General features: G+C 57.5%; 222 protein-coding genes, 13 tRNA genes, 6 pseudogenes and 2 riboswitches (1 of these 243 cut by a window edge). Of the genes and pseudogenes, 61 read left to right on the top strand and 180 right to left on the bottom strand.

Translation table 11 applies throughout. The features are described 5' to 3' along the window. Positions 1-763: the 3' portion of an FkbM family methyltransferase gene (locus tag M516_RS23645; protein WP_193746984.1), read on the top strand. The gene continues 206 nt to the left of window position 1, outside the view; the window shows 763 of its 969 coding nt (coding positions 207-969); its start codon lies beyond the left edge, outside the window; it ends in the stop codon at positions 761-763. Between the two features lie 54 nt (positions 764-817). Here the strand turns inward: M516_RS23645 and sigG are convergent, their stop codons facing one another. The 8 genes from sigG to M516_RS23640 all read right to left on the bottom strand — a co-directional run bounded on the left by sigG (position 818) and on the right by M516_RS23640 (position 8,713). Beyond that, positions 818-1,597, bottom strand: a complete 780-nt coding sequence (gene sigG / locus M516_RS0115755) for an RNA polymerase sporulation sigma factor SigG (RefSeq protein WP_029099968.1) — start codon at positions 1,595-1,597, stop codon at positions 818-820. A gap of 207 nt (positions 1,598-1,804) precedes the next feature. After that, positions 1,805-2,527: an RNA polymerase sporulation sigma factor SigE gene (gene sigE, locus M516_RS0115750; protein WP_029099967.1), complete on the bottom strand. Its 723-nt coding sequence runs from the start codon at positions 2,525-2,527 to the stop codon at positions 1,805-1,807. A 1-nt stretch (position 2,528) separates the two neighbouring features. Beyond that, a complete protein-coding gene (gene spoIIGA / locus M516_RS0115745; RefSeq protein ID WP_029099966.1) occupies positions 2,529-3,488 on the bottom strand; it encodes a sigma-E processing peptidase SpoIIGA in 960 nt (319 codons plus the stop codon). Positions 3,489-3,690: 202 nt separating this feature from the next. After that, positions 3,691-4,257 (bottom strand): bifunctional adenosylcobinamide kinase/adenosylcobinamide-phosphate guanylyltransferase, encoded by a 567-nt coding sequence (cobU, locus tag M516_RS0115740; RefSeq protein ID WP_029099965.1) that lies wholly within the window; start codon positions 4,255-4,257, stop codon positions 3,691-3,693. A 42-nt stretch (positions 4,258-4,299) separates the two neighbouring features. Next, complete coding sequence (locus M516_RS0115735; protein WP_029099964.1) at positions 4,300-5,079, bottom strand: ABC transporter ATP-binding protein; 780 nt, start codon at positions 5,077-5,079, stop codon at positions 4,300-4,302. Positions 5,080-5,083: 4 nt separating this feature from the next. After that, a complete protein-coding gene (locus tag M516_RS0115730; RefSeq protein ID WP_029099963.1) occupies positions 5,084-6,121 on the bottom strand; it encodes a FecCD family ABC transporter permease in 1,038 nt (345 codons plus the stop codon). After that, positions 6,121-7,125, bottom strand: coding sequence for an ABC transporter substrate-binding protein (locus tag M516_RS0115725; RefSeq protein WP_029099962.1), 1,005 nt, complete (start codon positions 7,123-7,125; stop codon positions 6,121-6,123). The genes M516_RS0115730 and M516_RS0115725 overlap by 1 nt, the downstream gene beginning before the upstream one ends. Before the next feature lie 337 nt (positions 7,126-7,462). Further along, a complete protein-coding gene (locus tag M516_RS23640; protein WP_051188241.1) occupies positions 7,463-8,713 on the bottom strand; it encodes a type III PLP-dependent enzyme in 1,251 nt (416 codons plus the stop codon). A gap of 411 nt (positions 8,714-9,124) precedes the next feature. Here M516_RS23640 and M516_RS0115715 point away from each other — a divergent pair, with 411 nt between their 5' ends. Beyond that, positions 9,125-9,478: a YmaF family protein gene (locus M516_RS0115715; RefSeq protein ID WP_081656567.1), complete on the top strand. Its 354-nt coding sequence runs from the start codon at positions 9,125-9,127 to the stop codon at positions 9,476-9,478. A 102-nt stretch (positions 9,479-9,580) separates the two neighbouring features. Here the strand turns inward: M516_RS0115715 and ftsZ are convergent, their stop codons facing one another. From ftsZ to M516_RS0115615, 20 genes are all read right to left on the bottom strand, one after another. Further along, positions 9,581-10,723, bottom strand: a complete 1,143-nt coding sequence (gene ftsZ / locus M516_RS0115710; RefSeq protein WP_029099960.1) for a cell division protein FtsZ — start codon at positions 10,721-10,723, stop codon at positions 9,581-9,583. A gap of 153 nt (positions 10,724-10,876) precedes the next feature. Continuing rightward, the gene (gene ftsA / locus M516_RS0115705; protein ID WP_029099959.1) at positions 10,877-12,127 is read right to left on the bottom strand and encodes a cell division protein FtsA; all 1,251 of its coding nucleotides are present in this window, start codon (positions 12,125-12,127) and stop codon (positions 10,877-10,879) included. A 139-nt stretch (positions 12,128-12,266) separates the two neighbouring features. Next, positions 12,267-12,614 (bottom strand): small basic family protein, encoded by a 348-nt coding sequence (locus tag M516_RS0115700; protein WP_029099958.1) that lies wholly within the window; start codon positions 12,612-12,614, stop codon positions 12,267-12,269. Between the two features lies 1 nt (position 12,615). Beyond that, positions 12,616-13,365 carry a DUF881 domain-containing protein gene (locus tag M516_RS0115695; protein WP_029099957.1) on the bottom strand — a complete coding sequence of 250 codons (750 nt, stop codon included), beginning with the start codon at positions 13,363-13,365 and terminating at the stop codon, positions 12,616-12,618. Positions 13,366-13,382: 17 nt separating this feature from the next. Beyond that, positions 13,383-14,090 (bottom strand): DUF881 domain-containing protein, encoded by a 708-nt coding sequence (locus M516_RS0115690; protein WP_029099956.1) that lies wholly within the window; start codon positions 14,088-14,090, stop codon positions 13,383-13,385. 25 nt (positions 14,091-14,115) lie between these two features. Further along, positions 14,116-14,907: a cell division protein FtsQ/DivIB gene (locus M516_RS0115685; protein WP_029099955.1), complete on the bottom strand. Its 792-nt coding sequence runs from the start codon at positions 14,905-14,907 to the stop codon at positions 14,116-14,118. Positions 14,908-15,089: 182 nt separating this feature from the next. After that, positions 15,090-16,346: a UDP-N-acetylglucosamine 1-carboxyvinyltransferase gene (murA, locus tag M516_RS0115680; protein WP_029099954.1), complete on the bottom strand. Its 1,257-nt coding sequence runs from the start codon at positions 16,344-16,346 to the stop codon at positions 15,090-15,092. A 15-nt stretch (positions 16,347-16,361) separates the two neighbouring features. Further along, complete coding sequence (gene murB / locus M516_RS0115675) at positions 16,362-17,267, bottom strand: UDP-N-acetylmuramate dehydrogenase (RefSeq protein ID WP_029099953.1); 906 nt, start codon at positions 17,265-17,267, stop codon at positions 16,362-16,364. A gap of 114 nt (positions 17,268-17,381) precedes the next feature. Further along, on the bottom strand, positions 17,382-18,473 hold the full coding sequence (gene murG / locus M516_RS0115670; protein WP_029099952.1) for an undecaprenyldiphospho-muramoylpentapeptide beta-N-acetylglucosaminyltransferase: 1,092 nt from the start codon (positions 18,471-18,473) through the stop codon (positions 17,382-17,384). Between the two features lie 16 nt (positions 18,474-18,489). Then, positions 18,490-19,578, bottom strand: coding sequence for a stage V sporulation protein E (spoVE, locus tag M516_RS0115665; protein ID WP_029099951.1), 1,089 nt, complete (start codon positions 19,576-19,578; stop codon positions 18,490-18,492). A gap of 68 nt (positions 19,579-19,646) precedes the next feature. Then, positions 19,647-21,011, bottom strand: a complete 1,365-nt coding sequence (gene murD, locus M516_RS0115660; RefSeq protein ID WP_029099950.1) for a UDP-N-acetylmuramoyl-L-alanine--D-glutamate ligase — start codon at positions 21,009-21,011, stop codon at positions 19,647-19,649. Beyond that, complete coding sequence (gene mraY, locus M516_RS0115655; RefSeq protein ID WP_029099949.1) at positions 21,008-21,979, bottom strand: phospho-N-acetylmuramoyl-pentapeptide-transferase; 972 nt, start codon at positions 21,977-21,979, stop codon at positions 21,008-21,010. Before mraY ends, murD begins: the two co-directional genes overlap by 4 nt. Positions 21,980-22,022: 43 nt before the next feature. Next, positions 22,023-23,501: a UDP-N-acetylmuramoyl-L-alanyl-D-glutamate--2,6-diaminopimelate ligase gene (locus tag M516_RS0115650; RefSeq protein WP_029099948.1), complete on the bottom strand. Its 1,479-nt coding sequence runs from the start codon at positions 23,499-23,501 to the stop codon at positions 22,023-22,025. 118 nt (positions 23,502-23,619) lie between these two features. Beyond that, a complete protein-coding gene (locus M516_RS0115645) occupies positions 23,620-25,545 on the bottom strand; it encodes a stage V sporulation protein D (RefSeq protein WP_029099947.1) in 1,926 nt (641 codons plus the stop codon). A 68-nt stretch (positions 25,546-25,613) separates the two neighbouring features. Then, the gene (locus tag M516_RS0115640; RefSeq protein WP_029099946.1) at positions 25,614-28,034 is read right to left on the bottom strand and encodes a penicillin-binding protein; all 2,421 of its coding nucleotides are present in this window, start codon (positions 28,032-28,034) and stop codon (positions 25,614-25,616) included. A gap of 143 nt (positions 28,035-28,177) precedes the next feature. Then, a complete protein-coding gene (gene ftsL / locus M516_RS23635) occupies positions 28,178-28,651 on the bottom strand; it encodes a cell division protein FtsL (protein WP_081656566.1) in 474 nt (157 codons plus the stop codon). Positions 28,652-28,688: 37 nt separating this feature from the next. Further along, a complete protein-coding gene (gene rsmH / locus M516_RS0115630; RefSeq protein WP_029099945.1) occupies positions 28,689-29,624 on the bottom strand; it encodes a 16S rRNA (cytosine(1402)-N(4))-methyltransferase RsmH in 936 nt (311 codons plus the stop codon). 86 nt (positions 29,625-29,710) lie between these two features. Continuing rightward, positions 29,711-30,142: a division/cell wall cluster transcriptional repressor MraZ gene (gene mraZ / locus M516_RS0115625; protein ID WP_029099944.1), complete on the bottom strand. Its 432-nt coding sequence runs from the start codon at positions 30,140-30,142 to the stop codon at positions 29,711-29,713. 150 nt (positions 30,143-30,292) lie between these two features. Continuing rightward, positions 30,293-31,552 carry an adenosylhomocysteinase gene (locus tag M516_RS0115620; RefSeq protein WP_029099943.1) on the bottom strand — a complete coding sequence of 420 codons (1,260 nt, stop codon included), beginning with the start codon at positions 31,550-31,552 and terminating at the stop codon, positions 30,293-30,295. A 121-nt stretch (positions 31,553-31,673) separates the two neighbouring features. Continuing rightward, positions 31,674-32,549, bottom strand: a complete 876-nt coding sequence (locus M516_RS0115615; RefSeq protein WP_029099942.1) for a LysR family transcriptional regulator — start codon at positions 32,547-32,549, stop codon at positions 31,674-31,676. A gap of 121 nt (positions 32,550-32,670) precedes the next feature. Here M516_RS0115615 and M516_RS0115610 point away from each other — a divergent pair, with 121 nt between their 5' ends. Beyond that, on the top strand, positions 32,671-33,936 hold the full coding sequence (locus M516_RS0115610; RefSeq protein WP_029099941.1) for an APC family permease: 1,266 nt from the start codon (positions 32,671-32,673) through the stop codon (positions 33,934-33,936). A gap of 81 nt (positions 33,937-34,017) precedes the next feature. On the opposite strand, the gene M516_RS0115605 is transcribed toward M516_RS0115610, so the two are convergent. The 6 genes from M516_RS0115605 to M516_RS0115580 form a co-directional block, all read right to left on the bottom strand. After that, positions 34,018-34,563 (bottom strand): hypothetical protein, encoded by a 546-nt coding sequence (locus M516_RS0115605; RefSeq protein ID WP_029099940.1) that lies wholly within the window; start codon positions 34,561-34,563, stop codon positions 34,018-34,020. A gap of 208 nt (positions 34,564-34,771) precedes the next feature. Next, on the bottom strand, positions 34,772-35,821 hold the full coding sequence (locus M516_RS0115600; protein WP_029099939.1) for an S-layer homology domain-containing protein: 1,050 nt from the start codon (positions 35,819-35,821) through the stop codon (positions 34,772-34,774). A 240-nt stretch (positions 35,822-36,061) separates the two neighbouring features. Then, positions 36,062-37,684, bottom strand: coding sequence for a bacillithiol biosynthesis cysteine-adding enzyme BshC (gene bshC / locus M516_RS0115595; RefSeq protein ID WP_029099938.1), 1,623 nt, complete (start codon positions 37,682-37,684; stop codon positions 36,062-36,064). A 112-nt stretch (positions 37,685-37,796) separates the two neighbouring features. Next, positions 37,797-38,354 (bottom strand): helix-turn-helix domain-containing protein, encoded by a 558-nt coding sequence (locus tag M516_RS0115590; protein ID WP_029099937.1) that lies wholly within the window; start codon positions 38,352-38,354, stop codon positions 37,797-37,799. A gap of 51 nt (positions 38,355-38,405) precedes the next feature. Further along, the gene (locus M516_RS0115585; protein ID WP_029099936.1) at positions 38,406-38,825 is read right to left on the bottom strand and encodes a DUF3397 domain-containing protein; all 420 of its coding nucleotides are present in this window, start codon (positions 38,823-38,825) and stop codon (positions 38,406-38,408) included. Continuing rightward, complete coding sequence (locus M516_RS0115580; protein WP_029099935.1) at positions 38,809-39,783, bottom strand: ketopantoate reductase family protein; 975 nt, start codon at positions 39,781-39,783, stop codon at positions 38,809-38,811. The genes M516_RS0115585 and M516_RS0115580 overlap by 17 nt, the downstream gene beginning before the upstream one ends. Positions 39,784-39,972: 189 nt before the next feature. Here M516_RS0115580 and M516_RS24870 point away from each other — a divergent pair. Beyond that, positions 39,973-40,197 (top strand): annotated as a pseudogene (locus M516_RS24870) (LysR substrate-binding domain-containing protein); the annotation flags it as partial. Positions 40,198-40,312: 115 nt separating this feature from the next. Here M516_RS24870 and M516_RS0115575 read toward each other — a convergent pair. The 5 genes from M516_RS0115575 to M516_RS0115555 are packed head-to-tail and all read right to left on the bottom strand — an operon-like array spanning position 40,313 to position 45,187. Continuing rightward, the gene (locus M516_RS0115575) at positions 40,313-41,851 is read right to left on the bottom strand and encodes an acyl-CoA carboxylase subunit beta (RefSeq protein ID WP_029099934.1); all 1,539 of its coding nucleotides are present in this window, start codon (positions 41,849-41,851) and stop codon (positions 40,313-40,315) included. Positions 41,852-41,866: 15 nt separating this feature from the next. Beyond that, positions 41,867-42,640, bottom strand: coding sequence for an enoyl-CoA hydratase (locus tag M516_RS0115570; protein WP_029099933.1), 774 nt, complete (start codon positions 42,638-42,640; stop codon positions 41,867-41,869). Continuing rightward, a complete protein-coding gene (locus tag M516_RS0115565) occupies positions 42,637-43,566 on the bottom strand; it encodes a hydroxymethylglutaryl-CoA lyase (protein ID WP_029099932.1) in 930 nt (309 codons plus the stop codon). Before M516_RS0115565 ends, M516_RS0115570 begins: the two co-directional genes overlap by 4 nt. A gap of 51 nt (positions 43,567-43,617) precedes the next feature. Beyond that, on the bottom strand, positions 43,618-43,830 hold the full coding sequence (locus tag M516_RS0115560) for an acetyl-CoA carboxylase biotin carboxyl carrier protein subunit (protein ID WP_029099931.1): 213 nt from the start codon (positions 43,828-43,830) through the stop codon (positions 43,618-43,620). A gap of 13 nt (positions 43,831-43,843) precedes the next feature. Then, entirely contained in the window at positions 43,844-45,187 is a 1,344-nt protein-coding gene (locus M516_RS0115555) for an acetyl-CoA carboxylase biotin carboxylase subunit (protein WP_029099930.1), read from the bottom strand. A 273-nt stretch (positions 45,188-45,460) separates the two neighbouring features. On the opposite strand from M516_RS0115555, the gene M516_RS0115550 reads away from it, so the two are divergent. Beyond that, positions 45,461-45,928, top strand: coding sequence for an N-acetyltransferase (locus M516_RS0115550; RefSeq protein ID WP_029099929.1), 468 nt, complete (start codon positions 45,461-45,463; stop codon positions 45,926-45,928). A gap of 78 nt (positions 45,929-46,006) precedes the next feature. On the opposite strand, the gene M516_RS0115545 is transcribed toward M516_RS0115550, so the two are convergent. From M516_RS0115545 to M516_RS0115535, 3 genes are all read right to left on the bottom strand, one after another. After that, positions 46,007-46,639, bottom strand: a complete 633-nt coding sequence (locus M516_RS0115545) for an RsfA family transcriptional regulator (RefSeq protein ID WP_029099928.1) — start codon at positions 46,637-46,639, stop codon at positions 46,007-46,009. A gap of 147 nt (positions 46,640-46,786) precedes the next feature. Next, positions 46,787-47,545 (bottom strand): enoyl-CoA hydratase/isomerase family protein, encoded by a 759-nt coding sequence (locus tag M516_RS0115540; protein WP_029099927.1) that lies wholly within the window; start codon positions 47,543-47,545, stop codon positions 46,787-46,789. 467 nt (positions 47,546-48,012) lie between these two features. Further along, positions 48,013-48,390 carry a Spx/MgsR family RNA polymerase-binding regulatory protein gene (locus M516_RS0115535; RefSeq protein WP_035289925.1) on the bottom strand — a complete coding sequence of 126 codons (378 nt, stop codon included), beginning with the start codon at positions 48,388-48,390 and terminating at the stop codon, positions 48,013-48,015. Positions 48,391-48,607: 217 nt separating this feature from the next. On the opposite strand from M516_RS0115535, the gene M516_RS0115530 reads away from it, so the two are divergent. Together M516_RS0115530 and M516_RS0115525 are read left to right on the top strand one after the other, a co-directional pair. After that, complete coding sequence (locus tag M516_RS0115530; RefSeq protein WP_029099925.1) at positions 48,608-49,312, top strand: helix-turn-helix transcriptional regulator; 705 nt, start codon at positions 48,608-48,610, stop codon at positions 49,310-49,312. Positions 49,313-49,520: 208 nt separating this feature from the next. Then, the gene (locus tag M516_RS0115525) at positions 49,521-49,787 is read left to right on the top strand and encodes a DUF2626 domain-containing protein (protein WP_029099924.1); all 267 of its coding nucleotides are present in this window, start codon (positions 49,521-49,523) and stop codon (positions 49,785-49,787) included. A gap of 48 nt (positions 49,788-49,835) precedes the next feature. On the opposite strand, the gene M516_RS0115520 is transcribed toward M516_RS0115525, so the two are convergent. Beyond that, on the bottom strand, positions 49,836-50,957 hold the full coding sequence (locus M516_RS0115520) for a class I SAM-dependent methyltransferase (protein WP_029099923.1): 1,122 nt from the start codon (positions 50,955-50,957) through the stop codon (positions 49,836-49,838). A gap of 120 nt (positions 50,958-51,077) precedes the next feature. Between M516_RS0115520 and M516_RS0115515 the strand changes: the two genes are divergently transcribed. Further along, positions 51,078-52,151 carry a coiled-coil domain-containing protein gene (locus M516_RS0115515; protein ID WP_029099922.1) on the top strand — a complete coding sequence of 358 codons (1,074 nt, stop codon included), beginning with the start codon at positions 51,078-51,080 and terminating at the stop codon, positions 52,149-52,151. A 160-nt stretch (positions 52,152-52,311) separates the two neighbouring features. Here M516_RS0115515 and M516_RS0115510 read toward each other — a convergent pair whose 3' ends face one another. Then, positions 52,312-52,959 carry an MBL fold metallo-hydrolase gene (locus M516_RS0115510; protein ID WP_029099921.1) on the bottom strand — a complete coding sequence of 216 codons (648 nt, stop codon included), beginning with the start codon at positions 52,957-52,959 and terminating at the stop codon, positions 52,312-52,314. Positions 52,960-53,023: 64 nt separating this feature from the next. On the opposite strand from M516_RS0115510, the gene M516_RS0115505 reads away from it, so the two are divergent. Then, a complete protein-coding gene (locus M516_RS0115505; RefSeq protein WP_029099920.1) occupies positions 53,024-53,521 on the top strand; it encodes a hypothetical protein in 498 nt (165 codons plus the stop codon). Between the two features lie 69 nt (positions 53,522-53,590). On the opposite strand, the gene M516_RS0115500 is transcribed toward M516_RS0115505, so the two are convergent. After that, entirely contained in the window at positions 53,591-54,037 is a 447-nt protein-coding gene (locus M516_RS0115500) for a hypothetical protein (RefSeq protein WP_029099919.1), read from the bottom strand. 179 nt (positions 54,038-54,216) lie between these two features. Between M516_RS0115500 and M516_RS0115495 the strand changes: the two genes are divergently transcribed. Beyond that, positions 54,217-54,696, top strand: coding sequence for a DinB family protein (locus M516_RS0115495; RefSeq protein WP_029099918.1), 480 nt, complete (start codon positions 54,217-54,219; stop codon positions 54,694-54,696). A 352-nt stretch (positions 54,697-55,048) separates the two neighbouring features. Here M516_RS0115495 and M516_RS0115490 read toward each other — a convergent pair whose 3' ends face one another. Further along, positions 55,049-56,380 (bottom strand): PhoH family protein, encoded by a 1,332-nt coding sequence (locus M516_RS0115490; RefSeq protein ID WP_029099917.1) that lies wholly within the window; start codon positions 56,378-56,380, stop codon positions 55,049-55,051. A 196-nt stretch (positions 56,381-56,576) separates the two neighbouring features. On the opposite strand from M516_RS0115490, the gene M516_RS0115485 reads away from it, so the two are divergent. Continuing rightward, positions 56,577-57,185, top strand: a complete 609-nt coding sequence (locus tag M516_RS0115485; RefSeq protein WP_029099916.1) for a YhcN/YlaJ family sporulation lipoprotein — start codon at positions 56,577-56,579, stop codon at positions 57,183-57,185. 34 nt (positions 57,186-57,219) lie between these two features. Here M516_RS0115485 and M516_RS0115480 read toward each other — a convergent pair whose 3' ends face one another. From M516_RS0115480 to M516_RS0115470, 3 genes are all read right to left on the bottom strand, one after another. Continuing rightward, complete coding sequence (locus M516_RS0115480; protein ID WP_029099915.1) at positions 57,220-58,422, bottom strand: trans-sulfuration enzyme family protein; 1,203 nt, start codon at positions 58,420-58,422, stop codon at positions 57,220-57,222. Further along, positions 58,419-59,585: an aminotransferase class I/II-fold pyridoxal phosphate-dependent enzyme gene (locus tag M516_RS0115475; RefSeq protein ID WP_029099914.1), complete on the bottom strand. Its 1,167-nt coding sequence runs from the start codon at positions 59,583-59,585 to the stop codon at positions 58,419-58,421. The genes M516_RS0115480 and M516_RS0115475 overlap by 4 nt, the downstream gene beginning before the upstream one ends. 96 nt (positions 59,586-59,681) lie before the next feature. Continuing rightward, positions 59,682-59,797: riboswitch (SAM riboswitch) on the bottom strand. A gap of 89 nt (positions 59,798-59,886) precedes the next feature. After that, positions 59,887-60,345 carry a pyridoxamine 5'-phosphate oxidase family protein gene (locus tag M516_RS0115470; RefSeq protein ID WP_029099913.1) on the bottom strand — a complete coding sequence of 153 codons (459 nt, stop codon included), beginning with the start codon at positions 60,343-60,345 and terminating at the stop codon, positions 59,887-59,889. Positions 60,346-60,495: 150 nt separating this feature from the next. Between M516_RS0115470 and M516_RS0115465 the strand changes: the two genes are divergently transcribed. Further along, positions 60,496-60,828 (top strand): DUF5665 domain-containing protein, encoded by a 333-nt coding sequence (locus tag M516_RS0115465; RefSeq protein WP_029099912.1) that lies wholly within the window; start codon positions 60,496-60,498, stop codon positions 60,826-60,828. 3 nt (positions 60,829-60,831) lie between these two features. Here the strand turns inward: M516_RS0115465 and M516_RS0115460 are convergent, their stop codons facing one another. The 4 genes from M516_RS0115460 to M516_RS23630 form a co-directional block, all read right to left on the bottom strand. Then, positions 60,832-62,208, bottom strand: coding sequence for a hypothetical protein (locus tag M516_RS0115460; RefSeq protein WP_029099911.1), 1,377 nt, complete (start codon positions 62,206-62,208; stop codon positions 60,832-60,834). Between the two features lie 208 nt (positions 62,209-62,416). Beyond that, on the bottom strand, positions 62,417-62,689 hold the full coding sequence (locus M516_RS0115455) for a hypothetical protein (RefSeq protein ID WP_029099910.1): 273 nt from the start codon (positions 62,687-62,689) through the stop codon (positions 62,417-62,419). 10 nt (positions 62,690-62,699) lie between these two features. Next, entirely contained in the window at positions 62,700-63,026 is a 327-nt protein-coding gene (locus tag M516_RS0115450; RefSeq protein WP_029099909.1) for a YlaH-like family protein, read from the bottom strand. Between the two features lie 3 nt (positions 63,027-63,029). Next, positions 63,030-63,890: a deoxyribonuclease IV gene (locus M516_RS23630; RefSeq protein ID WP_051188240.1), complete on the bottom strand. Its 861-nt coding sequence runs from the start codon at positions 63,888-63,890 to the stop codon at positions 63,030-63,032. Positions 63,891-64,057: 167 nt separating this feature from the next. Here M516_RS23630 and M516_RS0115440 point away from each other — a divergent pair, with 167 nt between their 5' ends. Together M516_RS0115440 and M516_RS0115435 are read left to right on the top strand one after the other, a co-directional pair. Further along, positions 64,058-64,288 carry a hypothetical protein gene (locus M516_RS0115440; RefSeq protein WP_029099908.1) on the top strand — a complete coding sequence of 77 codons (231 nt, stop codon included), beginning with the start codon at positions 64,058-64,060 and terminating at the stop codon, positions 64,286-64,288. 78 nt (positions 64,289-64,366) lie between these two features. Continuing rightward, the gene (locus M516_RS0115435; protein ID WP_029099907.1) at positions 64,367-64,846 is read left to right on the top strand and encodes a glutathione peroxidase; all 480 of its coding nucleotides are present in this window, start codon (positions 64,367-64,369) and stop codon (positions 64,844-64,846) included. A 92-nt stretch (positions 64,847-64,938) separates the two neighbouring features. On the opposite strand, the gene typA is transcribed toward M516_RS0115435, so the two are convergent. Then, complete coding sequence (typA, locus tag M516_RS0115430; protein ID WP_029099906.1) at positions 64,939-66,780, bottom strand: translational GTPase TypA; 1,842 nt, start codon at positions 66,778-66,780, stop codon at positions 64,939-64,941. Between the two features lie 134 nt (positions 66,781-66,914). Between typA and M516_RS23625 the strand changes: the two genes are divergently transcribed. Then, a complete protein-coding gene (locus M516_RS23625; RefSeq protein WP_051188239.1) occupies positions 66,915-67,499 on the top strand; it encodes a YhcN/YlaJ family sporulation lipoprotein in 585 nt (194 codons plus the stop codon). A gap of 115 nt (positions 67,500-67,614) precedes the next feature. Here the strand turns inward: M516_RS23625 and speD are convergent, their stop codons facing one another. The 6 genes and pseudogenes from speD to M516_RS25675 form a co-directional block, all read right to left on the bottom strand. Continuing rightward, positions 67,615-68,019: an adenosylmethionine decarboxylase gene (gene speD / locus M516_RS0115420; RefSeq protein WP_029099905.1), complete on the bottom strand. Its 405-nt coding sequence runs from the start codon at positions 68,017-68,019 to the stop codon at positions 67,615-67,617. A gap of 237 nt (positions 68,020-68,256) precedes the next feature. Then, complete coding sequence (locus M516_RS0115415) at positions 68,257-68,853, bottom strand: hypothetical protein (protein WP_029099904.1); 597 nt, start codon at positions 68,851-68,853, stop codon at positions 68,257-68,259. Between the two features lie 324 nt (positions 68,854-69,177). After that, complete coding sequence (locus M516_RS0115410) at positions 69,178-69,702, bottom strand: DUF4446 family protein (protein ID WP_029099903.1); 525 nt, start codon at positions 69,700-69,702, stop codon at positions 69,178-69,180. Positions 69,703-69,779: 77 nt separating this feature from the next. Continuing rightward, positions 69,780-70,433 carry an endonuclease III domain-containing protein gene (locus tag M516_RS0115405; RefSeq protein ID WP_029099902.1) on the bottom strand — a complete coding sequence of 218 codons (654 nt, stop codon included), beginning with the start codon at positions 70,431-70,433 and terminating at the stop codon, positions 69,780-69,782. Between the two features lie 203 nt (positions 70,434-70,636). Then, positions 70,637-70,918: pseudogene (locus tag M516_RS0115400) on the bottom strand (hypothetical protein); the annotation flags it as partial. Positions 70,919-70,963: 45 nt separating this feature from the next. Then, positions 70,964-71,104: a hypothetical protein gene (locus tag M516_RS25675; protein WP_156110345.1), complete on the bottom strand. Its 141-nt coding sequence runs from the start codon at positions 71,102-71,104 to the stop codon at positions 70,964-70,966. Between the two features lie 219 nt (positions 71,105-71,323). On the opposite strand from M516_RS25675, the gene M516_RS0115395 reads away from it, so the two are divergent. Continuing rightward, positions 71,324-71,974 (top strand): YktB family protein, encoded by a 651-nt coding sequence (locus tag M516_RS0115395; protein ID WP_029099900.1) that lies wholly within the window; start codon positions 71,324-71,326, stop codon positions 71,972-71,974. A 118-nt stretch (positions 71,975-72,092) separates the two neighbouring features. On the opposite strand, the gene M516_RS0115390 is transcribed toward M516_RS0115395, so the two are convergent. Beyond that, the gene (locus tag M516_RS0115390; RefSeq protein WP_081656564.1) at positions 72,093-73,130 is read right to left on the bottom strand and encodes an NAD(P)H-dependent flavin oxidoreductase; all 1,038 of its coding nucleotides are present in this window, start codon (positions 73,128-73,130) and stop codon (positions 72,093-72,095) included. 111 nt (positions 73,131-73,241) lie between these two features. Between M516_RS0115390 and M516_RS0115385 the strand changes: the two genes are divergently transcribed. After that, the gene (locus tag M516_RS0115385; protein WP_029099898.1) at positions 73,242-74,714 is read left to right on the top strand and encodes an aminotransferase class I/II-fold pyridoxal phosphate-dependent enzyme; all 1,473 of its coding nucleotides are present in this window, start codon (positions 73,242-73,244) and stop codon (positions 74,712-74,714) included. Between the two features lie 158 nt (positions 74,715-74,872). Here M516_RS0115385 and M516_RS0115380 read toward each other — a convergent pair whose 3' ends face one another. From M516_RS0115380 to M516_RS0115360, 5 genes are all read right to left on the bottom strand, one after another. Continuing rightward, on the bottom strand, positions 74,873-76,981 hold the full coding sequence (locus M516_RS0115380) for a TolB family protein (RefSeq protein WP_029099897.1): 2,109 nt from the start codon (positions 76,979-76,981) through the stop codon (positions 74,873-74,875). Between the two features lie 116 nt (positions 76,982-77,097). Beyond that, entirely contained in the window at positions 77,098-77,223 is a 126-nt protein-coding gene (locus tag M516_RS24860) for a GapA-binding peptide SR1P (RefSeq protein WP_081656563.1), read from the bottom strand. A gap of 142 nt (positions 77,224-77,365) precedes the next feature. Further along, positions 77,366-78,178, bottom strand: a complete 813-nt coding sequence (locus M516_RS0115370) for an alpha/beta hydrolase (protein ID WP_029099896.1) — start codon at positions 78,176-78,178, stop codon at positions 77,366-77,368. Between the two features lie 52 nt (positions 78,179-78,230). Further along, a complete protein-coding gene (locus M516_RS0115365; RefSeq protein ID WP_029099895.1) occupies positions 78,231-78,530 on the bottom strand; it encodes a DUF3055 domain-containing protein in 300 nt (99 codons plus the stop codon). Between the two features lie 183 nt (positions 78,531-78,713). Continuing rightward, positions 78,714-79,238 (bottom strand): MarR family winged helix-turn-helix transcriptional regulator, encoded by a 525-nt coding sequence (locus M516_RS0115360; protein ID WP_029099894.1) that lies wholly within the window; start codon positions 79,236-79,238, stop codon positions 78,714-78,716. A gap of 182 nt (positions 79,239-79,420) precedes the next feature. Between M516_RS0115360 and M516_RS0115355 the strand changes: the two genes are divergently transcribed. After that, a complete protein-coding gene (locus M516_RS0115355) occupies positions 79,421-79,849 on the top strand; it encodes a DUF1885 family protein (protein WP_029099893.1) in 429 nt (142 codons plus the stop codon). 170 nt (positions 79,850-80,019) lie between these two features. Here M516_RS0115355 and M516_RS0115350 read toward each other — a convergent pair whose 3' ends face one another. The 7 genes from M516_RS0115350 to dapD all read right to left on the bottom strand — a co-directional run bounded on the left by M516_RS0115350 (position 80,020) and on the right by dapD (position 88,726). Then, positions 80,020-80,382, bottom strand: coding sequence for a DUF4912 domain-containing protein (locus M516_RS0115350; RefSeq protein ID WP_029099892.1), 363 nt, complete (start codon positions 80,380-80,382; stop codon positions 80,020-80,022). A 123-nt stretch (positions 80,383-80,505) separates the two neighbouring features. Continuing rightward, complete coding sequence (locus M516_RS0115345) at positions 80,506-81,099, bottom strand: hypothetical protein (RefSeq protein WP_029099891.1); 594 nt, start codon at positions 81,097-81,099, stop codon at positions 80,506-80,508. Between the two features lie 175 nt (positions 81,100-81,274). Then, positions 81,275-83,281, bottom strand: a complete 2,007-nt coding sequence (locus tag M516_RS23620; RefSeq protein ID WP_152523408.1) for a beta-propeller fold lactonase family protein — start codon at positions 83,279-83,281, stop codon at positions 81,275-81,277. 12 nt (positions 83,282-83,293) lie between these two features. After that, entirely contained in the window at positions 83,294-85,402 is a 2,109-nt protein-coding gene (locus M516_RS0115335) for a hypothetical protein (protein WP_029099890.1), read from the bottom strand. Positions 85,403-85,631: 229 nt separating this feature from the next. Continuing rightward, positions 85,632-86,777 (bottom strand): N-acetyldiaminopimelate deacetylase, encoded by a 1,146-nt coding sequence (locus tag M516_RS0115330; protein ID WP_029099889.1) that lies wholly within the window; start codon positions 86,775-86,777, stop codon positions 85,632-85,634. 4 nt (positions 86,778-86,781) lie between these two features. Beyond that, positions 86,782-87,999, bottom strand: coding sequence for an aspartate aminotransferase family protein (locus tag M516_RS0115325; protein ID WP_029099888.1), 1,218 nt, complete (start codon positions 87,997-87,999; stop codon positions 86,782-86,784). Positions 88,000-88,015: 16 nt separating this feature from the next. Further along, positions 88,016-88,726: a 2,3,4,5-tetrahydropyridine-2,6-dicarboxylate N-acetyltransferase gene (dapD, locus tag M516_RS0115320; protein WP_029099887.1), complete on the bottom strand. Its 711-nt coding sequence runs from the start codon at positions 88,724-88,726 to the stop codon at positions 88,016-88,018. Positions 88,727-88,818: 92 nt separating this feature from the next. Continuing rightward, a riboswitch (Lysine riboswitch) is annotated at positions 88,819-89,004 on the bottom strand. A 206-nt stretch (positions 89,005-89,210) separates the two neighbouring features. On the opposite strand from dapD, the gene M516_RS0115315 reads away from it, so the two are divergent. Then, entirely contained in the window at positions 89,211-89,756 is a 546-nt protein-coding gene (locus M516_RS0115315) for a GNAT family N-acetyltransferase (RefSeq protein WP_029099886.1), read from the top strand. Positions 89,757-89,832: 76 nt separating this feature from the next. Here the strand turns inward: M516_RS0115315 and M516_RS0115310 are convergent, their stop codons facing one another. From M516_RS0115310 to M516_RS23610, 3 genes are read right to left on the bottom strand one after another with little or no spacing between them, the layout of a single operon-like run. Beyond that, positions 89,833-90,642 (bottom strand): EcsC family protein, encoded by an 810-nt coding sequence (locus M516_RS0115310; RefSeq protein WP_029099885.1) that lies wholly within the window; start codon positions 90,640-90,642, stop codon positions 89,833-89,835. A gap of 11 nt (positions 90,643-90,653) precedes the next feature. Continuing rightward, positions 90,654-90,884: a hypothetical protein gene (locus tag M516_RS23615; RefSeq protein WP_051188238.1), complete on the bottom strand. Its 231-nt coding sequence runs from the start codon at positions 90,882-90,884 to the stop codon at positions 90,654-90,656. Between the two features lie 20 nt (positions 90,885-90,904). Continuing rightward, positions 90,905-91,360: a DUF1284 domain-containing protein gene (locus M516_RS23610; protein WP_044899510.1), complete on the bottom strand. Its 456-nt coding sequence runs from the start codon at positions 91,358-91,360 to the stop codon at positions 90,905-90,907. Between the two features lie 151 nt (positions 91,361-91,511). Between M516_RS23610 and M516_RS25670 the strand changes: the two genes are divergently transcribed. Both M516_RS25670 and M516_RS0115290 read left to right on the top strand, forming a co-directional pair. Continuing rightward, positions 91,512-91,664, top strand: a complete 153-nt coding sequence (locus tag M516_RS25670; RefSeq protein ID WP_162836744.1) for a hypothetical protein — start codon at positions 91,512-91,514, stop codon at positions 91,662-91,664. A gap of 95 nt (positions 91,665-91,759) precedes the next feature. Further along, a complete protein-coding gene (locus M516_RS0115290) occupies positions 91,760-92,545 on the top strand; it encodes a class I SAM-dependent methyltransferase (RefSeq protein ID WP_029099884.1) in 786 nt (261 codons plus the stop codon). 107 nt (positions 92,546-92,652) lie between these two features. On the opposite strand, the gene M516_RS0115285 is transcribed toward M516_RS0115290, so the two are convergent. Genes M516_RS0115285 through M516_RS0115275 form a run of 3 tightly spaced genes read right to left on the bottom strand, consistent with a single transcriptional unit; the run spans position 92,653 to position 96,386 of the window. Continuing rightward, positions 92,653-94,179 (bottom strand): efflux RND transporter periplasmic adaptor subunit, encoded by a 1,527-nt coding sequence (locus M516_RS0115285; RefSeq protein WP_029099883.1) that lies wholly within the window; start codon positions 94,177-94,179, stop codon positions 92,653-92,655. Between the two features lie 20 nt (positions 94,180-94,199). Beyond that, positions 94,200-95,660: an ABC transporter permease gene (locus tag M516_RS0115280; RefSeq protein WP_029099882.1), complete on the bottom strand. Its 1,461-nt coding sequence runs from the start codon at positions 95,658-95,660 to the stop codon at positions 94,200-94,202. A 24-nt stretch (positions 95,661-95,684) separates the two neighbouring features. Continuing rightward, the gene (locus tag M516_RS0115275; RefSeq protein ID WP_029099881.1) at positions 95,685-96,386 is read right to left on the bottom strand and encodes an ABC transporter ATP-binding protein; all 702 of its coding nucleotides are present in this window, start codon (positions 96,384-96,386) and stop codon (positions 95,685-95,687) included. A 216-nt stretch (positions 96,387-96,602) separates the two neighbouring features. On the opposite strand from M516_RS0115275, the gene M516_RS25665 reads away from it, so the two are divergent. After that, positions 96,603-96,773 carry a hypothetical protein gene (locus M516_RS25665; protein ID WP_193746983.1) on the top strand — a complete coding sequence of 57 codons (171 nt, stop codon included), beginning with the start codon at positions 96,603-96,605 and terminating at the stop codon, positions 96,771-96,773. 172 nt (positions 96,774-96,945) lie between these two features. Beyond that, entirely contained in the window at positions 96,946-97,761 is an 816-nt protein-coding gene (gene pdxK, locus M516_RS0115265; RefSeq protein ID WP_029099880.1) for a pyridoxine/pyridoxal/pyridoxamine kinase, read from the top strand. 54 nt (positions 97,762-97,815) lie between these two features. Here pdxK and rarD read toward each other — a convergent pair whose 3' ends face one another. Next, positions 97,816-98,724 (bottom strand): EamA family transporter RarD, encoded by a 909-nt coding sequence (gene rarD / locus M516_RS0115260; protein WP_029099879.1) that lies wholly within the window; start codon positions 98,722-98,724, stop codon positions 97,816-97,818. Between the two features lie 265 nt (positions 98,725-98,989). Here rarD and M516_RS0115255 point away from each other — a divergent pair, with 265 nt between their 5' ends. Together M516_RS0115255 and M516_RS0115250 are read left to right on the top strand one after the other, a co-directional pair. Continuing rightward, entirely contained in the window at positions 98,990-99,898 is a 909-nt protein-coding gene (locus M516_RS0115255; protein WP_029099878.1) for an EamA family transporter, read from the top strand. 208 nt (positions 99,899-100,106) lie between these two features. After that, positions 100,107-100,565: a DinB family protein gene (locus M516_RS0115250; RefSeq protein WP_029099877.1), complete on the top strand. Its 459-nt coding sequence runs from the start codon at positions 100,107-100,109 to the stop codon at positions 100,563-100,565. An 81-nt stretch (positions 100,566-100,646) separates the two neighbouring features. Here M516_RS0115250 and M516_RS0115245 read toward each other — a convergent pair. The 13 genes from M516_RS0115245 to M516_RS23605 form a co-directional block, all read right to left on the bottom strand. Then, positions 100,647-100,731, bottom strand: a tRNA-Leu gene (locus M516_RS0115245). 40 nt (positions 100,732-100,771) lie between these two features. Continuing rightward, a tRNA-His gene (locus M516_RS0115240) sits at positions 100,772-100,847 on the bottom strand. 10 nt (positions 100,848-100,857) lie between these two features. After that, positions 100,858-100,934, bottom strand: a tRNA-Met gene (locus M516_RS0115235). Between the two features lie 9 nt (positions 100,935-100,943). After that, positions 100,944-101,017, bottom strand: a tRNA-Gly gene (locus M516_RS0115230). A 69-nt stretch (positions 101,018-101,086) separates the two neighbouring features. Beyond that, positions 101,087-101,163 (bottom strand) — tRNA-Pro (locus tag M516_RS0115225). A 47-nt stretch (positions 101,164-101,210) separates the two neighbouring features. Next, positions 101,211-101,287: transfer RNA gene (locus tag M516_RS0115220), tRNA-Arg, on the bottom strand. Positions 101,288-101,309: 22 nt separating this feature from the next. Beyond that, positions 101,310-101,385 (bottom strand) — tRNA-Gly (locus tag M516_RS0115215). A 54-nt stretch (positions 101,386-101,439) separates the two neighbouring features. After that, positions 101,440-101,526, bottom strand: a tRNA-Leu gene (locus tag M516_RS0115210). Positions 101,527-101,548: 22 nt separating this feature from the next. Then, positions 101,549-101,624: transfer RNA gene (locus M516_RS0115205), tRNA-Val, on the bottom strand. 90 nt (positions 101,625-101,714) lie between these two features. Continuing rightward, positions 101,715-101,791, bottom strand: a tRNA-Glu gene (locus M516_RS0115200). A gap of 10 nt (positions 101,792-101,801) precedes the next feature. Next, positions 101,802-101,894: transfer RNA gene (locus M516_RS0115195), tRNA-Ser, on the bottom strand. A gap of 244 nt (positions 101,895-102,138) precedes the next feature. Next, positions 102,139-102,948 carry a hydroxyethylthiazole kinase gene (gene thiM, locus M516_RS0115190; protein WP_029099876.1) on the bottom strand — a complete coding sequence of 270 codons (810 nt, stop codon included), beginning with the start codon at positions 102,946-102,948 and terminating at the stop codon, positions 102,139-102,141. Between the two features lie 208 nt (positions 102,949-103,156). Further along, the gene (locus M516_RS23605; protein ID WP_081656562.1) at positions 103,157-103,819 is read right to left on the bottom strand and encodes a YitT family protein; all 663 of its coding nucleotides are present in this window, start codon (positions 103,817-103,819) and stop codon (positions 103,157-103,159) included. A 526-nt stretch (positions 103,820-104,345) separates the two neighbouring features. On the opposite strand from M516_RS23605, the gene M516_RS0115180 reads away from it, so the two are divergent. Next, positions 104,346-105,485 (top strand): N-acetylmuramoyl-L-alanine amidase family protein, encoded by a 1,140-nt coding sequence (locus M516_RS0115180; RefSeq protein WP_029099875.1) that lies wholly within the window; start codon positions 104,346-104,348, stop codon positions 105,483-105,485. 292 nt (positions 105,486-105,777) lie between these two features. On the opposite strand, the gene M516_RS26255 is transcribed toward M516_RS0115180, so the two are convergent. The 18 genes from M516_RS26255 to M516_RS0115090 all read right to left on the bottom strand — a co-directional run bounded on the left by M516_RS26255 (position 105,778) and on the right by M516_RS0115090 (position 122,216). After that, complete coding sequence (locus M516_RS26255; RefSeq protein ID WP_338010434.1) at positions 105,778-106,566, bottom strand: tetratricopeptide repeat protein; 789 nt, start codon at positions 106,564-106,566, stop codon at positions 105,778-105,780. A gap of 14 nt (positions 106,567-106,580) precedes the next feature. After that, complete coding sequence (locus M516_RS26250; RefSeq protein WP_338010433.1) at positions 106,581-107,078, bottom strand: helix-turn-helix domain-containing protein; 498 nt, start codon at positions 107,076-107,078, stop codon at positions 106,581-106,583. Between the two features lie 282 nt (positions 107,079-107,360). Beyond that, complete coding sequence (gene pobA, locus M516_RS0115165; protein ID WP_029099874.1) at positions 107,361-108,545, bottom strand: 4-hydroxybenzoate 3-monooxygenase; 1,185 nt, start codon at positions 108,543-108,545, stop codon at positions 107,361-107,363. 14 nt (positions 108,546-108,559) lie between these two features. Beyond that, a complete protein-coding gene (locus tag M516_RS0115160) occupies positions 108,560-109,270 on the bottom strand; it encodes an ABC transporter ATP-binding protein (RefSeq protein WP_029099873.1) in 711 nt (236 codons plus the stop codon). Then, positions 109,257-110,018 carry an ABC transporter ATP-binding protein gene (locus tag M516_RS0115155; RefSeq protein ID WP_029099872.1) on the bottom strand — a complete coding sequence of 254 codons (762 nt, stop codon included), beginning with the start codon at positions 110,016-110,018 and terminating at the stop codon, positions 109,257-109,259. Before M516_RS0115155 ends, M516_RS0115160 begins: the two co-directional genes overlap by 14 nt. Continuing rightward, positions 109,999-111,000 carry a branched-chain amino acid ABC transporter permease gene (locus M516_RS0115150; RefSeq protein WP_029099871.1) on the bottom strand — a complete coding sequence of 334 codons (1,002 nt, stop codon included), beginning with the start codon at positions 110,998-111,000 and terminating at the stop codon, positions 109,999-110,001. The genes M516_RS0115155 and M516_RS0115150 overlap by 20 nt, the downstream gene beginning before the upstream one ends. Then, positions 110,997-111,866: a branched-chain amino acid ABC transporter permease gene (locus tag M516_RS0115145; RefSeq protein ID WP_029099870.1), complete on the bottom strand. Its 870-nt coding sequence runs from the start codon at positions 111,864-111,866 to the stop codon at positions 110,997-110,999. The genes M516_RS0115150 and M516_RS0115145 overlap by 4 nt, the downstream gene beginning before the upstream one ends. A 62-nt stretch (positions 111,867-111,928) precedes the next feature. Further along, on the bottom strand, positions 111,929-113,146 hold the full coding sequence (locus M516_RS0115140; RefSeq protein ID WP_051188237.1) for an ABC transporter substrate-binding protein: 1,218 nt from the start codon (positions 113,144-113,146) through the stop codon (positions 111,929-111,931). A gap of 91 nt (positions 113,147-113,237) precedes the next feature. Further along, positions 113,238-113,750, bottom strand: a complete 513-nt coding sequence (locus tag M516_RS0115135) for a 3-phenylpropionate/cinnamic acid dioxygenase subunit beta (RefSeq protein ID WP_238550985.1) — start codon at positions 113,748-113,750, stop codon at positions 113,238-113,240. After that, positions 113,728-115,095 carry an aromatic ring-hydroxylating oxygenase subunit alpha gene (locus M516_RS0115130; protein ID WP_029099867.1) on the bottom strand — a complete coding sequence of 456 codons (1,368 nt, stop codon included), beginning with the start codon at positions 115,093-115,095 and terminating at the stop codon, positions 113,728-113,730. Before M516_RS0115130 ends, M516_RS0115135 begins: the two co-directional genes overlap by 23 nt. Before the next feature lie 41 nt (positions 115,096-115,136). Further along, positions 115,137-116,075 (bottom strand): amidohydrolase family protein, encoded by a 939-nt coding sequence (locus M516_RS0115125; RefSeq protein ID WP_029099866.1) that lies wholly within the window; start codon positions 116,073-116,075, stop codon positions 115,137-115,139. 31 nt (positions 116,076-116,106) lie between these two features. Continuing rightward, complete coding sequence (locus M516_RS0115120; RefSeq protein WP_081656560.1) at positions 116,107-116,364, bottom strand: 4-oxalocrotonate tautomerase; 258 nt, start codon at positions 116,362-116,364, stop codon at positions 116,107-116,109. Further along, positions 116,327-117,109: a 2-keto-4-pentenoate hydratase gene (locus tag M516_RS0115115; RefSeq protein ID WP_029099864.1), complete on the bottom strand. Its 783-nt coding sequence runs from the start codon at positions 117,107-117,109 to the stop codon at positions 116,327-116,329. Before M516_RS0115115 ends, M516_RS0115120 begins: the two co-directional genes overlap by 38 nt. Beyond that, complete coding sequence (gene dmpG, locus M516_RS0115110) at positions 117,102-118,142, bottom strand: 4-hydroxy-2-oxovalerate aldolase (RefSeq protein WP_035290018.1); 1,041 nt, start codon at positions 118,140-118,142, stop codon at positions 117,102-117,104. Before dmpG ends, M516_RS0115115 begins: the two co-directional genes overlap by 8 nt. 34 nt (positions 118,143-118,176) lie before the next feature. Further along, positions 118,177-119,061 (bottom strand): acetaldehyde dehydrogenase (acetylating), encoded by an 885-nt coding sequence (locus tag M516_RS0115105; protein WP_029099862.1) that lies wholly within the window; start codon positions 119,059-119,061, stop codon positions 118,177-118,179. Positions 119,062-119,085: 24 nt separating this feature from the next. Further along, positions 119,086-119,880 carry a 2-keto-4-pentenoate hydratase gene (locus M516_RS0115100; RefSeq protein WP_035289918.1) on the bottom strand — a complete coding sequence of 265 codons (795 nt, stop codon included), beginning with the start codon at positions 119,878-119,880 and terminating at the stop codon, positions 119,086-119,088. A gap of 17 nt (positions 119,881-119,897) precedes the next feature. After that, positions 119,898-121,370 carry an aldehyde dehydrogenase gene (locus tag M516_RS0115095; protein WP_029099860.1) on the bottom strand — a complete coding sequence of 491 codons (1,473 nt, stop codon included), beginning with the start codon at positions 121,368-121,370 and terminating at the stop codon, positions 119,898-119,900. 45 nt (positions 121,371-121,415) lie between these two features. Beyond that, a complete protein-coding gene (locus M516_RS0115090) occupies positions 121,416-122,216 on the bottom strand; it encodes a DODA-type extradiol aromatic ring-opening family dioxygenase (RefSeq protein WP_029099859.1) in 801 nt (266 codons plus the stop codon). A gap of 208 nt (positions 122,217-122,424) precedes the next feature. Here M516_RS0115090 and M516_RS0115085 point away from each other — a divergent pair, with 208 nt between their 5' ends. Next, on the top strand, positions 122,425-123,204 hold the full coding sequence (locus tag M516_RS0115085) for an IclR family transcriptional regulator (protein WP_029099858.1): 780 nt from the start codon (positions 122,425-122,427) through the stop codon (positions 123,202-123,204). A 266-nt stretch (positions 123,205-123,470) separates the two neighbouring features. Here M516_RS0115085 and M516_RS0115075 read toward each other — a convergent pair whose 3' ends face one another. The 4 genes and pseudogenes from M516_RS0115075 to M516_RS25660 all read right to left on the bottom strand — a co-directional run. After that, the gene (locus tag M516_RS0115075; protein WP_029099857.1) at positions 123,471-123,998 is read right to left on the bottom strand and encodes an MFS transporter; all 528 of its coding nucleotides are present in this window, start codon (positions 123,996-123,998) and stop codon (positions 123,471-123,473) included. 55 nt (positions 123,999-124,053) lie between these two features. Next, positions 124,054-124,257 (bottom strand): annotated as a pseudogene (locus tag M516_RS26340) (class II fructose-bisphosphate aldolase); the annotation flags it as partial. Next, positions 124,256-124,411 (bottom strand): annotated as a pseudogene (locus tag M516_RS26395) (class II fructose-bisphosphate aldolase); the annotation flags it as partial. The pseudogenes M516_RS26340 and M516_RS26395, both read right to left, overlap by 2 nt. 3 nt (positions 124,412-124,414) lie before the next feature. Continuing rightward, positions 124,415-125,014, bottom strand: a pseudogene (locus tag M516_RS25660) (PfkB family carbohydrate kinase); the annotation flags it as partial. Here M516_RS25660 and M516_RS25655 point away from each other — a divergent pair. The 3 genes from M516_RS25655 (at position 124,916) to M516_RS25240 (ending at position 127,314) form a co-directional block, all read left to right on the top strand. Then, positions 124,916-125,572, top strand: a complete 657-nt coding sequence (locus tag M516_RS25655) for an MFS transporter (RefSeq protein ID WP_420796324.1) — start codon at positions 124,916-124,918, stop codon at positions 125,570-125,572. The pseudogene M516_RS25660 and the gene M516_RS25655 overlap by 99 nt on opposite strands. 225 nt (positions 125,573-125,797) lie before the next feature. Then, positions 125,798-126,286, top strand: a complete 489-nt coding sequence (locus tag M516_RS0115055) for an RNA polymerase sigma factor (protein ID WP_029099855.1) — start codon at positions 125,798-125,800, stop codon at positions 126,284-126,286. Then, positions 126,283-127,314, top strand: a complete 1,032-nt coding sequence (locus M516_RS25240) for an anti-sigma factor (RefSeq protein WP_035289915.1) — start codon at positions 126,283-126,285, stop codon at positions 127,312-127,314. Before M516_RS0115055 ends, M516_RS25240 begins: the two co-directional genes overlap by 4 nt. A 981-nt stretch (positions 127,315-128,295) precedes the next feature. Here the strand turns inward: M516_RS25240 and M516_RS0115040 are convergent. The 4 genes from M516_RS0115040 to M516_RS24840 all read right to left on the bottom strand — a co-directional run bounded on the left by M516_RS0115040 (position 128,296) and on the right by M516_RS24840 (position 134,046). Then, positions 128,296-129,129 carry a prohibitin family protein gene (locus M516_RS0115040; protein WP_029099853.1) on the bottom strand — a complete coding sequence of 278 codons (834 nt, stop codon included), beginning with the start codon at positions 129,127-129,129 and terminating at the stop codon, positions 128,296-128,298. A gap of 940 nt (positions 129,130-130,069) precedes the next feature. Continuing rightward, positions 130,070-131,440, bottom strand: coding sequence for an outer membrane protein assembly factor BamB family protein (locus tag M516_RS0115035; protein ID WP_029099852.1), 1,371 nt, complete (start codon positions 131,438-131,440; stop codon positions 130,070-130,072). Positions 131,441-132,584: 1,144 nt separating this feature from the next. Continuing rightward, positions 132,585-133,277, bottom strand: coding sequence for a hypothetical protein (locus tag M516_RS25230; RefSeq protein ID WP_152523405.1), 693 nt, complete (start codon positions 133,275-133,277; stop codon positions 132,585-132,587). A gap of 208 nt (positions 133,278-133,485) precedes the next feature. Further along, positions 133,486-134,046, bottom strand: coding sequence for a protein NO VEIN domain-containing protein (locus M516_RS24840; RefSeq protein ID WP_193746981.1), 561 nt, complete (start codon positions 134,044-134,046; stop codon positions 133,486-133,488). A gap of 22 nt (positions 134,047-134,068) precedes the next feature. On the opposite strand from M516_RS24840, the gene istA (M516_RS24835) reads away from it, so the two are divergent. Both istA (M516_RS24835) and istB (M516_RS0115010) read left to right on the top strand, forming a co-directional pair. Further along, positions 134,069-135,292, top strand: coding sequence for an IS21 family transposase (gene istA, locus M516_RS24835; protein ID WP_008409807.1), 1,224 nt, complete (start codon positions 134,069-134,071; stop codon positions 135,290-135,292). Further along, on the top strand, positions 135,289-136,056 hold the full coding sequence (istB, locus tag M516_RS0115010; protein WP_008409491.1) for an IS21-like element helper ATPase IstB: 768 nt from the start codon (positions 135,289-135,291) through the stop codon (positions 136,054-136,056). The genes istA (M516_RS24835) and istB (M516_RS0115010) overlap by 4 nt, the downstream gene beginning before the upstream one ends. Here istB (M516_RS0115010) and M516_RS23580 read toward each other — a convergent pair. From M516_RS23580 to M516_RS26330, 8 genes are all read right to left on the bottom strand, one after another. After that, positions 136,046-136,453 carry a hypothetical protein gene (locus M516_RS23580; RefSeq protein WP_029099851.1) on the bottom strand — a complete coding sequence of 136 codons (408 nt, stop codon included), beginning with the start codon at positions 136,451-136,453 and terminating at the stop codon, positions 136,046-136,048. The genes istB (M516_RS0115010) and M516_RS23580 overlap by 11 nt on opposite strands. Before the next feature lie 76 nt (positions 136,454-136,529). Then, positions 136,530-137,312: a M20/M25/M40 family metallo-hydrolase gene (locus M516_RS24830; protein WP_081656557.1), complete on the bottom strand. Its 783-nt coding sequence runs from the start codon at positions 137,310-137,312 to the stop codon at positions 136,530-136,532. Further along, a complete protein-coding gene (locus M516_RS0114995) occupies positions 137,293-137,988 on the bottom strand; it encodes a hypothetical protein (protein WP_029099849.1) in 696 nt (231 codons plus the stop codon). Before M516_RS0114995 ends, M516_RS24830 begins: the two co-directional genes overlap by 20 nt. A gap of 126 nt (positions 137,989-138,114) precedes the next feature. Further along, positions 138,115-139,107, bottom strand: a complete 993-nt coding sequence (locus M516_RS0114990; RefSeq protein ID WP_029099848.1) for a helix-turn-helix domain-containing protein — start codon at positions 139,105-139,107, stop codon at positions 138,115-138,117. Then, positions 139,088-141,541, bottom strand: a complete 2,454-nt coding sequence (locus M516_RS0114985) for a DEAD/DEAH box helicase family protein (RefSeq protein ID WP_029099847.1) — start codon at positions 141,539-141,541, stop codon at positions 139,088-139,090. The genes M516_RS0114990 and M516_RS0114985 overlap by 20 nt, the downstream gene beginning before the upstream one ends. Continuing rightward, complete coding sequence (locus M516_RS0114980) at positions 141,541-141,864, bottom strand: nucleoside triphosphate pyrophosphohydrolase (protein ID WP_029099846.1); 324 nt, start codon at positions 141,862-141,864, stop codon at positions 141,541-141,543. The genes M516_RS0114985 and M516_RS0114980 overlap by 1 nt, the downstream gene beginning before the upstream one ends. Before the next feature lie 13 nt (positions 141,865-141,877). Next, positions 141,878-142,252, bottom strand: coding sequence for an HIT family protein (locus M516_RS0114975; RefSeq protein WP_029099845.1), 375 nt, complete (start codon positions 142,250-142,252; stop codon positions 141,878-141,880). A gap of 361 nt (positions 142,253-142,613) precedes the next feature. Beyond that, positions 142,614-143,054, bottom strand: coding sequence for a very short patch repair endonuclease (locus M516_RS26330; protein ID WP_420796326.1), 441 nt, complete (start codon positions 143,052-143,054; stop codon positions 142,614-142,616). Between the two features lie 98 nt (positions 143,055-143,152). Here M516_RS26330 and M516_RS0114970 point away from each other — a divergent pair, with 98 nt between their 5' ends. Then, entirely contained in the window at positions 143,153-144,484 is a 1,332-nt protein-coding gene (locus tag M516_RS0114970) for a DNA cytosine methyltransferase (protein WP_029099844.1), read from the top strand. Positions 144,485-144,581: 97 nt separating this feature from the next. Further along, positions 144,582-146,330 (top strand): AIPR family protein, encoded by a 1,749-nt coding sequence (locus tag M516_RS23570; RefSeq protein ID WP_035289912.1) that lies wholly within the window; start codon positions 144,582-144,584, stop codon positions 146,328-146,330. A gap of 74 nt (positions 146,331-146,404) precedes the next feature. Here M516_RS23570 and M516_RS0114960 read toward each other — a convergent pair whose 3' ends face one another. Beyond that, positions 146,405-147,925 (bottom strand): 3'-5' exonuclease, encoded by a 1,521-nt coding sequence (locus tag M516_RS0114960; RefSeq protein WP_051188235.1) that lies wholly within the window; start codon positions 147,923-147,925, stop codon positions 146,405-146,407. After that, complete coding sequence (locus M516_RS0114955; RefSeq protein WP_029099842.1) at positions 147,876-149,783, bottom strand: ATP-dependent helicase; 1,908 nt, start codon at positions 149,781-149,783, stop codon at positions 147,876-147,878. The genes M516_RS0114960 and M516_RS0114955 overlap by 50 nt, the downstream gene beginning before the upstream one ends. Positions 149,784-149,923: 140 nt before the next feature. Between M516_RS0114955 and drmA the strand changes: the two genes are divergently transcribed. The 7 genes and pseudogenes from drmA (at position 149,924) to istB (M516_RS23565) (ending at position 163,509) form a co-directional block, all read left to right on the top strand. Further along, positions 149,924-153,223 carry a DISARM system helicase DrmA gene (drmA, locus tag M516_RS0114950; protein WP_029099841.1) on the top strand — a complete coding sequence of 1,100 codons (3,300 nt, stop codon included), beginning with the start codon at positions 149,924-149,926 and terminating at the stop codon, positions 153,221-153,223. A gap of 2 nt (positions 153,224-153,225) precedes the next feature. Further along, the gene (gene drmB, locus M516_RS0114945) at positions 153,226-155,001 is read left to right on the top strand and encodes a DUF1998 domain-containing protein (RefSeq protein ID WP_029099840.1); all 1,776 of its coding nucleotides are present in this window, start codon (positions 153,226-153,228) and stop codon (positions 154,999-155,001) included. 6 nt (positions 155,002-155,007) lie between these two features. Further along, the gene (gene drmC / locus M516_RS0114940; protein WP_029099839.1) at positions 155,008-155,790 is read left to right on the top strand and encodes a DISARM system phospholipase D-like protein DrmC; all 783 of its coding nucleotides are present in this window, start codon (positions 155,008-155,010) and stop codon (positions 155,788-155,790) included. Between the two features lie 55 nt (positions 155,791-155,845). Further along, a complete protein-coding gene (locus tag M516_RS0114935) occupies positions 155,846-157,891 on the top strand; it encodes a 3'-5' exonuclease (RefSeq protein ID WP_238550984.1) in 2,046 nt (681 codons plus the stop codon). Between the two features lie 129 nt (positions 157,892-158,020). Further along, a complete protein-coding gene (locus M516_RS0114930) occupies positions 158,021-160,282 on the top strand; it encodes a HelD family protein (RefSeq protein ID WP_029099837.1) in 2,262 nt (753 codons plus the stop codon). A gap of 1,207 nt (positions 160,283-161,489) precedes the next feature. Beyond that, complete coding sequence (gene istA / locus M516_RS0114915) at positions 161,490-162,731, top strand: IS21 family transposase (RefSeq protein WP_029099836.1); 1,242 nt, start codon at positions 161,490-161,492, stop codon at positions 162,729-162,731. Beyond that, positions 162,731-163,509: pseudogene (istB, locus tag M516_RS23565) on the top strand (IS21-like element helper ATPase IstB). Before istA (M516_RS0114915) ends, istB (M516_RS23565) begins: the two are co-directional and overlap by 1 nt. Positions 163,510-163,548: 39 nt before the next feature. On the opposite strand, the gene M516_RS25225 reads toward istB (M516_RS23565), so the two are convergent. The 4 genes from M516_RS25225 to M516_RS0114895 form a co-directional block, all read right to left on the bottom strand. After that, positions 163,549-163,878: a hypothetical protein gene (locus M516_RS25225; protein ID WP_152523403.1), complete on the bottom strand. Its 330-nt coding sequence runs from the start codon at positions 163,876-163,878 to the stop codon at positions 163,549-163,551. Positions 163,879-163,898: 20 nt separating this feature from the next. Then, a tRNA-Val gene (locus M516_RS0114905) sits at positions 163,899-163,974 on the bottom strand. 32 nt (positions 163,975-164,006) lie between these two features. Beyond that, positions 164,007-164,083, bottom strand: a tRNA-Ile gene (locus tag M516_RS0114900). A gap of 242 nt (positions 164,084-164,325) precedes the next feature. Continuing rightward, positions 164,326-164,886: a phosphatidylglycerophosphatase A family protein gene (locus M516_RS0114895; protein ID WP_029099835.1), complete on the bottom strand. Its 561-nt coding sequence runs from the start codon at positions 164,884-164,886 to the stop codon at positions 164,326-164,328. Between the two features lie 674 nt (positions 164,887-165,560). Between M516_RS0114895 and M516_RS0114890 the strand changes: the two genes are divergently transcribed. Continuing rightward, positions 165,561-166,265 carry an alpha/beta hydrolase gene (locus M516_RS0114890; protein WP_029099834.1) on the top strand — a complete coding sequence of 235 codons (705 nt, stop codon included), beginning with the start codon at positions 165,561-165,563 and terminating at the stop codon, positions 166,263-166,265. Between the two features lie 2 nt (positions 166,266-166,267). Here M516_RS0114890 and M516_RS25650 read toward each other — a convergent pair whose 3' ends face one another. Then, positions 166,268-166,426, bottom strand: a complete 159-nt coding sequence (locus M516_RS25650) for a hypothetical protein (protein WP_193746980.1) — start codon at positions 166,424-166,426, stop codon at positions 166,268-166,270. A gap of 150 nt (positions 166,427-166,576) precedes the next feature. Here M516_RS25650 and M516_RS0114880 point away from each other — a divergent pair, with 150 nt between their 5' ends. Both M516_RS0114880 and M516_RS0114875 read left to right on the top strand, forming a co-directional pair. Next, positions 166,577-167,086, top strand: a complete 510-nt coding sequence (locus M516_RS0114880; RefSeq protein WP_029099833.1) for a 2'-5' RNA ligase family protein — start codon at positions 166,577-166,579, stop codon at positions 167,084-167,086. 105 nt (positions 167,087-167,191) lie between these two features. Continuing rightward, the gene (locus M516_RS0114875; RefSeq protein WP_029099832.1) at positions 167,192-167,647 is read left to right on the top strand and encodes a GNAT family N-acetyltransferase; all 456 of its coding nucleotides are present in this window, start codon (positions 167,192-167,194) and stop codon (positions 167,645-167,647) included. A gap of 382 nt (positions 167,648-168,029) precedes the next feature. Here the strand turns inward: M516_RS0114875 and M516_RS0114865 are convergent, their stop codons facing one another. Next, complete coding sequence (locus tag M516_RS0114865) at positions 168,030-168,872, bottom strand: PHP domain-containing protein (protein WP_035290004.1); 843 nt, start codon at positions 168,870-168,872, stop codon at positions 168,030-168,032. A 108-nt stretch (positions 168,873-168,980) separates the two neighbouring features. Here M516_RS0114865 and M516_RS0114860 point away from each other — a divergent pair, with 108 nt between their 5' ends. Continuing rightward, the gene (locus M516_RS0114860) at positions 168,981-169,343 is read left to right on the top strand and encodes a hypothetical protein (RefSeq protein WP_029099830.1); all 363 of its coding nucleotides are present in this window, start codon (positions 168,981-168,983) and stop codon (positions 169,341-169,343) included. Here M516_RS0114860 and M516_RS0114855 read toward each other — a convergent pair. Continuing rightward, positions 169,334-170,230 carry an MBL fold metallo-hydrolase gene (locus tag M516_RS0114855; RefSeq protein ID WP_051188234.1) on the bottom strand — a complete coding sequence of 299 codons (897 nt, stop codon included), beginning with the start codon at positions 170,228-170,230 and terminating at the stop codon, positions 169,334-169,336. The genes M516_RS0114860 and M516_RS0114855 overlap by 10 nt on opposite strands. A 49-nt stretch (positions 170,231-170,279) precedes the next feature. Next, a complete protein-coding gene (locus M516_RS0114850; protein WP_029099828.1) occupies positions 170,280-170,915 on the bottom strand; it encodes a YitT family protein in 636 nt (211 codons plus the stop codon). 265 nt (positions 170,916-171,180) lie between these two features. Here M516_RS0114850 and M516_RS0114845 point away from each other — a divergent pair, with 265 nt between their 5' ends. Both M516_RS0114845 and M516_RS0114840 read left to right on the top strand, forming a co-directional pair. Further along, positions 171,181-172,548 (top strand): hemolysin family protein, encoded by a 1,368-nt coding sequence (locus M516_RS0114845; RefSeq protein ID WP_029099827.1) that lies wholly within the window; start codon positions 171,181-171,183, stop codon positions 172,546-172,548. Positions 172,549-172,730: 182 nt separating this feature from the next. Beyond that, a complete protein-coding gene (locus tag M516_RS0114840; RefSeq protein ID WP_029099826.1) occupies positions 172,731-175,103 on the top strand; it encodes a UvrD-helicase domain-containing protein in 2,373 nt (790 codons plus the stop codon). 158 nt (positions 175,104-175,261) lie between these two features. Here M516_RS0114840 and M516_RS23560 read toward each other — a convergent pair whose 3' ends face one another. The 4 genes from M516_RS23560 to M516_RS0114820 form a co-directional block, all read right to left on the bottom strand. After that, positions 175,262-176,497, bottom strand: coding sequence for an MFS transporter (locus M516_RS23560; protein ID WP_035289908.1), 1,236 nt, complete (start codon positions 176,495-176,497; stop codon positions 175,262-175,264). Positions 176,498-176,632: 135 nt separating this feature from the next. Then, positions 176,633-177,406, bottom strand: a complete 774-nt coding sequence (gene fabI, locus M516_RS0114830) for an enoyl-ACP reductase FabI (RefSeq protein WP_029099825.1) — start codon at positions 177,404-177,406, stop codon at positions 176,633-176,635. Between the two features lie 106 nt (positions 177,407-177,512). Then, positions 177,513-177,680: a hypothetical protein gene (locus tag M516_RS25645; protein ID WP_156110356.1), complete on the bottom strand. Its 168-nt coding sequence runs from the start codon at positions 177,678-177,680 to the stop codon at positions 177,513-177,515. A gap of 71 nt (positions 177,681-177,751) precedes the next feature. Then, the gene (locus tag M516_RS0114820; protein WP_029099824.1) at positions 177,752-178,474 is read right to left on the bottom strand and encodes a ZIP family metal transporter; all 723 of its coding nucleotides are present in this window, start codon (positions 178,472-178,474) and stop codon (positions 177,752-177,754) included. 315 nt (positions 178,475-178,789) lie between these two features. On the opposite strand from M516_RS0114820, the gene M516_RS0114815 reads away from it, so the two are divergent. Then, positions 178,790-179,407 (top strand): MerR family transcriptional regulator, encoded by a 618-nt coding sequence (locus tag M516_RS0114815; protein ID WP_029099823.1) that lies wholly within the window; start codon positions 178,790-178,792, stop codon positions 179,405-179,407. 167 nt (positions 179,408-179,574) lie between these two features. On the opposite strand, the gene M516_RS0114810 is transcribed toward M516_RS0114815, so the two are convergent. Continuing rightward, positions 179,575-180,258: a TerC family protein gene (locus M516_RS0114810; protein WP_029099822.1), complete on the bottom strand. Its 684-nt coding sequence runs from the start codon at positions 180,256-180,258 to the stop codon at positions 179,575-179,577. Between the two features lie 129 nt (positions 180,259-180,387). Between M516_RS0114810 and M516_RS0114805 the strand changes: the two genes are divergently transcribed. The 5 genes from M516_RS0114805 to M516_RS0114785 all read left to right on the top strand — a co-directional run bounded on the left by M516_RS0114805 (position 180,388) and on the right by M516_RS0114785 (position 184,108). Next, positions 180,388-180,909: a hypothetical protein gene (locus M516_RS0114805; protein ID WP_029099821.1), complete on the top strand. Its 522-nt coding sequence runs from the start codon at positions 180,388-180,390 to the stop codon at positions 180,907-180,909. A 153-nt stretch (positions 180,910-181,062) separates the two neighbouring features. Further along, the gene (gene pdxR / locus M516_RS0114800) at positions 181,063-182,490 is read left to right on the top strand and encodes a MocR-like pyridoxine biosynthesis transcription factor PdxR (protein WP_029099820.1); all 1,428 of its coding nucleotides are present in this window, start codon (positions 181,063-181,065) and stop codon (positions 182,488-182,490) included. Beyond that, positions 182,487-183,221 carry an AzlC family ABC transporter permease gene (locus tag M516_RS0114795; protein ID WP_029099819.1) on the top strand — a complete coding sequence of 245 codons (735 nt, stop codon included), beginning with the start codon at positions 182,487-182,489 and terminating at the stop codon, positions 183,219-183,221. Before pdxR ends, M516_RS0114795 begins: the two co-directional genes overlap by 4 nt. Further along, the gene (locus tag M516_RS0114790; protein ID WP_029099818.1) at positions 183,218-183,538 is read left to right on the top strand and encodes an AzlD domain-containing protein; all 321 of its coding nucleotides are present in this window, start codon (positions 183,218-183,220) and stop codon (positions 183,536-183,538) included. The genes M516_RS0114795 and M516_RS0114790 overlap by 4 nt, the downstream gene beginning before the upstream one ends. A 90-nt stretch (positions 183,539-183,628) precedes the next feature. Next, a complete protein-coding gene (locus M516_RS0114785) occupies positions 183,629-184,108 on the top strand; it encodes a chemotaxis protein CheW (RefSeq protein ID WP_029099817.1) in 480 nt (159 codons plus the stop codon). Positions 184,109-184,281: 173 nt separating this feature from the next. Here the strand turns inward: M516_RS0114785 and M516_RS0114780 are convergent, their stop codons facing one another. The 7 genes from M516_RS0114780 to M516_RS0114750 all read right to left on the bottom strand — a co-directional run bounded on the left by M516_RS0114780 (position 184,282) and on the right by M516_RS0114750 (position 190,796). Continuing rightward, entirely contained in the window at positions 184,282-184,950 is a 669-nt protein-coding gene (locus M516_RS0114780) for a hypothetical protein (RefSeq protein ID WP_029099816.1), read from the bottom strand. A gap of 73 nt (positions 184,951-185,023) precedes the next feature. Continuing rightward, entirely contained in the window at positions 185,024-185,620 is a 597-nt protein-coding gene (thpR, locus tag M516_RS0114775) for an RNA 2',3'-cyclic phosphodiesterase (RefSeq protein WP_029099815.1), read from the bottom strand. 113 nt (positions 185,621-185,733) lie between these two features. After that, positions 185,734-186,144 carry a hypothetical protein gene (locus M516_RS0114770; protein ID WP_231558633.1) on the bottom strand — a complete coding sequence of 137 codons (411 nt, stop codon included), beginning with the start codon at positions 186,142-186,144 and terminating at the stop codon, positions 185,734-185,736. 266 nt (positions 186,145-186,410) lie between these two features. Further along, on the bottom strand, positions 186,411-187,460 hold the full coding sequence (locus M516_RS0114765; RefSeq protein WP_029099813.1) for a hypothetical protein: 1,050 nt from the start codon (positions 187,458-187,460) through the stop codon (positions 186,411-186,413). Next, a complete protein-coding gene (gene surE / locus M516_RS0114760) occupies positions 187,457-188,257 on the bottom strand; it encodes a 5'/3'-nucleotidase SurE (protein ID WP_035289904.1) in 801 nt (266 codons plus the stop codon). Before surE ends, M516_RS0114765 begins: the two co-directional genes overlap by 4 nt. Positions 188,258-188,453: 196 nt before the next feature. Beyond that, complete coding sequence (locus tag M516_RS0114755; RefSeq protein ID WP_029099811.1) at positions 188,454-188,879, bottom strand: tellurite resistance TerB family protein; 426 nt, start codon at positions 188,877-188,879, stop codon at positions 188,454-188,456. A gap of 105 nt (positions 188,880-188,984) precedes the next feature. Next, positions 188,985-190,796, bottom strand: coding sequence for an SgrR family transcriptional regulator (locus M516_RS0114750; protein ID WP_029099810.1), 1,812 nt, complete (start codon positions 190,794-190,796; stop codon positions 188,985-188,987). A gap of 125 nt (positions 190,797-190,921) precedes the next feature. Between M516_RS0114750 and M516_RS0114745 the strand changes: the two genes are divergently transcribed. Beyond that, positions 190,922-192,157 (top strand): MDR family MFS transporter, encoded by a 1,236-nt coding sequence (locus M516_RS0114745; RefSeq protein WP_238550983.1) that lies wholly within the window; start codon positions 190,922-190,924, stop codon positions 192,155-192,157. A gap of 12 nt (positions 192,158-192,169) precedes the next feature. On the opposite strand, the gene M516_RS0114740 is transcribed toward M516_RS0114745, so the two are convergent. From M516_RS0114740 to M516_RS0114720, 5 genes are all read right to left on the bottom strand, one after another. Further along, positions 192,170-192,964 (bottom strand): ABC transporter ATP-binding protein, encoded by a 795-nt coding sequence (locus M516_RS0114740; protein WP_029099808.1) that lies wholly within the window; start codon positions 192,962-192,964, stop codon positions 192,170-192,172. After that, on the bottom strand, positions 192,957-193,889 hold the full coding sequence (locus tag M516_RS0114735; protein WP_029099807.1) for an ABC transporter permease: 933 nt from the start codon (positions 193,887-193,889) through the stop codon (positions 192,957-192,959). Before M516_RS0114735 ends, M516_RS0114740 begins: the two co-directional genes overlap by 8 nt. Before the next feature lie 21 nt (positions 193,890-193,910). Continuing rightward, a complete protein-coding gene (locus M516_RS0114730; RefSeq protein WP_029099806.1) occupies positions 193,911-194,948 on the bottom strand; it encodes an ABC transporter substrate-binding protein in 1,038 nt (345 codons plus the stop codon). 89 nt (positions 194,949-195,037) lie between these two features. Further along, positions 195,038-196,045, bottom strand: coding sequence for an ABC transporter substrate-binding protein (locus M516_RS0114725; protein WP_029099805.1), 1,008 nt, complete (start codon positions 196,043-196,045; stop codon positions 195,038-195,040). A gap of 86 nt (positions 196,046-196,131) precedes the next feature. After that, positions 196,132-197,445 carry a hemolysin family protein gene (locus M516_RS0114720; protein ID WP_029099804.1) on the bottom strand — a complete coding sequence of 438 codons (1,314 nt, stop codon included), beginning with the start codon at positions 197,443-197,445 and terminating at the stop codon, positions 196,132-196,134. 177 nt (positions 197,446-197,622) lie between these two features. Between M516_RS0114720 and M516_RS0114715 the strand changes: the two genes are divergently transcribed. From M516_RS0114715 to M516_RS0114705, 3 genes are read left to right on the top strand one after another with little or no spacing between them, the layout of a single operon-like run. Then, positions 197,623-199,302, top strand: coding sequence for a DNA repair helicase XPB (locus tag M516_RS0114715; RefSeq protein ID WP_029099803.1), 1,680 nt, complete (start codon positions 197,623-197,625; stop codon positions 199,300-199,302). Positions 199,303-199,354: 52 nt separating this feature from the next. After that, positions 199,355-199,924: an RNA polymerase sigma factor gene (locus M516_RS0114710; RefSeq protein ID WP_029099802.1), complete on the top strand. Its 570-nt coding sequence runs from the start codon at positions 199,355-199,357 to the stop codon at positions 199,922-199,924. Next, a complete protein-coding gene (locus M516_RS0114705) occupies positions 199,905-201,341 on the top strand; it encodes a hypothetical protein (protein ID WP_029099801.1) in 1,437 nt (478 codons plus the stop codon). The genes M516_RS0114710 and M516_RS0114705 overlap by 20 nt, the downstream gene beginning before the upstream one ends. A gap of 112 nt (positions 201,342-201,453) precedes the next feature. Here M516_RS0114705 and M516_RS0114700 read toward each other — a convergent pair whose 3' ends face one another. Together M516_RS0114700 and M516_RS0114695 are read right to left on the bottom strand one after the other, a co-directional pair. Beyond that, a complete protein-coding gene (locus M516_RS0114700) occupies positions 201,454-202,449 on the bottom strand; it encodes an ABC transporter permease (RefSeq protein ID WP_035289901.1) in 996 nt (331 codons plus the stop codon). Then, the gene (locus M516_RS0114695) at positions 202,415-203,389 is read right to left on the bottom strand and encodes an ABC transporter ATP-binding protein (RefSeq protein ID WP_185973976.1); all 975 of its coding nucleotides are present in this window, start codon (positions 203,387-203,389) and stop codon (positions 202,415-202,417) included. Before M516_RS0114695 ends, M516_RS0114700 begins: the two co-directional genes overlap by 35 nt. 103 nt (positions 203,390-203,492) lie before the next feature. On the opposite strand from M516_RS0114695, the gene M516_RS0114690 reads away from it, so the two are divergent. Beyond that, positions 203,493-204,281, top strand: a complete 789-nt coding sequence (locus M516_RS0114690; protein WP_029099798.1) for a GDSL-type esterase/lipase family protein — start codon at positions 203,493-203,495, stop codon at positions 204,279-204,281. Here the strand turns inward: M516_RS0114690 and M516_RS0114685 are convergent. The 9 genes from M516_RS0114685 to M516_RS0114645 form a co-directional block, all read right to left on the bottom strand. Beyond that, positions 204,273-205,511 (bottom strand): MDR family MFS transporter, encoded by a 1,239-nt coding sequence (locus tag M516_RS0114685; protein ID WP_029099797.1) that lies wholly within the window; start codon positions 205,509-205,511, stop codon positions 204,273-204,275. The two genes, M516_RS0114690 and M516_RS0114685, sit on opposite strands and share 9 nt — an antisense overlap. Positions 205,512-205,795: 284 nt before the next feature. Continuing rightward, complete coding sequence (locus M516_RS0114680; protein WP_029099796.1) at positions 205,796-206,641, bottom strand: YtnP family quorum-quenching lactonase; 846 nt, start codon at positions 206,639-206,641, stop codon at positions 205,796-205,798. Between the two features lie 67 nt (positions 206,642-206,708). Next, positions 206,709-207,005 (bottom strand): hypothetical protein, encoded by a 297-nt coding sequence (locus tag M516_RS0114675; protein WP_029099795.1) that lies wholly within the window; start codon positions 207,003-207,005, stop codon positions 206,709-206,711. Between the two features lie 140 nt (positions 207,006-207,145). After that, complete coding sequence (locus M516_RS0114670) at positions 207,146-209,149, bottom strand: oxidoreductase (protein ID WP_029099794.1); 2,004 nt, start codon at positions 209,147-209,149, stop codon at positions 207,146-207,148. 97 nt (positions 209,150-209,246) lie between these two features. Further along, positions 209,247-209,714 (bottom strand): hypothetical protein, encoded by a 468-nt coding sequence (locus M516_RS0114665; protein WP_029099793.1) that lies wholly within the window; start codon positions 209,712-209,714, stop codon positions 209,247-209,249. A gap of 76 nt (positions 209,715-209,790) precedes the next feature. Next, entirely contained in the window at positions 209,791-210,105 is a 315-nt protein-coding gene (locus M516_RS0114660; protein ID WP_029099792.1) for a hypothetical protein, read from the bottom strand. A 210-nt stretch (positions 210,106-210,315) separates the two neighbouring features. After that, the gene (locus M516_RS0114655; RefSeq protein ID WP_029099791.1) at positions 210,316-211,740 is read right to left on the bottom strand and encodes an LCP family protein; all 1,425 of its coding nucleotides are present in this window, start codon (positions 211,738-211,740) and stop codon (positions 210,316-210,318) included. Positions 211,741-211,969: 229 nt separating this feature from the next. Next, positions 211,970-212,107, bottom strand: coding sequence for a hypothetical protein (locus M516_RS25640; RefSeq protein WP_162836717.1), 138 nt, complete (start codon positions 212,105-212,107; stop codon positions 211,970-211,972). 53 nt (positions 212,108-212,160) lie between these two features. Next, positions 212,161-213,111, bottom strand: coding sequence for a carbohydrate kinase family protein (locus M516_RS0114645; RefSeq protein ID WP_029099790.1), 951 nt, complete (start codon positions 213,109-213,111; stop codon positions 212,161-212,163). 203 nt (positions 213,112-213,314) lie between these two features. On the opposite strand from M516_RS0114645, the gene M516_RS0114640 reads away from it, so the two are divergent. Then, entirely contained in the window at positions 213,315-214,541 is a 1,227-nt protein-coding gene (locus M516_RS0114640; protein ID WP_029099789.1) for an MFS transporter, read from the top strand. Between the two features lie 84 nt (positions 214,542-214,625). Here M516_RS0114640 and M516_RS0114635 read toward each other — a convergent pair whose 3' ends face one another. The 6 genes from M516_RS0114635 to M516_RS0114610 all read right to left on the bottom strand — a co-directional run bounded on the left by M516_RS0114635 (position 214,626) and on the right by M516_RS0114610 (position 220,585). Then, positions 214,626-216,731, bottom strand: coding sequence for a YecA family protein (locus tag M516_RS0114635; protein WP_420796325.1), 2,106 nt, complete (start codon positions 216,729-216,731; stop codon positions 214,626-214,628). A gap of 43 nt (positions 216,732-216,774) precedes the next feature. Continuing rightward, positions 216,775-217,038: a hypothetical protein gene (locus M516_RS23555; RefSeq protein WP_044897784.1), complete on the bottom strand. Its 264-nt coding sequence runs from the start codon at positions 217,036-217,038 to the stop codon at positions 216,775-216,777. Then, entirely contained in the window at positions 217,035-218,111 is a 1,077-nt protein-coding gene (locus M516_RS0114625; protein ID WP_029099787.1) for a hypothetical protein, read from the bottom strand. Before M516_RS0114625 ends, M516_RS23555 begins: the two co-directional genes overlap by 4 nt. A gap of 351 nt (positions 218,112-218,462) precedes the next feature. Beyond that, the gene (locus M516_RS0114620) at positions 218,463-219,407 is read right to left on the bottom strand and encodes a 3'-5' exoribonuclease YhaM family protein (protein ID WP_029099786.1); all 945 of its coding nucleotides are present in this window, start codon (positions 219,405-219,407) and stop codon (positions 218,463-218,465) included. Between the two features lie 18 nt (positions 219,408-219,425). Then, positions 219,426-219,962, bottom strand: coding sequence for a YkvA family protein (locus tag M516_RS0114615; RefSeq protein ID WP_029099785.1), 537 nt, complete (start codon positions 219,960-219,962; stop codon positions 219,426-219,428). Next, positions 219,959-220,585, bottom strand: a complete 627-nt coding sequence (locus M516_RS0114610) for a DedA family protein (protein ID WP_029099784.1) — start codon at positions 220,583-220,585, stop codon at positions 219,959-219,961. The genes M516_RS0114615 and M516_RS0114610 overlap by 4 nt, the downstream gene beginning before the upstream one ends. Positions 220,586-220,923: 338 nt before the next feature. Here M516_RS0114610 and M516_RS0114600 point away from each other — a divergent pair, with 338 nt between their 5' ends. After that, a complete protein-coding gene (locus M516_RS0114600) occupies positions 220,924-221,409 on the top strand; it encodes a DUF2062 domain-containing protein (RefSeq protein ID WP_029099783.1) in 486 nt (161 codons plus the stop codon). Between the two features lie 151 nt (positions 221,410-221,560). Here the strand turns inward: M516_RS0114600 and M516_RS0114595 are convergent, their stop codons facing one another. Next, positions 221,561-221,782, bottom strand: coding sequence for a hypothetical protein (locus tag M516_RS0114595; RefSeq protein WP_029099782.1), 222 nt, complete (start codon positions 221,780-221,782; stop codon positions 221,561-221,563). Positions 221,783-221,957: 175 nt separating this feature from the next. Continuing rightward, a complete protein-coding gene (gene nadE / locus M516_RS0114590) occupies positions 221,958-222,710 on the bottom strand; it encodes an NAD(+) synthase (RefSeq protein WP_029099781.1) in 753 nt (250 codons plus the stop codon). Positions 222,711-222,830: 120 nt separating this feature from the next. On the opposite strand from nadE, the gene map reads away from it, so the two are divergent. Continuing rightward, the gene (map, locus tag M516_RS0114585; RefSeq protein ID WP_029099780.1) at positions 222,831-223,577 is read left to right on the top strand and encodes a type I methionyl aminopeptidase; all 747 of its coding nucleotides are present in this window, start codon (positions 222,831-222,833) and stop codon (positions 223,575-223,577) included. An 86-nt stretch (positions 223,578-223,663) separates the two neighbouring features. Here the strand turns inward: map and M516_RS25635 are convergent, their stop codons facing one another. The 7 genes from M516_RS25635 to M516_RS25995 all read right to left on the bottom strand — a co-directional run. Beyond that, on the bottom strand, positions 223,664-223,834 hold the full coding sequence (locus M516_RS25635) for a hypothetical protein (RefSeq protein WP_162836732.1): 171 nt from the start codon (positions 223,832-223,834) through the stop codon (positions 223,664-223,666). 75 nt (positions 223,835-223,909) lie between these two features. Further along, on the bottom strand, positions 223,910-224,260 hold the full coding sequence (locus M516_RS0114575) for a PspC domain-containing protein (protein WP_029099779.1): 351 nt from the start codon (positions 224,258-224,260) through the stop codon (positions 223,910-223,912). 334 nt (positions 224,261-224,594) lie between these two features. Next, the gene (locus M516_RS0114570) at positions 224,595-225,026 is read right to left on the bottom strand and encodes a DUF2935 domain-containing protein (RefSeq protein ID WP_029099778.1); all 432 of its coding nucleotides are present in this window, start codon (positions 225,024-225,026) and stop codon (positions 224,595-224,597) included. Between the two features lie 109 nt (positions 225,027-225,135). Beyond that, entirely contained in the window at positions 225,136-225,756 is a 621-nt protein-coding gene (locus M516_RS0114565) for a flavin reductase family protein (protein WP_029099777.1), read from the bottom strand. Positions 225,757-225,774: 18 nt separating this feature from the next. Then, positions 225,775-226,935: a homogentisate 1,2-dioxygenase gene (locus M516_RS0114560; protein ID WP_029099776.1), complete on the bottom strand. Its 1,161-nt coding sequence runs from the start codon at positions 226,933-226,935 to the stop codon at positions 225,775-225,777. 35 nt (positions 226,936-226,970) lie between these two features. Next, on the bottom strand, positions 226,971-227,900 hold the full coding sequence (locus M516_RS0114555; RefSeq protein WP_029099775.1) for a fumarylacetoacetate hydrolase family protein: 930 nt from the start codon (positions 227,898-227,900) through the stop codon (positions 226,971-226,973). A 419-nt stretch (positions 227,901-228,319) separates the two neighbouring features. Further along, positions 228,320-228,836 (bottom strand): RluA family pseudouridine synthase (locus tag M516_RS25995; RefSeq protein ID WP_238550982.1); only part of this gene is annotated, 517 nt, incomplete at its 5' end.

Here is a 228,836-nt window from a genome sequence, read left to right as displayed (position 1 = left end):
CAAAACCATTCATTCCCAATTTGGCGAGGATGGCATTATTGAAAAGATTTTCGAGATCATCGGCACCACGTCAAAAGTATGCGTGGAATTTGGCGCGTGGGACGGCTTCTTTCTGTCCAATACGGCCGCCTTATGGACAAAAGACTGGAAAGGCGTATTGATTGAAGCGGAACAAAACAAGTTTCTTGCGCTGTTGGACAATGTGAGAAACTATTCGTGCGTGCCGATCCTGGCAAAGGTCGGGATCGACGAAGACAACCATTTGGAAACCATTTTGCACCGACGGGGCATCACGGAACCAATCGACCTGCTGTCGATTGACATTGACGGGAACGACTACTACATTTTTCAAAGCCTGACCACCCTCAGACCGCGTGTGATCATCTGTGAATACAATCCGACCATGCCGGCTCATATCGACATCTACCCCGATTACGACAACCACACCGGATGTTCGGTGGCCGCGCTGGTGAGAGTCGCCCGGTCGAAAGGGTATCAGTTGGCCGCGCTGACAGAGGTGAATGCTTTTTTTGTCGTTGAGGAGGAATTTGCGAAGCTTTCGTCATTTGAGACTCGTCTGGAGCAGATCAGAATCGATCGGCACTTGACGTACCTGATCCTGTCATTTTCCGGGGAATACCAATTGGTTTCGCTCCAAAGCGAAATGCCTTTCGAAATCACGGCACCCCTGCGGCACAAATTGCGGGGAACGTTCCATCAGCCCATCCCGCATGTTATCTGCATTAATCCGAAGCGTAAATAAACAGCAAACAAAAACCTCCGTCGCTGTTGGCACGGAGGCGGCATATGATGAGCGTTACGATTGCACGTGTTTTTGCATGTGGGCGATGGCCGCTTTTTCCAGCCGGGAGACCTGCGCCTGGGAAATGCCGATCTCCTCGGCCACCTCCATCTGCGTCTTTCCTTCGTAGAAGCGCATCGAAAGAATCATCTTCTCCCGTTCGCCCAGCCGCTGCATGCCCTCGCGCAGGGCGATCTCTTCCACCCAGGTGGCATCCTTGTTTTTCTCGTCGCTGATCTGGTCCATCACGTAGATGGGATCGCCGCCGTCCTGATAGATCGGTTCAAACAGCGAGACCGGGTCCTGAATGGCGTCCAGCGCGAACACGACGTCTTCCTTGGGCACGTTCAGTTCCTGGGAAATCTCGGTGATGGTGGGTTCCCGCGAGTGCTTGTTGGTCAGATTGTCCCGCACCTGAAGCGCTTTGTAGGCGATATCCCGCAGGGACCGCGACACGCGGATCGGGTTGTTGTCCCGCAGATAGCGGCGAATCTCCCCGATGATCATCGGCACGGCGTACGTGGAAAACTTCACGTTTTGACCGAGGTCAAAGTTGTCGATGGCCTTCATCAGTCCGATGCAGCCCACCTGAAACAGGTCATCCACGTACTCGCCCCGGTTGTTGAAGCGCTGGATTACGCTCAGCACCAGCCGCAGGTTTCCGTTGACCAGCTTCTCCCGCGCTGCCAGTTCGCCGCTCTGCAGGCGTTCGAACAGGTCCCTCATCTCTTTGTTGGTAAGCACCGGAAGCTTAGAGGTGTCCACCCCGCAAATCTCTACCTTGTTGCGCGTCACGTCTTTCCCTCCTCGAAGCAAGAAAGTTCCCAACCCGGTTGTCTTGAAAGGCCGCGTACCGACGCATGGCCGGATGAAAGAAAACTCGGCGATGGCCGAGCTTCCGGCGAGAGCGGAGCCGTGTGAAGGCGGTAGTACGAGCAAGTGGCACTGCCACTGTCTGGCACGGTTTAGGAACAGTATCTCCTTCGACTGGGAAAATATGCGCTACACCATTTTGTTGAACTCTTTTCGCAACCGTTTTATAATTCGCTTTTCCAGGCGGGAAATGTACGACTGGGAGATGCCCAACAGATCGGCGACGTCCTTTTGCGTCTTCTCTTCTTCGCCCGCCAATCCGAAGCGCAGTTCCATGATGATGCGCTCCCTCTCCGTCAGCTTATCCAGCGCTTTTTTCAGCAGCTTGCGGTCCACCTGGTCTTCGATATTCTTGTAAATGGTGTCATTATCCGTCCCCAACACGTCGGAGAGCAGCAGTTCGTTGCCGTCCCAGTCGATGTTGAGCGGTTCGTCGAACGACACTTCCGAGCGGATCTTGTTGTTCCGCCTGAGGTACATGAGAATTTCGTTTTCGATACAGCGGGAAGCGTAGGTGGCCAGCTTGATGTTTTTCTCCGGATCAAACGTGTTGACCGCCTTGATCAAGCCGATCGTCCCAATGCTGACCAGATCCTCGATGTTGATCCCCGTGTTCTCGAACTTGCGGGCGATGTACACGACAAGCCGCAGGTTGCGCTCGATCAGCATGCTGCGCACGGCGGGATCGCCGGACGGCAGCCGGCTCAGGAGAATCTCTTCTTCTTCTCTGGTCAGCGGCGGCGGCAGGGCTTCACTTCCCCCGATGTAGTAGATCTCTTCGGCGCGTGCACCAATCCACAGCAGGAAACGGTACCAGAGCAATTGGAGTTGCAGGCGAAGTTTCACATACATACTAGCCCTCCTGTTCGCGTAAGGGAGTAAGGTTTTGGTCATCTTGTATGATGGCGGGGTGCACGATGGCTTGATACCGGCCGTCGGCGGCCAACGGGATCGGATTGAGACCGATCAGCACTTTCCTGGTACAGTAGCGGGCGCCGTTTTGCACGATGATCACTTCGTCCGGCTTGACGGCGAGCAGAACATCCATCCCCCGGGACACGCTGCGGTAGGGAATCAGACGCAGCCGCGGCTGCCATTCCGCGGGCACCTGCTCGAAGAGGCCGTCCAGGTTTTCCCATGCCGTCGTGCCGCCGGCGATCCGCTGGCGAAGCGAAGCCGGCAGGATATGGGCAACCAGTTCGCTCTCCACAATCATCACCGGCTGGCGGGTAATCGGCTCGTGGAGCTGGTTGCCGGTGTCCACCAGTCCGCGGCAGACGACGCGTTCCCCTGCGATCGTCACCGTCACCTCGGCGAGGAACGCCTCGATCCGTCGCGGCTCCTGAACGGCATGGTAGCTCTTCCGGCTGAGGACGCAGACGAGGGAAAACCCCACGGCAAGAACGCCCAGCGTCGGCTTGAACCCGACGCCGAATCCGTCGCTGTGGAGGGACACCAATCCGTTCAGGATCTCGTTGTGCGAGGCGAGGAAATACTGCAGGCCAAACACCCCGCCGCCGAAGATGAAGGCCACGAAGTAGAAAATGGCGAGATTTTGCAGGAAGGCGCGCAGTCTTCGATTGCCAAACGCGATCCACAGCATGAGGACGGAAAACAGCAGCTTGACGGTCCACTGGTACATCGAGGCGAAGGAAGGGAGAAAGAAAAACACCAGGTACATCGACCCGAACAGAGAAGCCAGCAGGATCCTCCACCATATTACCCGCTCTTTGCGAAAATAGGCCGTAAACCAGAGCAGCAAGGTATCAATGGCCATATTCAGGAGTAGAATGATATCGAGATAGACGATCACTCTGCCTTCACCCCCGCCCGGCAAAGACAGTATATATCAATGTGTATGTAAAGTCTGTCAATTCTTGACCGTGTTTTTTCGGATTTTTTGTAGAAGGGACCAAGCGGGCTGCGGGCGGTTACGGACGGGGCGCATGACCGAAAGCAAACGGAAAGGGCTGTCGCTACGATACGCACGACAGCCCCTTTTTTCGTTTCAATCGTCACAGGAGAAAGGCGCGCGATTTCAGCTCCACCGGAATGCCCGCCGTCACCAGAAACACCTGGTCGCTCGCTTCCGCCACCCGCTGATTCATGATACCGGCCGCATCCCGGAACATCCTGCCGAGCGGATTGTCGGGAACGATGCCGTACCCTACCTCGTTGGAGACCAGGATGATCGTTCCCGGAAACGACCGCAGCGCTTCCACCAGTTCGTCCACCTTTTCCAGCGTGTGCTCCATCGGCTGCTCCCGCTCATGTCTCAACAGCCAATTGGACAGCCAGAGCGTCAGGCAGTCGACCAGAACCACGCGCTCGCCCGAGCCGATCGCCGGTTCGGAGGAGAGCCGGCGCAAAAAGCCGGCGAGGTCGTACGGGATCTCAAACGTCTCCCACGAAAACGGCGACCGCTCGCGGCGCTGACGATGGCGGCGTACCCTCTCCCGCAGTTCCTCGTCAAAAACGGGGGAAGTGGCGATGTACACCCCTTGTGAACCGAGACGGGCGGCGTACGCTTCCGCAAACGTGCTCTTGCCGCTCCGCGCGCCGCCTGTAACCAGCACGATCATGACGATCCCTCCTCTTGTTTCGGACACGCCCGCGATGAGCCGCTATTCGCTTCCCGATTGCAGCAGGATTTGCGGCGATTGGCGCACCGGGTGATCAATTACGATCGGCTGGGTGCCGTACACTTCCCGAATCACATCGGCGCGCACAATCTCCCGCGGGGTTCCGATCCGGCACGGCCGCCCCTTTTGCAGCAGGAGGAGCCGGTCGCAGTACAGCGACGCCAGATTCAAATCGTGCAGGACGGCGATCACGGTCACCCCCTCCTTTCGCTGCCAGGCGCGGACCATATCCATGAGCTGCACCTGATAGCCGATGTCCAGGTACGTCGTCGGCTCGTCCAGGAGCAGAAGCCGAGGCTGCTGGGCCATCGCCTTGGCCAAGGCCACCCGCTGCTTCTCTCCCCCGCTCAGCCATTCCAGCGTGCGGTGCTGCAGGTCGCTCAATCCGAGCATCTGGATGATTGCGTCAATCAACTGGGCGGCATCCTCCCGCTCTTCCCCGAGCCAATTCTGAAACGGAAACCGGCCCATTTCCACCACGTCCCTGACCGTAAAGCCGACGGCCGGCAGGGGCTCCTGCTGCAACACGGCAATCCGGCGGGCCCGCTCCTTGCGCGAGTGCGCTTCGATCGGTCGGCCGTCCAGCCAGATGTGCCCCGCATCGGGGGATTCGACGCCGGACAAGAGCTTCAACAAGGTGGATTTCCCGCTGCCGTTGGGGCCGATGATGCCGAAACATTCTCCGCTTTCCACCGAAAAATGAACGTCGTGCAGGACCGGAATGCCGTCGTACGCCTTTCCCACTCCGTCGACCCGTATCATCCGTCTACCTCCTCGCCAGCCGTTTGTTTTTCTTCAGCAGATAGGCAAAGAACGGCGCGCCCAGAAAGGCGGTGACCACCCCAAGCGGAATCTCCGTCGGGGCCAGGATCGTTCGTGCCAGCGTGTCCGCCCACAGCACATACGCGCCACCGTAAATCACCGACAACGGCAGCAGCAGGCGGTAGTCCGGCCCCGCCAGCAGGCGAACCAGATGGGGCACCACCAATCCGACAAAGCCGACGACCCCGGCGATGGAGACGGCAGCGGCGGTCAGCAAAGCGGACACGCACAAGACCACCAGTTTCGTCCGTTCCACATGAACCCCCAGGTGAGCGGCCTGCCGTTCGCCCAGCGCAAACAGGTTTAACGTCCGGCTGTAAGCGGCCAGCACGACCAGTCCGCCACAGAGGTAGGGAACCAGCACGGACGAAAACGCCCATCCCCGGTACGCCAGGCTGCCCATCAGCCAGAAGACGATCTCGTTCACCACCTGGTCGGAGAGCGAGACCATGAACGAGACCAGCGACCCCAGGAACGCCTGGATGACGACGCCCGACAGCAGCAGGGTTTCGACGTGAAACGTGCCGTTCGTGTTGGCCAGCCGGAGGACCGCCCACAGACTGCCCATGCCGGTCAAAAAAGCGGCGATCGGAACGGTCCATTGGCCGAGCAGGACAAACTGGTAGCCGAACAGGATGAGGAAAGCGGCGCCGACGGCAGACCCCGAAGCGACTCCCAGCGTGTAGGGATCGGCCAAAGGATTGCGCAGAACGCCCTGAAAACCGGCGCCGGCCAGCGACAGACAGGCCCCGACGAGAACAGCCAGCATGATCCGGGGAAAACGCACTTTCATCACGATCTGCTCGGACGACGCCGGACAATCGACGGGGACATGCTGGCCGATCACCGGAAGCTGATGAAGCAGGATGGCCCAGACCTGCGCGAGGGGCAGTTGGGCCGCTCCCAGCGACAAGCTGACCACGACCGACAGGAAAAGGAGCAGGCAGCCTGCTCCTCCCCACAGAAACAATCGCGTTCTCATCATTTCACCCGATCCGGGTAAATCGCTTTGGCCACCTCATACAGCCCCTGGGTAATCCGGGGGCCCGGGCGGGACAGCAGATTCTGGTCAACGCCGACGACCCGCTGATCGCGAACGGCCTTCATCTTGTCCCAACCGCTCCGCTTGCGGATGATCTGCTCCAGGGTCTGGCCGCTTTTCTCATCCGTCACGCCGCTCGCGTACAGAATCACGTCCGGGTCTTCTTTCAGCACCTTCTCCTCGCTGATCGGATTCCAGCCTTCCATGTCGGCGGCGATGTTGACGCCTCCCGCCAGCGTGATCAGCTCGTCCATGAATTCGCCCTTTCCGACGGTCCAGCCGGGCGCGAATTCGACGTACACCTTTTTCCGCTCGTTCGGCTTGACGTCCTGCACGGCGTTTTTCACCCGCTGGATGTCTTCCTTCATCCGCGCGACCACCGCCTCCGCCTGTTCCTGCCGGTTGGTAATCTGCCCGATCAGCAGGATGTTGTTCATGATGTCCGCCGTCGTGCGGGGGTTGGTCTTCCAGACGACCAGGCCAAGCGAGCGCAGCTTTTCCGCCACCTGGTCCTGCATGGAAATGCCCGTAATCACCAGGTCCGGCCGCTGGGCGATGATCGCCTCCTCGTTGGGGTTGACCACGCCCCCCACTTTCGGCTTGGCTTTGGCTTCCTCAGGGTAATCGTCGTAGTCAGAGACGGCCACCACGCGGTCGCCAAGCCCCAGGGCAAACAAGATTTCCGTTTCGGCCGGGGACGTGGAGACAATCCGCTCCGGGGCCTTGGCAAAGGTATGGGCGGTCCCGGTCGCATCCTTCACGGTGAGGGGATAGCTCGTCTGTTTGGCGCCTGGAGAAGTTGTCTGGCCGGACTTCTGTTCTGTGCCGGCCGCCGCCGGCGTGGGCACCTGGTCCGGGCCGCCCGCGGTTTGTCCGCTGCCGCCGCAGCCGCCAAGCAGCGCCATTACCAGCGCACCCATTACGAGCCACAGGGATCGTTTCATCGTTCACTCTTCCTTTCCGTATGTATGAAAACCTTCTGACAGCCTGCCGCAAAGCGAAAAAACCCTTTGCATCCGCCGGGAAACAAAGGGTCAGCAAGCACCCGCTGCCGGAACACGATTCGATGGGACGTACGTCGAGTCCGTCTGTCATTATATCATTGGGGCGGCAAAAAAAGAAGATACACGGCACAGGGAAACCTGTCGCCGCATATCTTCTCCCTCCTGCTGCCCTACGCAGTTTGTACACCGCCCGGGACGGAGCCGAGCGCGAACCGGACCGCCGCCGGGCGCGAAGCCTTTCCCTTCCGCACCGGCAGCCGGCTCCGTCCGCTCCCGTTTACCCAAGACGTTCTGCGCGGCTGGCACCTCCATACGCGAATGCCTGGCCGTCCTCCCCGATGTACAGATGCTCCGGATGGGGATGGCTGAGAAAGTCGTGGTGGGAAATGGCCCACCCGTAGGCTCCGGCGTACAGGAACAGGACGATGTCGCCGACCCGCACGCGGGGGACGGAGACGTCTTGGGCCAGCACGTCTTTGGGCGTGCACAACTGGCCGACGACGCTGATCGCCGCATCGGTCCATTCCGTGCGGGGATAGGGATACGCCCACTCTTCCCGGGGGATGATCCGGAACGGATGACTGTGCTGCCAGGAGGCCGGCAGGCGGAAGTGATGGGTGCCGCCGCGGATGACGGCATACTTTTTACCGTGATTTTCCTTGAGGTCGATCACCTCGGCGGCGTAGTAGCCGCAGGAGGCGGTCAGGTATCGGCCGCACTCGAATACGACGGTGACGCCGGGCGGACACTTGGCCGCGAGCAGGGGGCCGAGGCGGGCGGCAAAGTCGTTCCAGCGAAACTGCCTTCCCAGGTCGGCATAGTTGACGCCGATGCCGCCGCCGACATTCAGGCAGGTGACGGTCAAACCGAACTGCTCGATCCAGCCCGTCAGCCGGTCGAGATAGGTGCCAATCAGGTGGAGATGCTGTCCGTGGTCCAGGTTGTTGGAGATCGAATGGAGGTGAAACCCTTCGATCCGAACGGACTCGTACTGCCGGGCGATCCGGATCACATCCGGCAGCCTGGCCTCGTCAATGCCGAACTGCGTGGGACGGCCGGCCATCGCCAGCGTCGCCTGCGGCAGCGGACCGCGCAGGTTCACCCGCAGCAGCACGGGCATTTGGATGCCGCGTGCGGCGGCGATGTGGGCCACCTTGTGCAGCTCATGCTCGCTTTCCACATGGATCAGGCTGACGTTGTGGCGCATCGCCCCCTCAATCTCCTCGCGGGTCTTGCCGGGACCGCCGAAAATGATCGGGATGTCCGGATCAACCGCCCTCACTTTTTCAATCTCCCCCAAGGAGGCCACTTCAAAGCCGTGGACGATGCCAGCCAGGGCCTCCAGGATCGGACGGCTGGAGTTGGCCTTGACAGCGTAAAACAGCCGGCACGACGGCGGGAGCGAATCGATCCGCCGGGCGGCATGACGGCGCAGGTGTTCCAGATCGTACACGAACGCGCAAAGCGGCCGGTCGCTTTGCCGGTGCTCACGCATCCGTTGGTGCAGAAGCTCTATCACTTTTTCCATGAAGCCCCTCCTGATTGATTGATGAAATGGATTGGCGTGCCGGACATGCGACGGCGTTTCTGCCCCGCCGCGGACAGCAGCGTGCAGCGTTGGCCGTGGCCGGCAGCGCGTGGGTATCCCTGACAAAGACGCGCACTTCCGTGACGACATCCTTGCGATGGTCAAAACTGGAAGGTACAAGATCAGTTTAATTGATAATGATTATCGATGTCAATTGTAAATCCGGACAGCTTCCATTGTTGCAATATTCTGTTGATAAACGGCATTCCGGTCGCCCAACGAACATTCCCTGGGACGAGGTTCCGAACGTTCCCGGGATTTGGCATGATGCGGTAGGCATCTACCGTTGCCGTTTTCCCCCGGCCCGCATGTGATGTAGGAAACGGCATTTTCACGAAAGGCGGTATTCCCTTGCGACAAAAACGGCAAAAAGGGCACTCCCACTCCATCGATTTCATCCGCTTCGCCGACACTCCGGAACACATTCATGCCTATTCGACCCGAACCAGTTTCAACAACGGGCACCGCCACCAGGTGCAGGGACGGACGTCGGGTCCCTACCGGGGGACGGGGCGGGGTCACGTCCACTACTACGAAGGCGTCACCTCGTTTGACGACGGCCACGTTCACTATTTCCGCGGATGGACCGGTCCGCCCATTTCGCTTCCCGGCGGCGGCCATTATCACACATTCGCGGGCGACACGACGCTCAACGACCGGCATATTCATTCCTACCGGGGCCGCACCAGCGAAGGCTACCGCTGACACACCAGCGAAAGCTACCGCTGACCCGTCCCGCTGTCCCGCCGCAGAAAATCGAAAAAAACCTTGTTCCTCTTGCGGAACAAGGTTTTTTTCTGTCTTTCCCTATTTTTTGTTGCGACGGCGGTTGCGCAGAAACGCCGGGATGTCCAGGTTGTCCAGATTGCTCATGGAGAAGAACGATTTTTCTTCTTCCTCTTCCTTGCTGCGGCCCGTATTGGCATTGGAGATCGGCGTCGGACGGTTGGTCGCGATCGGCTGCTGGGTACGACGGGCTGCTGACGCCTGTTTTTGGTTGTCTTCAAAACCGGTGGCGATGACCGTCACCACAATCTCGTTCTTCAAGTCCTCGTTGATGACGGCACCGAAGATCATGTTGACGTCCGGATCGGCAGCGGACGACACGATGTCGGCGGCTTCGTTCACCTCGTACAGGCTGAGATTGGTACCGCCCGTAATGTTCATCAGCACGCCGCGAGCGCCGTCGATGGACGTTTCCAGCAGCGGGCTGGAAATGGCACGGCGAGCTGCCTCGGCCGCACGGTTTTCTCCGCTGCCCACCCCGATGCCCATCAGGGCGGAGCCGCGTTCGGTCATGATCGTCTTCACGTCAGCGAAGTCCAGGTTGATCAGGCCCGGCACCGCAATCAGGTCGGATATGCCCTGCACGCCCTGGCGCAGGATGTTGTCCGCCTCGCGGAACGCTTCCAGCATGGGCGTGTTTTTATCCACGATTTCCAGCAGACGGTCGTTCGGGATCACGATCAGCGTGTCCACTTTTTCCTTCAGTGCGGCAATGCCCATTTCCCCCTGCATGGCGCGCTTGCGCCCTTCAAACGAGAAGGGACGGGTGACCACGCCTACGGTCAATGCGCCCAGTTCCTTGGCGATTTCAGCGACCACGGGAGCGGCGCCGGTACCGGTACCGCCGCCCATCCCTGCCGTCACGAACACCATGTCCGCGCCGCGCAGGGCGTTCTCGATCATTTCGCGGCTCTCTTCCGCTGCTTTCTTGCCGATTTCCGGGTTGGCCCCGGCACCCAGACCGCGCGTCAGCTTCTCCCCGATCTGCAGCTTGATCTCGGCGCTGGACAGTTGAAGAGCTTGCGCGTCCGTGTTCAGGGTGATGAATTCCACTCCTTTGACGCCGCCGGCAATCATGCGGTTCACCGCGTTGCTTCCGCCACCGCCGCAACCAATCACTTTAATTCGCGCAAAGGATTCCATATCCATATCAAATTCCAGCATCTTGCTAGTCCTCCCCAATTCAACTTGAGAAAAGCTTCGGCTGATGAAGCCTGCGGGCAAAACGGCAGGCGGCCATATTGTTTGGCCGCGTGCGGGATATTGTCAATCCTCTGCCGTTTCGCCCGATTGGAAATGTTTTGCGGTTGCAGTCGGTTAGATAAACTCGCTGAACCAGTTTTTCACTTTCTCCATGAAGCCGCCGCCTTCCTTCGGTTTGGAAACGGCCTGCTTCTGCGCCCCTTTAAACGGAGCGGTGTTGTTTACGCTGCGCCGCTCCATCTGCTGCAGGGCGTACTGAATCAGACCCACGCCGGTGGTATAGGCGGGATCCCGTACCCCGATGTAATCCGGGATGGCGATGCGGACCGGCGCGTCCAGTTCTTCCTTGGCCAGTTCCAGCATGCCCGGCATCGCCACGGTTCCCCCCGTGAGCACGTACCCGCCGGCGATTTCGTCGCGGAAGCCCAGCTTGTACACGGCCTCTTCCACGAGGTTGAAAATCTCCGCTGCACGCGGTTCGATGATCGTGGCCAGATCCACCTGGGTAAACTGTTTTTCCACATCGCTGCCGATGCGGGTCACTTTAAAGGTGACGTCGTCGGAAGCTTCGTCAATCAAGGCGCAGCCGTGCTTCATCTTGACCCGGTCGGCCACGTCGGTATGCGTACGCAGGCCAAGCGCAATGTCATGGGTGATATGGTCGCCACCGATGCCGATGACGGTGGTGGCAGCCAGTTTCCCCTGTTTGAATACACCGATGGTTGTGGAACCGGCACCGATGTCGACCAGGACGACGCCCATGTTCTTGTCGTCCTTGGAAAGCGCCACGGTGCTGGAAGCAAGCGGCTGCAGGAAGATTCCCGCCACGCGCAGGTTGGTGCGTTCGGCGCAGCGCACAATGTTATGTACGACCGTCTTGAGTCCGGTTACAATTGTTCCTTCCATTTCCAGCCGGACGCCGATCATGCCGCGCGGATCCTTGATGCTGCCTTGTCCGTCCACGATGTATTCATTCGGTACGACCTCGATAATTTCCCGGTCAGGCGGAATGGCGACAACTTTCGCTGCCTGAATGACGCGTTGAATGTCTTCCTCTCGTATTTCACGGTCCTCGCTGGAAACAGCGACAACCCCTTGAGTTTCATGCAGCTCAATGTGGTTCCCGGTAATACCGACATACACTTCGTCAATCGATACTCCCACCATGCGTTCCGCATGGTCAACAGCTTCCCGGATGGCATGCACGGTTTGGTCGATGTCGACGATCACCCCTTTTTTGATCCCTTCGGAGTGAGCCTGACCGACACCGATGATGTTGATGGAACCGTTGTTGACCTCGCCAATCATGACGCGTACTTTGGACGTTCCAATATCTAGGCTGACGATAAGTTCATTACTTACCAAACCTGTGACACCTCCCCTGCTACGACTTTCGTCTTCGAGTAGTGAATGCATCTGCGTATTTTATTCCACACAGGACTACCATTCCCTTTTTTTCATCATGAATTTTTGTAAAAATATGACCTTCCTCCCAAAAAGCGCCCTACTCCTGTTCGTTGATCCAGCGGGACAATACGATCCGGCGGATGACCGCCAGGTTGTTGAACAGGCGGACCCCAAACGCAACAATGGCGGCGAGGTACAGGTCAATGCCCAGAAAACCGCCCATAAAGGCCAGTCCGGCCGCAAACAGCGTGTTGAAAAAGAAACCGGACATGAAGATGCGCACGTTGAACGTACGTTCCAGGTACGAGCGGATGCCGCCGAAAATTGTGTCCAGTCCGGCCAGGAGGGCGATGGAGAGGTAGCTAGCATATTCCTGCGGCACTCGCCAATCCAGCAGCAAGCCGACAGCGATGCCGACGATCAAACCGACGAGCGGGAGCCACATGTTACGAATCTCCTTTTTCTTTGACAGGTTTCATGTATTGGATGACGTGCGGCTCACGATTGGCGGGAATGATGAGCTTGTCCCGCTTCTCGGCCACAATGGTCTTGTTGGCGAGCTTGAAATTCTCCTCCACGCCCTCCAGCTTCAAGGCGGACAGGAGCACATCCGGCTCCCCCAGCGCCTTCAGTTCATACGGCGGCTGAATCGTCTTCGTGTCGACCTGGATGGCGTCGCCGACCAAGCGGATGGACGTTGTGGCGATCAGGCGGTGTCCGTTGATGGAAACCGCTTGCGCGCCGTTGGCAAAGAGGATGTTGACCAGCCAGCGCAAATCCTCGTCGTCGACCGTATAGCCGCCTGCAGCCGGTTCGTGGGGGGACCCGTCCACCGCCGGATCGGCCGGCGGCTGCTGGGCTTCCACGATCCGCAGCACAATCCCTTCTCCCTCCACGCTGACCATGCCCGCCATGCGGCGGTTGCGCGCCAACTCTTCCTTCATGACCGAGATGCTCTCGTCTTCGTTGAGAGCCGTCTCGTACTGATAGTAGAGTTGGTTGTATTTGGAAATATCGGCCAGCAGATTCTTGTGTCTTTCTAACTCTTTCTGCAGCGTCGTGCGCAGTTCTGCGATGCTGCGGGACTCCTTGTGCACCGGATGCAGGTTGCTGCGAAGCTGTACCGTCAACATAACACCTATGATAGCACTAATAAAGGCAAGAATAAACGTGATTTTACGGCTTTTTTGCGACATGGGAAACGCTTCCTTCGCTAGGAGTGTTTGGTTTTGGCGTCACCGACAAAGGCAGGCAGGGTTACCTTGTCCTTTTTCGCCACCTCGATCTGCACGAAATCCCGCAGCGTCTGCAGGACGCCGCCCGGCAGATTGAGGGCGCTTTCCAGCGTGTTCGGATCGCCGATGGCCGTAATGACGAACGGGGCGGCCGACTTGATGCCGTTGACGATGATCGTGGGGCCGACACAGCGGATGGACGAGTTGCTGACCAGCCGCTGACCGTTGATGCTGATCGCTTCCGCTCCGGCGGCCCGCAGTTCGTTGACCACCAGGCGCACATCCTGCTCGTGGACGATGTAGTTGGTCACGTCGGCGCTGTTCGCCGCATTTTGACTGTCCTGCATCGTCACGACGACGCCCGGTCCCTCGACCGGCACGACACCCGCCATCATCCGCGCCGCTTCCAACTGGCTGAGAATCTCCGCCGCTTCCGACTTGCGCTGAGCCATCGCCTCCTCCACCTTGCCCACCTGACGCTGCAGGTCCAAGAGCTGGTCCTCGAGCTGGCGGTTCTGCTCCTTTTCTGCCAGGATGCGCTCGTTGAGCTGTGTCTCCTGCTGAAACTGCAGGTCGTTCAAACGTTCCGTCCGCAGCAGCTTGGTCGTTTCGATCGAAGTGGCGACGAGAAAGCCGGTGCAGAACGTGACGATGGTTAAATACAACTGAAACTTGTGGCGACCCATTGGCTGCTTCCCCTTTTACACGATACTAAGACTGTGGAGGCTGTGCTTCACCGGACTGCAGCGGGATCGGCGCATCCGGAGTTCCGTACGGCACGAACCACGGCTGCTCAAACAGGGAGAGCACTCCCTTGACGCCCTGCGGCAGTTCCTTGGCGATCGTCGGATACCAGTTGAGCATGGTGTCCAGTTTGTACAGCACGCTTCGCACCTCGTTGCCGTCGCGCATGTACAGCGTCACGCGCTGCTTGTCGTACACCGTGGGCGTCAGCGCGATGTCGGAGATCTCGCCGAGCACGCCCGGCGACATCTTGGCCAGCGCCTTCGCAAGCTGCGGGAGCAGTTCCGGTGCCGACCAGGAACTGACCAGCGGCCTGTCCACCACGCGTTTGGCAAAATTGACCTGTCTGAGCACCCGCCCGTTCTCCAGCAGCGGGTAGCGGCTGCCGTCCTGTCCGTTCCAGAACGCGACGCGCCGGTACTCCTGCACGTGCAGGCGGATCACGCCGGGAAAGGAACGCTCGACGGACACCTCCTTGATGCCTTCCAGCGGCTTCAGGCTTGTCCGCACATCGGATTCCCACACGTTGAGAAACTGCATCCCGATGACCAGGCCGGAGTTTTTCACAATTTGCTCGGCAGGGTAGATATCGTTGCCGTACACCTGAATCTGCTGAACCTTGCTGTATGGAGAGCGAATAAACACGATGATGAGAACGATCAGAAAGAACAGGCCGAGCAGAAACACCAGCTTGCGATTGCCTCTGCGCCTGGGGCGCTGTTCCTTGACATGCGGAATGCGTTCTTCGTATACCGCCATGAGCCTACCCTTCCTCACTAAACAAACTGTCGCGCGTGCAACCCCGAAACACCGAATGCGCGGCGTCTTCGTACACACGGTTTCTACACAAAAAATGGATGGTCATGGAATATCTGACACCATACAAAACAGGGAAAGCGGCATAGCCTTATGCCGCTTGTCACTCTGCAACCTTACCTGAGCTATGTCGACGTGCGGGTGATTTCGGCGCCGAGCTGGCGAAGCTGCAGCTCCAGCCGTTCGTACCCGCGGTCGATGTGATGAATCTGCGCAACCGTGGTGGTGCCTTCCGCGGCCAACCCGGCGAGCACAAGCGCAGCGCCTGCCCGTAAATCGGTTGCTTCCACGCTCGTTCCCGTCAGCTTGTTGACGCCGCGAATGATCGCGGACCCCAGGTCGACGTATACGGAGGCGCCCATTCGCGCCAATTCGTTTACATGTTTGAACCTTCCCTCAAAAATGGTTTCCTTGATGACGCTCGTTCCCCTGGCCTGCGCCAAAAACACCATCAATTGCGCCTGCAAATCCGTCGGAAACCCCGGGAAGGGCGAGGTGATGATCCGTTCGTAGGCGCGAGGACGAGTCGTACTCTTGACTTCCATTATATCATGGTAGGTCTTGATTTCAACACCACAGCTACGGGCTACCTCGATCAGGGCGGTGAGATGTTCGGGAATGGTGTTGGTCAGCTCGATATGTCCCTGGGCGACGCCGGCCGCCAGCAGAAAGGTGCCCGTCACGATCCGGTCCGGAATGATCCGGTAGCTGACCGAACGCAGTCGCGGAACGCCGCTGATCTCGATCGTATCGGTGCCGGCGCCGCGGATCCGCGCTCCCATGGCGTTCAGGAAATTTTGCAGGTCTACAATCTCCGGCTCACGCGCCGCGTTGCAGATGCGGGTCGTCCCCTTGGCGAGCACTGCCGCCATCATGATGTTTTCCGTCGCTCCCACACTGGGAAAGGACAGAAAGATGTTGGCCCCGCGCAGCTGCTGTGCCCGAAACGTGATGAAGCCTTCCGCTTCTTCGATTTTCGCGCCCAGTGCGGTCAGTCCCGCCAGGTGCAGATCGATCCGGCGCTCCCCGATATCGCATCCGCCCGGTCTGGATATGGTTACCTCGCCCAGGCGAGCGAGGAGCGGCCCCGCCAGAAAAATGGAAGAACGCATTTGGCCCATCAGTTCATCTGGCACGTGCGGTACGGAAACAGACGTCGTATCCAGATCAACACATCCGTCCGCATGCTTCGCCTTGGCCCCCAGGGCCGTCAGGATCTGCAGCATCACCTCGATGTCCTTGAGGTGGGGAACGTCGTAGATATAAAATTGCCCTTCCGTCAAAACGGATGCGGCAAGGATGGGAAGGGCAGCGTTCTTTGCTCCTTGGATCCGAAGCGAGCCGGACAGAGGTCTTCCGCCTTCGATCGTAAAAGTCTCCAAACTTTCACCTCCGTGTTACCCCTCGCCCACCACCAACACTTCCGGATGCATCTCGACGCCGAATTTTTCTTTGATCGTACATCTGATGTGATCCATCAGGGTGAGGACGTCGGCAGCCGTGGCCCCTCCGCGATTGACGATAAAGTTGGCGTGTATCTCAGAGACCTGAGCTCCTCCGATCTGAAAGCCTTTTAACCCGGCCGCCTCAATCAGCCGTCCGGCGTGATCCCCCGGCGGATTGCGGAACACGCTGCCGGCACACGGCATCTGCAGGGGCTGCGTCTGCCGGCGGCGATCCTTGTACGAAGCCAGCGTGGCCGCAATCTCCTTGCGGTCGCCCTCGCGCAGCCGGAAGCGCGCCTCGAGCACGATCCCCTTGCGCTTTTGCAAGAGAGACGTACGATAGCTGAAGCTCAGCTCTTCATTGCTCAACACCCTTACCTCGCCATTTTCGAAGAGTATCTCGGCTTCTAGTAGAATACGTGAAAGATCTGATCCGTGCGCCCCCGCATTCATGTAGACGGCCCCGCCTACTGTACCAGGAATGCCTCCCGCAAACTCCATACCTGTTAACCCCATCTTGCCTGCCTCCACCGCCAGGCGGATCATGGAATATCCGGCACCCACACACACCTCTTCGCCCCTGAACTCGCAGTGACTCAAGCCCTCAGCCACCTTGAGCACGGCTCCGCGAATCCCTCCGTCCCTCACCAGAAGGTTGGAGCCGCGCCCGATAACACTCCAAGGAATTTCGTGACGATGGATGATTTGCAAGGCTGTCAGCAAGGATGCTTTATCCTTGGGCTGGATTAACAAGTCAGCAGGACCCCCGATCCGCCACGTCGTATGGTTGGCGAGAGGTTCATTGGTCCACACTTTTCCAATACCTGCTAGCCTCAACTCATCTGCGATTTGTTTCATCTGTGAACCTCCTGATACACATGCTAGGTCGGACCTATGTCTTATCACGTGTTTGCTTCATCCTATGCGATCGCCCATAACGGCGTGACAATCGCCCAGACGTCAGTTTTCGCCTCACAGGCTTTTCATCAGCCGATAGATTTCCGTCGCCGCCTGCGGCATGCCCAGCTTGAGCGAGGCGTCCCGCATGGACGTCCAGCGCTCCCGGTCGTCCAGCAGGCCGGTCAGCGACTGGCGCAGCCGCTCGCCTGTCAGCTCCCGCTCCAGGATCACTTCGGCCGCCCCGGCCTTCTCCAGTCCGCGCGCGTTTTTCTCCTGATGGTTGTTGGTCACGTACGGGGACGGGATCAGGATGGCGGGGATGCCCAAGGCGGTGATTTCCGCCAGCGTGGATGCGCCTGCCCGGCTGACCAGCACATGCGTGGCCGCCAGAACATCCGGCATATTGTGGACGAACGGCAGGAGGGAAATGTTGCGCGGCAGGTTTCCCTTTTCCCGCAAGGCGGCGGAAATCGCCTCGTAGTGAACCTCGCCGGTCACGTAGACAAAGTGGGTATCATCAAATTGCTCCAGTTCCGGCACGATGGCCAGCACCGCTTCGTTGATCGCTTTCGCCCCGCGGCTGCCGCCAAACATGAGGACGATACGCTTGTCCCCGCCGACGCCCAAAAACGAACGGCCCGCCCGCTCGTCTCCGTGCATCACTTCCGTCGCCCGGGGATTGCCGGTCAGCACGCTTTTCGCCCGGGGAAACAACGACAGGGACTCGGCAAACGAGACGGCCACCTTGTCGACGAAACGGGCCAGAAATTTGTTGGTCAGGCCGGGTACCACGTTTTGCTCGTGGATGATGGTGGGAATCCCCAGCCGGGCCGCCGCGTAGACCACGGGACCGCAGACGTAGCCCCCGGTGCCGACGACCACGTCCGGCCGGAAGCTCCGCAGCATCCGTTTCGACGCGGAGACGGCGCGGAAAAACTTCCACAGCGTCTTCACGTTGTCCAGGGTGAGCTTCCGCTTCAAGCCGGCGATTTCCACCGCTTCAAACGGAATCCCGGCCCGCGGCACGATCTGGGCTTCCAAGCCGTGCTTGCTGCCGATATACAAAAAGGCCGCCTGCGGTTCCTGGCGGGAAACTTCTTTCGCCACCGCAAGCGCCGGGTAAATATGTCCACCTGTGCCTCCGCCTGTGAGGACGACACGCATACGATCACCTTCTATTCTATCTGGAAAAACGCGAAATGTTTAACAGCACGCCGACCCCGGTCAGCATCAGCGTCAGCGACGAGCCGCCGTAGCTTAAAAACGGCAGGGTGATCCCGGTAACCGGAAACATGCCGGTCACCACGCCGACGTTGATGACCACCTGGATCGCGATCATCCCGATGATGCCCAGCGCCAGCAGGCTGCCGAACAGATCCGGCGCCGTAATTGCCGTGCGCATGCCCCGCCACAACAGCAACAGGAACAACAGGAGCACCAGTGATCCGCCGACAAAGCCAAGCTCCTCGGCGATCACCGAGAAAATAAAGTCGTTGTACGGCTCCGGCAGGTAGAAGTGCTTCTGCCGGCTCTGCCCCAGCCCCAGGCCAAACAGTCCGCCGGGACCGATGGCGTACAGGGACTGGATGATCTGGTAACCGGTGTTCAGCGGGTCCTGCCAGGGGTCGAGAAACGAGGTAATCCGCTTGATCCGGTACGGCGCGGACAGGACCAGGCCGACAAACCCGGCCAGACCGAGCACGCCCAGACCGGCGAAGTGGCTGATCTTTGCCCCGGCGGCGAAAATCATCACCAGCGCGGTTCCCATCAGCACGGTACCCGTCCCGAGGTCGGGCTGCAGCATGATCAGGCCGAAACAGACGGCCGGAATCGCCAGCGCGGGAACCAGCCCTTTGCGAAACTGCACGATCTGCTTCTGATTGTCGGAGAGCCAGCGGGCCAAAAAGGCGACGACGCCCAGCTTGGCGAATTCGCCCGGCTGAATCCCGAAGGCGCCGATGCCCAGCCAGCTTTTGGAGCCGTTCACCTCGATGCCGATGACAAGCACCAGGATCAAGAGGCCGATGCTGGCGTAAAACCCGATTTTGGCCCACCGCTTCCAGATCCAGTAGTCCAGGTTCATCGTCAGGTACATGGAGGTGATCCCCAGGAGGGCAAAAATCAACTGCCGCTTGGCAAAGAAAAACGGGTCGTTGAACTTCTGCGCCACGATCGCGCTGGCGCTGTACACCATCACGATGCCTATTCCCAATAAAAAAAGTGTTGCAAAAATAATCACGAAGTCGGGAGCGGAGCGTGACTTGCTCATTGTGACAGGTCATCCTTTCTCGCGCCGTCCTTCGCTGATGGCAGCAATCCTGCTGTATGGGACGGACGTTATGCTAGGCTTGTTCTAAGTCTATGCACAGCGTCCTTAAACATGCTCCCCCGCACTTCGAACGAAGGGAACATGTCCCAGCTTGCGCACGCCGGACTGAGCAGCACCGCGTCGCCCGGCGCGGCCTCGCCGCTGGCGGCAAGAACGGCTTTTTCCACAGTATCGACATGGATGAGCCTGGTAATTCCTGCTTCTTTTGCCCGCTCCAGCAAAATCGGGGCGGTCTGCCCGAGCGCGACCACCGCTTTCACCCGCGGTCCGATGACCGGCACCAGCTCGCGAAAATCCACGCCCCGGTCCAGCCCGCCGCAGATCCAGACGATCGGTTCGTCCATGGCCTGCAGCGCCCGCGAAGCCGCTTCCGGGTTGGTCGCCTTGGAGTCGTTGTAGTATTTGACGCCGCGAATCGTCGCCACGTACTCCATGCGGTGCTCCACGCCCGGAAAGGTGGAGAGCACCTTGGCGATGGACTGCTTGTCCGCTCCTGCCAGCCTGGTCACCAGCGCGGCTGCCAGGGCGTTGTCCAGATGGGCAACGGACAGGTCGGCCGCGGCCATGATCACGTCCCGCTCCCCCTCCGGCCCGACGAAGACGATGTCCTCGCCGTCCACATATACGCCCTGCGGCACCGGCTGCCGCTTGCTGAAGTAGTAGGTGGCCGCCTTGATCTCCCCGCATTTGGCCAGCACGTCCGGCTGGTCGTACGGCAGGATGGCGATGTCGTCCGCCGTCTGGTTGGCAAACAGCTTCAGCTTGGCGGCCAGGTACTCGTCCATCGTGTGATGGTAGTCGAGGTGGGCCGGATACAGGTTCAGAAGCACGCCGATATGCGGCTTGAACGCCTGCGTCCCCATCAGTTGAAAGCTGCTCAGCTCCGCCACCAGGAGCTGGTCGGGCCGGGCCGTTTCGGCGAGCGAGCACAGCACCGTGCCGATGTTGCCCCCCACCAGGGAGTCGATGCCCGCTTCCTTGAGGATCAGCCCGATCAGCGTGGTCGTGGTGGTCTTGCCGTTGGAACCGGTGATGCCGATGATCGGCGCCTGCGAGATGAGGTAGGCCAGCTCCACCTCCGTCACCACCGGGATGCCGAGCGCCAGCGCCTTGGCCACCGGCGGCGCTTCGTAGGGGATGCCCGGGTTTTTCACCACCAGCGCCACGCCTTCGTGAATCAGGTCATCGGGGTGATGCCCGCAGATGACCGGAATGCCGAGCGCTTCCAGTTCGTCGGCTCCGGCCGCTTCCTCGCGCGGCTTTTTGTCGTTGACGACAACATGCGCGCCAAAGCGGTGCAGCAGTTTTGCCACCGCCACACCGCTTTTTGCCATGCCCAACACGACAATGTGCTGATTGTGATAACGTTTCATCGCATTGCCACCACCTCTAGGTACACGCCCAGTCCGGCAAAGATGATGCCCACCAGCCAGAAGGTGACGACAACGCGCCACTCCGACCACCCGGTCAGTTCAAAGTGGTGATGAAGCGGACTCATCCGGAAAATGCGCTTCCCTCTCGTTTTAAAGGAGACGACTTGCAGAATGACGGAGAGCGTCTCCACGACAAACACGCCGCCGATGACGGCCAACAGCAGCTCCGTCTTGGTCATGATCGCGATTCCCGCCAAGGCGCCGCCGAGCGCCAGCGACCCCGTGTCCCCCATGAAGACGCGGGCGGGATGCGCGTTGAAGACGAGAAAGCCGAGAACGGCCCCGACGACGGCCGCGCTGAAGATGGCCGTGTCAAAATCCTGGCTGATCCAGGCGATGATGGCGTACGCCCCGAAGGCGATCGCGCCCGTCCCGGCGAGCAGGCCGTCCAGTCCGTCGGTGAGGTTGACGGCATTGGTCGTGCCTACCAAGAGAAACAGCAGAAACGGGAAGTAAAAGAGGCCGAGCTCCAGCTTCCACGGCGTCCCCGGCAGATGCAGCGTCGTATCGTGTCCCATCTGCACCAGGAGGTAATACGCGCCGACGGCCAGGAGGACTTGGCCGGTAAATTTCTGCTTGGCGGTCAGCCCGAGATTCCGCTTCCGGATGATTTTGATGTAGTCATCCAAAAATCCGATCAATCCGTATCCAAGTGTCACCAGCATCAAAAACAGGATTTCCGTAGTGATGTTGGCGAACTTCAGCACGGTAAAAATAAGTGCCATCAGGATAATCGTCCCACCCATGGTGGGAGTCCCTGCCTTTTTTTGGTGGGATTGCGGCCCTTCCTCCCGGATCGCCTGCCCGAATTTCAGGCGGCGCAGCACGGGGATGAACAGCGGACCGATCAGTACGGCAATGAGAAACGCGGCGACGATCGTGACGAGTAGTACATTGTCAGCGAACATGCCCGACCCTCCTTTCTCTGATGCTATTCACGGACGCGTGCCTCTATTCGTTCCGCCGTTCGGCGATGGCCTCCCGGGCCACTTCACGGTCGTCAAACGGCAGCACCTGTCCTTTGATGATTTGGTATGTTTCATGTCCCTTTCCGGCGATCAGGATGACGTCGTCCTGCTTGGCCTGCGCCACGGCGTAGCGGATCGCTTCCCTTCTGTCCACCATGGAGACGTATCGCTCCTTGGCCACTTCGGTGAGGCCCGCCAGCATCTCGTCAATGATCGCCTGCGGATCCTCGGAGCGCGGGTTATCTGACGTTAAGACGGTCAGGTCGGCGTATTTTGTTGCAATCCGCGCCATAATTGGGCGCTTGGTCCTGTCGCGGTCTCCGCCGCAGCCGACCACGCAGAAAATTCGCCCCTTGGCGAACTCCTTGACGGTCGCAAGCGCGTTTTCCAGGCTGTCCGGCGTGTGCGAGTAGTCAACCAGCACGGCAAACGGCTGGCCCGCGTCGACGGGTTCAAACCGCCCGTTTACGCCCGGCACCGCCTCCAGGCTCGCCTTGATCTCGTCGAGCGGCACGCCTTCGGCCAGAGTGACGGCGATGGCGGCCAACGCGTTGTAGACGTTGAATTTGCCCACCAGCTTCAGATTGAGCCGGATGGAACCGGCGAAGGTGTGGGCGGTAAACGACGTGCCGCGGCTGGTGATCTCGATCTCGGCGGCCCGCACGTCGGCCGGATTGTCGATGCCGTACGTGATCACCCGGGCGGGTGTAACCCTGGCATACAGCTTCGACGCCTCGTCGTCGGCGTTCAGGACGGCCGTCTTCAACCGGTCGGGATCGTAGCTGTTGCCCAGTTGGGAGAACAGGAGCGACTTGGCGTAGCGGTAGTTCTCCATCGTCTTGTGAAAATCCAGGTGATCCTGCGTCAGGTTGGTAAAGACTGCGGTATGTACGTCGCAGCCGCGTACGCGCCCCTGCTCCAGGGCGTGGGAGGACACCTCGATGATCGCGTATTCCGTGTCGACATCGCGCATGCGGCGAAAAGCGTGCTGCAGGTCCAGCGCGTCCGGCGTGGTGTTTTTCACCTCTTCGGTGACATCGCCGATCCGCATGTGAATGGTGCCGATCAGCCCCGTGCGCTTGTTCTGGTCGCGCAGGATCTTGTCAATCAGATGGGTGGTGGTCGTCTTGCCGTTGGTTCCGGTCACCCCGATCAGCTTCAGCTCCCGCGTAGGCGACCCGTAAAAACGGTCAGCCAGCATAGCCATTGCCCGGCGGGTATCCGGTACCCGGACAACGGTCGCTGGCACGTCCACATCCTGTTCCGCGAGCACGGCGACGGCTCCGTTTTCCACCGCCTGCGCCGCGAAGGCATGACCATCCACAGTGAAGCCTGTCAGACAGACAAACAAGCAGCCGGGCTGTACTTTGCGTGAGTCTGCCGTCAATCCTGTAATCTCCAAGCTGTCGTCTCCCGTTACCCGCACCGGCAACAGAGGAGCAAGCAGATCCCGTAACAGCATAAAACAGGCACCCCATTCTCTCCCTATTATAGACAAAAGCCTTGCGATTTCTACAAAACGCGGCGGGTGAGGCTCCCGTGAAGCCTCCCCACCCCGCTTCCGAAATCTCATTGTATAGCTAATCGGCCGATTTGTCACCCAGATGGATACGAATTTTTGAGCCTTCCTCGATTTTTACTCCCGGGGCAGGCGACTGGCTGATCACGTGGGTTCCCTTGCCGGAGACGACCAGCGGCAGCGTGTCGTAGGTGGTGACTACTTCCTGCATCGAAAGTCCTACCATGTTGGGCACTTCCACGTAACGCGTCTGGCCGAGGGCGGGATTGTACTCCCGCGCGATGCCGTTCTTCCGTTTCGGCACGCCCATATGCTGCAGCGACGATTCGATAATGCTTTTGACGCTTGGCGCGGCGATCAGCCCCCCGAAGGCGAGCGCCTTGGGGTTGTCGACGGCGAAATAGACCAGAATCTGGGGGTCGTCCGCCGGCGCGAAGCCGATAAAGGAGACGATGTACTCCCCGTTAACGTACCTGCCGTTTTTTACCTTCTGCGCCGTACCGGTCTTGCCGCCGACGCGGTAGCCCTCGATGTACGCCTTGTTCCCCGTTCCGCGCGCCACGACGCTCTCCAGCGCGTAGCGAACCTTGGCGGATGTCTCAGGCGTGATCACCTGGCGCACCTCGGTGGGAAGCGTCCTGCCCACCACGTCATGGGTCACGCTGTCCCGCCACTCTTTGGCCACATACGGCTTCATCAGCTTGCCGCCGTTGATCGCCGCAGCCACGGCGGCCATCTGCTGGATCGGCGTGACAGACACGCCCTGGCCGAACGAAGTGGTGCCCAATTCCACCGGCCCCACCCGGTTCATGTGGAACAGCAGGCCGTTTTCCTCCCCGATCAGATCGATGCCCGTCTTTTGCCCAAAGCCAAACTTTTTGATGTAGTCAAACAGCCGCTCCTTTTGCAGCCGCTGCCCCATCGTCACAAACCCCGGGTTGCAGGAGTTTTCCACCACTTCCAGCATGGTTTCCTGGCCGTGCCCCTGCCGTTTCCAGCAGCGCAGCCGCTTTCCGGCGACGACGATATAGCCAGGATCGTAGAACCCTTCGTTCAGGCTGACCACGCCTTCGTTCAGCGCGGCAGCCAGGGTCACGATCTTGAACGTTGATCCGGGCTCATACGTCTTCCAGATCGGCAGGTTGCGGTTGTACACCTCGGACGGATAGTCTTTGTAACGGTCGGGCTGAAAGGTGGGGCGGCTGCCCATGCCGAGAATCTCGCCCGTCTTTGGATTCATGGCGATCGCCAGCACGTCGTCAGGCTGATAGGCGACCATCGCCTGATCCAGCTCCCGCTCGATAAACGACTGAATCGTGCTGTCGATGGTCAGGTACATGTCCATCCCGTCGACCGGGGCGACATACTGCTCCTCCCCGCCGGGCATCGACTTTCCCCGCGCGTCGGCCAGGTACGATACGTAGCCGGGCTGGCCTTTGAGATACTCGTCGTACAAGCGTTCCAGACCGGTCAGTCCCTGGTTGTCGATCCCGGTAAAACCGAGCAGATGGGCGGCCATCGTGCCGTGCGGATAGAAGCGCTGGGTATCTTCCACCACCTCGATGCCGGGCAGGTTCAGCTCCTGAATCTGCTTGGCTTTCTCCGTGGAGATTTTCCGTCCTCCCGGCACGCGGTTAATCATCTCTCGTTTCGTAATGTCCTTGTAGACCTTTTCTTCGTCCTGGCCCAAAATGACCGCCAGCTTCCGCGCCGTCTCGCGCGCATCTTCCAGTTGGACCGGGATGGCCATGACCGTGGGAACGCTGATGTTGGTGACCAGTTCGTCGCCGTTGCGGTCGAGAATGCGTCCCCGCTTGGCTTCGAACGGAATGTTGCGGTTCCACAGCTTCAACGCCTTGTCCTGCAGCCAAGGCCCCTGCACCAGTTGCACGTATCCGAGACGGGTGATCAGCGCGGTGTACAGGACGATGCCGATCACCAAGGCGACAAAAATGCGGCGGCGCACAGTTACATTGGATACCCGCAAAGCGAGTCCCCCCTCACGGCGTAGGTTGTCTCTTTCCTACCCTATTCGCGGGGGGGACGGGTTAGAACTTACGGCGCCGGGGTTGTCCCGCCTGCCGGGACGGCGCCGGCATCCGGCTGTCCGCCCGGCGGCGCCTGACCTGCCGAGCCGGCTGTACCCTCCTCTGCCGCCGAAACCGGCGCGGTTGACGCGGCTCCCGATGCCCCGCCGGGCGGGGCGCCTCCTGTCGGCGCTCCGGTCGCGGCGGGCGTCTGCGGCAGTTGGGAAGCGGGCTGCAGCGTTACCTGCAGCTTTTCGCCTCCGTTGAGCACGGTGCCGGGCTTGATGCTCTGCTGGGTGACAAAACCGGTCCCGACCTGCGTGACCTGGATGTTCAAGAGCGAGGCGAACTCCATCACGTCACGCAGCGACCTGCCGGTAAAGTCCGGCATTTTCGCCCCTTTGACCCGATCCGTCACGAGGATCACGCGGGTGCCGGTGGGCACTTTTTCATAAGCAGCCGGGAACTGGCTGACGATCTTCGTGCCGGTTCCGACCACGTTCACGTCCAACTGGTCCTGCTGGGCCCGAAGCTGTGCGGCCGTCGTGGACATGCCGACCAGCTTGGGCACTGTCAGCTCCTTGACGGGCTGTACCGGCGTCAGGGAAGCGGCCGCCGCGGTCGTCTTGTCCGACGCCTGCTGCACCTGCTGCAGGTCGGGCTTTAGCTGCAGATACTGCAGGCTGCGCCCCATGACGGATGTAAAGATCGGCGCCACCACCTTGGCGCCCCACGTCCGATACGACTCGCCCACCTGCGGGTCGTCCACCACGACGTAGACGAGCAGGCGCGGATTGTCCTTGGGCGCAAAGCCGATGAAGGAGACGATGTAGTGGCCTTCCATGACCTGACCGTTGTCCGGGTTGTACTTCTGCGCCGTACCGGTCTTTCCGGCGACGTGATAGCCTTCGATCTTGTACGCTTTCCCCGTACCCTCATCGGCTGTGACGACCGTCTCCAGAATGTCGCGCACCTGCTTGGCGGTCGATTCCGTCACCACCCGGCGGACCACTTCCCGCTCGTTGCGCTTGACCACTGCGCCGGTGTTGGGATCGCGCAGTTCCTTGACGATGTGCGGCTTCAAAAGCTCGCCGCCGTTGGCGATCGCTCCCACCGCCATCACCTGCTGGATGGCCGTCACAGTCACCCCCTGGCCAAAGGTGGTAACCGCGACGTCGCGGGGCGAACGCGGATTTTCCAGGTTGTTCAGGTTGCCGGCCTTTTCGTTTGGCAGCTCGATGCCGGTAAGCTGGCCCATCCCGAAGTCCTTGAAGTACTTTTTCAGACGGTCCTGCTTCAGCCGGTCGTACCCCAGGATGACAAAGGCGACGTTGCTGGAGCGCTGCACGCCTTTGAGGAAGGTGATCGTGCCCCAGCCGGCCCCGTTGTTGTGGTCGCGGATCGGCGGACCGGGAATTTTCCTGTATGTACCCGACTGGTAGGTTTCATTCGGGTTGAACAGTCCCTCTTCGATGGCGGCCGCCAGCGTGATGATCTTGAACGTGGAGCCCGGTTCAAACATGCTCGTGACGGCGTGGTTGGTGTAGTTGGGAATCCCCTTGTAATACTCGTTGGGGTTGAACTGCGGCCGGTTGCCCATGGCCAGGATTTCGCCCGTGTTGGGATCGCTCACGACCACCGTCATGCCCTTCGGCTTGAACTCCTGTTCCGCCTTGTCCAGCGCCTGCTCCACGTAGCCCTGGATCGTCCGGTCGATCGTCAGGTAGACGTTGAGGCCGTCCTTGGCCGGTTTGTACTTGCGCTCCCCGTCCGGGAGCTGATATCCCAGCCTGTCCGTCAGCACCTGCATCTCGCCCTTTTCGCCGCGCAGTTCCTTGTCCAACTGCAGCTCGATGCCCATGCGCGGCGTGCCTTCAAAGTCCAGATAGCCGAGGACGTGGGTGGCAAAGCTGTCGTTGGGGTAATAGCGGCGGGTGGTTTCGATCAGCGTGATGCCGGGAAGCTGGTTCTCATCCACCTTTTGCCCGTTCGGCAGCGTCGGGTACTGCAGGGCGAGAATGCGGCTGCGCTGTTCTTCCGTAATCTTGTTGCCCCAGCGGCCCAGTTCCACCACTTTGGCGGTGGGGTTCGTCAGGTATTTGAGCAGTTTGTCCACCGGCGCGTTCAGAATGGGCGCCAGTCTGGAGGCTGTGTAGTACGGGTCTTTGACGTAATCCTGGTCCTTCTCGTCCTGCGGCTTCAGCCTGGCGTTTACCGTGTACGCCTTGCCTTCGAAGGCCAGCTTCTCGCCGTTGCGGTCGAGAATCTCTCCCCGCTTGGGCTTCAGCGTTTTTTCCATGTCGTCCCATTGGATTTTGGCGTAGTCCAAAAGCTTTGCCGCTTCCACGGTCTGAAGCCACCAGAGGCGCACCGTCAGGCCGGAAAACAGCAAGATGGTGCAGAGCGCCAGAAGCAGGATCCGCCAGTTGACGCGTCGTTTCGTGTCCATGCCCTCTCCCTCCAACACGACGGATGATGGCCGCCCCGCCGTGCAGGGGGGCGGCTAAAAAGAAAAGCTTCTCCGATCCCCTGTCGGTGAAGCTGATGTCAGCATGTTGAACCTGTGAGTACGGCCGTATCCGCATGTCCCCGTCAGGAATTCGTCTTCGGCGGAGCGGGCTGTTTCGTCTTCGCATTTTGGTCATTCGGCATGGGCCCGTTAGCCGGGCTCGTCTGCGGCGATCCCTGCCGCGCGGACTTCCCCTTGGGTTGACCGATGAGGTGCACGGCTTCCGGATTGTAAACCATTCCCATTTTTTGCGCTTCCCTGAGAATCCGGTCGCTGTTGCTCAACTGCTCGACCTGCAGCAGCAGCGCGGCGTTTTGCTCCTTCGTTTCCTTGATCTCTTTTTTCAGGCGCTGGATTTCGTAGTTGTACTGCGAGATTTGCGAGTAACGGACGCCGACCAGACCCACTCCCGCCACGATCAGCGAGATCAACAGCAGGTACAGCAGCTTTTCCTTGGTCGGAATGGACGGTTTGATGCGGATGGTTCGCTTGGTTTTGGTCACGGTGCGCGACTTTTCCAGTTCCACCGCAAGATTTCCCCGGTAGTAGTAGCTCATCTCGGTCTCCCTCCTTTGCGTGCAAGCCCGCGGGGCCTTACAGTTTTTCCGCCACCCGCAGCTTGGCCGAACGGGCCCGCGGATTGGCCGCCAATTCCGCTTCCGAAGGCAGAATCGGCTTTCTCGTTATGATTTTGACAGACGCCTGGTTCCCGCACGTGCAGACGGGAAACGACGGCGGACAGGTGCAGCCTTTGGCAAAATCCTGAAACACCTGCTTGCAGATCCGATCCTCCAGCGAATGAAACGTGATGACGCTGACTCTCCCCTGGGGCCGAAGCAGGCCGATCGCGTCCACGACCGCCTCGCGGAATGCATCCAGCTCGTCGTTGACCGCGATCCGGATGGCCTGAAACGTGCGCTTCGCCGGGTGGGGTCCACTCCGGCGGGCCGCCGCCGGAATCGCTTCCTTGATCAGCTCCACCAGCTCCCCGGTCGTCCGCACAGGGGCGTGTTTGCGCCGCTGTACGATTTGCCGGGCAATTCGCCGCGAAAATTTCTCTTCGCCGTACTCCCAGATGATCCGGGCCAGCTCTTCCTCGTCCCACTCGTTGACGACGTCGTAGGCGGACAGCGGCGCATCCTGATCCATCCGCATGTCCAGCGGCGCATCGGCATTGTAGCTGAAGCCGCGCTCCCCCTCGTCCAACTGGGGGGAGGAGACCCCCAGGTCAAACAGCACGCCGTCCACGCCGTCCAGCCCGAGGTCGCCCACGACGTCTCGGATCCGGCGAAAGTTGCTTTTGACCAGCGTCACCTTATCGATGTAGGGAGCCAGCCGTTCACGGGCGTTGTCCAGCGCCCAGTCGTCCTGGTCGATGGCGATCAGGCGTCCGCCTGCGCCCAGCCGGGACGCGATCAGGCTGCTGTGTCCCGCTCCGCCCAGCGTGCAGTCCACATAGACGCCATCCGGCCGGATATTCAGCCCGTCTACGGCTTCCTCCCTGAGTACGGTCACATGATGAAACGACAAAGGTTGTCACTCCCGATTCAAACGCGTAAGAAAAGGGTTGGCTGCCTTTTCAAACCGGATATTTTGCGCTGCCTGGACTCATGCTGTTACAAGTTGAAATCCACCAGCTTTTCGGCAATGTCCCCAAACGAACCCTCCGACTGAGCGAAGTACTCTTCCCAGCGCTCCTTGCTCCAGATCTCCACGCGGTTGGAGACGCCGATGACGACGCACTCCTTTTGGATGTCGGCGTACTGGCGCAAGGTGGGCGGTATGTTTACCCTTCCCTGCTTGTCCCACTCGCATTCGGTCGCGCCGGAAAAGAAGAACCGCGTGAACGCGCGGGCGTCGGCCTTGGTAAAAGGGAGCGTCTTCAGCCGCTCCTCCAGCACTTTCCACTCTTCCATCGGGTAGACAAACAAACATTGATCGAGGCCGCGGGTAATGACGAAGGACGTGCCGAGCCCTTCACGGAATTTGGCAGGGATGGTCAATCGGCCTTTTTCATCGATGCTGTGCTGATATTCACCCATGAACACGGCCGCTTCCCCCACTTTCCTCCCACTGGACTCCACTTTCCCCCACTTTTCCCCACTTGCTGCCTAGTTGTTATTATAAAAAAAAATCCTGCTTTTGTAAGCAGGATTTTTTCGCTGTTTTTCTCGCCGGACTTGGACGGGTTTCACGGATTATTCGACCCAACTGTCCAGGTATGCTTTCTGTTCCTCGGTCAGTTTGTCGATGCCGATACCCAGCGCCTCCAGCTTGTAGCGCGCCACCATTTCGTCCAGCTCGTACGGAACGTTCAGCACGCGCTTGCCGATCGATTGGTAGTTTTTGTTTACGTATTCCAGGGAGACCGCCTGGAGGGCAAACGTCATGTCCATGATTTCCGCCGGGTGGCCGTCGCCCGCCGCCAGGTTGACGAGGCGTCCTTCCGCCAAGAGGTACAGTTTTCGACCGTCCGTCATGACAAATTCCTCGATGTCTTTGCGGACCGTGCGCTTCGATTTCGACAGTGCTTCCAGCTCCACCTTGTTCACTTCGACATCGAAGTGGCCGGCATTGGAGAGGATCGCCCCGTCTTTCATCACTTCGAAGTGCTCTTTGCGGATCACGTCGCGGTTGCCGGTAACGGTGACGAAGTAGTCGCCGTGCTTGGCCGCTTCGCTCATCGGCATCACTTCAAAGCCGTCCATGTACGCTTCGACCGCCTTGATCGCGTCCACTTCGGTCACGATCACTTTCGCCCCGAGGCCTTTGGCGCGCATCGCCACGCCTTTGCCGCACCAGCCGTAGCCGACGACGACCACGGTTTTGCCGGCGACGACCAGGTTCGTCGTGCGGTTGATGCCGTCCCAGACGGACTGTCCGGTACCGTAGCGGTTGTCAAACAGATATTTGCAGAACGCGTCGTTGACCGCCACCATCGGGAATTCCAGCTTGCCCTCTTTTTCCAGCGCTTTCAGTCGCAGGATCCCGGTGGTCGTCTCTTCCGCGCCGCCGCGAATCTGGGCGAGCAGATCGCGACGTTCGCTGTGCAGGATGGTCACCAGGTCGCCGCCGTCGTCTATGATCAGGTCCGGCCGGGTCTCCAGCGTTTTGATCAGGTGCTCCTTGTACTCGGCCGGCGCCGGATTGTACTTGGCAAATACGCGGATGCCGTCTTCCACCAGGGCCGCGCAGACGTCGTCCTGCGTGGAGAGCGGGTTGGAACCGGTAATCGTCACTTCGGCGCCGCCCGCCTGAATCACTTTGGCGAGGTACGCCGTCTTCGCCTCGAGGTGAAGCGAGATGGCCACTTTCAGGCCGGCAAACGGCTTTTCTTTTTCAAACCGCTCCCGGATGCGGTTCAATACCGGCATGTGCTCCTTGACCCAATCGATCTTCAGATGACCGCTGGGCGCGAGCGACATGTCTTTTACAATGCTTTCAGAAACCATCGTCATGACTGATGAACCTCCTTCATCTCAAAACACCTTACGTCCTATCTTATCATACGCATGTGCGGGCCATCATCCCCCAATTCCCGTCGGTTCCACATTTGCCATGTGCCGCCAGCAATCCGGACTATTCCGTCAACAGTTCCACAAAGCGGCGCAGCGCCTGCGGCATCCATTTCTTCTTGTGGTAGACGATCTGCCGGTAGACGCGGATGTCGGGATGGGAAAACGGCAGGATGGCCAGCGTGCCTTTGCGCGCCTCTTCCTCCACGGCGATCCGGGGCACCAGGGCGATGCCCAGACCGTACGCCACGCACTGCTTGATCGCTTCCAGGCTGCCGAACTCCAGCGCGTTCTCAATCGTCGCGCCGCAGTCGCGCAGCACCGCTTCCAGCATCGAGCGGTAGCTGCAGCCCGCCTCGGTAAAAATCCAGTTCTCTCCGGAAAAGTCGGCTGCCTCCACCCGCTCCCGGCGGGCCAGCGGATGATCGGGGGCGGCGATGACCACCAGCGACTCCTCCCCCAGGTTGATACAGGTCAGCTCCGGCTGGCACTGCAGCCCATCCAGCACCACGGCAAAATCGTAGGTCCCCTCCTTTACGCCCTGGCGCAGGTCGTGGCAGATACCCGGATGCAGCATGACGCGCATGCGCGGCTGTTCCTGCCGAAACCGGCGCAGGATCGGCGGCAGGTAAAAGGCGGCCAGCGATTCCACCGTGCCGATGGACAGCGTCCCGGCCAACTGCGCCTGTTCCGAAAGCTGGGCGCGCGCCTCGTCCAAGAGCGCCAGCATCTGCTCGCTGTAGGCCAGGAGCGCTTCGCCGGAATGCGTCAGCCTGATTTTCCGTCCCCAGCGCTCAAACAGGACGACGCCGAACTCCTGCTCCAGGTTTTGAATCTGCGTCGTGACGCTCGACTGCGCGTAGCCCAGCACTTCTGCGGCGCGGGTAAAACTCTGCCACTTGGCCACTTCGCGAAAGGTTTGCAGATAGCGGATATCCATGGCTTCCTCCTTTTTATCGAAAAGTCCGATTCAAACTATCAAATATTATAGATAACTCCGATGATACGGTCTATGCTACACTACGTGTGCATATGACACTGTGCAAAGTGAGGGATCGCCCATGGAGAAAACGTCGGCGAACGCGGCCGGTCTGTCGAAGACGCTGTCGCTGCCGCAAATCGTCGCGCTGTACATCGGGGCCGTCCTCGGGTCGGGGGTGCTGTTGATCCCCGGAATGGCCGCCGAAAAGGCCGGCCCCGCCTCTATCCTGGCCTGGCTGTTCATGTCGGTGCTGGTGGTGCCGATGGCCGTGACCATGGGACTGCTGTCCGCCCGCTATCCCAGTTCCGGCGGGGTCTCCACGTTTGTGCGGATGGCCTACGGCGACCGCTTCGGCAACATGGTCGGCTGGTTTTTCCTGCTGTCCGTGCCGATCGGCGCCCCGATCGTCGCGGTGACCGCTTCCAAATACGCGGCCGTCCTCCTCAAGTGGAGCGACGCGCATGTGTACGCGATGGCGGCGCTCATCCTGCTCACCGTCCTGATCATGAACACGTTTGGCCTGCAGGTGGCCAGCCGCGTGCAGACCGCGGTGGTGGCGCTGATTCTGGCGATTCTGGTGCTGGCCGTCGCCGCCGCGCTGCCGCATGCGTCCGTTTCCCACTTCACCCCGTTTGCCCCCCACGGCTGGCTGAGTGTGATAAAGGCGGCGGGATTATTGTTCTGGTGCTTCATCGGCTGGGAGGCGGTGACGCACCTCTCCGAAGAATTTGTCGATCCTCGAACAAACGCCATTCGCGGCGTGCTGTGGAGCGCCGGCATCGTGGCCCTGCTGTACGCGGCCGTGGCGCTGATGACGGTGGCTACCCACAGCTACGGCAACGGCTTGTCGGAGGCCTCGCTCAGCGTGATGGTGCAGTTGTCGTTCGGACCGGTCGGCGGGTGGGCCGTGGCGGTCACCGCCCTGTTTATCTGCGTCGCGTCGGTGAATGCCTACATCGGGGCCGCTTCCCGGATCGCCTATGCCCTGTCCCGGGAAGGGAGCGCTCCCCGCTGGTTCGGCCGCCTGCACGCCACCTACCGGACGCCGGTGGGGGGATTGGCCTTCCTGGCGTGCTGCTTTGCCGCCGTTCTCGGCGTGCTGTTCCTGGGATGGGTTGATCTCGCCCGGCTGATCGAACTGCCCAACGCCACGTTTTTTGCCACCTACATCGGCGGGTGTATCGCCGGCGTGCGCCTCCTGCACGACAGCCGGATCGGCCGGGCGGCCGCGTGGACGTCGCTGGCGGTCACGGTCACCCTCTACCCGTTTTTGGGATGGTCGGCCCTGTATCCGCTGGTGATCGCCGCCGCCCTCCTGCTGTGGGAAACGCGAAAAAAAGAGTAAGGCGTGCTCGCCTTACTCTTTTTTCAAATCGGTAAGAAGAAAAGGGAGCGTTCTGAACGCCCCCGAATCACCTGTGCTTTTTCATTTATAGATGTAGTCGATATAGGCGGAAATCCATGTCACATCCGCATTTCTGGACCTGGCGTACTCGCTCCAACAGGACGCAAATGCGTCCATATCCAACGGCCAGCGGGGATAGAAACGCCTAAACGCCGCCATAAATTCGCTGGAGCCGCCCACAACGGCGTGATCTTCAGCGGACAGGATGACGCCCCATCGGCCGGAACGTGAATGCGTTTTCCAGCACGATCGTGGTATCCCGGTACGCTTGGTACGGGCATGCTGCGCTCGACTTCCAATGGGTAGCGCGTTCGGGATTCGTCTGTCAAACCCATCCGGCATTTCAATTTCGGACACGTAAAATTCCGTATCGTCAGTGAACGCAGCAGCCTGCACCAGCGCGTGATACTGCTCTTCCGTCAGGTGCATTCCCTCAATGGGAAACACGATCAATTTCTCAGCGATATGGCGCTGGTACATGGGTTCAAAAGGAGACGTGCCGAGAAAAATCCGTTCATAGCTGGCCTTGAGCTCCTGCCATTTGCTGACGTCTGTTACGGGCAGCACACAGTTCCCCCCACGCTTCGAACGTTGCGCCGGATCCCGTCGCCGCCGAGGGACCGGCTTCTTCGGAATGGCTTCCCTTCTCCGTTTGCTCGGCCGGGGCCGTTTCGCGTGCGGAACATCACCTGCGCAGCCTGCTCCCGTCTGTTGCGGCCGCCTCTTTGTCTGTCAGAAAAGCCCGTCGTTCCGCCGCCCGCAGCCCCGTGATTCTCTATTCGTCTTTGCCGATCAACTGAAAGGTTTTGCCGTCTTTGGATGAAAGGTAAAACGTCTTGTCCACGCTTCCGCCCAGATCCCCGGCGTAATACTGCACGGTCATCCGGTACTTGTCCGGGCCGATTTTGGCGTAGTAGATCAGCTCGTCAAACCGGGGGAAACGGATGAAATCGTACACCTCGTACCTCATGAACGAAAAGTGTTCCTGCAAAAACTTCTCCGTCACCGGCAGCTTGCGCTCGCGCACGTACCGGAGGAGATCGTCAAAACGGCGGATCTTTTGCTGATCCATCACGTCCTGCACAAACGTCCGCACCGCCTGCGTCATCGCCCGCTGCTCGTCCGGCGTCACCCGTCCCGGGTAGAGCTCGGCGATTTTCTGTTTGACCCGCCCCAGCAGCACGACCGCCTGCGCACGGCTGACCGCTTCGCCGGGGCGAAACGCACCGTCCGGGTAGCCGGTCATCACGCCCAGCTTGTAGACGGGGTAGACCGTCAGCACCCGGGATTCGTCGGCAGGGGAGATGTCGGTAAAAAATCGGACCTTGGTCCCGCGGTATTTCTCTCCTTCCGACTGGTGCCCCAGCGCGGCCAAAAGCAGCCGTGCCGCCTCCAAGCGGTTCAGCGTGTCAAACGGCTTTCCCGTCGGAACGATGCCCGCCGCCAGCAGATGAACGTACGTGTTTTCCGACCAGCGTCCGCGCACGGCGGACAGATCGTGTTCGCGCGCGACCGCATCCGCCTCGTGGCCCTCGAACGGCGGCAGCACCCGTTCCACCAGCGCCATGAACTGCTCCTGGGTAACCGGCTCGTCGGGCCGAAACGTCCCGTCGGGAAATCCGCGCAGCAGGCCGGACTTGGCCGCCTCGGCGATCTCCCATGCGGCCCAATGGCTTTGCGTATCGGCAAACACGCCGTTCGGCGGCCCGCCTTCCGTCCGGGCCGCAGCCGTTGCCGTGCCGCCCGCCCATCCGGCCAGCACGGCCGAAACCGCCAGCGCCAATCCGGCCAACAGCCGCATTCCTCGCCGCATACTGCGCTGCATGTCGCCACGACCACCTTTCGCAGGTTTTCCGCCTGTCACTTGTATGACGCAAGGGGGCAAAAAATGTTTCGACAACAGAGACTAACACCTTTTTCCATTCGACAGCAAACGGGCTGGCTCACGCCCGCTGCGACACCGCCGGACGCGGGCCACCGCGTGATGCCGGCGGCGGTCCGGATGAACATGCCGAAGCTCGAAAAATGGCCAAGCCCCAAAGGCTTGGCACTGCAGTCCGTGCGTTTACAGATAGATGACCTGATGCGTGCCGTCGTGCACAAACGGCGCTTCCACCAGACGGTCGACCAGGTCGAGTCCGTGCTTGTTGGCAAAGGGAACAAACGACAGCTTCCGCTCCTGCCATGCTCCCTCGGGAAGGAGCGCCGCCTCCAGCCGCCGCACGCGCACCCTGCCCACATCTTCCCGCTGGTCCAGCGAGCGGAGCAGCCGCTTCTCCAAAAAATCCACCTGGGCCATCAGCATGCCCACATTCTTTTCGGCCAACTGACGCATGCCCGGTTCCAGGCGGACGACCTCGTCCACGAGCGGACGGTAGAGGTCGAGCAGGGCTTCCCGCACCTCTTCGAAGCGTCCGGCCAAGGGGTGTGGTTCCCGCCGCGCCTCCCATTCCGCTTTCCACCCGGCAAAATCCTTCAGCATCCGTTCGACGGTCAAGCCGCACTCGCGCAGCAGCCGCTCCATCGCCCCTTCCACCAGGGTGACCGACAGGCGGGGCAGCACGATCGGCAGGCGAAGCCCAAAGTGTTCAAACACCTCTTTGAAATACGCCCAGTACGCCACTTCTCCCGGCCCCGCCACAAAGGCGAGCGTGGGAAACAGATGCTCCTGCATCAGCGCGCGGGTCACCACATTGGCGCTGAAGCGCTCCGGCTCCGTCTCCGCCAGCCGCATCAGTTCCTCCCGGGTGTAGCTGCGGCGCCGCGTCACGAAACGTTCGCCGCGGCGCTCCAGGAGCAAACGGTCCCCGTCCTCGTAGAGAAACAGGTTGGCCTGATGCGCCTCCACCTGAAGCTGCAGCGGGTATCCGGCCGCTCCAATCCGTTCGGCGGCGTCCAACAGCAGGCTGGCCAGCCGTTCGTTTTGTTCGAGGATCGCGCGGAACATCGGCTGTTCCAGCTTGCGGACAAACGGCAGGCTGGACTCCACCAGCACCAGGCCGTGCTTGCCGAACAGGCGGGCCATCAGGCGGGCGAACCAGTCCGTCACCGTCTCGGAGGCAGCCAGCGATTCTTCCAGCAGATCCCGAATGACGGCGGTTTCCGCCGTTTCCGTCTGGTCGGCAAAAAAACCGGCCAGAAAGCGGCGGCACTCGTCCGGGTCGAGGGGCAGCATGCTGGCCGACGGACGCCCTTTGCGCGGCAGAGCCAGCCGCCCTTTGCGCAGAGCCGTCCCCCCCTCCGCCAGCCAGTAGAGGTGGTCAATTTCGTCAATATCGTGGTCTTCGCCGGCAATCCAGAACACCGGGACGACCTCCGTCTGCAGTTCCGCCGACAGCCGTTTCGCCGCCTGCACCAGGTGGACGGCTTTGTAGATCGTATACAGCGGCCCCGTCAGCACCCCGGCCTGCTGGCCGCCGACGACGACCAGCGTCTGCGTACATCGCAGCCTTTCAATCTGCGCCAGCGCCTCCGGGTGATTGCCGATCTGGCTGTTGTAGGCATACAATCCGTCCGCCAGTTCTTCCCGGTGCGGGATCGGCCGGGCCTTGAGCCACGCGATCCGCTCCCGGTACGAATCGGAACGGTAGGGATGGTACGCAAAAAATTGCAGCGCATCGGCTTTTCCCTGCTGGTACGCATCGGCCAGCGGGTTCGCCAATGGAAGCGCAACGCATTCAATTTTCATCGATGCTCACCTTTCTTACGCCATGTCACTGCAAATTATACCATGCCCCCTTCCCGTAAAAAACAAGACAACCCGTCCCATGGATTGTCAAAGTGCTGTCGGATGTGCTGTCTCAAAATTGCGGCGGTGTCACCGACCAGATCAGCACGGCCTCGCTGTCTCCGGTATTTTCGATGGTGTGGGCTTTGGAACTGTCAAACGAGATGCTGTCGCCCGCTTCCAGTTCATGCTCCTCGTCGTTGAAGCGCGCCGTCACGCGTCCCTGGATGACGACGAAACACTCTTCGCCTTCTGCCTGCACAAACTTGTCCGCCGCCATCTGCCCCGGCTTGAGCCGCACTTCCAGCATGCCCAATTTGCCGCTGCCGCCGGCGGAAAGCAGGCTGTAGGTGCCGGTCGATTCGGGGAAGATCATCTGTCTGCGCTTCTCTTTGCGGGTGACGTGTACCTGCTTCTGGTCGATGTCCTCGAAAAAGTGAATGATCGACGATTCGAGCGCTTTCGTGATCTTCCACAGCGAATCCAGCGAGGGCTGGGAAATGCCGCGCTCCACCTGGCTGAGCAAGCCCTTGCTCAGTCCTGTCTTGTTGGCCATGATTTCGAGCGTGAAGCCACGCTCTTTCCGAATCGTTCGAATCTTGTGCCCAATCGACTCGATGGGAAGCCGCATCATTGTCCTACCTTCTTTCTTTTCAGGATATGTATCGGTACCGCCGGTGATTCAGACGACGCTCATCGTCTTGACGATCCCCATCGCAAAGAGCACCACGTAAACCAGTCCAAACAGGGGAAACGACAACCGCCACGCGGAAAAACCGGCCTTCCGCAGGGAAAGTTTTCCCTTCCACTTCACCTGCAGCCAGCTCAGCAAGCCAACGGTCACGAGGAAAAACACGGTCACCCACCACCAGGCGGACAGCGCGTGCGGCCAGATCACGCCATAGGCGGCCACGACGGCGCGAATGAACAAAAAATTCGTGATATTTACCGCCCAGCGGCCCGCCAGCCGCCGGTCCCGTTTCCACGCGTGCACGATCAGATACGCCAGCGGAAACCCGAGAAAAGGAAAAACGGTAAGCAGGGCCCACACATGGGTCAGCGCTGCCCAGACGAACGACCAGAGATTACCCAGAACGGTCATGTGCCGCCTCTCCTTTCGCGGTTTCCATGCCTGATTTCAGGAGCACGGCGCGCAGCAGCGTTTCGTGCAGCGGAACGGGCGTTCCGGTCCGTTTCCCCTTTTCCACGAGGTACCCGTTGATCGCGTCCACTTCCGTCCGGTTGTGCCGTCTGATATCCTGCAGCATGGAGGAAAGATTCCGGGAAGTATTTCGGCAAATGGATACAATTTCCTGCCAGTCCGCTTCGTCAATTTTTTGACCGCAGCGGTTGGCCACGGCGGCGGCTTCGTCAAACAATTCCCGCATCAGCCTGAGCGTGTGCGGCGAATCGAGCAGCATGCCGTTGGGAATCTCGAACAACGCGGTCAAGGGGTTGATCAGCGCGTTGGCCAGCAGTTTGCGCCAGGCGTACGGCTCGACGGCGTCCACGTATTCGGCGCGGATGCCGCAGCGGTTGGCCCAGGCGACAAACGCGGCAATCAGCGGATCGCGTACAGGCTCAGCCGTCCAGGGTCCGACGCGCAGGAGGCCGGTGCCGGTGTGTTCCACGTCGGTCGGCGACAGGTGGCGCGCCCCCTCCGTATTGATGGCGTAAAAACGCTGCTCAGGCGCCAGCGCCTCCGCCAATCGCTCGTGATGGCCCATGCCGTTTTGCAGGGCCAGCACCCGCGCCGAGCGGGGCAGTTGGCGCAGCAGCGGCAGCAGCTCGGCGATGGCGGTCTGCTTGACGGCCAGCAGGTAAAGATCGCCGGCCGGCAATCCGTCCTCAATCGGAGAAGCGTTGACTGCGACCGTTTCCCGCCGGCCGTCCAGCGTGTACAGGGACAGCCCGCGTTCGCCCAGCAGCGCGGCCTGCTCGCGGCTGCGGGTAACCAACTCGACCGACTGGCCGTTCAGCAAAAAACGGGCCGCGTACAGCAGTCCCACGGAACCGCCGCCGATTACCACCGGGTGGAAAGTTATCGCTTCCGACTGCATTTGTTCACCTACATTAATCAATACTTATCTCAAGAATAGCAGGTTTGCGGCGAATCTTCAATTGAATGTGCGCAAAAGGTCAAAATTATCGAACATTTTACTTCCGGACGGTCACGTCAGAACAAGTGCTTACAGCAGCAGCCATTCGGAGTGAAAATAACGTCAAGCCAAAAAATCCTCTCAGGTTGAGAAGAAGTCGCTACCGCAGCAGGGCTAGTCGCCGCTGGACTGGGCGTGTCGCTCCTCCCCGATGTAGGATTGGACAAGAGTAACATCGTTTATATTCCTATCCGGCAGCCAGCGTGCAAACGTGTGATAGGGATTGCGTTTAGTAAGGAACGATACTTGTCGCCAGCAGCCTCACAATTCAAACAGTTTGTGATTGACCATTTTGGTAGGATGGAATCGATTTGAGGTTGAATAGTTGTTCTTGAGTATTCTGCCCGTTAGTTGAATAACTGCGACACAGCCCGTTTTTCACACAAAAAAACAGACTGCCTCCTCGCCGAAGACAGTCTGTTTGGCGCGTCTACACTGGATATACCGGGTGCTTGCGCTCCGAGAAGATTTGCCGTTTGCTGCCGTAGACGCCGAAGCGGCGGATCAGCTCGCCGCGCAGTTCGCTCGGCGGCACGATCGCGTCCACGATCAGGTTGGAGGCGAGCAGGTAGATGTCGATATCCTGCTGGTACTCGCGCCGTTTTTCCATGATAAACGCCTGCCGCTCCTGCGGGTCTTCAATCGCCTGGATCTTGTTGCTGTAGACGGCGTTGACCGCCGCTTCCGGCCCCATCACGGCGATCTGCGCGCCGGGCAGCGCCAGGCAGGCGTCCGGTTCAAACGCCGAGCTGGCCATCGCGTACAGGCCGGCGCCGTACGCCTTGCGCACGATCACGGAGATCTTCGGCACGGTCGCCTCCGCCATGGCCGCGATCATTTTCGCCCCGTGCCGGATGATGCCGGCCCGCTCCACGGCCGTGCCGATCATGAAGCCCGGGACGTCGGCGAGAAACAGCAGCGGAATCTGAAAGGCGTCGCACAAGGTAATGAAGCGGGCCGCCTTGTCGGCCGAATCGACGAACAGCACGCCCCCCTTCACCCGCGGCTGGTTGGCGACGATGCCGACCGGCTTTCCGTCCAGCCGGGCAAAACCGGTGATCAGCTCCTGGGCGAACAGCTTCTTGATCTCGAAAAAGGACCCCTCGTCCACCAGCGCATCAATCAAGTCGTACATGTTGAAGGGCGTGTTCTGGTTTTCCGGCACGATCTCGTTGATGTCCCGCGCATCCGGCTTGGGTGGCCGGGCCGCTTCCACAGGCGGCTCTTTCGTGTAGTCGGCTGGGAAAAAGCCGAGGTAACGGCGGGCGGCCTGAATCGCTTCCTCTTCATTGGCCGCCAGAATGTCGCCGCAGCCGCTCACCGAGCAGTGCATGCGGGCGCCGCCCAGCTCCTCCAGCGTCACCTTTTCGCCGATCACCATTTCCGCCATGCGGGGAGACCCGAGGTACATGCTGGCGTTTTTGTCCACCATGATGACCACGTCGCAAAACGCCGGAATGTACGCCCCTCCTGCGGCGGAAGGGCCAAACAGGATGCAGACCTGGGGAATCTTGCCGGAGAGCTTCACCTGGTTGTAAAAGATCCGGCCCGCCCCCCGCCTGCCGGGGAACATCTCCAGTTGATCGGTAATGCGGGCGCCGGCGGAGTCGACCAGATAGATCAGCGGCACGCGCATTTTCTCCGCCGTCTCCTGGATGCGGATGATCTTTTCCACCGTCCGCGCTCCCCACGAACCGGCCTTGACCGTCGAATCGTTGGCCATCACGCAGACGGTCCGCCCGTTTACTTTGCCGATGGCGGTCACAACCCCGTCGGCCGGCAGGTCGCCCGCGGTGAAATTGGCAAACAAGCCGTCTTCCACCATGAACTCGCCGTCAAACAGCAGCTTCAACCTGTCGCGGACGAACAGCTTGTTCTGCTCCTTCAGCTTGGCGTGGTACTTTTCCTCGCCCCCCTGCTCCACCTGGGCGATCCGTTCTTTCAGCGTCTGTTCCAACTGCTTGCTCATCTGCCGTTCCTCCCGTCATTCTCCGCGATATACCGGTTTTCGCTTTTCCCTGAACGCTTCCAGCCCCTCCAGCCGGTCGCGGGTGGGGATCAGCACCTGGTAGGCGCTGCTCTCCATCGCCAGTCCCGTCGCCAGATCGGCCTCCATCCCGTAATCGATGGCGAACTTCGCCTGGGCGAGCGCAAGCGGCGCGTTGGCGGCCATCTCCTCGGCCAGCGCCAGCGCGGACGCCATCACCTGGTCTGGCGGAGCCGTGCGGTTGACCAGCCCGATCGCCAGCGCCTCCTCGGCGTGGACGCGGCGGGCGGTAAAAATCAGTTCCTTGGCCTTCCCCTTGCCGATCAGGCGCGGCAGCCGCTGTGTCCCGCCCGCTCCTGGGATGATGCCGAGCGACGTTTCCGTCAGCCCCATCTGGGCCGACTCGCTCATCACCCTGAGGTCGCAGGCCAGGGCCAGCTCCGTTCCGCCGCCCAGCGCCACGCCGTTGATTGCGGCGATGACCGGCTTGGGCAGACGCTCCAGCTCGCTGAACGTGTCCCGGATGGTGCGGATGTAGAGCTGCACCTGAAGGTCCGTCATCGTGCGCCGCTCCTTTAAGTCGGCGCCGGAGCAGAACGCCTTCTCCCCCGCGCCGGTCACAATGACGGCGCGAATCTCCCTATCCGCATCGATCTCGGCAATCAGCCGTCGCAGCGTGAACAGCGTCTCCAGGTTCAGACAGTTGTACACCTCGGGCCGATTCAGCGTCAGCACGCCGACGGCCCCCTCTTTTCGCAGCAGCACGCTCATGCCGTATCCCCTTCCGCCTCTTTCTTTGCGCAGGTTTCCGCCTGCGCCAGGCTGGCCGCAAGCACCTTGGACGGCAGGGGGCGACCCAACTGCCGCTGGATGTAGCTGCCCGCCTCGATCAGCTTCTGCAGATCCACGCCGGTCTCATAGCCCATGCCGTGCAGCATGTAGACCAGATCTTCGCTAGAAATGTTGCCGGTCGCCCCCGGCGCGTACGGGCATCCCCCCAAGCCGCCGATCGAGCTGTCAAAGGTGCGGATTCCCTCAGCCAGCGCAGCCGCCACGTTGGCCAGGCCCGTTCCCCGGGTATCGTGAAAGTGACCGGCCAAGCGTTCGCTCGTAACATCGTTCACAAGCACCGCGAACGTCTCCTGCACCTGGCGGGGCGTGGCCACGCCGATCGTGTCGCCGATGGAGACTTCGTAGACGCCCATCGCGAGCAGTTCGTCCGTCACCCGCCGGCTGTTGTCCAGCGGAACGGCCCCTTCATACGGGCAGCCGAAGACGGTGGAGACGTATCCCCGCACGCGCATGCCCAGCGCCAGCGCTTCCCGCGCCACTTCCCTGAGGACGGGGAAGGTTTCGCTGATGCTCTTGTTGATGTTCTTGCGGTTGTGCGTCTCCGAGGCGGACATGAACACGGCCACCTCCGTCACCCCGCACTCCCTGGCCCGCTCCAGCCCGCGCAGATTGGGCACGAGCGCGCTGTACGTCACGGCCGGGCTGCGCGGCAGTTGGCGAAAGACGTCCGCCGTGTCGGCCAACTGGGGAATCCAGCGCGGATGGACGAACGAGCCGGCCTCGATCCGGCGCAGTCCCGCCTCGGCCAGCAGGCCGATCAGCCGGATTTTCGCCTCGGTCGGCACCGTTTGGGTTTCGTTTTGCAGGCCGTCACGCGGCCCTACTTCTACGATCTGCACCTGCATGCAGGCCACCTGCCTTTCCTAGCGGGCGCTCAGTTTGGAATCATTCCAAAACTACTCCAGAACGAGGATGACATCGCCGTCGTTGACGAAGTCCCCGACATGCACTTTCACTTCCGCCACTTTGCCGTCCGCTTCCGCCTGGATCGGCACCTCCATCTTCATCGACTCCAGCACGACCACGTCCTGGCCGGCGTTCACCTGGTCGCCTGCCTGCACCAGCACGTTGATGACGGTTCCTGCCATGGATGCTGTCACGTTTTTCATCGCTTTGCTCTCCTTACGTCGTTTTCTCTTTCCGCTCTTCCACAAAGCGCGTGGTGTACGCGCCCCGCCGGAATGCTTCGTCGCCCAAGACCTCCAGCAAAAACGGAATGTTGGTCTTGATGCCGGTGACCTCAAACTGCCGCATCGCTTCCTGCGCCCGCCGTATCGCTTCTTCGCGGTTTGTGCCGGAGACGATCACCTTGGCGATCATCGGGTCGTAGAACGGCGTCACCTGCGTGCCGGTTTCCACGCCGTCGTCCACCCGCACCCCGTCCATTTGCGGCGGCCGGTAGAACGTAATCGTGCCGGGAGACGGCAAAAAGGTGACGGGGTCCTCGGCGTACACCCGCAGCTCGATCGCATGGCGCAGCGCCCTTACCTCCGCCTGCGCGACGGGCAGCGCGTTGCCGCGGGCGATCTCCAACTGCAGCGCGACCAGGTCGAGGCCGGTCATCTCTTCGGTGACGGGATGCTCTACCTGCAGGCGGGTGTTCATTTCCAGGAAATAGAAATTCTTTTTCCCGTCCATGATAAACTCCACCGTGCCGACGCCGGTGTACCCGACCGCCCTGGCAGCCGTCACGGCCGCTTCGCAGAGCCGCTGTCTCGCGAGCTCGTCGAGGAACGGGGACGGGCTTTCCTCCAGCACTTTCTGGTGGCGGCGCTGGATGGAGCATTCCCGCTCCAGCAGGTGAATCACGGTGCCATGCGCGTCTCCCGCGATCTGCACCTCGATGTGGCGGGGGCTTTCCACATACGCTTCCACGTACATGGCGTCGCTGCCAAAGTACGCCTTGGCCCTGCCCCTGGCCGACTGGTACGCCTGGCGCAGTTCCGCTTCGTCGCGGCACACCTGCATGCCGATGCCGCCGCCGCCCGCGCTGGCCTTGAGCATGACCGGATAGCCGATCCCGGCCGCCACCTTTGCCGCTTCATCCGGCGTGTTCACCGGATCCTCGCAGCCGGGCACCACGGGCACGCCCGCTTCCCGCATCACGCGGCGGGCCGTCAGTTTGTCCCCCATCTGCGCGATCACCTCGGGCGACGGCCCGATGAAGACCAGCCCTTCGTCGCGGCAGCGCCGGGCAAACGCGGCGTTTTCCGACAGCAGGCCGTAGCCCGGATGGACGGCATCCGCGCCGGTCTCTCTGGCGGCGGCGATGATCGCCTCCACGTTGAGATAGCTGTGCGGCACAGGGGGCGGCCCGATGTGGACGGCCTCGTCCGCTTCCCGGACAAACGGCAGGTCTCTGTCCGCCTCCGAGAATACGGCTACCGTCGCCACTCCCTGGGCCCGGCAGGTGCGGATGATCCGCCGCGCGATTTCCCCGCGATTGGCAATCAGTACTTTGCGCATGGCAACGCTCCTTTCCGCGACCAATCGTCCGCTGCTCGAAACCGCTTTCAACGCATGCGGGGCGATTGTTCGAAATTGTTTTGCTACTCTCTATTTTGCCATGAGACCGTCCATAGTTCTAGCTGAAATTTAAATTTCTTCCATGAGAGCGAATCCATTTCCTGGAGCTCCCTCGAAATCAACGCGAGAAAATCGCTCGGGGAGGAGGTTTTTGGTGTATAATGAAGGTAGGCCATGGAGGTTAGGCAATGCGCGTGAGAGGAGTGGCAAGCGATGTATGAAGTAAAACGTTTACGGATCAATTACAAGACCCTGGAGGAGTTTCAAAAATTCCGCGAATTTGGCCTGGAGGAGCTTTCCATGAAGGAAGACCTGGAGGCGAACATCGTGGAGAACGATTCGGAATCTCCTTTTTACGGGATCTACGACAACGATCTGCTGGTGGCGCGGATGAGCCTGTACAAGATCGACGGCAAGTACGACCGCTATTTCAAACCGGCTCAAGACTATTACGAATTGTGGAAACTGGAAGTGCTGCCCGATTACCGCGGCAAGGATTACGGCACTGCTCTGGTCAACCACGCCAAGAGCTTTGGTGCGCCCATCAAGACCAACTCCCGCTGTCGCGCCGACCAATTCTGGCTGAAAATGGGCTTCACGCCGGTCAAGTACAACCCGATCCGCGACCGCGGCGAGAACCCGTACGTCTGGCTGCCCGAAGGTGTCGGCCTGCAGGACTGAGGGCATTCGCGCCGTCCATCGCGTCGAAAACAAAAGAAGCGGTTTCGTCCGCTTCTTTTTTGTTGGCACGATTTGCACTCACTTTTCCACGCGCTCCAGGTTGCCGTTTTCATCCATTTTGAAAATCGCCTTGGGCGCCTCCTCTTCCTGCAGGAAAGCGAGCTTGCGGGCGCGGTCCATGATCTGCACGAGCGCCTTGTAGTCCTCGTTGACCCCCCGCACCTGCTCCAGCTCTTGTTTCATCCGGTCGTTGGCCTCTTTCAATTCTTTTATCTCCGCACTCTTTCCTTCCAATTCTTGTTCCAACTGCTTCAATCGGCGCACAATGTCCTTCTGGTTGGCCAAGAGCCGGATGACGGCTTCGATGTGCTGCTCGTCGTCCGCTTCCGCCGCGCCCTCTCCCTGCTGGATGTGGCTCCCCCGCTTGGTCGCGTACGCGGCCGAGTCGAGCCCGGTGTTTTGCGCGTTCAGCCGGCCCATTTTTTTCAACTGCTGCCGCTGGTTCTTGGCGATCGCGATCGCCGCGTCGTACCGCTTGCGCACGCAGCTGTTCCAGCGAAACCCGCAGGCAGCGGCCGTGCGGCCCAGCCGCTGCCCCACTTCTTCAAATGCGGCGAGCTGTGTCCCGCCCTCGCGAATATGGCGTAAGGTGACTTCCGCCAGCACCAGATCGTCGTCTTCCGTCCATGCATCTTGTCTGGAAGCTACCATGGATGATGTCCCTCCCGTTACCTTTAAAGGATGATGATGTAATTCATCCTATGCTTTTTCCTACTCTGGTAGAATCGCTTTCTACTAGAAAAAGTATGTCCAGACACGAAAGGGTTTAAACGGGAGGGCCCCCCGGAGGTCACGCCGCTAGTTTTTCCGTAGAAACCGCTGCACCGCGCGAACGTGATCGTCGCTGCCCCACAATCCGGCGCACTGGCTGACCTCGCTGCGGATGCGCTCGTCCAGGCTCAATCCGTCCCGCTTCCAGCGCAAAAGCTGCAGGTACGCCCGGATGCCGGCGAGCGGCTGAGCGGCGATCTCGGCGGCGAAGCGTTCCGTCTCCTCGCGCAGGCGATCCGGGGGATACACCGCGTCCACCAGCCCGCAGCGCTCCGCTTCCCGCGCGCTGATCCGCTTTCCCGTCAGCAGGAGCGCCAGCGCCTTGGACTCCGGCAGCTTGTCCAGCAAGCGCGACCCTCCGCCCCATCCGGTCGTGATGGAGAGGCCGATCTGGACAAAGCCGAGCATGGCCGTCTCGGCGGCGAAGCGAAAGTGACAGGAGACGGCAAACTCGCAGCCGCCCCCGATGGCGTGTCCGTTAATCATCGCAATGGTCGGTTTGCTGCAGCCGTCGATCGCGCCGAGCAGCCCGGCCACGCGGTCGAGAATCGGCTGCGCCTGTTCCCTCCCCCGGGCCTGCATGAACTGCCGCAGGTCGCCGCCGGAGACGAAACTGTCGCCCATGCCGGTAAAGACCAGGACCTTGACCGCGTCGTCCTCCTCGCACTCACTCACCGCCTGGCGCAGTTCATCCGCCATCTCCAGGCTGATCGCGTTGCGGACGTGGGGCCTGTTCAGCGTGATGAAGGCCACCCCCGCCCGTTTTTCCAACAAGATCGTTTCCATCCTTCCCCATCCCTTTCACCGTTTTTCCAGAGCGGAGCAGCACCCGAGCTGAACGCCCCGTCCCGGCAGGCCAAACGTTTTTGCCAACGAAGAAGCCCGCTTCTTCGAGCAGACTTCGCGAACTGCTTTCCTTCATTGTAATCCCGCCCGCCCAACGAAAAAAGAGGAGGGGTTTTCCCTCCTCTCCGTGTGCTGACAACGCAGCTGCTGGGGGAGAAGCACGTTTCCGGCATCCGCTCCGTGCTCGCCCAGCAATGGAGCATAGACTGCCCGCTCCGCACCGATTTGCGGGGGAGCGCCAAAGCCGCAACGCTGCGCAGCCCATTCAGAAGTGGCGCTCCTTTTTCCCGCAACTCGCTGCTCCGCTCGGTAGGGCTCACAAGTCGCTCTGCCTGGAAACATGCTTCTCCTCCGATACAATCGGTTTGTCTTCAGTCTGAGAGGAGGGGCGTTCCCTCCTCGTTCGCTTAGGCCAGCAGTTTTTGCATGGCCGACTGGTTATACCCGATGATGATGTTTTCCCCGTCGGTCAGAATCGGCCGCTTCAGGAGCTGCGGCTCTTCGCTCAGCATCTCCAAAAGCTCGCTGACCGTCATTTCGTTGATGTCCACTTCCAGGTTTTTGAATCGCTGGCTGCGCGTGGACAGGATTTCGTCCAGCCCGTTGGTGGTCTTTTTGATGATCTCCATCAGTTCTTCGGGCGTCGGCGGATTTTTAAACAAATGCCGCTCCTCGTATTTTACCCCGTGTTCCGCCAGCCACGCCTTGGCCTTGCGACAGGATGTACAGCTCGGGTAGGTGAAAAACGTCAGTTTTTGTGTACGAGTACGTTCAGCAACCGCCATTGTGTTCCCCTCCATCTCGCTCTATGTTCATTATACTATATAAAAGTTAGCTAATAAAAAAACCTTTTCTACTTCGGATTATAAATGCGGTGTTAACACTATGTCAATAGTATTAAATTTAAAAAATACGACGAACGCACGGCACACTCCAACCTTAACAACCGCGCGAAAATCGGCTAAACTAATGGTGATTTGTACTGTGAAAGGGGGGACCAGCGTGGATTGCGACGCTCAAAAGTTAACAAGCGCCTTGGCTGATTCCACCCGTTTTTCCATTTACCAGTTTGTTTCCAACAGCAAAGAGCCTGTCACCGTACAGGCCGTGGCCGAGCAGTTTTCCATCCATCCGAACGTGGCCCGGCTGCATCTGACCAAGCTGGAAGACGTCCATCTGCTTACCTCCTACTCCGACAAAAGCGGCAAGGGAGGGCGTCCCAGCCGTTTGTACGCGCTTTCCGATCAGGTGGTCAGCCTGCAATTTCCTCCTCGCGATTACCGGCTCCTGGCCGACATCGCCATCGAAAGCCTGCTTTCCCTGGGAGAGGCGGGGGAAGTCGCCCTCGTAAAAATGGGACACCGCATGGGAACGGAAATGGCCAAACGGGCGATGGCGGAAGTGCCGATCGACATGGAAAACGCTACGCTGGAAGAGAAGTTGTCCCACATCCACCGGCTCGTGGTGGCGCAGGGACTCAAACCGGAAATCGAACCGCTGCCGGACGGAAGTCTGCGCTTCCGGGTGTACAACTGCACGTTTTCCGAGACGGCCAAGCGTTTCCCCAGCTCCGTCTGCAAGATGCACAACGCCCTGTTGGCGGGGATATTTGAAACCTATTTTGGACACATTGAATTACAGGAAGACGAGTCCATGCTCAAAGGCTGCAGGTCCTGCACCTATACCGTGGTCCGTTTCCCCCGATGACGTCGACGAATCGCCCCAACACGGCTCGGTCGGCATCGGTTCAGCCCGCATCCGGCGGGTCAGGTATGCGGGACGCGGGCCGGATGCATGGGAACGGCTGCGTCAAAAAACCGTCATACCTTCCCGTTTACAGGCCTCTTCCTGTCCTTTATAATGGGGAAGGAATCTTGTAAATCTTGCCGAATCGCTGGAAAAAGGAGGGAAACAGATGGATCGCATGTATCGCGTACTCGGCTTCTGGACGCTGGCGATCGCGCTGATGGCGTTCTGGGGGCACCTGTACCCGATGGCTCTCTTGTTTTTCGGACTGACCGCCTTCTTCGTATCACTCAGCTACATGAATCTGACAGAACGGGTGTACTTGAACATTTTCTTCTGTTTTATGTTTGTCTCTTTCGTGGGCTTCACCTATTACACGTTCTTCGTCATGCCGGTGGGTCCGCAAGAGCACTCCATGCTGAACATGATCATGTAAAAAAAGATGCTCACCGTGAGCATCTTTTTTTTGTTTCCCCGTGGTATGCTAGGGCAAAAAGCGGAGCGGCACACCGTCCGGCATCCCTTTCGCCTGGACCAGCACGCGAAAGAGACCGCCCAGGCCGCCCGGGTAAATCAACTGTTGAATCGCCCGGTTCCGCTTCATCGCTTGACTCGTAAACGGATCCGTGTCCGCATGGGCGACCGCCTTTTCCAACAGGCCGCTTTTGATCAAAAAGCGGTCCTGCCGCATGTAGGCGAGCGTCTTCAGCCCCGCCCGCTCGCCTGCGCGCATCCATGCGGAAAAATTGACGTGGGCGGTGATGTCCTGCTCCCCCACGTGCACGTAGGGATTTTCGTGCGCCTGATGGCGGCGGTAGCACATCAGCGTACCCCGCTTCCGGGCGGGATGGTACAGCTCCTCCTGCACATCCCCGTAGTCCACGGTCAGCACGTACCCCTGCCTCAGCAGGCGGGACACGTCGGCGGCCGTCTGCTCCATCGCCGAGTTGACCTCGATCCGCATTCCCCGCGGCAGCGACTTGTCCACATCGCGCAGACACGCAGCCAGGGCGGGAGTCACTTCGCCGAGGACCTCGGCAAATCCGCCGTCTGCCTCCGTCACCCACACCTCCCGCCAGCCGTCAGCCGTCTTCTCCGCCACATGCACGGGAAAGGCGTCGAGCCACTCATTGGAGAGGATCACCCCTTCGACGCCTTCCGCTGCCGCCGCCTCCCGCAGACTGGAATACCAGCGCTTCTCCACCTCTGCCCCGCGCAGCGCCTCCTCCTGAAGCTGCCGGTGATACGGGCTCGTCTCGATCAGCACGAGGCGCATGTCCCGATACAGCTCGGGCACCGTCTCGCGCAGACGGCGAAGCATGTGGCCAGAGAGCGCGCCCGTTCCTCCGCCGATCTCCACCAGCGCCGGGGAGGTCCAGCCACCCGTCCGCCACATCTCGGCCACCACGTCGGCCAACGTCTCGGCAAAGACGGGATGAACCGTCGCGCTGGTAAAAAAATCGCCGTCCCTGCCCACCTTGGGGCGCGTCGACGTGTAATACCCGCCTTCCGGATGGTAGAGTGCCAGCTCCATGAACCGCGCAAACGGAATCGCCCGCCGCGGATGATTGCGTATTTCGTCCCGAATGATGGATGTAATCGTCATCTCTGTTCTCCCGCTATCCAAATTCAACCGTATAAGGCTATAATACGAAAAGAAGTCATAGAATGTGGAGAGAAAATGTTTTGTCCGTTTCTCCACCTCACGAAAACAAAAGGTGAAGCCATGCGTACAATCATGCTTTGCTTGCTGCTGCTGGCGCTGCCGTTGACCGCGACAGCCCGGGCGGAAGAGCCATTGCCCCTGGAACAGTTGATCTTGCAGCAGCATTTTACCCAAAAAGAACTGGAGCGCACACTGACGCTGATCAAACAGGAGGAAAGCCGGTTGAACGGGGAGATCGCCCAACTGGATCTGGATCTGCAGCGAAAAAAACTGGTGATGGAAGCGATGCGCCGACACGCCGGGGACGTCGCCAGAGCGTACTACACGGGAGAGCGGGCCAACCTGCTGACGCTGTTGTTTGATACGGAAAATTTCAATGATTTCCTGTTGTTGTTCGATTTCCTGCAAATCCTCTACGAACGGGACCTGGTGAAGCTGGAATCGTTTCAGAAGGAACGGGCCGCGATGGCGTCGATGCAGGCGGAGCGGCAAAACCGGCTGACGCTGCTCCAGAATCTGCGGCGGCAGTACGAGAAGCAGTTGGCGGACATGCTCGCGATCCAGGCGGAAAAGGAGAAAAACGTGCAGATGCTGAGCGACCCGACCAGCGTCCAGGCGCTGATGGACCACCTCGTCGCCGATTGGCGGGAGCGGGGACTGCCCGCCTTTCAAACGTTTTTCAACGAGCTGTCCGGCGTGATGTTCCAGATTTCCGAGCTGGCAACGCCGGAGCGCATCCAGTCCGACGGGCTGTTCACGCACACGCTGACGATCCGGCAGGATGAGTTTAACCGCTTCCTGGTGTCCAAAGACGAACTGTTCAAAAACGCGCACTTTTCCTTTGACAACAACCAGTTGATCGTGGAAGGCACGTACGACCAGGTACACATGCGGCTGGTCGGCACGTACGAGCTGATTTCGCCGAAAGCCTTGAAATTTCACATCAACGAGCTGTACTATGACGGGTTCGCCCTGCCCGCCTCGACGATTGAAGAAATGGAGAAAACGTACGACCTCGGATTTTACCCGGAGCTGATCTCCTCCAACATCCAGGTGCAGGGGATCACGATGGCCAACCAGGAGTTGAAGCTGCAGTTGAAGATCAACCTGCCGTTTGGTTTCGGGAAACAGTGATCGCCGCCGGGCCGCCCGTTCCAAACACGCTCCCGCCCTTCCATTCCCGGTCAGCGAATGAAAAAAGCCAGCTTCTTGAGCTGGCTTTTTCCTTATTCTGCCGCGACATGAGGTGTGCGCCCGTCTTCCGCGAAAGCGGCAGAGAGACAGCGAATCACGGTTACCGCAGCATGCCGGTCACATACGGGTTGTACAGCTTTTCCGCTTCGATCGTGGTTTTCGGACCATGCCCCGGGTAGACGATCGTGTCGTCATCCAGTTCAAACAATTTGTCCTGGATGCTGATCATCAGCGTCTCGAAGCTTCCCCCCGGCAGGTCCGTCCGTCCGATGCTTTGGGCGAACAGGACGTCGCCGCCGAAGCAATGCGGTCCCACCACAAACGAGCAGCTCCCCGGCGAGTGTCCGGGCGTGTGCAGGACCCGGATGGACAATCCGGCCAGCTCCAGCGTCTGCCCGTCGGCCAGTTCGTGCTCGGCCGGCTCGCAGACGATGGGTTCCGACAAGTTCCAGCGGGTCGAGCCATTTAGATCAGGATCGGTCAGCCAGCTCTGCTCCAGCGGATGGATGTAGACCGGTGCGCCGGTCAGGGCCCGCACCTGATTCAGCCCGCCGATGTGGTCCAGATGGGCATGGGTCAGCAGGACGGCGACGACGTTTTTTCCCTCCAGGGCGCGAAGGAGCGCTGCCGGTTCCATCCCCGGGTCGATGACGATGGACTCCCCGCTTGCCGGGTTGGTCAGAATGTAGGCGTTGGTTTGAAACGGCCCCAGTACGTACTTCTCGATGGTCAATTGCGGCTCGTTCATGGGTGAACCTCCTTTTTTTATGATACGATAGGGGTAAAACCCAGCGTGAAACGGAGTGAGACTCATGAAGCGCATGTACGGTGTGGACATGCAGGTACCGGCCGGCAAACGGCCCGGCTTCTATGCTCAAGTCATACATAAAATCGGGGATCATGTCAATGTGTTTGACCGCGACGGCCGACTGTTCATCGTGGAAAGCCCGCAAGAACGCGACACCTTGCGGGACCTCTTGCAAAAAGCGGGGATGCTGGGCGAAGAATTTACGCTCTGGCTGCTCCCCGAGGGAGCGGAAATCGCCCACCTGGACGACGTCGGATTCGTCAGTCACAACGAACACGCGTATCTCTACGCCGACCGCGTCGCCGCGTTTTCGCTCGACTCTTCTGCCGGCGAGGAACGTGACCGCTGGGCCGCCCTGGAGCAGTGCCGGGAACACGTGATCGGAACGCTCCCGCCATCGTCGTCCCGCCCCGCTCTGTATCTCGTGGACGCCAACCAGACCGACCTGATCGACGGAATTGCCCGCGCCTACCGGACGGCCGTCACGTGGTGGAACGAGTGAGACAAGCCCCTTGCAGGCAAAAAACCATGCGGCTTCCCGCTCGGAGCGAAAGCCGCATCAAACGCCTCGTCAGTGCTTCGGTCCCCTGACCTTTTGCCTGGGCTTGTGCGGAAAGTTGTCGCCGTTTACGTTTTGTTTCCACCCTTCCAGAATCTTCAGGAACGAGGCAAACAGCGGCGATCCGAAGACGGCGACAATCCCCCAGATCCAGGTGCCCACCTGCCACGGATCGTCGACAAAGGCGGATGGCGCACCGACGAGAATCAGCGCGGGATCAAGGCCGAGCAGACCGAAAATGACGCCGGCGGACACGACGGAGATCGTCAGATTGCAAAACTTTTTGTAGTGTGTCAGCCGGGCGGCGTGGTTGTGGTCTTCCAACCGGTCCTGTTCGGCCTCGTAGTCGGTGGCGAGGAACGGAACCACCGACTTGACGGCTTCCGTCACGCCGGCGGCCGCGCTGGACACCGCCGTGATGTAAATCATAAAGGAAATGGATGAATCCAGACTGACCATGTCTACTCCCCCCTCATTCATGTGTATGGGGGATAAGCCCGACGCATGACCGGCTTTCGCGCAGACCGTCTCGATGCCCGCGTGCCATGTGGAAGGAGCGTCATCGGCAGGTGTTTATCTGCAGGAAAGCGAATACAATGACACCGATGGCCAATTTTTGGGAAAGGTGGTATTGGCGCATGCACGACCACGCGTTTGTATGGAAGCAGTACGATCTGGTTCGCGGCATTACCCTGGCGGTCTTGAAGAAGGTCCCCGCGGAGCAGGCGGACATCGTTCCGGAGGGATTCGCCAACAACATCCGCTGGAATCTGGGACATATTCTGACCGTTCAGGAAAGCTGTATGTACGGTCTCGATTTTACACACCTGCCCGCCTCGTACAAAACGCTTTTCGGACCGGGCACGAAACCGGCGGACTGGCAGGGAGAGGTACCATCCCTGTCCGCATTGGCCGAACAGTTGGAAGAGCAGAAGGAGCGGATCAAGCGAACCTTCGGCGATCGGCTCCACCGGGAATTGGCGGAGCCGTTCGTCTTGCGAAGCGGCGCGCAGATGTCCACGCTGGGCGAGATGTTCGTCTTTTCGCTCTTTCACGAGGGGATGCACATCGGCACGATCAACGCGCTGAAAAAGGCGCTGGCCGTAACGCAACCATAAGGGAAGCGGTCCCCCTTTTTGCCCGGCGCTGCGTCCGGGCTTTTTTCTTTTCCCGAATCGTCCGCCCCGTCCAGCCGTCCGCTGAAAAACGAAAAACCGCTCCCAACAAGGGAGCGGCCGTGTCGAGCCCGTCTGCTCTGGGGTACTACCGGTTATTCTCTTTGGCACTTCAGCCTCCACGTTAGAGTCCGTTACCTAAAGAGCTCGGGTTCCGCCATTCCGACCAATGTCGACTGCATGATCATGAGCATCCACGGTTCTTCGCCTCCTGACAAGGCTTTTCGCCGTTGATCCATCAATCATCGGGCCCGACATCCTACAGTGTGCGCCGTTTTTTGTTTTCTATGCATCCCTACAGCAAATCGGCCGCCAACTGGGCCAGCACGCTGCGTTCCCCTTTTTCCAGCTTGATATGGCCGGCCAGCTTTTGGGCCTTGAACATCTCCACCACGTAGGTCAGGCCGTTGTTGCTTTCGTCCAGATAGGGGTGGTCGATCTGCTCCGGGTCTCCCATCAGCACGATTTTTGACCCTTCGCCGACCCGGGTCAGGATCGTCTTCACCTCGTGTTTGGTCAGGTTCTGCGCCTCGTCGATAATGATGAACTGACCGGGAATGGAGCGTCCGCGGATGTAGGTCAGCGCCTCGACCTGGATGCTTCCCATGCCGGCCAGGATCTTGTCCAGATCGCCCGGATGCTTGGTGTTGAACAAATATTCCAAATTATCGTAAATCGGCTGCATCCACGGCCGCAGTTTCTCTTCCTTTTCGCCGGGGAGGAAGCCGATGTCTTTCCCCAGGGGAACAATGGGTCTGGCCACCAACAGCTTCTTGTACGTCTGCAGGTCCTCGATCTGCAGCAGCCCCGCCGCCAGCGCCAGAAGCGTTTTGCCGGTTCCGGCCTTGCCCGTCATGGTGACGAGCGGAATCTCCTCCCGCAGCAGCAGTTCCATCGCCATGCGCTGCTGCACGTTGCGGGCGCGAATTCCCCAGACGGGATCGTCGTTCGTCACCAGCATCTCCAGCGTCCTGCCTTCCGCGTCCACCTTGCCGATTGCGGAGATCGAGGGATTGATTTCGTCTTTTAAAATCAGAAACTGGTGCGGATAAAACCGGGTGCGGGGAAAACAGGCCGACAGGTTCAGCTTGCGGGAGGCGTAGTAGGTTTGAATGATGTGGGAGGCCACCGTCAGCTTCTGGCACCCGGCGTAAATGCTGGAGTGCTCGACGACGCGGTCGGACAAGAAGTCTTCCGCTTTCAGGCCAAGCGCATCCGCCTTGACCCGCATCAGGGCATCTTTGCTGACGAGAATGACGGGACGGGGGGTTGGGGCCAGGTTTTCCTCTTCCTGCAGATTTAGCGCTACGGCCAGAATCCGGTTGTCGTTGGTAAATTCCGTAAACTGCTTCTGCAGCTTGTGAAGCGAGGAGTGATTCAACTCTACGCGAAACAGACCGCCTGTCTCCAGCGTAATGCCCTGATGCAGATGGCCCAGTTCGCGGAAACTGTCCAACAGCCTCGACACGTAACGGGCGTTGCGGCCAATTTCATCCATGTAGCGCTTTTTGGAATCAATTTCTTCCAACACCACGGCGGGCAGGACGATCTCGTTGTCCGCAAAGGAAAACATCGCCCGCGGATCTTGCAGGAGTACGTTGGTGTCCAGTACGTAGATTTTCTTCAAATTCTCGCCTCCTATTACCCATCTTCTCTATCGTATGCAGTTGGGGACCGGATGCTCTGCTGCCCGAACGCGATGTACTACAGTGTATGACGGGGGGTGGACGGATAGACGAGAGGCGGGGGAATGAAAACGGGGCGGGCAGAACACAATACGACTAACCATGCAGCCGTACTGCAGCAAACCAGGGAAAGGAAGTATGACCGTGAAACGGACAGCTATCTGTATGCTCAGCGTCAGCCTGCTCCTCTCCGCCTGCATGTCGAGCAACAAGCCGCCGGCCAACCAGGCGGCGCCGCAGCCCGGCCGCGCTGTGCCGGAAACGCAGCGCGTCCAGCAAACCGCCCCGTCCCCGGCCTACAACCAGTCGCCGCAGGCAACCGCCAACCGGCTGGTGCAGTTGGCCACGCGGGTGAAAAACGTCAATGACGCGACGGCGGTGGTCCTGGGCAAGTGGGCCGTCGTCGGCATTGACGTCAACGCCCATCTCGACCGGCCGGAAGTGGGCGTGATCAAATACTCGGTGGCGGAGGCGCTGAAAGAGGATCCCCAAGGGGCGAACGCCATCGTCACCGCCGACCCCGACATCGTGCAGCGGCTGCGGGAAATGGCCGCCGACATCCAGCGCGGCCATCCCGTGGCCGGATTTGCCGAAGAACTGGGTGACATCGTCGGACGGCTCATGCCGCAGTTCCCGCGCGACGTGAGAAAACGGGAAGAGACGCCGTCCAGGGAAAACGAGCAGCGGATCAACAAGAGCAGCAACGCCAAACCGCAGGGAAACGAAAAAATCCCGGTGAACCGCTGACCTCTGCCCCAAACAAAACAGGCATTTTCCGGGCTTACGCCCAGGAAAATGCCTGTTTGTCGTCTGCCGCGTCACGGTCTGCCACCTGCTCTACGGGTCCGAGCGCGTCCAACGCCTGCGCCAGGTCCTGAAGCAGGTCGCCGGCGTCCTCCAGCCCTGCGGAGAGGCGGATCAGTCCGTCCGTAATTCCCCGCCGTGCCCGCTCCGCAGGCGGCATGGCGGCATGGGACATCATCGCCGGATAGGAAAGAATCGTCTCTACCGCGCCCAGACTGACGGCGACGATCGGCAGCCTGACGCGGTCAAACAGCGCTTTGGCCCGCTCGCGGCTGCCCACGTCAAAGGAGAGGACGGCCCCGTGTCCGCTCGCCTGCCGGTTTTGCAGGTCATGTCCGTCGTGTTCCGGCAATCCGGTGTAGTAGACGCGGCTGACCGCCGGGTGTGTGGAAAGCCAACGGGCCAGCTTTTCCGCCGTCTGCGTGCTGACGTCCAGGCGGGCTTTCAAGGACTTCAACCCGCGCAGCACCAGCCAGGAATCCTGCACGCCGAGGATCGCTCCCATGCCGTTTTGGATCATGTAGAGCTGCTCGCCCAACGCCGCCTCCCTGGTCACGGCCAACCCCGCCACGACGTCGCTGTGGCCGCCGATGAACTTGGTCGCGCTGTGGATCACCACGTCCGCGCCCAACTCCAGCGGCCGCTGATAGTACGGCGTCATGAACGTATTGTCCACGATCACGAGCAGTCCCCGCTGTTTCGCCAGCGCGCAGACAGCGGCGATGTCCGTCACTTTCAGCGTCGGGTTGGACGGGGTTTCCAGGTAGATGCCCTTGGTCTCGGGACGGATGGCCGCTTCCACCTGCTCCAGCGAGGTGGTATCGACAAAGCTGACGGTGATCCCCATGCGGGAAAGAACCTTGGTCAAGAAGCGGTAGGTGCCGCCGTACACGTCCTCCGCCACCACGACGTGATCCCCGGCGGAGAACAGCATGAACACGCTGGAGATGGCCGCCATACCGGAAGCAAAGGCGAATCCGCGCTCTCCTCCCTCCAGAACGGCGATCGCCTCTTCCAGGGCATGCCGGGTGGGATTGCCCGAACGAGCGTAATCGTAGACTCCGGGCCGGTCCAGATCGGCCTGATGAAAGGTGGACGCCTGATAAATGGGCACCGAGGCCGCCCCTGTCACCGGGTCAATACAACTGGTGCCGTGCAGCAGTTTGGTGGCAAAGTTCATCGTACGCTCCCTCCCGCCACTGCGAGACTGGCATCCAGTGCCTGACACACATCGGCGATCAGGTCGTCGGGATGTTCGATCCCGACCGACAGCCGCAGCAGCCGGTCGCACACGCCCACGTACTCGCGGATCTCCTGCGGGATGTCGGCATGGGTCTGCGTCGCCGGATAGGTGCACAGCGACTCCACGCCGCCCAGGCTTTCCGCAAACGAGACGATCCGCAGCCGCTCCAGAAACGGCGCCACCTGATCAGCCGAGCGGAGGCGGAACGAGACCATCCCGCTGAACCCGCTGGCCTGCCTGCGCTGCACCTCGTAACCGGGGTGCTCCGCCAAGCCGGGATAAAAGACGTCCGTCACGGCAGGGTGTTCCCGCAGTTTCTGCGCAATCGCATAGGCGTTTGCCTGATGGCGTTCCATCCGCAGGGCCAGGGTCTTCATCCCCCGCAGCAGCAGCCAACAGTCCTGGGGACCCAGCACCGCTCCGATGGAATTGTGCAAAAACCGGATCTTTTCGGACAACTCCTCGCCCTTTGTGACGATCAGTCCGGCGAGGACGTCGTTGTGTCCGCCGAGGTATTTGGTCGCGCTGTGCAGCACCAGGTCGGCCCCCAACCCCAGCGGCCGCTGACAGTAGGGCGTCATGAACGTGTTGTCCACAATGGTCAACAGCCCGTTCCGCTTGGCCACCTCCGCCACCGCCGCGATGTCGGTGATCTGCATCAGGGGATTGGTCGGCGTTTCCACAAAGACAGCCCGCGTCTCTGGGCGAATCGCTTCTTCCAAGTTCTTCACGTCGCGCAGGTCGACGTAGCTGAAGCGAAGCCCGTAGCGTGAGAGCACCTGCTCGAACAACCGGTACGTCCCGCCGTACAGATCGAGCGATACGACCAGGTGATCTCCCTGGGAGAACAGCCCCATGACCGTGTGAACCGCCGCCATGCCCGAAGCGCAGGCAAACCCGGCGTCTCCCCCTTCCGCTTCGGCAATCGCCTGCTCCAGCACCGTCCGGGTCGGGTTGGCCGTGCGCGTGTAATCGTATCCCGTGCTCTGACCGAGGGCGGGATGGCGATACGCGGTGGCGTAGTAGACGGGAAAGCTGACCGCTCCGGTCCGTTCGTCTTTGGCGACGCCCGCCTGTACCAATTTTGTCTCCAGATGCATGTGGATCTCTCCCTCCAACGAATTGGCCGAGGGCAATGAAAAAAGCCCTCTTTTCTCTGAAAAGAAGGCTTTGTTTACGCTCACGTAAGCAAATCCTTCTCATCTTTCAGAGCGTTTACACTCTGCAGGAATTAGCACCAGTATCCCCCTGTACACAGGTGATTGGTTGCCGGGCATCATCGGGCCAGTCCCTCCGCCTCTCTGGATAAGAAGTTTGCTATGCAATTTGCTTTTGGTTGACCTTATACTACCGGAATCGGAAGTACCTGTCAACCCGTTTTTCCATCTCGTTGGTACCCGATCACTGTGCGTTCCTTAATGCGGTCATCACCTGGTTGTCCAGCTTGGCCGCCGCATTTTTGTCGTACGTCTTTTCATATTGGGGCTCGACCGAGATGCGGGAGCCGTAGAACATCACGTCGCGAACCGCCTCGATGGCCACTTCCACCATGGCCAGCTTCAGCGGAACATTCTCCATCCGCTCCGTTTTGATCGTCGCCCTGCCGTTGATGGCATAGGAGGAACCAGCCCCGATCAAATGCAGCACCACCTGCGGTTCCTTGGCAATGTTGGCCAAAATGCGGGAGCGGTTGTCTACCGCGAAACGGATCAACTGCGGCGTCGGCGCAAACGTCCAGGAAAGGGAACTGAGCGACGGAGCGCCGGTCTCGTGGTCGATGGTCCCGAGGGTGAGAAAACGCTCCTGCTGCAAAAGCGCGAACAGTTCCTCCGAAAGCGTTTGGGAAACGGTTTCAGCCATTCCGATGCCTCCTTGAAAAGGGAATGTACGTCTATTGTACCCACCCGCCTGGCGATAGGCAAACCTTTCCGTTCGGCGCCTTGATTCTCCACTAGTTTTTTCCTACACTGATACGTAATGGGAACGATCGCGAGACAGGAGGAGAGCCGCATGCCCCCATCCCCCACCGACCGCTTGCTGGCCAAGATCGACGAACTGCTGGCAGAGCTTCAGGAAGTGCGCAAACTGAACGAACGGATGGACAAAATCGCCCTCTTTCTGGAGGATATCCGCCTGGCCGACGTGATTCAAAATTATACAGCCCCGAGCAAGCTGCTGTGGATCAACTTCCTCGCAGGTCTTGCCCGGGGCCTGGGATTGACGATCGGTACAGCCATTGTCCTGGCGTTGCTCGGCTCCTTCCTCAGCCAGTTCCTGTCCGTCCCGATCATCGGCGATTACATCCGCCAATTGATCGATTACGTGCAAGCCTATCGGCCGTAAGCCTTACTCGTCATCGTCCTCGTCGCGGTCGTCGCCGTCTTTATGGTTGTTCTTGCCGCCATGGTTGTCCTCGTCGTCATGGCCGTGCTTTTTCCAATAGCCGTAGGCGTTTCCTTTCGGATGCTTATCCTTGTCCTTGCCTTTCCCCTTGCCTTCCTCGTCGTCATCGCCGTTGACCGGCGTTTTGTGCGGAATGTCGGCTTGGGCCACGAGCTTGCCGTCCAGGTACAGCTCGAGGTGTACCGCTTTCGCGTTGTAGGAGCGGTTTTTGTAGCTCAGTTTCACCTCAAACTCGTCGTCATCCACCTTTACCTCGTGCTTTTTGCCGTCCGGCGCCACGACGTACAGCTTCACCTTGCCCTTGCCGCCCTCATCGTCGAGGCCGTCAATGCTTCCTTTCACGCGAATCTGTTTCTCTTTTGCATTAATCGAAGCGGTTCCCTCGATGCGGTAGCTGTGCGGCTTGTCGCTGTCAGCGGCGTTGATTACCTTCAGCTCCACCGATTCGGAATCGATTTTCTTTCCGGCCTTGTAGGCTTCGACCAGCGCCTTGCCTTTGCCGGCCTGTACGCCCTTCAGGGTGACGGAGTAAGAGCCGATGCCTTTCCACAGCTTTTTCACGTCCGCCTCTTTGGTTTTGCCGTCGTACTTCACGACCACCTTGTCCGCTTCCTGGCTGATGATGCCGTTTACTTTCAGTTCCTGTTTGTTCCCATCCAACAGCGCCAAGGCGTGAATCAGCACGTCGGTCTCCACGGCGGTTCCCGTGTTTACCTGCAGCTTGCGGGTTTCCACCAGCTTGTCGCCCACGTACGCCTTGACCGTCGCGTACTGCGGCGTGGCGCTTACGATAGCGGAAAAGCTGACGGTGAACGTATCCTCCGCGGTGGGAACGACTTCGATCGTGCCGCCGTTCGGCTTGTCGACGACCACTTTGGTCACATTGTCGGACACTTTCCCTTTGATGTACGTGGTTTGGTTGTGGGTCTCGGGCTTCACGCTGACGAAGCCTTGATTATTGACGTCAAAGCGGACTTCCAGGTAAATGTCGGCGTAGTGTTCGCGGTAGACGCGCTCCCACTCTTCCGGATGCTCCTCGATGTACGTCTGCATTTTGGCGTCCAGACCGATCTCTTTTACGACCAGATACAGGTGGTCGGCCTGCGTTTTCAATAGCATGTTCAAGGTCGCCGGATCGTTTGCCGCCAGCTCTTTCAGATTGTATCGGGTGACTTGTTTGCTTTCATCGTTCATGACAACTTTGGTGCCGCTTGTTTCGGTTCCGAGGGTGCTCGCGTCGGCCAGGAGCGGTGTCACTCCCCCGATGAGCGCCGCGGCAGTCACAACTGCCAATACGGGCTTGGTTCCCATTTTCTTCATGATGCCTTCTCCTTTCTACGTATTGCCTGCCCTGGACACCCTAACAGACGGGGGGTTCCTTGCAAAGGTTGCAAAAACGGCCAAAAACGGGGACGCTTTCGCCATATTGGGACGAAAGACACAAAAACCCCGCCTCTGTCGAAGAGACGGGGATAATGGTCACGCGGCCCCGCCCGTTCATCCGGCTCGGCGGAGCCCCGTGCATATTCTACTCGTTATACCTGGGTTCGTTTTCGATCGCAGCCAGCAGCGATTCCGCTTCTTCTGCGGGATAGCGGCGTTCCCACACTTCGTGGGCGAAGACGCAGCGGACCACGTACCAGTCCCCTTCGCGGCGATACTCCCATTCCTGCGCCTGGTGGTCGTCCCTCAGGATGTCCGCAAAAAACGCGGCCGTATCCAGAGCGGATCGGTCGTCCGGCCGCGCGTCGGCGACGATTTGAATCTGCAGCCAGTTGTAGAGCGCGTCCTCCCGCTTCACGGCTGCTCCCTCACTTACTCTCGCGTTCCCCCGGCTTGATCCGCACCTTGACGATCACCAGAATGGCGATGGCGACCAGGAGTGCGCTTTTCACCGGGAGCTGCACGTCCAGAATGGCGAAAATCAGCGCGCCCATAAAGAGCAGCACATACAGCAGGAGCGTTTTCAGAATGGGCATGCGCCAGCGGGTGGCAAACCCGAGATAGTAAACGATGATCAACTGGACAAAGATGATCCAGGTGCGGTTGTGGTCCGCCCACAAGCGAAAGCTGTCGTACGCCGACAACTGGTCCGGTGCGGCAGGCGCATAGGTGGAAGCAAGCTCAAGCCACTCCATGCGTCACCCCTCCTGCCCCGCAGCGGCCAGGCCCTCGCGGCGCAGTTCGTGCAGGTACACCATCTCGTCTGCGTACTCCCGCTCGTCTTCCACGGGGGTTTCCAGAACAACAGGCAGGTGCTGGAGCTTGTCGCTCACCAGGAATTTGGCCAGCGCTTCGCTGCCAATCTCCCCTTTGCCGATTTTTTCGTGGCGGTCCTTCCGGCTGGCGAAAGGCGCCTTGCTGTCGTTGAAGTGGATCGCCACCAGGTGCTCCAGATAGCCTGTCCGCTCCATCTCTTCCAGCAGTTCGTCAAACGTCTCCCCTCTCCACTGCCCGGCGGCAAAGGCGTGGCAGGTGTCGAAGCAGAACCCGATTTTCTCGGGGAAACGGGTGGCGGCGCGAATCTCCATCAGATCCCGGATCGTCAGTCCCAGTTCGGAGCCTTGGCCTGCCGTGTTTTCCAGCAGGAGCTTGACCGGGCCGTCGTACTGCTCGAGAATCAGGTCCAACGTCTCCACCATCCGTTTTGTCCCGTATTCCTCCCCCTCGCCGACGTGCTTGCCGCAGTGCACCACGGCGCCGACCGACCCGTAGGCTTCGGCAATATGCAAATCTTCCAAAATCGAACGAATCGTCACTTCCTGCAGGTCCGGCTTGGGCGTGGACAGGTTGGTGATGTACGGGGTGTGGCAGACCAGGGTGAGATCGTGCTTTTGCAGCAGGTCCACCCCTTTGGTCGCGTCCTGGTGGTCAATTTTTTTCGGGCGCAGACCGCGCGGGTTTTTCGTAAACACCTGCAGCGATTCCGCCCCCAGCTCAATGGCGCGCAGGACCGCTTGTTCCAGTCCCCTGCCGACGCTGATATGGCATCCGATTTTCAATCTGGTTTCACTCCCACGATAAAATCTGTCCATTTAACTTTATCAGTTGGCCCGTGCCCTGTCAAAACGGATAAACCCCCGCCCGCAGCGGCAAATCGTATCATAAAGCCCGATCTGTTCGCTTACCTATTAAGTAGTGACCATTTAGCAGAGCGGGAGGGAAACGGGTGAAGCATACGCAAGCGATGGCCAGCGTGCAATTCCTGCAGGAACGGTTCGCCTACAGCACCATGTACGACTCGGTGCGAAAGAGCGGTCTGGGCGAAGTGCGAACGATTGTCGTGCAAAATCAGGACGGCGTGGTCCGCGTCCTGCAAAGCACCGTGCGAAACGGAACGGAATCGCTGCAGCAGATTATCCTCGCCGAGGAAGAACTGACGATTCTGAAACAACTGTAGCGAAATGGTTGGAAACCTTTTTCTGCCAATGGTATAGTGGACACAGGAACAAGACGAGCCAATCGAGGTGGGATTCCCATGAGCATCTACGATTTTTCGGTGACGACCATCACGGGCGAGGAGAAAACGCTCGCCGAATACAAAGGCAAGGTCATGCTGATTGTCAACACCGCCAGCCAATGCGGGCTGACTCCGCAGTACAAAGGGCTGCAGGCATTGTACGAGCGCTACCGCGACCGCGGTCTGGTCGTGCTGGCCTTTCCCTGCAACCAGTTTGCCGGCCAGGAACCGGGCACAGCCGAAGAGATTGCCGCCTTCTGCGATCGGACGTACGGCGTCACCTTCCCCGTTTTCGCCAAAATTGACGTCAACGGCCCCCACGCCCATCCGCTCTACCAGTACCTGAAGGCAAACGCCCCCAACGGAGACGGCCAGGACATCGAGTGGAACTTCGCCAAGTTCCTCGTCGACCGTGCCGGAAACGTCGTCAAACGCTTCGATCCGCGCGTGCAGCCGGAGGAACTGGCGGATGAGGTCGAACGGTATCTGAACGATTGATTCAAACAATCGGCCTGGGCAAACCGCATGATGAAAAAAAACGAAAAGCCGTACTTGCCTTTTTCGGGCAGTACGGCTTTTTTCCATTGTCATTACGCCTGCGTCTGCGCTTCCCAGCGTTTTTGCTTTTCGTAGCGCTCCCGCTCCGACTTGGTCAGGTACTTCTTGCGCAGGCGGACAGACTGCGGCGTCACTTCGCACAGTTCGTCGTCGTTCAGATACTCCAGCGCTTCTTCCAGGGTGAGCAGACGGGGGGTTTTCATCTTCACCGTCTCTTCCTTCGTCGCCGAGCGGACGTTGGTGGCGTGCTTTTCCTTGCAGACGTTGACGGTCAGGTCGTTGTCCCGGTTGTGCTCGCCGACGATCATGCCCTCGTACACCTCTGTCCCCGGCTGGATAAACATCACGCCGCGGTCTTCGACGGACATCAGGCCGTAGGTGGTGGCCGTTCCCGTCTCGTTGGAGATCAGCACGCCGGCGCGGCGGCCGCCCACGCTGCCCGGTACATACGGACGATAGCTGTCAAACGAATGGTTCATGATGCCGTATCCGCGGGTAATGGTCAAAAACTCGGTGCGGTAGCCGATCAGCCCGCGGGACGGGATGATGAACTCCATCCGCACCTGGCCGAAGCCGTTGTTGATCATGTTGACCATCTCCGCCTTGCGCTGGCCCAGCGTCTCCATGACGGCACCGGTGTACTCCTCCGGCACATCGATAATCAGACGCTCCGCCGGTTCCATTTTTTGGCCGTCGATTTCCCGCACGATCACTTCCGGTTTGGAGACGGCAAGCTCAAACCCTTCCCGGCGCATGTTTTCCACCAGGATGGAGAGATGGAGTTCGCCCCGGCCGGAAACGATAAACGCATCGGGCGAATCGGTCTCCTCCACGCGCAGCGACACGTCCGTCTCCAGCTCCGCCATCAGCCGGTCGCGCAGCTTGCGGGAGGTGACGTGTTTGCCTTCCCGTCCGGCAAACGGACTGTTGTTGACGAGGAAGGTCATCTGCAGGGTCGGCTCGTCAATTTTCAGCAGCGGCAGCGGATCGGGATGGTCGACGTGGCAGACGGTCTCGCCGACGTTGATGTCCTCCAGTCCGGCGATCGCCACGATGTCCCCCGCTCTGGCCGTCTTTTGCTCCACGCGCTGCAAACCGGAAAAGCCGAACAGCTTCTGCACGCGCATCCGCTTGACGGAGCCGTCTCGCTTGACGACGGCTACCATGTCGTTGACGTTGATCGTCCCGCGGTAAATCCGGCCGATGCCGATGCGGCCCAGGAAGTCGTTGTAATCCAGCATCGTGACCTGCATCTGCAGCGGAGACGCTTCATCCGCTTCCGGCGCCGGAATGTGCTCGATGATCGTCTCAAACAGCGGACGCAGATCGCCTTCCAGTTGATCCGGCTCCATGCCCGCAATTCCCTGCAGGCCGGATGCGTATACAATCGGAAACTCCAATTGCTCTTCCGTCGCGTCCAGGTCGATGAACAGATCGTACACTTCGTTGATCACTTCCTGCGGACGGGCGTTTTCCCGGTCCACCTTGTTCACGACGACGATCGGCGTCACCTTCGCTTCCAGCGCTTTCTTCAGCACGAAGCGGGTCTGCGGCATACAGCCTTCAAAGGCGTCGACGATGAGCAGCACGCCGTCCACCATGCTCATGATCCGCTCCACCTCGCCGCCGAAGTCGGCGTGGCCCGGCGTGTCCAGGATGTTGATGGTATACTCCTTGTATTTGACGGACGTCGTTTTCGCCAGAATGGTGATGCCGCGCTCCCGCTCCAGATCGTTGGAGTCCATCATCCGCTCCTCCACCTGCTGGTTGCTGCGGAACGTCCCCGATTGGATCAGCAATTTGTCAACCAGCGTCGTTTTCCCGTGGTCGACGTGGGCAATAATCGCAATGTTGCGTATGTCAAGACGCTTCATGTGTACCTCCTCTGGTATGCATACCTTTCATAATATCAGGTCGTGAAACACGGCACAACGGGCAGTTTTACGTCCAATCCCTACCTGAGTATCGGCATGTTTCCCGGACATACTAAGCGCAGGAGGTGGCTACCATGAACAAATGGATGTGCGCTGTCGCCGGACTGGTTGTTGCAGCCTCCGTGTCCGGGTGTGCCAACTACGGCGCGGCTCCCCCGACCAAACCGCGGACGCAGGGAACGCCTAATACGGCGCCGGCACCCGTTCCGAACACGCAGCGATACGATGTTAACCATTACCGCAACGGCTTCACCGCGCAAGGGTTTAACCACCAATTGGCGGAGCGGATCGCGAAGGCCGCGGACAGCGTTCCCGGCGTAGAAGCGGCCACCGCCGCCATATACGGGACAGATGCTGTCGTCGGCATTCGCACGCGGGCCAACGTGGCCCATGTGCAGCAGCGAAAGGTGATTGAACGGCAGGTTCACGCCGCCGTGCGGAAGGAAGCGCCGAACCTGAACATTCGCGTCACCTCTGACAGCGGCATGTTCACCCGCATCCGCACCATTAACAACACCGTGCGTGATGGCCTGCGCGGCGCGGCCAACACGCTTACGACCGGACCAAACACCGTGGCCGGCAACCTGACCAACGCCGCCAACGACTTTGGCATGCTGATCCGCGATTTGGGCCGGACGGTGACGGCACCTTTCCGCTGAGTCTTTGTTCCGTCTCCCGGGGATGGCTGTGGAGAAGCCCCTCCGCCCATCCGGGGCAGTGCTGACGTAAAAGAGGTGCGGATGATTCCGCACCTCTTGGCTTTCCTTGCGATTGTTACTTGCTTGCTACTTCGAACGGCTTGATTTCCGGTTCGGCCACTTGCAGCTCGCCGGTGCCGCGCACCAGTTTCTTCGCGTACACTTTTTCCGGCTTCAGCACGGAAATCAGATAGTCGATCGCCACTTGCGGATCGACGGTTTCGCCGCAGGTGTAGCAGTCCAGCGCGGCAAATCCGCGCTCGGGATAGGTGTGAATGGACAGGTGGCTTTCCGAGAGGAGAACCAGAACGGTAGCCCCTTGAGGAGAAAACTGCTTGGCTTGCACACCCAACACGGTGGCGCCACACGCTTCAGCAGCTTCGATCATTTCTTTCTTCAAAAATTCGGCGTCGTTCAACAAATCAAACTGAACTCCCCATGTGTCAACGGCAACGTGTCTTCCGAAAGTCGAGTATTCCATCTTTCGGTTTCCCCCTTCCTAGCAAGTGTAATGTTAAACATCGCTAGGACCTGCGTCATTCACTAACGGGGGCGGTTTCCCTCATGTCATCCACCCTTTAAAGTGAATCCTGGTTCCTAATCCTGTTTCCAACGAAAACAAACATACCATGCTTCTGCCCAAATGACAATACTTTTTTTTGGAGAAAAACCAGGAAAACAAAAAATGGGTGCGTATGCGCCCATTTTTTGCTTGTTCTTACGCTTCCAATTGAAACAATCGTCGTGACAACGCGGCTAGTCGAAGGTCAATCGCACTGACCTTTTCCGGGGCCGTTCTCTTTGCCCAATTACGCAAATCCAGCCATCGATCCGTCTCTTGGCGAATCGATTCGATCTCCTGTTCGCTGCCCATCTGCCGGAACAGAGACTCCAATTCCCGCGCAACGTTTGCATTGGTGTTTTCGAAGATCGACACCTCTTCGTCGCCGGAAACTTCCTGAATGCTCACGACGGAGCCTTCGTCGTAATGGTAGACGACCGTGAATCCGTCGTAGATTCGGTGCACGATTCCGTGGCCTCGAAACGTTTTCATGGCTTTTCGCATGGCGTTGGCCAACTGCAAGTCTCGGATGAGGTAGGAACTTTCACACGAATAACGGTTGCCAGTCCGGTGGAAGGTCAGTTGGATCTCCCCGTTCTGATCCGTCAGCAAAACGTCACGATCGCCGTTGTCGCATACTTTGACATCGACTGAAATGTGTTCATTGGCGAAGAGCGCGACAAATCGGTTCAGCTCTTCTTCGTTCATCGTGAAATAGGCCTTGGCGTAATTGGTTGCTAAACGCTGTGCCATACTATCTCCTCAATTCTTTTGAATTCCTGGCTCGTTCAGACGATAACGACTGCCAATTGAGGAGATACGCTACGTGTCAACAAAGGAACGTTGTAGAACCTGGCCTTGCCCCGTGAATCGAAAATCGATTTGGGTAATGAAGGCGGATCACCTACTTTTTGTAATTAAACCGTCCTTGACACTTTTATTATACACGATGCGCAGGCAAAAGTCTTGATCCAAAAGCGGATGAATTTTCGCAAAAAGACCAAATATCCGCAGGAAATGGCGAGGAGGGAACAAGAACTCCCTGATTCTGCGCAATGCTTGCCAATCCTGTAGGATTTACCGGCTTTTTTCGTCCAGTCGGCCAGCGCTGTTGTTCATCGCCTTGCGAATGGCCGTTCGTTCTTCCTCGGAGAGATGATAAGGGGATTCGCCGCGCTCCACTGGTTTGGCATACATGCGCGATTCATCCCGTCCGTAAATGCTGGTGACGACCACGCCGTTCTGCGCGTCGTCCACGATGGCAAGCGAAAAGCTCAGGTCGCTGCCGAGATCGCCGAACGCGTTGTAGCGGACGAGCGCCACGTTGGCGCACTGGCCGGCGACGCGCTGCGACAGGCGGTTCAGTGTAAACTGCTGGTCATCCTGCCGCTTTTTCACCTCGTCCACTTCGTCCATCAGCCGGTATATACCCTCTTCCAGGTTGGCGCCGCCCGTCCCCGCCAGCAGCCGGTTGAGCGATTTGCGCAGCCGTTTGATCCGCACGGACTGCATGATGCAGAGCACGAGCAGGAGGACGTTGAACGCGAGCACGGCCAACAGCATGAGCGGTGTGCCGGCCGTCAATGATAGGAGTGGTTCCATGTGACGTTTTCTTCCTTTCTGGTGGTGCGTAAATTGCCAAAATCCTCTACTATTGTACCTCCGTCCGGTCAGGCAATTCAAATGGAATCATGAAAATATCGGCAATCGTCAGCAAACGGACAGGCCGAACAGCGGGGAAAACGCTTCAGGCAAAACGCCTTGCCGTGCTCCACGATCAGGCCGTGCAGCCGGCGCAGGTCTTCCGCCTCCGTCAGCTCCGCCAGAATGGCCCGCCGCACCTGTTCGTAGGAGAGCGCTTCGCCGGTCAGCCGCTGCCACAATCGACGGGAATAGGCGTCCCCGGATATTGTCGGCCGATTCAGCGCGTAGGCCAGGATCGTGTCCGCCGTCTCCTGCCCGATCCCTTTCAAGAGCAGAAGCTGCCGGCGCAGCTCGTCCGTGCCGTCTGCCGAACGGCGAAGCCTGTCCACTCCGCCCTGCTCCAGCACCCACCCGGCCAGTCCCAGAAGTGCGGCGCTTTTCGCCCGCTGAAACCCGGCCGGACGAATCACCTCCGCCAGGCGTTCGGCCGTCTCGCCAGCCATTGCCGCCGGCTCCAGCAATCCTGCCTCTCTCAGCCTGTCAAGCGCTTTTTCCGCATTGGTCCAGGTCGTATTCTGCACCAGCACGCTCCCCGCCATGCGGGCGAACGGATCGGTCACCCCCCACCACTCATCCACTGCAAACGACGGGAATGTCCGCTCCAACGTGTCGTATATGCGCTTCCACATGCGCTCGTCCCTCCCGCAGACGCTTTTCCCTTTCATTGTAGCAGGACAGGGCGAGCGGATGTGACGAAACGCTTCTATAAATGAAGCCCGTCTTTCATTCCGGGACCAAAAAAAGCGACACCCTCCATGACGAGATGTCGCTTTTTTCATTCCCTATGAACATGAACGAGACTCATCTTCCTGTGCGTTCCTCCAGTCGTTTGTTACGCTTCCAGCAGCAGCATCTCCCGGCGGAGCTGCTTCAAGCGTTCGGTTGATCTGCGAATCTGCACCTTGTCTTTCTCCTGCAGCGCATCGTACAGCGTGGCCAGTTCGTAGTCCAGTTCCAGGCGCAGGACGGGTATGCGTTCTTCGGCGTCGCGTCGTTTCAGAGCGGCAATCACCTGATCCATGGTTACATTGCAAGCCTTTTCGTAGATCATTGTTTTCTCAGCTCCTTTTGTTTCCACTGTTCTGACGGCCTCTTCCCGCCGAATGCGCTTCACCGGCGAGGTGCCGGTACGTTCATTCGGACATGCCGTCGGGGGTGTTCACGCGGAAAAGAAACTGCCCGAAGGACTCCCTTCACGAGACGCTGCTCCCGCTTCCGAGAGCGTGCCGCATCGCGTGCCGGTGGTCCGGCCAAACCAACCTGCCAGCTCCCCAAACTCCAGTTCCTTGTCGTGGTTCATCCACCCCCATTCACAGAATACTCAGACAACGCTGCTGCATACGGGAGCGAGTGGTATATCATATTATTCTGCGGCTTGGTTTGCTATTCATTTCCCGGCGTGTATTTTTTTCCGGTGTGTTATGTTATCATATGGGGGATTACAAGCTCCCTTGACGGGGACGCCTGCCCGTTTCTCGCGGGCAGCGTGCGAGACCGTCCGAATCGAGGTGTCTGTTGCGTGACGACGTTTGCAGGATTTCACCAGGAAGACTTTGACGTATTCGCCATTGACGGCCTGGATAACCGGATGGAGGCGATCAAAACCGTCATCCGCCCGAAACTGGAAGCGCTCGGCCGGCATTTCGCCCCGACGCTCTCCCTGGCGTGCGGCAGCGAAATGTTTTACCATGTGGCCAAACACGCCCGCCGGACCGTCAATCCGCCAAACGATACGTGGGTGGCCTGGGCTCACGACAAGCGCGGGTATAAAAAGCACCCGCATTTTCAGGTGGGACTGTGGGGCACGCACCTGTTTGTCTGGTACGCCGTCATCTACGAATCGCCCGTGAAAGAAGAGATCAGCCAGTCGATGAAGCGGCATCTGCACGAGATCCTTCAGATCGTCCCCGACGATTTCCGCTGGTCCCCCGACCACACCCAGCCGGACAGCACCCCGCAGGCCGAACTGGGACGCGAGGGCGTCCTCAAGCTGGTGGACAGGCTTGCGACCGTGAAAAAAGCGGAAATTCTCTGCGGCATCACCATCGACCGGCACGATCCGGTGCTGGCCGACGGCGGCAAGCTGCTGCAGCGTTTGGACGAAACGTTCACCGTGCTGACCAGGCTGTACAACCTGTGCAGGCCCGGTTCGCTGGCCGCCTCCCGATAAGGGTAGTGAAGATATATGCAAAAGAACAGGTCCGCTTTCTATCGCAAAAAGCGAGTGCCTGTTCTTTTTTTTCGTTTCTCGCATACCGGACGAGAGCCGGGAACACTAGCGGTACCGGCTATTCCCGCTCGGCGCTGGCGCGCAGCGCGGCCAGTCTTACCTCCACTTCCCGGAACATCCGCTGAAAGAGTTCCTGCACAGTCGGCACATCGTGGATCAAGCCGATCACCTGCCCGGCCCAGCCAAAGCCTTCCTCCGCGTCCCCCTCGTAGATGAAGGTACGGTTGCGCTCGCCGCTGATGTAGGGCTTCAAGCGTTCGTAGTCAGCGCCTTCCTGCTCCAACTGCAGGATCCGGTCGGCGCCAGGGGTCCGCACGACGCGGGCGGGCGTGCCAAGCGTGCGCTTGATGACGGCCGTATCGTGCTCCGTGCCATTCAGCAGCGCTTCCTTGTAGGCCGGATGGGCGTGCACGCATTCCTGCGTGGCGATGAACCGGGTGCCCATCTCCACGCCGTCCGCCCCCAAGGCCAGCGCCGCGAGAAGACCGCGGCCGTCGCCGATGCCGCCGCTGGCCAGGACGGGAATGTTCACCGAGTCCACGACGCGGGGAATGAGCACAAACGTCCCGATGTCGTCCCGCCCCAAGTGGCCGCCACCCTCCTGGCCCACAGCCATGACCGCATCGGCGCCGATCGCTTCCGCCTTTTGCGCCTGCCGCACGGACGCGACGAGCACCAGCTTTTTCACGTCATGGCCGTCGGTTCGCCGAATCAGCGGTTCCGGGTTGCCGCCTGTAACCGATATGACCTGGACGCCCTCCTCCAGCGCGACGTCCAGCATGTGTTCGTACGGACGGCCGTGCTGGCCGATGGCAAAATTGACGCCGAACGGCTTGTCTGTCAACGCTCTTACCTTGCGAATCTGTTCGCGCAGGGCCTCCGGTGACGGCAGGGACATCGCCGTGATCTGCCCCAGGCCGCCGGCATTGGAGACAGCCGCGGCCAGCTCGGCGTAGGCCAGGTACGCCAATCCCCCCTGGACGACGGGATAGCGGATGCGGAGCAGTTCAGTCACTCTTGTTTTCATCGTTATCACCTCGCTCCCCACACAACTTCTCGGTGCAGGGACGAATCTCCTGCCTGTAACCGCATTCATGAATAAAAATCCGCTTGCTTTCCCGTTTCTTTTTGCTATACTCAACTTTGTTTGTTTTGTTGAATTCATCTTTTGCGCACTTTCATCTTTCTGGAAAAGCGAGGCGATCGTATGAGTCAAATGAAAACTCCTCTGTTCAGCGGGTTGGTGGAGCACGCCCGAAAGAATCCCATCCAGTTTCACATTCCGGGTCACAAGAAGGGCATGGGCATGCACCCGGCATTCCGCGAGTTTATCGGGGAGAATGCGCTCTCGATTGACCTCATCAACATCGCTCCTCTGGACGATCTCCATCATCCCAAGGCGATGATCAAAGAGGCTCAGGAATTGGCCGCCGAAGCGTTCGGCGCTGATCATACATTCTTTTCCGTTCAAGGGACAAGCGGTGCGATCATGGCGATGATCATGGCCACCTGCAAACCCGGTGACAAGATCATCGTGCCGCGCAACGTGCATAAATCGGTCATGGCAGCGATTGTTTTTGCGGGAGCCGTCCCGGTGTTCATTCACCCCGCCATGGACGAACGCCTGGGGATTTCCCACGGCATTACGGTCAAGGCCGTGCAAAAAGCGCTGCAGACCCATCCGGACGCGGCCGCTCTGCTGGTGATCAATCCCACCTATTTCGGCATCGCCGGCGATCTGCGGGAAATCGTGCGCACCGCCCACAAATACGGAATTCCCGTGCTGGTGGACGAGGCGCACGGCGTGCACATCCATTTTCATGAAGACCTGCCCATTTCCGCGATGCAGGCGGGGGCGGACATGGCGGCCACCAGCGTGCACAAGCTGGGCGGGTCGCTCACCCAGACCTCGATTCTGAACGTGCGGGAAGGACTGGTGGACGTCGACCGGGTGAAGACGGTGATGAGCATGCTGACCACCACCTCCACGTCGTACATTTTGCTGGCGTCGCTGGACATGGCCCGGCAGCATCTGGCCCTGAACGGACGGGCGATGATGGACGAGGCGATTCGGCTCGCCGACAAGGCGCGGAAGATGATCAACGAGATTCCCCGCATCTACTGCGTCGGCCGGGAAATTCTCGGCAAACCGGCGACGTTTGCGATGGACCCGACGAAGCTCCTGATCCACGTGCGGGATCTCGGCATCACCGGCTGGGAAGTGGAAAACTGGCTGCGGGACAAGTACAACATCGAAGTGGAATTGAGCGACCTGTACAACGTGCTCTGCCTCGTCACCCCCGGCGACACGGAAGAGTCGATTCAGACGCTCGTCAACGCGCTGCGCGAGCTGGCGGTGGAATTTGCCCACGTGCAGGCGGAGGAAAAGCCGGCGATTGTCCTGCCGAAGATTCCCGTGCTGTCCATGACGCCGCGCGACGCGTTTTACGCGGAGACGGAGGCGATCCCGCTGGCGGAAGCGGAGGGACGCGTCATCACCGAATTCATCATGGTCTACCCGCCGGGCATTCCGATTTTTCTCCCCGGTGAAGTGATTACGGCCGACAACATCGCCTACATTCAGGAAAACATTCGCGCCGGCCTCCCGGTACAGGGGCCGGAAGACGAGACGCTCCGGACCGTCAAGGTGGTCAAACAGCAGGCCGCCATCTCCGGCTGACGACAGCGACAGCCGCTGCCTCATCGCGAGGGCAGCGGCTTTTTTGCTGCCCGCTGTCCGTTTCCCGCCGGCACGCACCGATTCCGTACCGGCGCCGCGCAAAAAGGCAGGCCGGGAGGGAACCACGCCCTCGCAGCCTGCCTGTTTCGTTTGGGGGATTAGTTGTACACGCGGATGACGATGTCGTCCAGATCGGATTGATACAACAGGTCTAAAAACCGATCCGAGTCATTCAAAGCATCCACGAAATTGAGCGACACTTCGTTCTTCGTGCCGGCAAAGAAGACAAAATACACGTCTTCAAAGTCGTTGTCGCCAATAATATCGAGGAGCGAGTCGTCCTCCAGCACCTTGGCGAAATTGTACTCCCGGTAATCGCCCGGCTGTTCACCGCCGTTGTCGTCGTCATCGTCGTCCCGCGGATCGGTGACCGCGATCGTGTACACGGCCGGATTGCCGTCGCGGGTATCGATCCACACCACGCGGTTGCCGCTCAGGCGAACTTCATCCATTTCCGCATCATCGGACCAGTAGTACTTGCTGAACGATTCGTCTTCGATGTCGTACAATTCGTAGGTGAACTGCTCTTTGTTACGCGAACCGCGATTTTCCTTGAACAGGACCAGGTCGCGGGACGCTTGCGGTTCGATCTGATCCCCGTCCGTCCAGCGCAGGAGCACATCGGTCCGGTCCCGGTCAATGTCGTAATAGTACAAATCGTACGTTTTGGTTTTGGATGAATACTCGCTCCACACCACAACGTTGTCGCCAAGGCTGGCCCCTGTTATGTCAGCATCGGCGCGCACTTCCGTCTCGTCCTCTTCGTCCATGTCGTACAGGTAAATGGTGTCTTTTCCGGAGCGTTCCGTCACCCACATGACGAAGTTGTCGTAGATGTCAACCGCCTTGGGATCGCGTACCCTCGCGATATCCTCGGTTTTTTCCGTGGACAAATCGGTCACGTACAGATCCCGATCATCGTCGATCCACGCCAGCTTGCTGCCGTCCAGTTCGTACAGCGTGTCGGAAGGAACGGCCTTGGTGCTCGTCACCCTCTTCTGGGTACCGCGGCGGATGTCGTACGCGATCAACGCTTCGTCCTCTCCATCATACCAGACGACATAACGGTTGCTGACCAGAGGACGGCGCGGCTCCGAACCGGATTTGCTGATGACGGAACTGGTCTGCGTATGCAGATCGTGCAGGATCACATTGGACGTTTTCTTGATTTCACTGATGTAGACCACATAGCGGTCATCGCCGTCCGGCTGGCTCGGATCTCCGGACAAGCCGCCGATTGGCACCAATTCTTCATTGTCCAAGTCGTACAGATAGAGATGCACGTTCTTGTCGCCGTCTTGTTTCGCAAAGATCACGTAATCGCCGTAAATGCGCGGAGGTAGTTTGTCGTAGACCTCTTCGTCCAACTCCTCCGCATCGTCGTAGTCAATGTCGCCGATCAGCAGCGCACCGTCTTCCACAAACACGTATGTATCTTCGTACAGATGCGGGTATGCCTGCTTGTTGGAGTCTTCCGTCAGGCGCTTGTTTCTGTCGCGACCGATCACGTAGACGTAAAGGTCGTCGTACCTCTCGTCCTGGTAAACGATCTGGTCATCATAGATCGAAGGATTCGTCTGATGGCCGAGCGCGGTTACCGCCGCGCGTTCCCGCCCGCTCTTGATGTCGTAATAGTAAATGTCGACGTTGCCGTTCCGGCGGTCTTCCCACGCGACATAAGAGGTGCTTACCGTCGGTTTGCCGGCCTCGCCGCTGGTGGAGACACGGACTTCTTCCCCGGTATTGATATTGTAGAGGTAGATGTCGGATTTGCCGCCATGCTTACCGCTCCAGGCCACGTAGTTTCCGGATAGTTCAAGTTCCGCGGCTTCTGTCGTGCCGTCCGTAAGGCGCCTTTCCTTTTTCGTTCCGATGTCGTACAGGTAGACGTCCGAACCGCCGTGACGGGAATCGATCCAGGCCACGTATTTGCCGTCCACTCGCAGGTTGGTTTTGGCGGATTGCTTGTCCCCGATTTGGCTTTCTTTATGCTCATCGAGATCATACAGGGTGATGACTTTTTCCCCCTCTGCGATCCAGACGGCGTAATCCTTGGAAATGTCAAAACCGGCTTTGGAAATGACCGGATTGCTGGAGTCGATGCGGACTTCTTCACCGACGTAGTACGCAAATGCCGGAGTCCCGCTCCACAGGGTCGTGGCCAGCAGCGCTGCAGCCAACAAACCTCGGATGGGGGTTCTCTTCATGTAACGATTCCTCCTTTTGTGACGATTCTCATTCTTCATCAATTATCCGTCATATGGCAAAGGATGTCAAAAAAAATCAGGCGCTTTTGACAAGCGCCTGACGGACTATTTGCAGGTTACTCCTGTTCCTGTTTTTCACTGGGGCGGCAGTCGCAGCTGCAGACCCCGTAAAGCGTTTTCACTTGGTTGCTTTCAAAATGCTCGATGATCGTCCCACAGCTCTGACAAACAATCGTACCCATGTTCGCAATCCCTCCGCGTTCGTACTGCCAAAGCGCAGATCAGCCAAAAGTGACATCAAAATGTGATGGTACCTTTATATTAATATGACATACTAATGGGAGTCAATACGAAAAACACACACAAAATCACCCAATTAGTATGTCATATTAACGAACGCCCACCGTGTCCTTTCAGCCACTCCACCATCTGCCGCAGCACGTCCTCCCGCTCGGGTTCGTTCAGCACTTCGTGACGCAGTCCGGGAAAACGGACAAAGGTGACCTCCGCCGGCAAGCCGGCCGCAAACCGTTCCACTCCGTCCGGATCGACCAGTTGGTCATCCCCCGCCTGCAGCACCAGGACGGAAAGGTCAAGCTGCTCCCGCTCTTCCCAGGCGGCCCGCATGGCCCGGTGCAGCTCTTGGAACCAGCGGACACTCACTTTCGGGTAGTTGTACGGATCGCTCACGTATTCCGCCTGTACCTGCGGATCGCGGGAGACCATGTCCGCCGTGATCCCGTTTGCCATCACCAGCCTCGGCATGGCGCGGTCCAGCCATTGGGCCAGCCTGGCTTTCCACGCCGGCACGTCCACCTTCAACTGCAGGCAGGGAGAACTGAGCATCAACCCGGCCAGCCGGCGCCGCTTCTCATACCGCTGGACGAACCGCACCGCCACCAGGCCGCCCAGGCTGTGCCCCAGGAGGAAGACCGGCCGCTCGTCTCCTGCTGCCTGCAGCGCCCGCTCCGTCCAGGTTTCCACGGCGTCCAGATACTGCCCGAACGAATCGATGTGCCCCTTTTTTCCCGGCGAGCGTCCCCACCCGGGCAGATCTCCGCTGAACACATCCACGCCGTGCGCATTCAAAAAGGCGGCCACATGCCTGTAGCGGCCGTGATGCTCGCCGGTCCCGTGCACCAGCACGACCGTCGCGGACGGATCGGCGACCGTCCATGCATGGAAATAGCAGTCCATGCTCCTCCCTCCCCATTACAAAAACGGGCAGAAGGAATCCTTCTGCCCGGTGTCAGTACTGGTTATCATCCAACGGCATCGATGGCAAACACTCCTGGAAAAACTGGGAAAGCGTTTCTGCTTCATTCGCGCAGTCAATCCGGAAAATCTTTTTCAGGTACTCCGGATTGACCGCATCCTCCGAACTGAGAAGAGTGGATTGCCCCGTCTGCATACAGATGACCAGCGGCTTACCGTCAAACTTGTTGGTGAAGACGATCCCGAAGTCGTGTCGGGCACGTTCCGTGGCAAAACCGAAGAACCGTACCTGGGCAGTCTCCGCAACGTCGTACAAGTGGTCGAACCGTTCCATCAGCAATCCCTCCTCATGGCAATTGGTGTCCGAAAGCAAAATTGAGTAAATTTTCGGATTGTTTACCAGTATAACAAAAACAGCGGCAGATTTCCACCCCTGCCCTTTTGGCCGCCTTGTGGCCGCACAAAAGCGCGCATGGGCGATCTGCCGCCTTTGCTGCTCACCAATCCTGCAGCGATCCTAGCTGATCAGGTGGCGAAGGTTGGGCACGCGGTCCTCCCCTTCCTGAATCCAGCGAACTTTTTCCGCTCCGTGCAGCGATTGGGCGACAAACGACAAGCATTCAAAGAAAAGTTCCACGACGGCCGTACTGTACCGCTCCTCCAGCTTTTCCAGCGCATAGGTGAGCCGAAAAATCGCCGGTACGCTCCGCCTGCTCGCTTCGATCACTTCCCGTCCCTTCTGCGTCGGGTAGACGTGCACCACGCGCCCGTCCAGCTCCGACTTTTCGATCGAGACCATCCCTTTTTCCACCAGCTTTTTGATATGAATGACGATGGAAGACGGATGCCAAAAGGTCCATTCGGCAATCTGCGTCACGCGGACGCCTTCGTAGCAGTAAATGATCCAGAGAATGTTCAATTGCACGGACGAATCCAGCTCCGCCTCTTTGGCCGCCCGTTCCCAGTCTTCCTTGTTGACGACGTCAATGGCGCGCATGGTGTTTAACGCTTCGTAAACGTTTCGAATCGAAACCTCCTGCATCGGGTCCATTCCTCCACGATCCTTTATCATTGTTTCTCTTTCTTTATGAATGTGATATATATTTTACACTTTTCAGAAAAGACGTGCAATTATTTTCCTTTTGACTTGTCGCATTGCCAAAGAGTGGCAGGGAATGCTACACTAGTCGCAGGAGATTCCCGGGACTAGGAGTGACGGCAATCGTGAACCTGAAATCGGCCTACATCTATTTCGTGGAAGGCTCCACAGCCACGAAAGCGGACATCGACGACGTCAAAGCAAAGCTCGAGCGATACATCGACATGACGAGAAAAACGGGGGAACAACTGGGGTGGTCCTACGCGGACGCCGCCTTTCCGTACGTGATCGAGGAGCGGCCGGAAGGGGCGGGTTCCTGGATTCTGCTGAAGGGCAAGGATCCCACCCTCTACAAGGCCATCATCGTGGGTGTGGGCTCCCGGGAGGAGAACGGCCAGGAGCGGTTTTACATTCAGGTCTCCCTGCCGGAGTCGGCCACTCACGGCGACGTGAACAAGGCAAACGAATACTGCCGGTATTTGGCCCGCGAGTACAAGGCGGAGCTGCACCTGTTCAACAAGCGCATCCAGTACTTCCAGCCGCGCAAACCGTGAGCGTCTGGAAAACGGCAGCCGGTACGCACCGGCTGTTTTCTTTTTTCCAGGCTGTGCTTCTTTTCTCTGAGGAAAAGAAGCTTTTTGTCCCTGTTCGTCCCTCCTCCTGCCCGCCCGGAAGACAAAAAAAGGCTCTCCACTCGGGAGAGCCGTTTTTGCGCGTACGTTGATCAAATCGGTTGAGATCGGGACAGCGAATAAAATCTGCCATCAACCATTCGTATCCCCAGATCCACACAGTAGTGCAATCCCTGTGTGACGCCGTAGAGGATCCACTCCGATGAGCGGTGGTTAATGTCAAAGTCGGTGTAGAGGTCGGTGCCGTCGTTGCGGATCTCGTTGCGGTCTGTCACATCAAAGAGGCGGAGGACAAATGGCAGTTCGGCAAACGGGATGGCAAATTTCCGCTCCACCTCCCGTTCAAACTCCTTTGTCATGTGCCATTGGGCCAGGATCGATTGCTCGTCTTTCCAGGCAATCCGTATACTCGGGCCTTCTATGTCTGTGGATGACCGCGCGGGATTTGTCTCCATTCGCTCCCATCGTTCCTTTCTCTCATGTACTTGCATCAGGGTGACGCAAAACGTCATTTGCTACTCATTATACCATGACAACAAGCCATGTGGAAACGCGACCAAGCCAATTTTCTCATCCGGCTATCGTCCGACGGTAAAGCTGTTTTCGCCGACGGTGACGAACTCGTTGGACTTCTCCGGCTTCATCTGCAGCTGCACCTTGTACGTCCCGTACATTTCCAGCTTGGTGGAGACGAACGGTTCGGAGAAGTAGAAGCTGTTGGCGTTCAGCGTCGAGTACTTCCACTCCTTGCCGCGGTCCACCTCTTTGCCGTCCGGGCCGACCAGCACCAGGCGCAGTCTCAGGTCTCTTGTCACCGGCGCGTCATCCACCTCGACAAACACGTTAAACGTCCGCGGCACGTCCTTGTCGCTGTACCCTTTGATCGGGTTGCTGAAAATGATGTTCTTGTTGCGGGACTGCTGGATGCCCTCCAGCACCAGAATATTGACGTTCGGCTTGACGATCTCCAGTTTTCCGGAGCGTTGATCGTACTCGGCAAAGCCTCCCATCCGCTTGACCAGTTTCTGCATCGAAGCGGTCGTGGAAGCGGGCAAGCTGTCGACGATTCGCTCGCCGCCCAGATAGACTCGCATCGCGCCTTCGCCCAAGGCCGTGCTCCCTACGCCGGCGACCGTCAGCAACAACAGGGCAGACAACCATGCTTTCTTCATGTCGCAATCCTCCAGTATGTTTTGCGCGTCAGCGCTTGATTTCCCTTTTTTTCTTGCCATTAACTTATACGCCCAAGCCGGCAAATAGTTGTGGTCGCCCCGCAAACTTTTTTCACAATATCCACAATATCCACAGGCGCATCTCAAACTGGAGGAAGGACTTATCAACAGCCGTTTAATCCAGCGACAAGACGTACTCCACCAGCGCTTTCCGTTCCTGTTCGGTCAGCAAATGGGCGTTGCCGTGCTTGTGCTGCGGATTGCGCGTGGTCAGCACCTCTTCGATGGTGGCGGCGCTGCCGTCGTGCAGGTACGGCGCGGTCGCCCAGACGCCTCGCAGCGTCGGGGTATCAAACTCGCCCGGCTTGCGCGGATTTTGGAAATGGGCCCGGCCGTCGCCCTCTACCGCCCCTTTATCGGCCGGCGTGGCCGTGCCGACGTCGTGCAGAAAACGGCGGTTTTGCACGCTCAGCCTGCCGGCGGCGTCCACCGCCTGCGCGCTGTCGGTATAGTTCGGCAGGGCGTGACAGGTAATGCAGCCCGCCTTTCCCTTGAACAGCGCCTCTCCCTGTTGAGCCAGCGGCGTCAGCGATCCGTCCGGCTTCCGGTACGGACTTTTCGGCACCGGCAGCGAATCGGCGTAGTCCAGGTAGGCAAACATCTGGTCAAACATCTTTTGCACCTCGGGCGGCAGCGGTTTCGTCGGATCGAACTGGGTCATCCCGCCCATTTCGTTCTGCACCGTCAGCAGGTAGTCGGCAAAATCGTCACGGCTGCCATCCCAGGTCATCAGGCCCGTCTTGGTGGCGAGCACGTTGCTCGGCAGGTTGCGCGGCCCTTTGGGGGTCAGGAAGGTAAGCCCGTTGATCTCGCCGTCAAAGTGACAGGAGGCGCAGCTCATCCAGTTCTTGCCGGTGATCGGCGCGGCGAATCGGTCGCTGTTGGCGGAAAAGAACATCACTTTGCCGGCGCGAACGTCGGGGGGCAGCGGATCCTTGGCGATCAGGGGGAGCGGTTTTCCCGAGACGGCCGCTTTTTTGTACGAATCGGAGCCGCCGGTCTCGACGAAGACGAGGTCGTGGCTCATCGTGTTGTGGATGTACAGCTCGCTGCCGTCCGGGGAGATCACCATGCCGCGCGGGTTGGCCCCCGGCACGCGGCGCAGAAGCTGCGTCGCCCGTCCGCCGCGCCGGAGGTCGAAGGTCATCAGGTCCTCGCTTCCGCCCATGACCACAAACGCTTTGCTGCCGTCCGGCAGAAAGGCCACGTCGGCTGGGTTGGAGACAATCTCCGTCTCGTTTTTCACGTTGACGATGTTCATCTGCTTGAACAGGTGCTTCCGCTCCTCCACCCGCTCCTTCCGCGCCGTCGTGTCGATCACCGACACCGTCGGAAAGATGGTGGACTCAAACTGGATCGGCGTGTCTGTGTTGGTCAGGATATGGGGCAGCCACAGCTCTTTTCCGTCCGGGGAAAACGTCATGTTTTCCACCATGCCGGGCACCCCCTGGCTCACCTTTTGGTCGTGATTGGGCGGTTCCGGCGTCTCGGCCAGCGCCACCGTTTTTTTCACCTTCCAGGCGGCGGTGTCGATCACGCTCACATGACCGTTGAGGTAATGGCTGACGTACAGCTCCGAACCGTCCGCGTTCAGCGCCAGGCCGCGCGGTTCCCGCTCCACCGGGAGTTCGCGGACCACCCGGTTGGTGGACGTGTCGATCACGCTGATGACCCCTCCGCGGTACGAACTGACGTAGACCCATTTGCCGTCGGGACTGGTGACGACGGCAAACGGCTGATGGGCCACCGGAACGGAGGCGATCACCTGCCGTTTTTCCAGATCGACCACGTCCACCCGATCGTCGTGCATCGCCGTCACGTAGGCGCACCGGTCGTCAGGCGAGAGGGCGATGCTGCGCGGCTCCCGCCCGACCGGGATCTCCGCGGTCACGGCCCGTTTTTTCACGTCCACCAGCGTGATCGTCGGCACGTCGATGTTGGCCGTCACCACCGCTGTGCCGTCGCGGGTGATGGCGATCGGCCGGCTTTCCGCAGGGGCTTTTCTCGGTTCGCCGGCAGGTCCCCCGACCGCTTCGTCAGTCGGGCTGCAAGCGGAAAGGGCAAGGGCCGCAATCAGCCCCCACCCTATCCATGTGAACCGCTTATTCCGTTTGTTTTCCACGGCAGAACCCTCCTACGGCTTCTTCACCGTTACCGGCAGAAGCACGGGGGCGATGCCGTACGGGCCGTGTTTGCCCACGGCCGCCTGAATCTGCGGCACGGTGTCCTTGTCCGTATTGTCCGGCGAGTCGGACGTTTCCTTGTAGTAGTCACCCGTATCCCAGAATTCGCTCGCCTGCATCCCGCCCTCCAGCGTCGGGCCGTTGACCACTGTCTTGAAAAAGCGGGTGTACATGTCGGTCAGCTTACCCAGTTCGAGCGAGGGGTATTTTTCCTTGTCCGCGTCCGTGTTGACCAGGTTGAGCATGCCGAGGCGCAGCCCGGCGGAGACGGCGCCTGCCAGGTACGGATCGTAGGCGTAGTCGTTCTCCTTGCCGACTGCGTCGCGAAAAGCGGACGCCCCGTCGTCCCAGAACGTTTTCACCGTCTGGTCGAACAGCTTGCGGGCGGCATCCCGGTACTTCTCCTCCTTGGTCGCCAGAAACGCCGCCGTCAAACCGCGGATGGCCCCCAGTTGGGCCTTCAGCGTCTTGGCGTCGCCATCCCGGCCCGAGCCGATGCGGTAGCCGTTTGCCACCAGGCCGTCCTGTTCGTCCAAGAGCTTGGTGAGGATAAAGTCGGCCTGCGCCTTGATCATGCCCAGCGCCTTTTTCCCCTCCGGCGTACCCAAGCCTTGCGCCGCTTCACCGCTCGCGTATCCCAGCGGCATGCCGTCGACCGCCCGCTGGAACAGGCGCAGCGCCTCCAGGGCGTATCCGATCTGGAAGGTGTCGGCGTGATCGCCCTGCCCGTTCGCCTCCCCGGAGTGTTCGTCCACCAGCGTCTGCTCCCTGGCGTTCCAGTGCATCGCCTCCAGGTTGGCAAACAGGGTGTACAAAATGTCCCGGTTGAGCGAATACGGATCGTCCGCCTTCACGTCGTTTGCGATTTGATTGTCCAGGTTGGCCGCCGGCGCTTTCGGGAACGGGTCGCCGTCAAACACGGCCAGAAACGCCGGGTTTTGATTCCGGTTGGCGGGCCGCTGATCGGACGTGCCGAAAAATTCGGAAGCGGCCCACATCATCAGCCATTGGTCCTGCAGCAGGCTGCGTTTGTCGGTGACCTTCAGCTCCTTGACGCCGGGGAATTCCTTGCTGCCGTCTTCCGCCACCTGGATGGCGTGGGGAAGGTAGACAAGCCCCTTGGCCGGATCGTATTTCGTTCCCGGCGTGGCCCCCAGCTTGCCGCTGGCCGCATCCAGGAACAGCCGGTCGCGCATGAAGGCGAGCTTGTTCCAGACGCCCTCCGCGAGCAGCACCCCCTGCAAACCGTCCGCCGTGCTGACGCCAAGGCGGATATTGGGGTCCTTGTCCTGGTCGGGCGAGGCGGCCTCCAGCTCTTCGTCCTTGTCCACCGTGTGGAATCCGCCCAAAAAGTCACCCAGCCAAAGCGCCTGCTTCAGATAGGTCCCGCCGAGCGCGGACGGGGTCAGCACCCGCTCCATTCGGCCGCGGTCCCAGCGCAGCGTGGCGAAGTCCACCTGGTATTTGGGAATGTAGCGTCCGTCTTCCCCGTCGGCGAACTTGCTGGTGTCCACCTTGGTCACGTAGTGCGGATCGCCGGACGCGTATTCGACAAACGTGGGGAACATGTTTTGAAACAGCTCCTCCGGCGCGTAGCCGACCGCTTTGGCCAGCGCGAAATAGCGCTCCGCCAGCGCCTTGCGCGGGTCGTTGGCTCCGGCCCGCTTGACGTTGACGGGACCGTTGACGAGATGCAGGCCCAAGCCGGACTTTTCCACCACTTCGTACATCGCCTCTTCGGAATACTCGTAGGACTCGATTCCGGCGGTGTAGTCAAACGGGGTGGGGCTGTCCGGCTTGCCCGCATCCAGCAGGTCCAGGTCAAGCCCCAGCGACTCCGCGAGCGGTTCGCCCGACAGCTCAAACTCGGAATAGGCAAACATGTTGGCCGCCGTGTCAAAGCGGTAATCGGTCTTTTCCACGCGCAGACCCTGTGCTTTGGTGCCGGCCGCCTGGCCCGCGGGCTGCTGTGCGGACTGGTTGGTGCCTGACGGCGCCTCCGGGGTGCACCCTGCCAGCAAGGCGGTTGCCAGCAATACGGAAAACGGTTTTCTTGCCAAGGAAACTCCTCCTCCTGCCGTTGACGCATATAAGCGGATGATAATGAGAGTTATTATCAATGAAGATGATTCTCATTATACGCCCGGCAGTCATGCTTGTAAATGAGCAAAATGAAAAGCGACTCGATTGGAGTCGCTTTTCGATGAACGGATTTTCGCCCGCGTGTTTTCGCGCGCGTGTTATCGCAGCCAGGCCGAAACGATCACGGCAAGGACCAGCTGGTCCTGCTCAGATCAGCCATTCCTCCTGCCCGGACAGCCAGGTCAGATAGTCCGTCACCAGACTGATGGCGATGTCGATCGCCCGCTCGTCCGGTTCAATTTTCGCATGGTGCAGGCCGTAGGGCGTATTCACCCCGAGCCAGAACAAAAAGCCGGGGATTTCCGACAGGAAAAAGCCGAAGTCCTCCCCCGTCATCGCTTCGCTGCAGCGGATCGGCGTGATGTCCGGGCGCTTGGTGCCTACCCATTCCATGAACTGCTCGGTCAACGCCTCATGGTTGTACACTTGGCAGTACCCGCAGCCGTAATCGATGGTGGCCGTGCATTCGAATCCCGCTTCGACGCCTTTGACCAGCGCCTCGATGCGGCTTTTGACCCGGGCCATCGACTCCAGCGACAGCGTCCGGATCGTCCCCTCCAGCCGCGCCGTTTCCGCGATGATGTTCTGCTTGGTGCCCCCTTCGATCTTGCCCACTGTCACGACGGCCGCATCGAGCGGATCGATGTTGCGGGCCACGATCGACTGAAGCTGCGTCACCAGATGGCTGGCCGCCACCACCATGTCGTTTGCCTTGTGGGGAAAGGCCGCGTGCCCCCCTTTGCCGGTCAGCTCGATCATCAGCTCCGAGGTGTTGGCAAACAGGATGCCCGGCTTGGTGGCGATGTGCCCCACCGGGTACTCCGGCGCGATGTGCAGGGCAAAGATGCAGTCGGGCCGCCACTCGGCAAACGCCTCGCTCTCCATCATCGGCTTGGCGCCGCCCGGTCCTTCTTCGGCCGGCTGGAACACGAAGAGCAGATCGTCATCGACGGGATGGTGAACAAAATGGGTCAGAATGCCCAGCCCGATTGCCATGTGCATGTCGTGGCCGCAGGCGTGCATGTACCCCTCGTGCGTGGAGCGGAACGGATAGGTCGTCTCCTCCCGAATCGGCAGACCGTCCATGTCCGCCCGCCAGGCAATCGTCCGCTTGGGATGAAGCCCGCGCACCCTGACGAGGATGCCGGTGCGCCAGGTCTTGATCTGCAGGCGCTCCTGCGGCAGCCGCTCCAGATAGTCCAGCAGATAGCGCTGCGTTTTGTACTCCGCAAAACCGGGTTCGGGAATTTGATGCAGGTCGCGGCGAATCCGTACAAACGGGGAATCGGTCATCCCTCTACACTTCCTTTCCGGTGCCGAGCGCCGTCAGTTGGCGGGCAAACACATCCACAAACCGGTCCACATCCGCCCGCGTCAAGGTGAGCGGAGGCAGCAGGCGGACGATCGTCTTTTGCGTCACGTCGACGAGGATGCCCTCGGCCAGCAGGTTTTGCTGCAGCCGGGCCGCTTCTTCGGGCGTCGCGTGCAGCGGAATGCCCACCATCATGCCTTTGCCGCGCAGCGCCTGAAGCTGCTCCGGCAGGCGCTGTCTCAGCTCTTCCAGACGTCCCCACAGGTAGCCGATCACGTCGCTCACATGGGCGCGGAAGGCCGGGTCGAGCAATTCGTCCAGCACCGCGTTGCCCAGCGCGGCGGAGAGCGGCGAGGGCGCAAAGGTCGTGCCGTGATCCCCCGGCTTGAACAGATTCATCAGCCGTTGGCCGGCGATCACCCCGCCAAGCGGCAGGCCGCCGCCCACTCCTTTGGCAAACAGGATCAAATCGGGCGTCACCCCTGCGTGCTGATAGGCAAACAGACGGCCCGTACGGCCCATGCCGGTCTGGATTTCATCCATGGCAAACAGCACGCCCTCTTCCCGGCAGATCGCCTCCGCTTCCCGCAAATACGCTTCGGAGAGCGGCACCACGCCGCCGGAGCCGAGCACCGGCTCCATCAGGAGGGCCGCCGGCTTCTCGCTCCGGCAGACCGCGCGAAGCTGTTCCGCGTCTTCTGCATCCAGCTCGTAGACGGGAAAGTCGGGCTGGGGAAAATCCTGATAGACGTGGGGCTGCCGCGTCAGCCGCACCGCCCCCAGCGTGCGCCCATGGAAGCTGTTGCGCAGGACGGCGATCCCCGTCCGGCCGGCCCCCTCCGCTTTCGTCCATTTGTGGATCAGCTTGATCGCCGCTTCCGTCGCCTCCGCCCCGGAGTTGGAGAAAAAGACCTTGCCGGGGATGGTGTTGTCGATCAGCCGCTGCGCCAGCCGGATCGCCGGCGGGTTGAGAAAGACGTTGGAGATGTGCAGAAACCGCTCGCCCTGCTCCCGGAGCGCCTGGACAATCCGCGGATGGGAGTGGCCCAGCACGTTGACGGCCAATCCGGTAAACAGGTCCAGATACGCCCGGCCGTCGGTGTCGTACAGGTAATTGCCCTCTCCTTTGGCGATTGCGATCGGCAGCCGTTTGTACGTCGAGACAATGTACTGTTCGTCGAGCGAACGCCAGTCCGTAGCCATATTTTCACTCACGCTCCTACAGCTGCCGCAGCTCCTGCTTGATCTCCGTCTTGGAGCGTGTCTTTTCGTCGATCTGTTTGATGATGCGCGCCGGAGTGCCGGCCACGACCACGTTCGGCGGAACGTCCTCGATGACGACCGCGCCGGCGGCCACGACGGAACCTTTGCCGACGCGAACGCCTTCCAGAATCACCGCATTGGCGCCGACCACCACGTCGTCTTCAATCACGACAGGCTGCGCGGACGGCGGTTCGATTACGCCCGCGATCACCGCACCGGCGCCGATGTGGCAGTTTTTCCCGATGGTGCCGCGTCCGCCGACGACCACGTTCATGTCGATCATCGTGCCTTCGCCGATGACGGCGCCGATGTTGATCACCGCCCCCATCATGATCACGGCGTTGTTGCCGATGCTCACCTGGTCGCGGATGATCGCGCCCGGCTCGATGCGCGCCTGGATGCCTTTCGTGTCCAGCAGCGGAATGGCGGAGTTGCGGCGGTCACTTTCCACCACGTAATCGGCGATTTTGTCCTTATGCTGCTCCAGCACCGGCTCGATCTCCTTCCATTCGCCGAAGACCACGCCTGTGCCGTTGCTGATAAACGTTTTGGCGTTTGCGCCGAAATCGATGCCGTCCAGGTCTCCTTTCAGGTATACCTTCACCGGCGTTTTCTTTTCGCTTTTTTGGATAAACGAGATAATTTCATGTGCATCCATCATGTTCACTGTGAATCTCCTCCATGACACTGTATGTGGAAATGTAGAAAAAGCAATGAGAGCAGACGCTATCCTCATTGCTTTTTGATACCTGAAAGCAAACCGTAAATAGCGCTCCACGAAAGGCCGTGCCTTTCATGACAGGGCGACCGTTGTTCACGGGAACCCCAGCCCTCGCCGTCCGAGGGGTACGGCCAGAACTTCGGCGCCTTGGCCTTTCCGTCTTCCCACGCCCCCCGCGTTTTTCGGCAAGACGTACTCTTCCGCAGCGCACCTCTATTTGTTGATACGTTATGGAATTTCCTTTTACTCTATCAAAATCCTCCCCGGGTGGCAACCTCTGAATGGAAAGTCGCTGGCGTAGCGGAGCAGCGGTGCGCGCCCGCATCCATACGGTCCTGGCGCAATCTGCCGGGACCGTCTTTTCAGGCGGCCGCAAACGTGGTACACTGACGGTCCCCAGATTCCGTCCGGAGAAAAGGAGGACCGCTCCATGTCTTCGCTGGCACAAAGCGTGTACATCCGCCCCCTGACGGCGGAAGACGCGCCGGCCATGTTGGCGCTGCGCGTCCGCAATCAGGCGTTTTTTCAACCGTTTGAACCGATCCGCCCCGCGTCGTTTCTCACCCTGGAGGGACAGCGGGAGCAGTTGGCGGCTGCCGAGCGCGACTTCGCGGCGGGAACCGCCTACGCCTTTGGCGTTTTTCTGCGGGAGAACGACGAGCTGATCGGCCGCGTCAACCTTTCCAACGTCGTCCGGGGCGCCTGGCAAAACGCCACCATGGGCTATTATCTCGACCAGTCCCTTAGCGGCCGCGGCTGCATGACGCAGGCCGTCCGGCAGGCGCTGCGATTCGCGTTCGCGGAAGCCGGGCTGCACCGCGTACAGGCGGCGGTCATGCCTCGCAACGGGGCCTCCATCCGCGTGCTGGAAAAGACCGGTTTCCGCCGGGAAGGGCTGTCGCTTCGGTATCTGCAGATCAACGGCGTTTGGGAAGACCACCTGATCTTCGCGATCACGCGCGAGGAGTGGACTTAAATAGCCGAAATCACGCGGCCTGTCCTGTGCTGCTCAGGCAGCGGGGAAAGCCGGAGTGCGCGGGACATCCTGCCCGTCAGGCTCCGGCTTCCTCCTGCCGCAGCCGCTCCAGAATCCGCCGCTTGCGGTACAGCATCCGGCCCGTTTCCGCCACATCCTGCACGGTGGAGCGGTTCAGGTAAGCGCCAAACAGCATGCCCGCCACCGGCACCATCTGAAACAGCTTTTTCCAGCCGAAGTTTTCCGTGTACGTCACCACCACTTCCCGCCAGCCCTGCAGTTGGGCGATGACATCCCGCTGTCTTTCGGGCTCGTCAAAGCGGGAAAGCTCCTCCAGGATCGCCCGCTTGCCGACGATGTCGGAAGAGGCAAACTGCAGGCATTTGACGATGAACAGCCGCTCCCGCTTCTCCTCGGGGCGGTATCCGTAACAGAGCGCCATCTCCTGCAGCACCTTGAGCGAGGTGCCCAACAGCAGCGGGACGTCGATCGCCAGGGTGAACAGCCCGCCAAACCCCGTTGTCGCTCCCTGCACCGTGGCAAACGCGGCGCGGGATGCCACCATTTCCGCTGCCACCTTGTCCATGGTGACCAGCGGCAATCTCTTGACGTCCTCCTGCTTGGGCCGTCCCGTTCCCGGCTGGGCCTCCTGGAACCGCGCATACACCGACTCGTCGCTTACCAGATAGGTACCCCCCTGCTCCAGAAAGGCGGCCATTTCATCGACAGCCGTCCCCAGCTTCTCCCTGACGACGGCGGGCGTAACGCGGTCCAAAAGCACAAACGGCAGCCGGCCCAGCTTTTCCCAGAACCACAGGTCCTTCTGGTCCCGTTCCCACGCTTCCACTTCGTCCAACGCCCGCAAGAGCAACTCTCTCGTCTCCATTCCGACTCAACTCATCTCCTTTTGTCACGCGTCTGCCTCTCGCCGCCTGGCTGTGCGGCCGTTTTGCGCAGCCGGCAGCGGGTGCGCAGCATCGCCTTTGCATAGGCCTCCAGCTCCGCGAGGGAAGCAAATCCCTCAAAGACCTCACATCGTTCTACGATCCCCAGCTTGAGATGTTTCACCGCGCCGTCCTCCAACCGGAACCCCAGCTTTTCCAATACGCCGCGCTCTTCGTCCGTCACGATTCCTCTCTCCTTTCCCGCTATGGGGCGGATTTCCGCTCCTGCCTGCTGGCGGCCTGCGTCTGGCGCAAGCGGGCGATGCCCTCGCGGCACACGCCGTATTCGTACCAGGAGCATCCGGCGCACAGGAAGGCCAGATCGTCCGGTTCCACCAGGCGGCGGGTGCGCTCCACCAGTTCCGATTTGAGGTAGACCTCTCCCGCCGTCAATCCCAGATGGGCCAGAACGTTGCGGTCCAGCGTCTGCACGTGCTCTTCCGAATCGGGAGAAGCTTCGCACCGTTCCGCTCCCTTGTTGGGACACGCCTGGCACGTGTCGTCGAATCCCCGCACCACCCGAATGGGAAAATCCTGCCGGGGATCGCGGATCCGCTCGACGATTTCCCCCATTTTGGCGACAAACGCGGGGCTGTACCCCATCCCCTGAAACCCGTGAACGCACAGCAGATGATGGCCGCGCAGCACAATCGGTTCCATACGTTCCTCCTCCCTGCCGACACCCGGCATCTTTCCTTGGTTTTATCGTACTGCTTTCGCCATCCCTCCACAAGGCGGCCGCCGGGACAGGCATAATGCTCCCGCTGCTGGCAAACGCTAGGGACAGCCCAAGCGAAAGGAGGCAGGATCGATGGACAAGCGGACGGACGAGCGCAATCCGAAGCACGAACCGACCATCGCGCCCGGGATGGAGATGGACGAGCTGGAAGAAGAGGCGACGGAGGAAGAAATCGAAAACGGCGACTCCACCTCTGTAACCACGCTGTATCTTGACCGGATATAGCAGCATCAATAGGAAATAACTATAGACTTTATACTTTTTATAGATTTGACGAATAACCCCTCCACTGGTACAACGATACCAAGGAGGGATTTTCCATGCATGTAGAGAACCGCTGGAACGCACGGCTGTACGACGGCAAGATGGACTTTGTCTCCCGGTTTGGCAAAGGCGTGCTGGAATGGCTTCAGCCGCAGCCGGGGGAAACGATTCTCGACCTGGGCTGCGGAACGGGCGATCTCTGTGCCGAGATGGCCAAGGCCGGGGCTGTGCCGACGGGAATGGACCTGTCCGCCGACATGATTGACACGGCGCGGAGCAAATACCCCGCGCTGCGGTTTTTCGTCGCCAACGCCGAGACGTTCGTGACGGAGGAACCGTTTGACGCCGTCTTTTCCAACGCCGCCCTGCACTGGATGAAGCGGCCGGAAGCCGTCATCCGCCAGGTGTGGCTGGCGCTGAAGCCGGGCGGACGGTTCGTGGCCGAGTTCGGCGGAGCGGGCAACGTGGAACGGGTCGTCCAGGCCATCCGCGCCGTCCTGGCCGACAAGGGGCGCGATGCGGACAGCCGCAACCCCTGGTACTTCCCCGGCATCGGCGCCTACACCTCGCTTCTGGAACGGCAGGGCTTTGTCGTCAAACTGGCGCATCACTTCGAACGGCCCACACCGCTTCCGGACGGGGAACAGGGGCTGCGCCACTGGCTGGATGCGTTCTGCGGCCCGTTTTTTGCCGACATGCCGCCGCAGGAAAAGGACGAGACCTGCACGATGATCGCCGATCGGCTGCGGCCCGCCTTGTTCCGCGACGGCTCCTGGGTCTTGGACTACAGCCGGATCCGGGTCGCCGCCCTCAAGCCGCACGAGCAAAGGCCGCTCCCGTAAAGCGGATCGGCTGCGTACGGCTGCCAATCAAACAACCCGCCTGCTCTGCCGCAATGGCACAAGCAGGCGGGTTCCTTTTGAGCCGGGGACGTGCGGACACGGCCGTGCTACATGCCTTCGCCGCCGTTCATCATCAGCACTTCCTCGCCTTCCGCGATGCCGCTCTTGATTTCGATGAATTCCGACCCTTCGATGCCGATCTCCACTTCTTTGGGCGTCGGCTCCCCGGTTTTCGGATCCTTCACCATGACGGTTCCCTTGCCGTCCTCCAGCACGTCGACCGCCTGCAGCGGCAGCCGGAGCACGTTTTCCTTCTTCTCCACGTAAATGTCGCAGTCGCCGGTCATTCCGTGCTTCATCTCAGCCGCGTCGGTCAGCTCGATTTTCACCGCGAAGCGGACCGTCTTGTCCTCTTTCGTCCCCTCTTTGGGCACGTCCACCACCTTGCCGGTAAACGGCTTGTTGCCAAACGCCGTCACGTACACCTCGGCCGTCTGCCCCACCCGGATGGACGGAATGTCGATTTCATCCACAGCCGCCACAAAATACACGGCGCTGCTGTCCATGATGACCGCGGCCGGCTTGCCGGAGTCCGGCGTCTCGCCCGGTTTGACCTCCAGCTTGGTAATCACCCCGCTGATCGGCGCCGTCACCCGCTTTTTCGCGATCTCCCGCTTCTTCTGCTCCAGGGTCAAGAGCGACTCCTTCAAGGCCAGTTCCTTCTCCTTCAGGTCCAGTTCGGAGGCGGACATGTCCATTTTCGCCAGCAGTTGGCCTGCCTTGACCTCGTCGCCGTTTTCCACTTCCACCTTGCCGACCTTGCCGTGGGTGCCGGCCACGACCTCCACGACGTCCGGGTCTTCAAACGGCGTCGCCATCTGGCTGGCGAACAGAACGCCGTTCGGGTCGACGTACTGCACTTCTCCCAGGTCTCCCACGTACAGCGCTCCGGGCTTTTTCACCAGCACCTCCACGTCGTGGACCCCGCCGACGCCTTTTTCCTTCTTCCCGATCAGGTCGACCTTGGTAACCGTACCATCGAGAAAGATCATCGACGCGGAGATAAACACTTTCACCTTTTGTCCCACCTTGAAGTGCTCCGCTTCAAAGGCGGAAAACTTTCCGGTAATCTTCAGGTGATCGGTGTCGACCAGTTTGGCGACCACGGTCTCCGGTGTCACCGTATCCCCTTCCTTGACCAGCACTTCCTTCACCTTGCCGCCCATGGAAAAGGCAATCCTGTCCTTCCGGTTTTTCAAATCGTTCAGTTCCCTCTGGGCGCGGACAATGCTCAGCTCCTGCTTTTGCAGCTCCAGGGCGGCGTCCGTGCTGTCGATGGAGAACAGCGGATCCCCTTTGTTCACGCGCTGCCCCTCTTTCACAAAGACCTGCTCCACCTTGCCGGCCAGTTCCGGTTTTACCTCTTCGCGTGCCTTCGCTTCCACGGTCCCGGAGGCAAAGATGGTCTTTTTCACGTCCCCCCTGTCCACGACTGCGGTGGGAAAGGAGGGCGGCCCCTCCTGCGGCTGTTCGGCGGCGGCGTCTTTGGATCCGAGATAGTGATAGCCGGCGTATCCTCCTCCGCCCAACAGGACAACGACTGCCGAAAGAATGATCCACGTTTTCTTGTTCATACTCCCTATCCCCACATTCTTTATTCAGATCGAATGGCTTGCAGCGCGCTCAACCGGGAGGCGCGGATGGCCGGGAAAATGCCCGCCAGCAAACCGATGACAAACGAAAACCCGATGGCGAACAGCGACAGCCACGACGGGATGACGGCAAGGCGCAGCTTCTCCTCTCCCTCCGGTCCGCCGAAGCCGATGTTGAGACTGCTCATGATTCCACCCGCTTCCCCGAAGTAGTTGACCAGTTCCACCGCTCCCCAGGCGATGCCGAGGCCGGCCAGTCCGCCAATCAATCCGATGAAGCCCGATTCCATCAGGAACAGCCAGCGGATGTTGTACACGGTGGCGCCGATGACCTTCATGATGCCGATCTCCTTGGTCCGCTCCAGAATGGACATGATCATCGTGTTGACGATGCCGATCGTGGCGACCAGCAGCGAGACTGCGGCAATCCCGCCCAGCACGATCTGGATGACGAAGAAGAACTTGTTGATCTGCTCCAGTTCGCGGGCGGGCGACCAGACTTCAAACCCGCGTTCCTGCAGCGCCTTTACGACGCTCTCCACCTTCTCGCGCGACTCCACCTTCACCGTCATCTCGTCAAACTCAAAGCTGTCCTGCTGCGCAGTCTCGCGGGTGCGCCGGGTGCTGCCGCCGCCATCGCCGAACTCGTCACCCCGACTGCGGTTGAGCCAGTCGTTCATCTCTTTCACCAGGCCGAGCGGCGCATAGACGGCGTTTCCGTAGCGGCGGTTTTCCGACTGCCGCAGTTGGCCGACGACTCTCACGCGGACTTCCTTCTTTTCGAAGTGCGGCTCGTCGTCGATCCGGTACTCGCGCGTCAGCACGATCGTAGCCGTCTTGTCGACGAGATTGAACGATTGGGGGGCCTCCTCGCCCCTCCCGAAGCGAGGCGGCATCATCTCCGCTCCCCCGCCCCGGTTGGCGTCCGCGCTTCTCCGCCGCGCTTCCCGCCGTTCCTTTTCCACGTCCCGCAAATTGCCGGCAACGTGATAGGCCACGACGATTTCCTGCGGCGATCCGCTCAGGTAGCTGCCTTTTTCCACGTCATTCTTGCGGTAGGCGGCCGATTCGAGCGCGTCCACCCCGATCACCTCGATAAACCCTTCCCGCCTGCCCACTTTCAGCTTGGCTTCCCCTTGTATCCGCTTGATCGGCATGACCGCCGCCACCCCGGATATGCCCTTGATCTCCCGCACCGCGTCCATGTTCAGCTTTTTCCGCTGATCGTCCGGGATGGGCTCGTCCTTTTCGTAATCGAAAAAGGCCGGCTGCACGTCCAGCTCCGTCAGGTTGCCGAAGTTCTCCAGGCTCTTGACGGCGTTTTCCTTCAGTCCCAGACTGAGGGCGATCATCGCCACAATGGCGGCCGTCCCAATCATGACGCCCACGGAGGTGAGCGCCGTGCGCAGCTTCATGCGCCACAAGTTTCGCCAGACGATGCGAAACGAATCCAGTAGTTTCACAGTAGGTTCACCTCATACCCTCTCTCATGCCGGTTTCGTCCGTTTTTGCACGACCCGTCCGTCCTGCAGATAGATGACGCGGTCGGACTGTTCCGCCACTTCCTGTTCGTGGGTGACGATGATAAACGTCGTGCCGTTTTCGCGGTTCATCCGCCTCATCAGCTCCAGGATTTCCTGCTCGGTTTTGCTGTCCAGATTCCCGGTCGGTTCGTCGGCAAGCACAATGCTGGGCTGGTTGACCAGGGCGCGGGCGATGCTCACCCGCTGCTGCTGGCCGCCGCTCAGTTCGTTCGGCTTGTGATCCATCCGTCCTTCCAACCCGACCCGCTCCAGCATCTCCTTTGCTTTGGCCCGTCTGCTTTTTCGGCTTTCGCCGGCAAAAATCAGCGGCAGTTCCACGTTTTCCAGCGCGGTCAGGTTGGGCAGCAGGTTGTACGATTGAAAAATAAAGCCCATGCATCGCCGGCGAAACAGACACAGTTCGTTCTCGCTGAAGCGGGAGATTTCTTCCCCGTTGACGAAAATGCTCCCCTCGTCCGGTTTGGTCAAACCGGCCAGCAGGTTCAACAGCGTCGACTTGCCCGATCCTGACGATCCGCACAGGGCGACAAACTCCCCTTTGTCAACGTGCAGATTGATGTCGAACAGCACGGGAACCTTGATCTTGCCCGTCCCGTAGCTGTGATTGACGCCCGTCACCGTCAATTCGCCTGTTCCGTTGGCCATCTCGTTTTCCACCTCGTTTGTCGTTCCGTGTAAAATTGGCATCCTTTATCTATAGACGCAAAAACAGGAAAAACGTAACGAAGCGCTGGAAAAACTTTTCTTGTTCACGCAACAGCAACACTTTCTTCAAGAAAATGTAACACCCCGGTAACCTAATGCTTCCAGCGCGTTGATACAATAAAGGTGTGAACAAAAACGAGAGAGGGCAGATTGACGATGAGAATCTATCGGTTTTTGTTTGAAACGGCGTCACGTCAATGGATTGAAATCATCAAGGCACCCAGCATGTTTGAGGCAGCCAAAGAGGCCAAGCGCCTCGCCTCGAAGCGCGCCAAGGCCATGTCCACCCCGATCACCTTCTCGTTCCATCACATTGCATCTGTCTAATAGAGAAAACCTACATAGAAAACCGCCCAGGATCACGGAACGCTTCTCCCAGCCGGAGAGGCGTTTTTTCATCGGGCGAACGTATTGACACCGCTCTTGTTTTCCTCTTCAATTTAGGTAGAACGTAAACGAACCGCACCACCAGTTGCGGCTGCAAAGGGAGACATCTGCCATGACGATTCGCAAAGCGTTAACCATCGCGGGATCTGACACCAGCGGCGGCGCCGGCATCCAGGCCGACCTGAAGACGTTTCAGGAGCTGGGCGTCTACGGAATGACCGCCCTGACCGTGATTGTTGCCCAAGATCCGCACAATTCCTGGTTTCACGAGGTGTTTCCAATCGACCTCGGCACCCTGGAGAAGCAGTTGGAAACGGTCCTCTCCGGCATCGGCGTCGACGCCGTGAAAACCGGCATGCTGGGCACGACGGAGCTGATCGAGCTGGCGGCCAGGAAAATCGATCAATACCAATTGAAGAACGTCGTCGTCGACCCGGTGCTTGTCTGCAAGGGGGCGGACGAAGTGCTTCATCCGGAAGTGGCGGCCAGCCTGCGCGACGTCCTCGTTCCCCGGGCCACTGTCGTTACCCCCAACCTGTTTGAGGCCGGTCAGTTGAGCCAAATGGGGGCGCTGAAAACCGTCGACGACATGAAAGAAGCCGCCAAGCGCATTCACGACAAAGGGGCGGCCTACGTGCTGGTGAAAGGCGGCGGCAAGCTCGCGCACGAAAAAGCGATTGACGTCCTGTACGACGGCCACACGTTTGACATTCTGGAAGGCGAGCGGATCAACACCACCTACACGCACGGCGCCGGCTGCACCTACTCCGCCGCCATCTGTGCGGAGCTGGCCAAAGGCAAATCGGTGCGCGAGGCGGTAGCGGTAGCCAAGGCGTTCATCACCGAAGCGATCCGCCACTCCTTCCCGCTCAACCAATACGTCGGACCGACGCATCACGGCGCATACCGCAGCCTGCAAAATGCCTGACAGCAAAAAACTCCAATCCGTCCGCCAATCGGGACAGATTGGAGTTTTTTTGTTTTACGCTTCCTTTTTGATCGCCAGCTCCACCGGCCGCTGTGCGGGAACCGGCTTTTTCCGCATCGTGCTGACCGTGAACACGATCAGCGCGCTCCAGATCAGGCCGAAGCTGACCAGGTGGACGTTGGTAAACTTCTCGCCGAACAGGAAGACCGCCATGGACAGCGAGATTGACGGGGCCAGGTACTGGATAAATCCCACCGTGGACAGCGGCAGCAGCTTGGCGGCTTGGGCGAACCAGTAGAGCGGCAGGGCCGTCGCCACGCCGGACAGGGTCAACAGCGCAATCTGCCAGCCCGCCACGTGGGAAAGCGTATCCGTCCCGCTGACGTGCAGCGTCACCAGATACCCCAGCGCAAGCGGTGCCACCACCAGCGTTTCCCAGGCCAGACTGACGATCGCTTCCAGTTTGATCATCTTTTTGACCAGTCCGTAGCAGGCGAACGTCAACGCGAGGGAAATGGCGACCCACGGCACCCTGCCGTAATGCACCGTCATCACGGAGACGCCGGCCGCGGCCAGCGCGATGGCTGTCCACTGCCCCTTTCCCAGCCGCTCTTTGAGGAACAAGACGCCAAAGAGCACGTTCAGCAGCGGGTTGATGTAGTACCCGAGGCTGGTTTCCATCACGTTGCCGTTGTTGACCGCCCAGATGAAAATCAGCCAGTTGGCGCTGACAAACAGCGAACACAGGAAGAGCGCGCCCCTTTCCTTCGCCGTGGAAACGGCCTCCTTCATCTGCCGCCAGCGCTTCGTCACAAACAGCAGCAGGGCGACAAAAAAGACGGACCAGACGATCCGGTGGGCGAGAATTTCCCACGCGGCCATTTCCTGAAACACCTTCCAATAGAGCGGCAGCAATCCCCAGGCCAAATAGGCGGCCACCGCGTAGAAGACACCCTTCCTCATCTCTCCTGCCTCCATCATTCTCTCTTGTCATCTCTAGTGTAGCCGAAGCAGGCCGGAACAGCTATCTATTCACAAGCAGCATACCGGTCCCGGGCGTCACGGCCGGCACATGTTCGCGCGCTGCCAAGGCAGTTGTTTAGCATGGTAACGAATTATCACGGCAGCCAGATGAAGCGATACATAAACTTTTATTGTATCATTTCCGAATCTATTGTACAATAGGCTCACACTCTTATGTTTTGTCACAGGAAAGGAACGTTCGCTCATGACATACTGGCGATCCGTGCTGCTCGTCCTGGCCGGAGCGTGCAGCTACGGCGTGCTCTCCGTCATCATGAAATTCGCCTTTCACGCCGGTTTTACCCCATACGAATTAAGCGGCGGGCAGCTCGTGTTCGGCGCGCTGATCATGTCCGTCGTCGCGCTGTTCTTGTCCAGGGAGCGGTTTCGACTGCTCCACCTGCTGATCCTGCTGCCGTCCAGCCTGATGATGGCGGGCACCAGCCTGTTTTATCACCGGGCGGTCAGCGACATCCCGGCCTCGCTCGCCATCGTGCTGCTCTTCCAGTTTACCTGGATCGGCGTGCTGATCGAGTCGATCGCCGACCGCAAATGGCCCGGACCGGAAAAATGGGTCTCGCTGGTCCTCCTCGGCATCGGCACCGTGCTCGCCAGCGGCCTGGCGGAAACCGGCCTGAAGGACGTCAGCTTCACCGGCCTGATCTATGGCCTGCTGTCCGGCTTTACGTTTGCCATGGTGATCTTTCTCAGCGGACGGCTGGCGCCGGACATGAATCCGTACCTGCGCAGCGCCGTCTCCATCGGCCTGGCCGCGCTGATCCTGTCGCTGGCCTACCCGCCGACCTTCCTCATCAACGGCAGACTGTGGGACGGGCTCCTGCCGTACGCCCTGCTGGTGGCCTGCTTCGGCTCGGCCATCCCGATTCTCTGTCTGTCGATCGGCGTTCCGCGCATCGGCAACGGACTGGCGACCATTCTCAGCGCCGCCGAACTGCCGACGGTCGTGCTGCTCTCCAGTCTGGTGCTGCGCGAACAGGTCAGCCTCAGCCAGTGGGGCGGCGTCCTGATGATTCTGGCCGCCATCGCCGTGCCGCAGATCAAGTGGAACCGGCTGTTCGCCCCCGCCCGGCAGCCGCACCGGCACGGGATGTAACGGAAGCCGCCGGGTACGGGTAGGCGCTGCACGGTTCAGCGCTTCTGCATCCTACGCCATGCGGGCGTGCCGACCGGATACAGGGTTGGCACGCCCGCTTTCTTTGCGTTCTCCGCTCCCAATCCGTTTTGCCGCCCCGACAGGAAACGGCGAAACCGCCGCGAATTGAATCATCACAAAATTTCGAAAGTGAAGGGGACGCCTGACCATGGAAAAGCGGCATAACGTTTTGTTCACGCAACTGCTCGATTACCGGCAAGCGACACTCGATTCCGTCTTACACCTCACGGAGGAACAGGCGGATGTCATTCCCGCCGGTTTTTCCAACAACATTCGCTGGCATCTGGGCCATATCTACCTTGACCAGTATCTGTGGATCATCCATTTGACCAAGGAAGAGATCCCTCTGCCCGAGGGCTTTCGCGAGTGGTTCAACTACGGCACGAAACCGGCGGACTGGCGTGCGACTCCGCCTTCGCTGGATACGCTGCGGCAGCTTCTGCAGGAACAGCCGCGCTTCATCCGGGAGACGTACGGCCACCGGCTGGAAGAAGAGTTTCCCGCCACGGAGTCGGGCATGCACACGATCGCCCAGGTTTTGGTGCGAACCATTTTTCACGAGGGGCTGCATCTCGCGGCGATCAACGACATCAAGCGCTTTATCTAGTACAGCAGCCGACTCAAACCAAAAAGCCCGGCGCCTGCAGCGATTTGCTGCACTCACCGGGCTGTGCTTGCTGATAATAGATGGTGCGGTCGGCGAGACTCGAACTCGCACGGGTCGCCCCGCCACCCCCTCAAGATGGTGTGTCTGCCAATTCCACCACGACCGCATGTGTCTGGGTTGGGGACTTCCCTTGGTGAACATGAAAATGGGGCGATCGATGGGAATCGAACCCACGAATGCCGGAGCCACAATCCGGTGCGTTAACCACTTCGCCACGATCGCCATGAACATATGGTAGCGGTGGAGGGGCTTGAACCCCCGACCTTTCGGGTATGAACCGAACGCTCTAGCCAGCTGAGCTACACCGCCAGAAATATATGGAGCGGGTGATGGGAATCGAACCCACGCGACCAGCTTGGAAGGCTGGGGTTCTACCATTGAACTACACCCGCACGCGATAATCGGTCAGCGCAGAAGATCGGATGCCGCTCTGCGCCGCCCGTTGCTGATGAGAAAAAGAATGGTCGGGAAGACAGGATTTGAACCTGCGACCTCTTGGTCCCGAACCAAGCGCTCTACCAAGCTGAGCCACTTCCCGACGTGGAGGTGAGACGCGGGCTGCGCCAACTTCCCACCTCTTGCGTATGGCGTGCCCTGAGAGATTCGAACTCCCGACCTTTTGATTCGTAGTCAAACGCTCTATCCAGCTGAGCTAAGGGCACAAAACATGTAAGGGTGTTGAACTGGAGCGGACGACGGGGCTCGAACCCGCGGCCTTCGCCTTGGCAAGGCGACGCTCTACCAGCTGAGCTACGTCCGCACGTGACGGAACCGCTCGAAAAAAGCGCATTTCCTGAAGCTTGGACATTGGGTATGGTGCGGTCGAGAGGACTTGAACCTCCACGGTGTTGCCACCACTAGAACCTGAATCTAGCGCGTCTGCCAATTCCGCCACGACCGCATATGCCGTTGTCCCATAAAGGTGGTGGAGGCTGACGGGATCGAACCGCCGACCCTCTGCTTGTAAGGCAGATGCTCTCCCAGCTGAGCTAAGCCTCCGCTCCGTCCCGCAAAGTGAAACGGAGGCTTCTCAGCAGATCCGAGTGCTTTGCGGGGGGTCCCCCGGACAGGGGCCAGGGGCTTTTCCTATGGTGACCCGTAGGGGATTCGAACCCCTGAATGACAGCGTGAAAGGCTGCTGTGTTAAACCACTTCACCAACGGGCCAGGTGTTTGATGGCGGATGGAGTGGGATTTGAACCCACGAGACGAGTTATCCCCGTCTACACGATTTCCAATCGTGCTCCTTCGGCCTCTCGGACATCCATCCAGATCGTTTTTGCCGTTCTCTCATCGGCAAGAATTAATCTATCACATCTCCAAAGCTTTTTCAAGTGGTATTTTAAATTTTTTTTCTGGTTAAAAGAGAAGATGTTGGCCGTGCGCTTGTTTCATTGTACCGGTTCCGCTTTCGGAAGGCAACGAAAAGGCCCCTTGTTCACAAGGGGCCCTTTTCGCGCAGCAGCGGGACGGCAGTCAGGCCGCCGCTCGGTCGATTCTCCTTTCGCCCCGGTTTACACGCGGTCGATCGCTCCGTACCTGTGGACATCGTCCGCAGAAATCCGCGCCAGTTGATTCAAAAACTCGATTTGAAAACGTCCCGGCCCCTCCGCTCCTCTCCCGGCAGCAGCCAGTTCCGCCGCCACGCCATAGCTGACGAGAGCGGACGCCCCCGCCAGCAGCACGTCTTTCTCCACCGCGGCAAACGCGCCCAGAACGGACGTGAGCAGACAACCCGTTCCCGTTACTTTGGTCAGGATGGGATGGCCGTTGCGGATGAGGTAGGTGGTGCGGCCGTCCGTGATGACATCCTCTTTCCCCGTGATTACGACGGTCGTGCCCAACAGCTTCGCCGCCGATTGCGCGAGCGAGACGGCATCGCCGCTCCCTTCGCCCGCATCGACGCCTTTGATCGTCCAGTTCTCGCCGATCACATGAGCGATTTCCGCAGCATTGCCGCGAATGACGGACACCCGGACCTCCCGCATGATCGTTTGGGCCGTTTTCGTCCGATACGGTGTCGCCCCCGCTCCCACCGGGTCGAAAATGACCGGCACGCCGTGCTGATTGGCCGACCGGCCCGCGATCAGCATGGCCTCCACCTCCGCCTCATTCAGCGTGCCGATGTTCAGCACCAGCGCGCCGGCGATCCTGGCCATGTCCGCCACCTCTTCCTTGGCGTACGCCATGACAGGCGAAGCGCCCAGGGCCAACAGGCCGTTGGCGGTAAAGTTGGTGACGACGACGTTGGTGATGTTGTGGACAAGGGGATTGGCCTCACGCACCTTCTCCAGCGTGTTCCCGATGTCTCGAAGCAATGTCATGAAAAGCGCCTCCTGATCCTTTGGTGGTTTGTCCCCTCATTATCTCACAAGATCGAGGCTGGAGACAGACAAGTACGTACACAAGCGGCCCTTTTGCCGCAAAAAAACCCCTCCCGGCAAACAGCCGTACGCGCTGTTTTTCCGGGAGGGGTTCGCGTTGGATGGACCGGCCGGCGATTCACTCATCCGGTCTGAAGCCGGTCCGGCATCAATGGTGTGGCAGGGTGAGCGAGCGCGGAATGCTTTCCGTTTCGGATTCGGCGCGATCGTGTGCCCGCCCGCCTGCGGCTGCGGTCCAGTTGATCACCCGGCTGGCAATCGCCACCGCCAGGATCGTGTAAAGCGTTTCGCGGAGCGGCAGGTACAACAGCGACAGGCTGAGGACCAGCGCGTCCAGCAGGAGAAAGACCGTCCCGATCGACAGACCGGTGTGACGGCTGAGCAGCACGGCCAGGATGTCGTCCCCGCCGGTGGCGCCGCCGTATCGCAGCACGATCCCCGCCCCCCATCCGGTCAGCAGGCCGGACAGCAGGGCGGCCAGCGGCATGAAGCCGCTCAGATCGATGTGCAGCGGCGAGAACCGCTCAAACAAATCGTAAAAGCCGGAAAAGGCGAAAGAAGCGATCATCGTGTTGGCCAGAAACTGGCGTCCCTTCACGTGAAAGGCGACGAGAAACAGCGGAATGTCGAGCGCCAGCGTCATGATCGCCGGCGACAGGTCAAACGCGTACTTGGCCAGCAGGGCCAACCCGACAAACCCGCCCTCCGACAAGTGGTTCTGAGCATTGATGTGGTAATACGCAAAAGCCAAAACAAACGCGCCGAACACAATCCAACACAATTGTCGAACGTACGCAACTGCTCTCCTCATCTGGGATTCCTCGCATCGTACACCGTTTTGGCGCGGGCGCCCTTCCGGCTACGGAGGAACTCCGGACGATTCGATCTCGTTTCATATCCACAATCTCGCTTTCGTAGCAGGTTGGGTCGCCCGAGAGACGATCAACGGCTACGTCGCTAGATGTAGGAGAGGTCATAACGTTTCCAGACGGTCTTGTACGGACCCATCGGTATCAAGATCCTTTCCTGTTTCATGGCTCTATTTTACCATATACAGGGTGTGTTGACGAACGTGCGTACGGCGCAAAAGCCGGCGCCTCCCGGAAAAATCGCGCCTTTCCCGCGTTTGGGTCTGCCTGCTTCACTGATCCCGGCTCCTAGCTCCCTGTATCTTGCGTTTTCGCCGGTCTGTACGCACCTGTTTTCATGGCGGCTCCCCGCGGACGGTTTTTACGGCCAGGGGCGCAAATCAGGAAAAAATGCCCTACTGCAATCGGCAAATGCCTCCTATAATGGTGTCCAACAACGATTGATACCGACATCCAGAGGAGACACGAATGAAACCACGACAGATCAAGACAATTCTCACATTGGCCCTGCTGCTCGGCGCCGCCTCCCTCCCTGCGGAGCCGGCGCAGGCGGGCGGCATCCAAAACGCAAAGGTAGCGGCCACCTCGCTGAACGTCCGCAGCGAGCCGAGCATGGACGCACCGATTGTCGGCTCCCTGCCCTACGGCACCATCGTATCCATTTCCCAGGAATCCTACGGGTGGGCCAAAATCAGTACCGGCCGGACCAGCGGCTGGGTGGCCGGCTATTATCTGAAAAAAGGGGACGAGCCCGGGACGAAGGGAACAGCCGGCAGCGTTCGTCCCGCCCAGCCGGCTTCCGTTTCCAAACGCGGCACGGTCCTGGCCGACGCCCTGCGCCTGCGCAAGGGACCGGGGGTGGAACACCCGATTCTGCAGGTGCTGCCCCAGGGAACCGCGCTGGAGATTACCGGCCAGCAGCAGGACTGGCTGCGCGTCCGGACACCGGCCGGGGCAACCGGTTGGGTGTTGGGGAGCTATGTCGGGACGGGGACCAACGCCCCCCGAACGGAACAGAACAGCAGCGCGCAGGCAATCGGCGCAAACGTGAACCGGACGCCGGGTTTGAAAGGTAAGGTCATCGTCATCGACCCCGGGCACGGCGGCATCGACGCCGGCGCCCTCGGGACAAAATACGGCACCCAGGAAAAGACGGTCAATCTCCAAACCGCCCGTTACGTGGCGGACAAGCTGCGCCAGCTCGGGGCCCGCGTGACCATGACCCGCACCGGGGACGGGGACAGCCCCGCTCTATTCCAACGGGTGGCTCTGAGCGAAACCCTGGGAGCCGATGCGTTTATCAGCATCCACTACAATTCGTCGCCCAAACCGGCAAGCGGGACGTTGACGTTTTTCTACCAGGAAAAGAAAGATTTGCCCCTGGCTCAGGCGATTGAAGCCCGCCTCCGGGATCTGTACGGCATGAAGAGCAACGGCCTTTCCTTTGGGGATTATCACGTCCTGCGGGAAAACGACCGGCCGGCCGTTCTGGTGGAACTGGGATTTCTGACCAATCCGAGGGACGAGGCGATAATCCGGACGGCGGATTATCAGCGGCGGGCGGCGGAGGCGATCGTCGCGGGGTTGAAGGATTATTTTGGCGGATAAGGAGAAAGACACTTTTCGTACAGCTTGGGAGCGGTGAGGACCGCCCCTTGATCGAAAGCGTTGTCTCCGGGGTACGGCAGCAGTCTCTCTTGGAATAGACACTGGCCCCCCTGATGGAAAGGTAGGGGGGCGTTTTTCCGGCTATGAAATGGGATTTTTTCAATGCCCGGGGTCATACACATTCATTACCACTTGCTTGGAATCAGACGTATCCATTGTTTTATCGGGAATATTTACAGCGAAAACCATAACGAAGGACATGATCATCATCCATATTGTTTTTTTCATTGGATTACACCTCACAATTGTTTTTGTATATCATAACTTCATCATATACCTCTTTTATCCGTTGAATCGATTTCAAATCGATCCCTTTCTTATGCAGAGTGAAATATGAGAGCAGATCACTCATGGATGCGGTAATTTCTTCATAGGCCCTGATCTTACCATAAGAGCGGATGCTATTGAGATAGCTTGTCAACCCCTCGTCAAACTTGCCTGCTCTAAATTGATACGTCCCTTTATATTTATAGTACTCCCCTAGTGACGCATGTTTATATGGAGTGTTCACATGAAAAGGTAGAAATTGATCCTCTGCCTCAATAAGTTCAGTAATTGACGTGAAGTCGTCCATTTTTAAATAAATTTCTAACAATTCATTTATAACATGGATTCGCGCAGGTTTGCTTATTTCCTCCAGGCATTTTTTTAACATGGGAATCGCTTGATCATATTCGCCTTTTTTTGCTTTCACAATGGCACGAGTAAATTTGGCTGATTCCTCCACAAAATCATAACCAAACGATTCATAGTCGGGTAAGAGACTTTCTATGGGATCATAGTTGCCTGTCAACAGATACGAGTTTATCATTGCAAGAAATGCTCTAGCCGTTAGTTCGGTTTCAGCCGTTTCCAACGCAAGGCCCGCTTTACAGAACTCAATACATTGCTTGTATCGTTTGGTGTTATGGGCATGGAGCGCCATTCTAAAATAAAAGACAATCTGTTCTTCACGTGACAGAAAACCTGCATAATGAATAATCTCCTCACCAATTCTGAATGATTCTTCCAGGCGCTTCAAGTCAAGCCTTTCAATCAGATATTGTTGCAGCAACCCTTTTGCAATGTATGGAGGTACCCCTCGTTCTCTCGCGTATGTAACGATGAGGTTGTACAGAGAAGCCTGGCTTCGGTATTCGTTACAGCTCCTGTGAAGGTATACAGTCGTTCTAACGAGGTATAGGTATCCTCGCGCGGCGATTCGAGAAACTTTAACGCGACTTTTGAAGCCAACGGTATGTCAGAAAACTCAATCGCTTCCGAGATCAGCTCAAGCAGTACGTCCGGCCGCTGCTCCACATCCATGTAGCATTCCAAGAGTTGTTCGTAAGGAATGTCCAGGATACTGGCTATGGCTTTGATCGTCTTCCATTCCGGGCGTTTTGTATCTCCGTTTTCAATCTTGGAGATAACTGCTTTATGAATGCCTGCCAGGTTTGCCAACTGTGTGATGGTTAGGTTCGCCCGCTCTCTGTATTTCCGAATGAGTTCACCGATGGTAGTGTACAGTAGTACGTTTCCACTTCCTCCCATAACAACTACCTCCCTGCAAATTCCATTATTTACTTCTTTTTCCTTTTATCTACCATAGCACACCGCTTTATTTTTGTTAATATTTTTTAATTTTATGCTATTACGGTGAACTTGTCTCAATGGTCTGCCAGGAGAAACTCCATTTCATTCGCAAAAGAAAAAGGCAGCCGTCCCCATCGAAAGGGGGTGTTGGCTGCCCTTCTACTCTTGCATCACAATATATTCTATTACTGGCCACGATGCCACCAAGAGAAGCACGGCGGCGCTCACTCGCCCCGCTTCCTACCACTCCATCGGCAATCCCACATAGTTCTCGGCCAGACTGGTCGCGGCGGCGCGCGAGGACGTCACATATTCCAGTTCGGCCAGTTGAAGTTGGCGTTCTAGCGGCGTGTGGTCATGGTGGCGATGCAGCATCGATGTCATGTACCAGGAGAAGCGCTCAGCCTTCCAGACCCGGCGCAGACATGTCTCCGAATACCTCTCCAGCCATTCGGTTTTGCCGGACTTGTAGAAGGCATCCAGAGCGCGGGCCAGAACCTGGACATCGGCAACGGCCAGATTCAGCCCCTTGGCGCCGGTCGGCGGGACGATGTGAGCAGCGTCGCCGGCGAGGAAAAGCCTGCCGTACTGCATCGGCTCGCAGACAAAACTGCGCATGGCGACAATGTTCTTCTGGATAATCGGCCCCTCGATCAGTGTCCAGCCATCCCGGGTGGAAAGCCGTTCGTGAAGTTCAAACCAGATCCTGTCATCGGACCAGTTGGCGATATCATCCTGCGGATCGACCTGAAGGTACATGCGCTGAATTTCCGGGGATCGCGTGCTGACCAGCGCAAAGCCGCGCTCGTGATTGGCGTAGATCAGTTCCGGGGATGACGGCGGCGCTTCGATCAGGATGCCGAGCCAGCCGAACGGATACCGTTTTTGGTATTCCTTGCGAACGCGGCCCGGGATTGAAGGGCGGCTGGGCCCATGAAACCCGTCGCAGCCGGCGATAAAATCGCAGCGCAATTCCTGACATTCTCCATTCTTGTTTGTGCGAAAACGGATCTTCGGTGACGAGGTATCGAGATCGTGCAGGCTTACCTCCCCCACGTGAAACACGATCTCACCGCCCGCTTTCAGCCGGGCCTCGATCAAATCCTTGATCACCTCATGCTGGGCATAGACCGTGACACGTTTTCCCTCGGTAAGCTCGTGGACGTCGATCCGGTGACCCCTGCCGTTGAAGCGCAGTTCGATCCCGTGGTGGAAATGCCCTTCCCGCATCATCCGCCCGCCGACCCCCGTCTCGTTCATCAGGTCCACGGTCCCTTGTTCCAGTACGCCCGCCCGGATCGTTCCCTCAATCTCTTCACGCGTCCGGCTCTCGATGATGATTGACTCAATGCCCCGCAGATGCAGAAGGTGCGAGAGCATCAGTCCCGCCGGACCGGCTCCGATGATTCCCACTTGTGTGCGCATCGTTACATCCTCCCCTACACGCCCAGATACTGATGCTGGATGTCCTGGTTGGCGAGCAGCTCTTGCGGCGAGCCCTGCCACACCACTTGCCCTTTGTTCATCACCAGCACCTCGTCAGCCACGCTGCATGCCAAATAGAGGTTTTGTTCCACCAACAGGATGGAAAGCCCGGTTTTCTTCAATCTGTCGATGATCTCCCCCACCTGCTCGATGATGACCGGCGCCAAGCCTTCCGACGGTTCGTCCATGAGGAGAAACCGGGGATTCGTCATTAACGCCCGGCCGATCGCCAGCATCTGCTGCTGGCCGCCCGACAGTTGGGTGCCCCTATTGTGTTCCCGTTCCTTGAGGATTGGAAACAAGTCGTACACCGCCTCCAAGTCCCAGCGCTTCCGTCCCGCCTCCGTGTCGCCGCTGTCTCTGGCGGACACCGTCAGGTTTTCCCGTATGGTGAGCGACGGGAAGATACGTCTGCCCTGCGGAACCAACCCGATGCCGAGGCGGGCGATGTGATGAGGCGGCAAGCCGGAAATCGATTTGTCCCTGTACGCAATCGTCCCCTGCCTGGGAGGCGTCAACCCGGCGATGGAATGAATCGTCGTCGTTTTTCCGGCTCCGTTTCTGCCGAGCAGGGCGACGCACGTTCCTGTGGGCACTTCAAAAGAGAGCCCCTGCAGAATATGGCTGTTTCCGTAGTAGGTATGAACCCGGTCAAGCTTCAGCATACAGCGGCGCACCTCCCCCGAAGTAGATCTCTTTCACCCGCTCGTCTCCGCGGATCTCCTCCGGGGCGCCGCTCAGGAATACTTCACCGTGGTGCAGCACCGTGATCCGGTCCGCGATGGAAAAGACCACATCCATGTCGTGTTCAATCACCAAGAGGGTAATGGAACGCGGCATGCTTTGCATCAGCCTGGTGGTTTGAGCGGTTTCCGCCGGCGACATGCCCGACGTCGGTTCGTCCAGAAGCAGCAGGCGCGGTTTGGAGGCGAGGGCGAGCAGCAGTTCCAGGAGCCGCTGTTCCCCGTACGAAAGCTGGTTCACGACGCAGGCCCGCCGTTCCCACAGGTCCCACTGCTTCAGCAGTTGTTCCGCTTCCTCCAGCAAGTCCGTATATTTATAGAAGGGTTTAAAAAAATGGAAACGGTACGGCTTGCATGCGGCAATTGCCAGATGCAGGTTTTCTTCGACGGTCAAGTTGTCGAACAGATTGTTTTTCTGAAACGTTCTCGCCATCCCGACGCGTACGGCCGTATAGGGAGGAAGGCCGCTGATTTGCCTGCCGTTTACCGTGACAACCCCTTCATCGATCGGCAGCGTGCCCGTCATGCAGTGAAACAGCGTCGTTTTTCCGGCGCCATTGGGCCCGATCAGCACATGCCGCTCCCCGGCCTGTACGTCCAGCGAAACATTCTTCAATACCTGCAAGCCGTTATACGATTTGTGCACCCGTTCAACCTTTAAGAGACTCAAAGCCGCTTCCCTCCTTCGGCAGCACACTCTTTTCCCGGCCGGTACGCCGCTTCGATTGGAGATGGCTCCACACAAGCGATGCGAGGTGAATCACCCCGCCTCGCCCGTACAGGACCAGGCAGACAAACAGCAGCCCCATGATGATCGGCCAGCGTTCCGTGTACGAGCTGATGTAGTTTTGCAGGATGACAAAAAAGCCGGCGCCGATGGCCGGTCCGAGTAACGTACCGACGCCGCCGACGATCACCATGATCAGGGCCTGACCGGAGAACATCCAATGCAGAAGGTCGGGCGAAATGTACTGGTTGAAGTAGGCGTAAAGAGCTCCCGCAAATCCGGCCATCATGCCGGACAGCGAATAGACGGTCAGCTTGTACAGGTGCGTGTTGTATCCGAGCGCCGTCATCCGCGATTCGTTTTCCTTTATCCCTCTCACGCCCTTCCCCAGCGGGGACGACAGAAACACGCGAAGCAGATAGTAACACGCCAAAAAGGCAGCGGCGGCTACATAATAAAATGCCAACCGGCTCTCGATGGCCCCGAAGCCCAGGTTAAAGCTCTCGGATACCGCCTTGCCGTCCGCTCCCCCGGTTACGCCCTCCATTTTGTAGGCGATCGCGTACAGCATTTGGCCGAACGCCAACGTGATCATTAAGAAATAGGCGCCTGACGAGCGGATAAACATGAGACCGGACAGAAACGCGACGATTCCCGCTGTCACCACCGCCGCGATGAGCAGCAGCCAGGTATTGTCCACATGCTCGCTGATCAACGCCACGGTATAGGCGCCGATTCCAAAAAAAGCCGCGTGACCGAGGGACACAAGCCCCGCAAAGCCGATGATCAGCCCCAGACTCATCACAAACATGGCGATTATCAGCACTTCGCTTGTCAATTTCAACCCATACGAGGTGAGGATCAGGGGCAGAAGCATCGTAGCAGCGACAAAGGCGACGTGTAACGCAACCGTCTCTTTTTTCAAGCTGCCGCCCCCCTTCCAAACAGACCGTTCGGCTTCATCAGCAGCACCGCGATCATGATCAGGAACACCATCGCCATCGTGAACGACGGGAACCAGACGCGCCCCAGCGTATCGACCACACCGATGACGATCGCCCCGATGAAGGCCCCTTTCCACGTCCCGAGTCCGCCCACCACAACGATGACGAGGGAGGAGACCAGTATTTCCGCGTCAATGCCCACATACATCCCCATGATCGGCCCGCCCAACACACCGCTTAATCCGGCCAGCGCCGCCCCCACGGCAAACATGCAGGTAAACACGACGTTGATGTTGATGCCCAGCGCGGAAAGCATCTCCCGGTCGTCAACGCCGGCCCGTATAATCGCGCCGATACGCGTTTTGCTTTCGATATACCACAGCAGCACGGCAAGCAGACAGCCGACCAGAATGACAAAGATCCGGTAGGCGGGGAACATCATCCCGCCGACATTCAGCGAAACGTCCAGCGCTTCTGGAACCGGCAGTGTCAAAGGGCTTGACCCCCAGATCCACTCCACCAGATCGGCAAAGATAAAGGACAGCCCGAACGTCAGCAGCACCTGCTCCAGCTCCCTGCCGTACACCCGTTCCAGGAGCCATTTTTCCACCAGAACGCCCAGGATGGCGACGACCGCTACGGACACAAGCAAGGACGGCCAAAATCCCATGTGACGCGCAACCAGCGAATACGCGATGTACACCCCCGCCAGGTAAAAGGCGCCATGCGCCAGGTTCACAACATTCATCAGGCCGAATATGATCGACAACCCCGCCGCGATCATAAACAGCAGCATCCCGTAGGCCAACCCGTTCAAGATATGCATCAACAGTGATGATGTCACCATCGTCCCCTCCTTTCCCCTCTCCGGCACATGGGGGCATGCGCTCCCCCGTTTGCGCATGCCGCTTACTTCGATGCAGCCGGAGGAGTTTCCGGAATTTTCAGTCCTTTAGCCGCTATTCCCATGATTTCCTGTTCGATCTTCCCGTCTTTCCACACGTTTTTCGCCACATACATATCCAGCGCCAAATTGTGCGTGTTCGGATCCATCGCCAGCTCGCCGCGCGGACTGCTGAAGGTGATGGTTTTCAACACCTTGATCAATTCCTCCGACTTCGTACTGCCTGCCGTTTCGATCGCCTTGGCGATCACCTGCGCGGCATCATAACCTTGAACGTTGAAGTAGTTGGGGGTTTCCTTGTATTTCTTCGTAAATTCCTCGACAAACGCTTTGTTGGTCGGATTGTCCAGCGAGGCGGTATACATCGTGGCCCCAATGATTCCTTCCGCCGCTTTTCCCGCCGGATCGGTCACCAGCGGGTCCAAAAACTCCTGCGTGCCGGTCAGCGGAATCCTGCCGTTCAGTCCAAACTGCTCGTACTGCTGGACGAAGCGGATGGCGTCCGTACCGGACAAGAACGAAAAGACGAGATCCGGTTTCGTCTCCAGGATTTCCGTCAGGTACGTGGCGTAATCGTTGGTCCCCAGCTTGGGCCACGCTTCCTTGATTACCTGGCCGCCCGCCTTCGTGAACGCCTCTTTGAACGCTTGGATCGTTTCGTGGCCGGCCGGGTAGTCAGGCGCCAGAACGTATGCCCGTTTCCCGACATGCTGGGCGATGTATGCAGCGCCAGGCGTGCCGTCCTGCCAGTTGGAAATCGAGACGCGGTAAATATAATCGCTTTTCTTGTCCCACGAGATGTCGTTTGCCGCCGCGTTCGCGTCGATCAGCACGATTTTGTCCTTTTCGATCACGTCGCGCAGCGCGTACACGACGGATGAGGAGATCGGACCGACCAGCAGATCAACCTTCTCGCTGTCTACAAGCTGCCGGTATTTGCGCAGGGCGACCTGGGGATTGGCCTCGTCATCCTCATACTTGATCGTCACAGGCCGATTTCCGATTTGATTGCCATGCAGTTCGAAATACAGCTCCATCCCTTCCTTGATGCTTTCCGACAGCGGCGCAAAATTCCCCGAGAAGGAAAGAATTGCGCCGATTTTGACAGGTTCTCCCTCACCGCCTGATGCGGTTTGGCTGCCGCACGCGCTCAGAAGCAGCAGCAGCGTCAGCACGGCGGAGATCCATGCACCGCTCTTTCGTGTGTTCCCTTTTCCCATCATCGAATGGCCCCCTTTTCTCTCGATTTCGGTCGGACGCGGCGATACCCTTGTAAACGCTGTCAACTCTTTCGATACGCTTCCCTGCCCGTGCTCACAAAAACATGCTGAGATTCTTTACCCCCAATACGGCTTGGTCGGGATAAATCGTCCGCGCGGCGATTTTCCATTGACCATCTACGTTTCGCAGCACGTCCACCCGCTCACCGAAGATCTCTTCCGCCTCGATCTCGCCGGCTCTGCTCCGTTTGCATAAAAAACAGCTTCTGACCGTCAGCGCATCGTTGGGAAAACCCGATTCCACCAGGATGTTGGAAACAAAATGACGGGTCCTCGGAGGAGGGTCTTCCGCCCACGCCGATGTGGTTCCCAGCCTGTTTACCCGGGTAGTCAAGGAGGTTTTGCTCTCTTCAAAAAACGTCATGTCCTCCACAATCGTGGCACCGTCTTTCCGTTCACGGGTAGCCCGCAGGGGCATTCGATACACGATGTCATCCGCCAGCAAATCCAGCCATTCGGTAAATCGCCTGCTGTCCAACAAGAACGCCTCATAATGGAGAAAGTTGGTGATGTGAAACTGCAGTTCAGGATTCACAGCCGTTTTCACCTGCGCTTTCCTCCTCTTTGGACATGAGTTCCAGCCAGTACTCATGGGTCGCTCGATGAATCGCGTCCAGATAACACGTGGGATAGGCAACGCCCGGGCCGGGGAATGTTTCATCAGGCAGTACCCGTTCCAGGCCCATCAGATAATTGAGCAGATTGTTGTAGCTCAAATCCTTGCTGCGGGCCATATGCCCTTTGCTTGCGTGGACGATCCTGGCCCATATTTCCGTGTCATCCTGCTCCAGTGTGCCGGACGGGCCAAACGATCCCACATACCCTTTGTACGCGGCCTCCTTGTACGCTTCGGAAGCGGCTTTGTCGATCAAAAACCAGGACCAGATTTCGATTTTTTCCGGTCCCAGCGGACGCCACAGCCGAACGTTCAGGTAATTGTGCAGATGTCCTTCGCTTCCGTGCACGGGACTGTTAAACGACAGATTGGGATAGATGGAGCCGACGAACACGGTCGTTTTCGCGAATACCTTCAATTGATCCGCGTTTAGATTTCGTTCAAACATCGGCCACATCTCCTGCGGCAAGCCCTGATAAGGAGGCCGCTGCGGTTTGCCGGGAGCGGTAGCGGTAATCACGTTAATCCCGTGCCCGTTTTGCAGCACAACCTGATGTCCGTACCCGGCATACAGCGGGTCTTGCGGACTGATCCCCAGCTCCACCGTCGATCTGTGCGTCGTTTGCACGTGATAGGGGTCACCGGCGAAGTTTTCCAGGCCTACCTTCCAGTTGGCGTGCACCACCCAGCGCTGCGGAAGTCCTCTCACTTCCATGCCGCCATCGCTTCGTCCCAGGATGATGTCCATGTACCATTTCATATCGCCCAGATAATCGTCCAGCGGCATGGCGGCGGGGTCCAGGTTTCCAAAAATCATGCCCTGATACCTCTCCACTCGCGGAATGGGCCGAAGCCCCCACTCGTCCTTTTTCATTTCCTCGCCGTACACCTTGTCGCCGGCCACCACACCGATCAGGTCGCCGTCCAGGTTGAACGTCCAGCCGTGATACGGACACGTAAACGCTTTCTTTTTTCCGAAATCGGCGGTACACAACTGCGTCCCCCGATGCGGGCAGGAATTCAGGAACGCCTTTATCTCCCCGCTGTTTGTTCTGACCAGCAATACAGGGTCATCCACCATCCATCGGGTCACATAGCTTCCGGGTTCGGGCAATTCCGATTCATGCGCCAAAAACTGCCACGTGCGGGCGAATATCCTCTCCAATTCCAGTTCATAGATGTGCGGATCGGTAAAGATCCATTGAGGCAGCAATCCCTGCTCCATCTTTTCCCGAAGCCCCTGAAAGATGCGGTTGTCAACAGAATGTTTCAGCATGATCCACGCCTCCTTTCCATACTGCTCCCCATTTCCACTTGTCACTCCGCCATCAGTGTTTGAAACCCGGTGGCGCCTGAGGAATCGGGCGGCCACGCACACAGATCGAACGGATAGTCGGAACCGGGAACGACCCGGTCGCCTCCGACCAGATCGATCAGGCAGCGGATTCCCGCGGGATTCCACAACACCGTGTCATACCAGAACCGTTTGAGATAGTCGCGCGGAGAGGCCTGCAGATGGGCGTTCACCGCTTTCCATTTGGCATATCCTGTCTCGAGTCGTCCGATCTGATAGGGAAGATACCCGCCCCCGTGCGCCAACAGGATCTTCACGTTGGGGTATTTGTCCATGAGACCGCTCAGCATGAGATCGACGGCGCATACGGTTGTCTCCCACGGAACTCCGATCAGATTTGCCATCATCCGCTGCCCCAGCCTCGCGTCTACGCTCAGCAGCGGGTGCAGGAAGAGGATCGCCTTTTGATGATCGGCTTCCTCCCAAAACGGTGCAAACTTCTCATGCGACAGCAGGTTTCCGGACCATGAGGTGGCGATGATCGCCCCTTTCAATCCCAGTCCCATCGCATCGCGCAATTCGTTTGCCGCACGGGCGGGCTCCTGCAGCGTCACGGTGGCCAGAGCGGACAAACGCTGTTGGTGCGCCCCTGCCCAGGCGGCAAGAGAGCGGTTGTAAACCGACGCCAGCTCCGCTGTGACTGCTGCCGGACAGTCATAGAGAAACAACTGGGGAATCGGAGAAACGAGGGAGTGCGTCACCCCCGCCTGTTCCTGCTCCTCGAGATACAGCGCGGGGTTGATGAACGCTTCCTTCAGCTCAAACTCCCAGGTTCCGTTTACGCGGAGGAAATCCGCCTTTGCCGGATCACGCTTGATCCACGCGGCATTCACGTCATGCGCGTGACTTTTCAGCCACTGGATCACATCGGGTGGAATGACGTGCGTATGGACGTCGTACATGTTTTGCCTCCCAACCGTGATAGGATGGCACCTATCTGTTTTCCGCCTCTGAAATCGGCGTTCCGCCTACGCCCCAATGGCTTTTGGGGATTTCCGCGACGATGACGCGAATGCGGTCCTTGGGGGAACCCAGTTCGGCCGCCACCGTTTCCGTTACATGGGCAATCAAGGACCTGATCTTTTCCTTCGGTCTTCCCTCCAGGATTTGAATGGTGATAATGGGCATCTGCGTCTCCCTCCCTGCAAACGAATTACGCCCGGACGAGAAAGCCGACCGAACCCAGCCCATCCAGTCTTGCGCTGACGACGTCTCCGGGCTGCAGCATCACCGCACCGGTAATGCCCCCTGTTAAAATCGTTTGTCCGGCCTTCAGCTTCAATCCCTTGCGTGCCAGCATATTGGCCAGCATCGCCACCGAGTTGGCGGGATGCCCCAACACAGCCGCTCCCGCTCCCATCTCCTTCAGCTCACCGTTGATCGACAGCGTGACCCCCACCAGATCCAGCTCCAGTTCGTCGGGCCGCTTCAGCGTCGTTCCAAACACCACGCGGGAAGAGGAAGCGTTGTCTGCGATCACATCGGGAAGGGTAAAGTGAAAGCGTTCATACCGGCTGTCGATGATTTCCAGCGCGGGCATCACATGCGCTGTCGCTGCCAGCACCTGCGCGCCCGTAACACCCGGCCCCTCAACATCCCGGCCGAGAACAAACGCGATTTCCGCTTCGACCTTGGGATGAATCAGGTCGCAGAAGGAGATCTCGCCGCCGGATACGACCATGTAGTCAAAAATGAAGCCATAGATCGGCTCGTCCACATTCATCTGCTTCATCTTCGCCCGGCTGGTCAAGCCCATTTTGGGGCCGACAATCCGGTATCCCTGTTCCAGCTTTTTTCCCACCAGAACTTCTTGAATCTGATAGGCATCTTCCACCGTAAGCTCCGGGTATCGTTCCGTAATACGGGTCACTTCCCGTTTTTCCACCTCGGCGCGAATCAGCCATTCTGCAAGCGAAACAGCAGTCGCTCTATCCATACCGTTCCTCCTGGTTGACGGCAGCGCCCGTTTTTTGCCTTGCCAATTCGGCGGCGATGTCCACGATCATGTCTTCCTGACCGCCTACCACTTTGCGCCGTCCCACTTCCATCAAGATATCGCGGGAGTCGAGCGAAAACGTTTGGGCCGCTCGCCGGGCATGCAGCAGAAAACTGGAATAGACGCCGGCGTAGCCCAACACGAGACTGTCCCTGGTGATCTCCTGCGGCGCTGCCAGGATGGGCGCCACGATCTCTTCCGCCGCATCCATCAGCTTGTAGACGTCAATGCCGGTTTTGATGCCCAGTTTCTCCAAGACGGCAACCAGCACTTCCGTCTGCGTGTTTCCTGCGCCTGCCCCCAGGCAGCGCATGCTGCCATCGATGCGGGTGGCTCCTTCTTCAATGGCCGCCAGGGTATTGGCCATCGCCAGTGACAAATTGTTATGGCCGTGGAAGCCGACATGGACGCGCAGGCGCTGCCTAAGCGCGCGAACCCGTTCGCGAACCTGATGGGGAAGGAGAGCGCCGGCCGAATCCACGATGTACACCGTTTCCGCTCCGCAGCTTTCCATCAGGGCGGCCTGTTCGACCAGCTTCTCCACCGGTGCCATGTGCGCCATCATCAAGAATCCGACGGTTTCCAAGCCCAATTCCCTGGCCGTCTGAATGTGCTGGGCAGACACGTCGGCTTCGGTCACGTGCGTCGCAATCCGCGCCATTTTCACCCCCAGCTTCGCCGCTTCCTTCAGTTCCCGTACCGTCCCGATCCCCGGCAGCACCAGCACGGCCACTTTCGATTCCCCAGAGACAGAGACGGCCGCTTCGATCAGCTCCATTTCGTTTGTGCGGGACAACCCGTACTGCAGGGACGAGCCGCCCAACCCGTCGCCGTGCGACACTTCGATATAAGGAACATGGGCTTCTCCCAATGCCCGGGCTACACGCGTCACCTGCTCGACCGTAAACTGATGGGCAATGGCGTGGCTGCCATCGCGCAGGGCCACTTCCGTGATGAACAAATCGCGCTCCATGCTCATCCGCAATTCCTCCCCCTTTTCCCGCACGCTACACGACCGTGTTGGACAGTTTGTGTTTAGCGATTTCTTCGGCGACTTTTACCGCTGCCGCCGTCATGATGTCCAGGTTGCCTGCATAGGTGGGCAGGTAGTCTCCCGCCCCCTCCACCTCCAGAAAGACCGTCACCTTGTTTCCGTCAAAAAGCGGCTCGCTGCGCAGACGGTACCCGGGCACATACGACTGGATCGACTCCACCGTTTGATAAATGGACCGGGTGATCGCATGCCGGTCCATCCGCTCCGGATCAACCAGCGCATACACCGTATCCCTCATCAGGATCGGCGGCTCAGCCGGGTTCAGGATGATAATCGCCTTTCCCCGTTTCGCTCCCCCGATCAACTCCAGGCCGCGGGCGGTGGTTTGCGTGAATTCGTCGATGTTGGCGCGTGTTCCGGGTCCCGCGCTCCTGCTGGCAATCGTCGCCACGATCTCCGCATAGTCCACGGGAGCCACCCGGTTTACGGCATGAACGATGGGAATCGTGGCCTGCCCGCCGCAGGTGATGAGGTTGACGTTGGGGTCGTCCAGGTGGGCATCCATGTTGACCGTCGGGACGACAAACGGGCCAACCGCAGCCGGCGTCAGGTCAACAGCCGTTTTCCCCGCCTGTTTCAACGCTTTGGCATGCCGGATGTGAGCCTTCGCCGAAGTGGCGTCAAACAAGATGTCCGCCAGTTCAGGCTGCTCCAAAAATCCGCCAAGTCCGGAAGCAATCGCCGCGTACCCCAGCTCGCGTGCCCGCTGCAGCCCATCCGATTCCGGGTCAATCCCGATCACGGCGGTCAGCTCCAACACAGATGACCGGCGCAGTTTCATCATCAAATCGGTGCCAATGTTTCCCGAGCCGAGAATGGCTACCTTCACCTTCACCAATTCAATCCCGTCCTTCCCCTTGTTCTATTTCAGAGAGGCAAACCTCACGCTGACTTCTCCCAGGTGGGCAAACCTGGCCCGAAAATGATCGCCCGGCGCGGCATTTACGGCTGCTGACAAAGCGCCGGAGAGAATCACTTCTCCTGCCTTCAGCGGAATGCCGAATTCGAATAATTTGTTCGCCAGCCAGGCCACGCAGGCTGCCGGGCTGCCCAAGGCGGCGGCGCCGACGCCGGTGTTGGCGATTTCCCCGTTTTTGTAGAGAACCATTCCGATCTGAGCCAAATCAACCCGATCCACCGGAACCGGTTTTCCCCCCAACACATAGAGACCGGAGGAAGCATTGTCGGCAACCGTATCCGGCAGGGCAATCTTCCAATCCGCCACCCGGCTGTCGACAATCTCCAGAGCCGGAAGCACGTAATCCGTTGCCAGCAGCACGTCAAGCTCGGTCACCTGCGGCCCGATCAGATCGCGTTTCAGCACAAAGGCGATTTCGCCTTCCACCCGCGGCTGCAGGACACGGTGCCACGGGATTTCTCCGCCATTTTCCACGACCATGTCATCCAGCAGGTGTCCGTAATCGGGCTGGTCCACCCCCAGCAGTTTTTGCATGGCCAGGGAGGTGAGCCCGATTTTCTTGCCCACCACCCGCCTGCCTTCCTGAATCTTTCGTTGAATCGTAACCAACTGCACGTCATACGCTTCCTTCTCGGTGATCGCGGGGTCGAGCGCGGTGATTGGCTGTACCCCACGCCCCTCGGATGCGGCCCTGGCCAGATGGTCGGCCAACTCGACGGCTTTTTGCGAAGCGCTCATCGCCGGTGTCCTCCTTTTTACAGCTTGATGCAAATGTTGGTCAGCTCCGAGTAGAATTCAAAGCTGTGAACGCCGCCTTCCCGCCCGATGCCGCTCTGCTTCATCCCGCCAAACGGGGTGCGCAGATCGCGGAAAAACCACGTATTCACCCAGATGATTCCCGCTTCGATCTGTCCCGCGACGCGATGCGCGCGCCGCAAATCGTTGGTCCAGATCGTCGCGCTCAGTCCGTAGTGGGTATCGTTTGCCTGTTCAATGACTTCTTCCTCGGTATCAAACGGCGTAACGGTCACGACCGGACCGAATATTTCCTCCCGCACCACCCGGCAGCTCCGATCCACTCCCGTAATGATGGTCGGTTCCAGGTAGTAGCCTTTTTCCAATCCTTCCGGACGGCGTCCGCCCAGCAAGATGGTGCCTCCTTCCTGCCGGGCCAGCTCGATGTACTGGGTAACGCGCTGATAGTGCTCCTCGCTGATCAACGCCCCCACCTTCGTCTTTTCATGGAACGGGTCACCCACCAGCAGTTCCTTCGTTTTGGCGACGAATTTATCGAGAAATTCCTGATAGGCGGCGCGTTCCACATAGATTCTCGAGCCGCACAGGCATACTTCCCCCTGGTTGACAAAACTTGATTTCAACGTGGTGTCGATCACTTCATCCATATCGGAATCGGCGAAAATGATATTCGGATTTTTTCCGCCCAACTCATAGGAAAGGCGTTTCAGCGTTTTTGCGGCGGCCTGCATGATGATTTTTCCGGTTGTCGTTTCACCGGTAAAGGTGATGCCGTTTACATCCGGATGTTCCACCAGCGCGGAACCGGCGGAATCAGGCCCGAATCCATGTACGACGTTCACGACACCGTCAGGGATTCCCGCATCGCGGCAGATTTCAGCCAGCACCGTGGCCGTCATGGGCGTCAGCTCTGCCGGCTTCATCACCACCGTATTACCCGCAGCCAGGGCGGGAGCCAATTTCCACGTCAACAAAAGCAGCGGCAGGTTCCACGGATTGATGAGTCCCACCACGCCCAAGGGACGGCGAATGGCGTAATTGATCGCCACGTCATCCGATTGGGAGGCCTCCGTGCCGATCGTGCGCACATAATCGGCGAAAAAGTGGAAGTTGTAGGCGGCACGCGGGATGTCCACGCTTTTCGAGAGCCACAAGGGTTTTCCCGTATCCAGGGATTCCAGAATGGCCAGCTCCTCTTGTCTCTCCAGGATGAGATCCCCGATGCGCCGCAGGACTGCCACCCGTTCATTGGCCGTCATGCTGCGCCAGGGGCCGCGCAAGGCTTTCCGGGCCGCCTGCACGGCGAGATCGATCTCCTCGGGACCGCCTTCTGCCACCGTGCCCAGCACCTCTTCCGTTGCCGGGTTGATATTTGGAAATACCCTACCGTTCACGGAAGGAACAAATTGACCGTTGATAAAATGCAGACAGTCGATCGCTTTCGTTTTTGGCTGCAGACCAGTGGTTGACATCCATTTCCCTCCAAATTGTTTTTATATTGTTTTGATTCCGACAATTCAGGATGCAAAGGTAATCACCGCGTTCCCGCTTCCCGATGACTGCGCATACCCCAGGAATCTAGCCTGGTACCGACTGTCCAGGACACCCAGCAGCGCGGCCAAATGGCGCCCGCCCGATTCCACGCCGGCAAGCCGGGCGTATTGGGTGAGCATCTCGCGGGCCCGATCGTATTCCCCCGTGAGGAGATACTGGATAAACTGATTGTCCATCGCCTGTTCCGACAAGGTCGGCATTTTGTCCGGCCCTCTGACCAGATTGTGAGACAAGGCCCCGCTGCTTACAAAGACGGCGCGTTTGCTGCTCGACCGCAGGACCTTCCCGATTTGCTGCCCCCACAGATGGCTTTCGTCCAGACTGGATGCCAGGCATACCGAGAGATCGACAACGGGTACATCTCCCTGGGGAACCAGATACCGCAGCGGGACAACGGTACCGTAATCCCAGGTATACGTCGGGTCGTGAAATCCGATCACGGGTATCCCGGCGCTTTTGCCCGCTTCGACAAGCTGACCTGCCAGCTCCGGGTCCCCCGGATAATCGTAGGGAACATTGGCGATCAGATCGGGGCATTCCACCGCGGTCAATACCCCTTTATGGCGCGGAGCCACATTCACGTAATGATGGAAGGTTGCCGGAAAATGACACGACATCAGCACAATCACGTCTGCCTGAACCTCCCGGATCGCAGCGGCTGCCTGGCGCATCCCCTCGACCAATGCCTTTTGAAAATCGGGAGCCTTCTCCTCATGGCAAATGCGCGGCACATGAGCGGCCAACATCCCCAAAGATAGCGGCATCATGCTCACTCCTTGCTTTCGGTAATAGTGTGGGATGAGATTGTATTCCTACTATAGCTCGCTGAAACCGCTAACAAAACGTCCGCGTTCTGATATGGTGAACGCCGACAAATTTTTTCCCACATTTTTTTCTAGCGTTTTCACTTTAAGTCAAAATATTCGAAATATATTGATATAATGGAGGCAAAATCAGGAGGGAGGTCTCTCGATGGCAGGGAACCACGAAAAACGAATGCTGTCTTCACTGACGAATGCCCTTCGCATCCTTCGCTCGTATTCCCTTGACAAACCCAGTCAGGGGATCACCGAATTGGCCGCTTCTCTCAAGCTGGGAAAAAGCACGGTACACCGGCTCGTATCAACCCTTTCCCACGAAGGATTCCTCGTGAAAGACGCCGAAACGCAAAAATATCGCCTGGGTTTTTCCGTGTTGGCGCTGAGCGGAGTGGTCACGTCTACGCTCGACGTTTATCACGAATCCCTGCCCGTTGTTCGCAAACTGGTGGACACGGTGGGGGAAACGGCGCATATCGGGATCTTGGAAGGCAGCGACGTGATCTACATCATGAAAATCGAATGCAATCACCACGTCCGCTTTTTAACCCACGTCGGAAGGCGAAATCCGCTGTACTGCACCAGTTCCGGCAAAGTGCTGCTGGCCCATAAGGAACTGCCCTTTATTCAAAAGGTCATCGAAAACGGTCTGGTCAAACACACGGCCAACACCATCACCGATCCGGCCCTGCTCCTGCAGCACCTGCAAAAAGTCAAAAAAGACGGCTGTGCGACCAGCTACGAGGAGCTGTTGGAAGGCGTCCACTCCATCGCCGCTCCCATCCGCGATTACACGGGACAGGTCGTCGCCGCCATCACTCTCGTGGGGCCGAAACAGCGGATGACCCGGTCCAAAGTTCCTTTTCTGATCAAGAAGGTGAAAGAGGCCGGGCAGGAAATCTCGGAAAAATTGGGGTACTATAAACGGCAGTAAAACGAAACAAGCCGACGCCAGTCGAGTGCCGGCGTCAGCTTGCCAACTAGGTGTTTTTCTCAACATCTGCGAGACAGGGTCTTGCCCACTGCTCTGTTTTCTTCCAATAACCAACGAGAACGGCGGCGACCAGTCCCCATGCACCGGCAAATTAAAATCCCGCTGCCATCCCCATTGCCGAATTCAGCACGCCGGCACAAAACGGTCCGGCGAACATGCCGATCGCGTACAGCGCCTGATACATCCCCATCGCCGTGGCTCGTTTTTCATGGGGAATGGGTTCGATCGCCATCGCCAACAGCGGCGGAATAAGCAGTCATCGTGCCCAGCCAGAACGGGGCATGCCATCCCCATTGATTCACAAGATAACCGCCTGCGCTCATACCGGTGAGCTGCGCCAGGACCACCACAAACGAAATGCTGCTCATGGCGCGGTGAACGTCCCGGTCTGGATAATGGCGGGAATACAGGACGGTGAACGCAACCCACGTTGCCGCGGCCACTCCGGCCAGAGAGCGGGATACCAGTACCCATCCCAGACTGTCCGTTAGTGCAAATAGCAGACAACTGCACGTACCGATTGCCAGTCCCACGCGAATAAACGGCATCCTTACCTTCACAAGATCCGAGAAGATGCCAAAGGGCACCCGGCATGCACATTGCGCGAGCCCGTAGCTGCTCAACACCAGACCGATCCACGCATACGTGCCCCCCAACGATTCCAGGCAGGGAGATAGAATGGGAACATAGAGAAAATGCGAAACCCAAAACAAAAACGAAACCGCCCGAAACATGTATCGGTCTCTTGCTCGTGAATCCTGCGCCATCCGCTTTACCACTTGTGACATCCGCTTTTCCCGAAGACCCGAATGCGCGCATGTTCCGCTTCACCGTCTCCCTGACTGCCTCTCTTGCCCGCCCCAGATAGATTCGCGGATCGTACAGCTTCGGATCGTCTTCCAGGGCACGGCGAATCGCTTCAGTACAAGCCATCTGATTCTCGGTGTTCACGTTGATTTTGGCCGTCCCCAAGGAGATGGCTGTCTGGACATCCGGGACTCACGGCCAGAATGACAGGGGATCGCTCCTCTTCCGCAGCCTGCAGGATCGCTTGCGTGAATTCCAGGTTGTTCAGGTTGAAATGACCAACGGCATAGTGTTCGTCCAGCGCATGCTGCAGCATCTGTTTCATGGAAACCAAAAGCATGCCTCATTCTCCTTCCCCGCTCCGGCACTTCCGGATATAGCGTTCGATCTGCTCCACCGTCGGCATCGCCTCCGAGCAGCTGTGGGAGGAAATGACAATCGCGGCGGCGGCAGCGCCGTATTCCATTGCTTTTGGAATGTCCCATCCCTGCATCAGCCCGTAGATCACAGCGGCTGCATAGGCGTCTCCCGCCCCAAACGTCTTGACCACCTTCGCCGGAAAAATCGTCCCTGCAAAACACTGGCCGTCGTTGGTGTACGCGATGGAGCCGTCTTTTCCGTGTTTGATCAAGACGATCTTGGCCCGGCAGTCAAACCACCTTCTCGCCGTGACGGCGTCATCGTGACGGTTGTTGCGATCGAAGCGCTCCATCCTGTCGAATTCTTCCCGGGTGCCGAAAATGACGTCGCACTTTTCGGCGGCCAGCTTGTAGTAGATCGCCGTTTCTTCCGGAGAGGTCCACGTGTACGGACGGTAGTCGAGATCAAAAAACGTCACGACGCCGTGCCTTCTCGCGTAGTCCAGGGCGAGAAACACCGCTTCACGCGACGGGCTTTTCGCCAGCGCCGTACCGGAGATCAAGATCGCTTTGGCATTCCTGATCGCCTCTTAGTGACGGAAGAACTGCATGGCAGTTACGCGGAATATGGTTACGTTATGGCGAGTTTTCCCCTTGGATACGTACTGGGTTCCATGCTTGTCGGAAGAATACAGATTCAGACGGGGAACCGAAGGATGGTCATGATCGGTTCTTTGTTGATCGGCGGGCTGACATTCATGGCACTCGGGATCAATCCCCATATCGAATGGGCCATCCTTACCGAAACGATCGCCGGCATGGCCATGCCCTTTTTTCATGTGTACAGTACAAGCCTGTATCAGCAAACGGTACCGAATGAGGTCATGGGGAGCGTGTTTTCCGTTCGGTTATTTATCATTCGCAGTGCAATGCCCTTGGGAGTTCTTGCAGGTAGTTCTCTAAGTGAATGGTGGGGAGTACGGCCCCTCTATCTGCTGATTGGCGTTTTGATTTCGACGATGGCCCTAATCGGAATGGTGTCCCCTTTCTTTCGCTTTCTGGATGAACCGCTTGACAAACAGCGCGATGTAAACAAGACGTCGTATGAAAGGATGCCGGGAACCAGCCGCTCTCTCCCATGAAGCAGATCAAACGCGTGAAGGATAACTAACAGGAAACTTCCGCGAAAGCAGTCTGAAACGGTACGGTTCCGTTTCGACTGCTTTTTGATTTTCGCCACTTGTCATCGTGCAGTCATTCTCGCAGCGAAGAGTGCGCCCGCCGGCACGGGACCGCATCCGAATTTTTTGTTTGCCTGTATACATATGTTCTGTTCAATCGTCGTTGTAAGTGAAAGGAGGTTGAAAATGGACAATGAGATGCAGCCACTATTGGAAGAAAAGATGGAGCAAATCAAGCGCTATCTGATCCGTCTCGGAGCCGACCGGAACGACGCGGAAGACATTGTGCAGGATGCCGTCTATAAAGGGCTGCTGTACATTGATTCGATTGATCCGGAGAAGTTCTTCGCATGGCTGTTCAAAGTCGCGTTGAATCGATATTACGATCTGTGCCGGAAGAGAAAGCGCATCCAGATTCCCATCGACTCCGTGATCGTCGAAGATGCCGAAACCCCCGAAGCATTGGTTCTGCAAAAAGAGAACCAGGAAGAAATCGAACGAGTCCTGAACGAATTGCCGCCGTTTCACAAGCAGCTCCTGATCATGAAATACGAGCTGGATCTCTCCTACCAGGAAATCGCGGGGCTGCTCGGCGTCAAAATGGAGTTGGTGAAGACCTATCTGTTTCGGGCGAGAAAACAATTTCAGAAAAAATACAGGAGGGACGAATCGTGAACGACAAAGCATTCATCCAGGACGGAACGGTGACGTCGCTTGTGAAAAAAGCGAGACGCGCAACGCTTTTTCGAAATATCGGGATCTCGCTGGTAGTTTCGCTGCTGGTGCTGGCCGGCGGTTTTTTGGGAAGCAGGCAGTTGCTCGGCAAAAGCGCCGATGATGCCTTGCGCGACATTGCGTTATTCAAACAGATCAGCGGTCCCAATGTACACGAAGCCGGCTATCGGATCAACTTCGGTCTCTTCAGTGGCACGCTTGAGTACCAGACATACAAGCTGGTCGAAGGGATTCCCGTGGCGTGGAACCAGGAAACGTTCGAGTTCAACGCCCTGGGCAGCGTTTCCAGGCTACCGGGAAATTATTCGTCGATCCAGCTTCCCGATCCGGCCATGAAGGATTTCCATTATCAACGACCGTTCAATCCGCAAACGGGCCAACGGGAGATGCTGTTTTACCTGCCCGGCATCGACTACGGACACTACCTGAACGATCTGGCGTCTCTGAATGAAATCGGAAGTGGAAGATACGTGGAAATGGCGATTTCCTTCGACAAGAGTTACACCGCTGCCCAAATCAACGCCATGCTGCCGGAAGGGGTGCATCCCGTCTGGTACTGGGTCGACACGTATTACGACAAGGAAGCATACACCCCCAAAACAGTCGTCGAGGAGCAGAAAATGCCCGACGGTTCCATCAAGCAGGTGGAACGGGTTACTCCTCCTGCTCCCGATTCGGCGCGTGACGTTTACGGCTTTGATGCGAACATGAGCGATAGCGAAGAGGGACAGGGGACTGAAAAAGATTTCTTGCGCTCGCTTGAAAACGGCTTGACCTACGGAAAAAAATATTACGCCGAGTACAAAAAAATCTACGATTACCTCAAAGGCGGCAAAGAAAAGCCAACCGAACGCGACGTCAAAATACTGGGGGTCGTGGTCACGGGAAGCCCCGACAGCCTGAAAGCCTTGCAGGGACAGCCGTATGTAAAAGCTGCTGTCTTGGGAGCCGTTGTGGACAAATACTGATCTGCAGCAAAAGACTTGGTACGTAGCCGGGTCTTTTGCTGGTTTGATCCCCTTGTCGACTTTCATCCAACCATGTCACGCAGTCCGCATATGGTTGGCGGGCAGCCATGTTGTGCGGCAGGTGGTTTACACGTCTGGGGAGAACTGCCTCCTTACTCAACAGAAAATCTCACCGTAAAGCGATGAGGTTCTTTACAAATTCCAGCAGAACGCTTTTGAAGGGGATATGCCTCAATTGTGGAGTTTTCAGTTTCACGATGGAAAAGACAGCGTCATCATGCGCGTAGAGGATTTCACGGTGTGTCTTTGCTGGATGTCTGACGAGATGATTGCTCTCATGGAACAAAGAGAGCTCTTCCCCTGTGAAGAACTGGAAGCGGTAGACTAGTCCCCAACCAAAACAGGCAAACGGCACACAGCCGATTTCGACTCGCCCAGAGTTTGGCCGGCTATTTCGCTGTTCCAGGGTTCCTCAGGTGTACATTTGCCGTTGCGGGTACCAGCAAGCTTGACCAATCTGTTCTTGAGACATACTGCGCCAATCGCCTGCTCTTTTCAGGTGGTGCCGGTCGTTGTTCATCCTGATGCGGTACGGCGTGATATCCCTCCGCCCGCCTTTCAGTCCGGCCATCAGGTGTTGTTCAGGCAGAGCGTTTTTCAGAAGCGGACTGTCCGGCACATAAGACTCGCGTTGCTGTCCGGCCAACCGTCACTGATTCTGCAGACAAGCAGCAGAGGCATATGAAAAAGAGCGGGATCGTGATATTGTTACATACCATGAGGATGACGACAGCACCGTCTTGTTTCACACAATACAAGGTAACGTTAGCGAACACATCATCCAGCCATGTTCCTGCGATCCACACAAATGGTGATTCGTTCCCCCGTTATATTTAAGTCAGCCGGCCATGAAAAAACCGTAGATGGCTTCACCTACGGTTTTCCTTACGAGGGGCCGGGGAGATGCCGGGCACCATCCCCTTACTTGTTTTCCACTTGAATAAACGGAGTGGCCCCGCCCGTCACATTTGGCAATTTCCCGTCCCAACGGCGAATGGCCTCTAACTGCGCTTCAATCTGCCTGAGCTGAATCAATTCCGGCGTGACTTCTTGTTTTTGCAGCCGTAATGCTTCTGCCTGGGCTTGTGCTTTGGTGATTTCCTGTTCCTTTTCAATCTTGATCCGTTCCAGGTCGAGTTTGGACTTGAGCGCCTGCTGCTCGGCCACCTGTTTGGCTTCAATGGCACGGTTAAACTCTTCACTGAACATGAACTCGCGGATGTTGATTTCGTCCAGGATGATATGATAGGCGGACAGTTTTTGGGCCAGGACCTCTTTTACCTTGGTACTCACTTCCGATCGTTTTGAGACCAATTCTTCCGCTGTATATTGGGCCGTGACCGCTTTCAAGGCTTCTGCAATGGCCGGGTCGACAATCCGGCTTCCGTACTCAAACCCCACCTGCTGATACAACTTGTTTACGTTGTTGGCATCCAGATGATGGTTTACCGCGATAGTGGTGGATACCGTTTGCAAGTCGCGCGAGGCTGACGTTTGACTGGTCTCTGATTTTTGCACTCGTACTTCCATGGGGATAACGGTTTGGATAAAGGGAATCTTGAAATGAAGCCCCTCATCCAACACCTTTGGCTGAACGGCCCCCAATTGAAGCACAACCCCGCGATGCCCTGCGCTGATGATGGTAAATGATTGAAACGCGATGAGTGCCGCAAGCGCAACGACGATGATCGTGATGATCGCCTTGCCGACGACGGGTCGCAACGGACTCAATTTGATTACGTTCTTCTCGTCCATGTCTGCCTCCCTCTTTCTGTGATCCTTATGGGATACGAATGTAAAGGGATTAAGTTTCGAATATTTTTTATTTTCTGTTTTTAAAAAAACTCACCTTCCCCCGAAAAACCAACCTCGGCGAGTGACAGCTTTCTGAGCCGTCTCTTCGCCTTCTGGCTGGCTTTGATCTTCACAAATTTTGCGCTGCGGCCGGCTGGACGGAACTCTTTAACGTTCTCGTCCGGGCGCCGGAGGATTTGTTCCTCGCAGGCTGTCCCTGTTCTTTAAGCTGATTCTTCCGAAGACGTTTCCACTCCCATTTTGAACCAGCCCACAAAATGGGAAATCAAAAAACCCTTGATTTCTCAAGGGTTTCAGCTTCTTATGGTGATCCAGACAGGGTTCGAACAGCGACTCCCATCCTCTCAAGATTCATAGAGCCATTTCCGCATGTTTCCGGGAGTTCCCGAAAATCCACTTGTATCAAGGGTTTTCGGGCATTTGCTAGTTTGATAGTTTCCGTTAGTTTCCCACGTTTTTCTAGAGTGTGTGACCATTTTGTGACCAAAGATAGATTAATAGAGTTTGATTTTTGTTTTTACATCTCCGGTAGAACGCAAAAGGCCCTACATCCGCTCAGGGACGTAGGGCTGTGAGTTGCATCACTTTTTCGTTTTTGTCCGCGCACAGGACGTTCTGCGCGGGATTTCGGGCTACTCTTTGCTGCTGTAATCGTAGTGTTTATCAGGTACAGTTTGACCGCCGTGTTGACCAGGTTGATGCTCCGATCGATCTCTCCAACTCGTACAGCGGCTGCACCTTGTCGTAGACGCCATTCTCCAGGTAGGTAGTGACTCTTCGGCACCTCTTGTCGATCGGGGCTTGTCTCTTCGGGATCTTGGTCGGAGACTGTGGTAGACCCTTTCGACATTTCTTAAATGGCGACAAACACCTATCCCCCTCACTTCATGGTGACCGGGGCAAATGCTTTTATTGAATGAGAATCTGTTACATACAATCGGAAATCCGGACCAACGTAGGCATCGTACACTGGCCCACGATTTGTAAAGGTAATTCCTCCAACCTTTTTCCCGAGCTTGGTATATACCTGCAACCGAACATTCCACATGGTTCTAAACCAATCTCCCTTGGACTGATACCATTCTTCAGTAAAGAGCAGGCTGTTCCCAAAGCTTTTCGCAATGGGGCCTGTGGGGACCTTGCTACCCGGAGCACGATAATAGGGGATGGAGGCCAGTATTTTTCCTGATGCCCGATCCATGTAATACACACCGTAATCCGAATCCGCATAGACAATTTTTCCGTTTGCCGATACACCGCGAATGGTAAAAGAAGGCAGATTTATGTTTGTACTCCATAATAGTGCGCCATTTCGGTCCAACGAAAGAACTTTCCTTGTGATCGCATGTCCTTGGTGATCCGGTTCTATTTCGCTAATATAAATTCTCCCTTCCGGATCAATACCTTCGGGTTCCACACTTCCGTTTTCGTGGAAACGCCAAAGGAGTTCTCCGCTATCCAAACGAAAGGCGAAACATCCAGAGCTGTTTTCTACGATGATTCGATCTTTCTGTACGATGGGAAAGTCAGTGTTCACATGCTGATTGATTGCCCAATAGGCTTGGCCTGTTCTTGTTGACAGCATCATGAACCGATACATGTCCTCTGAGCAGACCCCATAACCACTACAGTCGGTCCAGGTAACCAGACGTTCTCCATCCAGTATGATCGGACGATGATAGGCAACATTCGGGTTGTCCGAGCGTACCTCCCATAATTTTCGTCCGGTCACATCAAGCGCCAGTAACCGATTGTCCACCGGAATATAAATACGGTTTTGCTGATCAAGTTCGAACACGTTGTATGGGGTGATGATGATACCATAAGGTTCTAAAGAGAAGCTCTTTACGATCTTTCCGTCAGACTTTCTGATGACAAGTATGCTATCTTGCCGGTAATCTTTCGTTGGAGTGAAGGCGAGAGCAACCACGTATGACTGGTTTAGACGGTATTCATAAATATAGACGTCGCTCCGCTTCCAAAGTATCTTCCCACTGGCATTTCGCAAGCCAATCTCAAAGAAGTGTCCATCCGTATTCGCCAGGCCATACAATACACTCCCATCCATTCGCGCCTCCAGTATCTGGGGTGTAGCGGCATAAGGGCTCGTTCCTGTTGAGAAGCTCCAAACCTGCTTGTAGTTGTCGAAAGATTTTACATTCGTATCTGCTGAAGACTGTCCCGGTATCCCTATCACAAACATCATCAGTAAAAGCAGGGTTACGCCCACTCTGTGAAAAATCCCGTACATACTCAACCCCCTGTAAAAAATGTACAATACAGAAAATTGTAACATTAGACTGCTAGCCATTCAAGAACGGATTTATTGCCCCTTTAGTATTCTTGATAAGCTACAAGCAGCCCTCAAGGTGGTAGTTTTGCGAGGGATTTCGGGCTGCTCTTTTCTGCCGTACCCGTAGTGCTTCATGAGGTACAGCCTGACAAGCCGTGTTGACCAGGTTGCTAATCCGGTCGATCTCCCCGACTCGTACAGCTGCTGCACCTTGTCGTACACGCCGTTCTCCAGGTACGTCGTGACCCTTCTGTACCGTTTCTCGAACGGGGCTTGTCTCTTCGGAATCTTCATCGAAGACAGCCGCTGTGACGGTAGAAGTACGGTCTCCGGTTTGCCAACTTTGTCTGTCCCTTCAGCCTTGTTGGTTTGACGTGGCTTTCCCTCAAAGCCGTGGTTTGTTGGTCTTCCGTCGATTTCGGCGCATGGTTCCTCCTCTCTTGGATTTATTGCTCTACTGCCTTGAGAGGTACTCCATTTGCTCTCTCTGTGGAAGCTCACTGCTGTTGGTTTTCGGCTGCTTGTGCGGCCTTTCTTGCTTCCTGCTGGGCAAGTACTCTAGCAAGGATTGATTTCGTGTCGTTCATTTCTTCCACTCCTGCTCTGATGTTTTGGTTTCGTCAACACCTACGTATACGTTAGCGTTGATGTTGACGTTTATGTAATTGTTTTGAAAGTGTTGGAGTGGACGAAAGTCGGTTTTTGTCTCCCTTCGGGTGTGGGATCAGGGAAATAATATACGTTTGAATTTTGAGCTGTTACGCAAAAAAGAAAATCCCCCTCAGGTACGAGCTAAGGGGAAAATAAAAATACGAACGTTTACTGGTGTTATTGGTAATCTAGGACTAAATTATTAGGCTAAAAGCCATGTTTAACTACATTTTTATAATTTTCAGTTTTTAAGTATTGGCTTGTTTACTTGACTTAACTAGATTCCGGTTTCTAGGAGGTTGATCCTAAAAGTAATTCAGCGAGATTGCTTGGCTTTTTACTGTTTACATTGGCTGCTGTAAAACCAACTTAACTACCAGCTTATTGCCATCGAGAGTGTACTCAGCATTCGTAAGTGTTGCATCCTGAGCGACAACGTTCGAGTCGAAGGTCAGTACACCAACACCCGGCAATGTAATTGTCTCGTTGGAATCATCAAGAACACAGAAGCAGTTGTTGCAGCGGCACCAGTCCAGCCAGTCTTAATGCTGTCAGCATCCAAACTGTCATTGAAAGTGATAGTAATTGTCTCATCACCAGCTACTGCAACAGCCGCACCTTGGTCCAGACGAACGGTGTTCACTTTGAAGTTATCTGCTGTGATTGCATTGGTGATTGCACCCTGCTTAGCTCCGAAAGTATCTTCAGATTGCGGGTTAACTGCAGTGGTGATGCTTGGTGTAGCATTTACATCGATTGCGGTACCAAGTGTCAAATCAAATACTGTAGAGTTAATTGGCGTTACACATGTAGTCGTTTGAGTGCTAGAACCAACCGTTACACGGAAGTCGGAAGGAGCAACCAGACCCATTGCTTTATCAAACACTACGCGAATCTTGTTATCTTCGCGTACGCTGACACCCTTAACAGTTGGTGCAATTTGGTTTTGAACCGCAGCGAATACGGAGTTAGCTGCTAACAGAATGCCAGTGATGTCTTTGGTACCAGATACTGTGGAGTTGGTTTTAACTTTATAGGTCTTAGTAAGATCCAGGTTAGAACCAGTTGTAAACTTGATCGTCGCAGTGCCATCAGTGTTGTTAGCGTAGCTGGCTTCCGCAGGTACATAACCAACTTTACACATCGGCTAAGCGAATGACCACGTAAGAACGGGTTTGGGTTGAGGGTACTAGGATTATACATAATGATTGTTACCTAATCCTTTTGATTGTACCACAACCTAACTAAGGAGTAACGATACTTATTACCATAATCAACAGTATTTTATCCTCCGCCGACGCAAGATCATTCATTTCTTCTGATGTTTCCACTTGGTTCCTGCTAGTTAACCCTTATAAAGAAAATAGTTGCGAACTGTCAACTGACCAATTTATCGCAATCGTTGTAAACACTCTTTTAGTTGGTCTAAACATCTTATATGGATTAGGAATCGTTTTTATTACTGGTGCATAAGTAATATTACTAACCAGCACCAAAATATAATTTTCCCCCAAAGCTTCTGCAACACTCCACTCTTTGTCAGTAAAAGTCACACCACCTCGTTCTGATGATAAGCCTTTTACTTCAAATACGTATTTGGGGAAGTCTACCGTTTCAAAATCATATCCACAACCGTCATGTCTTTTATCAATAAGACTTCCACTCAAACCATTAATTGATCCTTTCTGATATTCATAAAGAAAAATTTCTTCAGCTATTTTGCCAGTAATACCTCTTGTACCAAATTCCCTTTGGTTGGTTTCCCCATCTTTATCAGTTTCACAAACTGATTCGAGGTAAATATTGATAGTATTATTTAATTCTGTCACCGCCGGGATATAATTGACCCAGGTTCGCCGGAAAGAAAATGACCCACCCTTAGCGAATATATCCCCTTCGGTATTAACGGCCAAGTTAATCTTCGGAGGGAGACACATGCTAAGGAGTGGGATAGTGATATCGTTACATACCATGAGGGCAGAAGGCAAGAGTATTCGTGAAATTGCCCGTCTAACGGGGCATTCTCGAAATACAGTTCGCCGATATCTCCGGGGTGAATTCTCCCCCGAAAAGGGAACCCGTAAATCTCGTGGTTCCAAGCTTGATCCGTATAAACCGTTCCTGCAGGAACGTCTTCAAGAAGGTATCTATAACTGCGAGGTTTTATTCGATCTTCTACGAGAAAAGGGGTATACCGGGGGACGTACCATCTTGAAAGACTATGTGAAGGACTTCCGTCCTCCCAAACAAGTTCCCGCTGTTCTTCGTTACGAGACGAAACCTGGTGAATATGCACAGGTCGACTGGGGACTGTGTGATTACGTAGATTTGGACGGTACAGTCCGAAAAGTGCCGGTATTTGTCATGGTATTGGGGTACTCTCGTTCCACCTATATAGAGTTCACTAAGCGTTGTGACATTCACAGCTTTCTTCGTTGCTTGATTCATGCTTTTGAATATTTTGGGGGCATCCCAAAGGTAATGCTGACCGACCAGATGAAAACCGTCGTACTGGGCATGGGAGATGATCGAAAACCTCGCTGGCATCCGCTTTTTGCCGACTTTGCTGCAGCGATTGGGCTTGTTCCAAAAGTATGCAAAGTTCGACGCCCCGAAACAAAGGGAAAAGTGGAACGAGGCGTTCAATACGTAAAAAACAACTTTCTTCCTGGCAAACGCTTCGTTGATTTACAGGATCTCAATCAACAAGCCCTACACTGGTGCGAGCGGATTAACCGCCGTATTCATGGAACAACCGGCGAACGTCCCATCGACCGACTCCGTGAGGAAAATCTGTCGCCTATCCCTTCAGCTGAACGATGGGAAAAATACTTGCATGAACCGAGACAGGTCAGCCGAGACGGATTTGTTAGCTACGATGGTGTACGATATGGGGTTCCATGGAGGTACAGTGGACGTGAGGGTACCGTGCGAGAAGTGAATGGGTGGGTGGAAATCTGGGCCGACGGCACATGTATTGCTCGACACCAAAAGGTCTATCGATCCCGTGCAACTGTTTTTTGTGAAAACCAGTATGCAGGTCTTACGACTGCTCAAGGATATGCCTATCCACGTCCGCAAGCCCGACAGATTTCATCGCAGCAAGTGGAAGTGCGTTCGCTGGATGTCTATGAGCAGCTGACGGGGGTGGGAGCATGATTGAACTGGAACAGGCACGGCTACGTCTTGAGGAACTTGGGCTTCAGCAAGCGGCTCTACTCTTGGATGCCCATTTGGAAGCGGCAAGTCATGGACAGCCCACCTATCTGTCCTTTCTCAACATGCTTCTAGATGCAGAGATAGCGGAACGTCAAAAACGGAATATGGAGGTACGCACCAAACTCGCACACTTGCCTTACCGAAAAACGCTGGAGGAGTTCGATTTTGCTTTCCAACCCAGCATTGACGAACGGTTGATTCGAGAGCTGGCCACGATGACTTTTGTAACCCGACACGAGAATGTCTTGTTCTTAGGGCCTCCCGGAGTAGGAAAAAGTCATCTGGCGGTGGCGTTGGCTGTAGAAGCCATCTCGCAAGGGATATCCGTTTACTTTGTCAGTCTCTCGCAACTCATCGAAGATCTGCGAAAAGCTTACACGGAAAACAGGCTGGATAAACGCCTACGCATCTATATTCGACCAAAGCTCCTGATTATTGACGAAATTGGTTACTTACCGTTTGACAGTTTGGCAGCTAACCTCTTTTTCCAGGTAGTAAGTGCAAGATACGAGAGAGGGAGTATTCTGTTGACCAGCAACAAGAGTTTCGGTGAATGGGGGGAACTGATGGGCGATCCGATACTTGCTACGGCTATCCTGGATCGGCTCTTACACCATTCCCACATCGTCAATATTAGGGGGAATAGTTACCGACTTCGTGAGAAGATGAGGACTGGAGCCTACGGCTCCCCCTCTACCACCTAACCAACAAAAAATCGCCGGGTGGGTCAATTCTAAACCGGCGATGGTGGGTCAAAATAAAGTCGGCGTTGACAAATTCGGCAGAATCTTCTGCATGAATTTTTAAAATATCCCGGACAATTTCCAGAAGTGCGTTTTCGCTAAGAGACTGATATTTTTCCAAAACCTCTAATCTACTAGGTCTCAATTCACGTTGGTACCATCCTTTTCTATTGTTATCATGTAAAGGATCAAATTCATCTCGCATGTTCTTAACTGTATTTGGTTTTACACCCAGCTTCCGCCCGATGTCATTGAATGCATCTGTAAAACCTTTATAGCCTAGCTTTTTCAATCCCCTATTATCAAATCTCGAAAGAAAGTATGCAACGATTAAGGCAAGCTTATGATTATTTTCCATATTCTCTCTCCTTTATCACTTTAATTATTTTCTTTAATAATAACTTGTCTCCGGTATCGGCACAAAAAATCCTTTATTATACCTGCGCTTGGTTCACAAATCCCACCCCACGTTTTCCCGCCAAATCAAGTACAGCTAAGATCAACTGAACAGTCTCTTTACATGAGGTAATACTTACAAACTCATCCCAGGTATGCTCGTATTGGTACCCTGCCGACAGATTCACGCTGTTGATTCCGTATGACGCGAATGTACAAGCATCACTGATTCCACCTCTGACTGCTTTCCAGTCCGGCATTCCGCACATACGACCAGCTTCTTCAAAGAATTGTCCCACAGAGGGATGGCAGAATGGCTGCACATCGGCGAAGGAAGTGACGATATCCCGATTTCCTCTTCGGTCCACTACAATCGCTACTTCAACATCATGCAGCCACGCCATATCCAGCGCTTGGGAACCTCTTCTGCCGATCTCTTCCTCTCGGGTAAAGGCAACCTTGAGCTTTCCGTTGAATGCAGTTGCTCCTAGATTACGGATGACAGCCATGACAATCGCCATACCTGCCCGGTCGTCTGCACCGAGAATGCCGGCGGAGGAGTAATATATATCCCCTTCCCTCAGAACTTCCCTGTCAGGTTCTACTCCGTCGACGCTATCCATGTGGGCAGATAACAATATGGTAGGTCCGGTTCCTGTGCCGTATTGCCTTTCCCCCAACAGATTCCCGTAATGGTCAATCCAAACATGATCCAGCCATTTCTCCATCTTCGGTTTGATATAATGGACAACTCTCTCTTCTTTTCCGCTCGGAGCGATGATTTGCAACAAGTCATACAGTTCAGATGCCAGCTTTTTCATCCTTATCCTCTCCCTTTGTTTTGCCGTTTGTCTTCATGACTGCATTCATCGTCTGCACCAGATCACGAAGCATATACTGATTACGGTAAAGCGCTTCAGCCACATCAAGCAGCCAGTACTGTTCGAATCTTCTTTCTTTGAGTGGAGCAACATCTCGCATCTCGGCCGATGAATGTCTTATCATCAATCGCCCGCCCGCTGCCTGATAGTTGTACTTGAACTGCCATCTTCCGTTAGAAAGCAGAGCAAGACAAGAATCGAGAATGGTCGCGTAGTGATGTTCTCCCCGATGAAAATAGAGGGAAGGATACCGTTTCCCGTGTCCGTCACAGCTCATGGCCGTCTTAATGCCAATCGCCGAACACCATCGGACGATTCCGGCAATATATGGATCGAGCGCATGAAGAATGACCGATTCCACTTCCCCCGGAAAATCATCACGAGCTCCTCTGCCTTCATAAAACGCGGCAATAAACTGGTCTTCCTCTACTTCCGAAGTCGGTGGTGTAAAGGTCGATCCCTGGAAATGATCCTTTACCCCTAAGTATTGCAGCATGCCTACCAGCAATCGCAGATTCTCCGGATTTTCCCGTAGGAAAAGAAATGAATCCTCCTTCTTCTCAAAAACAAATCCCATCCTGACAAAAGCCCTTTCCCACGTAATCATCTTAGACATCCTCACTCATCCTTTCTCTGCCTTCACTTTTCTGTTTCTTATTGTAGAGACCGACTGTTAAACGATGTAACGCGCTGCACTTGATACGTAAAAATAAGAAAACCACGAGCTCTAGGCCCGTGGCAGTTAGAAGTGTATGATGTCTTTTAAGAAAATATCATCTTTCCGATAAAAGATTGTAAACTCTCCCGGCCAATTCCATTGATAGCCCGAAATGGTGGTTAGAATAAGATCAACTGGCAATCGAGGATGATCAAGGGCATCGCGCAGCCTTTGGATCGTTCGGCGTACAATGGATTCGCTTCTTGAATCCGGAAAGATGTTTTCTCGAATGGTTTGTGCAGAAACAGGTCTTTTGTTTTCCATTAGAAAACGGAGTAACTTGCCCAATTGTTCGGATAGTTTGATACGGACATGTGATGGAAAGATGAGGTAAATCTCTTCTCCCAGAAAATCCAGTCGAACTTCATTGGCTGCCAATTCTTCCGACTGATATCTTAATACTTCATCTTCATGTAGAAATAGCGTTTGATCTTGCGTAACCATCACATACGGTTTTGACTCCCCGTAGGAATACAGATCTCTCCTGGTTTCTTCGATAAACGGATCGACCGCATCAGCAACTGCAGGATCGCTCTCTGCTTCAAACATTTCATTTGCCTTCTCAAATATGGACAGGCTCAGCTTCTGATACGCTTTTGCCAGATAACATAACGCTTTCATCTCTTGCTCTCGGTGAATCTGATGAGACCGTTCCGCTGGTCTGGCCCGCAACGCCCTTTCAAAATGATGGATCGACTTTCTCCAATCCTGTTTGTAATAATAGAGGAATCCTAACCGATAGTGGGCGATCGCATGCTCCGGTTCCATCCAAATGAGTTCTCGAAACAGTCCTAGTGCCTGGTTGAAGTTATGCTGCCTCATTTTGAGATCGCCACCGGCCTTTAGCAGGAGATTGGCTAATTGGATTTTGAACCGTTTATTATCCCGATCCAATCGCGACAGCTTTCTATAGAGTTCGATTCCTTTTTGCCACCAGGTAAAAAGGTCAATTTCGTCTTCTTGTCTTTCCCATATCAGTTCTTCCTCGAGCAGTTCCTCATGCGTTTTCTCTCTCAATTTGATCCCCCGCTTTCTTTTCAAAATGGTAGTGCAGTCGGTACAGGCAGATATCTTTTGTCCAACGGTAGAGAATCGGGCTGTCCTGCGGGTCTATATCGAAATTCAGGGAAAACACACCGTCAGTGAATGTAACCAATCCCTTCGAGCTGCCGCTCCACTTGCTCATCGGCATCTCGGCTATCAACTTGGCCACTTGTTCCTCGTTGTACGTCCATAATTTCTGTGATGATTTGTCCGAGAAGTCAATCCGTTTGCGGAATTCCTTCTCCGTCAAATATCGGTAGAAGAAAGGTGCTACCTCCTGTGGAGTTACGGGCTGATGCCATCTTTGTTCACCCCGATTGAGCATGTAAAGTAGGACGATCATTTTATAGCTTTTTGCCATTCCAGTCGCTTCGACTTCGTTAAGCCAATGCTCATATTTTCTCAGCAGTTCACTCTCTTGTTCACTTAATTGACCAGCCCAATCCAGAAAACGGATGTACGACTTAAATTCCTGTCTGTACTCACGGCTGTTTTCTCTGCCGTACAGATGAAGTTCCAGATAGGTTGGAATCCGCCCCAAATCGCGTTTTACGTCTTCAAACGCCTGAAGAAGTTTTTCTTTTCGCGGCTGTGTTTTTCGCGCCATTTCTTGCAGCAGGTTGATAACGCCCGTTTCCAGTTCCATGCTGCAATTGAAGGGTACGACAGGCTTCCAGTCATGATTCTTTCTTTCCGTACCCGTTCTTGTATCAAAAAGGCTCAGTTTCACATCTGCATTGCGATAGTTTCCAATCAAATCAATAATCGTGCAATACTCTTTGGAAGGATACAATCGCAATCCACGACCGACTTGCTGGGTAAAAATCGTTAAAGATTCCGTCGGGCGAACAAACAAGAGCGTGTCCACCGAAGGGATGTCCGTTCCCTCATTAAATAGATCAACGGTAAAGATGATCTCCAACTCTCCTTTTTCCATCTGGCGAATCGCCTCTGACCGTGACATTTCCCTCGTCTTGGAGTGGAGGCTAAGTGCCCGAACACCTTGATTCTGAAAGAAATTCTTCAAGAAATCCGCCTGTCGTATCGAGGAGCAAAACGCAAGGGTTCTGGTTTGCTTATGCTTGTTCCACGCCGCATATATTTTTGCTGCCATCTCTTCTTTGAGTTGTGCCTGTAACAGCTCTTCTTCATCGTAACGAGTGCCCAACCAGGTAATTTGCGAATAATCCGTATCGTCATAAACGCCATAGTAGCGAAACGGAGCCAACCATCCACGCTGCACCGCTTCGATAAAATCGAGCTGAAAGGCAACATTTCCATCACAGATGGCGTATACGTCTTTCCCGTCTGTCCTATATGGCGTCGCCGTGATTCCCAGCAAGAAGGCGGGTTGGAAATAATCAAGCACACGCCTGTATGAGTTCGCCGCAGCATGGTGAAACTCGTCCACGATAATCAGGTCAAACTCGTCAGGGCGAAACATTTCCAGATGCCGCTTCATGCTTAAAGTGTATATGGACGCAAATACGGAATCTGCTTGTCTTTCCTTTGTTTGGCCGTCATAGATCCCGCAGGTTCGTTCCGGCATCACTTCCGCAAAGGAACGACGCGCCTGGTATAGCAGTTCTTCTCTATGGGCGATAAAGAGAACCCTGTTAAAGTTCCTTGCAAAAAAAGCAGCCAAATACGTTTTTCCCAGTCCGGTAGCCATGACCACCATCGCTTTGTCATAGCCTTCACTCATCGTTTTTTCCAATTCTTCGAGAGCGATTTGCTGGGCTGGACGAGGAACAATACCACCATATTGAGCGATAGCTTCTTTCAGCACAAAAGGGTTCTGCTCTTCGGCATACTCGGCCACCGGAATGGTCAGTTCGATTTCTTCCGTTTCTGTCCAAGTTTTCACAAGTGAGGGATGCAGACGGTGATACTCATCATACTCCTTTGCATAAGACAAGCAGGTCTCTCTGTTTAGGGAAACAGTCTGCTCATGGTAAAACAGGTGCATGAATTTGGTTTGCGCTTCTTCAAATGTCATGGGTGCCGCCTTGGCCTGCATAGCCAAATTCCACTCAACGCCATAGGTAAATGCGGAACGCGACATATTCGATGAGCCAACAATCAAAACCCCATCGTTGTCTTCGTATTGAAGGAGATACGCTTTGGGATGAAAAGCTGTTCCACCGCTTCGCCAGAGACGTACCTCCATTCTTGGGTCAATATCAAGCAGTGCCTGCAGCGCATGTGGCTGCGTCACAAACAGGTAATCTCCAGCGAGAACTTTTACTTCTGCTCCACGCTCGATTGCCTCTTTCAAATGGGGCTCAAGCAGGCGAACACCGGAGTACATGACAAAGGAGGTTAGTATGTAAATGGCGGAAGATTTTTTCATTTCCCCCACCATTTCTGCCAGTAGATTCTCGGTAACAAGTCTGACTTCTGCCATCAATCTTCTACCTCGTGAAGGAACACCTTTCTCTCAAAACCTCCCCGCTTCTCCGCTTTCGATCTGCGAATCTCTTCCAGATCCCTCGGGGAAGCTCCGTGAACACGGGCAAGCGCATATACGACTTCCAACAGGTCTGCCAGTTCTTCCAGGCACTCCTGATCGGATTGGGCAGTGTTGTACTCGTTAAGCTCTTCCTGGCACTTTTCTCGGAGCTTGACCAGGTATTCATCATCCGATAATACGCTGGTCGTGTATCGTTTACCAGTCGCTGCAATGATTTCCGGTATCCGGTCACGGATCAATTTGTTGTAGATCGGCATAATAAATTCTCCTTTAGGGATAAGGTACGAGATTAGGGATTGCTTTGCGAATGCCCCCACGCGGGTCGTCAATGTCTCCCTTGTAACGGGGAATCAAGTGTACGTGCAGATGCATCACTGTCTGTCCGCCGTACTCCCCAACATTGACGCCGATGTTGTAGCCGTCGGGAGAGTATTCACGATCAAGCAGTTCTTTTCCTTTCTTAATGAGCTCGTGAATAGCCATTATCTCTTCATCAGTGGCATCAAAATATGTAGCGGCATGCCGTTTGGGGACGATCAGCAGGTGTCCTCGTTGAACCGGGTATTTATCATAAAATGCAATAGCGTTTCTATTTTCCAGAATGATATCAAGTGAATGTGAATCGCAGAAAGGACATTCTTTCATTATTGAATAATATCCTCCTCAAAACAGCTGTTATAAATCAAGTTTACCAGAATCCCATTCTCGAACGGAGACAATTAATATTGTAACTTACGTATTGCAACATCTTTTGTGTATTTCCTAAAATATCTCCATTTTTTCAATATTATGTTTTTTGTCTACGCGTGCTCTTTAGAGTCATTGCTGGTTATTCAAAACTCGGATTGTCTAATAGAACCGTGAAAGATCCATCCAAAATCTAATCAAGAATGGGGTTATTAGCCAAGTAAGAAAGAATCGTCAAATATATTCGATCGAAACATCATAACGATGTCATCCTTTTTTCCAAGTAAGAAAAAGTACTTCCCACATGATAACCAGATTGTCATGAATCTGTCTCATTGACTGAACCAGTTATGATTTGATAAAGTTGTCGGGCTTTCCCTTTTGGGTTATTGCGTATTTCACATTCCCAAATAATTATTACGTTCCATCCCTTACTCTCCAGTTCATGGATGTTCCTTTCATCGCGTCTTTTTGTTTCATTTATTTTTCTCAGCCACCACTCTCTTCTTGTTTTTGGCAACACAAAATACTTGCAGTCACTGTGTCCGTGCCAAAAGCATCCATTAACGAAAACAGCCGTCTTGTATTTCGGAAAGACGATATCAGGTTTTCCCGGAAGACTTTTCACGTTAATACGATATCTCAAGCCGAGCCGGAACAGTTCTTTTCTCAACAGTTGCTCGGGCTTCGTATTTTTCCCCTTTATTCTTGCCATTACCTCACTGCGCTTTTCGGGAGAGAAAACATCCAATAGACTCACCTCGACAAAAATATACCAGTAGATGTAACATTCATTTGAAGCGAACAAATGTTTCAAGTAAAATTATTCATGAAGATTTGTAAATGGGAGAGGGCATCATGATAATAGTTGATCTCTTTTCGGGAGCCGGGGGATTGAGTGAAGGATTCCACGAGTTGGGCTGTGAAATAGTTGCTCAGGTTGAAAAGGATTACTGGGCTTGTGAGACCTTGAAAACAAGAGCAATTTACCATTACCTCAAAAACATAGAAGAACTCCCCGTTTATTTCGAATACTTGAGGAGAAGTCCAAGCTACGAGGAAATCCCGAAGGCCAGGGAGTATGTCTTTGGCCTTTTTCCTGAACTTCGTGAAAGGATTGAAACCCAGATTTTGAACAAAAAGTTTGGCAACCCGGCAAATGATCCTGAGGCAACTTCCACAAGGGAAATAATACAACTGATAGATAAAGCCATAAATGGTCGAGATGTTGACATGATTATTGGGGGTCCCCCCTGTCAGGTCTATTCACTCGTAGGCCGAGGAAGACTACGTGAAGAAGCTGAGAAGGACCCGCGAAATTTCCTTTTCTACTATTATCTCACTCTCGTGAAAACGTACAATCCAAAGGTCTTTGTTTTTGAAAATGTTCCTGGAATCCTCACAGCCAAAAAGGGCAAGTTATTCGAAAAAATTCAGGAAGAGTTTCTGACTGCAGGATATACCATCTTGTCGGGTTCGGAGGAAGATCATCGAAAAAACATCATTGACATGAGCGATTTCGGCATTCCACAAAGAAGAAAAAGGGTAATACTGTTTGGCTTTAAAAGCGAATTGAATTTGACATATCCGGATTTCCACAAACACGCAATCAAATGGGATCATGAATTGAATACACGAAACGTCATCTCGGATTTACCCCCTCTGCAACCCGGCCAAGGGGCCGATTATGGAATCCTGGGCTATAACAACAATGGGGACTTAAGCAGCTATCAAAGATACATGAGAAAAAACAGCATAGGCGTACTAAACCATAAAGCCAGACCTGTGCGTGACCAGGACAGGAACATTTACAACGAAGCCATTAGACTCGCAAGCCGGGGACTTCAACTTCGATATCCTGATCTGCCGGAAAACCTTAAGACACACCAGAATGAAAAATCTTTTACCGATCGTTTCAAGGTTCACTGGTGGGACAGGGTTCCCCATACGATTGTAGCCCATATTTCAAAAGACGGGCATTACAACATTCACCCTGATTCAAATCAATTAAGGTCCCTAACTGTAAGAGAGGCTGCCAGAATACAAGGTTTTCCTGATAATTACAGATTTGAGGGTCCGAGAACAGCGCAATATGTTCAAGTCGGAAATGCAGTCCCCCCGATCATGTCCAGCATAATTGCGAATGCCGTTATCGAAGAACTTGCCAAAGTACCGGTTGGTATCACTTGAGACCAACCGGTATTATAATTTAATTCATCCAGTTTCCATTGGAAAATTGTGTATAATCAAATATGGGAAAAATACAGTACTCTAAAAGGAGTATGCCATGGAAAAAGAACTGCATGCATTCTCAGATTCCTTGCAAAAGGAGATATTGTCAGACAGTGAAGGAAGTCTTGAAAAGGAAAACAAATTTACCGAGATCATGATTGACTATCTCATATCAGATGGTACTTTGGACGATGGTACTGTCTTTTACTTCAGCAGAACAGGGATGAAGGTAAACGGGTTTGCGTTTGATGAAGAAAAAGGAAGACTGGACCTGATTTATAGTGACTATTCGGGTGCCACACCTCCATTGACTGTCCGGAATTCCGAAATCGATTCCGGTTTCCGAAGGCTATTGAATTTCCTGAACAGGTCCATAAACGGTCTTCACAAGTCCTTGGACGGAAACTCTCCCGAACATGACCTTGCCATGCTGATTCATGAGTCCAGGAATGAAATTGTCAAAGTCAACCTGTACTATCTTACTGATCGAATCGCCAGAAAGGATCCAATAAAGGATTCCCATCTGGGAGACATTCAGGTGAGCTTTCATGTATGGGACATCGAAAGGGTATTTAGAAGTCAGACATCCGGCAAAAACCGTGAAGAAATTCAAATTGATCTCAATTTGCACTCAGGTCCCGTTCCATGTCTAAAACTTCAGGAAGACAACGATGATTATCGGTGCTATCTTGCGTTTTTTCCCGGTGAGACTCTGGTTTCAATCTACAAGACTTACGGATCAAGACTATTGGAAAGGAACGTCAGAGCCTTTCTTCAGGCAAGAGGGGCAGTCAACAAAGGAATAAGAGATACCATCAGGACTGAACCACATATGTTCCTTGCCTACAATAATGGTATATCTGCCGTGGCACAGGGGGTCGAGACGGTGGTTCAAAATGGGGGGCTTGTCATCCGAAAATTAAGGGATTTTCAAATCGTAAACGGCGGACAGACCACTGCTTCGATCTACTATGCTGCCATGAAGGACAAGCTCTCAATGAAGGGTGTTTACGTTCAGGTTAAACTTACGGTAATCAAAGACGAAAATTCCGTCGACAGGATTGTTCCGAACATATCCAGATATGCCAATACACAGAACAAGATACAAAATGCTGACCTTGCTGCAAATGATTCTTTTCAGAGGAAACTGGAGGAGCTCTCAAGAACGGTTTGGGCTCCAAGTTCAAGGGGGAATCAGCGGCAGACCAGATGGTACTACGAGAGGGCAAGGGGTCAGTATCTTGAAGACAGGGGAAAAGAGTCCTCGCAATCGTACAGAAAGAACTTTGATCTTGTCTTTCCTAAATCACAGCTGTTTACAAAAACGGATCTTGCAAAGTACGAAAACACATGGTTGTTGAAACCGTACCTGGTTAGTCGTGGAGCCCAGAAAAACTTCCAGGAATTCATGATCTGGTTGCAAACCCAGGCAGAATTTGAACCAAATGTCGACTACTTCGAGGACCTGATTGCCAGGGCCATCCTGTTCAAACGAGCGGAAAAAATAATTTCCGAGCAAAAATTCGGGGGGTATAGGGCAAACATCGTTACATATACGCTGGCATGGATCTACAACAAATTAAGAAGCAAAATCAATCTCAAGCAAATATGGAAGGAGCAGGACATTCCTGGATATCTGGAAGAGGTAATCAAGACCGTATCCGTCGTAGTCCACAACCACATTCTGAATCCCCCCGGAAACGGAAACATTACCGAATGGTGCAAAAAGAAGGAATGCTGGGACGGTTTAAGAAACAAAAACATTGAGTTTCCGGACAGCGTCAAGGAGGAATTGAAGATATAACAGTAGAACAACAAGTCAAGGCAGCCTCTCGGGCTGCCTTTCCGCCTTTCCAATTTTCCAAACTTCGATGTTTCTTACATCTTTTTCCTGATGTACAGATTGTGGTCAAGTTCATCAATAAATGGAGATACTTTTTCGATTGCAGACAGGATCAGGTGTTTCTTAGCCCTGGTCATTGCGACATACAATTTTCTTCTTTCAGTCGAGATGAATTCCTCTTCATCCTCCCCGGGAGGGACTTGACCGAATGGCATAAAACCTCTCTTGAGTCCGGTAACAATGACATGGTCAAATTCCAAACCCTTCGAGGCGTAATATGTGGTTAGTTTTACACCAGGTGAAAGAATATCGGCACCATCCTCCTTCACCGAAACAAAAGGGATTTTTTCCTCATCGAGTGCTTCTTCAAATTCCTTCAACCGTTCCACTGAATGGCCTATAACCCCGATAGTATGTTGAGGAAGACTTGATCTGATTTTTTTTATGCAATCCAGGACTGTTTTCAACTCTTCCGTTCTGTTTCTTGAAACGTACAGCTCGGGAACAGGGCCCTCGGTTTTGGGATCTTCCGGAGGCACGTATTCTGCATCCTTCATTAGAATTTGATCGTTTCTTTGCAAGCTTCGGGCAAGTTGAATGATTTGCTTTGTTGAACGGAAGGTATTGAGAAGCATCCTGCTTCTCCCTCTCACATCAATGTTGGCCTGCTTCCAGGTGAAATTTCGCCGATAGATTCTTTGTCCCTTGTCGGCAGCTATGGTGAGGCTTTTTAGGGCGAGTTTCCTGATCGCCGTCAATTCCATTAGTGACAGATCCTGGGCTTCATCTACCAGGATATGAGCCGGAAGCTCCTTCCTGTTTATCTTGTCAAAATTTGCAAGCAACAGCAATGCTATATCGTCATAATCAATTCTTCGTCTGCTTCTCAACATTTCCTGATATTTGCTGAAAACCTTGAATATTCCTTCACGATGACCTTTTAATACCTGTACTTGTTTTCCCCTACCCGTCCGGGTTACATCAAGATATTCCTGAAGACCCTTTATTCCGTTGCCCTTGATCCAGGAAAACTCCTTCTGAAGAAAATCCACCAATGCCCATTTCTCTGCTTGAGGATTTTTTTTTCCGATTTTCGGCAATTCAAGATTTGTTTCCTCTTTCCTTACAGTATTCAAGGCAAAGTGGACCAATCCCCTCAAATCCTGTTCATAATTCAGATTGGGGATACCTGCATCCAACAAGAGTTGTCTGCCCCACTGATGAAACGTGGTTGCCTCAAAGGGATTGGAACTTGTTTTCAAGGCCAACTGACGCATGTAAATGGCGAGGGAACGATTGTATGTAAGAACAAGTACCTTCCCTTCCCCTTTCTTCTGAAGAAATTTTGCTCGTTCCAGCAAAACCGTTGACTTGCCGCTTCCAGGAATCCCCTGGACAAGCAGGGTACCTTCCGTTTTGTAATTGACGCATTCCTTCTGTTCCTCGGTTAGTGAAACATTGTTATCCGGCTTGACCCCGACATCCACCGGAGTCTCTCTTATCACATTAACGGGGTTGGTTATCTTCTTCTTCAAAGAATCTAGCCAGTTCTGCACGGAACCGTTCCTCCTCCTCTTCCTGCTGTTTCTCCGCAATCAACAATTGCTCCATCATGTTATCGTCAAGGAATGTATCCCCTTGAAGTTCAACTCCGCCGGGAACCAGATATTCAACATGTTCAACACCTTCTCCGGCACAATCACCAAAGAAATCCGCAAAGAGTTTTCCGTGTGTCCCGATGACATAGAGTCTTTCCTTGGCACGTGTAATTCCAACATACAACAGTCTTCGTTCTTCTTCGATGTCTGGTCTAGAACTGTGAGGGAAGCTCTTGTCGCCAAGGTACATGAGGAACACGACCCGATATTCCTTCCCCTTTGCAGAATGAATGGTCTGGATGTGAACGCCTTCACCCGTTGGTGTGGTGTTCTCCGCATCGACATGCTCGTGAAGAAGATCGATAACTTCATAAGAGACGGCTGCGCCTGCCAGTTTTGCTTCCTCGAGAGTGTTTACAAGTTCCTCTCTTGTTGTCCCTGCCAATTCACCATCACAGTATCCGCTTGCAATTTGCTGGATAAGGCTGTCTATGTCATCTCCATAGCGATACTGACAAATTTCCAACAGTGCCCTCATGACCAAAAGCTTCCGTTCATGTTCCTTCTTGCCGGAGGAAATCGCCACACCAAGTTCCTTCAAGGCGTCCCTGACAACTCCGCCTTGTCTTGAAAATTCACTATCCTTGCGAACAAGCACCGCAATTTCGCTTGCCGGTATGCCTTCGTTGACAAGCCTTGAAATCTCCCTTGCTACGAAATCAGCCGCCAGTTCCAATCTCGGGGCATTTATCCGTTTAACCGGATAATTCACAAGGGAATCCTTTCGCAATCGGATTTTTGCAGGTTCAAGCTTCTTGGGTATCAGGCGGTTTTGCTTCTCCAAGATCCTGTTGGCCAGCATGATGATGTTGGGAGTTGAACGATAGTTTTCCGTCAGGTCAATGGGTTCGAGGACCGGTAGTCCCGAAACGGTCACTCGTTTGGGAAAATACAGAATGTTGGATACGTCCGAACCATTAAAGGTGTAGATCGCCTGATCATTGTCGCCAACCACATTGAGGAATACATCGTTTCCAGCAAGATCGAACAGAAATCTTTCCTGTGCCCTGGATGTATCCTGGTACTCGTCAACAATGATATATTTCAGACCGTCCTTAATGCGTTCCCTTGTCGCTCCTTTCCGATGGGCAATTGCCCTGTGTGCCTCGAGAATCAATCCTGGATAGTCGATTGCATTGTGCTTCCGTAGAATCCTTTGATAGCGTTCCCAAACAATGCGTACATTCGAAACAGGAACTTCAACCCTTCCGGTAAACTCGTACGGTACAATGATTGTTCCCTCACCGGGGAGGTCCTCCGGATCGAAAAAAGCCTCGCCAAGTGAATAGTGTCCCTGTCTCGCAATATCCAGTGCCTTCGCGTACAGTTCGGGGGCAATGGAACGATCAAATTCATCCTTGATTCCGGCGAGCAATTCCCTCCTGTGATTGAAGAACAATGATGCTTCTCCAGCTCCTTGGACAACTTCAAATCCCGTTTTGAGCCAGGTTTCCCCCATGTTTGCGGCAAGCCTCAGGATTCGGTAGGCAAGTCCATGGAACGTGAATGTACTTACCGGACTACCCTGTCCGATTTCCATGGCCATGTTTTGAAGTTTCTCCAGGAGCTGCAACCTGGCAGCCCTCGAAAAGGAGATGGACATCATGGAAGAAGCAGGTATCCCCATTTCCACCTGTAAAAACAGTATCCTCGCAGCGATTGTGGTTGTCTTTCCTGTTCCCGCAGCCGCGTTGATGAGAAGATGTCCTTCAGGCGCAGTTACCGCCCTCGCCTGAGCTTCATTCAATTCAATCATGCGAGCTCCCCTTCTTTGATAAGGTTTTACAAATTTCTACAGATTGAAGTTCGTTATTACAGGATATATACCCTTTCATGTCGAAAAAACACATAAAATGCCAAATATTATTTTATCATTGTGGGAAAGGGGTTAAACAGTTGAAAAACCAGAACAAGGTCGCTATACGTAATGAACTGATAGAAAGACTCAGGTACGAGCTTGTTGGCCCCAATGAAGAACACGAACTGATCGATGAACTTCCAACCCAGCGATATCTCACGGGAATCTTGTGGCCTTCGGGGGAAAAAGTCCGACAGGAAGAGGACGATCATTTGGGAGCCGGTCAAGAGGGTGAAGAGACTGGTCCCATGGAAACGGTTGCACCTCTCAACAAGGCCATGCTTCCATCCTCCATGGGCCTTTCATTCGTGGTCGAACCAGGAATTGAAAAGCTTGAAGTGCAGGTATCCTGGGGCCAATACCGTCCGGTTACTGAAGGGAGTGACACCGAAGAACGGTGGAAAAGGGACCCAATTGTAAAAAAACGTCAAATCAGAATAGATGATGCCGACGGGGTGCGAAAAAGAGATCCCCTGGACGAGAATAAGGGAGTGTTTCTGGAATGGCTTTCCCGCCCTCTCGGAAAACGCATAGCAGTGAGTGTGTTCATTGTAAACAGGCAAAAGGCTCCGGAAAAAGGACCAAAAGATTTTTATTGTCTCTTTCAGCCGGAAATCAGGGTTTCATCGACTGTGGACGGGCAAAAACCGTTTGGAGTGCGTGAATTGAAGTATGAGCCTGGTACTTATCGACCGCTGGATGTCATGATGGATGAACTCCTGTACAGGGAACAGACTGTATTTGCCGTGGGACATGGAACGGCGGTCAAATGGGACGAGGTAAGTCCGGACAATCAGTACGCGGGGGTTCTTGCAACAGTAACCATCCCGGTGTACGAGATTCCGATGGTGACTCCCCCTCCATGGAACGGACAGGGAAATCTCAATATGGATGATATTGCCATCTCTTCAAATGCAGATACGCTGTGTGAATATCTGGAACCACTGGCAGATGCATATGACGACTGGATCTATCAGAGGGAATTGGAACTGGATTCGTTCTCGGGAGAGCTCAGGAGCACTGCCGAAGAAAACATCAATCAGTGCAAAAAGTCTTTGAGCCGAATAAGAAAGGGAATTGACCTCATTCGAAGCAATCAGGTTGTATTTGAAGCATTTCGTTTTGCCAACAGAGCCATGGCAATGCAGCGACTACAGTCCAAATGGTCAAGGCAGGCAAGAAAAACAAAGGACTGGAGCCGGAAACACGACAGTGAAAAACCATCGTGGCGTCCGTTCCAGATTGCTTTCATACTTCAATCCCTGACTGGCATAGTGGAACCGACCCACGATGATCGTGACATTTGCGATCTCCTGTGGTTTCCGACAGGTGGCGGGAAAACCGAGGCTTATCTGGGGCTCGCTGCCTTTACCATGGCCCTCAGAAGGCTTCGGGGTGAACAGGATGGCAAAAGAGGCGACGCCGGTGTTAATGTCATCATGCGTTACACCTTGCGTCTGTTGACAATACAACAGTTTCAAAGGGCCGCTACCCTCATTTGCGCCTGTGAAAAGATCAGGCAGGAGCAGCCCGAGCGTTGGGGACATGTGCCATTCCGAATCGGACTCTGGGTTGGTGGCAAATCTACTCCAAATGACTTTGATGAAGTGGTGAAGGATCTGACAGAAACAAATCCAGGAGGCAGGACACCCATTCAACTGGTTTCATGCCCGTGGTGCGGTTCACCCCTTGGGAAAAAGGATTACTTTCCTGACAAACGCAGACGCCGCCTGATAATTGGATGCTCGAGAAGGGAATGTGACTTTCACCGCACCAATAACCCTGATGGCATTCCGGCTTTGGTCAATGACGAGGAAATCTACCGTTACCTGCCTGCCATGTTGATTGGAACGGTCGACAAGTTTGCCAGACTTCCATGGGTTGGAGAGACCCAGACTTTGTTTGGCAATGTAAAAAGCGAACTGGACCTCTGGGGTTTTACCTGTGAGGGTGAAAGTGAAAGAATGATTGGTTTTCGCAACCAGGTACTGGGAGGAACGACACCGGTTGTGAAGGACCAGAGAGAACTTCTTCCACCAGAGTTGATCATTCAGGACGAGCTACATTTGATTGGCGGCCCTCTTGGTACGATGGTGGGCATCTACGAAACCGCAATTGATTATCTTGCGTCCCGCGAGATCAGAGGCAAACTGGTTGGTCCAAAGGTAATCGCTTCCACAGCCACCATACGTCGTGCCGAAGACCAGGTTAAACTGCTGTTTGCACGGAAACTGGCCATTTTCCCGCCTCCGGGGCTTGTTTCAGGAGATTCGTTCTTTGCCCGGCAGCAGCCATTGGACAAGACTCCTGGAAGAACCTATCTTGGGATTTTTGCGCCTGGGCGAAGTGTGAAGACGGCTCTCGTCCGAGTCTATTCCACCCTTCTGGCTTCTACAGGTGCAATGAAGGCATTCTCGGCCGATGACCTTGATCCGTATCAGACAATGGTGGGATACTTCAATTCCCTGCGTGAGCTAGGTGGAGCAGTACGCCTGATTGAAGACGACGTCAGGGCGAGGATGAACGTGCTTGCCAATCGCCCAACTTCACAGAAGTATTCCTACGTCTCACGTGAACTGGATGATGAAGTGCCCGAGCTCACAAGTCGGGTCGATTCAAAAGACATACCGGCGATCCTTGACAGACTGGAAAGAAGTTTCACCGAAGCGGAAAGCGGGAAAGAACGCCCTGTTGATGTGGTCCTTGCCAGCAACATGATTTCGGTTGGAGTGGATGTGTCCAGATTGGGGTTGATGGTGGTAAACGGCCAACCCAAGACAACTTCAGAGTACATTCAGGCTACCAGCCGGGTAGGACGAGAGCACCCGGGTCTGGTTATCACCGTTTACAACTGGGCTCGCCCGAGAGACGTATCACACTATGAAAGGTTCATTTCATACCATTCTGCTCTGTACCGATACGTGGAGGCAATAAGTGTGACTCCCTACTCCTCCCGGGCAAGGGATCGGGCTCTGGCGGCAGTCCTGGTATCCATGTGCCGGTTGAAAATAAGAAAACTTTCCAAGAGGGAGAACGCCGTTCATTTCAAGTCCAGAAGCCCGGAGACCGAAAATATCAAAAAGTACATTCTGAGACGAGTCAACACTCTTGAGGGGGCCTCGAGGTTGAGAGAAGTGGACCAGGATTTGAAAATGGATGTTGACCTCTGGGAGAAGGAAACGGCAAAAGATGTCCTTCTTTATGACGGGGGCGGTTCCAACAACCCGAGACTTCTTTACCCGCTCGGAAACAAGAAGAAAAACGGTGTTTTCGGTACTCCCAACTCCATGCGTGACGTTGAACCCCCAATCGGCATCTATCTTAGAAAGGGAGATTGACCATGCAGAACAAAATAGGAGAACTCCGTCCCAGTCAATTGATCACCACTTTCGGTCCGGGAGCCATCATGGAACTCCCGGAATTCTCCGTAATCATTGCCGGAATTGACAAATGGGAAAAAAAGCTGTGTGAGAAAATCAACGAGCCCAGACTTATTAGGAAACTGGGAATACAGGAAATCCTTACGCCACCTGCTTCGAAGTTTGACAGTGTAACCTATGAGGGTACACTTCCGGCTTACCGTTTTCCAAGGTATCTGGTATGCCCGGCATGCAGGAAGCTTGGTACTCCAGAAAAGTTTTACATCAACGAAGGCACCCAGGTCGCCTATTGCCAGTGCAACAGGGAAAATCCGGTCAAGGCATTTCCTTCCCGTTTTGTGGTTGCATGCAAGAAGGGACATGTTGACGATTTTCCGTGGAAACGGTTTGTTCATGGAAAAAAAAGAAACCCATCATGCAAGGGAGACAAGTTGAAGCTTCTAGACAATGGAAAAACTGGTGCGATTGCGGACATTGAGGTTTTGTGCGAGGACTGTGGTGAGAAGAGATCCCTGCAGGATGCCTTCTCGGAAAGACATAAACTGGGCCGGTGCAGTGGTCACAAACACTGGCTGGGGCCGTCGGTCCGGGAAGACTGTGACCAAGGCTTGCGCCCCATGCTGCGTGGAGCTTCCAACATATATTTTCCCGTTGTTGAAAGTGCACTGGCCATTCCGCCTTACACCAATCCCCTTCACAGCATCGTTGCGGAAAACATGGACAGGCTCACGGAGCTTGAAACCATTGAAGATCTGGAAGCTGCCATCAGGCTGATATACAAGGAGTTAAGGGAGTATCCGTTGCAGGAAGTCTGGAAAGCAATACAATTACAAAAGAACCTGCCAACAGGTGAAAGCCAGGATCTTCTCTTCCCTGAGTGGGAAGCCCTGATGCGTGGCTCCCTGCCGAACGGCGATTATGATTTTGAAACGGAAGAACAACAAGTGCCGGAAGAATATCAAAAATACATCTCCAAACTGGTCATGGTAAGGAGACTTACAGAAGTCAGAGTTTTGGATGGATTTACAAGAATTGATCCCCTGCCTGATGCAACGTCCCTTTTGAGTGGCGAGCAGGCAACCGGGGAGTCTGGATTAAAGGCTGAATTAAGTCAAACCAGAGTAAACTGGAGACCGGGCATTATGACGAGAGGGGAGGGTATCTTCGTTGCCCTCAATGAGGATACACTCTCTGAATGGGAGGCCAGGGTTGAAAATGCCGTCAAGTACATGGAAACGGCATTTGAACGCTATTGTGAGGACCGAGGTCTTGAGAAGGAATACAGACCCGCATTTCCGGGAGCAAGGTATATCCTCCTCCATACCCTGGCTCACTCCCTCATGAGACAGTTGTGTCTAAACTCAGGTTACTCTTCCACGGCTCTGAGAGAACGCATATATTCGAGAAACAAGCCAGGACAGAAAATGGCAGGAATCCTTATCTACACTGCAACACCGGATTCGGAAGGAAGCCTTGGTGGTCTGGTTGAGCTGGCCAAAACGGACAACTTCAGAGGTGTTCTCTGGCATACTCTACAGGATGCAAGATTCTGCTCGGGAGATCCGCTCTGTGCCGAACACAAGCCTGAAGCTGTCGGGGATTTGAACGGAGCAGCCTGCCATGCATGTCTCCTCGCTGCCGAGACTTCCTGCGAACGATCCAATCTATTTCTTGATCGATCCTTTCTGATTGGAACCGTATCCGAACAAAACCTGGCATTCTTCCAAGAGGAGTAGAATATATTGAAGACCTTGGACAAAATGATTTCCAAACTAGTAGTTGGATCTTCCATCGAGGCGGTGACGGAACTGCATCGTGCCCTGGAAGACGGGCGCATCAGGTCAACCATGAGCGCAAACGAGGTTCTTGCAAGGATTCGTCCCCACACGATTCCCGTGCACCTTTTGCATGATCTAATGACGGCATGGAGAGTCGAAGAAGCCCGTGGCATGACATCCCATACCCTTTCCATGACGATAAGGGCCTGCCTTAATTGCTGTGAACTGACAAGAAGAGACCGCCAGCTTACCGAGCTTGTCTGGACAGGGCCTGTGGCGACATCTGGAGAAATGGTCAGGTCTACCTGGAGCGTTTTTCTCGAAATGATTGAATCCGCAGACAAGCATTTGCTCGTGGTGGGATACAATCTAACCTCGGAGACCAACACCACGAATGCAATTCTAAAAGCTCTAGCCGCTGCCAAAAAAAGGGGATGTGAAGTAACCATTGCATTGCATGACAATGGTCAAAACCTGTCGCAATTGAAAGGTGCATGGCCGGAAAAACTGGCCCTCCCACGTATTCTGAGATGGATAGGTCGACAGGGCGACGAGCTTGCAAGCCTTCATGCAAAGGTACTGGTTGCCGACAAGATTGACCTTCTCGTTACCTCCGCAAACCTCTCCTATCATGGAATGGAATCGAACATTGAACTTGGATTGCGTACGCGTGGCGAACTGGCTCTTCAGGTGGTTCGTCATTTTGAAGCGCTGGAACGAGAGGGTTTCCTACTCCCCTACAACTAGAATCTGCATGAAGGGAGGATAAATTTCCGGTATGCAACTCTCACGTGAGATAAACATGAAGCCTTCATTTTTGAGGGAATTGCACAATCTCCCCTCCTCCATGGACGCACAGGTCTGGGAGAAAATCAATTTCCTGGCCCAAAACCCGATACCGGATGGGAAGCTAAAGAAAAAACTTCAAAAATATCCTGATGTTTACCGGCTGCGTATTGGTGATTTTCGATTGTTTTATACATTCGGTAGCAACTGGATTCGTCTGTTGAGTATCAGGGCCAGAAAGGAAGCCTACAGGAAGGACGTTGGCTATGAAGAACCCTTGGCAAAATTCAACGTGGACGATCAGGAGATACATGATGATGAGGAAATTGCAATGGGGGCACCAAGACATTACAATGGTTGGTCTTATGAAAGCCATGATCATTCGCCCCGATTGCCAGTGGAGATTTCACCGGAATGGCTGAATCAACTCAGAATACCGGAAGAACTTCACCCTGCCCTGGTTGCCTGTCAAACGGAAGATGACCTTCTATCGGCGAATGTTCCCAATGAGTACATTGAAAGGGTCGTTGACAACATATATCCAAGACCGGTGACTGAAATACTTGATCAGCCCGATTTTGTATTGTTCGACACCGATGACTTGATTCGTTACAAGGAAGGCGACCTGAAGTCCTTTCTCCTTAGATTGGATTCGGAACAGGAAAGACTTGTTGACTGGGCTCTTCACGGGCCAGCCATGATCAAGGGTGGACCAGGAACCGGCAAATCGACAATAGCACTTTACCGGGTTCGTTCATTACTGGATCACGCTGATCAAACCGGCAATTCCGGACTCATGGTTCTCTTCACGACATATACCGAGACACTCACACGCTTCTCCAGACAGCTTTTGGAACAGCTGCTCGGAGAACGGATGGAGCGGGTAGTTGTTGAAACTGCTGACAATCTTGCGATAAATATCGCTTCCCTGCAACAGGAAATCGGCCCAATTGCCGGCAGGGATGTACTTAGAAGCATTCTACTGGAAGCCATGGAATCCATTTCTGATGAACATCGAACCCTTTTGAGCAAGTTTCGACCAGATTATTTGCTGGATGAGATTAAGTGGGTCATAGACGGGAGAGACATTACATCGTTCGAGGAATACCAAAATACGGATAGGTCCGGTAGAGGCATTGCCTTCAACAACCAGACAAGAACGGCAATGTGGTGCTTGTACGTCGAGTTCGACAACGCTTTGAAAAGGAAGAATGTTTGGAGTATCTCCGGAATTCGGAGACTTGCATTGAATCTTGTGCGTAGTGGAGTCTATCGCGAAAAATATGGATCAGTCATAATTGATGAAGCACAGGATCTTACACCGGCAAGTCTGAGTCTACTTGTGGAACTAGCAAGGGAACAAGGTGGCCTGTATCTTACTGCCGATGCTTCCCAATCCATTTACTTCAGGGGATTTTCATGGAAGGACGTTCATGATCGTCTTCGTTTCAGAGGACGAACTGTAAACCTCAGAAGAAATTATCGGACCACAAGGGAAATTGCAGCTGCAGCCAGTGACTTTCTCCGCCGTTCCGATTGTGGCGACCCGGATTCACTGTTGCCAGTATCAAGCCAATCAGGTCCCCAGCCGATACTCAAAGGCTTTGATACAAAGGAAGAACAGTGGAAGTATCTTGCGAGCTACGTCAAGCAAATGAGCCGCCACTTGAGATTGAAGCCTTCAGCTGCGGCGGTACTTGTACCGGATCAGAAGTCGGGAGAGAAAGCAGCTTCTGCTCTAACCATCCTGGGATTACCATCAATTTTCACGTCAGGTACGGAACTTGATCTCGACAGTGACGAGGTCAAGGTTCTAACGATCAAAGCGGCAAAAGGTCTGGAATTTCCGATTGTAGCAATTACGGATCTGGCAGACAATCTTCTACCCGGTCTTGCCGAAGAGACAGATGAAGATGAAATACATGAGGAATTGAAGGCCGCACGAAGAACACTGTACGTGGGAATGACGAGGGCAATGAGAGGTTTGATGCTACTATACCCCAATAAAAATGCCTCGCGCTTCATCAAGGAATTGGGGGAAGACAACTGGTACAGAGCCTGAAAACACAGTCACTCGACTGTGTTTTTTTATCAAGGTAATGTTGGAATGTTATAATGAATCTATAAATTATTCCAACAATATCATAAAATAAAAGACAAATGTCGACTTTTTTCTATGTGGGTGGTATTCATGAACGAGAACCTGATCGGTGAAGAACAAAAGATACTGGACCAAAAAATTGTTGAGATTGAAGAGATAATACAGGATCTAAGCAGTCAGTTGCAGGAAAAAAGAAACATCGACGATACGACCCATATGGATTCACTGATTGAACAACAAAAGCGTTATCTCAGTGCCAAAAACCAACCTTATTTTGGCCGTCTTGACGTGAATGAAGACGGCAATACTGAAACCTACTACATTGGAAAGACTCCGATTGTAAGAAATTATATTGAGAACATTGTAATAGATTGGAGATCTCCGTTGGGAGATGCCTTTTATTCCTATTCCGGCGGCAGTCCAAAGGTAGTTGTAAAAAGATCCGATGGAAATATCGTCGAAATCAATGTTAAATCTAAGCGACAGATTCATATTGAAAATCAAAAAGTCAAGTCGGTAAGTGTTACGGGACCGGTCACCTCAAGCAACGATAATACGGATAAAGCAAACAACGAATTAACGGGTGACAACTTTCTTGTCGACATGCTGAATCAGCCATCGGTAGGCTTTCAGCTTAAGGAGATCATTTCCACAATTCAACGGGAGCAAAACGAAATCATACGTCTCGGAATCAGGCAACCGGTTCTGATTCAAGGGGTCGCCGGAAGCGGGAAGTCAACGGTAGCATTGCACCGGGTATCCTATTTGCTGTACAAGTACAAGAACCTGAAGGCTGAAAACATCCTCATTATTGCTCCGAATAACATGTTTTTGACGTACATACAGTCTACAGTCAGGGACCTGGATATATCAGGCATTAGACAAACAACATTTGCCTCCTTGGCCAAAGAGCTTTTGCCTGATCTTCGGGAAATTGCCGAACCCCATCAGCTCCTAGTCGATCTCGTTGAGAACAAGAAAGGTGCAAAAGACAACCTTTCCTATGATTCATTCAAGGGGTCCATGAGGTTCAAACAAATCGTGGACAGATATCTTCAGCATATTGAAGAAGGTTTGGAAAGATTTGATACACTATACTTGAACAGCGACATTTATTTAGACAAGAGTGAAATTCAGAAGGTTTACAAGGGGTACTCTCATCTGCCTCTGATGAAGCGTAACAAGCAGCTCCTGGAATGGTTGAATGACTGGATTGATGAAAAAAAGGAAAAGATTGTTAAATCCCTTCAGGAACAGTTCGAATCTGCCTGCAGACAATGGGTGTATCACATAGATGAACGAGATCCACTGAGGAGAAAAACGTACGATGCCCTAGAACAGGCTTTAAACTACAGATTGGGAAAAATCAAAAAGGAAGTTAACAGCAATTGGTCCCATTATCAAAAGAAAATCGCCTTCTTAAAAGCCATTGAAGTGTACGAGTCCCTGTTTGACAAGGATTTGTTGATGATTTTGGACCCTGAATTGGACCCTGATTTTGCCGAGGGCATTGCAAGCCATTTTGACAGGAATTTTCTCAGATACTCTGATCTCGCAGCATTACTGTACATTGAATGGAAACTCAATGACTTTTCAAAAAAATTCGATTACATTATTGCAGACGAAGCACAGGATTTAAGCCCGTTCCAGATTTCCATATTGAAACTACTGGGAGAATCAATGACCTTGCTTGGTGACATTTCCCAAAATGTCTACTCGAATGCCGGTATTGGAGACTGGAATAGTCTCGTTCCCGATGTGTTTGAAGAGCAACAGCTTGTTCGGCTGGAAACATGGGTAAACTACCGTTCTTCGAAGGAAATAATAGAAGTAGCAAACAAAATCATTGAAAATTCCGGATTGGACATCCCCAGGATGGTCTCTCTAGAGAGACGCAGCGATGAAGTCAAGATTCAAAGAGTGGATTCAGAGCCCGAACTTCTCGAGAAACTGAAGCATTCCATCCGGTACTTCCTTGATAAAGGGTATAACAAGATCGCGATTATCCACAAGGACTTCAACAGATGCAACAATCTGTTCAAGCTTTTTACGGATGCCGGTATCAATGAGATACAACTTGTCTCCAAAGGAGATGACACAATCAGGGAAAAGACCATTATCATCCCGTCATATCTTGTAAAGGGGCTGGAATTTGACGCCGTCATCATTCCAAATGCAAGTGAACTCAATTATGATTCCAACGAAATTGATACCAAACTTCTCTTTGTGTCCGTCACCAGGGCTCACCACGGCCTGCATGTTTATTATCACAAGAAGGCTTCTCCCCTACTAGCGGGATGCTATGAAGAACCAGTGACAGGGGTCGGATTTGGTGAGTACGGCATCCTTTAAAAATTACAATATACTACAGCAGGATTCCGGGGTTGGGTTCTTCCCAGCCGTATAGTTCGATTTTCTCTTACTCATTTTCTATCACTCTTACAGTTTATGGATGTAAAATAGCCAAAAGGCTACCAAAAAGTATCCTTTTGGCTACTTGTTCCGATAATTTGCTCGAAGTAAAATAAGTTACAGAAACACTTTAATAATTCTACCACAAGTTAATACAGTACTTGAACTACCATAGGAAATGGCGTTCAAAAAGTGCTGCTTATTACTGGTCTTCCTACCAGTGGTACGCACTTTTGGACGCCATTTTTCATCTTTTCAAAAGGAGGGTGAGCCGTTTCAACAAATTCAATTCTGCCTGTATTTCTCAAACTTTGGTCAAAAAGTTGTTCAAGGAATTCAGAAAAATGCAAGGTGATGCGATGTGATTCAATCAAATTTGACAAATAACTCCTGGATTCAGAAGGTTTTAGCATGCTGTGAAGCTCATGGAATCTCTAAACAAATTATTAACAGGTTTGCGGAACTTTATTGCAAGGAGGATTCACAAGAACATGAATGAGATTTTCAAGAAGTTGGATATACATGGATCTAAGATAATCACTATTACCCGTAGAAGGGCCATAACCCGGGGTAAGCCAAAGCCCTTTGAAGAACAGTATTCGTTCGATTTATTCGACTCGCAGTCCAAATAAGCCAACTTACCTGCAAGTGAGGTATATGTCCGAATCCCCTCGTTAACAATAAAAAGTAGATTATACGGGGGGGATACAAATGTGCAAAACCAAGATTGTGAGCGTTACTTACAATTCCGAAACTCCAGAGGATTCACTTGTATGGATCAGTCAAATTATTACCAACCTTCTAATCAAGGAACTGGGTTTGACACCCAATGAAGCCGGGGGGTTAGTCAAATGTTCCCATGAACTTTTGACTCCCCTTTATTCAGAAGAATCAAAGAGGAGTGAATATGATGGTACTAAGGATCAATAGGGAAGCCCCATTCCCTTTATCTGATGACCAGAGCTTGAATGTTTCATATTACCGCACAAGTACCAACTCTCAGGATGAAGAAATGCAGATCGCAGCTGCTCATTCGTTGATGCAGATAATGGGACTATTGTGAAGATCAGCGATAAAATCCCCAATAGAATCGGTTGAAAATTCCCCACTTTCATCGCAAACTCTCTCCTTGGAGGAGAGAGAAATCATGGTAAAGAATGGGGAGTTTTACATGATTCACGAGATGAGAAAACGTGGCATGAGTATTACTCGGATCGCGCAGGAAATGGGGAGGGATCGAAAAACCATTCGTAAGTGGCTAAACAAGAAGGAACCTGAATCCTATCAGCGAAAGGTCATTCGTCTCAGCAAGTTGGATCCTTTCAAGGACTACGTTCGTCGCCGAATGGAGGACGGTTGCCTGAATGCCAGAGTCATTCTGGAAGAAATCAAGGCCAAAGGGTATACCGGCGGGATTACCACTCTTCGTGTCTTCATGAAACCTTTCCGGCCTGCCGTCATCAGTAAAACCACTGTCCGATTCGAGACAGACCCCGGATACCAGTCCCAGGTAGACTGGGGACGGTTTACGGTAGACTGGCACGGCAAACCAAAACGGCTCTATGCGTTTGTCATGGTCCTCAGCTATTCCCGCATGATGTATCTGGAGTTCACCGAAGACGAGAAGTTAGACACGCTTATCAACTGCCACCAGCGGGCTTTTGAATATTTGGGAGGGTGTACGGAGGTAATACTGTACGACAACATGAAGACAGTCGTGAAAGACAGAGATGAACAGGGCCATCCCATCTGGAATGAGCGTTTTTCCCGATTTGCCAGCCACCACGGCTTCCTTCTCACGAGTTGCCGTCCCTATCGTGCCCGTACCAAAGGAAAGGTCGAAAACGGGATTGGTTATGTTCGCAAGAACTTTTGGCCGCGAGTTCGGGAATTCAAGGGAGTAGACGATCTGAATCGTCAAGCTCGTGAGTGGCTAAATCAAGTGGCCAACGTGAGGATTCATGGAACCACGCACGTCAGGCCGGTTGACCGCTGGCATGAGGAAAAGCTGAAACCCATGAACCCAACGCCGTTTGCGGTCGTCGACCGTCATGCTCGGAAGGTATCAGCCGACTGCCTGGTATCGTTTGAGGCCAACCGTTACTCCGTTCCCTTCCGTTTTATGGGTCACATCGTACATGTCCAAGACGACAAGAACGGACGCATCCGGATTTACAGTGGAGACATCCTCATCGCTGAACATCCCAAGGCCGTCCAAAAAGGGCAGCTGGTCATCAACAAAAAGCACTTCGAAGGACTGCGCCCAACCGGTCAACATCGAGTTCCTGCCCCAATGCCCAAACTTGTTGACCGACCAGCCCCTGAAGTGCTGGAACGAAACTTATCCGTGTATGAACAATTCCTCGACGAGGCGGTGAGGCTCCAATGATTGGGCTGCAAGAACGTCTTGAGGATGCCTTCCACCAATTCGGATGGACTCGCATTCCCGAGGTGCTTCACCACCACGCCGAAGAAGCTTCCAAACACAATATATCGTATCTGGAATTTCTGGACAAGCTGTTACAAGAAGAACTGGCGGCGAAATGGGATCGATATGTCCGAACCCGGACACGCCTGGCCAATTTACCCTTTCACAAGACCTTGGACCAATTTGACTTTCGGTTTCAACCATCCATCGATGAACGGCGAATCCGGGATCTGGGACCCTTCGGTTTATCGAGCACCAGGAGAATCTCATTTTCCTCGGCCCGCCCGGTGTGGGGAAAACACATTTGGCCGTTGCACTGGCTTTGGAGGCGATTAAGCAGCGGTATACCGTGTACTTTACAACCGCCCATGACCTGGTCCAAACGCTTCAGCAGGCCGACCATAACCATACGATCAAACAGAAAATTCGCATGTACACCAAGCCTCGTCTCTTGATCATCGATGAGATCGGCTATCGTAAGATGGACGAACCGGCAGCCCATTTCTTCTTCCAAATCATCTCCGAACGATACGAGACCGGCTCCATCATCCTAACTTCCAACAAGTCGTATGGTTCGTGGGGAGAGATCTTCGGGGACTCTGTACTGGCCACAGCCATCCTGGATCGTTTACTGTATCATTCCACCACAATCAATATCAAAGGGGAAAGTTACCGCATCAAGGAAAAGAAAAAGGCGGGTTTCTTCCGACCAGAAGGGCATGAAGACCCAAAGGAGTAGTTCATGTTTCCGCCCCCTAAGGGGCGTATAATAATTCTCTTACTGGGGAATTTTCGATTGATTTTTTTGAGGAGCTTTCTTTTGATCTTGACACCCTAGCATGCAGAAGGAAACAGCAAAGCAATTTGGTAGGATGTTGGTCGGTGGCACAAACAGTAACAACAGCTCAATCGAAAATGCAAAATAGACCGTATCTTCAATCAAAGAAGAACGGTCTATTTTTATGCTCAAAAACAACTTCAGCAACGCTGATTGACTACAATTGACCACAAGATGAATCTTGACCAATTCTTGACCAGAAGGGGTGTTTTGCTGGTTTACCCTGTTCAACCAGTCACCATCAAAATTAAAAAACCCTTGATTTCTCAAGGGTTTCAGCTACTTATGTATGGTGATCCGGACTGGGTTCGAACCAGCGACCCCCACCCTGTCAAGATGGTGCTCTCCCAACTGAGCTACCGGATCATGTCGTATGTACTTCGCAAACACCTGTCACATGGTGGGCCCTGTAGGACTCGAACCTACGACCAATCGGTTATGAGCCGACCGCTCTGACCAACTGAGCTAAGGGCCCGAATCGTACCGGACGCCGATCACATGATTTAATATACCGGATTTTCTTTTCGATTTCAAGAGGAAAAATCAAAATTCCAGTAAAAAATTTTACCGACATAGAAAGAACCATTCTCTGCCTTACCACACGCGCAAGAGAATGGCCCTGTTCTCGCTTAGTTTCCGGTAATTCTTCTGCTGCATCTCTATCCACATGTAACCGTATTTTGCGAAAGCTGTCCCGGGAGCCGTCCGCTCCCTTTTTCACCCCGCCTGATCCGCCTTCTTCTCCTCAATCCGGATCTCCGCCTGCTCCGCCTGCTGTTCCTGTTCGTCGCGCAGGCGGTGGGCCATGCGGCTGGAGGCGTTGGCGGCGATGCTGGCGACGAGGTCGTCCAGGAAGGTGTGGACGCGTCCGGAGCGCTTGGTGTCCAGGCGTTTGATGACGCCGACCTTGTGTTTGTCCAGGTGGCCAAAGGTGGTGACGGCGATGCTCCCGTAGCCGAACACAGAGCCGAGCGCCAGGGTTTCGTCGCAGCCGAACAGGCCTTCGTCCGTCGCGATGAGGGTTTGAAGCGGCTCGGACAGCATGCCTTTTTCCGCCAATGTATCCAATTCCACGCCGACGAGGATGGCGTGCTGCATTTCCCTCTTTTCCAAAACGGCTTTTACGCTCTCAATGCAGGGTTCCATGGTCAGGTCGGGATGGTACGGCGACTGCATCAGATAGACGATTTCGGCGATATCCTCCACCGTGACGCCGCGTTCCGCCAGGCGCGTCAGGGCGGCATTTCTGACTTCGCTGCTGTGTACGTGCTTCTTCATTGAGACAACCCCTTCCACCATTGAGTGAAGTCATTCCCTATCATAGTATCATACGATGGCGGAATTGCGACAATCTTTCGGCCGGCGGGGTGTCCGTCCGAGGGAGGAGCTACATGGTGGTAAATGTGGCGAGATGGGTCAAGGCTTATGGTAATCGAGGCAAGGGCAAAGACTGAAGCAAGCGTAAAGAAACGAAACAAGGGTAAAGATCGAAGCAGGGGCAATGATCGAAGCAAGGACAAAGCTCGAAGCAAGGTCAATGATCGAAGCAAGGTCAATGATCGAAGCAAGGACAATTGACCGAAACAGGGGCAATAATCGAAGCAGAGACAATGATCGAAGCAGGGGCAATGATCGAAGCAAGGACTAAGATCGAAACATAGCTATAAATCGAAACAGAGACCGAGATCGAAGCAGGGACAGAATTCGAAGCAAAGGCAGTGATCGAAACGGAGCAAAGATCGAAGCAAGGGTAAAGCTCCGAAACAAGATCACCGATCAAACCAAAGCCAACCTATCCAAGCACGGACACTCAAGTCACGAACAAATTCATGATAAAACCAGTTCCACAATCGCGCCATACGCCCGACTTGCCTGCCAACTAATGACCGGTTTCCCCCCACCCCCTCCCCTCCGGTATAATGAAACCAGCACACCCAAAGGAGGATATCCCTGTGCCGCTGAATGAAATCACGCTGACGAGCATTTGCCTGGGAACCACGGAACGGCTCCTGATCTACACCCCTGAGCGGTACTCCCCGCTCTACTCCTATCCCGTCCTGTACGTGCAGGACGGCGAGGACTACCTGTCGCTGGGCCGGCTGGCGACGCTTCTGGAACAGCTCCACCGGGAGAAAGAGATCCCGGACCTGCTCGCCGTCTTCCTGCCGGTGGACAAGGCCCGGCGGTACGCGCGCTACCATCCGGACGGCGACGAACATCTGGCCTACCGGCGCTATTTGGCCGTCGAGGCGGTCGGGTACGTGGACCGTCACTACTCCACCCATCCGCTGGGGCAGGCGCGGACGCTGCTGGGCGAGTCGTTGGGCGGCGTCGTGTCGCTGTTTACGGCGCTGGCGTATCCGCACACGTTTGGCCAGGTGGCCTGCCAGTCGGCGGCGATGGACGAGGCGCTGAACCGGCGTGTCGCGGCGACGGATCTGCCTGCTTCCCTGCACGTCTACCTGGAAGTGGGGACGGCCGAAACGGCGGTGGAGACGTCGCGCGGGACGCTCAACCTGCTCGCGGCCAACGAACGGCTGCGCGCCATCCTGGAAACAAAAGGGGTCACCCTGGCTTACGAGACCTTTGCGGGTGACCACACGTGGGGATATTGGCAGGCCAACCTGCCGCGCATGCTGCGTGCGCTGTTTGGGTAAACTTACCGTGGTCGTTCTTCCCGCGTGCCGTCTTCCTTTCCCGGCGAGACGAGCGCCTCTTCGAATTCCGCTTTGCGGATGACCGTAATGATTGTAAAGGTAAGCAGCGCCAGCAGAAAAAGGACGAGGAACATAAAGGTAATCATCATGGCTGTTTTCACGATGGATTGAACACCTCCCTGCTGTTAACAGTCTGTCCCGTCGCGGGAGGAATATACGGGTTGACGCATAACATTACACAAATGGAGAATTTTCTGTTAAAATAATTGGATATGATGGCATGTTCAAACGTGAAGAAGGAGGGGTTCCATATGAAATACAGTATCGTCGTATTCCCATCCAGCAAGGTGCAAGAAGTGGCCAACTCATACCGAAAGCGCTACGACCCGACCTACGCTTTGATCCCGCCGTATATCCGCCTGAAAGAGGCTTTTGACCTGGAAGACGATCGTCTGCCCGAACTGGTGAGCCACCTCGAGCAGGTAGCCCAATCGACGGAAAGCTTTACGGCTCATTTCCACCGCATCTCGTCGTTCCACCCGACCAGCAACGTGATCTACATTGCCGTGCAGAACAAGGAGCCGTTTGTGGCCCTGCACGAAAAGATTGTAAACAAGTGCGTCAATACCCCGGAAACGTACGCCTACGTGCCCCATCTGACCATCGGTCGCGATCTGTCCAACGACGAGCTGCGCGACGTGACCAGCCAACTGAGCATGGTCAAGATCGACCTGACCTCGGAGATTGACCGCTTCCACTTGATTTACCAGTTGGAGGACGGCATCTGGAGCGTGTATCAAACCTTCCTGCTGAAAAAGTAACCACGCGGACATACCGCGCGGACGAATGCAAGCGGACTCCGTTCGAAAACCCCTTCACGGCTAGCGGGGAGGGAACTTCTGTGCAGAGCGAAAGGAAGCGTGACGATGAATCAGGTGTACCAAATCGAGACTGTCCAGTCTGACAAGCAGATGAACGATGCCCTGTCGGTGCGGCGGGCCGTGTTTATCGAGGAACAGCAGGTGCCGGAAGAGCTGGAGATTGACGAACATGACCGGCCGGACACAGGGACCGTTCACTTCGTCGCCTACGCGGGGGAAACGCCCGTCGGGGCAAGCCGTTTGCGTCCGTACGCTCCCGGTGTGGGCAAAGTGGAGCGGGTCGCCGTGTTGAAAAGCGAGCGCGGCACCGGCCTGGGCCGGGAGCTGATGCTGGCCATGGAGGAAACCGCCCGCCGTCTCGGCTACCACAGCCTCAAGCTGAACGCCCAGACCCACGCCCAACGCTTTTATGAGAAGCTCGGCTACCAACCGCACGGTGACGTGTTCGACGAAGCCGGCATTGAGCACATCGCCATGGAAAAGAAACTGGATACAAACTAAGTACGCCAACAACCCCGCGGCCCTTACTGGACGCGGGGTTGTCCGTTTCCGAAACGTTCCAAAACATCCTCCGTACATACAAGTACGCCGTATGATCCGACGTGAACGAATCAAAAAAGGGGGATGGCCATGAAAACAGTCGTGTGGGCTGCGCTTGCCGTTCTGATCGCCGCCATTGTGGCCTGCTTTGCGCTGGACCGGTTTATGATCGCATACGGATTGATCTTTTTCCTCATGACCGTCCTGACTGCCATCGGGCAGGTGTACGGCATCGACAACCATCTGTATCTGGACAAAAAGGCACGGGAATACGACGAGAAAAAAACGAAGGTAAGGAGGCTGCCCGCGGGCTGCCTGATGGCTCGGGGCCTCTGCCCTCCTTTTACCGCTTCCGCTTCGCCGCAATTTCCCGCAGCCGCTCCACCGCGGACAGCGGTGCCGTGTGCGTGCCCAGCATGGCGTGAAACGGCTCTTCGCCGCGCCAGCCGTGGAAGTCGGAGCCGCCGGTCATGACCAGGCCGTGCTCCTCTGCCCAGGTGCGATACCGCTCCCGGTCGGCGGCGTCGTTGTCCGGGTGCCATACTTCGATGCCATCTAGGCCAAAGGCGATCAGTTCTCGCACCAGTTCATCGTCGTCGTACAGGCCGGGATGGGCGAGCACGGCGGCGCCGCCGGCTTCCTGGATCAGCGTGATCGCCTCCTGGGGCGAGATGCGCGGAGGGTTTACATAGGCCGCTCCTTCGCGGCCCAGGTACTTGGCAAACGCTTCGTCGATGGAGCCGACCACGCCCAGTTCCATCAGCTCTTCGGCGATGTGGGGGCGGCCGATGTTTTTGTCCTCCCCCTTCTTGCGCCGGTAGACGCTCTCCAGGGTGATCGGGATGCCCAGCTCGCGCAGGCGTGCGATCATCAGCTTGTTGCGCTCGTGCCGGGTCTCGCGCAGCCCGCGCAGCTTCTCCTGAAACGCCTCGTCGTCGTACGGGACGAAATAGCCGAGCACGTGGATATCCTGTCCGTTGGCGGCAGAGCTTATCTCCACGCCGGGGATGACCTCGAGGTTCAGCCCGGCTGCCGCTTCCAGCGCGGCGGGAAGCCCCGCGACGGTGTCGTGGTCGGTGATGGCGACGGCAGCCAGTCCGGCTTCCGCGGCCAGACGGACGTTTTCCGCAGGCTCGCAGGTGCCGTCGGATGCGCGTGTATGGGTATGCAGATCGGCTTGTTTCACGGGATGTTCCACTCCTTCATGATTCTCCTGTCTGTAAGTCTGAATCGCCGCCCCTCCACATATGATTAGGCAACACACAATTTTGAGTGGTAGCCAAGGAGGATGTCCATGCGGTTAAAAAGCAAAAACCTGACCGGTGTTGTACAGCCGCTGTCCTACGTCGACAAAATGCTCCGGCAGCAAGGGTTCCACCGCTCCGGCGGCGACAGCCCCCCCACCTACGATGTCGTCATCTACGACTCCGCCACCAGCACTTCGTATTTTCTCCGCATTCCGACCAACTACACCAGCACCACCACCGGCAAGGGAGAATTGACGGTCAAATTGGGCCACCCTTATCTGGAAGCGAAGTTTTACATGCACGCGACGGCCGAAGACAAGTTCGTGATTCCCAAAGAAATCCGCGAAGCCGCCGAGCACAAGCTGGCCGAAATCGCGGACTACCTGTCCCGTCCCGCCGCTCAGCCCTGACCGGTCCCTTTTCGGCTCCACAGCCATTGATTGGCGGCGAAGCGGTAGCTGACGCGCTCTTCCTTCATCAGTCCGATCAGGTAGCCCATCAGCGCGGTCCGGTACAGGACATAGCTCGTGGCGTTTTGAATGGAAATGTGCAAGCGTTCACACAGCAAGGCCAGCGTCTGTTCCAGCGTTTTCTCCTCTGCCAGGATCTCTTCAATTACGTCGTACAGGCGGCGGTGCCAGTGGATGTTTTTCGTCAGGATCGCTTCCGGGGAGGTGGTGTAGGGACCGTGGCCCGGCAGGTAGCCGCGGCAGCCGGACTCCAGCAGTTTCACCAGGCTGCGCAGGGTTTCATGCGCATCGACGAGAAACGGCAGCTTGTGCTTCTTCAGCGTTTCCTCGCCGAAAAAGCTGTCGGCGGCAAAGCAGATGCCGTCGCACACCAGGCCCACCTGCTGCCAGCTATGTCCCGGCAGGGAGATGACCTCAAAGCGGACGCCGTCGATGTCCAGCTCGCCTTCCGCCGGCAGGAGGCGGTCCACCCGGGAGGCTTCCGCCAGCAAAAACTTGTTGCACAGCTCTGCCAGCGGCTGGGCGCCCATCCCGAGGTAAATCGGCTCCAACAGCGGGTAGCGGATGATCGCCTCCTCCAGCGGCGGAGCGTATACGACCGCCTCCGGCCAGCAGGTGAGCAGGTAGGCATTGCCGCCGAAATGATCGGCATGGGCATGGGTCTGAACGATGGCAGCCAGCGGCTGGGGCATTGCCTCCAGCCCTTTTTTGATTTTTTTCGCGGTCTGTGCGTCCAATCCGGAATCGATCAGGATGGCGCCGCTTGTTCCCAGGACGAGGCCGATGTTGACGCTGCCGGGAAAGTAGCCGATCCGATCGGTAATCATTTCGGGCAAATGTGGTGCCACGCGCGTTCCCTCTTTTCTGGCTTTTTCCTTATTTTCTCCACGCGCGTCCCCCATCCCTGCCGATCGGCCCGATTACCACGTACGGCGCAGGCCGGCGGCGAATGCCGCTGAAGACATGGGTGCAGGACGCGACGGCGACGATGGTGATCAGGGAAAAGACGGTGCGTTCCCAGCCGATCGCCGGCAGCGAACCGGCGACGATCACTCCATCGATGCCGAGAATCAGGAGCGCCACAGGCTGTCCGTACCGCCTCGCCGCAAACTGGGCCAACAGGTCGGTGCCGCCTGTATTGGTCTTGTACGCCAGCATCAGCCCGATGCCGGAGCCGATCAGAGCGCCGCCCCAGACAGCCGAGGCGGGCGTCGACCAGGCATTCCAGGACCGGAGCGGCGAGAAGATGTCAACGAAAAAGGAAGAGATCAGCATGCCGTGAAAGCTGTGGGCAAACAGACTGCGGTCGAAGGCGAAGACGAGCGCGTAGACGGGCAGGCTGACCAGAATCATCACCAGCCCCGGGGGCACATGCAGGTAGTACGTGGCCAACAGCCCCAGGCCGATCATGCCCCCGTCCATCAGCTTGTGCGGAACGAGAAACAGGTTGACGCCCACGGCGACCAGCACGCTGCCCGCCAGGATTGCCACGCTTTTCTGCAGCCAGTACACACGCTTCTCCTCCCCGGACAGGGTTTCGCTTAACTGTATGTCAGAGCGGGTGCGGGTATGTATGGCAATTGTGCCGATGGGCCGGCACAAATCGGATGGTTTTGACTCTTCGCTTTTTCAACTGGTATACTATCCAGTAACAGGATGGGTGCGAATGTTGGCCATGGGGCGTTCGTACATGAAAAACGACAACCGACAATAACAAGTGGAGGTGAATTCTCCTGCTGTCGCAGAAGCGCAAGCGGATGCGAGAGGGGAGACGTTCTTGGAGAGTCCGATAGGTCCGATAGGGGAGATTGTGCTGAATCTGCTGCTCGTCGGCTTTCTGGTGTTCCTGAACGGCTTTTTTGTCGCAGCAGAATTCTCGCTGGTGAAAGTGCGCCAAACCCGTCTGGCCCAACTGGCAAGCGAGGGAAACAAGCGCGCCTCCTACGCGCAAAAGGTGACCCGCCAGTTGGACGCTTATCTGTCCGCGTGTCAGCTAGGCATCACGCTGGCATCGCTGGGACTGGGGTGGGTAGGTGAACCGGCCGTCGCCCATTTTGTCGAACCCGTTTTGGTATCTTTGAACCTGCCACAATCCCTGGCAACGCCCGTATCGCTGGCGATCGCCTTTGGGTTCATTACCTTCCTGCACATTGTCTTCGGGGAGCTGGCTCCCAAGTCGCTGGCGATCCAGAGAGCGGAAACCACGTCCCTCTGGACGGCGGCGCCGCTGATGTTCTTTTACAAGCTCAGCTATCCGCTGATCTGGATGCTGAACGGCACGGCCAACTTCTTCATCCGGCGGCTGGGCGTCGAGCCCGCGACGGAAAACGACTCCGCCCACACGGAAGAAGAGATTCGCCTGCTCGTCAACCAAAGCCACAAAAGCGGCCACATCGACCAGACCGAATTGGCGCTGGTGGACAACGTCTTTGCGTTTTCCGAACGTCTGGCCCGGGAAATCATGATTCCGCGGATTGACATGGTCTGCCTCTACGATGACAACACGTTTGAGGAGAACCTGGAAATCATGCGCCAGTCGAGACACTCCCGGTTTCCGGTGGCCCACGAGGACAAGGACCGGCTGATCGGTTTTGTCCACACCTCGGATTTTTACCTGTCGGCTCTCACCTATGGGAAAGCGGAGCTGAAGGATTTTCTCCGCCCGCTTTTGACCGTGCCGGAGTCCATGGAAATCAGCCACGTGCTGCGGCTGATGCAGAAGCGCCGCTCGCAGATGGCGATCGTCATCGACGAGTACGGCGGCACCGCCGGGCTGATCACCATGGAAGACATTCTGGAAGAGATTGTGGGCGACATTCAGGACGAATTCGACGAACACGAACGTCCCGATATCGAAAGTTCCAACAACAACGAATGGTCCGTCTCGGGAAAGACGCTGCTCACCGAGCTGAACGACTATATCGCCGTGGAGATGCACTCCGATGAGGTAGACACGATTGCCGGCTGGCTCTACAGCCAGTTGAACGAGGAAGTGGCGGAAGGCAAGTCGGTCCGCTTCCAGGACTACCTCTTCACCATCACCGAGCTGGAAAACCACCGCATCACCCGGGTAGGCATCACTTACGTGGGCGAAAACGAACCGGTAGAGAACGAAGAGACCGTTCTTTTGCCCGCACAGTCATGACGTACCGATCCCACAAATGAACAGGCAAGTGTCCCCTGTCCGCAGGGGGCACTTCTTCTTTCCGGCTGCCGGCGGTACAACACCGGCAGCCCCCGTTCCCATCATCCGATGGACTCATCCGCAGGCGTGTCAAGGCGGCGACTCCGCCATTTCGCACGCCGCATTCCGTACGAGGTGTCGCAATGAAATTCGCGCAGCTAGACGACCAGGTCATCCTGCTTACGCCCGAGACTTACCCTCGCATACCCGCCTGGCGGATGGCCGCCCGCCAGGGGAAGGTGCGCTGTCCCACCTGCGGTTCGCCGCTCAGCCTGATGGCGGGGATCAGTGCGGAACCCCGCTTTCTCCATCCCGCGGACAGCGATTGTGCCTGGCAGGGGCGGGACGAGCCCCCGCCCGAGTGGCTCGCCGCGCGTCCGGAGCTGGCGGCCGCTGTCGCGGCTGCGGCCGATCCCGCGCCGCGTGACGCCAACCCGTGTCGGACGGACGCCGCCTCTCCAGTGGGAGATGACATCGACGGCGAATCCGTTCGGGTCGGCTCCTTTCGCCTGCCCAAACGGCGGCCGATCGGCGGCGGCAGCGTGACGCCCGCGCCGGAACCGCCGCTGTTTCGCAAACGGCTGATGCCGAAAACGCGCATCCAGCACCTGGCGGAACAGCGGGACGAACCGCTCCATCCCCGCCAGCGGCAGGCCGTCATGACCACGGACGGCCCCCTTCTCATCCTGGCCGGTGCGGGCAGCGGCAAGACGCGGGTGATGACGGCCCGGACCGCCCACCTGATCCGGGACAAAGGCGTCCCGCCCCGGCAGATCATGGTGGTCACCTTTACCACCAAGGCGGCGGACGAGATCCGGCAGCGGCTGGCCCGCCAGCTCCCCCGCGAGCAGGCGCGGGAGCTGATCGCCGGCACGTTCCACAGCATCTTTTACCGCATGCTGCTGTACCACCAGCCGGAACGCTGGGATCAGCGCCGCCTGCTGAAAAAAGACTGGCAAAAGTGGCGGCTGCTCAGGGAAAGCGGCGTGCTCGCCGAACATCCCGAGCTCCTGGGGCAAAAGGAACACGACGTTCTGGACGCGTTCGGCGTGATCAGCCGCTGGAAAAACGAGTACCTGCTGCCCGGCCAGACCGTCCGGCGGGAAGCGGCGAGCGACGCGGAACGGCAGGCAGGCGAGCTGTATCCGCTGTACGAGGAGGCCAAGCGAAAGCTCGGCTGGTTTGACTTTGACGACATGCTGATCGGCTGTTACGAGATGCTGCGGGACGAGACGGAGATCCTGCGCCGCTACCAGGAGCGGATCACGCATGTGATGATCGACGAGTTTCAGGACATCAACCGCATCCAGTACGAAACCGTCAAGCTGCTCGCCGCGCCGCAAAACAATCTGTGCGTCATCGGGGACGACGATCAGTCGATCTACGGATTTCGCGGCAGCGATCCGCAGTACATACTTGGCTTTACCCACGATTTTCCCCAGGCTCAAACGATTACGCTGGAAGTGAACTACCGCTCCCGCTCCGCCATCGTCGGGCTGGGCTACTCATTGATCGGCCACAATCGGGCGCGCTGGAAAAAAGACTGCCTTTCGTTTCACAGCGAGGAAGGGGAAACCTACCTGTTCGAGCCGGACGACGAGGAAGAACAGGCCTCCCGGATCGTGGACGAGATCTGCCACCGGATCGAGCAGGGGACCCCGCCCGGCGAGTGCGCCATCCTCTACCGCACCAGCGAGTCGGCCCGGCCGATCCTGGAGCGGCTGAGCGAAGCGGGCATCCCGTTTCACTACACGCAGGAGGAGGACTCCTTTTACCAGCGGCAGGCCGTTCGCTGGACGCTGGGCTATTTGCGGCTTGCGCTGGACCCGGACGATGCCGACGCGCTGAGGGAGATTCTCCCCACCCTCTACATCTCCCAGGAGATGTGGAACGCGGTACGCAGCCAGGCCATTCTGGAGGATCTGCCGGTCCTGCACGTGCTGCCCCGCCTGCCGCAGTGGAAAGTCTACCAGCGCAAGCACCTGCAAACCGTGGCCGACATCCTCGCTGCCTGCCGGGAATGTCCGCCCGCCCAGGCGCTGGAGCTGATTTACGAGGACGGCCGGCTGCGGGACTACCTGAAAAAGCGGGCCAAGGACCGGGACGACAGCCGGGAGCGCTGGAGCGACGAACTGCAGCAGCTTTTGGCCGCGGCCAGGCGGCACGCCACCGTCGCCGAGTTTTTGCGCCATGTGGAACGCATGGCGGAACGGGAAAAGGAGTGGCGCCATGAGCGGCCACTCCCGGAGGAAGGTGTTCACGTTCTCAGCATTCACCGGGCCAAAGGACTGGAATTCGACCACGTGTTCCTGCCCGACCTGGTGGAAGGCGCTCTCCCTCACGAGTACGCGCTGGACGCCGTGCGCAAGGGAGAGTCGTCCGCTCTGGAGGAAGAGAGGCGCCTCCTATACGTGGCCATCACGCGGGCCCGCCATTCCCTCGCGGTCGGCATCCCCCGCGAGCGGTTCGGCCGGAAAACCAGGCCCTCCCGGTTCATCGCCGAAATGGGCGGATAGCCGGTCCAGTCCCCCGCCCATGTACATCAGCCATTCTTCCATCGACGCAATGATTGGAAACACGACAAACGGCTCCCTTCCGTACGTTTGGTACTAGCGTGCGGAAATGGGGAGCCTTTTATGCGTGCGGGGGTGGGCCGAGGGAGTGCCGTGCTCCCTTACGCCCCCGCCCGTTCTGCCTGGTCCGGCGCGACCTCGGCGGACGGCTGTCGTTCCTTCACGAACAGGATGATGATTGCCCCCAGCATCGGCCCGACGGCCAAGGCCAGGAAGGCAAAAACATAGCTGTTGGTCGCATCCAGAACGGCCCCCACCGCCAGCGGCGAGATCAGCGACCCGAGCTGCCAGATGGTATTGACGAAGCCGGTGGCCGTTCCCACCATCTCCGGCGGCACCAGCTCGCCGATGAACGTGTTCATGATCGGGCTGTAGACAAAGGCGGCCACGCCCAGGACCGCCGCCGCCGCGTACAGCATCGCGACACTGGTGGTGGTGCCGAACCAGAGCAGCGCCGGGCCGAACAGGGCCAGGACGCTAAAGAGCAGGGTCCTGCGCTGCACCTTCAGCACGTCGGCCAGGATGCCGATGACCGGTTTGCACAGGAGCGCGGTCATGCCGTACAGCGACATGATCACGCCCGCTTCCACCAGCGAGAGGTTCAGCCCTTTGTTCAGGTAGGTGTTGGCCCAGGTAGCCGTTCCCCAGGTGGCCCACATGGCGCAGAAGCCGGAAAAGCCGGTGATCATCAGGTTGCGGTTTTGAAACAGGCGCCCCACGTTTTTCCAGAAGTCGGAATAGGATGGCGCCTGCGCACGCCGGGCGGCTGCCGGCGTGTTTTCCCGCAGGATCACATACCCCGCCGCCAGTCCGAACAGCGGCAGCAGCCCCGCCACCAGAAACGACGTCTGCCAGCCGTAGGCATTGGCCACAGCCGGGACAAACATGTTGACGACGGAGACCCCCAGCGAAGAGGCGGTCATGAAAAAGCCCATCGCCGTTCCCCGCCCTTTCGCCGGAAACCAGTCAAAAATCGCCCGGACACAGGCGGAAAAGACGGCGCCTGATCCCAGACCGGCCAGCACGCGCAGCGCGAAACCCGCCGCAAAATCGTGAATCAGGCCCATCGACGCAGTAAACACGCCCATGACAAAAAACGAGCTGAGCAGCACTTTCCGGTAGCCGAACCGGTCGGTCAAGAGTCCGCCCGGCAGTTGGGTGATCACGTACCCGATGTAAAAGGCGGTCATGTAGCTGCCCGCCTCCACCTTGCTCAGCCCCAGCTCCTTGGATGCGAGCGGGATGATCGGCGGCCAGGAAAGCCTGTCCACAAAGGAAAACAAAAACGCCATCCAGACGATGACGAGAACGCCCATCCGCCATCTTCGTTCGTTCACGCTGCTTCACTCCTCCAGGAAATTTGCTTCTTATTTGTATACAAAACATTCTGCCGCAGCCGTTCGGGCTGAGGAAAACGGGAAAACCCCTGCGTCCGGTCGAAAAAACCGGAGCAGGGGCTGTGTGTCTGCCGTTTATCGTGCCATGATGTTGTAGCCGGCATCGACGTGGATGATTTCGCCCGTGATGCCGCGGGAGAGATGGCTGAACAGGAAGAGCGCCGTGTCGCCCACCTCGGATTGGTCCACGGTGCGGCGGAGCGGTGCTTTTTCCTCGATTTCCTTCAGAATGCTGTTGAAGTTGCGCACTCCTTTTGCCGCCAGGGTGCGGATCGGTCCGGCGGAGATGGCGTTGACGCGGATGTTGTCTTTGCCGAGGTCGCTCGCCAGATAACGGACGCAGGCATCCAGCGCCGCTTTGGCGACACCCATGACGTTGTAGTTGGGAACGACGCGCTCGCCGCCCAGATAGGTCAGCGTGACGATGCTTCCGCCTTCGGTCATCAGCGGACGAGCGGCACGCGCCACCGCCACCAGCGAGTAGGCGCTGATGTCCTGAGCCAGCGCGTAGCCGTCGCGGGACGTGTTGACAAACTCGCCTTCCAGCTCTTCCGTCTTGGCAAAGGCGATGCAGTGGGCCACGCCGTGGATGACGCCCACTTTTTCCTTGATTTGGGCGAACGCGGCTTCCACTTCCTCATCCTTGGTCACGTCGCAGTTGATCAAAATCGGTTCGCCGCCGAGGCTTTGGGCCAGTTCCGCCACGTTTTCCCGCAGCCGCTCCCCCTGATAGGTAAAGATCAGGTTGGCCCCCGCCTTGTGCAGGGACTGGGCAATTCCCCAGGCAATACTGCGGTGGTTGGCCACGCCCATGATGACGATGTTCTTGCCTTGCATCCATGTATTCATTATGTATCGGCCCCTTTTCAACGTTTTTTCCCTGACATTATAACCGATCTTGTCCGCGGTTACGAGAGGCTGCCGGAAAAACGCGAAACGGGACCGCTGCCGCCGGTTATTCTCCCTGCTGCATCGCTTTCGCCAAATCGTCCGCCGGAGCGGCCGCCCTGTCGGAAAAGACCCAGGATTCTTCCACCGGATTGAGCGGCGTTCCGTTTGCCGGGAATTCCGCTTGCAGCTGCGCAGGTTCGTCGGCCGGCGTCAAGCCTTCCCTGTTCTCCATGGATGATCGCTCCCTTCCGTCCAGGCTTTGCTGCCCGCAATCATTCTTAGGCTGGCTTGGGAAGCGGCTGTTTATGCATGGACGTGACCGCCCGGAAGCCAGACGGTCGTGACGAGCAGGTACGCGAGCATCCCGGCAAAAAAGTACACCCCCAGGACCCGTCGTCCGTTCTGAATCAGCGGCACCAGATGGCTGGCCGAGACGTACAGGAAGACGCCGGTGGTGACGGCCACCACTACGGAAGACCATCCGTTCGGGAAAACCCGTTCCACGGCCCCTACGCTGAAAGCTCCCGCCAGCGTGGCCGCTCCCAGCGCGGCCGTACCCCAAAACGCTTTCCACTGCGAGCGTGTCGCCGCCAGCACCAGCGAAGCGACCGTCACTCCATCCGGCACCTTGTGCAGCACCATCGCCAGCAGGACGGAGAACCCGACGCCGTTGTCCAGGTGAAAGCTGGCGATAAGCGAGACGCCCTCCACGTACGCGTGCAGCAGAAATCCGGAGAGCAGGCCGATCAGGCTGGGGGAGCCCGCTTTCCGCTCCGACCGGCCGATCAGCTCCAGCGCGAACAGCAGGGCAAACCCGAGCATCACAAACGGCATGGCCCGCTCGCTTCCCCCTTCCAATGTATGGGGAAGCAGGTCCAGCAGCGTTATCGCCAATAACAGCCCGCCGCCGACGCTGACCATGGCGTACAGCGTCTCTTCCGACCAGGCGCGCAGGCACAAGAGAAGCCCGCCGATGCTGCTTGCGGCGGCTGCCGCCGCCAGTATCACGATCAGATCCGGTTCCATGGCACGTCCCCTTTCCATCCGGGTGTCGGACGTGTGTCCCTTCCATTCTACGCGCCTGTCCCGGTCATTATGATCGTCCGTCGTCCCGCAGGCAAAACCGGCCGCTGCGGGTTCCCGGGGCAAAGCGGGGAGCCGTTCCGCACGGCCCCGCCCCTGCTTCCATGTCCGACGAACGCATGACAAAAACCGCCAACCTGTCCGAAAAGGCCGAAACGCGACTAGTTTTTAGAACCTTTGTCGATTCCCTTTTACCGGGAAAAATTGGTGCTATAATGAGGCCACGGGAATACCTGATGGGAAAAGGAGTGATTCGGGATGGATGTACAAGTGTGGATGGCTTCCAAGGAAGTGGCAGATCGGTTGGATGTTCACGTCCGGACGTTGCGAAACTGGCTGGAGATGTTCGTGCCGGCGCAGGAGCGGCAGAAAAATCCGCAGGGTCACTACCTGATCAGTGAGACAGGGTTTTCCTTGCTGAAAGAAGTCAAGCACCGCAAGGACGAAGGCAGCTACTCCCTGCGCGACATACAGCGGCAGTTGATTGAAGAAGGCAGAATCCCGGCGGACATGCTGGTCGATGAGGAAACGGCCGCCGCTCAGGAGCAGTTGGTCTCCGTGACCGGGCCAAAGGCAGCCGGCCTCCGCGAGATGGAGCTGACCGTGCAGGAGATGATGCTTCAGTTTCAGCATGAGCTGGCCCAACTGTCGTCATTGAACCAACTGCAGTCCACCATTTTGCAAAAAATCGCGGACATCGAGGAGATGCAGGAGTCGCTGCGTCTGGAGATGCGCCGCGTCACGTTTGAAATGGATCTCATGCAGCAGCGTCTGACCCGGCGAAAAGAGCGGTTCGAGCGGCATCAGCCCCGCTGGTCGCTCAATCCGTTCCGCTGGTTTACGCGTTCCGACCGGGGCGCCACCGCCGGGAACTAGCCGCATGCCCCTGGTTCCGTGCCGCGTCGTTTCCGAAATGACGGTCAGGCCGGACGGAGCGAATCCCCCACACCGGACAAGCCTGCCGCCAATTGCGCGGGCGGATGAGGCCGATTTCCGGGAAAGCCAAAAAAGCTGAGACCCTCGTCTCAGCTTTTTGGTTTGGCTTACGGCTGTTTCGCCGCTTTTTCCCCCTGGCTTCGCTTCTGCTGCAGTAGGCCGGCCAGGATCACCCCTGCCACGATGACCCCCTTGACCGTCTCATCCAGCCAGGTGTAGGCCTGCGCCAGTTCGGCGACCACCTCTTCCTGCAAAATCATCTTGGCCGCCGCCAAGGCGAGCACCCCCGCTCCTATGTAGACCAACCAGGAAAAGCGCTCCATCGCTTTCAGAATCAGTTGACTGCCGAAAATCATGATCGGGATGCTGATCAACAGGCCCAGAATGATCAGGGTCACATTGCCGTTGGCTGCGCCGGCGATCGCCAGCACGTTGTCCAGCCCCATCATCAGATCGGCGACCACAATCGTCCGGATCGCCTGGATCAGGCTCTCGCTGGAGTCGATGTGGGCTTCCCCGTCATCGTCCACCAGCAGCTTGTAGCTGATCCAGACCAGCAGGATGCCGCCCATCAGGTAGAGGTACGGAATCTGCAGCAGGTAAACGGCCAGCAGCGTGGCGACGATCCGGACGATGATGGCGAGCAGCGTCCCCCAGAGGATCGCTTTTTTGCGGTGTTCCCGCGAGAGCTTGCGGCAGGCGATCGCGATCACCACCGCGTTGTCGCCGCTCAGAACGATATTGATGGTAATAATAAGCAAGAGTGCGGAAAAAAACGCCGGATCCCACAAGGCCGACAACCCCCTGTCGAAATGAGTATGGTCTTCCACGCCGTATCGAAATCACCTTCATGCTATGCCTGTCCAGGGTTGTTGTCAACTTCCGATTTCAGTATGATGGTTACGAGGAGGGTTGTCGAAATGCCGAAACAATTCGTTATCGAAGCGATCATGCTGGCCATCTACGGGGAATTGATGGCACCGTCGCAACCGGTAGAGTATTTCATACCCGCGTCGACAATCTACGAATTGGACGAGTTTTACCATAGCCCGGAACCGATCATGCCGATCCCGGCCGACGATCAGCACGTACGCAAGGTCATGCAGGAAATGATCCAGTTTTTCTCCGACCCGTTTAACCGCAAGCGCATGGAAAAGGGCCTGATCGCTCCCTGGTCCATCGTGCCGTTTTCGTTTCCGAACGGCGTGACGCTTAACGTGGTCAAGGTGGACGACAACGCCATGTGGGGAGAACTGTTCGATCCGGTGGAAACCCAACTGCTGCTCACATCGATGCGCTTTGAGATACCGCTGATCACCGACCAGACGGATTACCAGGATCGGATTTTGGAATATGTTGTTCCCGTTCAGTTTTACGATGTAGACGACTTTGAATTTGCCTTGGAACAAGGCATCTCGTTGGACGAGCTGCGGGAGCCGTAAAACGGCTTCCTCCTTCTTTTTTCACGGACAGATCGGCAGGCTCTGGCCCAGCCCGTCTGTTGGCTTTTTATTGCCGGAAAATTGGCTCTTTTATTTTTTGCCGGGAGCCGGTATAGTGGAGAGCAAAGCACAGACAGAAAAAGAGGCAGCATCATGGGGCGAAAACCGATTTACACGCGCGTGTACAATCACCTGCGCTATCAAATTTTAAGCGGCGAATTGGCAATTGGCTCCCCTTTGCCGCCGGAGCGGAAGCTGGCCGAGCAGTTGGGCGTGAGCCGCAATACGGTGGTTCGGGCCTATGGCGAATTGGAAGCGGAAGGATTCATCGCCAGCCGGATGGGCAGCGGCCGGTACGTGGAAGCCCTCCCGCCCGCTCCGGGGATCAGGCGGATTGACTGGAACAGCCGACACGGTTACGAATCGCTGGCCGCCTCCCCGTCGCACATGGCGGACCTGCTGGGGGTCACCGACCGCTATCCGGATACCATCAACTTTGCCCACGGCGACGGGGGCAAGCACACCTTGGCCTCCTCCCGCTTTTCCGACTACGTGAAGGCGACGGCGGAAGAGCTGCCTTCGTATTACTTTACCTCGGTGCAGGGACTGCCCCACCTGCGGGAGCTGCTTGTGGAGTGGATGGGGATGGAACAGGTCTCGTCACCGGAGCAGGTGACGATTACCAGCGGCTCCCAGGAAGGCTTGTACCTGATCACCACGCTCCTGGCCCGGCCCGGCGACTGCATCGTCACGGAAATGCCCACCTATTTCGGCTCGCTGCAGCTCTTCCAGTCGCTCGGCCTGCAGATCGTGCCGGTGCCGCTGGATGCGGACGGCATGCGCATCGACGTCCTGGAAGGCGTGCTGGCCCGCTGCCGGCCGCGCTTTCTCTACACGGTGCCGACGTATCACAACCCGACCGGCCGGACGCTGTCGCTTGAACGGCGCAAGCGGCTCCTGGCGCTGAGCGAACGATACGGCGTCCCGATCGTCGAGGACGACGCCTACCGGCACCTGCATCTCGCGGAGGAACCGCCGCCGCCGTTGAAGGCGCTGGATGAGACCGGCAGCGTCATCTACCTGAACACGTTTTCCAAACTGCTGTTCCCCGGCCTGCGCATCGGCTGGGTGGCGGCCAGCCGGCCGTTTGTCCGCCTGCTGACCCGGCTGAAGGAACTGTCGATCACGACCAATACGCTGGGACAGTTGGCGGTGGCAGCCTTTCTCCGGGACGGCGCCCTGCTCCCTCACCTGGCGGACGCACGCCGCCAATACGCCGAGCAGGCGGCGATCATGGAACGCCACCTGGAACGGCTGCGGCCTCTCGGCATCCGCTGGGAGCGGCCGGCCGGCGGGTTTTATTTCTGGCTGTCCCTGCCCGAAGAGATCAACCCCCGCCGGCTGATGACGCTCTGCCGGGAACAGGGGGTTCTGCTCGCCTGCGGCGACATGTTTTTGCTGCGGGAGGCGGAACAGCCGTATATCCGGCTTTGCTTTACGCACGAACGGCCGGAGCAGATCGACAGGGGCATGGCCATCATCGCCCGTCTGCTGCACGACCGAAAGGAGCTGATGACATGAACACGAGTGAGACCGCAGCGTGGAAGCAGGGTGTGCTGGACGCCCTGCCGATCACGGCCAGCTACGTCTTGTTCGGCGCCATATTCGGCATGCTCTCCGGTCAGGCCGGCCTGGCCGCCTGGGAAAGCATGGCCATGTCGCTTTTCGTCTATTCGGGGGCGGCGCAGTTTGCGGCCAGCTCGATGATCGCCGAACACGCAGGCTTTTGGGCGATCATTCTGACTACCTGCCTGTTAAACGTGCGCCACTTTTTGATGGGCTTGTCGCTGTCTCCCTATTATCAGCGCTTTTCGCCCGCCCAGGTGAATGCGCTGGCTTTTCTGCTGACCGACGAGCAGTACGCCATTACCCTGAACCGTTTTCGCCGCTATCCGAGCGACACGTCGTACATCCTCGGGGTGGGCCTCTCGCTGTACATCGCCTGGGGCGCCGGCACCTGGCTGGGAACGGCGGCCGGCCAGTGGATACCGGACCCTGCCTCTCTGGGCCTTGGCTTCAGCTTTACCGCGATGTTTGTGGCGCTCGCGTACTACCAGTTGTCGTCCGTTGTCCGCATCCTGACGTTTTTGCTCTGCGGGGCGGCCGCCGTCGGGCTGACGTTCGTGCTCCCCAACGGGCTGCCCGTGCTGGTAGCGGGCCTGCTCGCCTTTGCCGTCGGCTATTTCCTGCCCGCGCCGGAACCGACCGAAACAACCCAACCGCAGAACGCCAAGGAGGTGGAGTCGACGTGAGCACCCATCCGCTCCTGCTCTATCTCGTGATGGCGGCGGCCACCTACCTGTCGCGCCGGGCGTTTCTCCGATTGCCCAGCCGCCACTTTTCCGTCCGGCTGAAGAACGGTCTCAGCTTTATTCCGCTTGGCATCTTTGCCTCGCTCATCTTTCCCTCCCTGTTCGTGGCCGAGGGACAACTGGCGGTGCAGCCGCTGTTTCTGATCGCCAGCGCGGTCTGTTTGGCCGTGATGGCGGTCAGCCGCAACGTCTTTATCAGCTTTGGCGTCAGCCTGGGGCTGGTCGTCCTCGTGTCGCTCGGCGTGATCCCGCTCTGAGAAAACCGGGAAAAAATGCCTACCCTCAGCGTTTGTCCATGGTACAATACGGGTAAAGAATGGTAAAGCGTTGTGGGAGGGACATGGAAGATGGAAACGGTACAACTACGGGACGGTACAGACTGGAAAGCGGAAGGCGATTCCGTCCAATCCATTTTGTTTCGCATGGGGGACGAAACCTACGGCCTGCCGATCTCGCTGGTGCGGGAGATTATCAAGCCGCTGCCGGTGACCCGCTTCCCCAAGTCACCGCCGTACGTGGAAGGCGTGATCGATCTGAGGGGACGGATTCTGCCGATCATCAACCTGCGGACGATGTTCGGTCTGGAGCCGCTGCCGCTGACGGAAGAGAGCCGGTTTATCGACCTGCAGTTGGAGGGGCTGAATGTGGGCATCGTTGTGGACGCCGTGTCGGAAGTGATCTACCTGTCCAGGCAGTTGATCGAACCGGCCCCCCCGATCGTGGCCGGAGTCGAGGGCAAATACTTGAGCGGCATCGCCCGGCTGGAGGACAAGCTGATCATGCTGCTGGACGCGGACGAAATTTTTGCGCAGTGGAAAAAGGATTGAAACCGAACAACGCCCCTGGTACCTGGAACGGGTACAGGGGCGTTTTCACTTTTGTCCGGATTGTTCGCTGAAAGCAGCACACATGCAAAACGCTCCGAGACAGACTTGACCGTCTTCCCATGGACATGTTGATCCCTTCCTGGAACGAACGGTGATCGGCGCGCGCTTCTCTGTTACTCCCGGCCGCCGCTGGCCAGATACGAGTAATTGACCCAGACCATCTCCTCAATCCCGAGAATTTCCTTGAACAGATCGACCGAGTCGTACAGCATCGAGGACCCGGTCTCCTCGTCCACTTCGGTCAGAAGCTGCAGGTCAAACAGCGAACGGATCTGCTGTACCTGCTTGTGGCCGACCAACCGGCTGAAACATTGGGGACGCACCCGGGTAATGCCTTTGCCCACTTCCCGTCGATACCGGTCGGATCGCACCACGCGATCCAGGATCTCCTCGTACTTCTGCCGGACGTCGTCGCTTTCGCCGATGCCTTCCTCAACATCCACGTGAGGAAACAGACGCCCAAACTCCGCTTCCGCCAGCTCCACGTCCAGCGAATAGCTGATCGTGGCCGAGGATACCTCGTACCCGCCGTCGAACAGCCGAAAGCCCCACCCATTCTCTTCGGAGTCGTGAAACCAGAGCAGCGGCACACAATGGCGGGACAACTGCAGGAGAAACTGCACGGTTTGATGCGTTTCCAGCCATTCGTCCCGCAGGAAAAAGGCGTTCCAGTCGTGATTGACGTTTCTGTGGAAGTAAGGCTGCCGCGATTTGGGCAGGGCGGTCAGCACTTTCGGTTCGTATTTGCGCGGATACAAAATCCCGGTCGTGAACTCACCCATCCGATTTCCACCGCTTTCTGGCAGGCTCCCCCTTCTTGGCGCAACGGTGCGAGCCATGGTTCTCCCTACCAGTTTATTCATCAGCCGCTTGTTTTTTGCCGTGATCTTTGCCAAACGTGCTGGTGTAAAGAACGGTGTGGACGGCGCCGCCTGGCCGCAGCTCCGACCGGAAGAGGTGCATCGAGGTGACCTGCCAGCGGGGCGGATGTTGAGCGAGAACGTCCTGATTCCATTCGGACAGCGGCAGCCCGCCATCCGCCGCGTGCGGGCCGCGCGCCAGCGTAATGTGGGGCCGGTACGGTTTGCGGTCGAACGAAACGCCGGGATGCAGCTCAAAGCGCTTGCCCAGGAGCAGGTGAAGCTGTTTCAGCCGGTCAGTCTGGCCGCCAAGCCCCAGCCACAGAACGCGCGGCCGCTCCGCGTCAGGAAAGGCGCCCAACCGGCCCGTCTGCAGCGAAAACGGCGGGATGATCGCGCTCACGATGTCCAGATCCTCGCGCAGGGCGGGCAGCCATTTCTCGTCCACGTCCCCGAGAAAGTGGAGGGTGAGGTGCAGGTTCGAAAGCGGCTGCCAGCGGTCGGCGGCAAGCTGCGAGCGCAGCCGCTGCTGGACGCCGGCGATGTACTGAACGGCGTTTTCCGGTAGATCCAATGCAACAAACAGACGCATGAACCAGTCGTGCCTCCTCGTTGTGTTGCGCCCGGCCGGCTGCGGTTGTCCGCTCCGGGCGCCGTCAAAAAATGGCTCCCCCAAGCCGGGGAGCCGCGGTGCGCAGGTTTTGGTCAGGCAGCCATCACCTTTCCGGTTACAATGCCCAGGACCGTGCGGGCGTATTCGCCCACCAGGCCGGAACCGGGCTTGCTTTCAAAGCGAAGCGTCAGCTCCACATGGCCGACGTGTCCTGCCGGCGGGACGATCCAGAACAGCTCCGCTTCACCGGCGAGGATTTCCTCGATCCGCTGCTTCTTGCCTTCGATGTCCAGATGCGGGTCGTGCGACAGTGAAAATTTCATCGTCACGGCGATCGGCTCGCACGGCGGCGTCTCGTTCTGCGTGCTGACCCTGCCGCGGATAACCACCACGCCGGCCTCTCCCCACAAGGTGTACTCCAGGATCGCCTGAAAATGCGGATGGACCTGCAGCTCCAGCGCGGGGAATCCGCCGTCGATGCGCAGCGCGAACCGCTCGGCCAACTGCGCGACCTCCTCCTGAAAACGGCGGGCGCAGTCCGAAACCGCCTCAAACACGCAAGGTTGAACAGAGTACATCCTTCTCACCCTTCCCAGCAGAATATCTGTCCTTCCTAACTTCGCAGCACCGCTTGTCGTTTCCTTTGTGGAAACCTGACTACTTTACCCATATTTTCGCAAAACGACAAACATTCCACCGGAAAACGTGTCGAACGATCGGATTGGCCCCGCGTATCAGGCAGTCGCGACGGACAGGCTTTTTGCTTCCCCTATCGCGGCCCGTACGGATTGGACGCTGTGGGCCAGCGGGATGCGAACAAGCGCTGCAGCCGTTCCTGCACGGCTTCGTCCAGTTCCAGGTGAAACAGGCGGCCGTCTTCCATGCGGATCAGCGGAAAGGCGCCCCACGCAAGGGGAGCAGCCTCCTCGGTACGGACAAACTCCGGCAGCGCGAGGAGAAACCGGGCAAACGGGTTGGCCTCGTCAGCGGACATGTGCACCACTTCAAACACGTGCGACAAGGAAGGCGTGACGATCAGCCGAAGCTGCTCTCCCTGCTCGGCCGCCCACACCGTAAAGGCGGTCTCGCGCACCTCGCTGCGGGCGTGGCGGCGCATGACCCAGACCGCTTGCTGGACGGCGCTCATCAAGAGGTGCTGGGCCCCTTCCTCCCCGTGCTTCTTTCGCATGCGGGCGTAGTCGATCAGGTAGGCGACGCCCGTCTCCGCCAGCACCTGATCGGGAAGCGCCAGAGCGGAAATGGTCTCTGCCTCTTCTTCCCGCACGGCTGCTTCGCGCGGCACCTCTTCCGTCCGCCCTTCGTACAGGGAGCGGATCATTGCTTCCGCACGGGATGTCTCCAGCGGCGAAAAGGTGATCGCTTCCGTGTAGATATGGGTGAGCAGGCCTGCTTCGTAGGAGAGGTAGTGCAGGAGCGTCTTTTCCTGTTCCAGCATGCGCAGGGCCATGTGACGCTCCTGCGGCCGCTTGATGTCAAACGCGAGCGGAAAGCCGAGCGGATGGATCGGATCGGAGAGGGTCCAGACCACCGCGAGCAGCTTGTCGCGGTAGGTCTTGAACTCCACCGAGACGGCGTCCCGGGTCGCTTCGCTGAACGCGTCGACGCTCTCGAACACGAGGAACAGCTCCACGTCACCGGCCGCATTGAGACGGGCAAAGTAGGGCAGCCCTTCTTCGCCGGCCAGGCGGTACAAATCGGCAAAGACGGCGGCGTCCAGCACATCCCCCTGCGTGGCCGCTGTCGGCGACGTCAGCGTCGAATCGGGCGCCACCTCCGGACGAAACGGCTGTCCTGTCATGTTGTGCCCTGTCCCCGCTGCTTCACCAACGGCCACTCGGCCATTTCGGCCAAAAGCGAGCGGTCGGTGGCGTCGATATGTACCGGCGTGACCGCTATGTAGCCGTTTTTGACCAGGTGGTAGTCGTCCGTATCCGACTGCTGCTGGCCGTCCGGGTATTCCCGCGTCAGCCAGTACCCCCCGTCTTCCCGATCGTACCTGTCTTCGTAGTGGTGCAGGGCGAGCGCGGCCGGCGCGATTCCTTTCACCTGTTCGGGAGGCAGGTGGGGGATGTTGACGTTCCAGAAAACGTCGGCGGGCAGTTTCTTGTCGGCCGCCTGCTCGCAGAACATCTGCAGCAGCGGACGAATCAGCTCGCCCACCCGGCCGAAGTCGTCCTGGGCGTACCAGTTGTCGTAGGAGAGGGCGACGCCGGGAACGCCGAGAATGACCGCTTCCCTGGCCCCGCTGCAGGTGCCCGAGTAGTAGATGTCACGGCCCAGGTTGGTGCCGACATTGATGCCGGAAAAGACGATGTCCGGCCTGCGCCGGTCTTCAAACAGCAGATGGCAGGCCGCCTTGACGCAGTCGGCCGGGTTGCCGTTGATCGCCCATGCCTTTACCGGCAAGCCGTAAAACGCGTGAGAGACAGGGGCCAGCGCGCTGCGGTAGGTGAGGCCGTGCCCTACCCCGCTCCGCTCTTCCGCCGGGGCCACGACGTAAATCTCCGCTTCCTCCAGATCGAGGAGCGCTTCCGCCAGCCGCCTGATGCCCTGCGCTTCAATCCCGTCATCGTTGGTCAACAAAATCCGCAACATGTTGTGTCCTCCTTCTTAGTGGCGCTGCCACCTCGAGTATTCTTCCTCGTCAAGCCACATCAGGGTGCCCGCAGGGTACTTTAATGGCACTGCCCGCTTTTCTCCTTATTGTACCAAAAATGAAAAACGGACCCCAATCCTGTTTGAGGTCCGCACGAAGTTTTGGGCTGCACGCGTTTCGCCTCCGGATCGCCGCCTATTCGTCGACGATCTGTTTCCAACGATCCCGCCACCGGATGCCCTCTTCGATCCACTCCTCCACCTGGACGACCTTTTCTTCCGGAATCCCCAGCAGGCGGGCGATGCGGCGAATCTCGTTCGTTTCGGCCGGCGACAGCTTGTGGTCGATCAGCGCGATCCGGTACAGCTGACGCAGCAGCATCAGCTTCTCCGTCCGCGTCAGGTCCACCATGTCGGCCACGATCGTCTCCGGACGCTTGGGATAATCCATGTCATCCATGAGAATCTGCCGCTCTTTCAGCGTGAAGTGCTCCGAATTGACCATCTCCTGAATCCGGGTCACTTCTTTGTTGCCTATATATCCGTCGGCATGGCCGACGCAGATCATCAAGCGAATGGACGCAAACAAAATCTGTTTGTCCTTTTCCGTTTTGGTATGCAATTCGTATTTCCTCCCCCGAAACTCACTGCAATGTGAGATGCCGTGTTTGCCTAATTATACGACGAAAGGGGAAAGCGGTTTCAGACAAAAATGTGACATTTTTTATCACGACCGGACAAACATGCGGGAAAAATCAGGCCACCCGTGCGCATTGAGCGAAAGGCCGGACCATCGGGGGTGGGCGAGCAGCTCGATGCGATTCCGGTACAGCGGCAAAAACACCCGCTGACGGCGCAGCCAGGACACGATCGCCCGCACCTGCCGGCGCCGCTCTTTTTCATCGAAGGTGCGCGTGAGAACCGCTGATCGTGCCATCACTTCCCTGACGGCCTCCGGCGGAAGGTGGTGACAGGGGCTGAATGCCTGGTCGTGCAAAAATTCCAGGAGCGACAGTTCTTCCCGCTCGTCGATGTTGGCGCTGTCCAGCACGAGATCGGCTCCCCTGAATGTCTCGGGCCGGGCCAATTCTTCCGGCTCTACGTACACAATCCGAACGTCGATGCCATAACGGGCGCAGCGCTGCCGAATCCACTCCGCGTCCTCGGCGTGATCCTCGTCGGGATAGCTGACGAGCCGGAGGGGTTCTTCCCTGTAGCCGATCGCCTTCAAACGCCGCAGGATCTCCGAGTCGCTCATCGGGGGGCAGCTGCTGACCTCCCGTCTCTCCGTCTCCGGCTCTCCCCAGATGACCGCCGGCTCCCGGCTTCCTCCCAGTTCCTCCAGCAGCAGCCGGCGATCCAGGATGCGGTCAAGGATGGCGCGGAAGGCAGCAGACCGAACCGGCCCGGGCTTGATCATGTTGCACCCGAGGTACTGAAAGCACCGCTCGCTGCGGGACAGCTCCGTCCAGGTTGACCGCGAACCATCCTGCTTCTCCCTCCCCGGGACGTTGGCGTACACGATTTCGGGCCATCCGGTTTCCGTTTCGGCCGCGATGTCCGGGACGCACCAGATTTCGATCCGATCCACAAACGGACGGCCGCCAAAATACGGTTCGAACGCTTCCAGCACCAGCATGGAGTCGTCATTGCGGACCACGCGAAACGGCCCGGTTCCCGACGGCATGCGGCCAAATTGCCCGCCCATCCGCTCCGTGTAGTCAAACGGGACGATGGAAGAGAACTCCTTGCTCAAGGCGTGCAGAAACAGGGAGTCCGGATGGTGCAGCCTGATCCGCAGCGTGTACGCATCGACCACGTCCACCGCACGGATCGACCGGACAAGCCACCGGTGCAGGGGAGACTGGTCTCGCAGGCGAAGCAGGGCATACCGCACATCCTCCGCCTCCAGCATTCTGCCGTGATGAAACCAGACCCCTTTCCGTAGAATGAACGTCCACTCGGTTCCCTGGGGATCGGCCTCCCAGTACAAGGCAAGCCGGGGTTGGAAACAGCCCCGCTCCGGATCAAAGTGAACAAGACCGTCAAACACCTGCTTGGCCAGATGGGCTTCCGAACGAAGCAGCACGCGGGAGGGATCCAGCACGGGAAACGGCCTGCCCTGGGACAGGCGCAGCACATCCTTCCGGCTTCCCGGGCTCCTGCTGACATGCAGGCCAAACTGGCTGCTCATCCAGCGTTGAAAGGTTTCCTCAAGCTCGGCCCACTCCTCCCGATACCGGGAAACAAACGCGCGCGCCCCACGAATCTCTCCCTGCCGGACCAGTTCCCTGGCGACAGAGAGCGCGGCGTCGACAGGATGGATGCGAAACGTCAGCACGGACTGATTTCCCCTGCCCTTTCCCGGCTGCCAGAGAATCCATCCCCGCTGCTGCAGCTTTTTTACCGTACCGGCCGCATTGCGCGGGGTGCAGCACAAGATGGAGGCCGCACGGGCCAGCGAGAGGGTGATGGGCTTGTCGAGCGCCGCCTGCGGGCAGCCGGCGAACAGCCGATGATAGTGTTCAAACAAGATCATGACCACGTCACCGCCTCAAAACATGAAAAAACGACCTGTCGTTTTGTACGCTTTTTCTTTCGTTCCCCCCGGCGTACAATCGGGGACAACCCCAATCCCGATACAGAAAGGATACCAGGATGAACATGAAACGAACACTGTTTTTCTCCCGCTATCCGACCACGGTCTGGGTCCGTCTCTTCGGCGAACTGGTGACGGAGCTCTCCCTCAGCATGATTGCCCCTTTTCTGGTTTTGTACCTGAACGAGCAGGTGGGCAGCTCCGTTCCCCTCACCATGCTGGTGATCGGGCTGCAGCCCGCCAGCGAAATCGCGCTGACGCTCGCGGCCGGGGGCGTGACGGACCGGTACGGGCGCAAATCCGTCATGCTGGTCGCCCTGTGCCTGCAGGCGCTGGCCATGCTGGGAATGGCTTTTGCCCACTCGCTTGCGGCCTTTGCCATCCTGTACATGGTGAACGGTGCGGGCCGCTCCCTCTTCATCCCGGCGGCACGCGCCCTCCTGGCCGATACCGTCCCCCACAGGCTCCAGTCGGAAGCGTTCGCCCTGTTGAATACGGCCAGCTATATCGGCGCGGCGGCCGGTCCGCTTGTGGGCGTGCTGGTCTATCAAAGCGCCCCCGGCCTCGCCTTTCTGCTGACGGCCTTCTCGCTCGCTCTCTACGCCACGTGCGTCTGGTGGAAGATACCGGCGTCTGCGCCAGGAGCGTCGTCTTTGGCACGCACACCGTCACCGGCCTCAGATGGGGACTTGCGTGCTCCCGGCGCCCCGCACGCGTTCCGTCCCGCGCTCCGACTGATGCTCTTGGCCATGCCGATCAGCCTGTTCTACGCGCAAACGGAAACCAACCTGCAGCTTCATCTGAAGAACACATTCGCCGACTATGTGGAACTGCTGGCCATGCTGGCCGCCACAAAAGCGGCCGCATCCATCCTCCTGGAATTCTGGCTGGTCAAATGGACGCAGCACGTGTCTCCCCGGATTCTCATCGCCGGTTCCTACGTCTGCTTCGCCGTCGTCTCGGTTGCCTACGCCCATTCCGACAGTGCAGCCGTGCTGCTTGCCATGCAGCTCGTGTTCATCCTCGGCGAAAGCGTCGGCCTTAATCACCTGCTGACGCTGGTGGCCCGGATCGCGCCGCCCTCCATGCGGGGCCGCTACTTTGCCATCACCGGGCTGCACTGGGACATCTCCCGCGCGGTGGGTCCTTATCTGGGCAGTCTGGTCCTTCTACATTTCGGCGGCGCGTTTTTGTTCGGCGCCACGGCCGTTCTCCTGCTCGTCGGGGCCCTGGCCCAGCACCTTTTCCTGCAGCGAATGGAAAAAGCCTCCCCGTCGCTTCGGGAAGGCTCAAGCATGTAAACGGGGCGCGCGCTACGACAGCAGGTAACGGTCTTCGCTGAACGATTCGCCGCGCGCCGCTTCAAACGCCTGCAGCAGATCCTGCGGCTTCATCGTCCGCTTTTTCTCTTCCGGAATGTCCAGAATGATGCTGCCCTCGTGCATCATCAGGAGGCGGTTGCCCATGTTCAGCGCCTGCTCCATGTTGTGCGTGACCATGATCGTCGTCAGCTTGTGCCGCTCCACGATCTTGCGGGTCAGCTCGACGATGAGCTGCGCCCGTTTCGGGTCCAGGGCCGCCGTGTGTTCGTCCAGCAGCAGGATCTTCGGCTCCGTAAACGTCGCCATTAACAGGCTGAGCGCCTGGCGCTGGCCGCCGGAGAGGAAGCCCACCTTGGTCTTCAAGCGGTTCTCCAGCCCCTGGTCGAGCTGTTTCAAGTGCTCGCGGAACAGCTCCCGCTTGCGGTTGGTAACGCCAAACGACAATGTCCGCCGCCGGCCGCGGCCGTAGGCGATAGCCAGGTTTTCCTCGATGGTCATGTTGGGCGCCGTGCCCGCCATCGGGTCTTGGAACACGCGGCCGACAAAGGTGGCCCGCTGGTGCTCGCCCAGCCGGGTGACGTCCTTGCCGTCAATCGTCACGGTGCCCTTGTCGGGGATCAGTCCGCCGGAGATGATGTTCATCAGCGTCGATTTGCCGGCGCCGTTGCTGCCGATCACGGTGACAAAATCGCCGGGGGCGACGTGCAGGTTGATTTCCCTCAACGCCACCTTCTCGTTGACGGTTCCCTCGTTGAATACTTTGCGGACGCCGGAAATTTTAAGCATCGCCGTTCCCTCCTTTCGCCGTGCGGATCCCCTGTCTTTTCCACACGCCTTTGGCGACGGTCGGCACCGTCAGGGCGATGATCACGATCAGGGCGGTAATCAGCTTCATGTCGGACGGGTTGAGCCCCCTGTCCAGCGCCAGGGCGATCACTAGCCGGTAGACGATCGAGCCGCCGATAACGGCGATGGTGGCCCGGACGATGGAGGAACTGCCAAACAACACTTCCCCGACAATGACGGAGGCCAGACCAATCACGATCATCCCGATCCCCATGCCCACGTCGGCAAAGCCCTGGTACTGCGCCACCCAGGCTCCGGAGACGGCCACCAGCGCGTTGGACAAGGCCAGGCCGATGATCGTGGTCGTGTCGGTGTTGATGCCGAAACTGCGAATCATCTTCGGGTTGTCGCCGGTGGCCCGCAGATCGAGGCCGAGATCAGTGTGCAGGAACCAATCGATCAGGGCTTTCAGCAGCAGAATGCCAATCAGGAACACAACCGCCACACCGGTCAGCAGCACGGACCCGCCCACGGCCACATTGGGGACGCCGAGGTCTTTGACAAACGTGTAAAGCGTCTCCTCCCGCAGAAGCGGCAGGTTGGCCTTCTCCATGATGCGCAGGTTGATCGAGTACAGCGCGATCATCGTCAAAATCCCGGCCAGCAGTCCATTGATTTTCCCCTTGGTGTGCAGGAGGCCGGTAAACGCGCCCGCCGCCCCGCCGGCCACAAAGGCCGCCAGGGTGGCGAGAAGCGGATTCATGCCGTCGATGATCAGCTTGGCTGCCAACGCCCCGCCCAGCGCGAAGCTGCCGTCCACGGTCAGGTCAGGAAAGTTCAAGATGCGAAAGGTCAGATACACGCCCAGGGCCATGATCGCAAACAGCAAGCCCTGTTCGATTGCTCCGTGATATGCCAGGTTCATAGCGTCCTCCTGTTGCTGCGATTATTGCTCGACCACTTCGGCTGCCCGGTCGAGCAGGGATTGCGGAAGGGTTACGCCCATTTTTTCCGCCGCTTTTTTGTTCAGCACCAGCTTCATCTCGGCCTGCTTCTCTACAGGCATGTCAGCCGGTTTGGCTTCCCCTTTGAGGATTTTCGCCGCCATGTCTGCGGTCTGTTCGCCCAGTTTGCCGTAGTCGATGCCGTAGGTGGCGATCGCGCCGCTCTTCACGGAGTTTTCCTCGCCGGCCACCACCGGGATTTTTTGCGATTCCGCCACCCCCAGCACGGCGGAGATGGACGAGACCACCATGTTGTCGGTCGGGATGTAGAACGCGTCCACTTTGCCAACCATCGACTCGGCCGCCTGCTTCACTTCCGTCGGGCTGGTGATGGCCGCTTCCCGGATGGTCAGGCCCAGTTTTTCCGATGCGGCTTTGGCCGCGTCCACCTGCACCTTGGAGTTTACCTCGCCGGAGTTGTAGATGATGCCGACCGTCTTGGCGTCCGCCTTCAGTTCCTGTACCAGTTTCAACTGCTCTTCCACCGGGTTCATGTCCGTCGTGCCGGTCACATTGCCGCCCGGTTTTTCCATCGACTGCACCAGCGAAGCCGCCACCGGATCGGTCACGGCGGTGAAGAGAATCGGAATATCCTTGGTCACCTGGGCGGCTGCCTGAGCGGCCGGTGTGGCGATCGCCAGGATCAGATCGACGTTGTCCGCCTGAAACTTCTGCGCGATCTGCACGGCCTGGTCCATGTTTCCTTGGGCCGACTTGACGTCGTACACCACCTGTTTGTCCTTCTCGTAGCCGTTTTTCCCGAGCTTCGCGATGAACCCGTCCCGCGCCGCATCAAGTGCCGGATGCTCCACGATCTGGACGATGCCCACCTTCAACTGCTTCGTCTCCTGGGCAGGAGCCGGCGAGTTGGCCGGCTGACTGTCCGCCGGAGCGCTTTGCTGCCCACAAGCTGCAACGGATAAAAGCAGCAAAGGACACAGAATTTTCTGGACGACACGCCAAGATTTTTGCTTTCTCATGTGAAAATCCCCCTAGGTATGAAATTTTTTTCATTTTACCATGATGGAAACACATTTCAAACAGAAAAAGAGAGCAAGGCTCTCTTTTTCTACTTGAAGATCTCTTTCGCCTGCTGTTTCAGTTCATCGGGGATGGCAAGGCCAAACTTGGCGGCTGCCGTCTCGTTGATGTACAGCTCGGTCTGTTTGGACACTTCCACCGGCGTGTCGGCCACTTTCTGCCCCTTCAGAATGCGGGCGGCCATCTCCCCGGTCTGCTTGCCGATCTGGTAGTAGTCAATGCCGTAGGTGGCCACGGCTCCCCGTTTCACCGTATCCGTGTCGGAAGCGAAGACCGGAACCTTGTGCTGTTCCGCCGCTCCCAGCACCGCTTCGAACGAAGAGACCACGGTGTTGTCAATCGGGATGAACATGGCCTCCGTCTTGCTGGCCAGCCCCTGGGCCGCGAGCTGCACCTCGGAGAGTTGGGAGATGCCCGCCTTGACGACCTCAATCCCTTGTTTTTTCGCCGCTTCTTCCAGTTCCTTGACCTGCACCTCGGAATTCACTTCCGACGTGGTGTAGATGACGCCCAGCTTCTTCAGGTGCGGCAGAAAGCGTTTGACCAGCTCCAACTGCTGCTCCATCGAGACCTTGTCGGAGGTGCCGGTCACGTTTTTGTCCGGCTTCTCCAGGCTGCTGACCAGTTGGGCGGACAGCGGGTCGGTCACGGAACTGAAGATCACGGGCTTGTCCGCAATCGCCTTGGCTGCTGCCTGGGCGGACGGCGTGGCGATGGCCACGACCAGGTCCTTTCCATCGCCGGCGAATTTTTGCGCGATCGAGACCGTGTTGTTCATGTCACCGTGGGCGTTTTGATAATCCAGCTCCACGTTTTTGCCTTCTTCAAATCCGGATGCTTTCAATCCGTCCACAATTCCCTGGCGGATCGCATCCAGCGCCGGGTGTTCCACGAATTGGGTCAGCCCCAGCTTCACCGTTTGCTGGCCGTTCGCAGCGGTCGCGGTTGCGTCCGTCGTCTGGCCGGATTGGGTGCCACACGCCGTCAGCGCAATCGACAGACATGCGGCCAGTACAGCATGCACAGCTCGTCTCATCTGTTCTTCCTCCTCTAAGCTCTCGCTCTGCAATAACAGAAACTTGTGTTTCATTATAACACACTTTCCGGCGATGAAAAGATGTTTTATCCCTGTTGCGCCGCTTCCTTCGTTCCTCTTTTTACCCATACGCGGGTGATCCGGTAGTGGTCCACCTCGCCGACGATGAACTCGTAGCCGCCGTCTTTGACCGCGTCCCCCACGCGCGGCGGATGGTCGATCTGCGTGTAGATCCAGCCGGCCAGCGTGTCCACCTCGCTGTCGTCCAGATCAAGCCCGAGGTAGTCGTTTACCTCCTCCAGCAGCATGCGGCCGTCCAGCGACAAAAGGCCGTCTTTCCGCTCGATTTCCGGCCGCTCGTCGTCAAATTCGTCCTGAATGTCACCGACAATTTCTTCCATTATATCTTCCACCGTCACCAGGCCCGCCGTGCCGCCGTACTCGTCGATGATAATCGCCATCTGGCTGCGCTGTTTCTGCAGCATGGTCAGCAGCCGGCTGATGGATATCGTCTCCGGAACGGTCAGCACCGGGCGGCTCAACTGCTCCAGGCTCTTTTGCTCCCCCTCCAGCAGGCTGGTCAGCAAATCCTTGATATGCAAACTGCCGACCACGTGGTCCTTGTCCCCGTCCACCACCGGGTAGCGGGTAAACCGGCCGTTTTGCACGGTCTTGACGTTTTCCTCAAACGGGTCGCGCAGGTTGAGCACCACCATGTCCGTGCGCGGCACCATGATCTCCCGGGCCATCGTCTCCGAAAAATCAAAGATATTGTCCACCAGCATCAGCTCGGTCTGGTCGATCAGGCCGCTTTTGTGGCTCTCGTTGACGAGGATGCGGATTTCTTCTTCCGTGTGCGCTTCCTGATGCGGTTCCATGCCAATGCCGAGCAGCCCGAGAATCCTGGCCGCCGCCCAGTTGAGAAAGGCGATAAACGGGTACATCAGCTTGTAAAACAGCCGGATGGGACGGGCCACGTACAGCGAGACCTGCTCGGAGCGCTGGATGGCCAGCGATTTGGGTGCCAGTTCGCCCAGCACGATGTGCAAAAAGGTGATGATGGAGAACGCGATGATGAAGGAAATGCTGCCGACCAGCGTCTCGTTCAGCCCGAAGTAGCGGAAGACGGGGTGGAGCAGATGGGCGACGGCCGGTTCCCCCAGCCATCCCAATCCGAGCGACGCCAGCGTAATGCCGAGCTGGGTGGCGGACAGGTACGCATCCAGGTTGTCCAGCACCTGTTCGACGTCGCCCGCCCGCCTGTTTCCTTCCGCCACCAGTTGGGCGATGCGCGATTCCCTCACCTTCACGATGGCAAACTCGGTCGCCACGAAAAAGCCGTTGAGGAAGACGAGAAATGCGACCAGGACCAGATTGAAAAGGGTACTCCATATCGCCATGCCGTCCCTACTCCTTTTGCCCGTTTTCTTGCGTTAGTGTAACCCACGGGCGGCCAAATGTTGCCCGCTCCTGTCAAAAGCGCGCGACGGCGGGAAACCCGTTTTTCATTCTTTTCCCGATTGTGATACGATTGACTGTATGAACATGGAGACCACAAAGCCGCAGAGGTGAAGACCGTGTCGTACCGTCCCGAGTTGCCGCTGATCGTGCAGAGCGATCGCACTATCCTGCTGGAAGCGCAGCATCCGCTGTTTGCGGAAGTCCGGCAGGCGCTGTCCGGCTTTGCCGAACTGATCAAAAGCCCGGAGTACATACACACCTACCGGATTACCCCGCTCTCCCTGTGGAACGCCGCGGCAGGGGGCCTTACGGCGGAGCAGGTAACCGGCGTCTTGAGCACGTATAGTAAATACGGGGTTCCGCCGTCCATTGTCCGGGAAATCGACGAAACGATGGGACGGTACGGCCTGATCCGATTGGAAAAAGACGGCGATCACCTGCTGTTGACCGGCGACGATCCGCTCCTGCTGGCCGAGCTCACCGGTTACAAGGCGGTGGACGCCCTGCTGGAAGAACAGACCGGTCCGGCCGTCTGGCGGGTGAAACCCTACGCCCGCGGGTTGATCAAACAGGAGCTGATCCGGCTCGGCTACCCTGTCCAGGACGTGGCCGGCTACACGTCCGGGGAAGCCTGTCCCGTCGCGCTGCGGGAGGTGACCGCCGGCGGCCGGCCGTTTGCGCTGCGGCCGTACCAGCAGGAGGCGGTGGATGCCTTCCACGCGGCCGGCGCGGCCACCGGAGGCAGCGGCGTGCTGGTGCTGCCGTGCGGCGCGGGAAAAACGGTCATCGGCCTGGGAGCGATCTGCCAGCTCCAGACGGCCACGCTGATCCTGACGACCAACACCACATCCGTCCGGCAGTGGATCGCCGAGCTGCTGGACAAGACCGACCTCGATCCCTCGCAGATCGGAGAGTACACAGGCGAACGGAAAGAGGTCAAACCGATTACCGTGGCCACCTATCAGATCCTGACGTACCGTTCGAAAGCGGACGAATCGTTTCCCCACATGAGCCTGTTCTCGGAACGGGAATGGGGATTGATTGTCTACGACGAGGTGCACCTGCTGCCCGCTCCCGTCTTCCGCGTCACCTCCGGGATTCAGGCGACGCGCCGGCTCGGGCTGACCGCCACGCTGGTTCGGGAGGACGGCCGGGAAGAAGACGTGTTTACCCTGATCGGGCCGAAAAAGTACGAAATGCCGTGGAAGGCCCTGGAGGAACAGGGCTGGATCGCGGAAGCGCACTGCCGGGAAATTCGGCTGCCGTTTGAAGCGAACGGACGGGAGGCCTACGCCCGTGCCGGCGCGCGGCAAAAATACCGGATCGCGGCGGAAAACCCGCGCAAACTGGAGGTCGTGCGCCGCCTGCTGGAGCGTCACGCCGACGACCGCGTCCTGATCATCGGCCAGTACGTGGGACAGCTCCAGCAGCTAGCCGCAGCGCTGAATCTCCCGCTGATTACCGGCAAGGTGCCGGAAAAGGAACGGGAGGCGCTGTACCGGCAGTTCAAGCGCGGCGAGATTACCCGGCTCGCCGTCTCCAAGGTGGCCAACTTTGCCGTCGACCTGCCGGATGCCAATGTAGCCATCCAGATATCCGGCACGTTCGGCTCGCGCCAGGAAGAAGCGCAGCGGCTCGGCCGCATTCTGCGCCCCAAAGAGCGCGACAACGCCGCCCATTTTTATACGCTGGTCACCCGGGACACGCGCGAGCAGGAGTTTGCGCTTCACCGCCAGTTGTTTCTGGTGGAACAGGGATACCACTACGACGTGATAGAAATGGAAGCGCTGGATTGAAACGTTCGTTTCGATACCAGCGTCTCATAGAGGAAGGGAGGCCGGAGATTCAATGCAATCCGACGCCGAAATCATTCAGCGGATTCTCCAAGGCGACATCGAAGCGTACCGCGAGCTGATCCAGCGGTATCAGCACATGATCTACGTGTTTATCTACAAGATGGTAAACAACCGCTCCGATGCGGAAGATTTGACCCAGGAAGTCTTCGTCAAAGCGTATGAAAAACTCTCCAGCTTTCGCGGGGACAGCCAGTTTTCCTCCTGGCTGTATACGCTGGCGCGAAACAAGACCATCGACTTCCTGCGCCGGCGCAAGTTTCACGAATCCGACGAACAACTGGCGTACGTCCCCTCCCAGGCGAGCGACGAATCGCCGCAGGACTCCCTCATGAACAAGGAGCGCCGCCGGGAGATTGAGAAAGCCTTTTCGATGCTGTCCGAATCGTATCGGGAAGTCATCGTGCTGCGCTGCACGCACGAATATCCGTTTGAAAAAATCGCGTCGCTGCTCGGCATCGCCGAGTCAACGGCCCGTGTCCGCTATCTGCGCGCTCGCCAGGAACTGGCCAAACTGCTTACTCGCAAGGAAGGGGGGCTCGTGCATGAACTGCCAGGAATTTAGAAAAGCATGGACAGACGAGACGGACATCGAAACGCTTTCCCATATCGAGACGTGCGAGGAGTGCATCGCCTGGATGGAAGCCCAATTGACTAGCGGCGAGGAGGTGCAGTTCTTGAAAGAGGTTCCTCAACCGACGGCCGATCTGGAAGAGAAAATCATGAAGGCGATCTATCAAACCGCCGGACAAGGCGTCCCTCCTCACGCCGCGTCGGCATCCGTCACGACGTCACCCAAACAGGCGGAATTCCGCCGCTGGACGTTCCTCCTCCCTTCACTGACGTGGGTCGGCGCAGCCGCCATCCTTCTCGCTGTCGGGGTGGCCGGCTACCAGCAGTTCCATCAGGCCGGGCAAGGCGCCGCCACGGAAAGCGCCATGCAGAGTGGCAGCACGGCCAAAGACGAGCAGAAAGCCGGTCAACCTGCCGACGCTCCGTCCATCCGGCTTTCGCCTGACACGTCCGTGTCCAGCCCGGCCGCCGGGTCCGTCCAGTCAGCCCCCGCCACGAAACAACCCGACGGGCAGACGTCTCCGGACGCGTCCATGGATCAGCCGGGCGCGCTGGCGCTCAACGGAAACGGAACCGAACAGCCCGGAGCAGATGCAAGCCAGGCGCGGGAACCGCAGGCCGGGCCGGGAGAGGCGGCCGCCGAGAAGGCCCAAGCCCCCCAGACGCCGCAGCAGCCGGCTGCAGAAACGGTCAACGAATCGGTGCCGTCCCCGCACAAGCGGACGATCATCGCCGCCCGCAACGCCAACGGAAAAGCGGCGGCCGACCAGAGCCACCCAGAGGACGCACAGTCCGGACAGACGGATGCGAGCAATCCGACAGGCGGGGTGACCGCTTTTCGCGCAGCGGAGAACGAATCGGGCGTCCAAACGTTCAGCGCTGCGCTCGCGGCCGATCCGTCAACCGAAAGTGTGCCGCCCGTAGCCGGTCCGCCCGCGACCGCTCTGGCCAAACAGGAAATTACGCTCTCCACCTTCACTGATCTGGAGACAGCCGTCCGGTCATCCGACCTGCCTGTTCCCGTGCTGAACCAACCGCCTGACGGCATGGCCCTGCAGGCGGTCACCGTACAGTACGAATCGCCGACCAGCCAAAAGGTGGTCCGCCTCTCCGCCCAATACCGGCACAGCAAGGAGTGGATCAAGGTGGACGTGGTGCCCAACGCCAAGGGGAAGCGCAGCTTGTCCATCCCCGGCACCTTTACGGCTACCCAGTTGTTCACGGTCAACGGCGAACAGGCCATCGCCGTCTCGTTTGACCAGCAGGCCTCGTCTGGCGAAGCGGCCGCCCAGCACGCCGTCCACTTCAACGCCCAGACGGGAAACCGCTCGCTCTACGTCGTGCTGACCGCCCGGGGCATCCGCCTCGACCAACTGGTCGAAGTGTCCAAGCAGTTGACGTGGCGCTGATGCTTCCTGCCGACACAAACAGCCGGGCGCGGAAAAAAGGGACACTGCTTTAGGCATTTTGCCAAAAGCAGTGTCCCTGTTCGTTTTCCCGCCCACTCCGGTCAGGAGAAGGTCACGACGCGACATCCCTGCGGATAAACACGGCGTAGGCGACAATCAGCGCCGCCACCGCCCAGACGCTCAGCACGGCGAGCGAGAAGGGCAGCGTCATGCCCTTGATCGGCGGCAGCGTGCCGGCCAGGTAGTCCGTCAACTGCAAATTGACGACGAAGAGGTATTTGGACGACTCCCAGGTCGACGCCATCTGGGTCAGAATCGTTCCGCTGATCAGGGCCGCCATCATGATGCCCATGCCGGCTGCCGCGCTGCGCACCAGCACGGAGACCATGAACGTGATCGTGCCGACCACGATGCACACAAACCAGCCTAGTCCGTACTGCATGAGCAGGTATTTCCACTGCGGCAGCATGAACACCGCGGACGTGACCAGTTCGCCGCCGGTCACGTCGAAGCCGGTCAGCACCGGCAGGTCCCAGCCCGCATAGCCAAACACCACACCGGATATCAGGTAGGCCAACAGCAAGGTCATCAGCACCGTGAGCGAGGTAAACAGCAGCAGGGTGATGTACTTGCTGGTCAGCACCTTCCAGCGCCGCACGGGCCGTGTCAGCAGCAGCTTGATCGTCCCCTCGCTGTATTCGGCGGAGACGAGATCGACCGCCAGCACGACGATGATCATCGGCAGGAACAGCGACACGGCCTGATCCATGAAGCCCCGCGCAAACGTGGGCGCCCCCGGCGCCATCGGATTGATGTCATGGTCCAGATAGTACTGCTGCTGCTGGACGCGAATTTTTAAAAACTCCCGCCACTCCTCCGGCAGTCTGCTGGAGGCGAGCCGGTTTTGCGTGTCCACGATCTGCTGCTGCAATAGCGTCCGCCAGTCGGTCGTGCCCATCCGCTCCTGGGCCGTCACCACGGAGCGGTACTGCGCGTAGGTAAAGATCGGGATGAGGACGGCCAGGATCAGCAGCACGACGAGAAAGCGGCGGCGGCGGAGCAGCTTGATCGTCTCATTTTGTACCAGTGCGAGCATGCTCGGCCCCATCTTCTCCACCTCCCCCCGTCAGCGCCAGGAACAGATCTTCCAGGGTCACCGTCTTGGCGGCGATGCCGAGGACGGGGACGCCGGCCCGCACCAGCGCTGCGTTTGCCTCGCCGATCCGCTCCGTATCCATGCGGCAGTACAGCCGCCCCTCTCCGTCCGGCCACACCCGTTCCACAAAGGGCAGGCCGCTCAGCACGTCGCGTCCCCTCCGCTCGGCCTCCGGCGGAAAGGTCCACGCCACCCGGTCGGCAAACTGTTCCATCAGGTCCTGCACCGGTCCGACGGAGATCACCCGTCCCTTGTTGATGATGGCGACGCGGTCGCACATCATCTCGATCTCGCTGAGCAGGTGGCTGGAGACGAACACGGCCAGTCCCTCTTCTTCCGCCAGCCTGCGGATGAACTGGCGCAGTTCGCGGATGCCCGCCGGGTCCAGGCCGTTGGTCGGCTCGTCGAGGATGAGCAGCTTCGGCCGGTGCAGGAGGGCCTGCGCGATGCCCAGCCGCTGCCGCATGCCGAGCGAATAGGTTTTCACCTTGTCGTCGATGGCCCGCTCCAGATCGACAAAGCGGACGATTTCCTCGATCCGCTCAGGGGGAATGCCCCCGCTCATGCGGGCAAAATGCTCCAGGTTTTCCCGACCGGTCATGAATTTGTACAGCTCCGGGTTTTCCACGATGCAGCCCACCTGGGCGATCGCCTGCGGAAACGAGCGGCGCAGGGAAATGCCGCCGATGTCAATCTCTCCCCCGTCGGCGGAGGCCAGCCCGACCAGCATGCGGATCGTCGTCGTCTTGCCCGCGCCGTTGGGCCCGAGAAAGCCGAAGACCTCTCCGGCGTAAACGTCAAACGTCATATCGTGAATGATCGGCCTGCCGCCGATCGTTTTGCGCAATCCTTTTACGGAAAGGACCGTCTCGGCCACTGCTCGCCCTCCCATCCTGACTCCGTTCGCTGACGCGAAAACGGCGTTTGTGATACACTGACAGTACATGTCACATTATACCATGCATGACCATCCAACAACGAATGGGAGGTACCCGATGCGCACATCCGGTCAACTCATGTGGCGTACGGTCGGCCTGCTCTCCGTTCTCTCCTTTCTGCTGTTTGCCGCAGGGTTTGTGTTCGCGCTGGAGCCCCGCCAGCTCGCATCCGGCCCGGTCGCGGAACCGGCCGAGCATGCCAATCCGGCCCCGCCGGCGCCGGGGGAAGGCATCCGTCACGTGGTGGCGCTGGGGGATTCGCTGACGCGCGGAACCGGCGACGCCAACGGGCTCGGTTACGTGGGGCACGTCCGTCAGGCGCTGGAAAAACAGACTGGCCACCCGGTCACGCTGACCAATCTGGCCATCAACGGCCAGGAATCGTCCGGCCTCGTCGGGCAGTTGTCCCAGCCCCAGGTGCAGAAGCTGCTGACGCAGGCCGATCTCATCCTGTTTACCATCGGCGGAAACGATTTGTTCAAGCAGTCCGGGGGCGTCTACCGCGTCGACAACGACAAATTGGCCGCTGCCGTCAAAGGGCTTGCGGCCAACTACGAGCAGATTCTCCGGCACATCCGGGAGCTGAACGACAGCGCGCCGATCGTCTACGCCGCCTTGTACAATCCGTTCGGGGACACCGATGCGGCCGCCGACACCGTCAAGCCCGTGCTGGACTGGAACAGCGACGCTGCCGCCATCGCGGCCCGCTATCCGCGCGTCATCGTCGTCCCCACCTACGACCTGTTCGTCCACAAGGAAAAAACCTATCTCTACACGGACCACTTCCACCCCAACGGGGCCGGCTACGCCCGCATCGCCGAGCGGATCATGCAGGCACTACAGTGACGCGTTCCGGGCGATGTTGATCGACTTGCCGGTGTGCTGCTGGTAGGCGCGCTGCCCGGCCCATTGAAACAAGCTGCTCGTCATGGAGAGGACGGCGACCACTCCGAACAGCACGGGACCGCCGTACGAAGCCAGCAGGATGCCGCCCATCCACGGTCCGATGAACTGGCCGAGGTTGCTGAAGCTTTTCGCCCCGTAATACGTGCCGCGCATGTTTTCCGGCGCCATCCGGTCGATCAGGACGTCGGACGCGGTGAAGGTGAGAATCTCCCCGATGGTAAAGACGACCATCGCCACGATAAACATCACCCACGAGTGGGCGAAGGCGTAGCCCAGGTCCCCGAGCGCGTACAAGGCGTTCCCCACCACGATGCTGGTGAGGGGCGTCTTGTTTTCCGCCCAGCGGGTCAGCGGCATCTGCATCAGCACCACAACGATGGCGTTGACGCTCATCAGGATGGCAAACAGCAGCTTCGCCCCGTCGGGAACGGCCATCTCCGTAAACTTGGCCAGCGTCGTCGACATTTGCGAGTAGCCGATCGCCCCCAGCGTCCCCGCCACCATGTAGAGTCGGAACGCTTTGTCGCGCACCACCACTTCCAGTGCGCGCTGAAAGCTGACCGGCTCTTTTTTCTGTCCCTCGATCTGCTTGATGCCAAACACGTTCAGCATCACCTGCAAGCTGATGACGTACACCAGGTAGATGACGGCGGTCATCAGAAACGGCAGCGCCGCCGAGGTCATCGCCAGCATCGCCCCGACGATCGGCCCCACGGCCACGCCCACGTTGATCGCGGTATAGCGCAGGCCAAAGACGCGGTACCGCTTCTCCGGCGGCGTCACGTCCGCCATCAGCGCCTGCGACACCGGCTCGTAAAAGGAACGACAGAGCCCGCCGACGACGTTTACCAGCAAGAAGAACAGCGGACTTTTGCCGAATGCGAACCCTACAAACACCAGGGTCCAGACGTACAGCGCCCCGAGCATGACGCGGCGTCGGCCGAACATGTCGGACAGCGTCCCGCCGATGAAGCCCCCCACCGTCCCGGCCAGCGCCCCCGCGCCGATCGTCAGGCCGATGGTCCCCAGATCCATGCCGGTGTGATTGGACAGATACAAAAACAAGAACGGCATGCTCATCGAACTGGCCGCGCGGACAAACACCGTGCCGACCACAAGCGACCAGACGATCGGGTGAAATTCGCGCAACAACCCCTTGACCCTATCCATTGTTTCTCTCTCCTCCAACTGTTCTGCCCGACAATCGAAACAGAACAGTCATCGCAAGTTTTTTCTAATTGTAGTGAGCCGTCATGTGTTCGTCAATCGCTGTTCAAACTTTTTGGATTATGAAAATTTTCTAGAGCGAATATCGAAAAATCGATAAGACCGGACAGAAAAACGGAGGGCCGAACGGGAGGAGACGCTGTCAAACCGGCACAAAAAAGCCCCCCGCTCGGGAACATGCTTACGCTGTACCGAAAGGAGGCGTGTAGCGCCGGCGACGGCCGATCTTATTCCACTTCAATGCAATCTGTTATGTCCGCCTGCTCGTTCCATTTCACCGCCCGGTACTTGACGTCGTGGTAAAACGTGAACCAGGCGCCTTGCCGGATCCCTTCCTTGATCCATGTTTCCTTGGCGAAAATGGAGGTCATCGGGTAGTCGTCGTAGGCCATCACCCACAGGGAGTTCTGGTGTGCGTGCGTCGGCAGGAGGTCGGCCAGATGCAGCACCAGTTGACCGCCGCTTTCGATGCGGACGATCGCATGTCCCTGGCTGTGTCCGCCGGTGTGGTGCAGCGAAATGCCGGGCAGCACCTCCAGCGTGTCGCCGTACGTCTGCACCTGATCCTGAATGGGCTTCCAGTTGTCCTCCCAATAGGTGTTGCGGGAGCGGATGTTGGGCTCGCGCATCTCCGCCCATTCCTGTTCCTGGACGTAGATGACCGCCCGCGGAAACGTCGAGGCCAGCCGGCCGTCCTGCCAGGAAACAAGCCCGTTGGCATGGTCGTAATGCATGTGGGTCATCAGTACGATGTCGATGTCTGCCGGCGTCAATCCCTTGGCCGCCAGCGATTCCGTCACCTGCGACTCCTCCAGCAGGCCAAAGTTGCGCTTCTGCTTGTCCGTCAGCCGGCCGTTGCCCAGGCCTGACTCGATCAGGATGATTTTGCCGCCGCCTTCCACCAGAATCGGATCCGCCCGCAGCGGTATCTGGTTGAGATCGTTGTGCGGATATCGCTTGCTCCAGAGCGGTTTGGGAACCACGCCAAACATCGCGCCTCCGTCAAGCTGCGTCAGCCCTCCCCGCAGCCACGTCAGGGAAAATGCGCCTGCCTGCATGTTCGTCAATTGCATGGTACCAGCCTCCTCGTGTTTTTGCGCAAATGCGGGAAGCGTGAAAGAGCACCCCGTAAAGGGTGCCCTACTGTTTTTCTGCTACGCTGACCGTGCGTGTGGCCGGAGACATTTCCAACAGAACGTCACTGGACACCGCCTGGACCGCCAAATCCGAGTCGTGGCGTTTATGGCTGAGCACAAGCTGCGCGACCTTCTCACTTCCGCGGTATATGCTGATCAACGTTTGCAGCGGGTTGGCGCTTCCGCCGGCAATCACCTTAAACCCCGGGGCAATCGTGAACGTCCAGCCCTCCACTTCCACCACCCGCTCGGATGAGTAGAGAAAGTGCCGTTTTCCCAGCAGAATGCCATTGTGATTCATCAAGGCGAGTGCCCCCATTCAACTGAATTTGAACAGCGTACTTTCATTTTGCAAAAATTCATGTCCAAATGAAAGTCTTTCGACAAAAGATCCCATAACCCGACATCAGGCCCCTTCCATGCGAAAGCAGGGCGCCTCCCTCAAATCGATCTGCCGATGAGCGCTCCCTCGTAAATCGCCCGCTTGGCGTCAAGCTCTCCCGCCTCTTTGGCGCCCCCGATGAGGTGCACCGGCAGCCGTCCTTTCAGCGCTTCGTACAATCGGTTGTCCGGGATGCCGCCCGCCGCGACCACCACCGTGTCCGCGGGAAGGAGCCGCTCTTCGCCGGCGTGGACGATGCGCACGCCCTCCGGCGTAATCTCCTTGTACTCCACCTGGGTCAGCATCTCGACGCCGTGCCGCTTGAGATTGGCCAGCACCGCCCAGCGCGTCGTCCTGCCCAATCCGGTGCCCACGTGCCGACCGCGGCGGAGCATCCGCACCTGTCTGCCGCTCTGCTGCAGGCGATGCACCTCCTCGGCGTTGAGAATGCCGTACTCCAGCAGGTAGCGGGCGGTCTGCGGTGAGACGCTGTCGTCCTGGACCAGCAGGTGGGAAAGGTCGCAGGCGATGCCCCCCGCCCCGATGATCACCACGCGCCGCCCGACATCCGCCTGCTTTTCAAACACGTGAGCGTAGCTGACCACGTGCGGCAGATCAATGCCGGGAATCTCCGGCCGCCGCGGGATGACGCCCGTGGCCACCACCACCTCGTCAAATCCTTCGGCGAGCAGCGCTTCCGCCTGTGCTTCCACGCCCAGCCGGATCTCCACTCCGAGCAGGCCGAGCTGCGTCCGGTAATAGCGGAGCGTTTCGTTAAATTCCGATTTGCCCGGCACCTGCCGCGCGTAATTGAGCTGGCCGCCGATCTGCGGCCGTTTTTCCATCAGGACCACCTGGTGACCGCGCTCTGCCAGCACGCGGGCCGCTTCCAGTCCGGCCGGTCCCGCTCCCACGACGGCCACCCTTTTCGCGACGGAGGCGGGGGACAGCGTCCATTCCTCTTCCCGGCCGGCCGCCGGATTGACCAGACAGGACGCCGTTTTTCCCTCGAACACGTGATCGAGGCAGGCCTGGTTGCAGGCGATGCAGGTGTTGACTTCGTCAAAGCGCCCTTCCCGGCTCTTGCGGATGATATCCGGGTCGGCCAAAAGGGGGCGGGCCATGGAAACCATGTCGCAGCAGTTGTCCCGCAGGATCGCTTCGGCGTGGCGTACGTCGTTGATGCGGTTGCTGGCGATGACGGGAATCGTCACCGCTTCCTTCACCAGGCGGGCCACCCACACATACGCGCCGCGCGGCACCATCATCCCGATCGTCGGCACCCGCGATTCGTGCCACCCGATCCCGATGTTGAGGGCGTCGGCCCCTGCCTCCTGCAGCATGCGGGCAAACCGCAGCGTCTCGTCCATCGTCGTGCTGTCGGGGATCAAGTCCAGCCCGGACATGCGAAAGATCACCGGATAATCGGGGCCGACCGCCTCCCGGACGCGTCTCATCACCTCCACGCCGAAGCGGGCCCGCCGTTCAAAGTCGCCGCCCCACTCATCGTCGCGCACGTTGGTGACCGGTGAAAGAAATTGATTGATCAAGTATCCTTCGGAGCCCATGATTTCCACCGCGTCAAAACCGGCTTTCCGCGCCCGCACCGCGCCGTCGGCAAACGCCTGCACCGTCATGTCGATTTCTTCGCCGGTCAGCGCACGCGGCCTCGTCCGATTGATCGGCGCCTGCAGCGGTGATGGCGCGACCGGCTCCAGGCCGGTGGCTTCCCGATAAGCGTAACGCCCGGCGTGAAAGAGCTGCAGGGCGATTTTGCCTCCCGCCTGATGCACGGCTTCGGTGATCACCCTCAACGGCCCGATGTGCTCATCCCGACAGACGCTGCAATACTGCTCGCCCATACCGCCTTCCGGCCGGACGGCGGCCCCTCCGGTGACGATCAGGCCTGCCTCTCCGCGGGCCCGCGCTGCGTAAAACGCGGCCAACCGCCGCACGCCGCCCTCCAGCTTTTCCAGCCCAACGTGCATGGAGCCCATCATGATGCGGTTGGGCAGGGTGATCCCCCCGATGCGAATCGGTTCCCAGACGCGTTTTGTTTCCATTTGTGCCCCCTCCTGACAAATCGAATGAATGCTCATTCATTTTGGTTTCCCATCATTTCGGCGGGCACGACCGGTTTTCCTGCTCGCTCCGGCCTGTTTACAGCCGGAGCAATCTGCCCAGGTCGGCCGCGAAGCGATCCAGGGCCTGCCGACACCGTACGTTTGCTTCATTCGTTTCCGGCCCTTCCACCACGAAGTGAAAATCGAGCGTCACGCCGCGCTCGGCGGGAACGCCCGGCTTGAGACTGCGCCGCTTTTCCGTCAGGGAGACCTCCGGCACGATCGCCCGCGCCCGCTCCCACAGACGGGCGGCCGCCTCTGCCTCACCCGCTCCGGGATAGGCGATCTCCGCCTCCACTTCGCAGGCGGCACCGTCGGGCAGCGGAAACAGATGCACGGTCGCGAGCGGCTGTTCGGACTCCTCCGCCGTAGCTGTCACGTACACCATGATCTCCCGCGTCTCCTCGTCCTCCAGCAGGGAATGCTCCGTCCGCAGGATCACGTCGCGGATCACCCCGTGGCCCGAGAGTGCTTGATCCAATGCTTCCATCATGCGCTGCAACACGAACATGCTCCTCCTGTCTTGCTGTGGCTCTTTCCTCTGCAGTATATCACGCCCGCCCGGGCAGCGGAAAACCCCTTCACGAGGAAGGGGTCGGGGTATTCTTGACGTTTTTTTGGTTCACGAACTCCGTCAGCCAGGCGCGCCGGACTTCTTTATTGGGACAAAAGGCGAGGACGTAGCTCTCACCGCGCATGTACTTTTCCTTGATCCACTCTTTATGCTTCCGGAAAAACGCCTGCTGAAAGTCGATCGGCATTTGTTGATACTCTTCCAAGGCTGAGGGGTTCTGGAGAAAAAAATCTTCATCGTAAATGATTTCTTCGTTTTGTTGGCGGCTGATCAGGTATACGAACGCGATCACCAGAAACAGGTTGACTAAAAAAATCGTCATCCAAATCCCTCCCGTCAGCATATTGTCTGAATGATCTGTCTTATCAGTATATTATTATTCTACCATGGTTTTGGTGTTTTTAAACCACCTTGTGCGTTTATTTTGCAAAAAAACTTTTTGTGTGCCGAAAATGGCATCGTCTTCCGCCAGCAAAAAACACCCGGTCTCCCGGGTGTTTTTCTGCTTGGTATTGACATGGTATTGTGGTGACTACGAACTGCTGATCGGCTTGCCGGACGGATCGACAGTTGTCGCTTCCTGCTGCTGGCTGCTTCCCGGCGGCGCGATGTCCGGCGGCGGAGTGGTTCCCGTCGCCGGCGCAGGCACGGGATTGGACGACGGCGTGCCTTCCTGTCCCGTCGCCGGCGGAATAATGTCCGGCGGCGGCGCTGCGCCTGTTTCCGGCTGCGGCTCGGTTTCGGCCGGTGCCTTGGATGGCGTTTCCGCGCTCGGCTTCGGCTTGGCTGGCGGGGTCGCCGGCGCAGCCGTCTCCACCGTCGCGGTTGTGCTCTTTTTGCGCGGTTTGCTGCTGACGGTCACCGTCTCTTCGTCGCTTTCCAGTACGGGGGAGTCGTTCAACTGGGCGACGACACTTCCCGACAGGCCCATTTCCGTCTGCAGGGCGGTTCGGATGGCGTTCAGGTTTTCCCTGGGCAGGTAGGTGTACCCACCTTTCCAGTACGCCCCGTTATCCAGCGTGACCAGGGAAGAGGAGTTGAACCCCTTGAAATCGTAGGCGAGCCCCTTGATCTGCTCTTTGGACAGATCGGTATGGATATGCTTCGCGCCTACGTCCATGATTTTGAAGATTTTCGTCAAGCCGTCCAGCGAAGTGGTCTTGTCCACGACAGCGCGGATGACCTCCTGCTGGCGCCGGTTGCGGTCAAAGTCGGTGGAAAAGTATTTGGTGCCGCGGTTGTCGTGCCGATGGCGGACGTAGCCCAGCGCCTGCTCGCCGTTCAGGAGCTGCAGGCCGGGCTCTAGGTTGATGTGGGTGCCGTCCGTCGGATCGTCGTACACCAGCTTGCGGTCGACGTTGACCTCAATGCCGCCCAGCTCGTCGATGACCGCCTTGAAGCCTTCAAAGTCGACTGCGACGTAGTGCTGGATCGGAATGCCCAGCAGTTCCGTCAGCGTCTTTTTCGTCAGCGAAATGCCGTCTTCCGTCGGCGTTTGGTTGTTCCGCTCCGCCTGCCGGCGCTCCGCCTCCCCGTTGGCGTAGACCGCGTTGATTTTATGGTAGTCCCGGTACCCCGGAATCTTTACCCGGGTATCCCGCGGGAGCGACACCATGGTCACTTTTTTCGTCGCCGGGTTGGCGACGGCGACGATCATCACGTCCGTATTCATCGTCCCTGTCTCCGGGCGCGTATCCCGGCCGAGAATGATAAACGACAGCGGCTTGTCGGAATGGTAGGTAGGGTCCGTGTTTGAAGCCAGCGGCGCAAAGTCGTCCTGCGGTTGTGTTACGGTATCCAGCGTTTGATCGATCTTCCAGTAAACCGCGCCGGCCGCGCCGCCGATCATCAGCAGCATGAACAAGCTGAACAAAAACAGCCGCCTGCGCAGTCTGCGTCGGCGCGCCGGCTTTTTCTTCTGCGCGGAAGCGCGCGTTCTTGCGACAGTTTCAGGCATATGTATCGAACTCCTTGTTTGCTTGGGCAAAAGTTGTGAAAAGATTGAAAAAAACAAGAAAAGTGCTTTTCGACAAGAAGCACCGCATATTTCTTCCTAATAGTAATACTCTGACTTCAGTATTATACCACATCTCTGTCCGTTTTTGTAGAAAAATGTTACCATAACGTGAAACTCCCCCGATCGGCTGTCGATGGGGGAGCGGTTCCTTTTGAACAATTGGATGGATTTATTGACGCCCCTGCGGCGCCTGGCTGAACCCCTGGACGGGGCCTTCGGGCGGCTTCTGCGTCGAGCGGTGCGCGTCTCCGCCGTGCCGCACGCGGCTTTCCTGCTTGCCGTTCAGATCGTTGGACTTCTTTTCCATGTACACTCCTCCTCACTGAAGCTACCGGATAGTGTACGTCACACCGCCGCGTCTCATTCCCGGCCGACGGCATCCCGCGCTTGTGCCGCGTAGGCTGCCGTCCGCTGCCGCAGCGCTTCGTGATCGAGCGGCAGCGAGGCGGCCGCCCGTTCCGCCACGGCCACGCCAAAAGCCGCCTGCTCGGCGAGCGATTCGGTTTTTCCCAGGACAGCGAGCACGCCCGCCGCAAACGCATCCTTGGCGGTTTCGCGCAGTGAGCAATCGGGCTGCGGCAGCCAGAGCGACTCCGTCTGCCGGCACAGATACAGGCCGTTTTCGCCGCACAGCACCATCACCTGCTCGACTCCCTCGTTGAGCAGCAGGCGGGCTGCCGCTTCCGCGCCATCGGCCGAGGCCGCGGGCTTCCCCGTCAGCACTTCCAGCTCGTCCGTGCCGATGACGATCAGCTTGACGCCGTTCAAAAGCCCCCGCCACCGCTCCGCTTTTTTCACGGAGACGGGATCGGCCGCGACAGGTTTGCCCAGGCGCTTCCCTTCCTCCACAAAACGGCGGATGACCGGCTGCGGCAGGTTGGCGTCCAGAAACAGGCCGGATGCCTGCTGCAGCCGCTTCACGCCGTCCTCCACCATCTGCTCCGTCCACGCCTCGTTCACCGCCATGTCGGAGATGGCCGCGAGCAGTTCGCCGTCGGCGGCGCGGATGGCCAGATAGCGCCCCGTCCTGCCGCCGGGAACGCGGACCATCCCGTTGGTCGCCACGCCGCTCTGCGCCGTTGTCTGGCGCAGCCATTCCCCTTCCGCATCTTCGCCGACCAGCGCGAACAGCAGCACTTCTTCTCCCAGCCGCGCCAGGTGGTCAGCCACGTTGCGCGCCACTCCGCCCGCCGTCTGGCGTACGGTGCCCGGATTGCTCGTTCCCGGCAGCAGTCCGGCGGATGTGATCCCCTGCACGTCCACGTTGGCTCCCCCTGCGCACACCCAGTATTCCTTCATGCTTCCCAGCATTTCAGCAGCCCTCCCTCGTCGCCATTCCCTGTCTGAATGAGTTCCCTTACTCATTCGACACCATCCTGTTTTTCCCTACCGGAGATGGAATGGGCGTCCGCGTGCACGTGTATGCCGAGTCGGCATATGATCGGTGTTCAGTAGTGACGGCCGCCGCAAACAGTGCTACATTTAAGAGCAAAAACGATCACGGAGATGACCCTATGAGTGCCCATACCGGCAGTGTTAACGCTTCTGTGGCGGTACATGCCGCTCCCACGGTGTACCGCATGTTGTTTGCGATCAGCCTCGTCCACCTGCTGAACGACAGCCTGCAGGCGGTCATTCCCGCCCTGCTGCCTGTTCTCGAAGCCAACCTGGCCCTGACGTATACCCAGGTGGGCATGATCCTGCTGGTAATGAACCTGACGTCCTCCGTTCTCCAGCCGGTCGTCGGGTACATTTCTGACCGCAAGTCGCGGCCGTACATGCCGCCGGTCGCCCTCTTGGTCTCCGGGCTCGGCATGCTGGCGCTGGCCCTCGCCAGCAATTACTACGTCGTGCTGCTCGCCGTCGCCTGCGTCGGCATCGGTTCGGCCGTCTTTCATCCGGAAGCCTCGCGGGTCGCCCACCACGCCTCCGGCTCCCGCCGGGGATTGGGACAGTCCATTTTTCAGGTGGGGGGCAATGCCGGCCAGGCGCTCGCGCCGCTGATGACCATTTTGATCTTCAAACAGTTGGGCCAGCCGGGCGCAATGTGGTTTCTGGTCCCGGCGGCTGCCGCCAGTGCGGTGCTGGTGTACGTCGCTCTCTGGTACCAGGGACAGCAGCGCGCCAAAAAAGCGGTCGCCGCGGCCATCGCCTACACCCACCGCAACAAGCGCCTGGTCGCCCTGGGCCTCTTGGTCCTGATCGTCAGCATCCGTTCCTGGATGAATGCGGGCTACCAGAGCTTCTACCAGTTTTACCTGATGGACACCCGGCACATGAGCTATGACAGCGCGCAGTTCTGCGTGTTCGGCTTCCTGCTCGCGGGCGCGATCGGCACCTTTTTGGGCGGCCCGATTGCCGACCGGTTCGGCAAACGCAACCTGCTGATCGTCTCCACGCTCGGCGCTCTGCCGCTGACGCTCCTGACACCGTACGTGTCCGGTTTCTGGATTTATCCTGCCTTGTTCCTCAGCGGTCTGGTCATGCTGTCCAGCTTTTCCGTCACCGTCGTCTACGCCCAGGAACTGCTGCCGGGACGCATCGGCACCGTCTCCGGCCTGATCATCGGCCTGGCCTTTGGCATGGGCGGCATGGGCGCGCTGGTGCTTGGGTACCTGGCCGACCTGTACGGCATTGCGTCCGTCATCACGCTCTGCTCGCTCATGCCGCTGATCGGCGCCCTCGGCCTGCTTCTGCCCAAGGATCAGACCCTGCGTGCCTGGGCGCGCGGCGAACAGTGAGCGCGGGACACGAAAGCGGCGCCGCAAAAGCGAAATCCCCCGGGGCGTTCTGCCCTCGGGGGATTTTTTCTGCTGTGATGCGGGTTACACGGGAACGCTGGTAGTGACACCCAGCAGTTGGGATACAGCCGGCGGATACAGCTCGGGTGTCCCGTACAGACACCAGGTGCCGTCCTTGGTTTGGCCGATCAGCCCGGCGATCGTCCAATGGGGCGCCAGCGCGTCGGCCGCCTCTGCGGCAAGCGACAGCCGGATCGTTTCGCCGCCCGGCCGTTTCACCAGCCAACCGTCTGTTTCCCGGCCGATCAGCACGAGGTGTTCTTCCGCCACCTGCTTGGGCCCGTCAGCGCCAAACAGATGCTGGTGCGCCTCTTTTTCCAGGAGGCCGCGCAGGCGGTACGCCTCCGGCAGCGCCTCTTTCAACTCGCCGAACAGCGGCTGCATGGCGGCGGCAATCGCCGTGCCGTACTGCTTGTCCAGCCACTTGAAAAAGGCCATCAGCACCGACAAGAGGTTGCCGGCCAGCGTCTTGGTCGCCGCGTCCACGCGGGTAAAGATGTCGTGGACGAGGAAGTACGCCACGTCTTCCTGCCGAAGCTGCTCCCAGGAAAAGGACGGGCCAAACGCGCTGCGGACAAAGGTGCGGAAGTTGCTCATCGCTTCGTCGTACTTCTTGACCGTCGCTTCCGACTTGCCCTCGGTCATTTCCACCACAAAGCGGTTGATGTCGGCCAGCCGCTCCGGCTGCACCGTATAGACGCTCTCCGGCAGTCCTTCGATCAGGGGACGGCTGAGCAGGTTGGCCACGTGCAGGGTGTCGTTCGGCAGCGCCAGCCGCGGCTTGAGCGTATCCAGGTGGATGAGCCGGGCCAGACCCTGGCCGGACTGGCCGTCCCGCTCCAGGTGATCGATCAGTTCCCGGAGCTTGTGTTGCAGCGGCTCGCTTGCGGAGGCGGCTGCCAGCGTGGGAGCCAGACCGTCCAAGGCTTCATGCGGGGTCACGAGCCACTTTTCCGTAAAATAGGCGCGCATCGCCCACTGCAGAACGTTGGACGGCAGCATCGGCTCGCTGGTGACAAACAGCGTGCCTTTCGCCAGCTTGGAACCGGTGGACGTCAGCACGCGAATCTCTTCCTCGGCGGCTTCGCCGGGAAGCTGCAACAGCGACGCCACTTCGTCAAGCTGCGCCGGATAGCCTTCCACCCATGCCGTTTTGTCCTGCAGGATCACTTCGGCCTGCACCTCGTACAGCTCCAAGAGCGCATCCTTGAGCGCCGGAAAGAGATGCTCTTCCTTGCGCGGGGCGTACACCCAGATTTCCCGGCTGCCTTCCCGCTTTTTCAACTCAAACGCCCGCTGCGAATCGATCGCCTGACGAAGCCGGTCCATGTGCGGAATCGCGTAGATGCGCCGGGTAAGGCCGGCGCTGCGGCTGCCGCCCTCCGACTCGCCAAAGGCGACGATGAATCGGTACAGCGAGGTGGTGTAGGTGCGCTTTCCGGAGTCGGCCGCCGCTTCCACCACTTCCGGATGTTCGCCCAACCACTCCACCAACGCGGGCTTTACATGCGGCTGCAGGATGATGCTGCCCGCGAACAAAAGATCACGGAGCCCCAGATTGAGCAAACGGCCCACAATGATCTGGCCAGGCTGCATGTTCAGGGGGCTGGTTCTCAGCACATAGCGCGTCTCGCCGCTGAGCGGATGGCGGACCGTCAGCACGTCCCGTTCCACCTGCACGATCTCGTAGGCGTTCAGGTGCAGGCGGGTGAAGGAGCGGCGCAGATCCGGGTCCATCCGGCGGCCGTGCTGCTTCAGGTAGCTTTCCAGCACGGTTTCGCCGTTGGTCTTGACGTCAAGGACGAACCAGTTGAAAAAGTGGGCCGCCCACTCCGGCTGCATGACGCTCTCATCCGACAGCCCGACGTCCGCGGCAAAGCGCTCCCGTGCCTTTTGAACCGTTTCGCTGCTGACCTGGCCGGCGACGAAGTGGTTCAGCCGTTCCACCCAGGCTGCGTACTCCTTCTGCAGCTTTTGTTCGTGTCGGCTGCGCAGCTCCGTGATCGGCGTCACGATCCCACAGCATTTTTTGTATTTTTTCCCGCTTCCACAGGGGCAAAGATCATTTCTTCCTACAGACATAAGGGGTTTGGATCTCCTTTCATTCCCGCCGCGGCATGCGCGGGGAATCTAGCGCAATCCCCCTATATATACCGCATTTCTTATCAGGTGTTCAAGTGTTCTCGTTTCGGTCATGAGCGATGCCCGCCTCTGCGGACGACTCCCACTGGGCGATAAACTGCTCCAGCCGGTTTATCAGCGCGACGATGCGCTGCTTTTCGCTCATGCAGTCGGCGATGGCGGAAAGCTGATTCGCGGCGAACAGTTCCACCACTTCCCGTTCCATTTCCTGTAGGCGAATCCGATAACGCGCGATGATCTTGCGCAGCAAGGAAAACCTCTGCTCAAACCGGATCATGGCCTCCAGATCGCTCATTGCTGTTCCGCAGCCGCCAGCACTTGCTGAATGCCAAGTGCGATCTGCTCGTTTTTATGTTTCTCTTTCATCAGCACTTCTATCGCCTGCATGTTGCTTTGCTGAAAATGGGCCACCACTTCCTGGGCCATCTCCGCACTGCGTGCCTCCAGACGTCCCAGCGCCTGGCGAAGCAGTTGCTGCACTTCTTCAAGAACCGATTGGTTTTGTACGGTATTCATGGACAGTTCCTCCTCAAAGTGAAGTTGCTCGTGTACTTCGTGATGGGGGTGTGTTTCGTTTCGTTCGCGCTGCTCCTCGCGTCCCTGCTGCGCGTCCGTGGGCTGCGGCCGGGAATCGTCGGACAGCCCCGCGTCTATCGTACCGGCGGCTGTTTGGCCTGCTTCTGCAGGATCTGCGTCCGGCTCCGCTTCTTCCGCTGTCTCCACGGCTGCGGCCGCTTCCAGACCGGCATGCTTTTCCTCTTCGTCGCCGTCGCGGGCGATTATGTACAAGGTCTCGCCGTCCAGACGAAACCGGTCGTCCAGCGCCGGCAAAAACATCGCGTCGACCGCCACGCCCGCTTCCTGCTCCAGAAAATGGTGAACGGAACGGGCCGCCACCTGGGTGATGCCGTTGGCGCGGCAGAACGCGTACACCTGGTCGTTGGCCAGCGTCCACTCCGCCAGAAACCAGCGGGCATCGCCCTGGTACTGGACGAAGCGGGGATCCCGCTCCAACTGCAGCATGCGCATGATCTGATTCCAGCCGAACTGGGTCTGGCGGCGAAGCTCTGCCGCTATTTGTTCCAACGTTTTGGGCGTATGGGTATCACGCACAAAACGGTACGCCAGATCAAACAGTTGATGGGGCTGGTAGGTCAATTCGATGATCGCCTCGGAACGCCCAACCCGCACCGGTGACTGATCCATCCGCAGCACCTTGGCGAGCAGGGCGCTGCCGTCCATGCCGAAGCCGGTTATCAGCCCGCTCGCTTCCAGACGGGAACAGATCTCCTCGCGGGGAAGGGAGCGTTCGCCAGACCGAAACACCTTTTTGATGATACTCGACAGGGTATAGGTTGGCCGTTTCATAAACTTACTCCTTCTACGCTATTGGCAATGGTCTGCCAAGCAAATGGGAATCAAGATGGGTATTCGACACCTGCGGGAAAAATCCTACTGCGGCCAAAAGTGATTGTCTATTCGGTCTGTTTCAAAAATGAAAAAAACGAGCGGATCCGATCCGCTCGTCAGTGTGTAGACAAAGTAACTGCTGAGGGGAGAAGCACGTTTCCGGCATCCGCTCCGTGCTTTCCCCACCGAACACAAGCTAACGCTCGCGTTCGGCGCGGCCCAGTTTACGCCCAGCAAGGAAGCACAGACTGCACGCTCCGCACCTCCGGCTTGCGCAAGCGGCAGTCGCTTTTGCCTGACTCGTCGATTTTAATAGCCCCGCCACACCTTTCGCCTCAAGGCGCCGGCGTAGGCCCACTCCTCGTCCCCCATCTCGGCCAGCGCCTGGCCCAGGGCGTTCATCTTGCTGTCGATCTGGTCGAGATAGTGGAACAGCACGGCTGTGGGCGTCTTGCCGGAGACGGCGCTGCCCCACCCGTTTTCCACATCGCCGTGATGGCTCAGGATGCAGTGCTTCAGATGCAGCACTTCGGGATCTCCGAGGGGAATTCCCCGCTTGCGGCAGATGCCGCTGACGATCTCCGCTCCCATCACCAAATGGCCGATCAACTGCCCGGGGGTGGTGTAGTCGGGCGCGATCGGGTCAGACAGCTCGTACAGCTTGCCGATGTCGTGCAGAATGCACGTGGCGTACAGCACGTCCCGGTCCACCTGGGGGTAGAGCGGCAGCAGCCGCTCGGCCGCGGCCAGGAGCGAGACGATGTGCTCCAACAAGCCGTGGTAGTAGTTGTGGTGCATGCGCACACCGGCCGGATAGCAGCGCAGGCGTCCGCCGATCTCTTCGTCGGCGAGCGCCTCCGTCACGATCGCGCGCAGCGACTCGCTTTTGATCCCGCGAACCGCCTGCTGCAGCTTCTCCCAAAGCTCGTCGGCGGGGATCGGCGAGACCGGCACCAGCGACTCCATCAGCACTTCGTCGGCCGAGGACGCGAGCCGCACCCGCTGGATGACCAACTGCTTTTTCCCCCGGTAGACCTGCACCGTCGCGTCGATTTTGATGACGGATTTCACCTGGATGGCTTCCTTCAGTTCCGGGGTGACATCCCACAGTTTGGCGGCAATCGTGCCGGAGCGGTCCCCCAGCTCCAGGTTGAGGTATTCGCTCTGGTTGCTGGCGACGCCCACCTCTTTGCTCTTTACCAGACAAAACGTGACAACCCGTTCTCCCTCTTGATAATCAAGCAGATATCTCATCTGTTTGCCCTTCCTCGTCTATTTTTTGCGAAACAGGGTTTCTTCGATCTTGCGCACCAGTTTTTTGCCGACCAGCTCGTCAGCCGATTTGACCACCTTGGTAATCACCTGCAGCAGATCCTCTTCCCCGTTCCAGTGTTCGCGCACGATCGCCTCGTCCACGTCGACGAGGATGCGCCGCAGCGCGTACACCGCCAGCACGACGTCATCGAGCAGTCCGAAGGTGCCCGTCAAGGCTTCCGGTATGAAGTCGATCGGCGTGATGAAATAGGCCACGGCAATCCCGGCCACCGCTTTCGCCTGAACGCCGACGCGCTTGTCCAGCAACAGCCGTGCCAGCAGCACAAACAGATCGGGTGCCAGCAGGATGTACGCGGCTGCCTTTTCGCTGCCTCCCTTTTCGCGAATGAAGGCCTCGATCTTCGCCCGCAGCTTGTCGTAAAAGCGCTGGTGCTGCTCTGGCAGTTTCACCGGCACCGGCTCGGATGGCCGCCGGACGGCGGGCATCCGCTCGTCGCGCAGCCGTTCGTCTTGATGGCGCTGCTCTTCGTTCATGGCAATTCCTCCCGTTTCGTTTTTGCGGCCGCCTTGCGCTTGCGCCAGTAGGACCAGAAGGCGATGACGGCAAGCAGGGTCAGGAAGAAGACTGCCAGGTTGCGCGCGATCAGCGCGAACAGTTCCTCCCAGCGCTCTTCCAACTGCCAGCCGACAGTGACGAACAGGGCGCTCCAGAACAAGCCCCCCGTGTAGGTATACAGCATGAACGTCGGAAACGGAAGCCGGGTGATGCCGGCAAAATAGGCGGTAAACTGGCGGACGCCGGGAATGAAGTAGCCGAGCGGCAGCGCCCACTTGCCCACGCGGTTAAACCAGTCTTCCGTCTTGCGGTAAAGCGCGTAGCCCAGGCCGAATCGCTTCCCGTACCGCTCGACAAAGGCGAATCCCAGCGTCCTGCCGATCCAGTACGCCGTGGTCATCGCCGTTATGGACCCCAGAAAACAGACGAGAAACGTGGGGACGTACTTCAACTGGCCGGTGGAGACGAGAAACCCGGAAAAGACCAGGAGCGTTTCCTCCGGCAGGGGCATTCCGAGAATTCCCAGAAAAAACAGGCCAAACAAGGCGCCGTACCCGTATTGCGAGATGTATCCGCCAAAAACTGTTACGATTTCATTCAAGATGTTTTCACCACATTTCGAGCTAGTCCCCTCTTTCCATTCATTATGCCAAAAGAAAAGGCGGGGGACAAATGGCTGTGATTCATTTCCAAGGAGGGCGGGAGCAGCTTCTCGGACAGTGGTTGGCCGCGCCAGGCACGCGCGCCGTTTTGCTGGAAAGATTTTTCGGTATGCGGCAGGCAGAGCGCCCACCCGCGCCACGACAAAGGTTTGACGCCTTTTTTTGGCCCGTTGTCAAAAAATGACGAATTTTAAGGGTTCGCGCCGTGGCTTTCCCACTCGCTTTTCGCTATAATGAGTGGGAGTATGGAAATGGGATAAATGAGGGACAAGCCAGCATGTGGAAAAAAATCTACCGCAAGTTGAAATACGAGTACTACAAGCTGATCCGGATGAAAGGGGCGCCCTCTTTTGTCGCCCGGGGATTCTCCGTCGGCATTTTTGTTGAGTTCATCACCCTGCCTACCTTTGGTCTGGCGTTTCTCCTGCTGTTTCCGCTGGTAAAGCTGTTTCGCTGCAGTTTGCCCGCCGGATTGATCGGCTTCGTGATCGGAAAAATGATCCTGCCAATCTTCATGGTGCTGAATTTCAAACTGGGCTACTCCATCATCGGCAGACCGCTGCATGAACATCTGAAGCACAACAACGAGCCGTGGGCGAACTGGATCGCCTGGATGAAGGAAAAAGGGCTCGCCTATTTTACCGGCAGCGCGATCATGGGTTTCGTCGTCGCCATCGGCAGCTATTTCCTCGTCTACTCCGCCCTGCAGTGGTACCGGCGAAAGCGGGCCCGCCGCTCGCTTGCCAAACGGCAGACGCCGTAAGCCGGAGAGCGGGGCGCGTCCCCCTAAGCGGGATGGATCCGAAAAAAACAAGACCGGTTCCGACAGTTTTGTCGACCCGGTCTCTTTTTTTGACGTTGACGGCAGCCGGCTGGCGCAAGCGGGCCGTCAATCGAAGCGCTTTGTCACAGGGTTACGCGAAAAAGCCCTTTTCCCGCAGTTGTTCCATGATTTCGGCAACGGTCAGGTTTTGCTGCAGCAGATTCATGGTAACGTCCACCTGCTCGTGAGACAGGCCGTTAGCCCACAGGCTTTCGCGGATCAACACGTCGTTGGGACGGCGGAAGTAAGCCTGCAGGGTCCGCAACACGCGTCCTTCCAGAGACGTTTTCAGCATCAGTTCTGTTGTCGACATCTGTTCCACCTCTTTCCTAAAGAGATCCGTGCATACCTTCTATTATCGTACAAACAGGGCGAAGAATCAACGACTTCCCCTTTTCTCCTGCCTTTTCTGGCCGATGCGCGGCCGCGAACAGACAGCCGCCGAACGGAGAGGCACCGACGTCCGCGGTGATTCCACTGCCCCCTGTCTAAATTTCCGGCATCGGACGCCGCTTGTGTTCGGAGATCCGGTGCAGGTAATCGATCCGCTTTTTGGCCTCCGGGTCCGTCTCGCCCGTGATCAGCAGGCGGTCCAGATCTTCGTACGAAAAGCCCATCTCCTTCTCGTCCGTCTGCCCTTCCCACAGGTCGGCGGACGGCGCTTTGGTCAGGATGGACTCCGGCACGCCCAGTTCGCGCGCCAAAATGCGCATCTCGTGCTTGGTCAGGCTGGCCACCGGATTGATGTCGGCCAATCCGTCGCCGCCCTTGGTCATGTAGCCGACGTGGATTTCGCTGCGGTTGCAGGTATCCACCACCAGATAGCCCTTTTGGTTGGCAATCGCGTACAGCGTGGTCATGCGCAGCCGCGCCTTGGTGTTTCCTTTGGTTTTGTCGTCAAGGGGAAGCACTTTTTCGATCGCCGGCACGATCGCGTCGTACGCCGGTCCGAGGTCGACGGTCACCAACCGAAGACCGATGGCGTCCGCCAGCTTTTGGGCGTCCTCCGCGTGAACGGCCTGAGAGTACGCCGGCATCCACACTCCGATCACCCGCTCCCTGCCCAGCGCCCGTACGCAGAGAGCGGCGGTTACCGCACTGTCAATGCCGCCGGAGATGCCCACGACAGCGCCGCCCAGCCCGGGTCCGTCAATCTGCTCGCGGATAAAGGCCACGCGCTTTTCCAGATCTTCCTTCACATGAGCCTGGTAGTGAGCCAGGTGCTCTTGAAACTTGTCCATGCCCAGTACCCCCATCTTCACTGTCTCTTCCCCATCCTACCACGCGGAAATGACTGTGGCAATCGAGGGCAAAGAGGTCTACACTAATAACGAGAACAACGGAACACAAGGAGAGAACCAATGATTATCCTCAAGACACCCGAAGAAATCGAACGGATGAGGGCGGCCGGCAAAATTCTCGCCGCCTGCCACCGCGCTCTGGCCAAACGGATTCGCCCGGGGATCACTCCCTGGGAGATCGACCAATTTGTCGAGCAATTTCTCGCGGAACACGGAGCCACTCCCGAGCAGAAAGGGTACCAGGGCTACCCCTATGCCACCTGCGCCTCCGTCAACGACGTCATCTGCCACGGGTTTCCCACAAAGGAACCGCTGAAAGACGGCGACATCGTGACGATCGACATGGTGGTAAACCTGAACGGATGGCTGGCCGACTCCGCCTGGTCGTACGCCGTGGGGAACATCTCCCCCGAAGCGAAGCGGTTGCTGCAGGTGACGGAAAAAGCGCTTTATCTGGGCATTGAACAGGCTGTCCCGGGCAACCGCGTCGGCGACATTTCCCACGCGATTCAAAGCTATGCCCAGGCGCAGGGCTATTCCGTCGTGCGCGACTTCACCGGTCACGGAATCGGCCAACAGATGCATGAAGAGCCGTACATTCCCCACTTCGGACCGCCGGGACGCGGCCCCCGTCTGAAAGAAGGCATGGTGATTACGATCGAGCCGATGCTGAATGCGGGCAGCTACCACGTCAAGATCGACGAGGACGGCTGGACGGCCCGGACCCGCGACGGCAAGCTGTCCGCCCAGTACGAGCACACGATCGCGATTACCGCCGACGGTCCCGTGATTCTGACCCGGCAGTGACGGTTGACCCGGCAGTGACGGCTGCGAAAAAAGCGGCAGCTCCCTGAGCAAGGGGGCTGCCGCTTTTTGGCCTATGGGTTTTGCGTTTAGCGCTGCGCGCTGTTCGCGTAGCGGTTCATAAGCGCTTCCAATTCCTGCACGTCTTTTTCCAGTTCGCGGATGTCCTCTTCAATCAACCGCTTCACATGCTGTTTTTCCCGCAGAATCTTGCGGGTCTGTTCCAGCCTCTGCTTCATGTCGAACACGCCGAGATACACTGCTTTCCCCTCCCCACCCTATGTAAAGGTTCCACCTTACATGATATGAGGAAGTACGCAAATGTTGCCGGTTTCTTATACCCCTTTCCATTTCGCCAATTCGGCGCGAAGGCGGTGCACTTCCTGCATCAGGGCCCGTTTTTCCAGGCGCTCAATCTCGCTGTCCAGGTCGGACCCGTATCCTCGGCCGGCAAACAGCGGATCGTACGGATCGTAGGCGTCGTGTCCGTACGGCCAGGCCGGCTCTTTTGGCATGATAAACGCGAGCAGCGCGTAAATCAACAGCGGCACGCCGGTGAACACGGTGAGAATCACCACCCCGACACGCACCAGCGTGGGATCCACCCGCAGGAATTGGGCGATGCCTCCGCACACGCCAAACAGGCGTTTATCGCTGCGGGATCGGTATAAACGTCTTTCCATCATGACATTCCTTCCTCTCTGTATCCGTTTCTGCTGGTACTTCCAAGATACCCGAAAGAAAGGACGCCCAAAACTGGCCCCAGGGGGATTTGTCCTCCGTCCCCGGACGGAGGCCGGCTCCGTCCCGTGAGGCCCCTGTGCTTTTCCGGCTGATGGTGCCGCCGGTTTCCTCCGGTCCCTGCCGCATGAAACGGCCTCGTCAGGTCCGCGCTGCGGATGAGGGTCTGGAACTGAACGCCCCCCTACGGGACGCCCGCCAACACCGGAACAGCCGGCGAGTACGATCGACCGCTCCGGCCGGATGCCGTCTTCCTCTGCCCCGGCTGGGAGCAGCGGGCTAGATCAGCGCCTTGGCCGTCAGCGCTTCGGAAATGCCGATGAAGTATTCCGATTCGCGGCGGATGTGGTTTAACACCGCCAGCGCCGTGGGATTGCTGCGAAACGCCGGACTGGTGAAGCCCATCTGATTCAGCAGGCCGATAAACTGCTGGCTCTGGTTCATGGCAAACGTGACCAGCTCCCTGATTTGCCGCATGAGCTGATCATTCACCCGGTTGCCGGAACGGATGACCGCCTCGATGTAGCGGACAAACAGCGCCTGTGTCTGGGAAAACGCCTGCTCCCACTCGGCGAGCGCCTGGACGAACTCCTCCTCCAGATTGGGCACCAGTTCGCGCAGCACGGTGGTGTGCTCACTCTCCTGCAGTTTCCAAAACTCACCCTCGTCCAAGATCCGCAGCGGCATCTTTTCGTCGTAATGAAATTGCACGCATACTCCTCCTTTATGCTTTGCCCGGAAGGGTCCACCACAGTCTATGTGACAATGGCGGAAGCGTGCCTTTACCTCAATGAATCAGACCGTTGGAGAGTCCAACGGTCTATTCCCGCTTCGGTTGATAAATCGGCCGCGGCCGTTCAAACAACTCGCCCAGCGTAGCGTACCAGTGGCCGGCCAGGCGGCTGACGGGGGAGAAGGCGCCGATGTCGATCCTGCCGTCCTGGTAGAGGGAATCGTCGATGTGGACGTGCACCACCTCGCCGATGATCAGGTCGGCCGCAGCCGGCTCGCCCAGCGTCACGATGCGGTGCAGCCGGCACTCAAAATGAATGCGCGACTCGCCCAGGCGCGGCGGGCGGACGGCGGCGGACGGCTGTTCGGTCAGCCCCAGCTCCGCCACCTCGCTCACCTCCGGCGGGTAGTCGGCGGAGGTCTGATTGACCGCGTCCACGTTGAACACGTCCGCCATGTTGACGACAAATTCCTTCGTCTCTGCGATGTTGCGGGCCGTGTCTTTCATCACGCTGCCCGGCCTGCGCATGACCGCGACGGAAACCAACATCGGATCGATGCTGGCCACGTTGAAGTAGCTGAACGGCGCGGCGTTGACCACGCCGTCTGCGCTGAGGGACGTGACCCAGGCGATCGGCCTCGGCACGACCCCGCCGATCAAGAGCTTGTATTTGTCCTGGCGCCCGATGGCGCTGATGTCGATTTCCATGCGAATCCCCTTTCCTGTTTACTCCCGGAGCGGAAGCCAGCTCGCCATGTAGTCCGGGTCCTCGATGCCAAGCGCCTGGCGCGTCACCCTGAGCGGCTTGAACGTGTCCAGCATGACCGCCAGTTCCCTGGTTTCCGTTTTGCCGATGCTCGCTTCGATCTTGCCGGGATGGGGACCGTGCGGGATGCCCATCGGATGCAGTGTGAGGGAGCCTTCAAAGATCCCTTTGCGGCTCATGAACTGGCCGTCCACGTAGTAGAGCACCTCGTCGCTTTCCACGTTGCTGTGGAAGTACGGCGCCGGAATCGCCTGCGGGTGGTAGTCGTACAGCCGCGGCACAAAGGAGCAGACGACGAAGTTCTGTCCGGCAAACGTCTGGTGGACCGGCGGCGGCTGGTGAATCCGTCCCGTGATCGGTTCAAAGTCGTGAATGCTGAGCGCGTACGGATAGAGGTAGCCGTCCCAGCCGACCACGTCAAAGGGATGAAAGTCAAACAGGTAGCTGTACAGGACGGACTGCCGCTTGACGCGCACCTCGAATTCGCCTTCTTCCACGTGCGTCTCCAGCCGCTCAGGAGCGCGGATGTCCCGCTCGCAATACGGCGAGTGTTCGAGAAGCTGCCCGTGCTCGTTGCGGTAGCGCTTGGGCGGCACGATGTCGCTTTGCGATTCGATCACCAGAAAACGGCTGGCGGCGGACGGCACGACCCGGTACGTGGTGCCGACCGGGATCACCAGATAGTCGCCCTGCCGGTAGGAGATGGTGCCGAAGATGGTCTCCAGCTCCCCTTCCCCCTGGTGGACAAACAGCAGTTCGTCCCCGTCCGCGTTGCGGTAAAAATACGTCATCGGCTCGGTCGGAGCGCAGACGCCCAGCACCACGTCACTGTTGCCCAAGAGGTACTGCCGGCCCGAAACCGGATCGCCCCCGGCCTTCAGATCAAAGGTTTTGAAATGCTGGTGCTTGAGGTCCGCCTGCTCCACGTACTCCGGCTTCATCTCGCCGTATCTGCGCGTCGCGCGCACCTGTGTCGGCGGATGATGGTGGTACAAAATCGACTGGATGCCGGAGAAGCCTTTGGTGCCCATCACTTGCTCGCGGTACAGCTCGCCGTTCGGCTTGTAAAAGGTGGTGTGCCGCTTTTTCGGCACGTCCCCCATGCGATGGTAAAAGGGCATCAAATCCTTCCTCCTTTTCGTGTTTTGCTGAACCTTTATTCGGTGATGACGTTTCGCAGAACGCCCAGCCGCTCCACTTCCAGCTCCACCACGTCCCCCGGCTGCAGCCACGGGCAGCGCTCTGGCCCCAGTTCCAGGATGCAGCCGGTGCCCACCGTGCCCGAGCCGATCACATCGCCGGGATAGAGCGGACAATCGGCGGAAGCCCGGGCGATCATCTCGGCGAAGGTGTAGTGGATGTCGGCAAAACGGCCGCGCGAGTACTCCACGCCGTTTACCCTGGCGACCATGGCAAGATCGTACCGGCTCCCGCTCCCGCCGGGGATGCGGACGTCTTCCAGCTCGTCGGGAGTGACCAGCCAGGGCCCCATCGACGTCGCGAAGTCCTTTCCTTTCGCCGGCCCCAGCCCCACCTTTACTTCTTCACGCTGCACGTCGCGGGCGCTCCAGTCGTTCAGGATGCAGTAGCCGGCGATGTGCTCCTCCGCCCGCTCGACGGGAATGTCCACGCCCCCTTTACCGATGACGCAGGCCACCTCCAGCTCGTAGTCCAGCCAGCGCGCCGCCTTGGGCCGCTTCACCGCCGCTTCGGGGCCGACGAAGGCGGCGGCGTTGGAAAAGTAAAAGACGGGAAAGCGGTACCACTCCGGGATCATATCCAGACCGCGGCGGCCGCGCGCCGTCCTGACATGCGCCTCAAACGCGTAAAAGTCGCGAAAGCTGCGGGGGCGGGGCAGGGGAGAACCCAGCACGGCCTGCTCCGCCGGCACCGCGCAGGCAGCCGCGTCCGCCTCGTGGTCCAGACGCTCCAGCCGCTCCCGCCAGCGCTCCCACTCGTCCAGCAGGTCCAGCACGGAAGCAGGGGCCTCCGGAATCGCCTGCGCGATGTCGATCACGAAACCGCTCCGAAACAAACCCGCCCGCCAGTCTCCCTGCCCGCCGCGACGATACGACACCAGTTTCACGTACATCCCTCCTCGCCACACCATTGTTCATATGCCTGCGCTTCCGCTTTTTTGGCAGCGCCGCCCCTCGCCGGCGCCCCTGTCGGGCTAGGGACGGCACACAAAAAGCCCAGCTTACCCCCAAGCCGTCCCGACTGCATGCGAAAACAGGGCAATCCGCTGTTGCCAATGCAAGTCAGGACAGGTGTCGGGCGCAAGCTGGGCTCTGTCCGCTACCGAAGAAAACCTTGCGGGCGTTCCCCCGCAGACAGCCAGCCATCGTAAAGTGCTGCCGCTCTTCTCTTGTCTGTCTCTATCCCCATCATAACGGAAACGCTTTCCTTTCGCCAGAGGAAATTGACGGAATCTTGACACTTCTCTGCCGACGCGTACGCTCCCCTCGCCCCTGTGCGCGTCAGGGGAGCCGTACGTCTGTCTGTTTAGTCCCGGTGTCCGAAAACACGAGCCGCCAGCTCCTGCATGTCAGCCGGAAGCGGTTCGCTCCACTCCATCGCCCACCCGCTGCGCGGATGGACAAACGACAGTCTGGCCGCGTGCAGCGCCTGACGACCGATGCAGGTCCGGCTGCCGCCGTACAGGTCGTCTCCCGCCAGCGGATGGCCGAGATGGCTCATGTGGACGCGGATCTGGTGCGTTCGACCCGTCTCCAGCTTCAGCTCCAGCCAGCTCATCCCGCCGCCCCTCGCCAGCACCCGGTAACGGGTGACCGCCGGCTGGCCGTCCGGCCGCACCTCGCGCACGATGATCGAATCGTCGCGCAGGCCAATCGGAGCGTCGACCGTGCCTTCCTCCTCGGCCACCTCCCCCTCGACGATCGCCTGGTACCAGCGGTGCAGCGTCCGCTCTTTCTGCATGCGGCTGAACTGCTCGTGGGCCCATTGGTTTTTGGCGACGATCAACAGGCCGGACGTGTCCTTGTCCAGCCGGTTGACAGGG

This window comes from Brevibacillus thermoruber 423 (genome assembly GCF_000454065.1).
GTDB classification, from domain to species: domain Bacteria; phylum Bacillota; class Bacilli; order Brevibacillales; family Brevibacillaceae; genus Brevibacillus; species Brevibacillus thermoruber.
This window is presented reverse-complemented; position numbering and strand designations above follow the sequence as displayed.

Excerpts from the sequence above, each read along its gene's own strand:
- M516_RS0114695 (WP_185973976.1), bottom strand. The coding sequence starts at position 203,389 with ATGGGAGGGCGAGCAGTGGCCGAGACGGTCCTTTCCGTAAAAGGATTG.
- M516_RS23625 (WP_051188239.1), top strand. The coding sequence starts at position 66,915 with ATGAACAAATGGATGTGCGCTGTCGCCGGACTGGTTGTTGCAGCCTCC.
- M516_RS0114855 (WP_051188234.1), bottom strand. The coding sequence starts at position 170,230 with ATGATTACCGATCGGATCGGCTACTTTCCCGGCAGCGTCAACATCGGC.
- M516_RS0115120 (WP_081656560.1), bottom strand. The coding sequence starts at position 116,364 with ATGGGCTGGGTTCGGTCGGCTTTCTCGTCCGGGCGTAATTCGTTTGCA.
- M516_RS0115590 (WP_029099937.1), bottom strand. The coding sequence starts at position 38,354 with ATGCGGCTTCCCATCGAGTCGATTGGGCACAAGATTCGAACGATTCGG.
- M516_RS0115310 (WP_029099885.1), bottom strand. The coding sequence starts at position 90,642 with ATGGAGACGAGAGAGTTGCTCTTGCGGGCGTTGGACGAAGTGGAAGCG.
- istA (WP_008409807.1), top strand. The coding sequence starts at position 134,069 with ATGCTAAGGAGTGGGATAGTGATATCGTTACATACCATGAGGGCAGAA.
- M516_RS0114985 (WP_029099847.1), bottom strand. The coding sequence starts at position 141,541 with ATGGCAGAAGTCAGACTTGTTACCGAGAATCTACTGGCAGAAATGGTG.
- M516_RS0115315 (WP_029099886.1), top strand. The coding sequence starts at position 89,211 with ATGTCTTCGCTGGCACAAAGCGTGTACATCCGCCCCCTGACGGCGGAA.
- M516_RS0114740 (WP_029099808.1), bottom strand. The coding sequence starts at position 192,964 with ATGCTTAAAATTTCCGGCGTCCGCAAAGTATTCAACGAGGGAACCGTC.
- sigE (WP_029099967.1), bottom strand. The coding sequence starts at position 2,527 with ATGTATGTGAAACTTCGCCTGCAACTCCAATTGCTCTGGTACCGTTTC.
- M516_RS0115545 (WP_029099928.1), bottom strand. The coding sequence starts at position 46,639 with ATGGTAGCTTCCAGACAAGATGCATGGACGGAAGACGACGATCTGGTG.
- M516_RS0114620 (WP_029099786.1), bottom strand. The coding sequence starts at position 219,407 with ATGAGATATCTGCTTGATTATCAAGAGGGAGAACGGGTTGTCACGTTT.
- M516_RS0115275 (WP_029099881.1), bottom strand. The coding sequence starts at position 96,386 with ATGGCCAACGGAACAGGCGAATTGACGGTGACGGGCGTCAATCACAGC.
- M516_RS0114875 (WP_029099832.1), top strand. The coding sequence starts at position 167,192 with ATGAATCAGGTGTACCAAATCGAGACTGTCCAGTCTGACAAGCAGATG.
- thiM (WP_029099876.1), bottom strand. The coding sequence starts at position 102,948 with ATGACATTGCTTCGAGACATCGGGAACACGCTGGAGAAGGTGCGTGAG.
- M516_RS0115085 (WP_029099858.1), top strand. The coding sequence starts at position 122,425 with ATGGCAGGGAACCACGAAAAACGAATGCTGTCTTCACTGACGAATGCC.
- M516_RS0114745 (WP_238550983.1), top strand. The coding sequence starts at position 190,922 with ATGAAACGAACACTGTTTTTCTCCCGCTATCCGACCACGGTCTGGGTC.
- M516_RS0115485 (WP_029099916.1), top strand. The coding sequence starts at position 56,577 with ATGACCGTGAAACGGACAGCTATCTGTATGCTCAGCGTCAGCCTGCTC.
- M516_RS0115615 (WP_029099942.1), bottom strand. The coding sequence starts at position 32,549 with ATGGATATCCGCTATCTGCAAACCTTTCGCGAAGTGGCCAAGTGGCAG.
- M516_RS0115415 (WP_029099904.1), bottom strand. The coding sequence starts at position 68,853 with ATGGCACAGCGTTTAGCAACCAATTACGCCAAGGCCTATTTCACGATG.
- M516_RS0114680 (WP_029099796.1), bottom strand. The coding sequence starts at position 206,641 with ATGCAATTGACGAACATGCAGGCAGGCGCATTTTCCCTGACGTGGCTG.
- map (WP_029099780.1), top strand. The coding sequence starts at position 222,831 with ATGATTATCCTCAAGACACCCGAAGAAATCGAACGGATGAGGGCGGCC.
- M516_RS0115700 (WP_029099958.1), bottom strand. The coding sequence starts at position 12,614 with ATGTGGCTCCCGCTCGTCGGTTTGATCGTCGGCATCGCTGTCGGCTTG.
- M516_RS0114595 (WP_029099782.1), bottom strand. The coding sequence starts at position 221,782 with ATGTCGACAACAGAACTGATGCTGAAAACGTCTCTGGAAGGACGCGTG.
- M516_RS0115465 (WP_029099912.1), top strand. The coding sequence starts at position 60,496 with ATGCCCCCATCCCCCACCGACCGCTTGCTGGCCAAGATCGACGAACTG.
- M516_RS0115475 (WP_029099914.1), bottom strand. The coding sequence starts at position 59,585 with ATGCATCTGGAGACAAAATTGGTACAGGCGGGCGTCGCCAAAGACGAA.
- M516_RS0114935 (WP_238550984.1), top strand. The coding sequence starts at position 155,846 with ATGAAGCCTTCATTTTTGAGGGAATTGCACAATCTCCCCTCCTCCATG.
- M516_RS0114735 (WP_029099807.1), bottom strand. The coding sequence starts at position 193,889 with ATGAACCTGGCATATCACGGAGCAATCGAACAGGGCTTGCTGTTTGCG.
- M516_RS0115600 (WP_029099939.1), bottom strand. The coding sequence starts at position 35,821 with ATGCAGCGCAGTATGCGGCGAGGAATGCGGCTGTTGGCCGGATTGGCG.
- M516_RS25640 (WP_162836717.1), bottom strand. The coding sequence starts at position 212,107 with ATGGAAAAGAAGTCCAACGATCTGAACGGCAAGCAGGAAAGCCGCGTG.
- M516_RS23610 (WP_044899510.1), bottom strand. The coding sequence starts at position 91,360 with ATGGAACCGATTGTGCTGCGCGGCCATCATCTGCTGTGCGTTCACGGG.
- M516_RS0115125 (WP_029099866.1), bottom strand. The coding sequence starts at position 116,075 with ATGTACGACGTCCATACGCACGTCATTCCACCCGATGTGATCCAGTGG.
- M516_RS24830 (WP_081656557.1), bottom strand. The coding sequence starts at position 137,312 with ATGAAAAAGCTGGCATCTGAACTGTATGACTTGTTGCAAATCATCGCT.
- M516_RS0115695 (WP_029099957.1), bottom strand. The coding sequence starts at position 13,365 with ATGTCGCAAAAAAGCCGTAAAATCACGTTTATTCTTGCCTTTATTAGT.
- murD (WP_029099950.1), bottom strand. The coding sequence starts at position 21,011 with ATGAAACGTTATCACAATCAGCACATTGTCGTGTTGGGCATGGCAAAA.
- M516_RS0115650 (WP_029099948.1), bottom strand. The coding sequence starts at position 23,501 with ATGCTGTTACGGGATCTGCTTGCTCCTCTGTTGCCGGTGCGGGTAACG.
- M516_RS0115620 (WP_029099943.1), bottom strand. The coding sequence starts at position 31,552 with ATGACGATGGTTTCTGAAAGCATTGTAAAAGACATGTCGCTCGCGCCC.
- thpR (WP_029099815.1), bottom strand. The coding sequence starts at position 185,620 with ATGCGTCTGTTTGTTGCATTGGATCTACCGGAAAACGCCGTTCAGTAC.
- speD (WP_029099905.1), bottom strand. The coding sequence starts at position 68,019 with ATGGAATACTCGACTTTCGGAAGACACGTTGCCGTTGACACATGGGGA.
- M516_RS0115360 (WP_029099894.1), bottom strand. The coding sequence starts at position 79,238 with ATGCAGGAGGTTTCGATTCGAAACGTTTACGAAGCGTTAAACACCATG.
- M516_RS0115535 (WP_035289925.1), bottom strand. The coding sequence starts at position 48,390 with ATGGCGGTTGCTGAACGTACTCGTACACAAAAACTGACGTTTTTCACC.
- M516_RS0115520 (WP_029099923.1), bottom strand. The coding sequence starts at position 50,957 with ATGACGATTACATCCATCATTCGGGACGAAATACGCAATCATCCGCGG.
- M516_RS0114860 (WP_029099830.1), top strand. The coding sequence starts at position 168,981 with ATGCGGTTAAAAAGCAAAAACCTGACCGGTGTTGTACAGCCGCTGTCC.
- M516_RS0115540 (WP_029099927.1), bottom strand. The coding sequence starts at position 47,545 with ATGGAAACGATCTTGTTGGAAAAACGGGCGGGGGTGGCCTTCATCACG.
- M516_RS0115460 (WP_029099911.1), bottom strand. The coding sequence starts at position 62,208 with ATGAAGAAAATGGGAACCAAGCCCGTATTGGCAGTTGTGACTGCCGCG.
- M516_RS25675 (WP_156110345.1), bottom strand. The coding sequence starts at position 71,104 with ATGAACCACGACAAGGAACTGGAGTTTGGGGAGCTGGCAGGTTGGTTT.
- M516_RS0114780 (WP_029099816.1), bottom strand. The coding sequence starts at position 184,950 with ATGGGTGAGTTCACGACCGGGATTTTGTATCCGCGCAAATACGAACCG.
- nadE (WP_029099781.1), bottom strand. The coding sequence starts at position 222,710 with ATGGACAAGTTTCAAGAGCACCTGGCTCACTACCAGGCTCATGTGAAG.
- murB (WP_029099953.1), bottom strand. The coding sequence starts at position 17,267 with ATGAAACAAATCGCAGATGAGTTGAGGCTAGCAGGTATTGGAAAAGTG.
- cobU (WP_029099965.1), bottom strand. The coding sequence starts at position 4,257 with ATGATCGTGCTGGTTACAGGCGGCGCGCGGAGCGGCAAGAGCACGTTT.
- bshC (WP_029099938.1), bottom strand. The coding sequence starts at position 37,684 with ATGAAAATTGAATGCGTTGCGCTTCCATTGGCGAACCCGCTGGCCGAT.
- M516_RS25645 (WP_156110356.1), bottom strand. The coding sequence starts at position 177,680 with ATGGAGAACAGGGAAGGCTTGACGCCGGCCGACGAACCTGCGCAGCTG.
- M516_RS0114750 (WP_029099810.1), bottom strand. The coding sequence starts at position 190,796 with ATGATCTTGTTTGAACACTATCATCGGCTGTTCGCCGGCTGCCCGCAG.
- M516_RS23555 (WP_044897784.1), bottom strand. The coding sequence starts at position 217,038 with ATGAGCGATCTGGAGGCCATGATCCGGTTTGAGCAGAGGTTTTCCTTG.
- M516_RS0115550 (WP_029099929.1), top strand. The coding sequence starts at position 45,461 with ATGTATGAAGTAAAACGTTTACGGATCAATTACAAGACCCTGGAGGAG.
- M516_RS24860 (WP_081656563.1), bottom strand. The coding sequence starts at position 77,223 with ATGGGTACGATTGTTTGTCAGAGCTGTGGGACGATCATCGAGCATTTT.
- M516_RS0115725 (WP_029099962.1), bottom strand. The coding sequence starts at position 7,125 with ATGAAACGATCCCTGTGGCTCGTAATGGGTGCGCTGGTAATGGCGCTG.
- pobA (WP_029099874.1), bottom strand. The coding sequence starts at position 108,545 with ATGCGCACACAAGTGGGAATCATCGGAGCCGGTCCGGCGGGACTGATG.
- M516_RS0115640 (WP_029099946.1), bottom strand. The coding sequence starts at position 28,034 with ATGGACACGAAACGACGCGTCAACTGGCGGATCCTGCTTCTGGCGCTC.
- M516_RS0114815 (WP_029099823.1), top strand. The coding sequence starts at position 178,790 with ATGGATGTACAAGTGTGGATGGCTTCCAAGGAAGTGGCAGATCGGTTG.
- M516_RS0115515 (WP_029099922.1), top strand. The coding sequence starts at position 51,078 with ATGCGTACAATCATGCTTTGCTTGCTGCTGCTGGCGCTGCCGTTGACC.
- M516_RS0114710 (WP_029099802.1), top strand. The coding sequence starts at position 199,355 with ATGCAATCCGACGCCGAAATCATTCAGCGGATTCTCCAAGGCGACATC.
- pdxR (WP_029099820.1), top strand. The coding sequence starts at position 181,063 with ATGGGGCGAAAACCGATTTACACGCGCGTGTACAATCACCTGCGCTAT.
- M516_RS0114705 (WP_029099801.1), top strand. The coding sequence starts at position 199,905 with ATGAACTGCCAGGAATTTAGAAAAGCATGGACAGACGAGACGGACATC.
- M516_RS0114970 (WP_029099844.1), top strand. The coding sequence starts at position 143,153 with ATGATAATAGTTGATCTCTTTTCGGGAGCCGGGGGATTGAGTGAAGGA.
- M516_RS0114980 (WP_029099846.1), bottom strand. The coding sequence starts at position 141,864 with ATGCCGATCTACAACAAATTGATCCGTGACCGGATACCGGAAATCATT.
- M516_RS0115325 (WP_029099888.1), bottom strand. The coding sequence starts at position 87,999 with ATGGCTACGGACTGGCGTTCGCTCGACGAACAGTACATTGTCTCGACG.
- pdxK (WP_029099880.1), top strand. The coding sequence starts at position 96,946 with ATGACGATTCGCAAAGCGTTAACCATCGCGGGATCTGACACCAGCGGC.
- M516_RS25230 (WP_152523405.1), bottom strand. The coding sequence starts at position 133,277 with ATGTGTAAAGTTGGTTATGTACCTGCGGAAGCCAGCTACGCTAACAAC.
- M516_RS0114765 (WP_029099813.1), bottom strand. The coding sequence starts at position 187,460 with ATGACAGGACAGCCGTTTCGTCCGGAGGTGGCGCCCGATTCGACGCTG.
- fabI (WP_029099825.1), bottom strand. The coding sequence starts at position 177,406 with ATGAATACATGGATGCAAGGCAAGAACATCGTCATCATGGGCGTGGCC.
- M516_RS0114730 (WP_029099806.1), bottom strand. The coding sequence starts at position 194,948 with ATGAGAAAGCAAAAATCTTGGCGTGTCGTCCAGAAAATTCTGTGTCCT.
- M516_RS0115610 (WP_029099941.1), top strand. The coding sequence starts at position 32,671 with ATGGAGAAAACGTCGGCGAACGCGGCCGGTCTGTCGAAGACGCTGTCG.
- M516_RS25665 (WP_193746983.1), top strand. The coding sequence starts at position 96,603 with ATGAGAATCTATCGGTTTTTGTTTGAAACGGCGTCACGTCAATGGATT.
- M516_RS0114565 (WP_029099777.1), bottom strand. The coding sequence starts at position 225,756 with ATGGAAATCGACATCAGCGCCATCGGGCGCCAGGACAAATACAAGCTC.
- M516_RS0115385 (WP_029099898.1), top strand. The coding sequence starts at position 73,242 with ATGAGTCAAATGAAAACTCCTCTGTTCAGCGGGTTGGTGGAGCACGCC.
- M516_RS0114675 (WP_029099795.1), bottom strand. The coding sequence starts at position 207,005 with ATGAATCACAATGGCATTCTGCTGGGAAAACGGCACTTTCTCTACTCA.
- istB (WP_008409491.1), top strand. The coding sequence starts at position 135,289 with ATGATTGAACTGGAACAGGCACGGCTACGTCTTGAGGAACTTGGGCTT.
- M516_RS0115095 (WP_029099860.1), bottom strand. The coding sequence starts at position 121,370 with ATGTCAACCACTGGTCTGCAGCCAAAAACGAAAGCGATCGACTGTCTG.
- M516_RS23640 (WP_051188241.1), bottom strand. The coding sequence starts at position 8,713 with ATGGAAAAAGTGATAGAGCTTCTGCACCAACGGATGCGTGAGCACCGG.
- M516_RS0114660 (WP_029099792.1), bottom strand. The coding sequence starts at position 210,105 with ATGACGATTTTTTTAGTCAACCTGTTTCTGGTGATCGCGTTCGTATAC.
- M516_RS0114975 (WP_029099845.1), bottom strand. The coding sequence starts at position 142,252 with ATGAAAGAATGTCCTTTCTGCGATTCACATTCACTTGATATCATTCTG.
- M516_RS0114685 (WP_029099797.1), bottom strand. The coding sequence starts at position 205,511 with ATGGATAGGGTCAAGGGGTTGTTGCGCGAATTTCACCCGATCGTCTGG.
- M516_RS0115130 (WP_029099867.1), bottom strand. The coding sequence starts at position 115,095 with ATGCTGAAACATTCTGTTGACAACCGCATCTTTCAGGGGCTTCGGGAA.
- spoVE (WP_029099951.1), bottom strand. The coding sequence starts at position 19,578 with ATGAGCAAGTCACGCTCCGCTCCCGACTTCGTGATTATTTTTGCAACA.
- M516_RS0115435 (WP_029099907.1), top strand. The coding sequence starts at position 64,367 with ATGAGCATCTACGATTTTTCGGTGACGACCATCACGGGCGAGGAGAAA.
- M516_RS0114700 (WP_035289901.1), bottom strand. The coding sequence starts at position 202,449 with ATGGGGCCGAGCATGCTCGCACTGGTACAAAATGAGACGATCAAGCTG.
- mraY (WP_029099949.1), bottom strand. The coding sequence starts at position 21,979 with ATGTTCGCTGACAATGTACTACTCGTCACGATCGTCGCCGCGTTTCTC.
- surE (WP_035289904.1), bottom strand. The coding sequence starts at position 188,257 with ATGTTGCGGATTTTGTTGACCAACGATGACGGGATTGAAGCGCAGGGC.
- M516_RS0115570 (WP_029099933.1), bottom strand. The coding sequence starts at position 42,640 with ATGAGCGTGCTGCTGCGAAAAGAGGGGGCCGTCGGCGTGCTGACGCTG.
- dmpG (WP_035290018.1), bottom strand. The coding sequence starts at position 118,142 with ATGGAGCGCGATTTGTTCATCACGGAAGTGGCCCTGCGCGATGGCAGC.
- M516_RS0114820 (WP_029099824.1), bottom strand. The coding sequence starts at position 178,474 with ATGGAACCGGATCTGATCGTGATACTGGCGGCGGCAGCCGCCGCAAGC.
- M516_RS0115250 (WP_029099877.1), top strand. The coding sequence starts at position 100,107 with ATGGAAAAGCGGCATAACGTTTTGTTCACGCAACTGCTCGATTACCGG.
- M516_RS0115140 (WP_051188237.1), bottom strand. The coding sequence starts at position 113,146 with ATGATGGGAAAAGGGAACACACGAAAGAGCGGTGCATGGATCTCCGCC.
- M516_RS0114640 (WP_029099789.1), top strand. The coding sequence starts at position 213,315 with ATGAGTGCCCATACCGGCAGTGTTAACGCTTCTGTGGCGGTACATGCC.
- typA (WP_029099906.1), bottom strand. The coding sequence starts at position 66,780 with ATGAAGCGTCTTGACATACGCAACATTGCGATTATTGCCCACGTCGAC.
- M516_RS0115040 (WP_029099853.1), bottom strand. The coding sequence starts at position 129,129 with ATGGACGAGAAGAACGTAATCAAATTGAGTCCGTTGCGACCCGTCGTC.
- M516_RS0115470 (WP_029099913.1), bottom strand. The coding sequence starts at position 60,345 with ATGGCTGAAACCGTTTCCCAAACGCTTTCGGAGGAACTGTTCGCGCTT.
- M516_RS0115690 (WP_029099956.1), bottom strand. The coding sequence starts at position 14,090 with ATGGGTCGCCACAAGTTTCAGTTGTATTTAACCATCGTCACGTTCTGC.
- M516_RS0114720 (WP_029099804.1), bottom strand. The coding sequence starts at position 197,445 with ATGGCGATATGGAGTACCCTTTTCAATCTGGTCCTGGTCGCATTTCTC.
- ftsL (WP_081656566.1), bottom strand. The coding sequence starts at position 28,651 with ATGAGCTACTACTACCGGGGAAATCTTGCGGTGGAACTGGAAAAGTCG.
- M516_RS0115575 (WP_029099934.1), bottom strand. The coding sequence starts at position 41,851 with ATGAGCAAGCAGTTGGAACAGACGCTGAAAGAACGGATCGCCCAGGTG.
- M516_RS0115450 (WP_029099909.1), bottom strand. The coding sequence starts at position 63,026 with ATGGAGTGGCTTGAGCTTGCTTCCACCTATGCGCCTGCCGCACCGGAC.
- M516_RS0114560 (WP_029099776.1), bottom strand. The coding sequence starts at position 226,935 with ATGCCCTTTTACCATCGCATGGGGGACGTGCCGAAAAAGCGGCACACC.
- M516_RS0114840 (WP_029099826.1), top strand. The coding sequence starts at position 172,731 with ATGAAATTCGCGCAGCTAGACGACCAGGTCATCCTGCTTACGCCCGAG.
- M516_RS0114785 (WP_029099817.1), top strand. The coding sequence starts at position 183,629 with ATGGAAACGGTACAACTACGGGACGGTACAGACTGGAAAGCGGAAGGC.
- istA (WP_029099836.1), top strand. The coding sequence starts at position 161,490 with ATGGTAAAGAATGGGGAGTTTTACATGATTCACGAGATGAGAAAACGT.
- M516_RS0115735 (WP_029099964.1), bottom strand. The coding sequence starts at position 5,079 with ATGATACGGGTCGACGGAGTGGGAAAGGCGTACGACGGCATTCCGGTC.
- M516_RS0115365 (WP_029099895.1), bottom strand. The coding sequence starts at position 78,530 with ATGGAACGGTTCGACCACTTGTACGACGTTGCGGAGACTGCCCAGGTA.
- M516_RS0115285 (WP_029099883.1), bottom strand. The coding sequence starts at position 94,179 with ATGAACAAGAAAACGTGGATCATTCTTTCGGCAGTCGTTGTCCTGTTG.
- M516_RS0115555 (WP_029099930.1), bottom strand. The coding sequence starts at position 45,187 with ATGCGCAAAGTACTGATTGCCAATCGCGGGGAAATCGCGCGGCGGATC.
- M516_RS23605 (WP_081656562.1), bottom strand. The coding sequence starts at position 103,819 with ATGAGGAGAGCAGTTGCGTACGTTCGACAATTGTGTTGGATTGTGTTC.
- M516_RS0115090 (WP_029099859.1), bottom strand. The coding sequence starts at position 122,216 with ATGCCGCTATCTTTGGGGATGTTGGCCGCTCATGTGCCGCGCATTTGC.
- M516_RS0115350 (WP_029099892.1), bottom strand. The coding sequence starts at position 80,382 with ATGGAGACAAATCCCGCGCGGTCATCCACAGACATAGAAGGCCCGAGT.
- M516_RS23580 (WP_029099851.1), bottom strand. The coding sequence starts at position 136,453 with ATGGAAAATAATCATAAGCTTGCCTTAATCGTTGCATACTTTCTTTCG.
- M516_RS0115730 (WP_029099963.1), bottom strand. The coding sequence starts at position 6,121 with ATGAGAACGCGATTGTTTCTGTGGGGAGGAGCAGGCTGCCTGCTCCTT.
- M516_RS23570 (WP_035289912.1), top strand. The coding sequence starts at position 144,582 with ATGGAAAAAGAACTGCATGCATTCTCAGATTCCTTGCAAAAGGAGATA.
- M516_RS0115380 (WP_029099897.1), bottom strand. The coding sequence starts at position 76,981 with ATGAAGAGAACCCCCATCCGAGGTTTGTTGGCTGCAGCGCTGCTGGCC.
- M516_RS0114725 (WP_029099805.1), bottom strand. The coding sequence starts at position 196,045 with ATGAGACGAGCTGTGCATGCTGTACTGGCCGCATGTCTGTCGATTGCG.
- M516_RS0115330 (WP_029099889.1), bottom strand. The coding sequence starts at position 86,777 with ATGACCGATTCCCCGTTTGTACGGATTCGCCGCGACCTGCATCAAATT.
- M516_RS0114895 (WP_029099835.1), bottom strand. The coding sequence starts at position 164,886 with ATGAAGAAGCACGTACACAGCAGCGAAGTCAGAAATGCCGCCCTGACG.
- M516_RS0115055 (WP_029099855.1), top strand. The coding sequence starts at position 125,798 with ATGGACAATGAGATGCAGCCACTATTGGAAGAAAAGATGGAGCAAATC.
- M516_RS0114625 (WP_029099787.1), bottom strand. The coding sequence starts at position 218,111 with ATGAAACGGCCAACCTATACCCTGTCGAGTATCATCAAAAAGGTGTTT.
- M516_RS25670 (WP_162836744.1), top strand. The coding sequence starts at position 91,512 with ATGGACAAGCGGACGGACGAGCGCAATCCGAAGCACGAACCGACCATC.
- M516_RS26250 (WP_338010433.1), bottom strand. The coding sequence starts at position 107,078 with ATGGGAGGAAGTGGAAACGTACTACTGTACACTACCATCGGTGAACTC.
- M516_RS0115525 (WP_029099924.1), top strand. The coding sequence starts at position 49,521 with ATGGATCGCATGTATCGCGTACTCGGCTTCTGGACGCTGGCGATCGCG.
- M516_RS0114795 (WP_029099819.1), top strand. The coding sequence starts at position 182,487 with ATGAACACGAGTGAGACCGCAGCGTGGAAGCAGGGTGTGCTGGACGCC.
- M516_RS0115480 (WP_029099915.1), bottom strand. The coding sequence starts at position 58,422 with ATGAACTTTGCCACCAAACTGCTGCACGGCACCAGTTGTATTGACCCG.
- M516_RS0115100 (WP_035289918.1), bottom strand. The coding sequence starts at position 119,880 with ATGAGCGCTTCGCAAAAAGCCGTCGAGTTGGCCGACCATCTGGCCAGG.
- M516_RS0115685 (WP_029099955.1), bottom strand. The coding sequence starts at position 14,907 with ATGGCGGTATACGAAGAACGCATTCCGCATGTCAAGGAACAGCGCCCC.
- drmB (WP_029099840.1), top strand. The coding sequence starts at position 153,226 with ATGCAGAACAAAATAGGAGAACTCCGTCCCAGTCAATTGATCACCACT.
- M516_RS0115035 (WP_029099852.1), bottom strand. The coding sequence starts at position 131,440 with ATGTACGGGATTTTTCACAGAGTGGGCGTAACCCTGCTTTTACTGATG.
- M516_RS0114805 (WP_029099821.1), top strand. The coding sequence starts at position 180,388 with ATGCCGAAACAATTCGTTATCGAAGCGATCATGCTGGCCATCTACGGG.
- M516_RS0114995 (WP_029099849.1), bottom strand. The coding sequence starts at position 137,988 with ATGTCTAAGATGATTACGTGGGAAAGGGCTTTTGTCAGGATGGGATTT.
- M516_RS0115255 (WP_029099878.1), top strand. The coding sequence starts at position 98,990 with ATGACATACTGGCGATCCGTGCTGCTCGTCCTGGCCGGAGCGTGCAGC.
- M516_RS0115145 (WP_029099870.1), bottom strand. The coding sequence starts at position 111,866 with ATGGTGACATCATCACTGTTGATGCATATCTTGAACGGGTTGGCCTAC.
- M516_RS0115390 (WP_081656564.1), bottom strand. The coding sequence starts at position 73,130 with ATGAATGCGGTTACAGGCAGGAGATTCGTCCCTGCACCGAGAAGTTGT.
- M516_RS0114655 (WP_029099791.1), bottom strand. The coding sequence starts at position 211,740 with ATGCCTGAAACTGTCGCAAGAACGCGCGCTTCCGCGCAGAAGAAAAAG.
- M516_RS0115585 (WP_029099936.1), bottom strand. The coding sequence starts at position 38,825 with ATGACCGTTCTGGGTAATCTCTGGTCGTTCGTCTGGGCAGCGCTGACC.
- M516_RS0115410 (WP_029099903.1), bottom strand. The coding sequence starts at position 69,702 with ATGGAACCACTCCTATCATTGACGGCCGGCACACCGCTCATGCTGTTG.
- rarD (WP_029099879.1), bottom strand. The coding sequence starts at position 98,724 with ATGAGGAAGGGTGTCTTCTACGCGGTGGCCGCCTATTTGGCCTGGGGA.
- M516_RS0114615 (WP_029099785.1), bottom strand. The coding sequence starts at position 219,962 with ATGAACGAAGAGCAGCGCCATCAAGACGAACGGCTGCGCGACGAGCGG.
- M516_RS0115505 (WP_029099920.1), top strand. The coding sequence starts at position 53,024 with ATGAAGCGCATGTACGGTGTGGACATGCAGGTACCGGCCGGCAAACGG.
- murG (WP_029099952.1), bottom strand. The coding sequence starts at position 18,473 with ATGCGTGTCGTCCTCACAGGCGGAGGCACAGGTGGACATATTTACCCG.
- M516_RS0114880 (WP_029099833.1), top strand. The coding sequence starts at position 166,577 with ATGAAATACAGTATCGTCGTATTCCCATCCAGCAAGGTGCAAGAAGTG.
- M516_RS0115510 (WP_029099921.1), bottom strand. The coding sequence starts at position 52,959 with ATGAACGAGCCGCAATTGACCATCGAGAAGTACGTACTGGGGCCGTTT.
- M516_RS0115495 (WP_029099918.1), top strand. The coding sequence starts at position 54,217 with ATGCACGACCACGCGTTTGTATGGAAGCAGTACGATCTGGTTCGCGGC.
- M516_RS0115560 (WP_029099931.1), bottom strand. The coding sequence starts at position 43,830 with ATGAAAAACGTGACAGCATCCATGGCAGGAACCGTCATCAACGTGCTG.
- M516_RS0114645 (WP_029099790.1), bottom strand. The coding sequence starts at position 213,111 with ATGCTGGGAAGCATGAAGGAATACTGGGTGTGCGCAGGGGGAGCCAAC.
- ftsZ (WP_029099960.1), bottom strand. The coding sequence starts at position 10,723 with ATGCTGGAATTTGATATGGATATGGAATCCTTTGCGCGAATTAAAGTG.
- M516_RS0115580 (WP_029099935.1), bottom strand. The coding sequence starts at position 39,783 with ATGCAGTCGGAAGCGATAACTTTCCACCCGGTGGTAATCGGCGGCGGT.
- M516_RS0115075 (WP_029099857.1), bottom strand. The coding sequence starts at position 123,998 with ATGTTTCGGGCGGTTTCGTTTTTGTTTTGGGTTTCGCATTTTCTCTAT.
- M516_RS0115160 (WP_029099873.1), bottom strand. The coding sequence starts at position 109,270 with ATGCTGAAGCTTGACCGGGTTCATACCTACTACGGAAACAGCCATATT.
- M516_RS0115405 (WP_029099902.1), bottom strand. The coding sequence starts at position 70,433 with ATGTGGAAGCGCATATACGACACGTTGGAGCGGACATTCCCGTCGTTT.
- M516_RS0114690 (WP_029099798.1), top strand. The coding sequence starts at position 203,493 with ATGCGCACATCCGGTCAACTCATGTGGCGTACGGTCGGCCTGCTCTCC.
- M516_RS0115180 (WP_029099875.1), top strand. The coding sequence starts at position 104,346 with ATGAAACCACGACAGATCAAGACAATTCTCACATTGGCCCTGCTGCTC.
- M516_RS0115290 (WP_029099884.1), top strand. The coding sequence starts at position 91,760 with ATGCATGTAGAGAACCGCTGGAACGCACGGCTGTACGACGGCAAGATG.
- M516_RS0115370 (WP_029099896.1), bottom strand. The coding sequence starts at position 78,178 with ATGGACTGCTATTTCCATGCATGGACGGTCGCCGATCCGTCCGCGACG.
- M516_RS0115345 (WP_029099891.1), bottom strand. The coding sequence starts at position 81,099 with ATGAAGAAAGCATGGTTGTCTGCCCTGTTGTTGCTGACGGTCGCCGGC.
- M516_RS0114955 (WP_029099842.1), bottom strand. The coding sequence starts at position 149,783 with ATGATTGAATTGAATGAAGCTCAGGCGAGGGCGGTAACTGCGCCTGAA.
- M516_RS0115500 (WP_029099919.1), bottom strand. The coding sequence starts at position 54,037 with ATGGTCAGTCTGGATTCATCCATTTCCTTTATGATTTACATCACGGCG.
- M516_RS0114670 (WP_029099794.1), bottom strand. The coding sequence starts at position 209,149 with ATGGAAACAAAACGCGTCTGGGAACCGATTCGCATCGGGGGGATCACC.
- M516_RS0115115 (WP_029099864.1), bottom strand. The coding sequence starts at position 117,109 with ATGGATAGAGCGACTGCTGTTTCGCTTGCAGAATGGCTGATTCGCGCC.
- M516_RS0114930 (WP_029099837.1), top strand. The coding sequence starts at position 158,021 with ATGAACGAGAACCTGATCGGTGAAGAACAAAAGATACTGGACCAAAAA.
- M516_RS0115565 (WP_029099932.1), bottom strand. The coding sequence starts at position 43,566 with ATGCAGGTGCAGATCGTAGAAGTAGGGCCGCGTGACGGCCTGCAAAAC.
- M516_RS0114575 (WP_029099779.1), bottom strand. The coding sequence starts at position 224,260 with ATGATGGAAAGACGTTTATACCGATCCCGCAGCGATAAACGCCTGTTT.
- M516_RS0114600 (WP_029099783.1), top strand. The coding sequence starts at position 220,924 with ATGTGGAAAAAAATCTACCGCAAGTTGAAATACGAGTACTACAAGCTG.